The organism is Ruegeria sp. AB11 (assembly GCF_056536325.1).
Map to the genome: position 1 here is coordinate 1934487 of NZ_JBQFJO010000001.1, position 226895 is coordinate 2161381.

Below are 226895 nucleotides of genomic sequence, written 5' to 3' on the forward strand. Positions count from 1 at the left end.
ACTGTGTTGACGCCGAACTGGCCCAGATGATCATTCGCCACGTTGGTCACCGCCGCAGCCGTCGCTGCGCGGGTCGGCAGGCCCCGGCGCAGGATGCCGCCCCGGGCCACTTCGAGGCAGGCGACCTCAAGCCGTTTGTCGCGCAGCAGCATCCGCCCGCCACCGGGGCCGGAATAATCGCCGCGGTCCAGAATATCGTCACCCACCCGCACAAATTCGGTCGAGGTCAGCCCCGCCACCTTGCCCGAGGCGCGTGCAATCGCTTCGAGCAGCCGGGTTGTCGTGGTCTTGCCGTTGGTTCCGGTGATGAAGGCAACGGAGATGTTGTGAAGGCCGGACCAGTCCACATCATTGGGGGCGGGCAGCGCATCGACCGACCAGACCTGACTGCCAGTGCCGTGCCCGATCGAGATCTCATCATCGTCGCACAGGATATCCACGCCATGCGCCTCGGCCGCCTCGATTAGGGCGATCAGGGCGGGGTTGGATTCGCTGGCCATGACACCTTTGACATCACCCACCATCTGATCAAAGTCGCCCGAGTGTGCGTCCAACAGCTCGGCGGCGCAGAAATGCCAGGCGGTCTGCGCCGCGAAGATCGCGGAATAAAGCTGATCCATCGGGGCCGAGATGGCCAGATTGACGCCGCCGGTGAAGGTACGGTGGGTCACGCTCTGATTCTGCCAGCCAAGCGCATTCAGCACCCGGCGCGCATGAGTTTCCCACAGCGCCGTGACCTGCGCGGCGTCGATCCCGGTGAAGAACACATCCATCACCGCGCCGGGCTTGTTCCACAGCAGGCCGGGTCCGGTCAGGCGTCTAGCATCATCTACCCGGATATGATCGGCGGTCGCGCTTTCGATGGTCAGCGCGGTTTCAAGCTGTTCGATCCGATCCATTGCGATGCCCCCGATCAGTCCGCGTCTTCGCTGATGTCGCGGGCCAGACGCACACCGCGCGCGTCCCGGATCAGGTTCTGATCGCTTTCGAACATCTCTTCGAAGGAGGTATCGACGGGTCTGGACACGGGCGCGGCCTCGATAACAGGCGCTTTGCCGTCCGAGTTGAAATAGATTATCTGTTTCCAGCAGCGCGTCGTGTCATCGCCAAATATCACTAGCAGATCGCCCGGCGCGGCCTGCTCCAACCCGGCCTTCACCGCCTCGACCTCATCAGGGATGATGGTGATTGCCGCGTCGTCCACGCCGTTGTCGATCAACGCCTGACGCATCATCTGCGGCACCTCGTCATGGCCGCGCCCCCGGCGGCGGTCATCAGCCTTGCAGATGAATTGGTTGAAATGTCCGGCCAGCGCGGCGGCTCCGTCAACGATGTCCTCATCGCGCCTGTCGCCGGGCATGGCAACGACACACAGTCTTCGTCCCTTGATCTCAAGCTGGTCGGCCAACGCTGCCATCGCCTTGAGCGCAGCAGGGTTGTGGCCATAGTCCAGGATCACCTTGAAGGGATGTTCGTCATAGACATTCATCCGTCCCGGTGCCTGGAAATAGCTGGTGTCAAAGGTCCGCAGCCCGTGGCGGATATTGTCCAGATCCACACCGAAACTATAGGCCATCGCAGCAGCGAACATCGCGTTTTGCACATTGAAGATCGCCTTGCCCTCAAGCGTGGCGGGGATCAGATGCGACCACAGAACCGGGATATGAAGCCCGTTGTCATAGATGGTCAGCATATCGCCATTCATGCCTTTTTCCAGCACGATGGCCCTACCGCCCGCCTTGATATGTTCCTTGACCAGACTGTGACCCGGGTTTGTCGTTACATAGAAAATCTGACCCGCTTCAGCGTAATCGGCCATTTTCAGACAGTTGATGTCATCGGCATTCAGCACCGCCGTATCGGTGGCGCTTTCAACCACGACGCGCTTGACCACGGCCAGTTCCTCAACGGTATTGATGCCGCCAAGACCCAGATGATCCGCCGAGACGTTCAGGCAGGCCGCCACATCCGAGCGCTGATAGCCCAGGCCCGACCGCACCAGCCCGCCACGCGCGGTTTCCATAACTGCAAAATCGACCGCCGGATCACGCAGGACGATTTGAGCGGATTTGGGTCCCGTCATGTCGCCCTTGACGCTCAACTTACCGTCTACATAGACGCCGTCAGTGGAGGTCATGCCAACGGTCTTGCCGCTGGTTTTCATGATATGGCCCAGCATCCGCGAGGTCGTGGTCTTGCCGTTGGTGCCGGTGATTGCCGCAATCGGGATGCGGGTCTGTTCATTAGCTGGGAACAGCATGCCGATCACATTGCCCGCCACGTCGCGCGGCTGACCTTCGGACGGGGCGACATGCATCCGGAAACCGGGGGCGGCGTTCACCTCGACAATCGCGCCGCCGATATCCTTGTAGGACTTGGTGATGTCATCAATCAGGAAATCGACGCCGCCCACGTCCAGCCCCACCGCCATGATGGCACGTTCGGCCATGTCGCGGTTGTCTGGATGCACCACATCGGTCAGGTCAATGGCTGTACCGCCCGTCGACAGGTTTGCCGTGGAACGCAAATAGAAAACCTCGCCATCCGGCAGCACCGTCTCTTCGGTTACGCCCGCGTTTTCCATCAAACGTTTGGCCTGATTGTCAATCTCCAGCATGGTCAGTACTTTTTCATGCCCAATGCCCCGGCGCGGGTCTTCGTTCACGATGTGGACCAATTCCGCAATCGTGTGCTTGCCGTCGCCGACCACATGGCCTGGCACCCGCTTGGCCACCGCGACCAGCTTGTTGTTCACCACCAGCATCCGGTGATCGAACCCGGTGATGAAGCTCTCCACCAGAATGGCGCGGCTGCGGGAATGCTCCTTGGCCTCGGCAAAACCCGCCTCGACTTCTTCATCCGAGTTCAGGTTGATCGAAACACCACGCCCGTGATTTGCATCCAACGGCTTGACCACCACCGGGTGGCCGATCCGACCAGCAGCCCGCACAGCCTCGCGCGCGGAATAGACCATGCGCTGCTGCGGCACCGGCAGGCCTAGATCGTTCAGCAGGTTATGAGTGTCTTCCTTATCGCAGGAAATCTCGACCGAGATATGTTTGGTCTCGGACGTGATCGTTGCCTGAATACGCTTTTGGTATTTGCCGTGCCCAAACTGCACCAGCGAGCCGGAATTCAGCCTGATCCAGGGGATGTCCCGCTCCTGTGCCGCCTTGACCAGCGATCCGGTCGAGGGGCCGAATTCCTTACGCTGAGCGCGCAGAACAAAGCTGCGCAGCTCCTCATCCCAGTTGAATTCCGGATCAAAATCGTAATCCACCTGATCTTTCAGGGATTGCGGTAGCAGATGCATCAGCATCCGCATCGCCAGCTTGCCCGCGTCCAGACCGACGTCGCGCTGGCGGTATTCGTAGACCATGTTGTACTGGCCCGGCTCGCCTGTGCCACGGGTCCGGCCAAAGGTCACATCGGTGCCAGCCACATTCTGCACTTCGATGGAGCAATGTTCCAGCACATGCCCCAACCAGGTGCCTTCATCCTCACGCAGGCGGCGGAGGAAACCGCCGGGTTCTCGGTAGGAACAGCCATGTACCGCAAGACCGGGAAGAGCCTCAACCAGCGCGTCGATGAACTCGGAACCAATTTTTGCCGAGGGCCAGTCCTCCAGAATACCCAGATCGATGACATGGCGGATGACCGGAAAACTTGCCCAGACATTCGGGCCGACAAAGACATTGGTCGAGATTATTTTCATGAGGCTCCCCGTTGGTTAGCTTTTTGTTTCTCCCCCGCTGGCGGCCTCATTCCCGGACAGGTCCGGCAATGTGCAGAACGCCAGATGCTCATTCGGCGGAAAAGCCTGGCGAGCCGTCAGATCATAACGGCACCCTTCGCCCAGAACGTCAAGGCGAAGTCCCAGAAGGCTCAGCGCCTCACCCGCGCGCGCGTCCCACATGGACGAATGGGTCAGGTGGCTGGCGTCCACCACCGTGACTGTTCCGCTGCCAACCACTTCCAGAACGTTGTCGGGTCCGATGAAGGCCGCCGTGTCTTCATCAATGCCCAATCCAATCAAAAAAGGGTTGAAAGATGAAGCCGTTAGCAGACGCCCGAGCCGGTTACGCTGAGTAAAATGCTGATCTATGATGACGGCGTTGGTCAGGCCCATGCCCGGTGCCAGCGTTATATTGCCTTCTGCCGGGGCGGAATTGCTGCTGCCACCGGCAACCATATGCTCGGACATGATTGAGGCCCCGGCCGAGGTTCCGGCAATCGGCACGCCCGCCGCGTTGCGACGTCGGATTTTCTGTGCAACCAGCGTGCCTCCCAGAATCGCCGACAGGCGTAACTGGTTGCCGCCGGTCATGAATATGCCGGTCGCGCGGTCCAGCATCTCGGCATAGTCGGGATTGTCGCAATCGGCCCGGCGCGAGATCGGCAGAAACTCGACTTGCCCTGCGCCAAGCTCGGAGAAGATGCGGTGATAATCCGGCCCTGTCTCCTCCAACATCGAGGCGGTCGGGATCACCACGATATCGGCGTCCGCGCCGCCCGACATCTCGACAAACTTGCGGTGGATCTGCATTTCCTTGACGCGGTCTTCGCCGCCGCCAACTGGAATGATGAACCCGCGCGGGGTTTCTGCATCAACGGGTGCAGGGCACATATCTTAACTACCTTCCGGTGCTGAAGCGGGCAGCCACCGGGGGCCGCGCGGGCGCTTACATCTGTTCATACATGCCCCGCTGGGCTATCTGGCCACCGCCGACATGCCATTCCCCCCAAGGCCATCACATGCCGCACGGCAAGGTTTTCGTCAAGAACCACCAGATCCGCGTCCATTCCCACCTTCAGACGCCCTTTGCGGCGCAGTTTCAGCAGATCGGCCACATTAGAGGTGAACGGGGCCAACGCGTCGGACAGCCGCGTAGGCAAAAGGCGGGTCTGTCCTCGTTCCGTGAATTCGATCTACACCGGGAATTTGCACGTGCGGCGAATAGACGGTCTGGTGAAGCTGCACTGCGGCGGCAAGACATGTGGTGAATGTCTCTTATGGGCCGGTCCTTGACGGTGGCGCAAGCCCGAGGCAGGGTGAATGCCGCTCTGAAAGAAACGCCAGCTTGGAGGTCGAAATGAGTGATGGATCAGCAAGTTCCGGGCCAATACTGAGGTTGTTCCAAGTCCAAACAAAGCCTGGCCGTGCGGGTGAACTGATCGCGAAATTCGGGGTGACTTCCGCGGAAGTAGTGCACGGACGCCCCGGGAACTTGGGTTATTTCTTCGGCCACGGTGTCGGCATGGATGACGACTATGTCGTCTTTACATCAGTACGGCGCGACATCAAAGCGGTGCAAGAGCGGTTCGGGGAAACGTGGCAGGAGTCTTTCCTTCCTCCAGGCTACGAAGAGCTAATCGAAGAGTGCTCTATCCGCCATATAGATGTGGGGCAAGGCTGGCATTTGGACTTTTCCCACGGGACTTAGGTGGGCAGTACTGGGACATATTGGTTTCTACAAAGTCTCTACCGCGATGGTCCGACAGGGTGGGTTTTTCGCGGTGCAGCGAAAGTACGGTTTGGTTAAGGTCCGAATTGGGCCGCTACCAACGGCTGCTGTCAAAGCGGACTGCCCGCAGTTCTGCTCCGAGCCCTCGCTGTGAATTCAATATTCTCGATACGTGCGCTTGCCGCACAAATCCTTCTGCAGGTGCGCGAATTTTCGTGCTGAAACGCGGCCTCAAAACCAGTCAGTAGAGACAACCTTAGCACTTATCGGAAAATGGACTCACAATGCGAGCACGGAGCTGACATTTCAGAGTTTCGGTATTCACTTGAACTGCCTCTAATCGCCAATGTCACAACAGTGCCAAAAACGCGACAGTGCATTGGCGGTTCATGTTGAGACCAAAACGTCATAGGCTGTGAAATGGGCTGCAAACGGAGGAACCAATCATTATACGAACAATCGTACTCGCGCTTGTGGCAAGCGTCATTGCAAGCCCTTCTTTAGCAACGTTTCTTGTGTCCTGCGAAGCGCCTGATGAGTCAGGCGTTGCGGTAGCATTTGGCTTCGGATCCGTACCCGGCCTTGCGATTGTCAGCGCGATTATCCACGCGGATGGACAGGACTGGAGCATGACAGAGACAGAAGGTGCGCTGCCCCTTGTTTTGGCTCAGGGGGCTGCGGAGAACACGCACACGTTGCTGGATTTCGCCGATCCTGAGTTTGACCGCATTGTTGCATCAGTGCGGCTGATAACGGCTGTTGAAGGCGACGACCAAATCACCGTTGGCACGCTCAAGATCCCGGAGGTCGGGGTCTTTCCGCTGGTCTGTGAAGGACCTTGACCCCCATCTTCGCTAGAAACGTGTGGGCGGGCACGGGGAGAAAACCAATGCCCCCGCCCTAGTGAATGAACATCCAGTAATAGCTTCATTTTCCGTTTTTTAGCGATCTCAGCCCACACCTGGCCTATAGATATGAGGTTAACTCCCGGGACATGTTCAGAAGTGGCATTTTCTAGCTACATTCCAGACTACGCCCGCCCGGCAACCTTCTAACGGCCGTGCCACCGCAGGAGACAGTCGCATGATCCAAGAAATATATCGACCCGGAGATCCAGTAGCTGACATTCTCTTCAATTGGCTTCCTTTTCTTGGGATGGTTGCGCTCGGCGTAGTAGGATTGGTCATCACCGCGCGGGGCTATCGGCACTATCTGAATTCGACATATTTGAAGCGAGCCGGTCGACCTGGGCAGGCGCGTGTGACCGACAAATGGGTCAAGAAGGGCCACGTTGGTCGCGACGAACGGAATCGCACCAAACCTTCGAAACGTCACTTTTTGCGCTTCCAACTTTTGGATGACCCGCGCGCATTTTCCCTAAAAGAAGTTGCTCCGATAGACCTTTGGAACGCGGTCGAGGTCGGCGACATGGTCGACGTGCTCTATCACCCGCAGCGGCGCTTGATGCGCCTTGCTGCCTGGACGAACTACAGCGGGGCAAACGCAGGTGCAGCCCAGATGGCAATTGGTGCGATCATGCTGTCAGCAGCCGTCGCTTCTGTTGCAGAAGGCGCAGTCTCGGCTTTGCGAAGTCCTGAGCAGCGTATTGCTGGCGAAACTTGGGTTCGTAGCAAGGCAGAGGTTTTGAACATGGGCAAGCCTGCGGATCCGTATCTGCGCATATTTGCTCCAGGGTCCCGGATGATCCGCGTTGTTTTTGGAGAAACCCATGGCGGCGCATTCTTAGGGAATGAGCGCATTATCCATGTGACACCAGCAGAAATCCACACATACGACATCGACGAAGACGCGATCCTAGTTGCCTGGATGGACCCGGAGAATGAATTCAATGCTGTTCTGGACCTTGAGCGGCGTGACACAGATTTGCGTTGATTGTTTTGGATCGAATTGTACGGCGACAAATACACTCAGATGGTGGGTTTGTCCCGGATTCTGTGATTGATCGCGGTCGCAAAGAAAGTGCAGTCTTGATTCTGAAAAAGTCGAAGTACTGAATGACCAAATTGGCAACGCGAGCATCGACATCGCTTTGTGTCTACCGCATGTGAACACGTGCTGCGACAGCGCTCTCTGAAATTCAAAAGTCTAGAAGGTCCGCGTGTCGCATGTTGATGATTTATCTGATGCTGCGTTGTCGATGAATGTCGACAATGTGGCCTGCGACCGCAGCAGTCGGATTGGCTGGTGAATGTCTCTTTTGGGCCAGTCAGTCTTGATAGTTATTTAGCCGAGCTGCAGAAGCTGAAGCCGCCAACATTATCAAGCTCCAAATGGTCTTGGGTTTTAGCACTTCTAAGATTGGTCATTCTGTTTCTGACGACCGAGCCCACAAATTGATATCTTCTTCCGAACTGATTGCATCGATCCTTGCCAACTCTTCATCACTGAAGGCGAGGTTATCGACTACGCCTGCGCAATCTACGATCTGACCCGGCCGGGACGCACCAATAAGCGCGGTCGTTACGCGTCCGCCTCTTAACACCCAGGCCAGGGCCATTTGCGCCAGAGTTTGCCCGCGTGCCTCAGCCATGTCGTTCAGAGCACGGACACTTGCCAGAGATCGCTCGTTGATCATGCCATCGAGCAGCGACTTTCCTTGTTTAGCACGGCTGCCATCCGGGATATCGCGCAGGTATTTTGACGTTAGAATACCTTGTGCCAGCGGCGTGAACGCAATCGATCCTACCCCAAGATCGTTCAGGGTATCGAGCAAACCGTCCCGCTCCACCCAACGGTTGAGCAAATTGTAAGAAGGCTGATGAATTAGACACGGTGTCCCGAGGTCGTTGAGAATCTTCACCGCCTCGCGCGTGTGTTGGGAGTTGTAGCTCGAGATGCCTGCATAGAGCGCGCGACCCGACCGTACGATATGATCCTACGCGCCCATCGTCTCTTCGAGCGGGGTGTCGGGGTCAAAGCGGTGTGAATAAAAGATGTCGACGTAATCAAGCCCCATGCGCGCGAGTGATTGGTCACAGGACGCGATCATGTACTTGCGCGACCCCCATTCTCCGTAGGGTCCCGGCCACATGTCGTAGCCTGCTTTGGAGGAAATGATCAATTCATCCCTGTAGCCCGCGAAATCAGTTCTTAGGATTTCGCCAAATGCCTCTTCTGCCGATCCGGGTGGTGGACCGTAGTTGTTCGCCAGATCAAAATGAGTGATCCCATGGTCGAATGCGGTCCGACACATTGCTCGCTTGTTTTCGTGCGCCGAGTCTGCACCGAAATTATGCCACAGGCCCAAGCTGACAACAGGAAGCTTCACACCCGACCGCCCACATCGCCGATACACCATTCGCTCATAGCGGTTCGGCTCCGGAGTGTAAGGAATGGGTTTTGGCTTTGGCGGTCGTTGAGCTTTGGTCATGCGCACATAATCAATGGAATGTTGGGCCTGTCAAACGGATCAACTCCGGTAAGTTCGACACGAGTTTCTGCGCATCCTAGATGGGTGCTTATGGTTAGTCTTACTCCAGCACCAATGTCTTACGATTTGATCGATTGCATTCGGCACCGTCGCATGGACGCAACGAATGTCCGCAAAGCGGGCTGCAAACGCAGCATCAATATGGCGGGTTGGATGTCTGCTCTGGGCCGTCCGCGATCGGGCGCTGAAACGATCCTGAGCGGATGCTGCACTGCCTCCGATGTCCACAACGAGCCCATATCAGAATTTGGCAAATGGCTTTCCACCCTACCGATAATTTTGCGTTTTAAGATAAGACTTGTCAGATGTATTCTGAAATTGCGATTCTTTAATGAGTCGAATCCGCGCAAATGATTATTTTGCCAGATTCCTTGTGAGGGGGGATTATCAATGATGCATTCGGAGTCATATTTTCGAACAGTGGTACTTAGCGCTGGGGTTTTCGCGGCTTCGGCCACCAATTTGATTGCAGAAGACCAAGGTCCGTCTGAATGGTCAAGAACCGAACCTTACCCCAATCAAACTGTCTATTATCCTGGAACTGAAGCCCTTGGCCCTGACGAAATGCGGGTCATCGCTTGTGGAACTGGAATGCCTCAACCACGTCTGAAACAAGCTGCTGCGTGTTTTTTAGTCGAGTTGGGTAATGGTGAAAAATTCATCTTCGACATGGGTGAAGGATCATATGAACGGATCATGGCGCTTGGAATTCCTTTGGACCAGCTGGACAAGGTTTTCTTGGGTCACTTGCACCTCGATCATGCAGGCGACTTTCCGGCGTTCTATTTCACTGGCCCTGTGAATAACCGACTGACGCCTGTTCGTCTTTGGGGACCCGAAGGGATAAAGCCCGAATGGGGCACCAAGGCGTGGGCGGATCACATGATGAAAATGTGGGCGTGGGAAGAAGCAACTCGGGGAGCGGCCGTAGATCCACGTGGACTGCAACTAGAGGTGAACGAATTTGATTGGAAAGCTGTGAACAACGTCATTTTTGACGAAAATGGAGTTCAGGTTAGAACATTACCAGCAATTCACGGTGAGCAGGCCGTAAGTTTTCTACTGGAATGGAATGACCTCAAATTTGCCTTTTCTTCCGACACACTTCCGACGCGCTGGTGGAGAGAGCACGCGGACGGTGCGGATCTTGCCATCCACGAGTGCTTTACTCCTCCGGAGTTTATGATCGAGAAATACGGATTTGAACCGTCAGAGGCCATTTTTGTGGGATCGCAAGGGCATACTGCTGCGCAAGCATTTGGGAAGATCATGTCAGAAACGGAGCCGCGATTGGCGGTCTGCTATCACTTCCAAAACGATCATGACATTGCTCTAGCAGTCTATTCAGCAATTCGGGAGACATATAGTGGCCCGTTGGACTTGGCGGCTGACTTCATGACATGGAATGTGACTAAAGACGAAATCCGCACCCGCCAAGGTGTACCCAATGAAGAGTCTTTCCCAGCGCCAGTTCAGATGGCGAAGCAACCACCGGACTCGGCAGCGGAATTCCCGTTTTCTGAATTCGACCTAGAGAGTATGGACCTTGGAGCCGCTGAAGCCACAAACGACATGATCGAAGCTTTCAACGAGCGCTCTGGAAACGATGAGGTAGGGGCTTACACCAGCCTACCGTTCAAGGAATAGCACACAAAGACTCCACGCTGATCTACTACTTAGGTTTCAAGGGGCGGCTTTGTCCGCAACCCAGACCTCCGTCTGTCTTCTAAGTTTGCGATCGCAGCGAATGTCTCCTCCGGCGGGCCGCACTGAAGCCCGGTGACCGAGGTCGATCGACCGCTTTGAGCCGTTCTTCGCAAGACTTAACCATGCCTCGGACTGAGATACTGCATCAACACCAGCGTCGGCTCTGAGACCAGAGTGTTCATCGTTTTTCAAGGTGAGCTACGATCAATTTCGTAGCCAAAATGCAATAGATTTGGCCCCAATTAGAATACCGTGCTAGCGTCTGAGAAACGCCGAAAAAAAGGGATATACAATGTCTGGGACACTTTATGATCGCCTGGGAGGGACGGAAGGTATTCGGCGAATAGTTGACACGCTGGTGGACAATCACTCCAAAAACCCAGTTGTCTCTGCTCGATTTGCAGGAAGTGATATAAAGCACCTCAAGCAAATGGCGGGGGACTTCTTTATTACTGGTTCTGGTGGACCTGGTATCTATGCAGGCAAGAATATGGTTAGCGCTCATCGGCACATGAACATCAGCGGAGACGAGTTTGTCGCAGTATTGGACGACGCCGTGAACGCATTAAAGGCAAACGACGTTGGTCAACGGGAGCAAGAGGAAATCTTGTACATTCTATATAGCCTCAAAGGGCAAGTCGTTGGGATTTGAGTATTGCGTGAACGGAGTACACACAGAAAAGTGTAAATTCGGTCATTGGATTATTTTTTGTGTGGAGCCGGTATCGCTCGGGTCTTGTTGAACGTCCACTGATGGTACCAATTGACAGTGAGGCTGAGAGCTTTTTCTTGGTCTCATTCTTGCTGTCGTACTGCGTATGATCGCGTTGGGAAAAAAGTGGTGTGCTATATGGCAAAACTATTTGCAGGAACTTTCTTCCTTGCTGTGGCAGTTTCAGCCACTATAGCTGCGGCAGCCACAGCGGTGGAGTGCAGCAACGCCGGAGGGTTAACCGAAATGATAAATGGAGAAGCGGTATGTTCTTTTCCCGGCAGAACTTGCCCAAGTGAATGGAAAACATATCAGTCGCTCAGACAATGGCGCCCCAAAACTTGTGGAGGCTCGCAATGCACGGGCAAAGATGAATGCACCACGAAGCAGGGTTGGTCAACGAATCCACCAATGTGTGTCTATGAGAGCGGTAGAAATTCTGAAGGTGATTGCACCAAGAGAAACGAATGCGAGGCGGACCGAGTTGTTCGGGTAGCCTGCACCAAATGAGTTTGAGGTGTTGCTCCAGCGACTCCAAGAAACCTTGAAAAAAATCATTCGTGCATTGTAGGCAGCACAGATGTTCGCCTTAGGCAAGTGTCTTTGCCCCCTAAACTTGGGCCACTACTTTGGCCGAGAAGGGGGAACAAGGGATGGCTCGGAAGCGATACTCGGACGAAGATATTCTGAAGCTGCTGCGTGAGATTGAACTGAAGCTGGCAGATGGCGACGATGTTCGGACAGCCTGTCGTGGTGTCGGTGTCAGCGATGCGACCTACTACAATTGGCGGCGTCGGTTCGGTGGCATGGGCAAGTCGCAACTGTCGGAGTTGCGCAGCCTGGAGAAAGAAAATACCCGGCTGAAGAAGATCGTGGCCGAACTGGAACTGGACAAGCTGATCCTCAAAGAAAGTCTGAACTACCTAAAACCGAGGGCCTGACGACGAGCCAACTTCGTCAGGCCGTCATTCATGCTCGCCAGAAGCTTGGCACATCAGAGCGTCGCACCTGCAAGGTGGTCGGCCTTGCACGCAGCTCCATGCAATACCAGGCCGTAGAGAAGAACGATGATGCTCTTCGACTGGCCATGATCCGTCTGGCCAAGAGCTATGGCCGGTATGGCTACCGTAAGGTGGCGCAGCTACTTCGGGTCGAGGGCTGGCGTGTCAATCACAAGAAGGTAGAACGGCTGTGGCGGGAGGAAGGTCTGCAACTCCCGCAGCGGCACAAGAAGAAGCGTCGCCTGTACCACAAGGACAGCTCGATCATTCGACTCCGACCGACGCATCCTAACCATGTCTGGAGCGTCGATTTCGTTCACGACAAGCTGAGCAATGGGCGGAGCTACAAGATGCTCACGGTTTTGGATGAATACACCCGCCAGGCGCTCGCAGTGGAAGTTCGGACCCGCATGGGTTCTGAAGATGTGCTGGAGGTTCTCTACGGGCTGTTCCTGCGCCACAGAAAGCCTGATTTCGTTCGAAGCGATAACGGCCCAGAGTTCTCTTCACGGGCAACCCAGAGTTGGCTCGAGAAGGTCGGTGTGAACCCGATCCGGATCTACCCGGGCTCTCCCTGGGAGAACGGATACAACGAGAGGTTCAATGGAACGCTCCGCCGCGAGGTTCTCAATTCCGAATGGTTCACAACGACCAAGCAGGCACAGATCGTGATCAATTGCTGGCTCAGGCAATACAACCACACCCGACCGCATCAGGCCCTCAACATGCGCCCACCAGTCCCCGAAACTCTAGTCCGAGATGGCCCAGAACACGGGGGCTAGACACAAGTGTTGCAAGAGTCAAAAAACTTGGCTTCGGGCAATTACTGACGGCAGCTAAGTCCGCACTTCGGTCGTTAATCTGAACTCGTCGAATGACTGGTGTGAGCCCAAAGTGGCGAACGCAGCACAGTAGCCGAATGTCGAAATTGGGCCGGGCTGTGGTACATGTCCAAAGTCTCTTGTCACTTCCCTGACCACTGATCAGCCCCACTTGTGTGGTCCAATTTGATTGTTAGTGCATGACCGGCCTTTGGTCCATTTGAACGATGGTTTCCGGGGTCGGCGGTTTATATCCCAGAGCACTGTGCGGGCGTTTTGTGTTGTAGTGTTTCCTCCATTCTTCGATCAAAATCTGCGCTTCTCTTAGACAGTAGAAGACTTCTCCATTCAGGGACTCATCTCTGAACCGCGCATTGAAACTTTCACAGTAACCGTTCTCCCATGGGCTGCCTGGCTCGATGTATGCAGTCTTTGCTCCAACTGCATTGATCCAGTCTTGCACCGCCACGGCAATGAACTCAGGGCCATTGTCGGAGCGAATGTAGCTTGGCACACCGCGCATGATGAACAGGTCACTCAGCACGTCGATGACATCGCTGGAGTTCAGCTTGCGATCCACACGGATCGCCAAGCACTCCCGGCTGTACTCATCGATGACGTTGAGCGTGCGGAATGCCTTTCCGTCATCCGTTCGACAATGCACGAAGTCATAGCTCCAGACATGGTTTCGATGCTCCGGCCGCAGCCGAACACACGATCCATCATTTAACCAGAGCCGTCCCTTCTTTGGTGTTTCATTGGCACTTTCAGCCCCTCCCGACGCCAAAGCCTTTCGACGCGCTTGTCATTCACCTGCCAGCCCGCATCTCTCAGCAAAGCCGCGATCCGGCGATAACCGTAGCGGCCATGCTGGCGGGCCAATTCTATCATTTCCGCCACCAGGCGCTTCTCGTCAGCTCGACCTTTCGGCAGCTTTCGCTGTGTGGATCGGTGCTGTTTCAGGACGCGACACGCCCGGCGCTCTGAGACACGCAGTTTGTGGCGCACATGGTTGATGCAGGCACGGCGACGGGCGGGACTCAGTAGTTTCTCTTGGCCGCCTCCGTCAGGATCAGTTTGTCCAGGGTAAGATCCGAGACGGCCTTTCGAAGACGCTCATTCTCTTTTCGAAGGCGCTTAAGTTCCTTCAATTGATCCGCACCCATTCCGCCGTACTTCTTCTTCCAGCGATAATAGGTCTGTTCAACAACACCAATCTGCCGGATCGCATCCAGACGGGAGATGCCTTGCCCCATCAATATCTCAACCTGCCGCAACTTCGAGACAATCTCTTCCGGCTTCGGTCGCTTGTTCGCCATGTGGTTCCTCCATTTTCTTAACCATAACGGCGGACCACTTCAGAGGGAGAGGATCAGGAACACGATGAAAATGGCTTTAGTCACGGGTAGACGCAATGGGCGCGATCTCCGTTGTCTGCGGTGGATTTGCAAAGGTTGGGCCGACGGTTGCGCGATATGTGGCAAAGGAAGCGGAATTCAGAAATGCTTGTTTCGTCGTGTCATTAGGAAACTCCAATACGCCAAAAAAACGTAACGGGTCTTCTGTGGAAAAACACGAATAGTGCAGGCCATCGATGCCTTCTGATTTCAAACCGTCAACCAATGCCTTCATTGCGATGGTCTGTGCTTCGCGATCGCTTTCTAATTTGAGAGTGTATTGTACCAGCAGGCTCATGATCATTCTCCTGTGAGATTTGGTGTTTTGCCGTGCACTTTTTCCCTGAACCGTTGCGCGATGATGTAAAGGGGCGGGATGACAAATATGCCCACAAGAGCAGCTGCGATCATCCCTCCGAAAACCGGCGTACCTACACCTCTGCGGGCGAGCATAGAGGCACCGTCGGCCACAATCAGCGGGTAGAGTCCGGCAATAAATGCAAAGCTGGTCATCATGACCGCGCGGAAACGCGCACGGGCGCCCTGAATGGCTGCATCCACGGCGTTCAGACCTTGCCGGTACCGATCCATTGCGAATTCGACGATCAAAATTGCATTTTTGGCGGCAAGCGCTATCAGGACCACCAATCCGATCTGGGCGTAGAGGTTGTTCTGGAGACCCAGCAACAGCAGCGCACCCAACGCTCCGCACACCGCAAAGGTGACCGAGAATAGGACCGCAAGCGGTATCGTCCAACTCTCGTAAAGCGCAACAAGGAAGAGATATGCGAACAGCAAAGCAAGCCCCAGAACAATAGGTGTCTTTCCGGCGGCCTCAATCTCTTGCTGCGCGGTTCCGGTCCAATCGTAGCTGTAGCCTTCTGGCAGAGTCTGGGCTGCAATTTCTTCCATCGCCGCGATGGCCTCGCCCATTGATACGCCCGGAGACGGTCCACCGTTTATGGTGACGGCCCGAAAATTATTGTAGCGGGCGAGCAATTGCGGACCCAGAATGAATTCTACCTTCGCCACGGCGCGCACTGGCACCATATCTCCGTCGTGATTTCGGACATGAATACGAGCAATATCTCCGACATTGGCCCGGTATTTCTCATCTGCTTGTAAGTTGACCTGCCACGTCCGACCGAACAGGTTCATGTCATTCACGTGATACCCGCCCAAAGTGACCTGCATGGCCCGGAACAGGTCGTCGACATCCACGCCAAGCGTCTGCAGCCTTTTACGATCGAGATCGAGATTCAGTTTTGGCGACTGCGCAGAGAATGTCGTGTAAACGCCCGACAACCGTGGGTCGGCGTTGGCGGTTGTGACGAACCCCGCCGCAGTTGCACCAAGATCTGAAACGCTGTCGCCATGCAAGTCCAAAAGCTCGAACTCGAACCCGGCACCAGTGCCCAGACCAAGGATCGGGGGCAGATTGAAAGGAAAGGCAATGGCGTCTTCCAAACCGGCAAACTCGCGCCGGACATGCCGGATCGAGGATCTTACGGATAAGGCGGGATAGGTTCGATCTTCAAACGGTTGCATGATCGCGATGCCAAACCCACTGTTCGACTTGTTCAGGCCGTCGACAAAGCTGAAGCCTGTGACTGTCATGACATCCTGCACGCCCGGCGCGGATTTGATGATGGTCGAAACGTCCTCCATCACTTTGGATGTGCGATTGATCGAGGCGCCTTCGGGTAGCGCGACTTCAACGAAATAGGCCCCTTGATCTTCGACGGGAAGAAACCCGGAAGGTGTGGTCTTGAACAGCCATCCTGCGCCAAAAAGTGCAAAACCGAGCAGTAAAACAGCGAGGATTGTCCGTCGGGCGAGGATTGAGGCCCCATAGGCATAGCCATCGCGCGCGTTGTCTATACGGCGCGATATCCAGGCCAGCGGTCCACGCTTGGGGGCGCTCTCACGGCGCAGCAGCACCGCGCACAGGGCCGGGCTGAGTGTCAGGGCGTTCAAAGCAGAAATAAGCATTGAAAAGGAAACAGCCACAGCGAATTGTTGGAACATCGTTCCCGTAATGCCGGGAATGAATGCAACCGGTACAAACACCGACAGCAGCACACAGGTTATGGCCAAAATGGGGGCCGTAATCTGTTTCATTGCCTCGCCGGTGGCTTCGGCCACGGTCATCTCAGGGTTTTCGCCCATTACCTTTTCGACGTTTTCGATCACCACGATCGCATCGTCCACGACGATGCCGATCGCAAGTACCAGCGCCAGCAACGAGACGGTATTGAGCGAAAAACCCAATGCCAAAATGAACGCCAGTGCGCCAACAAGCGATACCGGAACCGCGATCAGCGGGATCAGCGCCATCCGCAGGTTGCCCAGAAACAAGAAGACCACGATCACCACCAGGGCAAACGCTTGCACCAGAGTTTTCACAACTTCATCGATACTGGCGCGGACGAAGGTCACCGAGTTGTAGGGCACACTCCAGTTAACCCCATCGGGAAAGGCGCTCTGCAATCCAGTCAGCGCCTTTTTTATGGCCTCTGATGTGTCCAGGGCATTCGCGCCCGGCTCAAGGTAGACACCGATCATTGCGGCTGGCTTATTGTCAAAAGAAGAAAAGGAATCCCGGGTCTTTGCCCCAAGATCTACTCGTGCGATATCACTGATCAGAACGAATGAGCCGTCTGGAAGGGCGCGCACGATCACCTCTTTGAATTCGGCGATGCTGCTTAGCCGGCCCTGGGTCTGGATGTTCAGTTGAAAGGCCGGATCGTCTGTCATCGGTTGCGCACCAACACGTCCCACGGCTGCCTGAACATTCTGTGCGTTGAGCGCGGCGATCACGTCGTCGACGGTCACCGAAAGACTTGTCATCTTGTCGATGTCGAGCCAGATCCGCATTGAGTAGTCAAGTGCCCCGAACAAGGTCGCATCGCCCACACCGGGTGTTCTTTTAATACTGTCCAGAACGTTGATTGTTGCGAAATTCGACAGGAACAAATCGTCGTTCTTCGGGTCATCCGAGGTAATGGCTACGACCTGCAACAAAGCCGAGGACTTCTTTTTGGTGCTGACACCTCCGCGGGTGACTTCTTCTGGCAATGCGGACATGGCCAGGCTGACACGGTTCTGAACATTTACGGCGTTAATATCTGGATCGGTTCCGGGCGCGAACGTAACCTGTAAATTATAGCTGCCATCCGAACCACTGGTTGACTTCATGTAGAGCATGTCACTAACGCCGATCACCTGTTCTTCGATGATCTGGGCAACGGTTGACTCGACCACTTCGGCTCCGGCCCCGGGGTACTTGGTCGAAACCTGAACCTGCGGTGGCACGATGTCCGGAAGCTGTTCTATCGGTAGCTGCGTAATCGAGATCAGACCGGCCAACGTGATCACCACCGAAATGACAATGGCAAATCTGGGGCGGCGAATGAACAGTTGCGAGATCATGGGGTCAGTTCCCGCTGGCGCTTGATGGTGCGTTCTGGGGTGTCGAAATGCTAACCTCAACACCTGCATGGACCCTTTGCAGGCCATCGGTAATAACCTTATCGCCTTCACTCAAACCGTCTGAAATGACAGCCTCGGTTCCTTCGGTCCGGTCAAGTTGGATCTGCTTTTTGACAACCTTATTGTCGCTCCCGATCGTGAAGACAAAGTAACCAGACTGGTCTTTCTGCAAAGCCTTGGCAGGGATCACCAGAGATTTATCACTTGTTGGATCGGTAACAACAATGCGTACCAGTTGGTTGTCAATGAGTTGTCCATCTGGATTGGCGAAGGAACCGCGCACCAGAACGGAATCCGTTCCTGATTGTACCTGGGTATCAATCACTTCGATGCTGCCCGATTCTCCATAAGTGGTACCATCGGCGAGGATCAACTGCAGCTTCAATGGTTCGGTGCCGGACGCCTTCGCGCGCCGCGAGCGAAATTCAAGCAGTTCGGCTTCGGTAACTGGAAAGGTCACGTGGATGGGGTCGATACTAGATAGCGACAACAGGGTTCCGCCCTCGGGGCTGACAAATGCGCCAGCGGACAGGTCCGTCAATCCGATCCTGCCGTCAAATGGCGCAGTTATTTTTGTGTAAGACAAGTTCAGCTGAGCGTTTTGCAGGCTGCCCTGTAGCTCAAGCACATGTCCATCGGCCTCACCTTTCTGAGCCTCCGCTTTCTGGACGACCGCTTCGGGCGTGTCACCTGATGAGTAGAGTTTTTGCTGTCGATCAAGCTCGATATCGGCAAGTTTTTTTGCCGCTTGTGCGGCTTGGATTTGTCCTTGAATTTCCGTGACGGTCGCCTCGTAGGAATCCGGTTCGATCTCGATCAGGACATCTGCCGCTTTAACGCTGGAGCCGTCCTTGAAATTAATGGACTTCACAAATCCAGGTACGCGCGCGATTAGGTCGACACGATCCAACGCCTCGATCCGGCCAGTGAACACTTCGGTCAAAGATACCTGTTTCATCTCTGCCGACGTCACGGTCACTTTAGGCTTCGTTTGGCTGTCCTGCGCAATGACAACAGAAGGATTCAGACCAAAGTTCAAAATCACTGCGGTGACTAACAGCCTTACTGACAAGTTTCATCCTCCAGAAGAGTTTCGTCTGTGCGCTCGTTGAAACCACGGTAACGTAATGCTGTTGAAAATCCACCATTCCCATTGAGTGCATTTCCCACCGACTCAACTAATTGGAAGTCTTTACAAATTAAGTAAGGCGCTTTGGTCTCATAATGCTGTCGCCAATTCGTCGAGACTTTTGAGCAACCTATGAGTCCAGTAAGTTTCTGATCCCGCAGGCGCAGCGAATGTCAGCGGAGCGGGTCGCAACCGAGGGATGACGAACGTCCAGAACGGACCGTTCGTCAAGATTCCCAAAGCCCGTTTTCTGCGCATTTATAACGTTCTACAGCAGGGAAGCTGCTAAGCAGCGAATTGGAGCTTTGTCCCGATTTTGTTGAAAAACTCTTTCTTGATTAGGTCGTCAGCGGCTGATTCAATTCTCTCAAGGAACAGGAGGATTGGGGATGATGGGACCGAGGCAAGAGGCGCAGGCGGCTTTGTTCTACGAGTTCTCGCTTGAAGATCACGTTCCTCATTATCATTTGGTGCGGTCGATTGACCGGTTTGTTGATCTGACCAGCATCCGCACGCATCTGGCGGATTTCTACAGCCACACAGGTCGCCCTTCCATTGACCCAGAACTTATGATCCGCATGCTGCTTATTGGGTATTGCTTTGGCATCCGATCCGAGCGGCGACTTTGCGAAGAGGTGCATCTGAACCTCGCCTATCGGTGGTTCTGCCGCCTCGATCTGACGGACCGCATCCCGGATCACTCGAGCTTTTCTAAGAACCGTCATGGTCGCTTCCGCGAAAGCGAACTGCTGCGCCATGTGTTTGAGACGACTGTTGCTCGTTGCATGAAGGAAAGCTTGGTTGGTGGTCAGGCCTTCGCGGTCGATGCCAGTTTGATCAGTGCCGATGTTCAGAAGCAGAACTCAAGCAATCCCGAAGACTAGGCAGCCCGCGAGATTTGTCCTGATGATGCGCCTCGTGCTGTGCGCGAGTATCTCAACACGTTGGACGACGAAGCCTTTGGGGCGGCGACCACCGCAAAGCCTAAGTTCACAGCCCATGCTGACCCAGCAAGCCAATGGACAGCGGCGCGCAAAGGCCCTGCGTTCTTTGCGTATTCCGACAATTATCTCATCGATACGGACCACGGCATCATCATGGATGTGGATGCCAGCCGGTCAAACAAGACCGCTGAGGTCGCGCGATGCGGAAAATGCTCGACCGGACCGAAGAGAGCTTTGGTGTGAAGCCCGATTGGATCGCGGCAGATACGGCCTACGGATCTGCCGACACTTTGGTCTGGCTGGCTCTGAAGCGCCAAATCCTCCCCTTCATCCCGGTCTTCGACAAGGGTGAACGGACCGACGGAACCTTCTCACGGTCCGACTTCACATGGGATGATGAGAACGACCGCTACATCTGCCCTGGCGGCAAAGAGATGCGGCATACATAGCGGACCTATTCTGATCCAAAACGGAATGCGCCAGTTTGGAAATCCAGAAACTATCGGGCACTGAAATCAGACTGCACAGGATGCGAGCTGAAGGCAAAGTGCTGCCCCAACGCTGAAACGCGTTCGGTCCATCGCGATAAATATGAGATCGTCCGAGACTTCGCCCGCCAATGCACAGCATCAAAGTTCAATCCCAAGGCGCAGGCGCGGCGAAAGAAGGTCGAGATGCTCTTCGCCCGTCTCAAACGCATCCTCGGGCTAGGCAGGCTCCGACTACGAGGGCCATGTGGCGTTCAGGACGAATTTACCCTCGCAGCCACCGCCCAGAACCTCCGGAAACTGGCCAAACTGAAGCCAATGCTGCCTGCCACAGGGTAGAAAAGCAGCATAGCTACGGATTGCTCCAAGAAATCAGGTCAATAAGCCCAAATGTACCGCCAAGAATAACGAGTTTTTCAACGACATCAGCCCATACCTACGTAGTTTGCCCTCCACAGCGAATGTCAGCTTGTCCGAGCTGGTTCATGCTCATGCGCTGCTTCCTCGCGCTGTTCCTCAAGTGCTTGATGAATGATCTGGTACGAAGATGACAAGAAGAGGCTTGCCATGATCGCAGCAACTATTAGGTCAGGCCAACCTGTTGCCGTGCCCCAGACGCCTAACGCGGCAATCATCACAGCTACGTTACCGATGGCGTCGTTCCGCGAGCATAGCCAGACTGATCGCACGTTGGCGTCTCCATCCTTGTAGCTAACAAGCAAGAATACGCTCGCAAGGTTTGTTGCGAGAGCCAACGCGCCGATGATTCCCATAATTTCGGCCTCTGGAACGCCCACGTAAAAAACACGGTAGACGGTGGACCCAAACACCCACGCACCCATAAAAAAGAGGCTGATCCCCTTTGCCAAGGCGGCATTCGTTCGAGCGCGGATAGACGCGCCGATCACAGCGAGGGAAATGCCATAGGTCAGTGCGTCACCAAGGAAATCGAGCGCGTCGGCCTGAAGTGCCTGAGACTTCGCGTAGTGTCCTGCGGTCATCTCGACCACGAACATCGTCGCATTCAACGCGATGACGATCCAAAGCCGACGTTTGTATTCGTTCGACATTCCGTCGAATTTCACCTCGTTGCCGCAGCACCCTGCCATCTCAAAACCTCTTCAGAATCGCCTCAAATCCAATGTAGTGTCTCTAGTGACTAGAGGTTCAAGAGGTTTTTCACATGTTCTCAATTGGCGAGCTTTCGAAGCGGACGAAGGTCAAAGTGCCTACCATCCGCTATTACGAAGAAGTGGGTCTACTGGCCGCACCGGAACGGACGGCAGGCAACCAGCGGCGTTACACAAATGAGGATTTGGAACGCCTGAGCTTCATCCGGCACGCGCGTGATCTCGGCTTCTCCATCGAAGCAATCTCTTCTTTGATTGAGTTACAGAACCATCCGGATCGGTCGTGCGAAGCGGCCACCAAAATCGCAGAAGGTCAGTTGTCCGAAGTACGCGCAAAGATCAAACGCCTCAAAGCTCTCGAAAATGAATTGAAGCGTATCGCACAGGGATGTGACGGTCGCGGTGTGGCAGAAGACTGTTACGTCTTGGCTTCGCTTGCAGACCATGACCTTTGTGGTCGAGATCACTGACCCTCAAAAGCAGACATCTATTCACTGATTGTTAAAGGCCGCTTTGTCCCTCAAACCGTGAGTTCGATCGATCTCAAGTTTCGCGCATGCAGCGAACGGTAGATTCGACGGGCCGCGCCGCAGCATGGTGACTATGGGGTGAAGGTCCGGAAAGGGCCGTTGAGCGAAGCGTCCTATAGGCAGGCTCCACTACTTGAGGACGAGAATGACTTGCCAATATTCATTTGGCTCGCAAGAACTAGGATGCTCAGTTTTCGACCCGTGTAGCGATGGCTGATGAAACTCGACCGGCGCAACGCGCCCAAACGGTGGACACATTGAACAGATTTGGGCATCTTGGAACGCCGCCTGCCGGGCCTTTTCGATTCATAGCGTTGGACGTCGAAACGGCGGGCAAATCTATCAGTAGCATTTGCCAGATCGGGCTTTGTTTTGTTAGCGACGCTGGTTCGTTGCAAACCTATTCTGTCCTGATTGATCCCGAGGGACCATTTGAGAATTTCAATACTGAGCTTCACGGGATTTCCGCTGAAACCGTGATTGGGGCTGAAACTTTCCCAATGGTCTACGCGTCCTTGTTTGAAGTCCTGAACACCCACAACCTTGTGCAACACAGTACGTTCGATGAAACGGCGTTGACGGCCGCTTGTGCGCGGTATGGCCTGCCAATGATCTCGTCGCATTGGACGAATAGTGTTACGATTGCCCGTCGCGCATGGCCGTCGTTGAAGGGCGCCGGTGGTCACGGGTTGGCAAATCTTAAGAAATACCTTGGCCTTGAGTTTCATCACCATGATGCTGGCGAAGACGCCCGTGCCTCGGCATCCGTGATCCTGAAAGCAGAGGAAACTTTAGGGACGCCGTTGTCTTATCTCAGGACAAACCGCCAATTGAAATTCCAATTCGGAAATCCATCCGAGAGATAAGCGGTCAAGGTCTAAAAGATGTTACTGAACGACGAATTGATCGTCCGATGTTACGCAGTTTGCGAACTTCGGCTCTGCTGAAGCAGTCATCATAAACTCTGCTTTGCTCGAATTTTGGGAATGAACTGTCTATGTGGTTAGTTAGTAGCGGGGCAGGGGGCTTTGAGTATGTGACGGGTGGGACCATTGGCTAAATCTTGAAAAACAAGGTATGGGAATGTGCTACTGTTGCTTCGGGATCCGGTGGGCGATGACGTCAGACATCGTACATATGGTAAGCGGCAATTCGCGGTTACCCGTTCAATGTAAGCCACTCAGCAAAGCACTCTTAGGTCGAGGCGTTGAGTTGTTCGTCCATATCAGAAAACGATGTTGCCCAGAATTCTGCCAGAAACGCTGATACCTCCTGCTCTGATATTTCTGATCTATTGCCCTCGGCATCCGTCGCTTGACCCAGTGTGTATCGCAGATCGGTGCCAGTGTTCGTTTGCGTCAATTGATATGTCTCGGGCAGGCTTACTCCAGTGCGCGCCGGGTCCTGGATGCAGGTCGAGAAATAGTCGAACGGCTCCCAATCAGTGATGCGATAGAAAAAGTCCGCCAATTCGTGAGAGCAATGATAGCCCGACCCGTTGCCGAGACGCCCTTGCGGGCTGTCGACGGTGATTTTCTGTACTCGGTTCATCCATTTCAGCTTTAGTTCCGGCGCGACCAACGCCTCCCAGACGACTGCAATTGGAGCATTGAAATGATGACGGAACGTCCAAACTCCGTCTTCCTTAGTCAAGAACTGACGCTCGCGGTTTGCACGCAAACGTTCCCACGATTTAGCCAAATCGTAGACTGACATCGAAACTTTGCCAAAATGCTCGATTTCCTGTGAAAACGGTTCCACTATGCCCTTGATATCCATGGCATGAGCGGCGGCTTCACTGAATAAGGCGTAACTGCGAACACCAGTGGCTTCAACAACATTTGTCTTGGCCATTCGGTGGACCAGAATAATGTCGGCGCCGGAAAAGTCCTTTACTGGGCCAAGCTGCATTTCTTCGAACTGGCCATGATGGGCGATAACCTTCAAATCCAGCCCACTAACATTTGCGCAAGCGTTGCAGGTGCAGGTTGTATTCGCAATTATGTCCTGCCGACGAAGTGCAAATGCGTTGTAGAGGTTCTCGCAGATGGTCAGGAAGGTCTCGCCGGAGGGGAAATCCTGCCGTGTCGAATATGCCAGAACCGCATCGCCTTCAGTTTTCCAAAAATGAAGCGGGTCACCCACTTGCTCGATCAACACACCCAACAAAGATTGCAAAATCGGATTGGCATGATCCATTTCTGACGATGTCAGAAATTGGGTGTATCCGGAAATATCGGCGATCAACAGATATCCAGTTTGAGTCGACATGGCGCCCTCCCCAAAAGAGTGTTTGGCGGGATTATATTTTCTGTTGCACTGGCGATTAACCCTCAAGGTCAATTGACGCCAGATCTGCGGAATGCTTGCGTTTCACACAGGGCTCAAAACCACTTCGGGCTGTTTCTCGCCATAGACGGTCGTCATGAAGCGTAGGCTGGGAGCTCAGAGGCTTAGTAGCAGGTGAGAGGCCGAAGTGGTCACCAATTCACGCATCACCGCCCCTATAAAACGGCGCCACTACATCGATGGCCCTACGCCCATCCGAGTTGTTTTAGTGAGTGCCCGTCGTTCCAGATCTTGGTCATTCGGGCGATCTTACCGCCTTCAAATTCCATTACGTAGGCATAGTTGGTTGCAATTTCCTTGCCGGTGGCCGGAACCGGCCCACCCTCACCGGTTTGTTTGCCGCTAAATACTGCTGTGGCCGTTACGATGTTTCGTTCGTGATCAGTCGAGAAAGAGGTGATATCGTAATTGCCATCGGGGATCGGGGTTAAAATTCCTGCCGTCCAGCCAGTATAACCCTCGATTGTCGATATATCAGCCAATGCATCTGCCTGACATGCAAATGCGGCACCATCCTGACAGTATGCCTTGCAGACGTTCCATCCTTTGCCTGTTTCGCATGCATCAAAGAAGGCCATAGCCGTTTCGGAAATACTCATCGTGCTTCTCCCACCCCTGTTTTACTTATGTCCAGCGCATAGTCGCCTTCAATTTCGTCTGGATGGGATAGTTTTAGAACATTTATTTTAAAAAAACAATTTTAAAATAAATGAAGGATGAACTTCACTCGCGAATTTCCCTCATGATCATGTCGTAAAAATTTGGTATCACATGTTTTTTTTCGTCGTGCCGCCCATACAAAACAGTCCCGTGGACGCAAAAAACAACAAAGCTTGCAAGCTGCGCCGTGTCCTTGTCCGGCCCGATGTCTCCATCCGCCTGGGCATTACGAAAAGCGGCTTCAACCAGCGATTCCACCTCTGCACAGAACGCGCCCACCTGTTCGGCGGCCTCAGGACTTATCACATGTTTCTGCGCAAGGTGGTTCATCATCAGGCAGCCCTTGTATTCCGACTTGGCGGCTCCCAAAAAAACGTTTCTGAGAAACATTTCGACACCCTCTAAATTCGGGTTGTCGATCAGAATACGATAGCGCGGCCCGATGACATGATCACGATAATGATCCAGAGCTGCCGAGAACAATCCCTCCTTGTCCCCAAACTCCTTATACATACTAGCCGTGTTTAGCCCGGTTTCGCGGACGACATCACTTATTGACGTAGCCTTGTAGCCGTTTTGCCAAAAAACACCCATGGCTTTTTCAACTACAGCTTCGCGTGAATATGATCTTGGCCTGCCCATGGGAGAATATTAAAATGATCATTTAAAAATCGCAACACACACCGTCTGAGCAATATCAGGAAAACCGTTCCGCAGGGTAGAATCTTCGTGAGTTGCTGCGGGTGGCCTGTCGCGCAACTGTATCTAGTCAGCCCAGCGGGTCAGTCTGGACTACACGATCATGGAGAAAAGGCTGGGGTGCCTTATCGACGTCAGATCCGGACATAGGTGTGCGCCGGTTCTATATTCATGATCCCGCAAGTTGGTACGCGATTCTGGATGGGCTTCGCGCCTGCAGCGAATGTCCCGAAAGCGGGCGCAGGTGTAGCATCTGGACTGGCCGCTGGATGTCGGCAATGGGCCGGTTGTGCCATGACTAGAGATGCATTCCTTCCTGATGTCGAATTGGATCATCGATGTTTTGATAGCAAACAAAACTACCGGAAGGTTGAATTGTTTTCTTACTCTCGGGTGGTTCCACTTGACCTCCATATTCACATGAAATAGGAGGTGCTGTACTTGAGCGGGCGTTGTGTAGTGGTAAGACCTTAGCCTTCCAAGCTAATGACGCGGGTTCGATTCCCGCCGCCCGCTCCAAGAAATCCCTTCCGACACATAACCTACAAAATCAGAAGAGATTTCTCCTTAAATATTTAATAAAAAACAAAATAGTTGAATTAAAGCGTTTGTCTTCCAAGCTAATGACGCGAGTTTGATTCCCGCCGCCCGCTCCAGTTCTTTCCCCCTGCCAGTTGCGTCAAATGGCCCTTATCGGGCTGCAAATCTGTGCCTTCAGCTTGACCATAACCGTCGCTGCCGCCAAGAAGCAGTGATTGACGCCCGTTTTTGGGCGAATGACCACGACGTAAGGGCCAGACATGGCAAATTCACGCTCCGCCAGTCCAGCGAACAAACCGGCTCCGGGTACTCAGGAAGAGCGCGCGGGATCCAGGAAAATAGGTGTTCTGGCATCGTTGTGGCCCTTCATGAAGCCTTACCGATTACTGATGATCGGCGCGACACTTGCGTTGATTTTGACGGCGAGTATGACGCTGACGCTACCGCTGGCAGTACGCCGGGTCGTTGACAATTTTCGCATCGAAGATGGCGAGCTGCTGGATTGGTACTTTCTGGCGGCTCTTGGTATTGCAGGCATTCTCGCGGTCGGGACGGGTATTCGCTATGCGTTGGTGACGCGGCTGGGCGAGCGTGTTGTCGCTGACATCCGGAAGGCTGTCTTCGATCGCGTGATTGGTATGAGCCCCGAGTTCTATGAACGGATCATGACTGGAGAGGTGCTCAGCCGGATCACGACCGATACGACGCTGATCCAATCGGTTCTCGGATCATCGGTATCGATCGCTTTGCGCAACATGCTGATGTTTGTTGGCGGGCTTATTTTGATGTTGCTGACATCGGCCAAATTGACAGCCATGGTCCTGCTGCTAATCCCCGCGGTGATCGTGCCTATACTGGTTCTGGGCCGCAGATTGCGGACCATCAGCCGGGAAAATCAGGACTGGATCGCGGCGTCTTCGGGCAATGCAGGTGAGGCGCTTGGGGCGGTGCAAACCGTACAGGCCTTCACCCATGAACAAGCCAGCCGTGCGCAATTTGGCGAAATGACAGAAACTTCGTACGAAGTTTCTCTGCGCCGTATCCAGACCCGTGCGGTCCTTACTGTGATCGTAATTTTCCTGGTGTTTTCGGGTATCGTCGGCGTGCTGTGGATGGGGGCGAATGACGTGCGCAACGGAGCGATGACCGAAGGTGTTCTGATCCAATTCGTGATCTACTCGATCATCATGGCAGGCTCGGTCGCCGCCCTTTCGGAAATCTGGAGCGAACTGCAGCGCGCAGCCGGCGCAACTGAGCGGCTGGTCGAACTTCTAAACGCAGAGGATACGGTTAACGACCCTGTGCAAGCCAAGACGCTGCCAGCTCCGGTGCGGGGCGAAATTCGCTTTGGCGACGTGACTTTCCACTATCCCGCACGCCCGGACGTGGTAGCGCTGGATCAGTTTTCACTGCAGATCGACCCCGGTGAAACCGTGGCCTTCGTCGGACCCTCCGGCGCAGGCAAGACAACCGTGATCCAGATGATCCAGCGGTTCTATGATCCGGATTCCGGGCAAGTAAGCCTCGACGGGCTTGATCTGCGCGAACTAGACCGCAATGGCTTTCGCCAGCATATCGCGTTGGTTCCACAGGATCCGGTTATATTCGCCGCCTCGGCGCGAGAAAATATTCGTTTTGGCCGTCTGGATGCTTCGGATGCCGAGGTTGAGGCAGCGGCGCGCGCTGCCGCCGCGCATGAATTCATCTCGGCGCTACCTGAGGGCTACGACAGCTTTGTGGGTGAACGCGGCGTGATGCTATCGGGTGGGCAGAAACAGCGCATCGCCATCGCCCGCGCCATTCTGCGCGACGCGCCGGTCCTGCTGCTGGATGAGGCCACCTCGGCACTCGACGCAGAAAGCGAGCGCGCGGTGCAGGGGGCTGTCGATAATATGCGGGCCGGGCGTACCACGCTGATCGTGGCGCACCGTCTGGCGACCGTGAAGAAGGCGGACCGGATTATCGTGCTTGAGGCCGGGCGCATTGTGGCGCAGGGAACGCATGACGATCTGGTGTCGCAGGACGGTTTGTATGCCCGATTGGCACGCCTGCAGTTCACCGACGGGGTGGCCGCAGAATAAAGTGACGCACCGGCACATCCGGATTCGCCGTTGCGTCATTCTACATTTTCTCACAGCTGATCGCTAAGCCCTTGCTTGCGCGAGTTGAGTTTTACTTCCATCTTGGAGGCAACGAAAACCCGCGCGTGACACGGGAGAGAGATCAGGGGAGGAGCCACATGGCCTTTGTGGGAATCGAAGACAAGGCGCGTATGGAGCAGGAGATGCCATGGGAGGACCGGGATGTGCCCGTGACCTTCCACCAGCTTTTGTCGCGGACGGCGGGCAGGTTCCCGAACCACAAGGCGATCAGCTTTCAGTTGCTATCTGGCCCGACCGACAAAGCAGAGACGCTGACCTGGTCGGAGCTGCTGGGCAAAGTCAATCAGGCGGCCAATCTGTTCCGCTCGCTTGGGATCGGCGAAAAGGATGTGGTGGCCTATGTGCTGCCCAACTGTAACGAGACCTTGGTCACGATGATGGGCGGAGCGGTGGCGGGGATTGTGAATCCGATAAACCCGTTGCTCGAACCCGAACAGATTGCAGCGATCCTGCGTGAGACCAAGGCGAAGGTCGTGGTCACTCTGAAATCCTTCCCCAAGACGGACGTGGCCCAGAAGGTTGAAGAGGCTGTGCGCCACGCCCCCGGCGTTCACACGATTCTCGAGATCGACCTGAACCGTTATCTGACGCCGCCAAAATCCTGGCTGGTGCCGTTCCTGCGCCCTAAGATGGGTGACAAGGAAAAGTTGGCCCACGCGACCTATAAGAATTTCATTGCTGAGCTGAACAAGCAGCCAAAAACGCTGACCTTCGAAGACAGCAAGGAAGATCGCGTCGCGTGCTATTTCCACACCGGTGGCACCACGGGTATGCCGAAGGTGGCGCAGCACAAGTATTCCGGTCTGATCTACAACGGCTGGCTGGGGCAGACTCTGCTGTTTGACGAAAACGATGTCATCATGTGCCCGCTACCGATGTTCCACGTTTTTGCGGTGCATGTGATCGTGATGGCGGCTGTATCGTCGGGTGCGCATGTCATATTCCCGACACCTGCGGGGTATCGCGGTGACGGTGTCTTCGACAATTTCTGGAAGCTGATTGAGCGCTGGAAAGTCTCGTTCATCATTACGGTGCCCACCGCGATTTCAGCTAAGATGCAACGCCCGGTGGATGCGGATATCTCATCCGTCAAAACCGCGTTCTCGGGCTCGGCTCCACTACCGGTTGAACTCTTCCGCAGGTTCGAAGAGGCCACAGGCGTGACCATCGTCGAAGGTTATGGCCTGACCGAAGCCACTTGCCTTGTGTCGTGCAACCCGGTGGATGGAGAGAAAAAGATCGGTTCGATCGGTATTCCGTTCCCATATACAGATGTCAAAATCCTGCAGGACGGGCCAGATGGTCCGACCGAATGCGGTGTCGATCAGGTCGGCGAAATCTGCATCTCGAACCCTGGCGTTTATGCGGGCAACACCTACACCGAGGTCGATAAGAACGTAGATCTCTACCATTTCGACAAGTACCTGCGCACGGGCGATCTGGGCCGTTTTGATGAGGATAGTTATCTTTGGATTACAGGTCGGGCTAAAGACCTGATCATCCGGGGCGGCCACAATATCGACCCCGCCGAAATTGAAGAGGCGCTGCTGGGGCACGAAGCTGTCGCCTTTGCCGGCGCGATCGGTCAACCGGATGCACACGCAGGCGAACTGCCATGTGCGTTTGTTGAACTGGTCGAAGGGGCCTCTACAACGGAAAAAGAGCTGCTGGAGTTCTGTAAGGTTCACGTCCACGAACGCGCTGCACAACCCAAGCATTTGACCATTCTCGATGAACTTCCGAAAACCGCAGTAGGCAAGGTATTCAAGCCTGATCTGCGCAAGCACGCGATCACGCGTATATACAATGGTGCTCTGGAAGCCGCCGGCGTCGCGGCACGGGTCGTTTCTGTCATCGACGACAAGAAACGCGGGCTCGTCGCGCAGCTTGACGCGAACGGCGCGTCCGAGGACGATGTGGTCAAGGTGCTGGGTGCGTTTACCCGACCGTGGGAGTGGTCTGAATAATTTGGAGGGACAATGGACTATGAACGTCTAATCGACGAAGAGACCTGGGATTTCATCCGGCGTACCGCCGAGAGCTATCCCGATGATACGGTCGAAATGTCCATTGCTGACCAACGTCGGGTCTATGACACGATGTGTCAGGATTTTCGCCAACCGCGACCTCCGGGCGTTGATGTTCAGGACAGGTCTGCCGATGGCGTGCCTGTTCGCGTTTACACTGCCGGTGATCCCACTCGAAATGTGATCTACTTTCACGGCGGCGGGTTCGTGGTGGGCGGTCTGGACAGTCATGATGACGTCTGTGCTGAAATCTGTGTTCAGACTGGCTATCGGATCATCTCTGTCGATTATCGCCTGTGCCCTGAATATGTGCACCCGGCGCAGTTTCAGGATAGTTGGACTGCGGTGAGCTGGGTGGTTCAGGAATATGGCGATCCAATCGTTCTGGCGGGAGACAGTGCAGGCGGTAATCTGGCTGCAACTGTTGCGCATTATGCCCGAGGGCGATTGGATAACGTGCTGGGTCAGGTTCTGATCTATCCCGGTTTGGGCGGTGACATGTCAAAGGGTTCGTATATCGAACATGCAAATGCGCCGCTTCTAACCCTGGACGACATTCGGTTCTACCAAACTGTACGCTGCGGTGGGCCTGCACCGGATAACGATCCCTCATTCGCTCCGTTGCAGGATGATGATTTTTTTGGCCTCCCGCCGACGGTTGTTGTGACGGCTGATTGCGATCCACTGCGGGATGACGGACCGGCCTATTGTAAGCATATAACTGCGGCAGGTGGGTTGGCCCATTGCATTAATGAACCGGGGTTGGTTCATGGGTATTTGCGCGCCCGAACTTCGGTCAGGCGCGCCGCTGACAGCTTTGAGCGTATCTCGGTGGCGATCGAGGCGCTGGGGCAGGGGATCTGGGCTTACGACTAACAAGTGCCTCAGTTCAGGAACGACTTGGCCTTCATAGTATCTGCCACGGGCGCACCGACGCGCTGTAGTATGGTTGGCGCAAGCTGAAGCTGGTCGATCACGGTCTCGGTGTCAGGCCCTTCGGCGTCACCAAAATAGTAAAGAGCCGTTTCCTGCTGTAACGGGCTGCGCCCTCCGTGATGGCCGCGTTCATCTTGGCCATGATCGGCGGTTACGATGACATCGTAGCCAAGCTGCCGCCAACGCGGGATGAATGGTGCCAGCATTTCGTCCATGACGAAACAGGCGTGGTCCATTTCCTCACAGTCGTGGTAGAAACGGTGCCCCATACTGTCCAGCGTGCAGGTGTGCAGAATACCGTAATCCAGCCCAAACCGAAGGCAGAGGTTGGTCAGCGTGGCGAACAGATCAACGTCGGATGGCGTCATCTGGTTGGCTTTGCCGTAGCCAGTCATCGAATGGAATCTGCCATGGTTGATGGTCTTGCTGTCAGGCTCGTCGTATTCCACATCACGAACGTAGTCGAAGGGGTGACGGTTGAAGAATTGCGACCAGTAGCTATGTGTGACCGCGCCGGTCACACCGCCCACTTCTCGAACCTGACTGAAGACGTCCTTGTGAGACAGCCGAAACACGTTGCCATTACCGGTGCAGCCATGCTCTTGCGGTGTGACACCGGTATGGATCGAAGCGTAGCAACTGGCTGATGTCGAAGGCAGGACAGAGCGCAGTTTCCAAACCCGCGCATCGCCGCTGTCGACCCATCCTTCAAGATTGCCAAACAGTCTGCGAAAGTTGCGCCACGGCACACCGTCGAGAATGATCAAAAGCAGTTTGCGGTCCATTGTCCGGCCCTATTCTTTTCGAAGTATTGGTTGTCGCGACCCTAGGGGATTCGCTTGCACGGGGCTGCCCATTTGCGCCCTAAATTGTAAAATCCCGACGTTTGTTTTCAGTCAAACGCCGAGATTTCCAAACATCATGCAATGTTCGGGATAAGTCCGGGATTAGTTGCCCGCACTTTCCATTTTGCGATGGGCGACAACCTCTTCCAGCCAACCCAGATGCATTTCGGGCACCGAGCTGAGCAGCAAATCGGTATAGTCATCGAAGGGTGGGCTCAGCACCTGCGACTTGGGTCCATAGCGGACCACGCGGCCCTGATACATCACGGCAATACTGTCACTGATGGCGCGCACCGTCGCCAGATCGTGGGTGATGAACAGATAGGCCACATCCTCGATCTTCTGCAAGTCCAGCAGCAATTTAAGGATGCCATCTGCCACAAGCGGATCGAGCGCCGAGGTGACCTCATCACAGATGATCATTTTGGGCTTGGCCGCCAATGAACGCGCGATGCAGACCCGCTGTTTCTGACCACCAGACAGTTCGGCTGGGTAGCGATCGATGAACTTCTCGCCCAGCTCGATCTCATCCAGTAGTTCTACGATACGCTTGCGTTTCTCAGCACCGCGCATGTTGAAGTAAAACTCCAACGGTCGCCCGATGATCGTACCGACTGTTTGCCGCGGGTTCATCGCGACATCCGCCATCTGATAGATCATCTGCAACTCGCGCAGATCTTCAAGCGAACGGCCCTTCAAGTCGGGGCTAAGTTTCCGACCGGCAAAGGTGATCTCGCCATCACGCGGCGGCAGCAACCCGGTGATCACACGGGCCAGCGTCGACTTGCCTGAGCCGGATTCACCAACCACAGCCAATGTCTGCCCCGGATGAAGCTCAACATTGACGTTGTGAAGAACGTCGAAGTTCAAGCCTTTGTAGCGCGCGGTAATGCCATCGACGCTCAGCACCGGGTCCGCAGTGGGCTGCTTTTCTTCGTGTTCAATCGAGCGAACCGAAACCAGCGCCTGAGTATACTCTTCTTGCGGATTGTTGATGATCTGATCGGTGTTTCCATACTCGACCGTATTGCCCATCCGCAGAACCATGATGTCGTCGCTGACTTGTGCGACAACTGCAAGGTCATGCGTGATGTACAACGCAGCGACACCTGTATCGGCGATGGCCTCCTTGATGGCCATCAGGACGTCGATCTGAGTGGTCACGTCCAAGGCCGTGGTAGGTTCGTCAAACACAACTAGATCCGGTTCGGGGCACAACGCCAGCGCTGTCATGCAGCGTTGCAACTGACCGCCCGAAACTTGGTGTGGGTATCGATCACCGATATTGTCCGGATCGGGCAGGCCTAGCTTGGCGAACAATTCGCGCGCGCGGGCCTCGGCCTCTTTACGAGAGAATTTCTTATGTTCGACTGCAGCTTCGACCACCTGATCCATGATCTTTTTGGCGGGGTTGAACGAAGCGGCTGCTGATTGCGAGACATAAGACACCTCGCCGCCGCGCAGGTTGCGGATATCACCCAGCGCTGACTTCATGATGTCACGGCCGTTGACCCAAACCTCGCCACCGGTGATCTTAACGCCGCCCCGGCCATAGGCCATCGAGGCCAGACCGATGGTCGATTTGCCAGCTCCGGATTCACCGATCAACCCCAACACCTTGCCGGGCGCGAGGTCGAAGCTGACCCCGTGCACGATTTCGATGTCATGGGGCTTTTCACCCGGCGGATAGACGGTCGCGCCGATCTTGAGGTCGCGGACCTTGAGAAGGGTATCACTCATCCTCGGCCTCCTTTCAGCGATGTGGTACGGTTCAGAACCCAGTCAGCAACAAGGTTGACCGAGATCGCTAGCGTGGCGATGGCCACTGCAGGGTAGAGCGCGGCGCCAATACCGTAGACGATGCCGTCCTTATTCTCTTTCACGATGCCGCCCCAATCCGCCAAGGGCGGCTGGACGCCAAGGCCCAGGAACGAAAGCGTCGAGATGAACAAGACCATAAAGATGAACCGCAGACCGAACTCGGCCACCAGAGGCGACAGAGCGTTGGGCAGGATTTCACGGAAAATGATCCAACGGCGTCCTTCACCGCGCAGTTTGGCGGCTTCGACGTAGTCCATCACGTTGATATCTACGGCGACAGATCGCGACAGACGATATGGTCGTGTCGCATCCAACAAGCCCATCACAAGGATCAGGATCGGAACGGTTACCGGAACGATTGCCAGAATAACCAGCGCCAGGATCAGCGTAGGGATCGACATGATCAGATCGACCGTCCGGCTAAGCGCCTGATCGGCCCATCCGCCCAAAACTGCAGCAAGTAGGCCCAATGACGTTCCCGTCAGAAAGCTGAGAAGTGTAGCAGCTGCGGCAATGAAGATTGTTGTGCGCCCGCCATAGATCATGCGGGTTAGCAGATCGCGGCCGATATTGTCCGTGCCCAGCAGATGCTCGGAGCTACTCGGCTCCCAAACGTCGCCGACCACTTCTGCCATTCCATAGGGCGCGATCAAGGGTGCGGCGATCGCGACAAAGAAATAGGCGCCGGTGAACATAAGGCCAATCAGTGCCGAAAGAGGAATGTTCTTTATCATTTCGGATGCCTCAGTCTTGGGTTGGCAAGGATCGACACGATATCCGCGACCATGTTCAGGCCAATGTAAACGGCTGCAAACACCACACCGCAGGCCAGAACAACAGGCACGTCACGCTTTGTCACGGCATCTACGAGGTACTGCCCCATACCGGGATAGACGAAGACAACCTCGACCACGACGACACCTACGACCAGATAGGCCAGGTTCAGCATGACTACGTTCACGATAGGTGAAATCGCGTTGGGAAAGGCATGCCGGGCGATAACCTGAAAGGTGCTCAAACCCTTTAGTTCAGCCGTTTCAATATAGGCGGATTGCATAAGATTAAGAATGGCAGCGCGTGTCATGCGCATCATCTGCGCCAGGACCACCAGCGTCAGTACGAAGGCTGGCAAAGCAATGGCATTTAGCTTTTGCCCAAACGACATTGAATCGTTGACCATCGCTAGCGAGGAGAACCAGCCCAGTTTCACTGAGATGTAGTAGATCACCACATAGCCGATCAGAAATTCCGGTATCGAAACCGTTGTGAGCGTGATGGCAGAGATCAGTTTATCCGGCCAGCGGTTGCGATAACGCACGGCCAGAAGACCAAGAAAGATTGCAAGTGGAACGGAAACGATGGCAGCGACGCATGCCAGAAACAGTGTATTTCCAAGGCGTTTTCCAATGCTCTCAGAAATATCCAGTTTGTTTGTCAAGGATTGGCCAAGATCGCCCTGAAAAATGCCTCCCAGCCATTCGAAATAGCGAGTCAGGGCAGGGCGGTTCAAACCCATCTCTTCGCGCAGGTTAGCAAGGGCCTCTGGGGTTGCGGACTGCCCCAGGACGGCTTGCGCGGCGTCTCCGGGAAGGGCTTCGGTCAGGCCAAAAATCAAGGCCGAAGCGCCGAGCAGCAATAGGAGTCCCAGCGCCAGGCGCTGGGAAACCAATTTGATGATAGGATGCATTATCCGTAGCCCGTTTTAGACGAACCACATTTTGCGGGATATGTTGCCGTTCATCATCTCTTGCGTCGGGTCAGATTCCCATCCGTCCAGTTGGTTGCTGATGCCCTCGACAAAGTCGTTGAACATCGGACAGATCAGGCCGCCTTCGTCGCGGACCATTCGGCCCATTTGGCTGTAGATGCTTTTGCGTTTTTCAACGTCCAGCTCTGCCTTTGCCGCGAACAGCATGTCGTCGAACGCCTGAACCTTAAACCGAGTGTCGTTCCAGTCTGCGGTCGACAGGTACGCGGTCGAATACATCTGGTCCTGAACCGGACGGCCGCCCCAGTACGAGGCACAGAACGGCTGAACGTTCCAAACCTCGGACCAGTATCCATCGTTGGGTTCACGCTTGATTTCAAGCGGAATTCCAGCCTGTGCGGCGGTCTGCTGGAACAGTGCAGCAGCGTCCACAGCACCCGGGAAGGCACCGTCGGCTACACGCAATATGATCGGCGAACCATCATGGCCGGACTTTTTGTAGTGCTCTGCAGCTTTCTCAATGCTGAATTCGCGCTGTTCGATGGTTTCATCAAACAATGGGTAGGCTGCGTTGATCGGCATGTCATTCCCGATCGAGCCATAGCCACGCAGGACTTTGTCTACCAATTCCGCACGGTTGATTGCGTATTTCAATGCCGTGCGCAATTCGTTGTTGTCGAACGGAGCCGTGTCGCAATGCATGATAAAGACATAGTGACCGCGACCGGCGGTTGAATGCACGGTCAGGTTAGGCGCACGACCCAACAGGTCGGCAACTTTGGGTTCAACGCGGTTGACGGCGTGGACCTGTCCGGACTGCAGTGCAGCGGTCCGCGCAGTTGCATCGTTGATCACAACAACTTCGACGCTGTCAAAATTACCGAAATCGCTGTTCCAATGGTTTTCGTTCTTGGTGAACAGGTGACGGACGCCGGGTTCGTCCACTTCCAGTTTGTACGGACCTGTGCCGATACCTGCAGCCGGGTTATCCATGCCGCCATCGGGCTGAATAATCAGGTGATAGTCGGCCATCAAATACGGCAGGTCGGCATTTGGCTCGGTCAATGTGACCTGGAAATTGTCTCCATCGGCCTTCATCGACTCGATGCCTTTCATGATGCCCAATGCACCTGATTTGGAATCTTCGTTCGAGTGGCGCTGCATAGTTTTCAGCACGTCATCGCTGGTCATGGTCTTGCCGTTGTGGAACTCGACACCTTGGCGCAGTTTGAAGGTCCAGACTTTGGCGTCCGAGCTGCCTTCGACACTTTCGGCCAGGCGCGGCTCGATGGTGCCGTCGGGCGCCACTTCGACAAGCTGGTCGCCGAACTGCTTACCGTTCTGGAACGGTACTGAGCTTGCGTAGGTTGCCGGATCCAGCGAGTTGGTCGATTCGCCGCCCTGCAAACCGAATTTCAGATCGCCGCCTTTCTTCGGCCCAGCCGCACGTGCGGCATCGGCAAACATAGTGCTTGCGATTGCGGCCGAGACACCCAGTGCCGCAGCTTTTCCCATGAATTCACGGCGGGTCAGCTTTCCAGCCGTGACCTGCTTTGACATGTGAGTGAGTTGTTCGTTCATCCAGAGATCTCCCAGTTGATTGGATGTTCGGTCCATTGTTGGACTTTTTATTGACGCGTGAGTCAAAGTAGGGGCAATTCAGGGTGGTGGGCAAGTGAAAATCTTTCGTCTGAAGCTTCAAAACTTACATTTCATTGCGCGGCACCGTGTCTTCGAGTGTTTTTGAATAGACCAATTCGTTATTTTCGAAGGCGCTTATCTCCGCTCGAACAAAAAAGTTCTTATCATCGGACCACATCTCGCAAACGCTTTCAGTGAATAGGAACGATTCACCGCGCTGCTGTTCTTGTGTCCAACGACAATAGCCCCGCGCCGATAGGGGTTTGTCGGGGTGAATCGACCACTTTTCTGTTGCGGTGCTTCCGGTGATCAGCCCATGCGTTTCGTCACTGAGTTTGCCAAAGTCATCCTCGATGATCAGGTGGGTTTCGCCGGTGGTCATATCCAATTCCACACGCCGGGAATTTTGCGTTTCTCGAAGAACACTGACGGGATTCGCAGATTCTGCATCGGGAGGGGCGAAGTTGTATTCGTTTGATTGACCTGGCGGACGCGTTGGAATGATTATGTCGCCTTCAGTCAGTTGAAGCTCGACAGTTTCCGGCGAAGGCCAAATTAACGGCCAATAGGCGCTCGAGATCGCCACGCGTAACCGGTGCCCTTTCGGTATTCGATAAGCGATGTGATCCAGGTCCAGTTCTATGTCGTAGGTCTGACCGGGTAGTAGGGGGATGGGATCTGCATGGCTGTCGCGGTGCGTCAGATTTAGCACCCCATATGTGATCCGCGTCGAAGCACCGTCCGGGTGTATATGATTCAGCCGAACAGCAATCTGCGCCTGAGGTTTGTCAGCACTCAGGCGGAGCCGAGTTTTGGGTGCGCCCACAATCTCGATATCGGCTGCCAATGGGTCGCTGTCGAAACAGGCTGAAAGCGCGTCGTCCCCCCTCTGGTCCCCCGGCATATCCGGACCTAGCCAAATCGCACAAAACTCGCCGCTTTCAAGACCGCAGGTATGTGGCGATCGGATTGAGGTGTTCAGTGACCCTTCTTGCCCAGGGCCGGCATCGGTCAGTTGCATCGTCAGGGTTGGCAAATGCGATGTCGCACCTTCATCCTCGGCAATCCAACGTCCTGCGCGCTCTTTGTACCAGCGCGCCGGACGCACACCGTTCATCACATAAGCGCGGTAGTCTGGGTCATCTTCGACACCTGTATCCTTTCCCTTTAACCAATGGTCCCACCACCTTAGGGCCTCCTGCAAAAAACCGATACGAGGTTCAGGAACCGCGAAATGAGGATATTTGTGCACCCAAGGGCCAACAACACCTTTGACCGGCGCGTTTAACTGTTCGACCAGTAATGGCACAGTGTTCTTGTATGCGTCACCCCAGCCTCCAACCGCCAGGGTGGCCGCTTGAATGGCATCAAAATTCTCGCAGACGGAACCATGGCGCCAATAGGCATCACGTGTTTGGTGGCGCAGCCAGACGGAGGGCAGGAAAGGATCATTCTCTAACCGATCCAACCACAGCTCACGCCAGTTTGACCGCAGATCAGGGTCCGGAGCACGAGAGGAGTAGGACCACATTGTCGCGCCCCAGCCCAGATTTTCATTTAGCAGGCATCCGCCTTTGTAATGTATGTCATCGGCATACCGGTCCGCGGTCGAACAAAGCGTAATGATTGCCTTCAAAGGCTCGGGCTGCATCGCGGCAACCTGCAATGAGTTGAACCCGCCCCAACTGATACCCATCATCCCGACCGTGCCGCTACACCAGGGTTGATCGGCTAGCCATTGGATTACTGCGACGGCATCGTCTAATTCCTGCTGAGTGTATTCATCCTCCATCAATCCTTCGCTGTCACCGTTGCCGCGCATATCTACGCGTACGCAGGCATATCCACGTTTGGCAAACCAGGGATGTGTTAAGGCGTCACGTGCAGTGGTACCGTCGCGTTTGCGATATGGCAGATGTTCCACAATGGCGGGAACCGGGTCTTCGCCCGCATCGATCGGGCGCCAGATCCGGGCTGAAAGGCGGCAGCCATCTGGCATGGTGATACCCATATCAGGGATTTCTTCGATCTCGCGAAGTGCGTTGGAGGGCGGTGCCATATCTCTGAACTCCTGACCGATAGCAACCGGGCCAAGATGTCAGATCAATTCCGTATTGCAATCACCAAGTCCATCACATTGGTCCCTGTAGGCCCCGTAACCAGCAACGCACCTGCTTTGGCTAGGAAGCTGCCGCTGTCCGCGTTGTTGAGGTATTCTTGCGCTTCGTCTGACCATGTTTCGCCGGTAACGATAGCACCGGCTGCGTCCGTTGGCCCATCCGTGCCATCTGTTCCACCAACGATCACAGTAATGTCCCGTTGCCCTTCAATTTCGTGCGCCAAAGCCAGCGCTAGGGCCTGATTTCGTCCGCCTCGCCCGGGTTGGTCCGGAAGAACGACGGTTGGCTCTCCTCCAAAAACCATCACGCCTTTGGGCATGTGGCGCAGTCGTTCTCCTATCGCGGTCGCAACTGATAAGTAGTCATCGTGCAACGCCTCCGCGTTGGCGAGGACGACAAAGCCAGCTTGCTCGGCTGTTTGGGCGGCCGCGTTACGTGCGTGCGCATTTGAAGCGATTATTGAGGTCTGGGCGGCAAAACGCGGCGCATCTGGCAACGCTCCGATACCGGATCCAATCACGCCCAGGTCGTCTCCGGGGACATCCGAGATCGCCAAAACGGTCACTTTTTTCCCAGGAAAACTGGACAGCAGTCCTCCGCCCTTAATGCGCGATAGTTTGCGCCGCTCAGCATTCATCGCTCTGATATCCAATCCATCGCCAAGCAATCTTTGGTTCAGGGCTTCAAGATCGTCCAGGGAGAACCCGGGCATCAAATCCTCGGCCAGAGAGGACGCGCCGCCAGATACCAGTAGCAACAGACTGCTATCATGTTCCATGCTCTCAACGGTTTCGCGCAATGCCTTTCCCCCGGCCAGACTGCGATCATCAGGTACGGGATGAGAGGATTCGATGACATCAACATGAGCTGGCAGGCCATCGCTATGGCCATCTTTGGTAACGACCAACGTGGGGACCGCGCCGAACTGGTTCGCTGCAGCGCGGGCCATCGCACCCGCCGCCTTGCCAACGGCCAGTATCTGGTCTGGCCGTTCCATCGTTTGAATCGCTTCCAACGTTGCGGTGTAACCATCTACAGCCGCCACACCGGTGCTCCAAATATCCTGAATCTGTTGAGAGGCCTGCATCAGCTTTCCATCCAAATTGTCACGGGCCCGTCATTGACCAGTTCTACAGCCATGTCAGCCCCGAATGATCCCGTTTCGACTGGTATGCCCAGTGAGGACAGGTTGCGAACAAACGCTCCATAAAGTCGTTCGCCCTCTGCTGCCGGGGCCGCACCGGAAAATCCCGGGCGGTTACCGCGTGACGTGTCAGCGGCCAAAGTGAATTGGCTGACTACCAGTGCTGAGCCGCAGATATCCAAGATCGAACGGTTCATTTTTCCTGCATCGTCTTTGAAGATGCGAAGCTTTGCGATCTTGTTAGCCAGTTGTTCGGCCTGAGCCTCATCATCCCCTTGCATCGCACAGACCAAAATCATCAACCCCGGACCGGATTGTCCAATCACCGTTCCCTCGACTGTGACAGAGGCACTGGAAATTCTTTGAAGCAGCGCGCGCATCTGCAATTCCTACTCTTGGTGTTTATTCACGCCAATCAACGATATCATCCAGAGCGGCACGTCCTGTTCTGAAAGAGTTGGCTGGATGGTCTTTATTTGGATATCCGAATGAGATCGCACACAAAACAATCCGGTCATCTGGAATATCGAAGTACCGGTGAAGAAACGGACCATAAGCCGCAACCGCCGCCTGAGGGATACTGGCCACATCCAGGGCTTGTGCCGCCAATGCGAATGCTGTCACAAACCCTCCGCAATCCATGGCACCGTATGGGCCCAACTCGGCGGGGCTGGATAGGATGGCGCAGTGTGGGGCTCCGAATAGAGTGTAGTTTTTCATCATTTGCTGCGCCGAAGCGGTGCGATCACCCTTTTCGACGCCGACTGCTTTGTATAACGCCCAGCCGCATGCGCGCCGACGATCCTGATAGACACCGGAATACCTGGTTGGAAAGGGCTGGTCCGGGTTTGGGCTGGCCTGTTGTGTCTCGCGCTGCAACGCTTCGCGAAAATGGTCAGTTTCAGTGCCACTGGTGATCGTAAGCTGCCAGGGTTGCGCGTTGCACCAGCTTGGAACACGCGTTGCGCTTGTGACGATCTGTTCGATCTGTTCACGGGGAACAGGGTCTGAGCAAAAGGCACGGCACGAATGGCGCTGAGTTAAAAGATCGTTCAGAGCGTCAAGGTGCAAGTCAGTTTCCCCCATCCAACGCGCTATCTGACACGAGTGTTCTCTTTATTGCTGGCCGGTTGCAACCAGATAACCGACACCAGCAGCAACCAGCAGGCCCAGTACCACCGCGATGGTAATCTTGATCGCCGACCAGGGGCGCTCACCCTGAACGCGCCCGGTTCTGCCATTCACTACAAAGCGATAGGTCTCGCCCCGGTATTTATAGGCTGCCATCCAGACCGGCAGTAGGATATGTTTGAACGTGACATCTCGGACTTCCGTATCGACAGCGTGGATGCGCTGACGATCGCCACCGATATCAAACCGTACATCACGCTCGATCACGCGCGCCATGTGACCGCGCGCCTCCTGATATCCTTCCTGCAATTCGACCGTATAGGCTTCGGCACGGAATCCAGCCAGATATTCGGGCTGATAGGGCTCAAGTGCAGGCAGATCCCAGGGTTCCAGCGCATCCGTATAGGATTTGGGCAGGGATTGTGATGCCAACACCAGAACATCGTCAAAAAACCGTGCCACGCGTCCGGACTTTGGCGACCAGCGCACCTTGGGAACCTGCTGCTGAACGCGCTTTCCATCCCGCATCACGGTTCGGGTTTCGTAATAGACGACACCACGTTCGCCCCGATAACTCGACTTGGTATCGGCATCGAATGTCCAGTAGGGCACGTAGATGCCCTGCATCTTGCGGCCTTTGCGGGCGTATTCCTTCAGCCCATTGGGCGCAAACCACAGTCGCCCCAGCCAATCCCCCATGGCTTGGTGCGCCGAGCGTTCGTCCAGTGCAAAGGGCAACACACCGCGTGGCTTGATATGGCGGCTTACACCGGTATCAGTGACGACAGGTGTCGCACAAAATGGGCACTCTGCGGCGTGTGTGTTCGGGTCAAATTCGACCTGTGCTGCGCAGTTGGGGCAGGTAAGAACACGAGTTTCTTCAATTTCACTATCGGGGAGGCGATCCGCGATGGCCGTGTCGAAATCGAGTTCACGTAAACTGGCCCCTCCCCACGGGCCCGCGCCAATGGCCTCGGAATGTCCGCAGTGATCGCAGGTGAGCGTTCCGTCATCGGGATTGAACCGATAATCCGCCCCGCATTGTTCGCAAGGAAAACGGTGTTCGACTTTTGCCATTACAGAATCCTGGTCATGGATAGCCTAATATCGGGTCAGGCGCCCGGTGGCGGCGGTGGCAAGATGGTGAACAACTGCGCCAATTCTTGTATGTCCCCCGCCTTTTTCCAACCGTCCTGACCGGCGGTCCAGACGTGGGTATCACGCGTGATCTCACCGTCGGTTGCCATACGACCCATCTTGGCTTTGGAAAATGGTCCGCTAGTCTGGCCATCCACCGCGATATGCCACACATGCTCGACGGGTGGCGGGGGCGGCGGTGCCGCACGTGCTGACGCTTGCGGTGCAGCGGGGGCGGAACCGCTCCAGGGACCGCTGGGCTGACCCGCTGCCATGTTCGACATTTGCTGCGCCATCGCCATGCCCATCCCCATGCCAAGACCGGCACCCATGCCACCGCCCTGACCGGGGTTATTGGCAGCCGCTGTCATGGCCTCGGCAGCGGAATACTGAGTGAACTTGCCCAGATCGCCCGCCAAACCCATCGAGGTGCGCTTGTCCAGAGCCGCCTCGACCGCAGGAGGCAGCGAGATATTCTCGATATAGAATTCGGGCATACTCAAACCATACCCATCCAGCACCGGTGACACCTCGGCTGCGATCAGTTTTCCCAGATCGGCGGTGTTCGCGGCCATATCGAGAACTGGAATGCCCGAGCCTGCGATGACGCGGCTGAATTCCTGCACGATGATGTTTCTGATCTGAAAGCTGATCTCGTCCATGGTGAATTCACCATCGGTGCCTACGATCTCTACTAGGAATTTCGCCGGGTCCTTGACCCGCACCGTATAGGTGCCGAAGGCCCGGATGCGTGTTGGCCCAAACTCGGGATCGCGCAGCATGATCGGGTTCTTGGTGCCCCATTTCAGGTCATTGAACCGGGTCGTGTTAACGAAGTAAATTTCAGACTTGAACGGAGACTGGAAACCATGATCCCAATGCTGCAGCGTCGTCATGATCGGCATGTTGTTTGTCTCAAGCATGTAGAGTCCGGGCGTGAACACATCCGCCAGCTGCCCCTCATGCACAAACACAGCCGCCTGACCTTCGCGCACTGTCAGCTTGGCACCGTATTTGATCTCGTGGCCCTCACGCTCGAACCGCCAGACCATCGTGTCGCGGGTGTCATCAACCCAGTGGATGACGTCGATGAATTCGCCGGTCAGAAAATCAAAAATTCCCATTGGATTTCTCCTGTCTTCCGGGGTCAGAGCGACTGCCCCATCAATTCGCGTGCAATGATACGGACCACCGGACGTGCCTCGTCAGCGGTCATGCCCGCTTTCAAGCGCGGGTCGTAAAGAATCGTCAGTAGTTTTTCGTCATGGCTGGTGAGCAGGGCGAACTCGTCGTCATCATTGAAGATCGACGGTCGGGCCGATGGGCTGTCATTCGGAAGCCCCAATCCTTGCGCAATCTCTTCATGAACGCAGCTCAGGCGCACCAGATCGGGATGTTCTGCCCGTATCAGGGCAACGGCCCGGGTATAAGTCTGAGGCGCGCTGTTCGATGCCGACGCAAACACAAAACAATAGAAAGACCGCGGCAGTTTGTCGAAGAGATCAAGTTGCGCCTGTCCTATGCCGGGGATCAGTTGTCGCAACCGGGCTTGTACATAGGCGGTATCATCTTCACCCGCCACGAATACGTGAAAGTTCGCATTCCGGGTGGTGGTCGAGACCGGATGTCGAGTCAGCCGCGACAACCGGTTGGCATAGGCGTCAATTCGGGCAGTCTCTTGCTGGCGAACGTTTGGCGCGACTGAGGGTCCGAATTCGGGTTTGATGCGTACGGGTGACGACCAGCGACTTAACTGTCGGCTGGTTCTTCTGCTACCGCTCGAGACAGCCTCCCCCGGATATTCATTGTAAAACGCAATGGTTTCGAAATTCCGTGCGAGGTCATCGGCGTCGTAGGGCGTATCCGGCCCACCACCATCGGTGCGCAACAGCCCGCGCGTCAGCAGGTTGTTTTGAACGCTTTCATAGTACCGCGCGAGGTCGAGGCTGGCGGGCGAAGGGGGCTGATAGGCATTGCTCAAGCCCTGAGGTTGCTCCGGGCGGGGTTCCGGAGCGATGGACGTCGTCAAGGCCTCTTCGCAGCCAGCTAATGCCAGCAGCGAAACTACCAATGTTGCAGTCCTAGCGCGATGTAATGGCCGCACGCCCGCTGTTTCCATTATCCGGGGACAGCCGTTCCGGCATTGTCACCGATCCCGTCCTGTCGCGCTTTGGCCGAGGCGAGCGTGTCGCGCAACTCGGCCTCCATCTTCTTCAATTCTTCCTCGGCGGCGGCGCGCTTGGCTTTGCCTTCGTCCGCAATGGCGAGGCTTTCGTTGATCGTACCGATCAGGTCAGCGTTGGCCTGTTTGACGGCTTCGATGTCGAAGACACCACGCTCCATCTCTTCGCGGATCATCTTGTTAGACTCGCGCAGGTTGGCCGCGTTCGAGGTCAGCAGCTCGTTGGTCAGATCATTGGCATCACGTACGGCGGCGGCGGCTTCGGCACTGCGCTGGATGGTTACCGCTTGTGCCAGCTGGGTTTCCCAAAGCGGCACGGTGTTGACGAGGGTTGAGTTGATCTTGGTCACCAGCGACTTATCGTTTTCCTGCACCAAGCGGATCGAGGGCAGCGACTGCATCGTCACCTGACGGGTCAGCTTGAGGTCGTGGACCCGGCGTTCCAGATCGTCGCGCGCGGCGCGCAAATCGCGCAATTCCTGCGCCTTCATCACCTGCTGGTCTTCGGGTGCGGCCTGAACCTCGGCCTCTTTTTCGGGAATGTCATGGCTGTCCAATTCGGTCAGCTTTTCCTCACCCGCCGCAATGTAAAGCGCGAGTTCATCGTAGAATTCCAGCGTCTTTTCATACAGCAGATCCAGAGACTTGATATCTTTCAGCAGGGTATGCTCGTGCCCCAGAAGATCGTCTGTGATCCTGTCGATCTGGCTTTGAACGTCCTCATACTGCGCTGTGAATTTGGCGAATGGTGCGGCACGGCCCAGCAGTTTTTCCCACCAGCTCCGTTCGCGCCGAACATCCAGTTCGCTGACTGAGAAGCCCCGGATCGTCGTTACGATGTTGCGAAGGCTGTCGCCCGCCGGGCCCACATCCTTATTACGTACATCGGCCAGCATCGCCTGACTGATCTCCTGCAATTCCGCCTGTGCGGATGATCCAAATGACACGATCGAGTTTGTGTCGCCCATGTCGATCTCACCCATCCGCTTGCGGATTTCGACGCCAACCGTTTCGTCGGCGTCTTCAAGCGGCACAATCTCAGCCTGCGGCTCAGGGAGGGCGACGGCGGTGACTTCTTGCACCAGCGTTTCAGCCTCGACTGCCTTGTTCTTGATCTCATCGGACATGGGGTAATCCTCGCTTACATAAAAGCCGGTCAATCCAACCGGACGCCTTCGCGCTGCAGCCGGTCACGCAGCACATCAATTTCAACCGTCAGATCACTGCGGTCATCCAATAGCATCTTTCCCGTCCGCGCCGCGAAATTCTGTTCGAGATCGTCCAGCAGGGCCGAATAATCTGCCAGCGCCTGCGCATCGCGGGTACGCGCATAGACGTCCGAGAACTTCACCGTCGCATCGCGTGCGCCCTGCAAGTAAACCGTCAGATATTTCCGCGCGCCCGCCAGATCACGTGGGTCTTCTTCGACCGTTCGGAACAAATCGCGGGCGGTATCTTGAAACCGCTCGACACGCGCTTCGATCTGACGGTCTCCGGCGCGTTTGATCGCGTCTGTCATTTGGGTCAGGTGAGATTCCGCATCCTCAACAACGCGCGCCACGCGATCTTGTTGGAAGGAGTCGATGCCTTCCATACCCTTGTCTTTCAAGGGGTCGATGCCAAAGGACACCGAATGTAGTGCAGTGGCAACAACCCCAAACAGAACCGGTGCCAACAGGCTGGCCTGAGCTGCGGTTTCTGCATCTAGAAACTCTGTTCGATACGCGGCCAATGCCGTGCCCAGCCCAGTCAGGACGCTTGAGAAGATTTTGCGGGGGAAGGCCGGGCGGCGGGCGGTACGTTTGGCATTGTATGCAGATTCCGCTCGCAGCCCTTCGCGCAGCAAGAATGCGGCGGCGGTCAGCAGACCTGCAGCGATCAAACCAATTGTCATTCCGATAGCGCCGTCGTTCAGTGACAGGAATGCCAACGGAATTGCGGGCGCAAATAGGAGGTTCGCGCGTGCACCCGCCGGTTCGACCCGAGCTCCGTCAAACTGTCCACGAGAGGGTTGATCTTGGTCTGACGACGTACCCTGAGGGCTGAATTTCCCACCGAACCTTTTGGCCATGCCCTTACAAGCCCCCAAGCACGCCGGTACAGACGCCGAACAACAGCACCAGCAGCGCTGCATACGCCAATTTTTGTACTCCGGTCCCGGACATGGTGCCCCCAAACTGTCGCTATCACAGAAAATTTAGGCGATGCGATGGCTTGGCGCTAGGGGGAAGGTTACTTAAGCCGCGTCACTTGCGAGGTTTCTTGCCGATTGTCGGCCTTTTGCGCTGAGGCCGGGCAGGGCGTTTGACGGTTGGCTTGCCCCTTTCTTCACCGTCCATCCCCAGTTGGTCACGCATAACACGCCGACGAATCTCTTCAACCTCACCGGATTTCAGGTCACCAAGCTGAAACGGGCCATAAGAAATCCGCAAAAGCCGGTTTACCGCATAGCCGATATCTTCGATTGCTCGGCGAATCTCGCGGTTCTTGCCTTCGCGCAGACCGATGGTTAGCCAGGCGTTGGCACCCTGTTGGCGGTCCAATGTAACGGTCATGGGCTGAAACCGTTCCCCGTCTATGACCAATCCCTTGCGAAGGGGTGCAAAATCTTCGTCCTTGGGGCGCCCGTTAACCCGCACCCGGTATTTGCGCAGCCATCCGGTGGCGGGCAGTTCAAGCTTGCGCTTGATGCCGCCATCATTGGTGAGCAGCAGCAACCCTTCCGAATTCAGGTCGAGCCGTCCGACACTCATGACCCTCGGCATGTCCTCTGGCAGATCGTCGAAGATCGTCTTGCGTCCCTTTTCATCACGCGCCGTCGTCACAAGGCCTGGAGGCTTGTGATAGAGCCATAGGCGAGATGGCTCGGGCTCGGACACGGGTTTGCCATCGACAGTAATCCTGTCCTTGGCCGTCACGTTCAGCGCTGGGCTACTGATGGGTTTGCCATTCACGGTCACACGACCGGCTTCGATCATGCGTTCAGCCTCGCGACGCGAGGCGACACCTGCGCGGGCAAGCACTTTGGCGATCCGATCGCCGGGAGGAGGGGTATTGGTCATCCCCCGCCCATAGCCTATCCCGGCGGCTTGCGAAAGCCGGGTTTCTGGGGCAGTCAGAGGCATGGAGTTCCGATCTCACATGAAACTGGCGCTGGAACAGGCGCAGGCGGCGGCAGACCGGGGGGAGGTGCCCGTGGGTGCTGTAATTATCGGACCGGACGGTCAGGTGGTTGCCGCTGAAGGCAATCGGACACGCGAGTTGAACGATCCCACCGCCCATGCCGAAATACTGGTGCTGCGCGCCGCCTGCGCACACGCCGGATCGGAGCGGCTGCCGGATCACGATGTATATGTGACGCTAGAACCCTGTGCCATGTGTGCGGCAGCACTGGCTGCGGCGCGTATCCGGCGTGTGTACTACGGCGCATCCGATCCGAAATCGGGCGGCGTCGCCCACGGCGCGCGGGTATTTTCGCATCCGCAGGCGCATCATACCCCTGAAATCTATGATGGGATCGGTGCCGAAGAGGCCGAGCGATTGCTCAAGGATTTTTTTGCGGGGCGGCGTTAGCGCGCTACCAACTCAGGCTATAGATCGTGTGATCGCCGGGCAGACCTTTCAGCGAAACTGATCTTGGTGTGCCAAAGGTCATCCCATCTTGCCCGTCCGCCAAAAGCTGGGTTGCGTCGGACAAACGGACCTCTCCCGGTGCGGCTGAGGCCGCGATCCGGGCGGCCTTGTTAACCACCGTACCGAAGAAATCGTCATCGGTCTGGATCACATCTCCCGTATGTATGCCGACGCGAATCTGCAGCGTTGGTTCGCCCAATTCACTGGCGTTGCGTCGCTGCAGGTCGACTGCGGCCATCAGTGCCGACCGCGCCGACGAGAAGCTGGACATGGTTCCATCCCCCAGCGACTTTACCAGCGTTCCGCTCTGAGCCTCAATGACGTCACGAGCCAATCCAAAGTGTTTTTGGACCGCATCGGTCCAGATCCGGTCCCCCAGCTTGTCGGCAATAGCCGATGAATTGACGATGTCAGTGAACATAACCGAAGCCATGCCCTCGCGTTGATCCTGACGAAACCCGTCGCGTGCAGCTGCTACCAGCGCGTCCAGGGCTTTGTGCTCGATACCGATTTTTTCCATGTTAGGGATCGGATTGGACACGTGGCAATGTATCATCTTCCACACACCATCTTCGAGATGCAGGATGAAGGTGAACCTATGCAACATTGCCTTTTGGTTAGTGGCAAAGCGAAGCGTTGCAACGCAATGGGCCCAACCAACTGTACCGCATTCAAATGCCTCTAGGCCGTGTTCTTCCCAACTGTAGTCGGGAATTTCGGCCACATGATCAGGGAAACCCTTTCGGAATAGCGAGCCTGACCAAATCTCCCCATCCGCTGAGCCTTGATATCGCAGGTACTCAGACGTCGACAGCATGTTGTAGAGCGCCGCTCCATCTTTGGTTCGAACAGCGTCATTCCAGCGTCGCACCACCGCGATCAACTCCGGCGATGGGCGAATAGGCTGATTCATTTGGATTTTACCACAAGCTCCCGAGGGATATCCGCCAATGGCTGGCCGCCATTGGCGGTAACCAAAAAGCTCTCGGTGATCGCCAGTCCCCAGTCCGAAGTCCAGAGCCCGGGCATCAAATGGAATGTCATATTTTCCTGAAGTTCGGTCGTGTCACCCGGCCGCAGGCTCATGGTGCGTTCACCCCAATCGGGAGGGTAACTTAATCCGATCGGATAGCCGGTGCGGTTGGCTTTGACATATCCGGCACGGGCGAAACTTTCGTAAACACAGTTCGCGACCTCTTCGCAAGTTGTGCCCGGACGCGCCGCACTCAAGGCATCATCGATGGCCCTGAGCACAGCAGCCTCGGCGCGGCGAATATCTTCCGGAGGATCACCCAGAAACAGGCTGCGACTGGCCGGGCAATGATAACGGCGATAACAGCCTGAGATTTCAAAGTACGTTGCCTCATCCCGCGTTAAGGGTCTGTCGTTCCAGGTGATGTGCGAGGCAGACGCCTCGGTACCTGAGGGGGCGATTGGAACGATTGCGGGATAGTCCCCGGCCAGTCCCGGTAATCCGGCGATGCCTGCAACCTGAACTTCGGCAACCAGTTGGTTTTTTGGCAGTCCTTCGCGGAATGCATCGCGCAACACCTGATGCATATGGGCGGTAAGCCGCCCTGCTTTTCGCATCATTTCGACTTCGGCGTCGCTTTTGACCGCCCGCTGCCAGTTTACCAGGCCAGTGGCATCCAAAATCGCAGCGTCTCCGAATGCGTTCTGCAGTATGCGGTGACTGGCGGCCGAGTAATAGTAGTTGTCCATTTCGACACCCAGTGCCGAAGTCAATCCGCGGTCCCGCAAAAGTTTGGCGAGGGAATCGACGGGATGGTGGTCGGGGTGTTGAACGTGCTCTTCAGGCCAGTCCAGAAGATCAGATGCATCCATCCATGTGGTCTGCGCTGCACCAGCCTTGTCCTGCGTACGCCCCCACCATAGTGGAGAACCGTTCGCTGGCAGGATGACCATCTGGGGTACATAAAAACTCCACCCGTCGTAACCGGTAAGCCACGCCATGTTCGATGGGTCGGTTATCAGCAGGGTTTCGATCCCCTGCCGTTCCATAGCTGCGCGGGTCTTCGCGATACGGTCGGCAAATTCCTGGGCGCTGAAATCTGTGGCGGGCATCAGAGAGAAATCGCTTTCATCACTTCGGGTTCGATCACATCGACGCTCGGCAGGCCGTCAATCAGGGCCTGAGCTGATTGTTCGAGAATCGGAAAGGTTTGGTAGTGGCACGGAATAATCGTTTTGAAGTCAAAGTACCGTTTGGCCGCGTAGGCCGCACCTTTCATGTCCATGGTAAAGTGACCGCCAGCGGATAGGATGCCGATATCGGGTTTGTAGTATTCCCCCATCCAATCCATATCCGCCATGATATCGGTGTCGCCAGAGACGTACACCATTCGGCCCTCGGTTGAGATCATATACCCGACTTCGGTCCCACCGGTACGCAATCCGTCGGGGGTTGAAAAGGTCGAACTGTGCGAGGCTGGGACCATCGATACCTTGATACCGCAAAGGTCAACTGTGCCGCCTTTATTGAAACCAACTGTTTCGATCCCTTCCGCCTCGGCCCAATAGCCCATCAGATCGTACTGTCCCACGACGGGAACATTCAAATGTTTGGCCAGTGGCAATACATCAACGACATGATCGAAATGGGTATGGGTCAGCAGGATATGGGTTGCACCCGCCACCGCCGCATCATGCTGTTCTTCAGGCAATGACGGGTTCCCCGTAAGCCAGGGATCGACCAGCAGGACCTGCCCCGATGTTTCGATGCGAAAGCTGCCATGTCCCAGCCAAATAATATCCATAGTGAACCCTCCCAAATTCTGCTTGGCGTCAGCCTAGCATCGGCTATGTAAAAATCCATGGACTGGACGCAGTATATTGACGGTTATTGCGAGCGGCTCTCGCCATCGTATTGGGCCGAGCCGATAAACGCCGTGACCAATGTGGCGTTTCTTGTTGCGGCATTCGTCATGTGGCGCAGGGTGCGAGGGCAGGGTGCTCCGCTGGCGATGGCCTTGGTTGTGATACTGGCAATGATTGGTGTCGGCAGCTACCTGTTTCATACGCATGCACAGGTTTGGGCCGCGATAGCAGATACAACGCCGATCTTGCTTTATATTCTGGTTTATATCTTTGCGGTGAACCGGGATGTCTGGGGGATGCGGCCCGTTTATGCGCTGGGTCTGACCGCGCTGTTCATTCCCTATGCGGCGTTGACGATTCCCGTGTTTCAGCTGGTGCCGGGTTTGGGCGGTTCAGCAGCCTATGCACCGGTGCCGCTATTGATCCTGATTTATGCTTTACTGTTGAGGTCGCGAACCCCTGATACAGCGCGCGGGTTGGCGATCGGGGCTGGCATACTGATCGCCTCGATCATTTTCCGAGCCTTGGACGAGCCAACCTGCGGTCACTTTCCCATCGGAACGCATTTCATGTGGCACATCCTGAACGCCACCATGCTTGGCTGGATGATCGAGGTATATCTGCGCGCCGTTCGGAAGGTGCCTGTTACGACTGCGCCGGGTACTTGAGGCCAAACCAAAACAAATTGGCGGGCTACCAGTACCTTGGAATCACTTGAGGTCAGTCACGGAATGCTGCCGCCAAAGCCTCGGGCAGATCAAATTCCGTCAAAACTCTGGCGCGGCCTTCGGCGGACATCTTGATGGCGGTTTTTTCTACGATGCGCTGAATTTTCTCGACTGAATGCTTCGCTGCGAAGGGTTCAAAATACCATTTCAGGAAAACGAAACAGATCACATCCTCAAGCGCCTGCACGTCCGCATGGCGCTTGATGCCTTGTTTGCGCAGCATCTGTTCGACTGCTTCGATTTGATCCGCACCGTATTCGGCTTGTTCCATAAAGCCTCGCACCACGTCCGCGTGGTAAACACCTTGTGCCTTGCGCCATGCCAGATAACCGGCACGCCCTTCTGGATATTCGGTGCGCTTCAGTTTCCAGCGTTCGACATGCTGCCCGCGGGCGGCAATCTGTAGTGCATCAGATGCATTTGGGAAAAGGCGATCAAGCTCGGCACTCATGCGCTGGCCATACAGCAGTTCTGCGGGCTGCCCGTTTTCCATATTGGGATCTTCCGCATTGGCGGCGTCAATTGCGTTCAGTACTGCTTGCTTGCGTGCGCTCATGTTCTGCTCCGTTAGCTCGCCTGATCGTCACCTGTGGGTGTTTCGGCTGATGGTCTTTGGTCATGCTAACGACTTGTCGGTCAGGGTACAGCGGTGATTTGGAAAAAGTGCCGGATCAGGAGGGGGAAGCCGATCCGGCACATGGGACAGGTCTACTTGCCTGTCTGGGTTTGATCTTTGGTCACAAGCTCCGATACAGGCTGAGGGAAGCTGAGGTTTCGGGTCAGATTGTTCATGTCTATTCCCAATGCCAGGGCAGGAGATGTCAGAACCACGGCGGCCAAGATGAATGCAGGGACAAAGGTTTTCATATGCTGTCTCCGGTTTCGAGTTGTGTCACACAATTGAAATGAACAGTTCGGTTTAGTTTTCAATGCCAAAAATGAACTAATCAGTTTACCAATTTGCATATGGGGCATTCAAAAAAGCATGGCTGCTGTCGAATTGAGTGCGCACGGCGGCGTCATCCGGTTACCGGTCTTGCGAGTGATGCGACAGACGGGTAAACGCCCCTTAACGCATATGAGGTTTTCCGATGTCGATAGACCAAAGCACCGCCGCCAAGGTGGCCAAACTCGCCCGGATCAAGGTCGAGGATGACGCGCTGCCCGCGCTGGCATCCGAGTTCAACACCATCCTTGGGTTCATCGAGCAACTGAACGAAGTGGATGTCGAAGGTGTCGAGCCGATGGTCTCGGTCACACCGATGCGTCTGAAGCGTCGTCAGGACGTAGTCACTGACGGAAATCAGCAGGACAAAGTTCTGTCCAATGCCCCCGATGCGCGCGAAGGGTTCTTCGCTGTTCCCAAAGTTGTGGAGTAAGTCATGAGCGAACTGAACAAACTGGGGCTGGCTGAAGCCCGCGACGCGTTGCGGGCCGGTGATGTAACTTCAGTTGAACTGACTGAATCCTGCCTGACAGCCATTGATGAAGCCGATGCGCTGAACGCGTTCGTCCACAAGACACCCGAAATTGCGATTGAGCGTGCAAAGGCCGCGGATGATCGGATCAAAGCGGGCGACGCCCCTTCGATGTGTGGCTTGCCGATCGGCATCAAAGACCTGTTCTGCACCAAAGGTGTTCCCTCGCAGGCCGCGTCCAAGATACTCGATGGCTTCAAGCCCGAATACGAATCCACTGTGTCTCAGCAATTGGCTGACGCAGGTGCCGTGATGCTGGGCAAGCTGAACATGGACGAATTCGCCATGGGCTCGTCCAACGAAACCTCCGTTTATGGTAACGCCGTCAGCCCGTGGCGGCGTGGCAACGACGAGGCTCAGCTAACACCAGGCGGCTCGTCTGGTGGTTCGGCCTCGGCTGTTTCTGCTGATCTGTGTCTGGCTGCGACCGGCACCGATACCGGAGGTTCGATCCGGCAGCCTGCCGCCTTTGTTGGCATTACCGGCATCAAACCGACCTATGGCCGCTGCTCACGCTGGGGCATCGTTGCCTTCGCCTCGTCGCTGGATCAGGCTGGCCCGATGACCAAGAACGTACGTGACGCGGCGATCATGCTGGAAACCATGTGTGGCCATGACCCCAAGGATTCCACCAGCGCCGAATTGGCTGTGCCGAATTTTGAGGCAATGCTGACCGGCGATATCAAGGGCAAGAAAATCGGTATTCCCAAAGAATACCGCATGGACGGTATGCCCACCGAGATCGAAAAGCTCTGGGTTGATGGCGCTGCGATGCTGAAAGACGCAGGGGCTGAGATCGTCGATATTTCGCTGCCGCACACCAAATACGCACTACCTGCATATTATGTGATTGCTCCTGCTGAGGCGTCTTCGAATCTTGCCCGCTATGATGGTGTCCGCTATGGCCGCCGCGCGCAGCTGGCACAAGGTGACGGAATCACCGAAATGTATGAAAAGACCCGCGCGGAAGGCTTCGGCCCCGAGGTCCAGCGCCGGGTAATGATCGGCACATATGTGTTGTCGGCGGGTTTCTATGACGCCTACTACAACCGCGCCCGCAAAGTGCGGACACTGATCAAGAAAGACTTCGAAGATGTCTTCGCGACTGGCGTTGACGCAATCCTGACCCCGGCCACACCTTCGGCTTCGTTCGGCCTGGGTGAGATGACCGAAGCTGATCCGGTTCAAATGTATCTGAACGACGTGTTCACAGTGACCGTGAACCTAGCTGGCCTGCCCGGTATCTCGGTTCCTGCGGGACTGGACGCTCAGGGACTGCCGCTGGGTCTGCAACTGATCGGCCGCCCATGGGAAGAGGGCGATCTGCTCAACACCGCCTACGCGCTTGAGAATGCCGCCGGGTTTGTGGCCAAGCCGGGCAAATGGTGGTAATTCTCTGACCGGCAGAACGACAAGAAGGCGGAGCAGCCGAATGCGTAAATTGCTTCTGATTTCGACCCTCGGGCTGGTAGCAGCCTGTGACACGGTCGCCCCTGTATCGGGCACCGGGTTCAATACGCCGGAATACCAGGCCCAACGCGAGGCTGAACTAGCCGGGCAGGGGCTGGCTGGTAACCCGCTGCAGCCACCCGAAGCGATTTCGGAGCAGCCGCTTTCGGCGCAAGGTGCTCCTCTGAATGACGGCAGTGCGGCTGATATTGCAAACCAGACGGCTGTGGCGCTGGCCAGTACGTCTGACCAGCAAGGCTTAATTGCCCCAGTGACAAACAACACAGGCATTTCTGACGAACAGGATTTTGAAGCCGTTTCAAACAGGCGTAGTATCGATGCAGATGCGGCCCGGATCGAACAGAACCGACAGACATATGAAGTTGTCGCGCCAACCACGGTTCCACAGCGCGGTACAGATGGACAGCCCAACATCGTGCAATATGCGCTGAACACGTCAAACCCCGTCGGAACCCAGCTCTACAGCCGAGCAGGGTTCAATTTACAGGCCAAAGCCGAGCGGAACTGTGCGCAATTCGCCTCGCCGGATCAGGCTCAGATCGAATTTCTGTCCAACGGCGGTCCCCAGCGCGACCGTAAAGGACTGGACCCGGATGGCGACGGCTATGCCTGCGGCTGGGACCCCAGTGCGTTCCGCAGTGCCGTCAACAACTGAGCTTTCGCCGATCTGGCATCCATCGCCCAATTTCGGCCCCCGGCGCGATGGGTTGAAGCCCGTGCTGATCGTTCTGCACTATACCGCAATGGAAAGCGCATCAGCTGCGCTCGAGCGCCTTTGCGATCCCGGTCCTGAGGTTTCCGCTCACTATCTGATTGGCGGCAATGGCGTGCTCTGGCAGCTTGTACGCGAGGAAGACCGCGCCTGGCACGCCGGGGCTGGGGAGTGGCACGGGCAAACAGATATAAATTCCCGTTCCATTGGCATCGAATTGGACAATCGGGGCGATCACCCGTTCTCCGAGCCTCAGATGAACGCGCTGGAACAACTTCTGTCCAAACTCATGCGGCGCTGGTCGATCTCTCCGGAAGGTGTCATTGGACATTCCGACATGGCACCCGGGCGCAAGACAGACCCAGGCCCCCGTTTTGATTGGCAAAGACTGGAACGTCAAAGCCTTGCCGCTCCAACTGGCACCGAAGCGCCTTCCGAGACGACGTTCCGGGCGCTGGCGCAAGTCCGGGGATATACAGCTGATGTCGATGATGACATCCTGCTCAATACCATTCGCCTGCGCCACCGTCCCTGGGCCACAGGCCCATTGCACCCTGACGATTTCAAAGCGCTGGCCCTTCCTCCACATCCCACCTGATCCGCACTTCATCGGGTCAAAAATATCCCGGGGTTGAATTGGCCGAAGGCCAAGAAGGGGCTGGCCCCTTCATCCTCTAACTCCTCTTGACGTAACCTCTCCCAAAGCATACCCAACGCCTCGCGCGGAGGGCCGGATGGCCGCTGGGGCATATGCCCGAGAGGAAAGTCCGGACTCCACAAGGCAACGGTGCCGGGTAACGCCCGGGCGGGGAAACCCGACGGAAAGCGCCACAGAAATCAGACCGCCGCGGGCCTTGGCCCGAGGTAAGGGTGAAACGGTGGGGTAAGAGCCCACCGCGCCGCTGGCAACAGTGGCGGCACGGCAAGCCCCACCGGGAGCAATGCCGAATAGGGTCCCCGCGCGGGCCGGTCGGTGCAAACCGATACCGCCGCTAGGCTCGCTTTGGCCGAGAGGGACCGGGTTGGCAGCTCGAGCCGCGCAGCAATGCACGGCCTAGAGGAATGGTCATCGAAGGGGGTAACCCCGGAACAGGATCCGGCTTACAGGCCCTCCGCGCATAATTCCTCAGCCCGTCGGCGGCGTATACACCCCAGTTAGCGTTGCTGCTTTTGCAGCGACCGAAACGAACTCTTCGGCAGACCATGCGCGCACGGTTTCGATTTTCGATACTGCACCCGTGCTGGCGACGGCCATCCCGATTGCGACCGCATCAGTGCCGTCGGGGACCTCGCTGATGACAACAACATCGTTGCTACCGGTGGTGACGTAGAATGAGATCAGCTTTCCGCCCGCTTTCTCAAGCAGCGCACTGACCGGGCCGGTACGGTCCTGAGGATTGGCAACCATCGCCTGAACGGCCTCGGATGAGTAGGATGCGTAAGTGATGAATACAGGCATGAAAACCTCCCACTGTTTAAGTCTATTCGGAACCATCCGACTGGCCGGTTCCATGGCCAGATTGCTTGCTGAGACGCCTGCAATTCAGGAACACCCGGGTAACCCGGGCGATACTATTGACGTGAGTGGTGTAGGGTGCCGGACGATAGTCCCGGTCAGATTTGGCCCATGATCGCAACACGGACTCTTTGGTCACGGTGACACTATCACAGTTTCGTGAACACACCAAGCGACACCCCGTTGAGGCGGAGTAGGGAATTGTTCCCGGAACACGGCGAATCTGGTTGACTTGGGCGTACGAGCAGTTAAAAGCGCACGCTCATAAGGATTCAACCGAAAGGCCCCTGCCTTTTCGGACGCAGGAGATAACCATGGCGAAGCCGACGACAATCAAGATCCGTCTGAACTCGACCGCGGGCACGGGCCACTTCTACGTGACCAAAAAGAATGCGCGCACCATGACCGAGAAAATGACCATTCGTAAATACGATCCGGTTGCTCGGAAACATGTCGAGTACAAAGAAGGCAAGATCAAGTAATCTGCCCTCTGACTTGAATTTTTGAAAAAGGACTCTGCCGATGCAGGGTCCTTTTTTGTTGGTTTGAGGCGTCCCACAGCGCGTCGGTGCGAAACACGGGCGTTGCAGGGGCGCATCAGCCCCTCGGGTGTTCTGGGTGAGGGCGGCTTGCTTTTACGCACTCCATGCCGCTACGCTTCAGCAACTCTTTCCAAAATGTTGACCGCCATGAAAAAAATCTTGTTACCCGCCCTTGCAGTTCTGACCCTGTCAGCCTGCGAAGATCCGTTTAACCGCGAAGGTGTTGGTTTCACCGGGATAGATGGTGAACCGCGTACGGTATCCGATGTGAAAGGAGCCGTGGCATTTGTTCAACCTGCAACCAACATCCCGGCAGAGCTCGCCAAGTTGCCAACAGTTCAGGTTTCGTCTGATCAGACCGAGCTTTCCAAGATGGCGAAAGTTGCTATCGAGAATGGTGGGCGCACTGATACCAGCGCCGTTCAGCTGTCAGGCCAGAGCACTAATCTGCTGCTGAGCACGGTCAGTGTGAACGGGACATTGTTTGGTGTGTTGCGAACTGAAGAAGGGGACACTCGCGTGGACAATTCCATCGGTGCAACCTTCGGAGCGCGAACCGAGCGCTTTACCGGTTGCTTGCCCGCTGGGGATGTTTACCGCAAAGGCTCGTCCAAGCGCAGCTCTGGTTTTGCGGTGCCGCTGAACTGTAGCTGATTGCCAAAGTACCAAACCATTTTGTACCCCCGCCAATTTGGTGGGGGTTTTCTGTTTCCGCCGTTATTCAACGCGCCATTCAGCGAAACTGATCAGGGGGTTTAGCCCGGCGCGCGCCATCAATTCAGCCGAAGGCGTATTGAAGGTTGCATAGGTCGTGGCCAAAACATCTCCGCCATCAGCAAGCAGACGTGCGCGAACCTCGTTTATCAAGGCTAATCCGATTCCTTTCCGACGGTGCTTGGTATCGACGCTGATGTGGTGCAGCATCGCACGTGTTTCCGCCCGGCGAAAAGGTGTCGCAGCACGCTTCTCAAGCTCAAAAATCGCATATCCCAACAGTATTTGATTCTCCTCATAGCCCAATGCAACCACTGCGTCGTGGCTGAGCCATTCTGAAAGATAGGAAACGACTTCCTTGTCATCTGGCAAAGGCGCGTATCGCTGTGGCTGGTTTTGAACATGCAGGTCATGCACCTGTTGAAGTAATGGCAGCAAACGATGCGCCTGTGACGGGCAAATGGTGGCGATGGACATCAATGGTCCTCCGATTATCCAAACAAAAAGGGCGGGTCTTTTCGGACCCGCCCTTTGGCTGTGAGTATGAGGTTCGCGTTATTCGCGATTACCAAGCAGCTGCAGCAGGAACATGAACATGTTGATGAAGTCCAGATACAGGTTCAGTGCGCCCATGATGGCCGCCTTGCCTAGCCATTCCTGGTCACCCGCATGGGCCATCTGCAGATAGGTCGTTTTGATCTTCTGAGTGTCATACGCGGTCAGGCCCGCAAAGATCAGAACACCCAGGATCGACACAGCGAACATGATCGCAGGCGACTGCAGGAAGATGTTGATGACCATCGCGACGATCAGACCGATCACGCCCATCATCAGGAAAGTACCCATGCCGGACAGGTCTTTCTTAGTGACGTATCCGTAAAGCGACAGGCCCGCGAATGCGATCGAAGTCACTAGGAATACCTGCGCGATCGAGATGCCGGTGAAGGCTACAAAAATCCAGCTCAGCGACAGGCCCATGACGGCAGCAAATGCATAGAAGAACAGCTGCGCACCAGACGCCGAAAGGCGGTTGATGGCGGCACCAAAGCCAAACACCATTGCAAGAGGTGCGAACATTACGATCCAGCCCAGGATATTCGGGCTAAGCGTGACTGGGTCGCGGAAGATCGACAGAAGTTGCGGGCTTGAGCCAACGGCCCAGGCAACAGCAAACGTGATCAGCATACCTACGGACATTGTGCCGTAGACTTTGTTCATATGGGCGCGCAGGCCCTCATCAATCTCGGCAGCGCGCGCCCCGGACGCCGTCCGGATCGTGTCGAATTGTGCCATTTAAGGGTCTCCCTTCAATATTCTTTGCTCAGCCTGCGATTGCAGGCCGGTTTCCCACTAAATATCGGAGAGTACGGCCCTCGTTTCAAGGGTTTTCACTCTAAAACTCAGCAAAACTGTCGGCAAATTTCGCGACTGGTGCAAAAAACCTGACGGCGCAGTCCCTAATGCCGCCAGATTTCTTCTATTGTCCAATTAATACAAGTGTTTGTGCCAGCAGTCAGGCGCATCCCACATAGGACGAGAAGCCTCGGCTTCTGCCTCGGAGCGGGTGATTCCGATATCTTCCAAAGCGCGATCATCAAGCTGAGCCAGTTTTTGCCGTTGTCGCGAAAGGCTCAACATGTTGAGCAGGCGGTCTCCAATCGATTTACCTTTGATGCGACGCAGAGTCGAAATGGCTAGATGGGTCATGGGTATTGCCCTTTCATGTTTGGCTGATGAAACACTGTGCTTCAATCAATTTCCTTGATCTATATGGAGCATTCTGACATATTTTAAAAATGAATGTTTTTGACGTTACCCATAAGGAATCTTGAAGATGCGAAATCTGGACATCACTACGCTTCGTTCATTCGTTGCCGTCGCGGATCACGGCGGTGTTACCCGCGCAGCTGGATTTCTTCATCTCACGCAATCGGCTGTTTCTATGCAGCTCAAGCGGTTAGAAGAGCTACTCGGGCTGGAGCTGCTGGATCGATCCGGTCGAACCATTGCGCTGACCGCGTCTGGCGAGCAACTGCTGGCCTATGCGCGCCGGATGATTGCGTTGAATGATGAGGTGATCGGGCGGCTCACTGATCAGGCCTTTGAAGGAGAGGTCGTGTTGGGGGTGCCGCATGATGTCGTTCATCCGTTCATCCCCCGTGTCCTAAAGCGCTTCAATGCCAGCTTCCCACGCGTGAACGTGAATCTGGTTACCTCGAATACGCGCCACCTGAAGGAAGAATTTGCGCGCGGAGGTTTTGATTTGATCGTGACCACGGAATCGGGAGCGGGCGAGGGGGCTGAAACCTTGTATCATATGCCACTGCGCTGGGTCGGAGCTCTGAACGGGTCCGCCTGGCGACAACAACCTCTGCGGCTGGGGTTTTGCCGCAATTGCATCTTCCGTCCGGTTGCGACCGCGGCGCTGGATGACGCTGGGATCGAATGGGACATGAGCATCGACAGCGACTCAGACCGTACGGTCGAAGCAACAGTCAGTGCTGATCTGGCGGTGGGTGTACTGTTGGAGGGGACACAGCCCAACCATCAGGAACTGATCGACCATGCTGGGGTCCTTCCGGACCTGCCGGTGCAGTTCATCAACCTTTATGGTGCTGAAAGAGTGCGCGAGGAATATGTGGCTGAGCTCGCAAATCTCCTGCGGCAAAACTTTTCACACCCCAGTGCGCGCCCCCTCAAAGTGGCGAGTTGATCTGGATGACGATCTTACCGGTGGATTTGCGATCACGCAGCAATTCCAATCCCTTGGCTGCGTCCTGCAAAGGCAGGATGTGGCTGATATGAGGTTTAATCCGTCCTTCTGAGTGCCAGCGAAACAGAGTGCTGAAACTATTGTGAACGATTTCCGGCTTAAATTTCAGGTAACCACCGATATAGACGCCAATCACACTGAGATTTTTAACCAAAAGATGGTTGGCCGGAATCTGAGGAACTTCACCCCCCGCAAAGCCGATGGGCAATAGGCGACCCTCGGGATTCGTGGCACGGAACGCAGCCTTGAAAACGTCACCTCCGATGGCGTCATAGACCACGTCGGCTCCGCCAAGGGCGCGAACGCGGTTACGCAGATCCTCATCCGCATCGATCAAATGGTCCGCACCGGCCTGCTGCGCCACCACCAATTTGTCCGCGCCGCGCGCTTGCGCGATGACGGTCGCCCCCATCAGTTTCCCGATTTCGATGGCGGTCAGCCCAACGCCGCCAGCAGCTCCGGTCACCAGCAGCGTTTCGCCGGCCTGTAGGCGTGCCCGGTGCTCCAACGCGATATGGCTGGTGCCATAGGCGATCTGAATGGCGGCAGCGTCTTCGAAACTCATTGTGTCTGGGATGACAATAACCCGGTCAGCATCGAAGACACCAGATTCGGCCAGGCCGCCCTGACCAGAGAAAACAGCGACGCGGTCACCTGGTTTTAGATGCGTAACACTATTTCCGACTTCGGCAACGACCCCTGCAATTTCCATACCCAGAGTAAACGGTGTGCCGGGTGTATCCTGATAGGAGCCTTTCTGCATCAAAAGATCGGCAAAGTTCAGCCCGCAGGCCCGAATGGATACGCGCACCTGATTTTCCGCTGGTGTCGGCTCGGGCATTTGGCAAATTTGCGCCATTGCTCCCTTGGTTTTGATACGAAATGCCAGCATCAGTATTCTCCGGTATTTTAGGGCACATAGGCGGAGAGCGCGCGCGTTTTGTCAATTCCAATCAAACACCCTTCTCAAACAGGTGTCTGGTCTGATTTGTTGTCTCCGAACATACACAGATGTGATGATCCCGGTACTCAACCATAATCAACAGTCCATATTCTTGGATTCAACCGTCTTGAAAAAAGAATCGATTGCGGCAATATTATTGTTCTATGGTGCTGTTCGGGGGGCACGATCCTAAGTTAGGAAGTTCTTAAGCAGCGACCCGCTAACTTGGCGGTGACGGCTGCTGTTGCGGTTTCCCGGACAGGTGTTTGTGTAAAGGAGACTACCAATGACCCATCACGTCGATGTCCATGTGGGCAAACGCGTCCGGCATCGCCGCTGGCTGATTGGCATGACTCAGCAGCAGTTGGCGCAGCAAGTTGGTATCAAGTTTCAACAGATTCAAAAATACGAAACGGGTGCCAACCGTGTAAGCGCGTCGCGTTTGTGGGACATTGCCGAGGCATTGGATGTTCCGGTCAGCTTTTTCTTTGAAGGTCTTGAAGAAGCTCAGAAAACAGAGGCTGACAAAAAATCAGTTCCTGCAGATCTGATGGGTGATAAAGAAGCGCTTGATCTCGTTCGCTCGTACTATGCGATACCGGAAAATCAGCGTCGCCGCTTGTTTGAACTGGCGCGCGTGCTGAGCGACGTTGCCTAATACAATCGCTTGACTTCGCGGGGTGCCCGTCGCACGGGTAAGCCATGCAAAACACCCTACGAAGTGATCTAGAGATTGCCGAAGAAATGGCCGACGCGGCGCGGGTGGCCATTCTTCCGTTTTTTCGCCAATCTAACCTGAAGACGGACAACAAGCTCGATGCCGGGTTTGATCCTGTGACTGCAGCTGACCGCGAAGCAGAGAAAGCGATGCGTGCGGTGCTGGCCATTCACCGGCCCAAGGATGGCGTTTTAGGGGAAGAGTTTGGCCATTCCGAAGGAGTGAGCGGACGGGTTTGGGTATTGGACCCAATCGACGGCACGCGCGGATTCATAAGTGGTACGCCCACATGGGGTGTTCTGATCGCCCTAAGCGATGAGACTGGACCTAAGCTTGGCGTAATCGATCAGCCCTATATCGGTGAACGCTTTATCGGAGATAAAGAGCACGCCTTTGTCAAAGGCCCTATGGGGCGCGCGGAACTCGAGACCCGGAATACGCGATCATTGGATCAGGCGATCATCTTCACCACCTTTCCTGAGGTCGGCACCGAGGCCGAGGCCGCTGCCTTCAAGGCGGTTTCTCAGAAAACGAAGCTGACGCGTTATGGGATGGATTGTTACGCCTATGCGCTACTTGCTGCAGGGCAAACCGATCTGGTGGTCGAGGCTGGGTTGAATGCCTACGATATCCAGGCCCCAATCGCGGTGATCGAAGCAGCAGGTGGTATTGTGACAGATTGGCAGGGTAATCCTGCCCATAATGGCGGGCGTGCCCTCGCAGCAGCCAATGCTGAGATTCATGCGGCGGCGCTGGAAATCTTGAAGCAATATTAATCGGGTTGCCGCACCCCCCCATGCGGCTTTAAACTGATCGCGGCTGGTTCTTACGCCCGTTTTCCACCAGCCCAATACTCCACGCATGAGACGGGCAGGATGCGGGAGTGCAAAAATGACAGAAATATTGATCCGGAATGCCGACATTATCGTGACGATGGACGATGATCGGCAAGAGCTTGTGGGCGCTGATCTGTTGGTTCGGGACGGAAAGATTGCCCAGATTGGCCATGGTTTGACCAGCCGGGGTGAAATACATGATGCCGCCGGATGTGTTGTTACCCCTGGTCTGGTGAACACCCATCATCATCTCTACCAAACCCTTACACGCGCGGTGCCCGGTGGGCAGGATGCGTTGCTATTTGGATGGTTGCGAACACTTTATCCCATCTGGTCCCGCTTTGGACCTGAAGAGATGTTTATCTCTGCTCAGATTGGTCTGGCAGAGTTGGCGCTGTCTGGCTGCACGCTCAGTTCTGATCACCTCTACCTCTATCCCAATGGTACGCGACTTGAAGATACGATCCATGCCGCGTCGGAATTGGGTCTGCGTTTTCAACCGACGCGCGGGGCAATGAGTATCGGCGAAAGTGATGGTGGGCTGCCGCCTGATGCTCTGGTCGAAACCGAGCAGGCCATTCTGGAGGACATGATCCGCGTGGTTGATGCCTATCACGATCCATCTGAGGGTTCGATGTGCCGCGTTGGCCTTGCGCCGTGTTCTCCGTTCTCGGTTAGTCGCGACCTGATGCGCGATGCCGCGCTTCTGGCGCGCGATAAAGGCGTAATGCTTCATACTCATCTGGCAGAAAACGATGAAGATATCGCCTATTCTGAAGATCAGTTCGGTTGCCGGCCCGGCCAATACGCAGAGGAGTTGGGCTGGACCGGATCGGATGTCTGGCACGCCCATTGCGTCAAGCTGGATGGCTCCGAGATCGACCTATTTGCGCGTAGCCGAACTGGTGTTGCGCACTGCCCATGCTCCAATTGCCGCCTTGGCTCAGGTATCGCGCCAGTCCGCAAGATGCGCGACCAAGGCGTGCATGTCGGGCTGGGTGTGGACGGTTCAGCCAGCAATGACAGCGGCAATCTGATCGCCGAGGCGCGTCAGTCCATGCTTCTGCAACGGGTTGCAAATGGCGCTGACGCCATGTCAGCCCGCGAAGCGCTCGAGATTGCCACCCGTGGCGGGGCGGATGTGTTGAATCGGCCCGATTGCGGCAGGCTTATGCCCGGCAAACGCGCTGACATAGCCATTTGGGACGTACGCGGCATCGAAAGTGCGGGCAGTTGGGACCCCGCTGCGCTCCTTCTGGCCGGACCAACGCGTGTCAAACATCTGTTTGTCGAGGGACGCCAGGTTGTGCGCGACGGCCAGATCGTCACGATTGACCTGCCAAAGGCCATAGAAACTCAGAATCGTCTGGCAAGCGCGTTGGTAGAATAGCGGATGCGCTCTTCATCTGGCTGAAAATATCCCCGCCGGAGGCATGCGCCACAGGCCCATTCCTATCAAGCAGAAACAGCTCGCCCGGCGATCCAGACCTCGGCAACAGCCCGATCATCCCCCATCATGATGGTCGGGAACACCGCTTCCCAAAGATCATCAGCATGTGCTTCGCGTTGGGCGATGGCCGGAGTCGAGGCAAGGTCCAATACCACCAGATCCGCCTCCATACCCACCGCAATATTGCCGATACGATCATCCATCCGCAAAGTTTGAGCTGATCCCACCGTTCCAAGCCAAAGCAATTGCGACGGGTGTAGCGGACGACCCCGCAGTTGACCAATTTCGTACGCTGCGGCCATTGTGCGCAGCATCGAAAAGCTGGAACCACCGCCTGTATCGGTGGCAAGACCAACCCGGTGCCTCTCGCGGATCAGGCCGTTCATGTCGAACAGACCAGAACCGATAAACGTATTGGACGTGGGGCAGTGGATCAGCGCTGCATCTACCTCGCGCAAGCGGTCACGTTCGCGATCCTCCAGATGGATCACGTGACCGTAGAGACCGTTTCCACCCAACAATCCAAACTGTTCATACGTATCCAAATAGTCGCGCGCCTCAGGGAACAGAGAGCGCACCCACTCAATTTCGTCGGTTTGTTCGCTGAGATGTGTTTGCATCAGGCATTCGGGATGCTCCGCCCACAGCGCGCCCATCGCCTCTAACTGATCTGGTGTCGATGTCGGCGAAAAACGCGGTGTAATGGCGTAGGATATGCGATCAACCCCGTGCCACTTTTCAAGCAGTGACTTGGACTGGTCATACCCGGTCTGTGCGGTGTCACGCAGCCCCTCGGGTGCATTTCGATCCATGCAGGTTTTGCCGGCGACAACCCGTTGACTTCGCGCCTTGGCTGCCGAGAAAAACGCATCAACACTCTCGGGATGAATAGTGCAAAAGCTGCACATTGTCGTCGTACCGTGTGCTGCCGTTAAATCGAGGTATCTATTTGCAATTTCAGCGGCATAGTCAGGATCGCTGAACTTCATCTCTTCCGGGAACGTGTAGCTGTTGAGCCAGTCGATCAGCCGCTTGCCCCAACTCGCAATCATCGCGGTTTGCGGATAGTGAACGTGCGGATCCACAAAGCCCGCCAAAATAAGCTTGTCGCCATAATCCTTAACTTTGGCCTCGGGGTGCGCGACAGAAAGATCGGACGCGGATCCCAATGCTGCGATGCGACCATCTTCTATCAATACGGCTTCGTGTAGTTCGGTCGTGTCTGTGGGTTCGCCTTCGAACGGTGATCCGTTGAAGCTGAGCACGCGTCCCTTCAAAAGCGTCTTTTGCGCCATCTGCTGTGTTCTCCGCCTGTTTGGGGCCGCTATCCAGCATAGGGATGCAAAAGATGTGGGTAAATTGGACCATTGTCATTGTTTTCCGGTAGCTGCTTCTTCTATCTAGGGTCAATCGGCAGGAAAAAAGGGGCAGCGCATGACGACAGGCAGTGACGAAGCCAGACCCGATCAGCCCCAGGACGAGGACGCCTATGCGCTCGACCCGCGAACCGTCGAAGCCATCCTCTATGCGGTGGAGGTCGAGGATCGCGCCAAGCTGATCGAGCTTATGGAGCCGCTACATGCGGCTGATATTGCCGACCTTCTGGAACAGATCAGCCCCTTTGACCGGGCGGGCCTGATCCGGTTGTACGATAAGGAATTTGACGGGGATATTCTTTCAGAACTGGATGAATCTGTCCGGGAAGAAGTGATCGATGTTCTGAAACCAGATGTCTTGGCCGAAGCTGTTCGGGATATGGAAAGCGACGATGTCGTTGATCTGCTCGAGGATCTCGAAGAGCCGCAACAAGAGACGATCCTTGATGCGCTTGAAGACTCTGAACGAGTCGCCGCTGAGCAGGCGTTGTCCTACCCTGAAAATTCCGCCGGTCGTCTTATGCAGCGTGAAGTCGTCATGGCGCCCGAGCACTGGACGGTGGGGCAGGCCATTGATTTCATGCGGGCCAATGATGATCTGCCAGAACAGTTCTATCATGTCGTCCTTGTTGACCCGCGGCTGAAGCCCGTTGCGCAGGTTACACTGGGAAAGCTGATGGCGACCCGGCGAGAGGTGCCCTTGCATGACCTCGCCGAGGAAGAATTCCACACCATCCCTGTCGATCAGGACGAAGAGGATGTGGCCTATGCGTTCAACCAATACCATCTGATCTCGGCCCCAGTTGTGGATACGGATGGGCGGTTGGTTGGCGTCATTACCATTGATGACGCGATGGTGGTGTTGGATGAAGAATATGAAGAAGACATGATGCGTCTTGCGGGTGTCTCGGACGAAAGTTCTTTGTCCGATAGCGTAGCGGCAACCAGTAAACGGCGCTTGCCATGGCTCGGTGTCAATCTGATCACCGCGATTTGTGGTTCGCTGGTCATTTCGCAGTTTGAGGCCGCAATCGATCAGCTTGTTGCACTCGCAATCCTGATGCCGATTGTTGCCTCAATGGGAGGCAACGCTGGAACTCAATCACTGACAGTGGCTGTACGCGCGCTGGCGACACGTGACCTGACGAGTTCGAATGTGTGGCGCGTGATCCGCCGCGAATTACTGGTTGGGATGCTCAACGGATTATGCTTTGCCATCGTGTTGGGAACCGTTGGGATGATGTGGTTTGATTCTCCGTTGCTGGGTGTCGTGATTGGATCGGCGCTGGTCGTGAACATGATCATCGCGGGCTTTGCAGGTACGGTAGTACCGGTGGTGCTGGATCGTCTGGGGATCGACCCTGCGCTGGCATCGGGAACCTTTGTGACAACGACGACGGACGTGATGGGGTTCTTCATATTTCTGGGGCTTGCCAGCATGGTGCTACTGTGACCGACACAACCGATCTGACTGAAATCAAAGCCGCTGCCCGAAGGGCGGCCTTTGCGCGCCGAAAGGCGGCGTTTGACACGCGCCTACCGGGTGCTGCAGGACGTTTGTCCGAGGTTTTGGCCGGGCACCGAGGTGTTCCCATCTCAGGATACATGCCCATCCGAACCGAGATCGACCCGTTGCCGGCAATGGCCGAAGCAGCCGCTTACGGGGCCGTCGGCGTACCCGTCATTCAGGCCGCCGGAAAGCCGCTGCGATTTTCGCGTTGGACTCCGGAAGGCGCGCTGAAAGACGGACCATTTGGTGCGAAGGTACCCGAGATCGACGATTATTTTGATCCTGAAATCCTGATTGTGCCGCTGGTTGCGTTTGATGCTCAGGGTGGTCGTCTGGGATATGGTGGTGGATTCTATGATCGCACGCTAGAGGGGTTGCGCGGTAAGCGCCCGACATTGGCGATCGGGTTTGCCTTCGATGCACAAGAGGCAGAAGAGCTGCCGCTTGAGCCGACGGACCAACCTCTGGATATGGTTATCACAGAAAGCCGCGTGTTGACGTTTTCGGCCTAGCCCGTGTGCTCAGCACGGAAATAGTCCCAGGCATCCTGTTTGGTTCCGTCTGGCAGGGTGCAGATCCCGGTTTGGCCGCCGTCGCCATCCTGAATATTGTACGTGCCGCCCCGTTCGATGCAGAAAGTCGCCGCTGGGTTTGCCAGTTCGGTTGATTGCTCGGCTGGCTGATCGCACGCGGCGAGGGGGGCGAGCAGGGTAACAATAATAAGATAGCGGGTCATAAGTTTCTCCTAACCAATATTATTTGCGGTTTATGGTGACAGTTTAATCACTTGTGCTTGTGTTCCACCACACTTAGGACGGGTGACATGAGGTTATTATTTCTTGGCGACGTCATGGGGCGCTCGGGTCGCGCCGCCGTTCAACAGCACCTGCCGCGTTTGCGTGAGGAGTGGCGGTTGGATTTCGTCGTGGTTAACGGCGAGAATGCATCCAATGGCATGGGGCTCAGTGGTGATCACGCCAAGCTGCTTTTGGACGCCGGTGCCGATTGCATCACTTTGGGCGACCATGCGTTCGATCAGAAAGACATGTTGCAGTTCATCGAGAAAGAGCCGCGCATTGTGCGCCCGGTGAACTATGCCAAAGGGGCGCCGGGGCGAGGTCATCGGCTGTTCACGGCGCCGGGTGGACGGAAGGTGCTGGTGGTGCAGGTACTGGGGCAAGTATTTATGAAGCGCCCCTTCGATGATCCGTTCTCAGCTATCGAACCGATCCTGAAATCGCACCCACGCGGTGGGCAGGCGCAGGCGATTATCGTCGATATGCATTGCGAGGCGACGTCTGAAAAGATGGCGATGGGCCACTATTGCGACAAGCGCGCCAGCCTTGTGGTGGGCACGCACACCCATGTGCCGACGGCGGATGCGCAGATTTTGACTGGCGGGACAGGATACCTGACCGATGCCGGAATGTGCGGGGACTATGACTCGGTCATTGGTATGGACAAACAAGAACCTATGCGTCGTTTCATCACCGGGATGCCCAAAGCCCGCTTCACACCCGCCAATGGCGAGGCAACGCTGAGCGGTGTATATGTCGAAACCGATGATCGCGACGGAAGCGCAAAATCTGTGCAGATGGTGCGCGTTGGTGGGCGTTTGCAGCAGGCAGGCCCCTAAGTCACATGTCAGGCTTGCCCTGCCGCACGCAATACGTGAAACTACCTATTAGGCGCGTATGCCAGATCAGGGTTCGGACAGAATACCAAGAATGCAATTCCTTCAACTGACAGAGATGGGCAGCGCAATTCTGGCGCTGATGATTGTTGCAGGGATGTTCATCATGTTCCTGCGCGAGGTCTATCCGACCGAAGTTGTCGCCATTGGTGGGGTCGCCCTGATGCTTGCGACGGGTATTCTGCCCTATCAAAGCGCGCTTGCGGTACTGTCTAACCCTGCGCCATGGACCATCGGTGCCATGTTCATCATCATGGGGGCTTTGGTGCGAACAGGGGCGCTTGATGCGTTCACATCTGTGGCGCAAAAGCAGGCGCAGGTTAATCCGCGTATAGCCATCGGTTTGTTGATGGGATTTGTCGTCATCGCGTCTGCAGTGGTGTCGAACACACCTGTTGTCGTCGTGATGATCCCGGTCTTTATTCAGATCGCTCGCACACTGAACGTTCCGGCGTCCAAACTGTTGATTCCGCTTAGCTATGCGGCAATTCTTGGGGGAACGTTGACCCTGATCGGCACCTCAACCAACCTTCTGGTTGATGGCGTCGCGCGTGCGCAGGGCATGACGGCCTTTACAATATTTGAGGTCACCCCACTGGGCATAGCTCTGGTTATCTACGGCATGGTTTATCTGCGCTTCATAGCGCCGCGTTTGTTGCCAGAGCGCGACAGCATGGCCGAAATGCTGAGTGACCGATCCAAGATGAAGTTCTTTACTGAGGCGGTCATCCCACCCGACAGCAACTTGATCGACCGCGAAGTAACGGGGGTTCAACTGTTCAAACGCCAAGGTGTGCGGCTGATCGACGTGGTTCGGGGTGATGAGTCGTTACGTCGGAACCTAAAAGGTGTCACGCTGAAAGTGGGTGACAGAGTGGTTCTCCGCACCGAGATGACTGAGTTGTTGAGCCTGCAAAGCAATAAGGAATTAAAGAGGGTTGATCAGGTCTCGGCAGTTGAAACCAAGACGGTCGAAGTTTTGATTACACCGGGTTGCCGTATGGTTGGGCGAACATTGGGTGCGATGCGTTTGCGTCGTCGGTACGGTGTCTACGTTTTGGCTGTGCATCGCCGAAACCAGAATATCGGGCGCCAGTTGGATGCTCTGACTGTACGCGTGGGGGATACACTGCTGCTTGAAGGCTCACCCGGTGATATTCAAAGGCTGGCAGCAGATATGGACATGGTTGATGTGACACAGCCCTCGGCACGTGCCTTCCGTCGCAGTCACGCACCCATTGCCATTGGATCATTGGTGGGAATCGTTGCGTTGGCTGCGCTGGGCGTCGCTCCAATTCTGCTTTTGTCTATACTGGCTGTTGCGGTGGTCCTGCTGACCCGCTGTATCGATGCGGATGAGGCGTTTTCCTTTGTCGAAGGCAGATTGCTGGCGCTGATTTTCTCAATGCTCGCAATCGGCGCGGCGCTCGACAAATCTGGCGCTGTGACGCTGATTGTCGAGGCGATCGCACCTGCGCTGAGCATGTTGCCGCCCTTCCTTATCATTTGGGCTGTGTATTTGCTGACCTCGGTATTAACCGAATTGGTTTCGAACAATGCAGTTGCAGTGGTGGTAACACCAATTGCCATCTCGTTGGCGCAGGCAGTTGGCATCGATCCGCGCCCATTGGTCGTTGCGGTGATGGTGGCGGCGTCGGCTTCGTTTGCGACGCCCATCGGTTATCAGACCAACATGATGGTGTACGGGCCGGGCGGGTACAGGTTCACCGATTTTCTAAAGGTTGGTGTGCCGTTAAACCTGACGGTTGGTTTGTTGGCCTCACTCTTGATCCCGTTCATCTGGCCACTCTGAGACTGGCACAGTTTCGCCGACTTGAATGTGTTGCCCTTGTAAATGGTGATCTAGCCACAATCTTTTTCTAAAAGACGAATGAGAGAGGATAGGATCATGCCTTTTCCAAAACTCGGACAGGCCATTGTGGCCGGAGCAGTTGTATTGGCTTTGCTGGGCAGCCAAAGCCACGCCGGATCGGTGACAGGCACAGCGACATATCGTGAACGGATCGCTCTGCCACCGGATGCAACACTGTATGTCGAATTACAGGATATCTCGCGGGCGGACGCAGCTGCTGTGACACTGGCAGCGCAGCGCTACGCTCTGAACGGCGTGCCATCAGAATTTGAGTTGTCGTTTGATGATGCGCTGATCCGCGAAGGAATGACCTATGCGGTCCGGGGTGCAATCTATCGTGGAGAGGAGCTGCTGTTTACGACCGATACGATTCACCCGGTGTTGACCAACGGAGAAGGCAATTCCGCAGACCTGATACTGGTGCAGGCGCACGATCAGAGCGCCGCGACACTGGAAGGGACTGAATGGGTGGCCATCGGAATAGATGGAGAGGTGTTGGACGCAAAGCGCCCGCCACAGCTTTCATTTGCTCAGGGCGGAGCGTTCGGCGGGACCGGCGGTTGTAATCGGTTTACCGGACAAGCCGAAATCATCGGCAACAGCATAGAATTTCCTGAGAATATGGCTGCCACTTTGATGGCGTGCCCACCAGAAATGGAAGAGATTGAAGATCAATTTCTTGCCGCTTTGCAAAGTGTAACCACTTATGCGGTTGCCGGTGACAGTTTGGTTATGCTCGACGTCGCAGGCGAACCTGTTCTGAAGTTTGTGCGCAACCAGTAATCAGGCCACGGCGCGGGACCGTCCCGCATTGCGGCCCGAGAAGATGCAACCGCCCAGAAACGTGCCCTCCAGCGCGTTGTATCCGTGGTAACCGCCACCGCCAAAGCCCGCGACCTCTCCGGCTGCAAACAGGCCGGGGACGACTTGGCCGTCTGCGCCAATCATCTGACTGTCGAGATTGGTCTGCAACCCACCAAGCGTTTTGCGGGTCAGAACATGCAATTTAACTGCAATCAAAGGGCCATTTGACGGATCGAGGAATTTGTGTGGCTTGGCGGTGCGGATCAACCTATCGCCCCGGTAATTGCGCGCGGCATGGATCGCCATCATCTGAGCGTCTTTCGAGAATGGGTTGTCGATCTGAGAATCCCTCGCCTCGATTTGCGTGCGCAAATACGCTTCGTCAATCAGTCCGCCGCCCAATTGGTTCATGCCACTGACCAATTCCGTCAGCGTGTTGGCAACAACGAAATCCTCACCCTTTTCCTTGAAAGCCTCGACCGGGCCAGTTGCCTTTGAGCCGGATAAAATGCGCTGTTGAATAACCTCTTTCCAGCTACCCGAAGTAAAGTCCGGGTTCTGCTCGGACCCGGAGAGGGCAAATTCCTTCTTGATCACTTTCTGGGTCAGAACGAACCAACTGTACTCATAACCCGTCTTCAAGATTTCGCGCAGCGTGCCCAGCGTATCGAAGCCCGGCAGACAAGGGGGTTGCAGACGATTGCCGCACGCGTCAAACCACATCGAGCTTGGACCGGGCAGGATGCGAATACCGTGCGCGGGCCAGATCGGATCCCAATTGCGTACGCCTTCCGTATAGTGCCACATTCGATCACCGTTGATCACATGGCCGCCTGCTTTCTCGCTGATCGGGATCATCCGGCCATCGACATGAAAGGGCACACCAGCGATCATGTCTTTGGGTGGCTCACCCAATCGGTTTGTGGGCCAGTTTTTCCGCACCATTTCGAAGTTCCCACCGATCCCGCCGGAGGTGACGATGACCGAAGGCGCGTAGACTTCGAACTCGCCCACTTCGTCCCGATTGCTCTTGCCACCCCTCTGGACGCTATCATCGGCTAGGACCTCTCCGGATACGCCCTTGGCTGTGCCATTTTGCATAATGATATGGCTGACTTGGTGGCGGAACTTCAATTGGATTAGACCGGCACTGACATGATCCTGCACACGTCTGATAAAATGTTCCAACACTCCCGGGCCCGTGCCCCACGTGATATGAAAGCGCGGGACCGAGTTGCCATGACCATTGGCGTATGACCCTCCGCGTTCGGCCCATCCCACGACCGGAAACCAGCGCAACCCCATGTCATACAACCACGGACGCATTTCACCTGCCGCAAACTCGACATAGGCATCCGCCCACTTGCGGGGCCAATTGTCCTCATCACGGTCGAACTGAGCGCTGCCCATCCAGTCGCGCAGTGCCAGATCGTAGCTGTCGCGAATACCCATGCGACGCTGTTCAGGGGTATCGACCATGAACAGACCGCCAAGGCTCCAAAACGCCTGCCCGCCAAGGAAGTGTTCCGGCTCCTGATCCACAATGATCACACGCTTACCGCGATCCCCCAGCTCTGCTGCGGCAGCCAGACCGGCAAGTCCGCCGCCGACGACAATCGCGTCTGCTGTATTATCAGCCATCTGATCTCCTTTCAGCGGTTGCGGAACCAAAGGATAAAGGGGGTCACGACCACATACATCGTAATACCATAAACTGCGGCCGGAACGGCAAGCGGACTGAAGCCCGTTGTGGTGCCTGTGATCAGTGCCGCCAACGTAATTCCCATCGCCGAATTCTGTATGCCTGTTTCGACCGAAATGGTTTTCGCCTCTTCCCATGTCAGCTTGGCGATCCGTGCCAGTCCAAGCCCAATTAGTAGCAGTGCGATATTCAGCGCGATCAACGCGGCCCCGATCGAGCTGAGGTTCTCAATGAAGAACTGCCAGTTTCCGGCCAGCGCTGCCAGAACGATCAGCACAAACAGGATCGAGGCAAGCGTGGACAAAGGGTTATCGATCCGAACCGCGAACTCTTTGGCAAAGTGGCGAATACTAACGCCTATCGCGACAGGCAACGTTGTGATCAGGAACAATGCGGTAGCAAGGGCGCCAATCGATACTTCCGGGGCTGTCTCACCCATGAAGTAATCGATGGACCACGCGGCCAGAATTGGAACTGTCACAATCGACAACAGGCTGATCACAGCCGTCAGGCTGACTGATAGCGCAACGTCGCCTTTGGCAAACTTTGCAAGGATGTTGCTGGTAACGCCGCCGGGGCAAAAGCTTAGAAGCATCACGCCAATGGCAATCTCAGCGGGTAGACCGAACATCGTGACGGTTGTGAAAGCAGCCAGTGGTATCAACACAACCTGACTGATCGCACCGATGGCGAATGGGTATCCGCGGGTAAGAACTCGGCGAAAATCAGCGGCCTCAAGCCCGATCCCGAGCGACAGCATGATAATGGCCAGCGAAAGCGGCAGGCCAACATTTATGAGCAGGTCCAAGAACAACTCCTCCCAAAGTCATTCGGGCCAGCCTATGCGAGGGGGTGTTAATCAGGCAATAACGCCGTTGGGTCACCCGTAGCGTTCGGCGAACCGTCGCAGGATTTCCCCGGGTTGTGTAACGTCCGCCGCGTGGCAGATATCGATCAGGCGTTGTGCATCTTCCGGCGGGAAATACCCGTGATCTTTGTAGATGTTAATCCGCTGTTCAAAGTCCTTGGCATCCGCTTCGGGGTGAAACTGAGTGGCATAGACATTTTGTCCCCAGCGGATCATCTGGATCGGGCAGGGGGCCGAGGCGACCAGATGCACGCAGCCTTCTGGCAGGGATTGCACGGCCTCTTTATGACCGACAAAGGCTTCAAACTGCGGAACTAGGCCAGCGGTCAGAGGATCCTGCGCGCCATCTTCGGTCAGTTCGCAATCCGATGGTCCAACCGGTTCGCCAAATTGCCGTTTGCTGACATCACCTCCCAGATGCGCCGCGAGAATTCCCAGGCCATAGCAGCAGCCCATGAACGGGTGGTCCTGTGCTGTGATCTGCGGCATCAGCCCCATGATCGCGCCCTCGATCTTGGCATCCAAAGTAGATTTTCCGGCCGGATCGTCGCTGACGCAACCCGGGCCTCCACCGACGATCACACCGGCGTAGTCGGTAACGTCCAGCCCTGCGGGCAGGTCTTCGCAATCCAGCCGGATGCGGTGGGTTTGCGAAGGTTCAAGGCCGGTTTTGTCCAGAATTGAGGCGTACTCAGCATCCGAAGCATCGGTTTCCGGGCGGAGTTGCAGGATCAGAAAGCGTTTCATGCGCTGCCTTTACCCGTCAAAGCGGCCAGAACACAAGGATCGAGGGGATTGATACGGCGATGATCAATATCTCTAGCGGTAGGCCCATGCGCCAATAATCCCCGAAATGATAGCCTCCGGGACCCAGCACCAGCGTGTTGTTCTTATGACCAATCGGTGTGAGGAATGCTGCCGAGGCTGCCACGGCCACTGTCATCAGGAATGGATCGGGCGATACCTCAAGCGTACGCGCCATCTGTATCCCGACGGGGGCTGCAACAATTGCGGTGGCCGTGTTGTTGAGTACGTCCGACAGGGTCATGGTGACCACCATCAGCACAGTCAGGATCGCCCATGCAGGCAGACCGTTTGTCAACTGGATCAGTGCGTTCGCTATCAGTTCAGTGCCGCCGGATGTTTCCAAGGCGCTTCCCAGCGGGATCATCGAACCCAGCAATACCACCACCGGCCACTCAATGTGATTGTAGATATCCGCAATCGGCATGATCTTGGTAAGCACATAGGCCACAACGACCAGACCCAAAGCGATGGGAAGATAGATCAGCCCGATGCTAGCGGCCAGTACGGCTGTTGCGAACAGGCCGATGGCGAGCCACGCTTTGTCGTTGGCAGTGACGTTCAAGCCGCGTGCTGCCAAGGGCAAACAGCCGAGCCACTCGGTCACGTCCGCGCCCCGGTCACGCGGGCAGAGCAGAAGCAGGATGTCACCCGCCTCAACCTCGGTCTTCCGGACTTGTTCCGTGATGCGACGGCCCTGACGAGAAATCCCCATCAGCACCGTGCTCTGTCGCCAGGCCAACCCCAGCGCCTGCGCGGTGCGTCCAGTGATGCGGGCGCTTTCGGGGGCAACGACCTCGATCACCTCAAGCCCGTCGCCCTCGGCAGTCAACACCTCTTGCCGCCTTGTGTCTGAAAAATCGAGATGAAGCGCAGCGCGGAATTCGTCCAACGCTTCGGGTCGAGCTTCAAGGACAAGCGCGTCACCTTCCCGAAGAGTGGTGTGGGTGGACCTGCCATAGCGCCGCTTGCCATCCCGGATCAGGCCGATGATGGCGACGTCGGATTTCTCTGCCGCCTCATAAAGTTCACTAACGCGTTTGCCGATATGGGGTGACTCGGGCGGGACAGTCAGTTCGGCGATGTACTCTGCCAGAACTTCCGATGCTTCTTCCTGGACGCCACGATTGGGGATCAGTCGCCAACCGACCAAGGCCACAAAGGCCAGACCGGCGATGGCTGCGATCCCGCCAACCGGGGCAAAGTCGAACATCCGGAATGGCTCGCCCAGAGTTTCAGCGCGGATTGAGGCGATAATGATATTGGGCGGTGTGCCGATGAGCGTGGCCATGCCTCCAAGAATGGTGGCAAAGCTTAGCGGCATCAGGCTAAGACCCACCGAACGCCCCGCCTTGCGAGCTGTTTGGATGTCGACTGGCATTAGCAACGCCAGCGCGGCAACGTTGTTCATAAAAGCGGACAGAACAGCGCCGATCCCACCCATCAACGCGATATGCGCGCCCAGACTGCGCGAGGCATCAACCAGTGTCCGCGTAATCAGGAACACAGCGCCCGACCGAACCAGACCCGCAGAGACCACGAGCACAAGCGCCACAATAATTGTTGCTGGATGGCCAAACCCTGCGAAGGCGTTCTCGACCGGGACAACGCCCAGCGTCACTGCAATCATAAGGGCAGTGAACGCGACGAGGTCATATCGAAACCGCCCCCAAAGCAGCATTCCAAATACGGCAATGAAAAGGGAAAAAAGAATAATCTGATCTGTCGTCATATCGCCACCATAGCCAAGGGCGAAGGCAGGGCAAGCCGCTCTCTTGATCCTGCCCCCCGCAAACGTCTATATGAGCGCCGAACACGCAATCACGAATGACGAGGACGCACCATGGCAGGCCATTCCAAATGGGCCAATATCCAGCACCGCAAGGGACGTCAGGACGCCGCGCGGTCCAAACTGTTTTCCAAACTTTCGAAAGAGATCACCGTCGCCGCCAAGATGGGCGACCCCGATCCCGACAAGAACCCGCGTCTGCGTCTGGCGGTAAAAGAGGCCAAGTCGAACTCGGTTCCCAAGGACGTGATCGACCGGGCCATCAAGAAATCCGTTGCGGGCGAAGGGGATGAATACGAAGAAATCCGGTACGAGGGCTATGGCCCAAACGGTGTGGCCGTGATCGTCGAGACGATGACGGACAATCGCAACCGCACCGCATCGACCGTGCGTTCCACGTTTTCGAAGAATGGCGGCAATCTAGGTGAAACCGGCTCGGTTGGGTTCATGTTCGACCGCAAGGGTGAAGTTGTCTATCAGGCGGATGCTGGCGATGCGGATACGATCTTTGAAGCCGCGATCGAGGCCGGGGCTGAGGATGTCGAAAGCTCGGAAGACGGTCACATAATCTGGTGCGCTGATACGGATCTGAACGATGTATCGAATGCGCTGGAGACCGCGCTGGGTGAATCCGAATCCACCAAGCTGGTCTGGAAACCCACGACCACGACCGAATTGGGTCTGGAAGATATGCAGAAGCTGATGAAATTGGTGGATGCATTGGAAGACGATGATGACGTCCAGCGGGTTACGACCAATTTTGAGGCGACAGACGAGGTCATGGCCCAGCTCTGATGCGTCGGGCAATCGTTGGTTAATTAGAACCCGGCCTTTGGCCGGGTTTTTCTGTTGCAGGGCTACGCCTAACAGAAACTTTGGTCCCTGAGGTCCTTGCATTTATGATCAGATCAATGAGGCTGAAAAATCTGAATAAGCAACCATAGGCGCATTACGCAGACCAAGAAATGGCGACGAACACGACCGATCCTGCCCGAAGAAATGTGCCGGTCATAGCTGGCCAGAGCATCCTGTCACAGGTTGCGTGGACTCTGGGCAGCCCCTCTGTTGTTTTGCCCTTTCTTGCGATCTCGTTAGAGCTGCCGATGTTCCTTGCGGCGGCATTGGTTTCTATTCGCATGTCGGGCAGTATGATCTCTGACCTCGTTCTGGCGCGTCCTATCGCGGCGCAGGTTCGCAAGAAACGCGGTATCGCTCTGACCGAAATAGGATTGGGCGGCTGCCTTTTGATGGCCTTGGCCATCGCGGCAACCGGCAGCGTTACACTGACCGCTATCGCCTTTGTTGCGGCGTTTTTCCTGATCGGACTGATTGAAGAGAGCCAATCCTTGATGTTGTCCGATCTGTTCGGTGATCATCTGAAATCGAAATCTCGCATGATTATCCGATATCTCCAATTGGGTGCCGGTGGTCTTTGCGCGATCGGATTGGTGTTATTGATCCACGAGATCACAAAAGAATATCCGCCATTTTCGCGACATTCTGCTGTAATCGCAGCATCGGTTTCGTTCTTCCTGTTTTCTGCGCTGTGCATTCTCGGAATGGCAGAGAGTGCCCCCGAAAAACCTGAAGATGGAAACATCAAGATTTCCGGCCGTCAATCGCTGCGGAGTATTATTTCCGGCATCGTTGAAATGTTCGAATACCCTTGGTTCCGTCGTTATATGGCGATGCGGCTTCCTTTGGTTGTTGTATCGCTGTCGGTCCCGTTCTTTGCGCTTATCGCTGCAGAGGCACACCATACTTCTACAAAGGGGCTGACGGCCATGATCATTTCGTCCGCATCCGGGTATCTGGTTTCGGCGCCGTTGTGGCAGTTGGTGAACATGAAGTCTCACCGCGCGGTGATGGTCTCGGGCAACCTGATGGTCGCAGCAACCGGGGTCGTTATGCTGGCCTTCCACTATGCCCACATTGACCACGAGGTTCATCTGCACGCGATTGCATTGTTTGTCGTCTCGGTCGCAACAACCGGAATATCAAGCGCACGGAAGCTCTATTTTCTGGACATTGCCCCCAAAGAACAACGTATTCAGGGCGCTGCAGCCATCAAGTCTATGTGTCGGTTGACGGCCGTTGCATTATCGGCTGCGTTGGCCGCAGTTGCCCATATGCACGAGGTTGCATCAGCTATTGTGTTCATCGTGCTTGTTAGTATTTGGGCAGCGTTCTCCTGTTACCGTATTGCGCAGCCGCAACAGAAGGCGGATACGCAGGCATAAGGTCAGCCTGTTATGATGAGCGCTTGGGCTGCAACACGACGAACTGCCTTGGTCAACGGTGCAAGGGCAGGGGCAAGCACCCGCCCGATCTGCCAGGTCAGTTCCACATCCAATGGCGTGTCGGGAATAACCTCGCGGAGTTGACCTTTTACAATTGCAGGGCGTGCAAGGCTTTCAGGGTTCATCCCCCAGCCCAAGCCTGCAATCGCTGCCTCAACAAAGCCGTTTGTAGAAGGCATAAATTGCGTCGGTGGCGCATGCCGACGTCCTATCTGTTTAGTGATCCAGGTTTTCTGCAAATTGTCTTTGCTATTGAAAGTCAGACAAGGTGCCAGCGACAACGAGTATGCCGATACGCCATCGCTGAACCAGCGGTCCATGAACGCGGGGCTGGCGGTTGGCAGATAGCGCAACGCGCCCAGCGCAAATGAATCGCATCCTGTGACGGCTTGTCCACCAACAGTAATCGCTGCACTGACCTCGCCGCGCCTCAGCCATTCGGCCGAGTGATCCTGATCGTCAATCACCAGATCGAACAATAAATCGCCAGCCTGCGCCATCACGTCGATAAACCATGTCGCCAGAATGTCGGCAGGAAGTGCAATCCGCACGCGGGTAGGGCCTTCGCGCTCATCCAAGGTCAGCTCTCGTGCGAGTTTTGCTTCAAGCAGGCCAATATCTTCGGCATGACGCGCAATCCGCAAGCCAGCAGGTGTTCCGGTGCAAGGGGAACCGCGATGTATCAGAGCGGCTCCAACACGATCTTCCAAAGCCTTGATGCGTTGAGAGATTGCGGAGGGGGTCACAGACAATTCAGCTGCTGCCGCATCAAAGCTTCCATGGCGCAATATTGCAGACAGCGCTGAAAGATGATGCGGGTCCAGGAGCATTAGATTTTCTTAATTTAGGTTACAAACATTAATTTGATAGGGCCTCGGGATGGCTATAGTCAACGGCCAACAACAGGAGGTCGCATGTTCCCATCAATGATCGCAGGATTTGCACTTAGCTTCAGCCTTATCTTGGCGATTGGCGCTCAGAACGCTTTTGTTCTGCGTCAAGGGCTACGACGCGAGCATGTCTTTCCTCTCTGCCTGACCTGCGCGGTTTCGGATGCAATTCTGATTGCGGCTGGGGTAGCAGGATTTGGCACGCTGGCGCAGGCCGCGCCATGGTTTGAAACGGTAATGCGCTATGGAGGCGCGATCTTTCTGACATGGTATGCTTTGCGCAGTTTCCAGTCCGCCTGGCGGGGTGGCGCAATGTTGGACACCGATGCAGGGCAGCGTACCAGTTTGCGCGCGGCTATGCTGACCGTATTGGCCTTCACATGGCTTAACCCTCATGTGTATCTGGATACGGTGGTATTGATCGGATCGATTTCTGCCCAATACGATGACCGAATGGGGTTTGCTATTGGTGCAGTATCCTCTAGCTTCGTATTCTTCTTCTCACTGGGATATGGTGCGCGCATTCTCTCACCGATCTTTGCGCGCCCGCGTGCATGGCAAATACTCGACGTACTGATCGGCATCGTGATGCTGGGTATTGCGATGAAACTTGTTATCATGTGAAGGGTTGTTCCCGAATAGAAAACGGTGTTCAACCGTCGGTATGACTTCACCAAACGATCAGCAGCGCCCGCTTGTCGGCATGTTCTGGATGCTTTCGGCAGGTCTGTCTTTTGTGGGCATGAATGCTCTGGTGAAAGTGCTCGGGACTAGTATGGATCCAATTCAGGCCGCATTTTTGCGGTATGTTTTTGGGCTGGTTTTTCTTATTCCCGCATGGCGTGCGCTGATTGGAACGCCGCTGTCCACTCGTAACTTGACCCTGTTTGGATTGCGAGGGGTGGTTCATGCCATAGCCGTCATGCTCTGGTTCTATGCCATGACCCGCATTCCGCTGGCCGAAGTAACGGCAATGAATTACATGACGCCGATCTATGTTACTCTGGGTGCCGCGCTTTTCCTGGGAGAGCGGCTCGCTGTTCGTCGAATCGCAGCAATCGGTGTTGCGATTGTTGGGGTTGTGATCGTACTGAGACCTGGATTTCGCGAGGTATCGCCGGGACATCTGGCGATGTTGGGTACGGCCTTGGCACTTGGAGGTTCTTATCTGCTGGCTAAAGTTATGGTGCATGATATTCGGCCATCGGCAGTAGTTGCGCATCTTTCTATCTGGGTCACGATTGCCTTGATCCCTTTTGCTATCGCCGTGTGGCAGCCACCTTCCATGCGTGATTTGGGCATTCTGCTTGTCGTTGCCAGCTTTGCCACGGCTGGGCACTATTTCATGACGCTCGCGTTGCAAGCTGCTCCGGTAGCCGTGACACAGCCCGTGACATTCCTGCAGTTGATTTGGGCGACGTTGCTTGGCACATTGGTTTTCCATGAGAGTGTCGACATATGGGTTGTTGTCGGAGGCTCTCTGATCCTGGCAGCCGTCAGTTTCATCACGTGGCGCGAGGCGATACTTAGTAAGGGCAAAGCTACGCCGCCGACCCCGCTCCAGGGTTCAGAAACACCCGCTCAGAGTCGTTATTGATTGACGAGTCAATATAAAGCGCTTAGCTTCTCTTACACTCAAGCAGGGTAGAGAGGCGAAGATGCCAAAACTCGGAATGGAGCCGATCCGGCGGGATGCGATCGTAAAGGCGACGATTGCCGAACTTGGCGTACAAAAATCCCTCGATGTGACCGTCAGCCAGATTGCCAAGCGTGCGGGAATGTCCAGCGCATTGGCCCATCATTATTTCGGTGGGAAAGAGCAGATATTCCTTGCTGCTATGCGTCGTATACTGTCGGATTTCGGGGCAGAAGCGCGCACTCAACTTGGTACAGCCAAGCCTGAAGAACGCGCGCAGGCCATCATCCGCGCCTGTTTTGCACCATCCTGTTTCACGCCGGACGTGATTGCAGCATGGATGACCTTTTATGTTCTGGCGCAAACCAACGATGATGCGCTTAGACTTTGGCAAATCTATCAGGCCCGGATCCGCTCGAATCTCATCCATGCGCTACGCCCGCTACTGCGCGATCCGACCGAAGCCGCCGAAGACATGATTGCTCTGATCGATGGGCTATACATCCACGCTGCTTTGAACGCGCCGCAAGAGCCGCAGTTGGCCGTGAACCATGCGCTGCGGGTTATGAAAGTTTTCCTAGAGGCCGAAAAATGACAAAGCCGAATATTCTGATCCTGATGGTGGATCAGCTCAACGGGACCCTCTTCCCCGACGGTCCCGCGGAATGGTTGCATGCGCCAAACCTGAAAAAACTGGCGGCAAAATCAACGCGTTTCGCGAATACATACACAGCGTCGCCACTGTGCGCGCCGGGGCGGGCCAGCTTTATGTCTGGCCAGTTACCCTCGCGGACAGGCGTCTATGATAATGCGGCTGAATTCCGCAGCGATATTCCAACCTATGCGCACCATCTTCGCCGCGCTGGGTATTACACTTGTCTATCAGGTAAGATGCACTTTGTTGGTCCCGACCAGTTGCACGGGTTCGAGGATCGCCTAACCACCGACATTTACCCAGCCGATTTTGGCTGGACGCCGGATTATCGTAAACCCGGTGAGCGTATCGACTGGTGGTATCACAATATGGGATCAGTCACCGGGGCAGGCGTTGCCGAAATATCCAACCAGATGGAATATGACGACGAGGTTGCCTATAACGCCAAAGCCAAATTGTATGATCTGGCGCGTGGGAAAGATGAACGCCCTTGGTGTGTAACCGTCAGCTTCACGCACCCACACGATCCGTACGTGGCGCGTCGTAAATATTGGGATCTGTATGAGGATTGTGAACATCTTGAGCCACAGATCTCGGATTTGGGCTATGACAATCAGGACCCGCATTCCAAGCGTATTTTTGATGCAAATGACTGGCGCAGTTTCGACATAAAGGCCGATGATATCCGCAAATCCCGCCGCGCTTATTTCGCCAACATCTCTTATCTGGACGACAAGATCGGCGAGATATTAGAAGTGCTGGAAACCACGCGGCAAGAGGCCATCATCCTCTTTGTCTCGGACCATGGCGACATGTTGGGCGAGCGTGGATTGTGGTTCAAAATGACTTTCTTCGAGGGGTCCTCGCGAGTGCCCTTGATGATTTCGTCGCCCGATCTTCCCACTGGCCGGATCGATACACCGGTATCAACGATCGATGTCACGCCAACACTTGGGGCGCTTGCCGGAGTTGACATGGCAGAAATTGCTCCATGGACAGATGGCGAAGACCTGGTGCCTTTGGCGAAGGGCAATGAACGAACAGTTCCCGTCGCGATGGAATACGCGGCAGAAGCCTCCTACGCGCCTTTGGTTTCGCTTCGGTATGGAAAGTGGAAGTACAATCGCTGCGCATTGGACCCGGACCAGCTTTTTGATCTTGAAGAGGACCCTCACGAGCTGAAAAACCTGGCGAGCCAACCCGAGCACGCGGGCACCCTGCAGTCCTTACGCGCCAAATCCGAGGCGCGTTGGGACCTTGAGCGATTTGATTCCGATGTAAGGGCCAGTCAGGCCCGTCGGTGGGTAGTTTACGAAGCGCTGCGGCAAGGCGGTTATTACCCGTGGGATTACCAGCCGCTGCAGAAAGCATCCGAACGCTACATGCGCAATCACATGGATCTAAACGACGTTGAAGAAAGCCAACGCTTCCCGCGGGGCGAATAACGTTCACTTTTTCAAAATACTTCCGCCAGAGGCGATTAAGATTTTTCGCCGAAAAATCTTAGCCTGCGTGGAAATGGAGACACGAATATGGAAGCAGATTTTGTCATCGTTGGCGCTGGGTCCGCCGGTTGTGCGATGGCGTATCGACTAAGTGAGGCCGGTGCCTCGGTTCTGGTGATCGAACATGGCGGCACCGATGCGGGCCCATTCATCCAGATGCCAGCCGCTCTCAGCTATCCGATGAACATGTCGCGCTATGACTGGGGCTATAAATCCGAGCCCGAGCCTTATTTGAACAATCGCCGCCTTGTTTGCCCGCGCGGCAAGGTGATTGGCGGGTCTTCGTCGATCAATGGAATGGTCTATGTGCGTGGTCACGCACGGGATTTCGACACCTGGGCGGATATGGGTGCGGATGGTTGGTCCTATGCGGATGTGCTGCCTTACTACAAACGCATGGAGACCTGGCATGATGGTGGCCATGGTGGCGATCATGCATGGCGCGGGACTGACGGGCCATTGCATGTGTCGCGCGGACCCCGCGAAAACCCGCTGTTCAAAGCCTTTGTCGATGCGGGGCAGCAGGCGGGATATGAGGTCACCGGAGATTACAACGGTGAAAAGCAAGAAGGCTTTGGGCCGATGGAGCAGACCGTCTGGAAAGGACGGCGTTGGTCGGCGGCAAACGCGTATCTGAAGCCTGCTTTGAAACGTGAAAATTGTGACATTGTTCGGGGTCTCGCCGCACGCGTGATCATCAATGACGGCCGCGCCACCGGCGTCGAATTGATCCGTGGCGGCAAGAAAGAAATTATTGCGGCAAGGCGTGAGGTCATATTGGCCGCGTCATCTATCAATTCTCCCAAGTTGCTGATGCTGTCGGGAATCGGTTCGGCGGTGCATTTGAACAAACATGGAATCGAAGTGGTCGCGGATCGACCTGGTGTTGGCGCCAATTTGCAGGACCATCTTGAGCTATACATCCAGCAAGCCTCGCTGCAGCCGATCACGCTCTACAAACATTGGAACCTTATCAGCAAAGGTTTGATCGGGGCGCAGTGGCTGTTCACAAAAACCGGCCTAGGCGCGTCGAACCAGTTCGAGAGTGCTGCGTTCATTCGCTCGAAACCTGGTGTCGAATATCCCGACATTCAGTACCATTTCCTCCCTATCGCGGTGCGTTATGACGGTCAGGCAGCGGCTGAGGGGCACGGTTTCCAAGCGCATGTGGGACCAATGCGTTCGCCGTCTCGGGGGGCTGTCACACTGCGCTCGGCACGGGTTGAGGATGCCCCAGTGATCCGTTTCAACTACATGAGCCATGATAAGGACTGGGAGGATTTTCGGTCCTGCATACGTCTGACGCGCGAAATCTTCGGGCAGGATGCTTTCAAGCCGTTTGCCGGCAAGGAGATTCAGCCGGGCAAAGACGTACAGACGGATGAGCAGCTTGACGCGTTTATCGCGGAGCACGCGGAAAGCGCCTATCATCCCTGTGGAACCTGCCGAATGGGGCGCGCGGATGACAAAACTGCAGTTGTTGACCCGCATGGTCGTGTGATTGGGGTGGACGGGCTGCGCGTCGCGGATAGTTCGATTTTCCCTCAGATTACCAACGGAAACCTGAATGCGCCTTCGATTATGGTAGGGGAAAAAATGTCGGATCACCTGCTGGACAAGGAGCCATTGGCCAAAGCAAATGACGCACCTTGGATCAGCCCGAGATGGGCCACGGCGCAGCGTTGATCCGGTCCTATAAGTAGAGGTTGCACGCAGAGAATTATCGAGGAATTTGATTGGCGTCAAAGCGGTGTGAGATAACCATGTTTATCTCTCCGTTGTAACGCAACATTGAGGAGTTAACAGGATGTCGCACACCCCGCATGAACTGGCCGAAGAGTTTCCCGATAAGATCGACACCATAAGCCAGCTCAAGCAAACGGACGCCCATTTTGCGAGGCTTGCGGATGAATATCATGAGGTCAATCGCGTAGTGCATCGAGCTGAAACCAATGTTGAGCCAATGGAAGAGTTGGCCGAGGTTGAGTTGCGCAAGAAACGAGCTGTGCTCAAGGATCAAATCTGGGCGATCCTGTCAAAAAGCTGACGAACAGGCGGGGGCTCTGCCCCCGTCGCGGCAGGCCGCGACTCCTCCTGAGTATTTCAGGCCAGATGAAGATCAGGTGACTTCGTATGGAAGGATACTGCGGATATCGGAGTTGATGGTCAGGCGGCGTTCGAGTGGCGGTACTGAACGCTGATGACAGGTCTGGCGTTCGCATATGCGACAGGAGATGCCGATCGGTTCGTAGGCACCGGCATTGTTAATATCGAGATTGTCGGCGTAAACCAATGCTTCAGCATGGCGTACTTCACACCCCAATGCGATGGCATAGCGACGAACAGGCGCGCCGAAGGAGCCGCCGGATTTCGATACATCGCGCGCCAGTGAGATATATCGTACACCGTCTGGTGTTTCTGCCAGCTGCTGCAGAAAGTGGCCCGGAGTTTCAAAGGCACGGTGAACGTTCCACAAGGGGCAGGCCCCGCCGAATCGTGCGAACTGAAGCCGAGTGGCCGAATGGCGTTTTGTGATCGTTCCTGCCTGATCGACCCGGACAAAGAAGAACGGAATGCCTTTGGCCCCCGGTCGCTGCAAGGTGGAAAGACGGTGCGCGACCTGTTCGATGGATGCCCCGAACCGATTGCTGAGCAATTCCAGATCGTGACGATAGTCTTGCGCAGCACTTAAGAACAGACCATATGGCATCAGGGACGCCCCAGCGAAGTAGTTTGCGAGGCCTATCTTGGCAATCGCACGGGCCTCTTCACTTTGGAAGCGCGCGAAGTCGAGCGTCGCCTCAAGCAGTTTGTCCTGACTGATCAGCGCGACCTGCAGCAAAAGCTGGAAGACTTGTGTCTGCGGAGCAGCGCGTGAAGAAAGGCGCAGTGTCTTATCATCCGCGTTGTAACTACGTAGGGTCTCGGTATCGGTGAAGGTGACGTGGATTCCTCGTTCGGTCAGGCTGTTGATCGCTGCCTGACGAATGCCACCGAATTCATCAGCGCGACTGGCGAACCGTTCGGCTGCCCGGTCAACGGCGTCAATGTAATTGTCGCAATAGTGAAAGAAATCACGCACTTCTTCCCAAGGGCTGGCTTGAATGCGGGCGTCTTCCCGACCTAATGCTTCGTCCAAAGAAGCCAGACGTTCATGAGTTTGGCGATAGCTTCGATGCAATTCAATAAATGCGCGGGCCAGCGCAGGGGCATTCGATGCAGTCAGCCGCAGGTCAGCCAATGGGGGCATGGTGTCAGCAAAAACCGGATCGGCAAGCGCCTCGCGCATGTCCGAGACCAGGCGCTCACTATCGCCCGTGCTAAGCTCGGTCACGTCCATGCCGAACTCTTGCGCCAGCGCCAATACAACTGTCGTTGAAATCGGACGGTTGTTATTCTCCATCTGGTTTAAATAGGGCAGAGAAACGCCTAGTTTTGTTGCAAACTCCTTTTGGGTCAGAGATAACCGGGTCCGCATCTCACGCAGTTTTGCGCCCGCATAGAGTTTTTGAGTAGCCATGTTGGTTCTTTGCAACTTAACTGATTGCTCAAGTTTACTTTGCAAACCTATTGGCGCAAGCCCTCTAAAGCCCCAATTGCTTCTCGCGCCAGATTACGCTGCTGATAGCGCAAATCGCCAGAATAGACGTCCCCAGCATCAGCCAGAGCAATGGCATTGCACCTGTCTCGCGTGTCAGCAATGCGCCCGCCCACGCGCTGAGGGCAGCGCCGCCTCCGAGCATGATCGCTCCGCTGAGGCCTGATGCGGTTGCGGCCAGATGGGGCCGAACAGACAAAGACCCAGCGGTCGCATTGGGTATCGACATGCCGTTGCCAAGCCCAACAAAGGTCATCAGGCCAAAGAAACTGAGCGCGGTGCCAATGCCCGCTAAAAATAGGGAAGCGGAAATGGCTACGCCGATAGCATTCAGCCAGCATCCCCAGAGGACCATTCGGTTCACGCCAAAGCGTACAGAATAACGACCACTGATGAAGTTTCCGAAGAAGTAGCCAAGTGCGGGCGCGCCAAAATATATGCCAACTTCTGCTGCTGTCATGCCGAACACTTCGGTTCCGATGAAAGGTGCTCCACCGAGATATGCGAAGAACGCCCCAGACGAAAACGCAGAAGAGAGTGAGTAACCCCAGAATCGGGGGGAGGCCAAAAGTTCGGGATATTCGCGGAATTGTTGTACCAAGGTTTTGCCGCTGGCAGCGGCGGTTTCACCAAAATCGCGGTAGGTGAGCAACAGGGCCAGTGCGCCCAACGCAAAGGGCAGCCAGAAATTCGCTTTCCAGCCGAACGCCTCTTCAAGCAGACCGCCAACTGCAGGTCCGATCATTGGGACGACGGCCATGCCCATTGTGACATACCCAAGCATCGATGCGGCTTTGTCCTGAGTGTACATATCTCGCACCGCTGCACGGCTAAGAACTATGCCAACGACGATCACGGCCTGACTCATGCGGAATGCCAGAAAGACCTCGATCGTTGGTGCGTAGATGCAGCCCAGAGTCGCCAGCAGGAACAATGCGAGCCCCCATAGAAGAACAGGCCGGCGCCCCGCCTTGTCGGCAATGGGGCCGATTATGATCTGTAAGACCGCGTTGACCAAAAGATACAATGCAATCGATAGCTGCATCAGCTTGTAATCTGCCTCAAAGTAGGCGGCCATGAAGGGGAGACTGGGTAGGAACAAGTTCATGCTTAGCGCTGACAGGCCCGACAACAATATTAGCGTTGTAAGGGTCGGGGGTGTCCGGCTGATGGATGTTGAACTGAACTGCATGGTTCACACTTAGAACTTAGTTTGGGGGAATGCCAAGAGCGGGTTTGTGATGTCACATAACTTTACAAATTTGCAATTACCACCTGCTTGATTTTCTTATGTTTGCAAATTTGCCGAAAACTTCTTTGGTCTCGGTATTCGTATCGTTATGGTCCCGCAAAATCTCATGGGAGACTACCGTCATGAAAGACATCCTTTCCGAACTCGAGGGCCGCCGCAACGATGCACGCTTAGGGGGTGGACAACGGCGCATTGACGCACAGCATGCCCGAGGCAAGTTGACAGCGCGCGAGCGGATCGAGCTGCTGGTGGATGAAGGCAGCTTCGAAGAGTTCGACATGTTTGTCAGCCATCGTTGCACCGATTTCGGAATGGAGAAGCAAAAGCCAGCCGGTGATGGCGTGGTCACTGGTTGGGGCACGATCAACGGCCGGATGGTCTATGTCTTCAGTCAGGACTTTACCGTGTTTGGTGGCTCGCTGTCCGAAACCCATGCGCAGAAGATTTGCAAGATCATGGATATGGCGGTTCAGAACGGAGCGCCGGTGATCGGGATCAATGACTCGGGTGGCGCGCGCATTCAGGAAGGCGTTGCCTCGCTGGCGGGGTATGCCGAAGTTTTCCAACGCAACATCATGGCCTCGGGCGTGGTGCCTCAGATCAGTGTGATCATGGGGCCATGCGCTGGTGGTGCGGTCTATAGCCCTGCGATGACCGACTTTATATTCATGGTCAAAGACACCTCATACATGTTTGTGACCGGTCCGGACGTCGTAAAGACCGTCACAAATGAGGTCGTTACCGCCGAGGAACTGGGTGGTGCTTCGACACACACCAAAAAATCCTCGGTTGCGGACGGGGCGTTCGAAAACGATGTTGAGGCGCTGGCCGAGGTCCGCCGGTTGGTCGATTTCCTGCCGCTCAACAATCGCGAAAAGCCTCCGGTTCGTCCCTTCTTTGATGAGCCGGGTCGGATCGAGACGTCGCTGGACACTCTGATCCCAGATAATCCTAACACGCCCTACGACATGAAGGAGCTCATCACCAAAGTCGCGGACGAGGGCGACTTCTACGAAATTCAGGAAGATTACGCCAAGAACATCATCACCGGTTTTATCCGCCTTGAAGGACAAACCGTAGGCGTTGTGGCAAACCAACCGATGGTTCTTGCCGGGTGTCTGGATATCGACAGCTCTCGCAAAGCTGCGCGTTTTGTACGGTTCTGCGATTGCTTTGAAATTCCGATCCTTACGCTCGTCGACGTGCCGGGTTTTCTTCCAGGGACGTCACAGGAATATGGCGGCGTGATCAAGCATGGCGCGAAACTGCTGTTTGCTTATGGAGAGGCAACAGTGCCAAAGGTCACGGTGATCACGCGCAAAGCCTATGGCGGTGCTTATGACGTGATGGCATCGAAGCATCTGCGCGGGGATTTCAACTATGCATGGCCCACGGCCGAGATCGCAGTGATGGGTGCAAAGGGCGCCACCGAGATCATCCATCGTGCTGATCTTGGAGATGCGGATAAGATTGCGAAACACACGCAGGATTACGAAGACCGGTTTGCCAACCCCTTTGTCGCTGCCGAGCATGGCTTTATCGATGAAGTGATCATGCCGCACTCAACCCGTCGCCGCGTATCGCGTGCCTTTGCCAGTCTGCGCGGAAAGCAACTGAAGAACCCATGGAAAAAGCACGATAATATCCCGCTCTAAGTGTTAGATGGAACAAACCGATTTGCTTCATGATCGACTTGATTGGACATAAAAGCGCGTTTGCCGCGCAAGCAACTTCGGAGGGGCTGGCTCGCGCTGGACGCTTCCTGGGGAGCGCGCTGGTATTGGCGATGTCTATGACTAGTTCGGTTCAGGCAAGTAATCTATTGCCCGTGCCATCGGGTCAGCCAGTAGAGCTCAGCAATGTTCTGCTTGATACCAATCCCGGGGAACTCTGGGTTCGTTTCAGGTTTATTGCTCCCAATATCGGGGCGACCGTGGGCCGCATCACCTATGATGTCGCAGTGATCGACATGGAGCATCTGTGCCAGACGCTTGCGGTCCCTTACGTGGCGCTGCACGATCTGGATCCTGCGCGTGTCGTGATTTCGTTCTCGGATCGACCGCTGGAGTTCGGCACGTCCGAGCCTGACGCGACGCAGTTTTTTGAGGCCTATCGGCTGGAACAATCCCAATGTATCTGGGAAGGACTCTGACCATGAGAGTACGCGATCTCGGTCACAGGGTGCCCATATACAACTCGGAGGTTCATATCGTGTTTTCATCCCGGCAGGGTCGTCTGCACCCATGTAATTTCAATGCCTTAACCAGCGAGGTGTCGAAATGTTGAAACACCGTGGCTTCCCCGGCCGCTTGGCCGGAACTGACTTTCAGTTCACGATCCGGCGCGCCAATCCCAAGGGAGTGACTCCCTTGACCAGGCGCGAACGTTTTCGGGACCGCAAGCCTGCAGATAGGCGTGCAGATGCCGCATTCATGGAAGCGTTATGGGCGCAGTTTGGTGATCAGCCGTTCGAGCGTGGTAACCTGGATGCAGGCCGACTGAGTTGGCTGTTCGAGCGGGAAGTGATCGCCGCTGAAGATCCGTTTGATCCCGCCAGCTATGACGCGCTGTTGGTGATCGACCCGGAGGTTGCTCGTCAATCGTTTCCAGAAATCTTCGACGGGGTGCGCTGAATTTGTCCACCGCAGCTGCATATCAAGTTCGACCAACCCAAATTGGTGGAGCCCTGCCCGAGAACAGGCAGGGCACTTGGGGCAAGTCAGAAGTTCAGCTGTGCGGCCAACTGAATACGGTTGCCATCGAAAGTGTCACCCGAAATCGTATCGTTCCGCTCGCCATAGATGTATTCGGCGCTCAATGTCAGATTGTCAGTTGCTTTGTAGAACGCATTGACATGGATGGTCTCAAGCTCGGTGAAGGACAAACTTCCTGTCGAGGTGGGCAGGTCGTAATCTTCCTTACCGTAGGAGATGCCCACGTTCCATTTGGGGGTCAAATCTTGACGAAACTCGATGGTATACCCGTCGACATCGTTCGCCTGACCGCCAACAATCGCGTCACCCAAACCGATCAGGTAGGGGCCGATCGCTTCACCATTGACGTAGTTGACTTGGAACAGGCCACCTTGCCAGGGACGGATCGACCCAGAAAGGGTAAAGCCGGTCTGATCCACTTCGACATCGCCGGATTGGGCTTTGCCGTACAAAACCGAGGCGCGCGCCAGGTATTTGCCGTCGTTATACTCGACCGCACCAGTCAGCACCGGATCATCCGAGTTCGAACCTCCGACGTTTTCCTCTACAGAAACAGCAAAGGTTGTATTCGATCCGAAGCCGTTAGTGTATCGAACCTGAGGAACACGGGCAAAAGGGATGCCGACCGGTCCATTGAACTCAACTGTTGTGGGGTAGGTGTCCAGAGGCTGGAAATTGGTCCAGTACTGACCGATGAGCCATTGTTCCCCAATCCGGATATTCGCGTGGCGAATGCGGAATTCTGCTGTACCGCCCGAGCCGAAAGCATCCACTTCGATCTGACCCTGGATATCGCCAATGCCGCTTGGTGTGTTGGTACGCAGTCCGATTCGCGATTGCCGAACAGTGGCACCAAATGTGCCATCGGTTTCGGCCGAGGGCTCACCTATTACATTCACAAACGCTGTGTCGCCCTGATCATATTCGAAGTCGTAGAAGAAATCGGCTTTGACATAGCCATAGACGTCCAATGTGGTGTTTCCGATCCTCAGATCACCAGTTCCGGCTCCGGGCTTGGACGATTCCAAAGCCTCGACTCTTGCGCGAAGCGCATCGAGTTCAGCCTGAGTTTGTGCATCTTGCGCCAAGGCCTGCATTCCGGTCACGGAAAGCGTGCTGGCAGCAAGCAAGCTAGTGGTTTTGCCCTTTATTATCATGGGGATATTTCCTTGTATGCGAGTGTGCACCGGCACCGTTTCACGCATAAGAGCCCAAGGAAAATCACCAATCTGCGAGGAATTCTGCGCAGTTTTTCAAGTAACCGTGTCAAGAATGGCTCGTGCTTTCACAGCTCGGTGAAAGCTCAGAATAAGCGCCTGGCCCCTGTAGATTTTTTTAGTGGACTTCCGGAAGCAACGCGTGAGGCAAACCGCCGTGTTGGCCATCATCCGGCCGCATATCGTCACATGAACGTGACGGGCATGAGCCGGGATTTCGGGGGGGCAGGGCGAAATAGTGTAGGCGCAAAGTTGCGCGGACGCGCTGCCGGTGGGCAAGTTTTAGCCGGAATCTCAAACGGAAACGAAGACGGGTTTGCGCTGCAAATTGTGCTGTGCACAGTGAAGAGGCCGTGCGGCTCTACTTTGCCTGCGTCGCACAAGCACCTACTATTCCGTACCCCTTCCTTCCGCGGGCAGGCTTGTGTTCCCCACAGAGTTCTGTCCGCGGTTTTCTTTTTGCCGAACACAGGCCAAAAACGGCAAGAAACTGCGCAATTCTGTGGTTTGCAACCTCTGTTATTGCATAACAATGCCGGAAATCGGCATCTGCCCTCAAAGACTTTGAGAAACCAAAAAGGGCAGAAAACATGCAAAAATCACGAATCTTCCTTGCGTTGGCGACATGCGCCGGCCTTGCGGCCTGTGGTGACACAACAGGCGAGCAGGCGATCCTTGGTGGCGGCGCAGGTGCGGTTGGGGCTGCGGTCCTCAATGCCGACCCGCTGTTTGGCGCAGCGGTCGGGGCTGCGGGGAACGTGCTGTACTGCAAAACCCAAAACACCTGTAACTAACGCTGAATTTATCGGGGCAGCCAACGCCCCGTCCGTCATCACGCATCACGCCGTCGTGGGGTCAACACCCTGCGGCGGCGTTTTGCGTTTCCAGAACTTCAATCCAAAGGACGTTCCATGTTCAACAAGATCCTGATCGCAAACCGGGGCGAGATTGCCTGCCGGGTCATCAAGACTGCCCGCAAGATGGGCATTGGCACGGTCGCCATCTATTCTGATGCTGACAGGAACGCCCTGCACGTGTCGATGGCGGATGAGGCCGTGCATATTGGTCCACCACCGGCCAATCAGTCATACATTGTCATCGACAAGGTAATGGACGCCATCCGTCAAAGTGGTGCGCAGGCTGTCCACCCCGGCTATGGCTTTCTGTCCGAGAATTCCAAGTTTGCTGAAGCGCTGGATGCCGAAGGCGTCGCCTTTGTCGGCCCGCCGGTTGGTGCGATCGAAAGCATGGGTGATAAGATCACCTCGAAGAAGATCGCACAGGAGGCCGGGGTTTCGACGGTCCCCGGCTACATGGGGCTGATCGAAGACGCTGATGAGGCGGTGAAGATATCGAATGATATCGGGTATCCGGTGATGATCAAGGCCAGCGCTGGCGGCGGTGGTAAGGGCATGCGGATCGCGTGGAATGACGAAGAAGCACGGGAAGGATTCCAATCTTCCAAGAACGAGGCTGCAAATTCCTTTGGCGACGACCGGATTTTCATTGAGAAATTCGTGACCCAACCGCGCCACATCGAAATTCAGGTCCTGTGCGACAGCCATGGCAACGGCATCTACTTGGGCGAGCGTGAATGCTCGATCCAACGCCGGAACCAGAAGGTTGTGGAAGAGGCGCCTTCGCCCTTCCTTGATCCTGAAACCCGTAAAGCGATGGGAGAACAGGCGGTCGCGCTGGCCAAGGCCGTAGACTATGCCAGTGCTGGAACGGTCGAATTCATCGTGGATGGGGAAAAGAACTTTTACTTCCTTGAAATGAACACCCGCCTTCAGGTGGAACACCCGGTGACCGAGCTGATTACCGGTGTTGATCTGGTGGAACAGATGATCCGTGTGGCTGCTGGTGAAAAGCTGACCATCACTCAGGATGACGTGACCTTGACGGGTTGGGCCATCGAGAACCGTCTTTATGCCGAGGACCCGTATCGCGGCTTCTTGCCCTCGATTGGCCGCCTGACCCGTTATCGCCCACCGCAGGAAGTCGCCGCTGGGCCGTTGCTGGTGAATGACAAATGGCAAGGCGATGCGCCCAAAGGGGATAGCGCTGTACGTAACGATACCGGCGTCTATGAAGGCGGCGAGATCAGTATGTATTATGACCCGATGATCGCCAAGCTGTGCACTTGGGCGCCGACCCGCGAGCGGGCGATCGAAGCCATGCGTGTGGCGCTCGACAGTTTTGAGGTTGAAGGCATCGGTCACAATCTACCGTTCCTGTCAGCGGTTATGGACCACCCGAAATTCGTTAGCGGTGATATGACGACCGCCTTCATCGCCGAGGAGTATCCTGACGGATTTGAGGGTGTTGAATTGCCTGAAGCTGATCTGCGCCGAGTCGCTGCCTCGTGCGCGGCGATGCACCGGGTGGCCGAGATTCGTCGTACACGGGTGTCGGGGCGGATGGACAATCATGAACGCAAGGTTGGAACCGATTGGGTCGTCTCGCTGCAAGGGCAAGAGTTCGAGGTTGCGATAGAGGCCGATCAGGATGGCTCCACCGTGTCCTTTGCAGATGGCACGAAGCACCGTGTTGCCTCCGATTGGACACCGGGCGATCAGCTTGCAGTGCTCGATGTCGATGGCAGCCCACTGGTTCTGAAGGTCGGCAAAGTGTCGGGCGGTTTCCGCATCCGCAACCGCGGCGCGGATCTCAAGGTGCATGTTCGCACCCCACGTCAGGCCGAATTGGCCCGGATGATGCCCGAGAAGCTGCCGCCTGATACATCCAAGATGCTGCTCTGCCCGATGCCCGGCCTGATCGTGAAGATCGATGTCGAAGTGGGGCAGGAGGTACAGGAGGGTCAGGCGCTTTGCACCGTCGAGGCGATGAAGATGGAGAACATCCTGCGCGCTGAGAAGAAAGGCGTTGTCTCCAAAATCAATGCTGGTCCCGGCGACAGCCTTGCCGTCGACGATGTGATTATCGAGTTCGAATGATCATGCGCGCGCCTGTTTCATACCTTTCAAGGTTCTCGGCGGCTTCCGTCGGGACTTTAAGGCAAGTTGCAGGTGTTCAGCCGCCTTCGCGTCGTTCGCGAATTTCGCGTTCACGCAAGGGCGTCTTGTCAATCGAGCGGCCAATCTCGCGCACGCTCCATGGGCTGGGTTTGCGCAGTTTCACGACGCCATCCTTGTCGACAAATACCATCTGGAAACCGCGCGGTCGCAGTTTTGACCGTATCGGAGATCGTGCCGACGGATCGGTATCGGTCAATACGATTACGTCGCGATCACGCATCGCCGCTTCGCCCTCCAACAGCATGTCAATCTGTTGCTGGAACCTTGGGTCTGCAGGGGTATCGGCAAATACAACGATCGGGCGATGGGTCCAGAGAAAATCGCTCAGATCGCTGTCATCTACGGGACGCACAAAGCTGTCATCCGCAGGGGCATTCGCGTCCGCGGCCAAGGCGGCCAGCGGGAATAGTGCCGAGAAAACAAGGGCAAGCGTGCGTGTCATATGGCCTCCTGTTCTGTTGAATATAGCCTCTGCGCGGACGAATGCGACTGGCGAAATGTCTACGGACATCAAAAAATTGTACCTCAGGCTCGATCCCGTCTCATCCGCGCCTATCCAAGCGCCGAGAATACAGGTTGTTCCTGAAGACTTTCGGTGGGGAGGGTAGGGCGATGGAGATCATCCTGCATTGCGGCGCACACAGGTGCGCAACCACCAGCTTTCAAAACTATCTAAGCAGGAATGAGAACACGCTGGCTGAGCAAGGGTTGGTCTATTGGGGGCCTGAACGCACACGTGCCAACGGTTTGAATAGCCTGAACAAATTGACGCCAGATGTTTGTGACGCGCTACGCCGTGATCTGGATGCGTGTCGGCGTGCGGGTGCCAAGCAGCTATTGGTAAGTCAAGAGAACTTCGTAGGTTCTATGGAGCGTAATATTGCGTTCGCCTCGCTTTATCCCAGCATGCACGAGCGTGGTCTGCTGCTCGCGAAGGCCTTTGATGACGGGGTTGGCAAATTGGCTCTGAATATCCGGGCGTTGGATATGTATTGGTCTTCCGTTTCAGCCTATAAATTCAAACGCGGAAGTGAGCCGATTGAGCCCGCCAAATGGAAACGTATCACACAGAGCAAGCGCAGCTGGCGCAATGTGATTACTGAGATGGGCCGCGCGTTGCCGGGCGTTCCGTTGCTAGTCTTGCCCTTCGAAGATTTTGCGGGCCATCAGCGGGCACAACTTGAGGCTTTGACCGGGCGCGAGGCACCCGAGGACAACGACGGCCTTTCGCTGAATGCCGCGCCCAATCCTGCCCCTCACGGCCTAAACGCAGATCAGGCGATGAAGCTGTGGTCCGATTATGCGGATGATCTGGAATGGCTTGCCTCCGGCGCAAACGGCTTGGCCGAGCTTGTCTGCCGGACAGAAAGAGATACGCGCGGGGTCATCCCCGCGGAACCCCGATTGGAACAGAGGAAATCGACATGACCGACACCAACGACTGGCAGGTGCTGGCCGAAAAAGAACTGCGCGGGCGTCCGTTGGACGATCTGACCAAGGAAACGCTCGAAGGCATCGATGTCAAACCGCTCTATACGCAGGACGACACCGCAGACCTGCCGCATATGGGGTCACTGCCTGGCTTCGGCCCGTTTACCCGTGGGGTGAAGGCGACGATGTATGCGGGTCGTCCTTGGACCATCCGTCAGTATGCCGGATTCTCGACGGCTGAGGAATCGAACGCCTTCTATCGCCGCAATCTGGCCGCCGGTCAGCAGGGTGTATCTGTGGCCTTCGATCTGGCGACGCACCGGGGATATGACAGCGACCATCCGCGCGTGGTCGGTGATGTGGGCAAGGCCGGTGTGGCCATCGACAGCGTCGAGGACATGAAGATCCTGTTCGACGGCATCCCGCTGGACAAGGTTTCGGTCTCAATGACGATGAACGGGGCGGTGATCCCGGTTCTGGCCAGTTTCATAGTTGCGGGAGAAGAGCAGGGGCATGACAAGGCCGTGCTGTCGGGCACCATCCAGAACGATATTCTGAAAGAGTTCATGGTGCGCAACACTTATATCTACCCGCCCGAGCCATCGATGAAGATCATCTCGGACATTATCGAGTTCACCTCGAACGAGATGCCGAAGTTCAACTCGATCTCGATTTCGGGCTATCACATGCAAGAGGCCGGGGCGAACCTGGTGCAAGAGCTGGCCTATACGCTGGCCGATGGCCGCGAATATGTGCGTGCCGCGACTCAGTCGGGCATGGATGTGGACAAGTTTGCGGGCCGTCTGTCGTTCTTCTTTGCTATCGGCATGAACTTCTTCATGGAGATTGCGAAGCTACGCGCAGCACGCACGCTCTGGCATCGGGTAATGACCGAGTTCGGAGCGAAATCCGAACGGTCGAAGATGCTGCGCACCCACTGCCAGACTTCGGGCGTGTCACTGCAGGAGCAGGATCCCTATAACAACGTGATCCGCACCGCCTATGAGGCGATGAGCGCGGTACTGGGCGGCACCCAGTCGCTGCATACCAACGCGCTGGACGAAGCGATCGCGTTGCCCACCGATTTTTCTGCCCGCATCGCACGGAACACGCAATTGGTGCTGCAGGAAGAGACTGGCGTGACAGATGTGGTCGATCCGCTTGCGGGCTCTTACTACGTCGAAAGCCTCACCAATGAATTGGTCGAAAAAGCCTGGGCTTTGATGGAAGAGGTCGAGGAGATGGGCGGCATGACCAAGGCGGTTGCTTCTGGCATGCCCAAGCTGCGGATCGAAGAAAGCGCGGCCCGTCGTCAGGCCATGATCGACCGGGGCGAAGAGGTCATCGTTGGCGTCAACAAATACCGCAAGGAACAGGAAGACCCGATCGACATTTTGGACGTCGACAATGTCGCCGTACGCGAGGCGCAGGTGGCGCGGTTGGAACGCATTCGCGCCACACGTGACGAAGCAGCATGTCAGCGGGCGTTGGACGCGCTGACCACCACTGCCCGTGAGGGTGGTAACCTGCTGGCCGCCGCCGTCGAGGCCGCCCGCGCCCGTGCATCCGTAGGAGAGATCAGCATGGCAATGGAAAAGGAATTCGGTCGCCACCGCGCCGAAGTGAAAACCCTGGCCGGTGTTTATGGCGCGGCTTATGAAGGTGACGAAGGCTTTGCCGCGATCCAGAAATCGATAGAAGAATTCGCCGAGGCCGAGGGCCGTCGCCCGCGTCTGCTGGTGGTCAAGATGGGGCAGGACGGCCACGACCGAGGGGCGAAGGTGATTGCCACCGCCTTTGCTGATATCGGGTTTGACGTGGACGTCGGCCCTCTGTTTCAGACTCCCGCAGAAGCCGCGCAGGACGCGGTAGACAATGATGTGCATGTGATCGGGATCTCTTCGCAGGCTGCTGGGCATAAGACGTTGGCACCCCAGTTGGTTGAAGAACTGAAAAAGGCCGGGGCCGAAGACATCATCGTCATCTGTGGTGGCGTCATCCCGCAACAGGATTACCAGTTCCTCTACGATCACGGTGTAAAGGCGATCTTTGGTCCGGGAACGAACATCCCTGACGCGGCACGAGATATCTTGCGTTTGATCGGTGAAGCCAAAGCCTGAGGTGGGTCAAGATTTTTCGTACGAAAAATCTTGTGATCCGGAACCTTTGAGGAAAACATGCGGCCAGACACTTCTTGTCTGGTCGCATGTTTTTTGGGAGAGCGTCTTAATGTTGTTGGACCATTTGGCTGTTGCAGGTGAAACGCTGGAAGAGGCTTCTGACCATATCGAACAGGCGTTGGGCGTTCGATTGCAGGATGGCGGCAAGCACGAGAAATTCGGGACGTATAACCGCCTGTTGGGCTTGCGAGATGGCTTGTACTTAGAGGCTATCGCCATCGATCCCGATGCGCCCAACCCGCAAAGGACGCGCTGGTTCGATCTGGACCGGTTCGCCGGATCACCCCGTCTGACCAACTGGATTTGCCGGGTCCCGGATATTGAGGCATCGCTGACCGTCTTTCCAGACGGTGTTGGTCAGCCCATAGATTTGAACCGAGGCGCGCTGCGCTGGCGCATGGCGGTTCCACCAAACGGGCGTCTGCCGTTTGATAATCTCTTTCCCGCGCTCATACAGTGGCTGGGCGATCTGCATCCTGCACAAATGTTGCAGGACAGCGGCTGCCAGCTGCAACGCTTGATCGTGTGCCACCCGGATGCTCTCGATCTGGCCAAAGGTTTGGGGGCGTTGGATTATGTCGTTTTTGATAGTGGTCCGGCAGCATTGCGCGCAGAAATTGAAACTCCACATGGGCTGCGCGTGCTGGAATGATCATCCGACAAGCAACGGTCGACGACGCACCCGCGATTACCGAGATCGCAAACGCGATCATTCGTGACACGCTGGTAACTTTCACCACCGATGAACGCAGCGTGGAAAAAGTGACGGCAGAGATAGAAACCCGTGGGCCGGTTTTTCTGGTCGCCGAGCGCGATGGGATGGTCGAGGGGTTTGCAACTTACAACTTATTCCGGTCGGGCCCCGGATATGCGCAGTGCCGCGAGCATTCGATCCAGTTGGCGCCTGAGGCCAGAGGGGAGGGCACGGGGCGCGCATTGATGCAGGCCTTGGAGGCCATCGCCAAAACAAACAATGTGCATGTTCTTGTTGCAGGTATTTCCTCGGCCAACCCAGCAGCCGTCGCTTTCCATTCAGCAATCGGTTTCAAACAGGTGGGGCATATGCCCGAAGTGGGGTTTAAATGGGGGCAGCGCTTGGATCTTGTTCTGATGCAGAAAATACTTGCCCCGCAGTCATCTGTCGCACCTGACAGTCGCGCAAAGGCGCGCTAGGGTGCGGCCATGTCGATCTGGACCAGAATAGCTGATGCGCTGAATGCGCTTGCCCAGGGCGAAAGCCTGACCGCAGTATTTGAAAAGCTGCGTACGCCCCCCGAACGTTCGGTCGCGTTTGCAATTGCCGTTGTGGCACTAGGGGCCAAGATGGCCAAGGCCGATGGTCAGGTGACACGCGATGAGGTTACAGCCTTCCGCGAAGTGTTCCAGATCGCGCCCGAAGACGAAGACGGCGCAGCCAAGGTTTTTGACATGGCCCGAACCGATGTTGCTGGATACAAAGATTACGCGCGCAAGATCGCGGGAATGTTTGCGGAAGACAGCACCACGCTTTGCGATTTGATGGAAGGGCTCTTTCACATCGCCATGGCCGATGGGTTCTATCACCCAAACGAGAATGAATTTCTTGAAGAGGTCAGCCGAATATTTGGTCAGACTGACGCTCAATTCATGGCCTTGCGTGCGCGATTTGTGCCGGACGCACCAAAAGATCCGTACACAGTGTTGGGCGTTGCGCGGAGTGCGTCACTGCCCGAAATACGCAAAGTTTGGCGGCAGTTGGTGAGAGAGACTCATCCCGATGCGATGATGGCGCGCGGCGTGCCCGAGGAAGCGGTGCGTCTGGCCGAGAAAAAGATGATCGATATCAATCGCGCCTGGGATGAAATAAACGGCGCTCGGGTGTGATCGGTGCGGCTGGCGACCTACAATATCGAATGGTTCGCCAGTCTGTTTGATCGCGATGATAATCTGGTCGCCGACGATAGTTGGTCAGGGCGGCGTGACATAACCAGAGTGCAGCAGATCGAAGCGGTGGCCAAGGTTCTGACCGCCGTTGATGCCGATGCTGTATTAGTCGTTGAGGCCCCAAATACAGGCAAAACGCAAAATACCGTCCGCGCCCTTCAACGGTTTGCCGAAACATTCAATCTGCGCACGTCCCATGCAGTGATGGGGTTTGCCAATGATACGCATCAGGAACTGGCGCTGTTGTTCGATCCGGATGTCTTGAAAGCACGCCACGAGCCAGTTGGACAACTGAGTGATCCAGCCGCTCCTCGGTTCGATGGCGTGTTCCGCATTGATCTGGACATCGATGCGACCGAAGATCAGGTCGAGTTCTCGAAACCGCCAATGGAACTGGCCATTGAGATGGCCACTGGATCGACCCTCCGCCTGATAGGGGCACATCTAAAATCCAAAGCCCCCCATGGTGCCGGGTCACGGGACGAAATGATCCGTCTGTCCATTGCCAATCGCCGCAAACAACTCGCGCAGGCGGTTTGGTTGGCGCGACGCGTTGAACACCACATTGACGCCAACGAGCCAGTTATCTTGCTTGGTGATCTGAATGATGGCCCGGGGCTGGATGAGTTTGAGCATCTGTTCGGGCGGTCTTCGGTCGAGATTCTATTGCAGGCAGGGCTCTATGATCCTCATGCCGCGCAAGCGCATCGTCCGCGTCCCGGATCAATACCGGCTACGGCGCGTTTTGAACGTCGGGAGGAGGGAAGGTATCTTGAGGCGCTGCTCGACTACATCATGATCAGCAAAGATCTGCGTGGTCATGACCCGGTATGGCGCATCTGGCATCCATTTCGGGACGCCGCATGCTGGGGCACCCCCGAATTGCGCGATGCTTTGCTGGCAGCATCCGACCACTTTCCTGTGACGCTGGATATAGATTTGTAGCCTTTCAACTGCATCGGCCACCTCTTATATTTCTATCATGCGACATGTGTTGAAGATCTGCGCAACCTGCGCACTGGTGGCAATACCCGCCCATGCTGAAGAGGACAGCAAGTCCTTGATGGAGCGAGGTGCCGAGCTTTTTCTGGAAGGTCTACGGCAGGAAATGGAGCCCACGATCGAGGATTTGCGCGGTTTCGCCGAGCAGTTCGGCCCGGCATTGCAATCATTCCTGCAGGAGATGGGGCCAGCGCTGGCTGAACTCGCCACTCAGGTTCAGGATTGGACGGCCTATGAAACGCCCGAAATGTTGCCCAACGGCGATATTATCATCCGTAAAAAGCCGGCACAGGAACGACCCGAAGAATCGGTTCCGCAAGATGACATTCCATCCGATGGCTTGACTGATATTTGATCAGCCCCTCAGGATAACCTTGGGTTCAGAATTCACCGCATTAGCCAATGAGTTGAACCGCGCTTCGGCAACTTCGTTGAACAATGGACCTGCTGATTTGGGCAAGCGCAGTTCAAGCTTTTGCTTCTTCGGATAGTAGCGCAACTTACCCATAGCCGCGTCATGCTGCATCCAAAGCATTGCGCCAAAGCGAAGTGCTTTGCCCAGTATTTCGGCCTGTTCCTGGCCGCGCTCATCCAGCAACTCATAGAGCTTGTTAAATCGGCTACCCTCACGCTTGTTCCGATATCGGTGCTGCAAAGCGAGGCCGATAAATACTCTCTCAGAGTGTTTGATCCCGCTCATGTTGGCACGGGTCACATATTCGAAACAGGCCTCGGCTCGGTAGTCGGGATGCGCGCGCCAACTGACGTCGTGCAGCAGACAGGCGGTTTTGATCAGTCGCACCCGCTGCTCTGGTGCCGAGCGGAAAAGGGGCATGACAAAATCGAACAGGTGTTTTCCGAACCCGGGCAGGCGTGCATCTTTGGCTTCGGCAAAGCGGCTGACCTCGATCAATGGGTCGCGGTCGCGCAGGCGTTGCGGCATCTGCTCGTACAGTAATCCTTCGCGAATGCCATAGCTGGATATCGCGATGTCCTTGGGCTTGAAAGTGCGAATCAAGCGGGAAAGCACATCCATTGCATAAGGGATCAGCGCCATACGCGAACCGGATACACCAGCCTTACTGCGCAATTCATCCGCATCATTCTGTTCGATGAATTTGATGGTCTCGCGAACTTGACTCTGAGTCATACGGTATTCGTGCAGCACGTTCAGCGGGTAGCTTCGGCGCAGCATGTCAAGGCGCGCGAAGGCGCGCCAACTGCCGCCAACAAGAAACAGGCGATCCCGCTGGGGACCCATCTTGTCGCGCATCTCTTCCATGGTCTTCTTGATATGCTCTTTGCGCGCCCGACGACCGCCTTTGATATCGCGCAGTTTGAGCGGACCCAAAGGCGAGGTCATGCGACGCCCGACCTTGCCGCCTCCGATTTCTGCCAGTTCGACCGACGAGCCTCCGATGTCACAGATCAAACCATACGCGCCGGGCCATCCCAACAGTACGCCCTGCGCTGACAGGCGCGCTTCTTCTTCGCCATTGACCACATTGATGATCAATCCTGTTTCCGCTTTTACCTGCTCGCAGAAATCGCGACCATCTTTTGCTTCACGCACCGCTGCAGTGGCGACGGCGTGCAGGGTGGGTAACCCGAGGTCTTCCGCCAGATATTTGAAGCGATGCAATGCAGCCAGCGCGCGTACACGTCCCAACGGGTTAAGACGCCCGGTTTCGGAAAGGCCTGCCCCCAATTCGCACATGACCTTTTCGTTGTAGAAATAAGCCGGAGAGCGCGCTGCGCCATCGAAGATCACCATGCGGACCGAGTTGGACCCGATATCGACAACACCAACCCGAGACAGCGCCCGAGCCCCCGGATCTTCGAAAATGGGCTTTCCAAACAGCCCGTGATCGGGGAAATCGGTCTCGGCAGTCTGTGTCATTGTGTCCCCAGATGTTTTGGGCGCAGGATGCGGGATCACCTGTGTTGGGTCAATCGTGGGCATCAGATTGTTCGAGTTCTGTGTTCAATAGACGCACCGCCAGCGCACGGGTGATATCGCGCTTTTCATCGAGTGCAATGCGATCCAATTCGTCAACCACTTTCGCTGCAGCTTCAAAGCTGCGATCCATGTGTTTGACCAGATACGCGATGACATCCGGGCCGGGGCTTAGCTGACGGTCAGTGAAGAGCTTTGCGAGCACTGCACCTAACAGAGCGTCATCCGGCGCTTCCAAGGCCACATGGTGCGCTCCTTCCACGCGACTTTGCAGATCGGCCAACGGCAGGCGCCATAGCTTTGGCGCGGCGCGTCCGGTCATAAGTAAGGCGTTCCCTTCGGCCAGCACCAGATTATGCAGGTGAAATAGTGTTTTTTGCTGTTCAGGATCACCTGCAATTAGGGGAACATCCTCGATTGCGACCGAGGTACGCGCGAGGTTGGGAACCTCTTCGTAGCGCAAATCAGTGGCCTGCACGATGCGGCCGCCTGTTTCCGCCGCCCAAACATGGGCCAAGTGGGATTTCCCTGATCCTGCCGGGCCGCTTAGCGCCAGCTTGTTTCCTGGCCATGAGGTCGCTGAGATCATCGCGACGGCCAACGCATTGGCGGGCGAGACAAAGAAGTCTTCGCGGCCCAAGGCGGTCTTGGACGGCAGATCAAAGCTTAGCTGAGTGGCCATTTACTCGTCGTCCTGTTCGAGCCCTTCAAGCCCGGTATAAAGACGGCTGTTCAGATATTGCTCGGTCGCGAACCGGGCCAAAACACCCAAGGCTGCAGCAACTGGAACTGCGACCAGCATTCCGACAAAGCCAAATAGTGCGCCGAAGACTGACAACGCCAGCAGCAGCCAGACGGGGTGCAAACCGACTGAGCTGCCTACCAACTTAGGGGTCAGGAAGTTGCCCTCGGTCACCTGTCCGATGGCAAATATGCCCGCGACCAAACCGATATGCGCCCAGTCCCCCCAAAACTGAAACAGAGCGAGACCAATGGCCAGAGAGCCTCCGATCAAGGCACCGAGATAAGGAATGAACGTGACCAGCCCGGCGATGAAGCCAACGATCAGGCCGAATTGCAAACCAACCAGCATAAGCGCAACTGCGTAATATGTACCAAGGATCAGACAGACAGTGCCCATTCCGCGCACGAATGAGGCCAGAACGGCATCAATCTCACCAGCCAGCCGCTTGATCGTAGGGGCGTGATCGCGGGGCAGCAGCTCTCCGATCCGGGCAATCATGCGGTCCCAGTCCATCAGCAGATAGACTGCAACAACCGGCACGATGACCAGCAATACGACAACGTTTATGGCCGATCCCAGCGAGGCCAGAACCGTCTGCAAAACATCTCCGGTTTTGGATTTCAGCGTTTCGCCGAAAGACACCAACATCTGGTGCGTGTTCGATTCCCGGTCCAGAAGAGCGGGGAATTGTTGTTCAATAAATGCGCGCAGTTGCTTGAAAAGGCTAGGTAAAGTATCGATCAGATCCAGTAGCTGAGTGATCAGGGCCGGAACGACCATCAAGATCATCAATACAAAGCCCAGCACTCCAACCACGGTTATGATCGCGGTCGCCGCCATTCGCGATAGACCCAGTTTTTCCAGGCGGTCCGCAACAGGATCAAGGAAATAGGCAATCGCACCACCGATCACGAAGGGTAGCAAGACATCACCCAACAGGTACAAAAGCAGCACGAAAACGACAGTGGCAATGCCCCAGTATCTAAGCTGATCCTTCACCGGCAAGGCCATAGCGCAATCCCTCGTTTGCACAGCATTGCCGTGTTCTTGGCCCATGACGCCCGGCGATGCAAGTGGTTCATGGTGCGCGATTTTTACGCCCTAGTCTGTCAGTGTACCCAGTTCCGGAGTATCTCCTGTAGCCAGTTCATCAGGCCAGTTGGTGCGCCAGATTTCTGCTGACCAGTGGCCGCAATGCACCTCGGGGCGATCAAAGCCGGTCAGGGCAGGCAGCAGCGGCGCGACCACCACATCGTGGCGCGGAACGGCGAAATACGGAAAGGAATAGCGTTCATGCCCGGATCGATTGACTACGCGATGCGGGGTCGATTTCAATCGCCCGCCTGACCATAGTTCCAGCATGTCGCCGATATTAACCACGAAGCCGCCTGGAGGGCATTCCGGTGTGATCCAGCCTCCGGTGCGGGTCTGTACCTCAAGCCCGCCGACCGGATCGGGTGCGATTATTGTCAGCGCATCGGTGTCTTTGTGTGGATGTATGCCATAGCCACGTTCTTCTGATGCCTGCGGTGGGTAATGCAGCAGGGTCATGTTGGTCATCGGGTCGCGGAAGGCGTCGCGCAGAGTATTGGGTGGGATCTCTAAGCCAACCTCTAGGGCACCGAGCAAAAGATCGGTCACGCCATCAAGCTGTTGCCAATAATCCAGTATGACCGTACGCGCCTGCGGCACCTCTCGGGGCCAGATATTCGGGCCGTAAAGTGCGCATTCAGCCCGGATCGGGGCATCTTCGGCTGCTTCGAAATGCAGCTTGTACCCTTCGTACTTATCCGCCGTGCCCGAGCCGTCATTGGGCGTGAAGAAACCCATCGGTATGTACCCGCGATAGTTTTCGCGAGTGATGGCCTGGTCCCATTTTCGGGCCTCTTCGATATCAAAGATCGCTCTGACACAGCCGCGTACCTGATCAATGTGCTCAGACGAAATGCCTGTCCCGGTGATCGACAGAAACCCGATACTGGTGCAGGCATCCATGATCTGCGCGACCGTTGACTGATACTGTGGTCCGGCGGGATTGGTCAGCGGGCTGATATCAATAGTTGGAATATGCTCCATTAGTTAGTTCTCACGCCTTGGCGTTCCAATTCCTGATGCACAGGCGCAAGGTTCATGCTGTCGAGTTCCTGATTGCTTTTCAGCGACAAGGCCGCCGCGATCCCTGCGCCCTGACCCATCACCGCGCAGCAGGACATGTTGCGTGTCGCGGCGTGTGCGACCCGATCCGCGCCATGGGACCGGCCCGCAACCAACAAACCCTTGATCCCTTTGGGCAGCATCGAGCGATATGGTATCTGCATATATCGCCCTGTGGTCGGCAAGATCAGAATACCGTAACCGTCGATGAATTCAGGGTAAATACCAATGGTATCCTCGAATCGGCCCTGATGGCGGGCATCGGTTTCGGTCATGTTGTAGACTGCATCGATCTTGCGCGTATCCCGAATACCGATCGTCATGCCGAAATTGCGCAAACGAGCATTTTCGCAGCCCGGCATGAAGCGACGGAGGGCATCAATGGCGAGCATCGCCTGACGGCGGCCTTCGATCTCACCAAATGTCAGGCTGTCGGGGTCGGTCCCGTCGATCTGGTCCATATGAATCAGGTTCATATATGTCAGCTCGCCCGTATCGTGCATCGCCCCCCAGGTGCCGGCGATCGTGTTCAGATGCGCTGGTATTAAGCCCTCATCAATGGCCTGCTGGAAGGGTTTCTTGACGAAGGGCGAGAACATGTCGTCCTCTTTGCCAGAGGTCTCGATATTCCATTCGCCGCCGCCGCCCCAGTCCTTGTAAGTCTGCGGGTCGGCTTTGATACCTTCCATGAAGGCCCGTTTGTCAACGCCTGCCAGATGGAACATGACCGAGGCGGCCATCATGTCCTCACGAGGTGTCTTGTGGGTCGGGGCACCTGCACGATGTGCGACGTCTGCATCCCCCGTTGCGTCGATAACAACCTTGGCCAAGATCGCCTCACGCCCCGCTTTGGATTCGGTGATCACGCCGGTGATGCGATCCCCGTCCATGATCGGGGCGACGAATTGTCGATGCAGCATCGGATGAACGCCCGCCTCTTCGACCAGCTTGTCGGCCACCAGCTTGAAGCCCTCGCTGTCCAGTTCATAGCTGAGCGATTGGCTTTCAGGCACGGCTGCGCCCATTTCCTTTGCGCGGGTCTCGAATTCCAGGCCGATGCCCCCGGCCTCGACGGTTTGTTCGTGGCGATACCAGGCAAAGCCTTCGACGCCAACGGCCGTAATGTTGCCACCCATGCAACCGAACCTGTCCATCAAGGAAACTTCGGCCCCTGCGCGTGCGGCGGCAAGCGCAGCGGACAATCCTGCTGGGCCAGAGCCCACAACCAAAACATCTGTCTGGTGAACAACAGGGATCTGGCGGGCGGGTTCGGTGATTGTTCGCATTGTTGCCTCGCGATTGAACGTTTGCGCCAACATTGAAAAACACGGCGTTGCGGTCAATCGAAAAACCGACAGCGGCGGGGTCGTAAAAACGCCATTGCGTGATTGCCCCCGGCGGGGCTTTGGCATAATCACCTTGCAGCGAAATTCTCACCCGTAAGGTTACGTTATGCGCCTCAGCCGTTACTTTCTGCCCGTTCTCAAGGAAAACCCTTCGGAGGCTCAGATCGTCAGCCACCGGCTGATGTTAAGGGCCGGGATGATCAAACAGGCTGCTGCCGGGATTTATTCCTGGTTGCCGTTGGGCTTTAAAGTTCTGCGCAAGCTGGAAAACATCGTCCACGAAGAGCAGGCGCGGGCAGGGCATATTGCGATCCAGATGCCGATCCTGCAATCGGCGGACCTGTGGCGCGAATCCGGACGTTATGATGACTACGGTCAAGAGATGCTGCGGATGCAGGACCGCCACGGTCGCGATATGCTGTACACGCCGACCGCCGAGGAATTGGTAACTGATATCTTCCGCGGCCACGTCAGCAGCTACAAGGATCTTCCGCTGACGCTCTATCAGATTCAGTGGAAATTCCGCGACGAAATCCGCCCGCGATTTGGCGTGATGCGGGGGCGTGAGTTCTACATGAAGGACGGCTATAACTTCGATCTGACCAAAGAAGACGCGTTGCACGCCTACAACCGCCATCTGGTCAGCTATCTGCGCACCTATGAACGCATGGGCCTGCAAGCCATACCGATGCGCGCTGATTCTGGCCCCATTGGGGGCGATGACACGCACGAATTCCTCGTGCTAGCTGATACCGGTGAATCCGAGGTCTTCTATGACAGCGCCGTCACTGACCTGACCTTTGGTGACCGCGAGATCGACTATGATAGCCGTGACCAATGTCAGGCGATCCTCGAAGAATTCACATCGAAATACGCTCGTACAGACGAAACCCATGATGAGGCTCTGTTTAGTCAGATACCTGAAGAACGTCGTCGGGTAGCGCGCGGGATCGAAGTTGGACAAATCTTCTATTTCGGGACCAAGTATTCCGAACCATTAGGCGCGACCGTTCAAGGGCCGGATGGCAAGCCGGTTCCGGTGCATATGGGCAGTCACGGCATCGGTGTCAGTCGCCTGATCGGTGCGATCATCGAGGCCAGCCATGACGACAAGGGCATTATCTGGCCCGAAGGCGTCACACCGTTCCATTGCGGAATCGTGAACTTGAAGCAAGGTGATGAAGAGGCTGATGCGGCCTGCGACAAGCTCTATGCCGCGCTGACAGCTTTGGGGCTTGAGCCGCTTTATGATGATCGGAAAGAACGGGCAGGGGGCAAGTTTGCCACTATGGACCTGATTGGTCTGCCTTGGCGTATCACTGTCGGGCCGCGCGGTCTGAAGAATGGTGTTGTCGAACTGACTTGTCGCCGAACTGGTGAGAGTGAAGAGTTGAGCCCCGAGGCAGCTGTCACCAAGATCGCAGAAATCTACGAGGGTATCGCCTGAACAAGGCGATGTACTTTCTGAGACTTAGCTCAGTTTGCTGATGTCGGGCGGTCGGTCAGGATATCGCCGTCCGCTTCACTGCCCCGAGCAACCACGATTGGGCGACCAAAGCGGCGCACGAGCTCGGCGAGCTCAAAGCCAAGAAACCGCAATCCACAGATTCGTTCGTCTGTGGCGCGATCTGAAATGCACAGCCGTCCCTGCCGGAAAGCAAGGCGATAGCCTTTATCTCGTAGAATGTCAGTCAAACCGGCCCAGCTAGCGGCACTTAAGAAAATTGGCCTGATTGCCGCGCGCAACAAAGCTGCGCTTTCACAATCCAGTTCTGTTGCTGCCGAACGGGCTAATATTGGGCCCGTGCCTTTCATATGTTCTTGAATACCCATGAGCGTACCTCCGCCCTTAAACTCTTAAAATGTGTCCCCCACACAAAAAGGGTGACAAAATTTCCTACACTTATCAATTTGTGAAACAATATTTCGCGCCCAAATGTTGCGATTGTGACTCAGTCAGGTACGGATATCTCACATTGACTTCATACCTGAAACAATAAGCCTTTGTCTGTGAAGAGGTTCACAACCTTTGGTGTATCGAAGTGGAGGTGATTCTCGCTTTGACGGTGAAGCGCTGACCTGAGTGCGAATGATTCGTTTCAGACTGTTCTTTTCGTGCCCGCGTCGGCTGCAGAAGCGCCAATCGGACATCCGCGCGATAACCGGCTTGACCATCTGACCAAATGTCGAGAGGGTCGCGAAAAATCTGAACCCGAGGCAGGAATGGCCAAAACACCACCGCCCTTCGCTCTTTTTGAATGGAAGATTGCCTGGCGTTATCTGCGTGCCCGCCGTGCGGATGGCGGCGTCAGTGTGATGACTTGGATCTCGCTGATCGGGATCACGCTAGCCGTGTTCGCATTGATCGCCACGTTGGCGGTCAGGTCTGGTTTTCGCTCCGAATTCGTGGGCACCATTCTGGGGGCCAACGCCCATGTCACCGTTTATTCCGCCGGAGAGGTTGATGCACAGGGGCGGCTGGATCGCACCATCACCGATTTCGATGGTATGGCCGAGCGGATCGCGCAGGTGCCCGGGGTTGAGCGCGCCGCCCCGCTGGTCAAAGGGCAGGTGTTGATCACAAATGCTGACCGCAGCTCTGGTGTGCAGGTCTTTGGCATGCGTCCTGACGATCTGGCTGATCTGTCGGGTATTGCTGAAAGCGAAGAAGCCTATGGCGATCTGTCCAGATTCCCGGAGGGCATTGCCATCGGCTCGGGCGTGGCGCGTGCGATCGGGGCGACTGTTGGAGATCGAGTGAAGCTGACTTCGCCCAATGGTGTGAAAACCGCCTTTGGTACGTCGCCGCGCGTGAATGCTTATGAAGTGGTCTATGTCTTTTCGGCCGGGCGTTTTGACATCGATCGTACCCGCGTCTACATGCCCTTCACCGAGGCGCAGAGCTTCTTCAACCGTGAAGGAGTGGCGGATGAGATCGAGGTGATGGTCGATCGCCCCGAAGAGCTGACCCCGATCTTGATCCCGATTATCGAGGCAGCTGGAGAGCGTAGTCAGATATGGACTTGGCAGGATGCTTCAGGCGGTTTTTTGCGGGCATTGGAAGTCGAAGACAACGTTATGTTCATCATCCTTTCGATCCTTGTGTTGATCGCGGCAATGAATATCGTTTCGGGTTTGATCATGCTGGTGAAGAACAAGGGTCGCGACATCGGTATCTTGCGCACCATTGGCCTTAGCGAATGGTCAGTGCTTCGGGTGTTCTTCATCTGCGGAGCGTTCACGGGCATCATCGGGACCGCAATGGGGGTCATTCTAGGCTGCCTGTTTGCAATTTATATCGACCCGATATTCTCGTTCGTGAACTACGTCATGGGTGGCGGCGTCTGGGATCCTTCAATTCGAGGTATCTATGCCTTGCCTGCCGAGTTGCACTTGTCGGATGTCTTGAAAGCCATCGGTCTTTCGCTGGGCCTGTCCTTCCTTGTTACCTATTTCCCGGCCCGCCGCGCGGCGCGGCTGAACCCGGTTGAGGCGCTGCGCTATGAATGATGTGACGTTAAGGCTCAGCGGTCTGAGCAAGACATATCTTCCAGGCACGCCAGGTGAGATTCAGGTGTTGCGAGGTGCCGATCTGGAGCTGCGCGCCGGGGAGGCGGTCGCACTGGTGGCGCCATCAGGCGCAGGGAAGTCGACCTTGCTGCACATCGCAGGTCTTCTGGATACGCCCGATACCGGCGAGGTTGAAATCGCTGGTCAGGGGGCAATGGGCAAAGGGGATCGCACACGTACAGCGATCCGGCGGCGTGATGTGGGATTCGTCTATCAGTTTCACCACCTGCTTCCCGAATTCACGGCACTGGAAAATATCATTCTGCCGCAACTTGCGAATGGCACATCCGAAAAAGCGGCGCAGGTACGAGCGATGCAGTTGCTCGATCGCGTTGGCGTTTCGGCCCGCGCGGAACACCGGCCAGCCGCATTGTCGGGCGGAGAACAACAGCGCGTGGCTTTTTGCAGGGCATTGGCCAACAAGCCCCGTGTTCTGCTAGCGGATGAGCCGACCGGTAATCTGGACCCCGAAACCTCGGATCAGGTCTTTGCAGCCCTCATGGCGCTGGTGCGGGACGAAGGGCTATCGGCGCTGATCGCCACGCACAACCTCGATCTGGCGGCGCGGATGGACCGGATGTTGCGGCTGGAAGGCGGTGTGCTCAAGCCAGCTGAGTGATTGCGACACCGATCGCCATTATCGCAATGCCTCCCGCCCGTATCAATGTCAGCGGTGTGACCTGAGCACCGAACAGGCCAAAATGGTCAATCGCAGCTGTGCTGATCAACTGGCCCAGCAGTACGAAAAACACGGCATTCCCCACTCCGAAATGTGGGGCTACATGGGTAATTGATAGCACGTAAAACGCGATCAGCACGCCGCCCAACAGTAAGTGACGCGGAGCTTGTGCGATTTTGGCAAAGGCCTCACTTCCTCCGAGGATCAAAAGCGCCAGGGCCGAGGACACAAAGGCAATCGCGAACAGAATCACGGCCGCAGCGGTCGGCGATCCGATCAGTCGGCCCAAGGCTGCATTCAGGGCGGCAAGGATGGGAACGCCGATCCCGGCGGCCAGCATTATTGCTGCGTATTGTGTCATGGCCTTGTATCCCTGCGCTCGTTTCGTTGATCTGGATCATTGCGCCAGTGTGGCCGTCGGGCAAGTCTGGAATTGTCAGGCAGAAAGGAGAAAAGCGATGGTCCGATCAATACTTGGCTTAGTCTCGCTGTCGGTACTCACTGCGATTTCGTCGCCCGTTTTCGCACAGGATGCCGAGGCTGGGGCCAAGCTGTATCAGCATCACTGCGCGACCTGTCATGGGTTGGACGCAACCGGGCATGGCCCGATGGCTGGGGTGCTGGTGATCCAGCCAACGAACCTGAAAGCGCTGCTGGATGCTGATGGAGATTTTCCGACCGCGCGCGTGGTCGCCCGGATTGATGGACGCGATCCGTTGGTCAGCCATGGAAGCCCGATGCCAGTATATGGGCCTTATTTCGAAGGGAATGACACCGCAATCAAGACGCCCGATGGGCAGCCGATTCTGACCAGCAAGCCGATTGTGGATCTGGTGGCATTCCTGAAAACTCTACAGGAGGGCTAGAAGGCTCAACGGCAGATACCTTGCACTTTCACGCCCGACCAAGGCAGCAACACATCGCTTTCGCGCTTATTTCCGGGGAGTTTTGAGACATCGAAATGTACGCTTAACATATCGTGCAGGCGTTTGGTTCGCGGTGCCTCGGGGTCGAGGGCGCGGCAGCAGACATATTCTTCGACAATCGCGCCTTGTTGTTCAAACCCATAGGCAAGAAAATCGGGCGAGGTATCCAGATCGAACAGATACGGATCATTCTGGCGCCCGTGCTCAGCCGCTGCGCGCAGCGGGTGATAGCCGGTCGTCTTGCGATTCTGCCATTGCCAGACATGGGTCAGTTCATGCGCCAGTAGCATGGCCGCAATCAGGTTCATCTGTTCAGGGTATTGGCTCATGTAGTCGTCCAGATACCAATCTTTCGTAAAGTACACGTGATTGAATAGGGCGACACCCGCCGGTTTGCCTGTCACGGTTTCCTCTTTGATGGGTGGCAAAATCCGCTCTCGACAAGCGACCCGAGGGCGGGCTTTCCTGGTAAAAGTTACTGCGGCAACCGGTGCGCCCTCGACCAAGCGCACGCGGTCAAGGTTCAGTGTTTCGCCATGAATTTTGCCAGCGAAGGTGCGCTCCTGATCGGTAAGCGGGCGGCCACAGGAAGCAAACAGAAACAGAGCTGAAATCATCAGGGTGCGGAGCATATCGACAAGCCTAATGTGGAAGCTTGGCTCTGCAAGCCGTTTTCAAAGGCTCATCGCCAAAACCCGGCTGATTTCTGTAAGCGAACGCCCGGATTGTTCCATCCAATTGTTGAAAGCGGTTTGCACCGCAGCCATGGCTTTTTTGGAAGTCGCGGGTTTGTCGATGATGCCCTCGGCAACCAAACGAGCCGTCACGTCGCGTGACAGAATAAAACTATCTCGGCCAGCAAATCGCATGGCGTATTGGGCTGATGCACCGCCGAGTCGCGATCCGCGATTGGCCAGCATCTGCAGCAATCCGACATAGTCCTGTGACGGCCAACCGCCCAAAGTTTGACCAACGCCACCCTCGGAGCGGAGTTCCAGAAGAAAGGCCGCATTGTCCCGAACGGCAGCGATTTTAGTGCCGTTTCGTACGATGCGAGTATCTTGGAGCAGGGCGTCGAACTTTTCATCATCCATGAATGCACAACGACCGAGGTCGAAGCCGTCAAAGGCTGTTTCAAACCCGTCCCACTTTGCCTCGATCACTTTCCAGTTAAACCCGGCCTGAAAAATCGTTTTCGTGATTATCGATAACCAACGGTCATCAGCCATCTCCGCCAGTTCATTTAGGGGGGTCGGTTTGGTTAGCTTGTTTTCCAGCGCTTCGGGTCCACTATGGCGGTCTGCTGCCAGCTCATAGATTTCATCAAAGTGACGCATCTTAGGCCCTCCGTTGCGCAAATGCTGATACATCCTGTTCGTTTGGCAAGTAAAAACCAGTGCGCAATCCGAAAAACCGAGATGTTTTTATTGACTAGTCAATCAAGTTCTTTCACTTTGTGGTATGAAGGGTGCTGCGTATGGGGAACACCGGACGAAAAGGGGCCGGAGCAATAGTTAGAATTGGCGGGGGCGGATGATCTGGCTAAAAACAACAACTGCCTGTTCAATTTCGACCAGAATTGTGCATGTTTCGATCGCACCGTGAACGAGGAAATACTGGATGGGCTGTAAAAAGCTCAAAAAAGGCAAATGAAAAAGACAGGGAGTCAAAACAATGAAAAAGCTTAGCGTAAGCGCGTTAGCTATCTTGGTCGCCAGTTCAGCCCATGCGGCAGACATGGGCGCTGTGGATGAACCGATCAAGCTGGCAATCAATGAATGGACTGGTCAGCACGTTACCACGCATGTTGCAGGCGAGATGCTGATGGCTGCGGGTTATAACGTGGAATATGTGACCGCCGGCATGATGAACCAGTTCCAGGCACTGGCCGATGGCGACATCGATGCGACGCTGGAAATCTGGTCCTCTAACGTGTCAGACGAGTATGCCAAGAAGATTGACGAAGGCACTGTTGTCGAAATTGGCGATCTGGGCCTCGATGCGAAAGAAGGTATTGCCTACCCTGCGCACGTCGCCGAGCTGTGCCCGGGCCTGCCTGCGTGGGAGGCGTTGAAAGACTGCGCGCAGGTCTTCGCCACTGCCGAAACACTGCCTGGTGGTCGCCTTGTCGACTATCCTGCGGATTGGGGCACACCTGGCGCGGACCGCATGACCGGTCTTGAACTGCCGTTCAAAGCGGTTCCTGCAGGTTCCGAAGGTGCTCTGATCGCGGAATTGCGCGCCTCGACCGAGCGCAAGTCGCCGCTGCTGATCACTTTCTGGCAGCCGCACTGGGCGATGTCGGCCTATGATGTGCAGTTTGTTGAACTGCCTGCGGGCGAAGAAGCGTGCTTTAACGATCCGTCCTGGGGCCCGAACCCAAATGCGGTCAACGATTGCGACTTCTCACCGTCCCGTATCTTCAAGGCCGGTTGGAGCGGCATGGAAGAGAAGTGGCCTGCAGCCTATGAAATCCTGACCAACTATCAACTGGCGGTCGAAGACCAGCAGCCAATGATGGGTGCGATCGACGTAGATGGCGGTGCAGTCGAAGAGGTGGTCGCTGCATGGATGGCCGAGAACGAAGGCAAGTGGCGTCCGGTGGTTGACGCGGCAACCAAGTGAGCCCGCTTTAGTGACTGACGCCAATACGCCAGCCATTGCCTGCCAGAATCTCTGGCAGGTTTTTGGCCCCGGCGCTGAGAAAGCTCTGACCGACGCGCTGTCTCGGTCAGGGAATGACGCCGACAAAGCCGCAACTGATCTTCGGGAACACGGGTTTATTCCCGCTGTACAAGACGCCAATTTCGAAGTTCGCGAAGGCGAGCTATTCGTCATCATGGGACTTTCGGGTTCGGGCAAATCGACGCTGATCCGCTGCATCTCGCAACTGTTGCCTGGTACGGGCGGGGAAATCCGCGTGGATGGCGAGAACGTTATCGGTGCATCCAAGAAGGTGCTGACCGATCTTAGGCGCAAAAAGCTAGGCATGGTGTTCCAGCATTTCGGCTTGTTTCCACATATGACTGTGGCTGAAAACGTAGCATACCCGCTGCGGGTTCAGGGCGTGAGTAAAAAAGAACGTTTGGCGCGCGCGCAAGAAGTGATCTCTCTGGTCGGTCTGGAAGGGCGCGAAGACAGTTTCCCCCGGCAGCTTTCAGGCGGCCAACGCCAGCGTGTGGGGATCGCGCGCAGTCTTGCCGTGAATCCGGACATTTGGTTTCTGGACGAGCCGTTCTCGGCCCTCGACCCATTGATCCGCCGTCAGCTGCAGGATGAGTTCCTGCGTATTCAGGCGACGTTGAAAAAGTCGATCGTCTTTATCACTCATGATATCCAAGAGGCTCTGAAGCTGGCCGACCGCATCGCCATCATGCGCGATGGCAAGATCGTGCAGATCGGCACACCAACGGATATCGTGCTGCGCCCGGTGGACGACTATGTGCGCGAGTTCTCAAAGGATGTTGCCAAAGGCCAGCACGCCAAGGTCGCCTCGGTCATGCGCGATGATGGGGAACGTGGGCCAGATGATCCGGGCCTGACCACATCAATGACATTGGATGCAGCACTTGCGCATTGCATGGAGCTTTATGAACCCGTGCCCGTGCGCGATGCAGACGGCAATATTGTCGGCACCGTGCATCCGTCTGATTTGGCTGCAGCCTTGCAGGTGGATGAGACATGACCGCGGTGACGGACACTCCCGCGCAACAGGTTCGCCTGACAGCCGGGGCGCAAGCTGCGCTGATTACAGTGATCGTCGGCGCGGTCTGCCTTGCGCTGGAAGGCGTCGCCCCGTGGCTGGTCAAATGGCCTGCCGCGTGGGAATTGCCCGCAACTCAATGGGTTGGGGTATTTCTGGATTGGTTTCTGAACGGCATCAAACCGGCCATGCGGCTGTTTTCGGACCTGATGACCTATCCGATGAATGCTGCCAACTTTGTGCTGGGGAACACCCCGTGGCCGATCCTCATCGGTATCGTCACCGCTCTGGGCTGGTATCTGGGTGGCTTGCCCATGGCGGCGCTGGGCTTTATCGGCCTCAGCTTCGTTCTGGCCTCGGGCTATTGGGCCGAGAGCATGAACACGCTCGCCCTCGTCGCCGTGTCGGTGCCCGTGGCGCTGATTATGGGCGGCGCGATCGGCATCCTCGCCAATGAGGTGCCGCGGGTGAAGTCATTCGTGCAGGCGGTGCTGGACATCATGCAGACGGTACCGACATTCGCCTATCTGACGCCGCTGCTGCTGCTGTTTGGCTTTGGTCCAGTGGTTGGCCTGATCGCCTCGGCCATCTATGCGGCGCCGCCGATGGCGCGCAACGTGATGCTAGGACTGGAACGGGTGGAATCCGAGATTAAGGAAGCCGCCATCATGTCCGGCGGCACCCGCCTGCAGCAACTGTTTCAGGTCGAGATTCCGGCGGCCACCACGCAGATCATGGTCGGTGTGAACCAGTGCCTGATGGCGGCCCTGTCGATGGTGATCATCGCCGCCGTCATTGGTGGCTTCAACGACATCGGCTGGGAGGTTCTGCTGACCATGCGCAAGGCGCAGTTCGGCGAATCCCTGATGGCTGGTCTGGTCATCGTCGTCTTCGCTGTCGTGATCGACCGGATGAGTGGCACTCTGGCGACCGAACGCAAGCGCTATGACAGCCGCGTAGTCTGGGCGATGCTGGGCTTTGCGGTGCTGTTCACCGCTGCCTTCTGGGCGTGGCTGCCGAACCCGTCCGAGCTAACCGTGCTGGACCCGATGGCCGGGGCCATCGACAGCGGCCTGACCGCGTTCACGCAAGCCAACGGGCCGTGGCTGGATGCGCTCAAGAACAACTCACTGTTCTATGTGCTGCTGCCGTTGCGGATCGGGCTGGATCAGGCGGTGCTGCCTTTCACATGGGGATTCCAGTGGACCCCCAACATGAGCTGGGGTCTCTTCGCCGCTGGGGCCGCAATCGCGCTACTGATGGCTTGGCGCGGTCACCTGACCGGAGGGCTGGTAGTTTTGATCCTGATCGGCATGCTGGAAACCGGCATCGCCAACCTGCCATGGCCCTTTGTACTGACCGGGGCTGCCGCACTGGGCTGGGTCGCAGGCGGCTGGCGTCTGGCGGCGTTGTCGGTGGGTCTGCTCTGCACCATCCTTGTCTCAGGCCTGTGGGAACGCGCCCTGCTGTCGCTTTATCTCAGCGGCGCTGCGGTGTTCTTCTGCGCCGTGCTTGGCGGTCTGATCGGGCTGGCCAGTGCGGTCTGGTCTCCGGTCTGGACCGTTGTGCGCCCGATCTGCGATATGCTGCAGACGATCCCGCTTTTCGTGTTCCTGATCCCGGTCCTGATGGTGTTCCAGATAGGAGAGTTCTCGGCTTTCCTTGCGATCTGTGCCTACGCGATTGTCCCGATGATCCGCTACACGCGGCACGGTTTGGTCAATACGCCAGAAGAGATGATGGAGGCCGCGATCTCCAGCGGCGCGACCGAGTGGCAGATCATGCGCGACGTACGCGCGCCTTATGCTGCACCGACCATCCTGCTGGGTTTGAACCAGACCATCCTTTATGCCTTTGCCATGCTGGTGATCGCCGCATTGATCGGCACGACCGGTCTGGGTCAGTCGATCTATCTGGCACTGGGGCAGGCTGATGTGGGGCTTGGTATCTCGGCTGGGGCGGCGATGGCTATCCTCGCGCTGATCGCCGATCGCATGGTGCAGGGCTTTGCCGAAGAACGCCGCAAGGCGCTGGGCCTTTAAGACAGGGCAGGGGCGGGCAACCGCCCCTTGCCGCACTTGATTTCGGACAAAGACCCACACGTGATCACGACGTAATCCGGGTGCAACATGTTCGGAGATAAAAATGACCGGTTGGGGCTATTTCCTCGCAGCACTCGTGACCTTTCTGCTCAGCCACATGATCCCGGCGCGGCCAGCGGTGCGCGGCTGGCTGATTGGCACACTCGGGCGCACGGGGTACTTCGCTGCCTACTCACTTATCTCGCTCGTGGTATTAGGCTGGCTGATCGTAGCCGCTGCCAATGCACCTTATGTTGAAGTCATTCCGCCGCTCACCATCTTCCGCTGGGCGCCAATGCTCGTTATGCCGATAGTCTGTTGGCTGGCCATTGCGGGCCTCTCGATCCAGAACCCATTTTCTTTTGGAGGATTAGGGCATCGTTCCTTTGATACAGAATCCCCCGGCATCCTGCGCACTACGCGCCATCCGATCTTAGTGGCGCTGATGCTTTGGGCCGTTGCACACCTACTGGCAAATGGCAGTCTGTCACATGTCATCCTGTTCGGATTGTTCGCGGGCTTCGCTGCGATGGGAATGGTTCTGATCGACCGCCGCACAGCCCGTTACATGGGGTCGGATTGGCGTCGCCTGTCTCGAAATACCGCGCGTATCTCCTTGCGCGTGCCTCGTCCATGGCCACGCTTTTGGGTCTGGCTTGCCGCTTTCGCTGCCTACGCAGTTATCTTCCATCTGCACGAAGCTGTGATCGGGCTCTCACCGATGCCCTGACACGCGGGAGTGGTCGAACTGTCCGGCCCGTGCTATCTGATCTATCACCATTCGAAGTCTTGAGGTCTCACAATGCATCTCGCCTATGTCACAACCACCGATCGTGGTGCCACCGACCGCCTGCTCAGTGCTTTTGCCGAGGCGCTGACAGATACGGGCACCGCGTTGTCGGGTGTGGTGCAAACCAACACCGAATGCGCCGAAGGCTATAAATGCGATATGGACCTTAAGGTGTTGCCGACCGGAGAAACCATTCGCATCTCGCAATCGCTGGGTAAAAATGCGCGTGGGTGTCGTCTGGACCCGGCCGAGCTGGAACGCGCTGTCGGATTGGTGACCCAATCTCTGGATAACGCTCCTCAGTTGCTGATTATCAACAAGTTCGGCAAGCATGAGGCCGACGGGCGCGGCTTTCGCCCTCTCATAGCAGATGCGTTGGGACGTGGGATACCGGTCCTGGTAGGGCTCAACAAACTGAATATAGAACGGTTTCAGGAGTTCGCGGGCGGGATGGCCGAAGCGCTCGAACCGGACCTCGGTTGCCTGACTGATTGGCTTGACGGTCTGAACCAGTCTGAAACGCAGCGCACAGCCTGATTGCCCATCATGGGCGGTCGTTAAACCGCATTCGACACGAGAATGTGAAAAAACTGGACATGTCTGACTGCATCGGGTCTAGCTTCGGCGAGGAAGCAATCCGGTAGTTCGACAGGATAGGGACGCACCGGTGGAATCGGGGCGTATCATGAGCCAATCCCAGACGGATCCTTGCCAGCTATCCACCAATCCCGGGCGGATTCAGCAGTTGGCTGGAACTGACAGATTTTGGCTTTGGTTATTTTGCGGTTACTTCTTGCTGCACGTTGTCGTCCGGCTTGCAACGGGTGGTGCGCTTGGTCTGGACGAGGCCGAGATTTTGCTGGATGCCCGCGAACTTCAATGGGGTTACGGCCCCCAACTACCACTGTATGCATGGTTGCAATGGGCCGTTTTCCAGATCACCGGCCCAAGCATACTTGGGCTGTCGCTGCTGAAGAACGGGTTACTGTTGGCGACCGTCGTCACTCTTTATATGACTATTCGGACCCGACAAAATCCCGTAGTCGCAGGGGTGTCGGTGCTGTCTTTGTTGATGCTTTATCAATTCAGTTGGGAAGCGCAGCGCGCGCTGACGCACACGGTTCTCGCCAATTTGTGTTCTGCGCTGAGTTTCGCGGTGATCTGGGGATTGATCCGCAATCCCACGACCAAAGGCTATGTCCTGCTAGGCGTGGTGATGGCGGCGGGTGGGCTGTCCAAGTACAATTACGCTATTGCGCTCATGGCTATGCTTCTGGCGGCGCTCAGTGCGCCTGATACGCGTAGAACTTTCTTATCGGTGAAATTGTTGTTGTCGGCCGGTATCGCTGCGGCTCTGATCGCTGCTCCGATGGTGTGGATTCTAAACCATTCGGCCCTTGCCTTTGACAGCGCGCGCAAACTCGACATGTCTAGCGATGGGCCCACCTATTCGGCGGCCTTGCGCGGCGCAGCCGAGATGTCGATGGCGGCGCTGGGTTTTGTGGCGCTGCTATCCTTGATTATGAGCATTCTCTGGTTGATCTACCGGCGGCAAGGGGCGCCCGGTGTCGCGGATGACCTATTGCGTTTTATGCTGCGGACGGTGTTTTGGGCTTTGGTCCTGATGGCGTTGATCGTGATCATCAGTGGCAGTACCAATATTAAGGATCGCTGGCTGCAACCCATCCTGATATTTGCAGGTCCAGCCAGTATGCTGTGGCTTATACCCAAGATTGGTCGAGCTGGAACCCGGCGCTTCTGCCAGATCTCAGCGGGGCTAGCTGTGCTGATCGTTGTGGCCATGCTGCATCATAATCTTGCCGGAAACGCAAAGCGTGCGGCTCCGTTTGCTGCGCTTACCCCTCAGATACTGGACCAGACCCCGCCCGAGATCATGATCGTTGCCCATAACTGGCTGGCTGGCAACATGGCTTATCTGGCCCCGGATCGATCAATTTACGGCGAACGCCGCGTGAGTGTATCTGCTCCGTCGCTCCGTGTTTGGGATGCAGGTCGAAAAGCACCGAAAGACATCGATCCGGCTGATGTTGTCACCTTGGAAGCCCCGTATCGATTTGATTCTGATGAATTGATGTCGCTGTCTTTCGCACCTGTGACCCGGTAGCGTTGGACAGCAACTCAATTGAAGATCAGGGCGCTCAACAGTCATCCCATGGTCTTGAATATTCCGGACGCGCTTTGGCGCGATCTCTAGAGCAAATCAGGCGGCCCAGCCAACGAGTGACGAACGACCATCCTAGTATCTATGCAGACTGATCGGCCTTCTGACCTACCTTCAACCATTTCTACAAGTTCCTGTGCAGCCTTGCGCCCCATTTCGCGATGAGGGACGTGAACTGTCGTCAGGGACGGGCTTACAATTTCGGCCAACTCAATGTCATCAAATCCAGTTATCGAAAGCTGCTCTGGAACCTGAATGCCAAGGTTACGTGCTTCGCGCAGGGCCCCGGCGGCAAGGACGTCGTTGCCACAAATCACCACCGTCGGCCTTGGGCTCAGGTTCATGAGTTTACGAAGGGCCTCGGCACCCTTTTCAATTTCGTATGTGGTTTCGATCAGAGTTAAGGTGTCAGGGTCGAGGCTGTTTTCCGTCATGGCATGTCTGACACCCTCAACCCGACTTTGAGCTCGGTCATTGCCTTTCGTTTTCCCCGAAATCATTGCGATCTGTCGGTGACCGGCCAAAATCACCTTCCGGGCCAGTTCTCCCATTGCTGCGGTGTTGCTGAAACCGACCGAAGGGCGCTGCACCCTTGGATCGTAAGACCAGGCCACCAATGACGGAATTTGGTGCTGTTCGAGATATTTGTAGATCTCTGCATCTCGTGCAAATCCAATCAGCAGCAACCCGTCTGCACCGCGCGCGACAAGAGTGCGAATTTGTTCTCGCTCGACTTCGGGATCATAGGCCGAGCTGGAGACCAAAAGCGTATATCCGCTTTCGCGAAGCTGGTCCTGAAATTCCTGCAGCCCGCGGGCGAAGATCGCGTTGTCCATTGTCGGGATTATCGCCCCGATCGTAAAGCTGCGATTCGCTGCCATCACGCGGGCTGCGAAATTCGGTGTATAGCCTAGCGATTCGACTGCTTGCATCACACGCTTGCGCGTGGATTCGACCACTCTTTCCGGTGAGTTCAGGCATCGCGAGACTGTGGCCGTCGATACGCCCGCCGCCTTTGCGACGTCGTTAAGTGTCGGAGCTGAACGGGTTTTTCCCATACTGTGCCTGCATCTGATCTGACGCCCGTCTTATCACAAAAATGCCCATTTGCCATCTATTCATGTAAGCGCTTGCATTATCAATGTAAGCGCTTACAAATGTATTTGAGATAACGAACTGGGATTCCGTGATGTTCCTCTGGGCTGCTGCCGCTGTGTTTATCGTGTTCTTTGCCAATGTGGCCTTGGGCGCCTTTGGCGGTGGTGCGTTTCTGGGGGATGTCGGGGAAATGCTGGTTTTGTTTGCCGCCTCGATTTTGTTCGTGGTGGCCATTCTCAAGCAAGAGGCTGACCATAAAAACAAAAACGGCAGCTGACGGATTTCATGGGAGGAAGACAATGACGAATGGCAAGGATGGCCTCAAATCTGCTGAGCGCCGGAATTTTCTGAAACTGGCCTCAACCGGCTCGTTCACAGCGGCGCTTGTGGCTGGTGCGGGTGGCGTATTGTGGTCATCAGAGGCGGCGGCGCAGACCGCCAAAGAAGAAAAAGAACGCGAAAAAGCGGCTGATCACGTAATGACTGTCGCCACAGCTTATGTTTTGGGCGCTTCGCGCAGCTATCCGATTATGCAATTGGATCTGAAAGAGAACATCCAGAACGCCACCAACGGCAAGGTATATGTCAAGCTTGCCCCAGGTGGCCAATTGGGTGCAGGCGGCGCACTGGTCCAGAAAGTTCAGGGTGGAACAATTCAGGCGGCCCAGCATTCGCTGTCAAACTTTGCGCCCTTTGCGTCAACCGTTGACCTTATCAACATGCCGTATCTCTGCGGCTCGAACCAGCGGTTCACAAACCTGGTACATTCGGACACTTGGACCAATGAAGTTCACCCCAAGGTCGAAGCTGCTGGGTTCAAGGCCCTGTTCTACGTTGTCATCGATCCGCGTGTTGTCGCTGTGCGGCAGGGCGGGAACGCGATCATGACACCGTCTGATATGAGCGGTGTAAAATTCCGCGTGCCGGGATCAAAAATGTTGCAGCAATATTATCGGATGGTCGGTGCGAATCCGACACCGGTTGCCTGGGGTGAGACGCCATCGGCGATCAAACAGGGTGTTGCGGATGCGCTCGACCCATCGGTTGGAGCACTGTATGTCTTTGGATTCAAAGATATCCTCAGCAATGTCACCTTCACGCAGGCGGTGCCTGACAGTCAGGTCTATTCCTGTAACCTTGAGTGGTTCAATTCCATGCCAGCCGATGTGCAGGAAGGGATCATGTGGGGTTCTGAAATGACCAGCCATCAGAATCTGTCCAAGGTTCCCTCGGCAAGGGCCTTTGCAATGGCCGAACTCAACAAGGCGGGCGTGCAATTCCATTCGCTGTCTGACGATCAATTGGCCGAGTGGCAAGATGCCGGTGGCTACCAGCGTTCGGAATGGGATCCTTTCAAGACCGAACTGGCAGGCTCGATGGAGAATTTCGAGAAACTGGTCGAAGCGGCTGGTACGCAGGGTAAATACTACGTCCACGACGCGTAATTTAGTTGGGCGAGGGGCAAAAGCCTTTCGCCCACTTTTTCCCATTCAACCAGATGGCAGCGGTCCCTTTGGACCGGCAAAATTGAGCGCTGCCAGGGATCGGGGCTGGAAATGACCTTATTGCAAAAGATCAACCGCGACGCCGAACGCTGGTTGCTACTTGTGTTCTACGTGATGCTTGTCATTACCATGGCGATCGAGGTGCTGCGGCGCGAGGTATTTGCCTTTTCCTCGATCTGGGGCGAGGAAATCGTTCGCTACTCTTTCATCTATCTCGCCTGGATCGGCGCGGCGGCAGCGGTCAAGGAACGTGCTCATATCCGTATCGACGTGCTCATGCACTACATGGGGCAGCGTCCAAAGGCGGTTCTGTATATATTCGGCGATCTGGTGATGCTGGGTGTGGCAGTCATCGCACTCTACTGGTCCTATGAAGCCGTCCATGTCTCCGCCAAGTTTGGTTCGGTCACGGATGGGCTGCGGGTGTCCAAGGTTTGGTTTCTGATGGCAGTCCCCACCGGGTTTGCGCTGATGATTTGGCGCCTCATTCAATCCTTGATGCGCGACTTCAAATCTCTTCGAGACGGCACACCCGTCTTCGAAGGCGACAAACTGTTTGACTGAGGAGAACTCGAATGCTTTGGAATTCCCTCAATCAAACGGTCGAGCTCGGCTGGGATTTTTATTTGCCCGTCATTCTGTTCGTTGGCCTGATCGCATTGGCCGTACCGGTATGGGCGGCGATCGGCACCGCCGCGATTGTCATGTTGGTCATGTCAGGGGATCTGCCGCTGAGCGCGGTTGGTGAAAGCCTGTTCACCGGAATAGACGCCTTTGCCTTAACAGCTGTCCCCCTTTTCATCCTGACCGGGGATGTTCTTGTAAGGACAGGGCTTAGTAAGAAATTCCTTGATGTCGCCGAAGCGCTGACCTGTTGGACGCGCGGAGGTTTCGGGTCAGCCACGGTGCTGGTTTGCGGGATGTTTGCCGCGATTTCGGGCTCTGATGCGGCGGGCGCTGCTGCGGTGGGGCGGATGACCATCGCACGCCTCGTCGAAAGCGGTTACCCGCGACCTTATGCCTGTGCGCTGGTGGCTGCGGGCGCCTGTACCGGCATCCTGATTCCACCTTCGATCGCCTACATCATCATCGGCCTCGTGTTGGGCATTTCAGCCTCGACCCTATTTCTTGCGGCGTTAATCCCCGGCCTAGCGATTTTGGTTTCGATCCTGATTACCAATATTATCATGAACCGGATCTATACCTATGAAACCGGGGGCAATATGGGACTGAGCGAATGGCTCGGTAACCTTGGTCATTCGCTAAAATCCGGTTGGTACGCCTTCATCGTGCCCGGGATCATCTTCTACGGTATTTTCTCGGGCCGCCTGACCCCGACCGAGGCTGGTGCGACCGCGGTTGTCGTCACCATCGTGATGGGCTTCATTTTGGGAACTCTGAAGCTATCCGACTTTCCTGCGATGCTGGTCAGTTCTGCCAAAGTGAACGGGGTAATCCTGCCAATCATCGCGTTCTCGGCCCCGCTGGCCGAAGCGCTGGCAATCATGGGAGTCCCTCAGGGGTTCGTGACGGCGGTGACTGGTTTGACTGATGATCCGATGCTGTTGATCCTGCTGATGATCTGTATTCTGATCGCCGCAGGCTGCGTCATGGAAACAACGCCCAATATTGTGATCCTGGCACCAATCCTGAAGCCACTGGCCGACAACATCGGAATGAATGAGATTCAGTTTTGTATCATGATGATCACTGCGCTGGGTGTGGGATTCATCACACCTCCGCTGGGATTGAACCTCTTTGTTGTCTCAGGCATCACGGGCGAGTCCATACTTAAGATTGCTGCGCGCGCTGTGCCGTTTGTGCTGACAATGTTGATTGTGGTGCTGTTGATTGCATATTTCCCACCGATCTCGACCACTCTGCTTCCCGATATCTATAAATAGGACTACCCGGCAATGACTCGTGAATATCTGAAAAAGGCCGATCTGACCCCCAAGTCAGATGCGTCTGAGACCCACAAAATCGTGCAGGACATCCTGAACGATATCGAGAGTGGGGGTGACGCCAAAGCACTGGAATATGCCGCAAAGTTCGACAATTACGAGGGCAATGTACTTTTGACCCCGGAAGAGATCGAGGCGGCTTGCGCTCTTGTGCCGGAAAAGCTCAAGGCTGATATCCGCTTTTCGCACAACAATGTGCGCCGGTTCGCCGAGCTGCAGAAAAGCACGGTGCATGATGTGCAGATCGAAATATCACCGGGTTTTACTACGGGTCAAAAGGCGATCCCGGTGGATGCTGCCGGCTGCTATGTGCCGGGCGGCCGTTATAGTCATATCGCCAGCGCCATCATGACCGTGACAACGGCCAAGGTGGCGGGTTGCAAGCACATTACGGCCTGCTCACCACCGCACCCGGGGGTAGGAGTTGCGCCTGCTATCATCTATGCGGCCCACATTTGCGGTGCAGATAAAATTATGGCGATGGGGGGCGTTCAGGGGGTTGCTGCAATGACCTTTGGCCTGTTCGGGCTGCCAAAGGCAAATATTCTTGTTGGCCCTGGCAACCAGTTTGTTGCCGAAGCCAAACGGATACTGTTTGGTCGCGTCGGTATCGATATGATCGCCGGACCGACCGACAGCCTGATCCTCGCCGATTCCACGGCGGACGCACAGATTGTGGCCACCGACTTGGTGAGTCAGGCCGAACACGGTTACAATTCTCCGGTCTGGCTGGTGACCGACAACCGTTCATTGGCGGAAGAGGTCATGCGATTGGTGCCAGCCTATATCAACGACTTGCCGGAGGTGAATCGTGAGAATGCAGCCGCCGCCTGGCGCGATTATGCCGAGGTCATTCTGTGTGCGGATCGCGAGGAAATGGCAGCTTGTTCCGACGAATATGCGCCCGAGCATTTGACGGTTCAGGCTGATGATCTGGACTGGTGGCTGGATCGGCTGACTTGCTACGGTTCGCTGTTTCTGGGCGAGGAAACTACGGTTTCCTACGGTGACAAAGCGGCGGGCACCAACCACGTGCTTCCGACTTCACGAGCGGCAAGCTACACTGGCGGCTTGTCGGTTCATAAATACATGAAGATCGTGACATGGCAGCGATCCACACGGGACGGCTCAAAGCCGGTCGCTGAAGCCACCGCCCGAATTGCGCGACTTGAGGGCATGGAGGGCCATGCGCGTGCTGCTGACGTTAGATTGGCCAAGTATTTCCCGGATGAAACCTTTGACCTGACCGCGAATGGCTGACCCACGCGCATTGTTTGACCTAACCGGACGAACCGTTTGCGTCACCGGTGCCAGTTCAGGGCTGGGAAGACAGGCGGCCACTACACTTGCGGCGGCGGGGGCGCGGGTTGTGGCCGTGGCACGCAGGGCAGAAGCTTTGCAGAGCCTCTGTGCGGAAATTGGTGCGGATGCTGCCTATGTGCAGTCGGATGTGGCAAACCAAAGTCAGACAGGGGCGTTGGTCGCAGAGATTTCACGACCCTTCGGCGCCCCGGATATTCTAGTACATGCCGCCGGGATTAACACCCGGCAGCCAGCAGATGAGGTCACGGTTGCCGAATGGGATAGAACTCTGGCGCTGAACCTATCTGCGCCGTTTTTTCTGAGTCAGGCAATCGTACCGGCAATGAGGCAGCGAGGTTGGGGACGAATTGTTAACTTCGCCTCGCTGCAATCCTTCCGCGCTTTCCCCGGTGGCATCGCCTATGGGGCAAGCAAGGGTGGGGTCGGTCAGCTGACCCGCGCGATGGCAGAGGCTTGGTCTGGCTTCGGGATCACCGCAAACGCGATTGGGCCGGGGTTCTTTCCAACCGAGCTCACACAAGCTGTGTTCAGCGACGAGCATCGTGCAGCGGGCAATGCGGCGCAAACCTGCATTGGCCGCAATGGTCGGCTTGAAGACATCGACGGGCCGCTGCTGTTTCTGTGTTCTGAGGCATCTGCCTATGTCACGGGTCAAATCCTGATGGTTGACGGGGGGTTTACGGCGAAATGAAAGCCCTGGTTTACGAAGGTAATGAAACGCTCGCTTTCCACGATGTGCCCATGCCGGTCGCTCAGGCAGGAGAGCATCTGATCCGCATCCAAGCCTCTGGCATCTGCGGATCCGACATGCATGCCTATCTGGGGCATGACGCACGCCGCCCTGCGCCCCTTATCCTGGGACATGAAGCGGCCGGTGTTGTTACCGGTGGGCCCCGCGATGGCCAGCGTGTGACCATAAATCCTCTGGTCAACTGTGGGTCTTGCTCTGCTTGCGCGTCAGGTCGGGAAAACCTCTGTCCCAACCGCCAGATCATCTCGATGCCCCCGCGCGAAGGCGCGTTTGCTCAATATGTGGCCATCCCGGATCGCAATTTGGTTACGGTGCCGGATGACGTGCCCTTGGAAAAGGCTGCGTTGACGGAACCTTTGGCGGTCAGTTGGCATGCTGTGCGTCTTGCGCTGCAAGCGTTGAGCCCGGGAATGGACCGTCGGGCCCTGGTCATTGGTGGAGGGGCCATCGGACTTGCGGCGGCTCTTGCCTTGCGCGCAATGGGTTTGACTGACGTGATCGTTCAGGAACCCAACCCCGAGCGTCGAGCTTATCTGTCCGAGCGTTGCGGCCAGCAGGCCGTCGATGTGTTTCAAGGCACTGTGCCACTGGTTGTAGATGCGGTCGGAATTGCAGCTACACGCGCAACGGCCTCTGCAGTTGCATTGCCTGGGGGGGTGATTGCACATGTTGGGCTGGGCGAGGATGCCGGAGGTCTGGATATCCGCCGCATGACGCTGCAGGAAATTACGTTCATCGGCACCTATACCTACACTGCACAGGATTTCCGAGATACTGCACGCGCGATCTTCGATGGTTGCCTCGGCCCGCTGGATTGGCCCGAGTTGCGCCCTTTATCTGACGGTGCTACCGCCTTTCAGGACCTGCGTTCTGGTTTGGTGGCTGCGCCCAAGATAATCCTCGATCCCTGGGCATAAGACACCTGCCCAAGAATAAGGAGAGCACACATGTACGACAGAGTTCTAGTCCCCATGGCACTGGATCATGGCGTTTCCGGCACAACCCTCACCGCCGCCAAAACCTTATGCAATCCGGGCGGACAGATCACCGCGCTGCATGTCTATGAGGCGCCACACAGTTCTGTCAGCGCGTATCTCGATGAAGAGGCCGTGCGCAGCGCGTGGGATAAAGCCCAGCAGAGGTTGGCAGAGAAAACGGCCGGCCATGGTGATGTGACAACCGAAATGGTCAAGGGACGTTCCTATCGCGCCATTCTTGAATTTGCTGAAAAACATGATGTGGATTGTATCGTTGTTGGCTCGCACAAACCGGGCCTCAGCGACTTTTTCCTTGGCAGCACCGCTGCGCGTGTGATCCGACACGCACCTTGTGCGGTTCATGTCTGTCGCACATCCTAGCTTTTAAAACTGACACGCCAAATCGCGCAATGCGCCCTAAACAGGACAGATACTCCGGATATGGACATAGACAAAAAGATAACAGACGACCTGGTTGCGAACGATATCTCGTTTGTGACCACCGTTCCATGCAAGCAACTTGCAGGCGTAATCGAACATATCGATGCGCGAGATGGGATTTTCCATATCCCGTCGAACAAAGAAGACGAGGGCATGGGCCTGTGTGCCGGCGCATGGATGGGTGGAAAACGCCCAGCGATCATCATGCAGAATACGGCCATTGGTGTTACCATCAACACGCTGGCGACTTTGATTCAGTATTATAGGATGCCACTGCCTATGCTGATTTCATATCGCGGAGAGCTGCGTGAACCGATTGCATGTCAGGTCGAAATGGCCGTTCATACCAAGGCCCTTTTGGCTCAGCTCAACATACCGACCTATCATTTCCACCATCAGTCAGATGTCGAAGAACTGGACGCGATCCTGAAATATACGTTCATGTGCAATAAGCCGGTCGCGATCTTGACCGATGCCAATTTCTGGGGAGGCTACGGCGACCAATGATCCGTTCTGAAATTCTCAAGGAAATCGCTCCGATCCTGCGTGATCAACTGGTTGTCTGCAACATCGGCATTCCCAGTCAGGAACTGCACGCCATCGACGACCAACCGTCAAATTTTTATATGCTGGGAACCATGGGATTGGCCTCTTCAATCGGGTTGGGATTGGCGTTGGCGCAGCCCAAACCGGTGATCGTGATTGATGGAGATGGCTCGATCCTGACCAACCTGTGTACTTTGCCAACCATCGCGAATAATGTGGCGGACAACTACATCCTGTTGATTGTGGACAACGGTTCCTACGGGTCGACGGGGGACCAGCCGACCTATGCGGGTCAAAAAACCTCGCTTACGAAGATGGCCGAGGCCGCGGGATGTGAACGTGTGATTGAGTGCGCGGCCGAAGAAACAGGTCGTGTCCTGCAAGAGGCCCTGGATGCGAAGCAGATGACCATCATTGTCAGCAAGTGCGAAAGCGGCAATGCCAAGATGCCACCGATTACAATGGACCCGGTGGTCATTCGCGACCGCTTTATGAAGGCCGTTCAGGCCTGATGGCCGCCAGCACCATTCATTCGGCCGAGGACGCGCGACGCCTGGCGCGTCGCAGGCTGCCTTGGATGGTGTTTGACTATATCGACGGCGCTGCCGGACAGGAATCCGGGGCGGCACGAAACCGTGCTGCCTTGGATGCCATTACTCTGCGTCCGCGTATCTTGAAGGATGTGAGCCAGCGATCGCTGTCGGCGCAGATTTTAGACCAACAATCAGATCGGCCTTTTGGGATTGCCCCGATGGGGATGTGCAACCTTTCAGCTCCTGGCGCTGATCTGATGCTGGCGCGTTTGGCAGCACACAACCGTGTGCCTCATGTCGTATCCACAGTTGCGTCTACCTCAATGGAAGAGATCATTGCCGAAGCCGAAGGCAATGCCTGGTTTCAGCTTTATTTCAGTGGAGACGGCTCAGGCACGTTCAAACTGGTCGAGCGGGCGAAATTCGCAGGTTATGACGTTCTGGTTCTGACCGTTGATGTGCCCGAGGTTGGTCGGCGTCCACGCGAACTGCGCCATGGGTTCAAGATGCCGTTTCGTATCGGACCGCGCCAGTTCCTCGACTTTGCTCTGCACCCTCGGTGGTCGTTGACCTCCTTGTTCAAGGGTCGCCCTGTGATGGCGAATTTCGATGCGGAAGGTTACGATTTTGACCGAACTGAAAGCCGCGCGCGTGCCGATTGGGATACGCTGAGCCGGTTACGCGATGCCTGGCCGGGAAAACTGGTGATAAAAGGCGTTTTGGATGTCGAAGATGCCCGAACACTTGTGTCGGCAGGGGTGGATGCAATTCAGGTCTCCAGCCATGGCGCAAGGCAGCTGGACTCTGCACCTGCACCCATCGAAAAGCTGCCTGAAATCCGCGCTGCGCTTGGGCCGGACTTCCCGATTTTTTATGATAGCGGCATCAGATCCGGCGAAGATATCCTCAAGGCTCTGACAGTTGGAGCGGATTTTGTCTTTGTCGGAAGAATACTGCAATATGCCATCGCCGCTGCCGGAGAGCCGGGTCTGGAAAAACTTTGGGATGTTCTCAGCGACGAATTGAGCATTGCTATGGCGCAGACTGGGCTGACGACATTGGACGATGTCGGTCTGCGCGAATAGCGATAGTGCGCGTGGGTTGTCCGGATCCGGCTTCCTAAAGCATTGAAAGTGTATGGAAATGGTAGCCCGTAGGGGAATCGAACCCCTCTTTCCAGGTTGAAAACCTGGCGTCCTAACCGATAGACGAACGGGCCATTTAGACCAAACAAACGAAATGGTAGCCCGTAGGGGAATCGAACCCCTCTTTCCAGGTTGAAAACCTGGCGTCCTAACCGATAGACGAACGGGCCACGTTGGCTTGTGGAGGGCCTTTTACGGTTTACCTTCCCCCCCCGCAAGACGAAAAACGCAAGGCTACGAAACTTTTTTGACTGGTTGCAGGGCGTGTTGAAAAAGGTGTCAGACGGCTTCTGCCGCATCCTCCAGTCGCAGTTGCACGCTCTGCCGACCGCCCCAGGAATTGACCTCAAGCCGACCTGCGAAATGAAAGCGGGCACCGCCATGATTTGACAGGCGATCCCCCAGCGGACCATCGAACGCACCAAAGGCGATGGCATCCAGTCCGCCGGACATGCCATCCGATAGTGACAGTTTCAGATGTGTTTCGCCCACACGCTTGGCAAATCGCACCTGCAGATCGGGCAGAGCATAGCGTGGGGCAGGGGCACCGGCTCCGAACGGGCCTGCCTTTTCGATCTGCTCGATCAGGTCGACTGTTGCAGCGCCAGGCATCAGTGCCCCGTCCAGTTTCAGATCGGCAGGGCCTGCTTGCCCCGCACCCTGCTTGGCCAGCAGTTCCGACAGGCGCGCCATGGCGGGCTCTAACTGATCCCGCATCACCGTCAGACCCGCCGCCATCTTGTGTCCACCACCTTTGACCAACAACCCCTCGGCTGCTAGACGCTGGATCGACGCGCCCAGGTCAACGCCCGAGACGGAACGGCCCGACCCTTTGCCCTCATCTCCATCAAACCCGATCACGATCGCGGGCCGGTTTGCGGCCTCTTTCAGCCGCGATGCAACGATGCCTACGACACCGGGATGCCATCCCTCACCAGCAGCCCACACCAACGGCGCATCAAGCCCGCGTTCTTCCGCCTGTGCCAGTGCTGCAGCGCGCACTGCGTTCTCGATCTCACGCCGCTCCGAGTTCAGGGCATCCAGTCGCTCGGATAGGGCTTTGGCCTCGGTCACCGAGTCGGTGCTCAGCAATCGCGTGCCCAAATCGGCCTGACCGATGCGCCCACCTGCATTCACACGCGGCCCTAGCAAAAACCCTAGGTGATAGCTGTTGGGCGCAGTATCCATGCGGGCCACGTCCGACAACGCCACCAGCCCTGGCCGTTGCCGCTGGGCCATCACCTTCAGCCCTTGCCGCACCAAGGCCCGGTTGGCCTCAATCAGCGGCGCGACATCGGCCACCGTAGCCAGCGCCACAAGATCCAGCATGGCCATCAGATCCGGCCCTTTGACGCCAGCCTCGCGGAGTTGGCGGCCCGCCTCGACCAGCATCAGAAACACCACCGCAGCCGCGCAGAAATAGCCCAGATCACCGCTTTCATCCTGCCGGTTCGGGTTCACCACTGCGACGCAATCCGGCAGGGTTTCTCCCCCCAAATGATGATCCAAAACGATTACATCTGCACCCTTCGCCGCCGCGATAGGTTCATGGCTAAGTGTTCCGCAATCCACGCAAATGATCAGATCATGGCTAACTGCCAATTCCTGCATCGCCGGTACATTTGGTCCATAGCCCTCATCAATCCGGTCGGGCACATAGAGCGTTGCGGCTATTCCCATCTGGCGCAGCCACACCAGCAGTAGCGCAGCCGAACAGCCCCCATCCACATCATAATCGGCAAACACTGCGATTTTTTGACGATTGCGCACCGCTTCAAGAAACCGCGAAGCGGCAAGCTCCATGTCCTTCATCGAACGCGGATCAGGCAGCAGTTCTTTCAGCTTTGGCTCCAGAAAGCCCGAGGCCTCCATCACCGGAAGACCGCGTCGCGCCAGCACCTGACAAACGGCGCGCGGCAAATCGGTCTGCTGCGCCATCATTTCAGCCGAACGCTCGACCTCTATCCCCGGTCCAACCCAACGCCGACCGGTCAACGATTGCTCTACGCCCAGAAACGCCACATCTCACCTCATGCGCCAAGGCCGGGCCCCTTCGGACCCGGCCTTTTCATCTTTTTACAAATACTCTCGCCGAAGGCAGCGGCGCAAGCCGACATCTTTAGGTATGCGACCACATCGGAGTGCGATAGGACATGCGCCGGACCGAGCCGGTCTTGGACCGCATCAGCAACGTGGTTGTCTCGACCCAGCCCGGTTCCCGCTTGATACGCGGCAGCAGAGAGCCTCCGGTCACGCCAGTGGCAGCGAAGATGACATCTGCGGTCACCATCTCGTCGCGCGCATAAACGCGGTCCAGATCGGTGATGCCTGCCTTGGCGGCGCGGCCGCGTTCGTCATCGTTGCGGAACAGCAGGCGGCCAAAGATCTGACCACCCATGCATTTCAGCGCAGCAGCAGCCAGAACACCTTCGGGTGCGCCGCCTTGGCCCATATACATGTCGATCCCGGTCACTTCGCTTTCGGCGCAGTGCATGACGCCAGCGACGTCACCATCGGTGATCAGGCGGATAGAGGCACCGGTGGCGCGCACTTCCGCAATCATTGCTTCGTGACGAGGACGCTCCAAGATGCAAACGGTGATATCTGCAGGCTCACACCCTTTGGCATTGGCCAGAGCCTCAACACGCTCGCGCGGGCTCATGTCCAGATTGACAACGCCTTCAGGAAAGCCGGGGCCAACGGCCAGTTTGTCCATATACACATCAGGCGCGTGCAGCATCGAGCCGCGCGGTCCCATGGCGATCACCGTCAAGGCGTTTGGCATATCCTTGGCGGTCAGGGTCGTGCCTTCCAGCGGGTCCAGCGCAATATCCACGCCAGGGCCGTTGCCCGTGCCGACCTCTTCACCGATATACAGCATAGGTGCTTCGTCGCGTTCGCCTTCACCAATGACAACAACGCCAGCGATGTCCAGCAGGTTCAATTGCTCACGCATCGCGTTTACCGCGGCCTGATCGGCGGCTTTTTCGTCTCCACGTCCGACCAACGAGGCGGATGCAAGCGCGGCCTGTTCCGCCACCCGCGCAAGGCCCAAAGACAGAAGGCGGTCATTAAAATCGATCTTGGCAGCACTCATATTTTCGTATCCTCAGGTCAATAAAGCCGTAACAACCGGCATAGCTTGCGTTTCATGCAGGTCGCAAGCTCAAACCTCTTCAATGCGCAAGGCGACAGGCTCACCCGCGATAACATCCGTGTCGCGCAAGCCTTCAAGCGCGACGTCAAGAGTTGCGCGTGTAGTCTTATGAGTGACGATCAACACGGGCGCGGTGCTTTCGGCATGCCCATACTGGCGCATCCGGTCAATCGAGACGCCTGCATCTCCCAGAATAGAGGCAACCTTGGCCAGCGCGCCTGGTTTATCCTGCAGGCCCAGCCGCAGATAGTAGGGCGCAGGCAGGCCAGTAACGGCAGGCTTTGCCTCTTCCAGCGATGTGGCGGGACGGCCAAATGTCGGGATGTGCAATCCGCGTGCAAGATCGCAGACATCGCCCATCACAGCGCTTGCGGTGGGCCCTTCGCCCGCACCCGGGCCACGCAGAACAATCTGCTCAACCGCATCGCCATCCAGCACGACCATGTTGGTTCCACCTTCCAGCTGACCCAACGGAGAGTCACTCGGCACCAGACAGGGTTGCATACGCTGCTCTAGTCCCCGGGCAGTGCGCTGAGCCACGCCCAACAGCTTGATCCGGTATCCCATGTCGTGAGCCTGATGGATGTCATCCAGGCTGATCTGTTGAATGCCTTCAATCTCAATCCCGTCGAAATTCGGCTTGGTGCCGAAGGCAATCGATGACAGCAGCGCCAATTTATGCGCCGCATCGATGCCACCAACGTCCAGATTAGGATCGGCTTCTAGATACCCAAGCTGCGCGCATTCCTCGAAAAGAGCGTTGTAGCCCAACTCCTGCGATTGCATCCGGGTCAGGATGTAGTTGCAGGTGCCGTTCATCACACCCATGACGCGTGTGATCTCATTACCAGCCAGCCCTTCGGTCAGAGACTTGATCACCGGGATACCACCCGCGACGGCTGCCTCGAACCGAATGACGCGGCCTGCAGCTTCGGCCTTTTCCGCCAAGTCCTGTCCATGGATGGCCAGCAGCGCCTTGTTGGCAGTGACGACATCTTTTCCACTAGCCAATGCCGCTTCGACAGAGGCTTTTGCGGGACCGTTCTCACCGCCCATCAGTTCAACAAAAACATCGACGTCGTCACGTTTTGCCAAGGAAACCGGATCGGTCTCCCACGCGTAGTCGGATAGGTTTACGCCACGATCCTTATTGGCATCGCGAGCCGAAACAGCGGTGATCTGAACGGGGCGCCCGGTGCGCGCCTGCAAAAGATCGGCATGCCGGCGTACGATTTTGACCACTCCCACTCCGACAGTTCCCAGACCGGCAATTCCAAGCCTCAGCGCCTGTGTCATTCCCTTGGGTCCTTTCTGCTCGCAATGCCGCCCGCGATGGCGAAGTGTCCTTTGCGGGCTGCCTTAGCGGGTTAAGGGCAAGGGTGCAATCCGTCTAATCTTTCGGAGGCTTAGGCGCAGCCAAAATCCTAATTAATCTCGGCATTTTGCAACGCCTCGGCTTTTTTCGCCAAGGCTTCGCCGCGCGTCGACAGATCCTCTTCAACCTCTTCCGCTTCGCTGACGGGATCGGTGGGGGCACCGAGGGCCGGATCCAATGCAATGAGTTTGGGATAGGGGGCCTTGCGCAATGCGGCGGTTTCGCTGCCTTCCAACTCGGGGATATTCGCGCAACTCGCAGTGGCGAGTACAAGAAATATCGATGGCAAAAGCTTCATCGCAGGCCTTTGGGTTGCAGAGTTTTTCATGTGATGCACCTTTTACCGCGCTGGTTCAAGCGGGGTTCTATCTGAACAACCGTTCATATAGGATAAGGTCATGGCACGTACACAAGGCTCTCATTCAGACATCACCGGCCCTCGCATTCGCGAGGCAGCGTTGGGGTTGTTTGCCCGTCACGGCTATGCCGCTGTATCGATGCGACAGATCGCGGGAGAGGTGGGGGTGCAGGCCGGAGCCCTGTATAATTATACCCCTGATAAACAAAGCCTGTTGTTCCGTCTTATGCGCGATCATATGCAGGATTTGTTGGCTGCATATGAAGAGCTTGAGCAGTTTGACGACCCACACGATGCGCTGCGCCAGTTTGTCGGGTTCCACATCCGTTTTCACCTTCAGCGCCCGGATGAAGTATTTATCGCCTATATGGAACTGCGCAATCTGACGCCCGAAAATTTCACCGAAATTGAAGCGCTGCGCCGCCGCTACGAAGACTCGCTGGAGAGTATCTTGCGCATAGGACAGCAATCGGACCAATTCTCGGTTACCGATACCAAAATCGCCACTTTGGCAGTGATCGCCATGCTCAACGGCGTGATCACCTGGTACCGCAGCGGCGGGCGATTGTCGTTGGATGAGGTTGAACAGGTCTATTGGGATATGGTGCGCAAGGCCGTCACCGCCTGACCGGCCCTCAATGTGCCGGGCGGATGAATGTGCCGTTGCGCAATTCACGAAAGGCCTGCTGCAATTCGGCCTGCGTGTTCATGACGATCGGTCCGTGCCATGCGACAGGTTCATTAATCGGAGCCCCAGAGATCAGAAGAAATCGCACACCATCGGGCCCGGCCTGAACCGTGATTTCATCCCCTGTTCCAAACCGAACCAATGTCCGGTCTCCAGACAAGTCGCGGATATTGACCTCTTGCCCGGCGATTTCCTTTTCCAATAGCACTCCTGAAGGGCGGGAGGCATCCGCGAAGGCAGCGCTCCCTTCAAAGATATAGGCGAAGGCACGACGATAGGTATCTATTGGAAAAGTCTTTTTCACGCCCGCCGGTATACTGATATCCAGATATTGCGGATCTGCAGCGATCCCGTCGACAGGACCTGTACGGCCCCAGAAAGTGCCGACTATTACCCGGACCGCTGTACCATCGTCTTCGATAATCTCGGGAATATCGGCACTTTGGACGTCCTGATAGCGTGGGGCAGTCATCTTTTGATCCGATGGAAGATTGCCCCAAAGTTGAAAACCATGCATCTGGCCGCTGTCCGAGCCTTTGGGCATTTCCTGATGCAGAATACCGGACCCGGCCGTCATCCATTGAACGTCTCCAGCACCTAAAGTGCCACTATTACCCAGCGAGTCACTGTGTTCTACTGAACCAGACAGGACATAGGTGATCGTTTCGATGCCGCGATGTGGATGCCATGGAAAACCGGCCACAAAATCTTGCGGGTTGTCGTTCCGAAAGTCATCAAACAATAGATAAGGGTCCAGTTCCGAGGGGTCTTGAAACCCGAATGCGCGATGAAGTTTGACACCCGCGCCTTCCATTGTTGGAACCGAAGTGCGCGTCTCAAGGATCGGTCTGAGCGACATTCTTGCCTCCTGATTGCTTAGCCGCAATTTATGGCCAGTCCCGGCGTAATCAATTTGCGCAGGAACACGCGGTCTGTGCAATCACGCTCAGACCAGCGACATGGGTGTTGTTCTTTGTATATCAAACCAGCTAGAGCAGACGAGTAACGGGGAGAGTGACATGCAAGACGAAGTTCTGGCCTCTATTCAGGCCTCATCCGCGCGCCGATGGACCGGAGTAGGGATGTTGGCCACTGTCGGAGCGCTGGTGATTTATGTCGCGATAGCATCGCCTCCGGATCTTGGTTGGCAGATATTCCTGTTTGTTGTGGGAATTGGGGCTTTCTGGTTGTCGCATCACATGTGGCATTCGACTCAGGACAGGATCGAACTGACCTCTACCGATTTACGCTCCAGCTCGGGGCAGGTGATTTGCAAAGTGGAAGAGGTTGAGACCGTCGACCGGGGTGTATTTGCGTTCAAGCCATCGAATGGATTTATTATCAAAACCCGCACGGCAGGATCGTTTGACTGGTTTCCAGGCCTTTGGTGGCGTGTCGGGCGCCGCATTGGTATCGGCGGAATGACGGCCGCCGCCGAAACCAAATTCATGTCCGAGATACTGACCGGACTGCTTGCCGAAAGGTCGTAGCTAGACGACGCAGGACGGATCAGTATTGACGATATTGTCGAATACGCGCGGATGAGTGAACACAAGGTTGTTCATGTCAAATTCGGCGAATTCGAATGCGATATAGAATGGCGGCCGATATGTGTTCCGGGTTTCGACCACGATCATCGATCCATTGTCAGGCATGGCGGGTAGCCGAGGCTTGATGTCGTCAATGTCTGCGTTTGACCATTTCGGCAGGCCTGTGCCACGAACGCAGGACCACAGTACATTATGGATGTCGTTCTCGGCGTCAAATGTAAGATAGGTCATCCGTAATGTTACCGGCGCGCGCGTTTCGACCATGGTCTCCAAAAGATCATGCATCGTGTTTACGTAGGCTTCAGTCACATTGCCATCTTCACGCGAAACCACATCGGCAACCGCATAGGCACCCTTGATATTACGCGCGCTTTGCCGATAGGCGTCATAGTAGGTGTATGAAGCAAGCATTGACCAGTACAGCAACGGCAATATCAGCATGGCTTCAACAGACATGATGCCGTCTTCCCGACGCCGGAAGCGACGGACAGCCCTTGTAAATACGCCTCTGAATGAGAGATTAGCCGCCGGCATCTGCTACGTCCTCCGGTTCAGAACTGCCACCTCCAGTGGGAGTACTTGATGAGCCTCCAAATGGTTCATGAACAAACACAGAAGAGGCGTGTATTTCCCATTGTCCATCATTATCTTGCCTTACCAGATCGTTCATCATGGAGAGGCCGAATACAGGCGAGACTTCGAGGCAGGCTCGAATAATCATCATTTCGTTCGAGGTTCCCAATTCAAAGGCAACATCTTCGGGTTTTCTGATCGTCGCCGGTGTATCGACGCAATAAGGCGTAGGATCCAACTGGTTGCCGACGCGGGGGTCGATGGATTTCATCTCAAGCGCAAGGTTTTCTGTACAGTCGGAAATGATTGCGTTCTCACACACCATCTTCTTCAGAAGGGCGTGATCCCACTTGTCTTCGCCAGGCGGCAGGCGATTCAGCCGAACCTCCCTGATCGTCATGTCCAACGACCGCTCAAGGTCGGCATGGCGAAATGAGATCAATCCCAAGTCCATGCCAGAATATCCGACATATAAGAAGAGAGGGAACCAGAACATGAATTCGATGCTCGAGGATGCACCATCCTCATTGCGCCAGAACCTTTGCGCCCGTTCTCGAAACGACATGATCATTGGGTCAGCCTCAGGTTTTGAATCGAAGTGCTGATTGAATCGAAGACGCGCTCGATCTGGGTGCCAGTTGCTTCGTAGTAGCGGGCAGGTTTGATCGCGCAGTCTTTCAGCATCTGCTTGACACCGTAAGGGGCTTCGAAAGCGATCGAGAAAATTATGACTTTTTCTTTCTCAGCTTCTACGCAAAGATCGACAACCCGTGGATTTTTGGTTGAAGGGCCGATTTCGGTGGTCGACGCAGCCGCGAATTCATTGCCACGGGTCCAACCGTAGGCATGACGGAACATATTCCGGATCGCGTTTTTCTCCGTATGTGCCCAGACATCAGGCCATTCTAGTTCTGCTGGCGACGAACCGCTTTCGTTGAAGTCGCGATCATTCGATCTGTCGATATCGTAACAGGTGCCATTGTAGTAATCCCGGCAACGATATCGTTTGTAGGTACCATTTCCGTGCGCATGATCCTGGAACTTGTCACGTGTCCAGTACCCGCCGGTATTATTATCCCAAATGGTGGTATTTACATTTGGCCAAGCCCAATGCCCATTTTCATCATCATAGATGGAATAAGTCTGTGCACTTTCGTTCCAATAAATATTGGAACCACCCTCGTTATAGGGTGAGTTTACCTTGTGCTGATAGGTGTTTTCCCCATCCGTCATCAGCACGAGGACCTTAAGGGTGTCTGTCGTGGTGTTCGGTGCAGGCCGAATGGCGAACGAGTCTGGGATTTCGGAGCTGTCTGCAATCTGGGCAATCAATGGCTGAATACTGTCATCAAGCAAGGTCAAGCCCCACTTCAATCCAAGATCAATCGAAGTCCAGCCGCTTGCGACCAGATTATCAATCTGGTCCTTCAAAATATCCGGGTCATTCTGAATAACGGTCATTTCCCGTTGGTCAGTCGCGGATTCAAGACGGCAGATGTTACTGGATACCAAAGTATCACTGAATCTTCTGTCGTTCGTGCCGCTGTCCTTGAAGTGTAAGGTCTGAGGAATGTAATCCCCTTTCCTAATGATATTCCCGCCATCATCGACGATATCGTAATAGTTGAAATTGGTTGTCGTGAAGTCCGAGGCCTGGAAGTCAATGCAATTTGCAACTTCGTTGGCACCGATCGTATTCAAGGCATCCATCAGATAGTCAGGCACCGAGACCTGTTCGGAATAGGGTACGATCGAAATTGACAATCTACCTTCTTCTGACTTCAGAACCATTTCATCAATAAAGTCGTTTGCGGCCTTCTGTAGGTTGGTCAGCTTTGTTCCGCGCATTGAGCCTGACACATCCAAAACCAACGAGATTTCAACGTTACCAATCGATTCTTCGGCAACGCTGGTCGCGGTTGAATCGATATGATCGACACCACTCCACTTCATAAAGTGGGTCTCAACGCTCATGTCAGCACTGGCTACAACCTTGCGCTTGCCTTCAAGCTCGGCGATCTGTTCAACAGAACCATCCGCATTTGTCTTACATGTCTCGGGTTCGACTTCGATATTGCTGATAATATCAGGGTTGAAGCCTTCCTTGGTAATGTAATCGTTGACGACAACACGGGGGCAAAGCTCCTGATCCAGGTCCGCTGCTGCCAAAACGGCGCGGTCAAGGGCATATTGCAGTCGCACCCTTTCCCGATCGTAACGCATGATATCGACGGCAAATCCGGCAACGGTGAAGACAATCATTACCAAGAAGAGCGCAAGGATCGTCATCGTGCCTTCTGTTTCAGATGCAAATTGCCGCAAACGTCGGACGCACCTGTTTTCTCGGCACAAATAGTTGAACAATTCTTTTAAATCAAAATTGCGCATAGCGAGTTCCTCTGTCGACAGGGCGCACCAATGCCAGCGGTTTGCAGCGCTAATAAATTATACAGGGATCGTGGCGAGATTTAGGCGTGATCATCACTATGCTGCTCGTTTTTAACGGTTTTCAGCTTTATTCGTGGCGTTTTCACTGTCTTTGTTTCCCGACTCGGGACAATCGTGCGCAGGTGATCGATGGTCGACTCACTACGAACACGCCGATTGGCCTTTCGCAAATTGCTTAAAATAAGTGCAGTTACTGATTGCGGTAAATTACAAGCAGTGCGACAAAACGTCATGACGTTTGTCATTTGCCAGTACGGAGGATTGTATGACCGGCATTATAGAACCCAGCTTTCGTGAGAGTGTTGATCTGATGTTCAACAGAGCTGCGTCTCTGATGGACCTGCCGCCCGGACTGGAAGAAAAGATCAGGGTATGTAACGCCACCTACACAGTAAGGTTCGGAGTTCGGCTGAGAGGGCAGATTCACACATTCACCGGATACCGCTCGGTTCATTCAGAACATATGGAGCCGGTCAAAGGTGGTATTCGCTATGCCCTCGCGGTGAACCAAGACGAGGTCGAAGCGCTCGCGGCTCTGATGACCTACAAATGCGCTCTGGTAGAGGCGCCATTTGGGGGGTCGAAAGGCGGGTTGTGTATCGATCCGCGCCAATATGAAGAACACGAGCTAGAGCAGATCACCCGCCGTTTCGCCTATGAATTGGCTAAACGCGATCTGATCAACCCGTCTCAGAACGTCCCCGCGCCCGACATGGGAACAGGCGAACGCGAAATGGCGTGGATGGCTGACCAGTATGCCCGAATGAACACGACAGATATCAACGCGCGCGCCTGTGTGACGGGTAAACCGCTGAACGCTGGGGGTATCGCAGGTAGGGTCGAAGCGACTGGCCGTGGCATTCAATATGCGTTGCGCGAATTCTTCCGGAATCCGGAAGATGTCAAAAAGGCTGGTATGACAGGCAAATTGGACGGCAAGCGAGTTGTTGTGCAGGGCTTGGGCAATGTGGGCTACCACGCGGCAAAATTCCTCAGTGAAGAAGACGGATCGCGCGTGATTGGCATCATCGAATGGGATGGCGCATTATACAATCCCGATGGCATTGATGTTGAAGCGGTGCGTCAGTGGATCGTTAAGCATGGCGGCGTGAAAGACTATCCGGATGCGACGCATTCAGCCGAGGGCGGTGCAGTGCTTGAATCCGAGTGTGATATCCTGATCCCGGCCGCACTAGAAGGGGTGATTAACCTGTCTAATGCAGAACGGATCAAAGCGCCGCTGATTATCGAGGCTGCAAACGGTCCGGTCACAGCGGGCGCGGATGAAATCCTGCGCAATAAAGGTACAGTCATTATCCCCGATATGTATGCAAATGCGGGCGGTGTTACAGTATCCTATTTTGAGTGGGTGAAGAACCTTAGCCATATCCGCTTTGGCCGCATGCAGCGCCGCCAGGAAGAAGCGCGCCATGAACTGATCGTCAGCGAGCTTGAACGGCTGGATCGATACCTGGGTGATGCCTGGTCGATGTCGCCGAACTTCAAGGCCAAATACCTCAAGGGTGCTGACGAGTTGGAGCTGGTGCGCTCAGGCCTCGATGACACAATGCGCATCGCCTATCAGGCTATGAGCGAGGTTTGGCATGACCGCGCTGATGTCGATGACCTGCGCACCGCAGCTTATATTGTGGCGATTGATCGGGTCTCAAAAAGCTATCGGGCAAAAGGGCTCTGAGCATTCAGGCAATCGAATTTATGAAAGCGGCCGCCCCATGGGTGGCCGCTTTTCACGATTTGACCTATTTCGGTTTCGCACAAGGGTCGATCGATATTCCGTCGGTCGTTCTGGATTTGGACCGGGACAGCGTTTATGTCGATGTTCAAAATACCTCGGGTACTACGCTTTTTCAGAAGAAACTCTGATACGCCTCCATATGACCGCACGTGAGTGTTGAAACATATGCGAAGGGTCTGTGCCTAATGCTGCGCTGGCAGGGTATGCAGCTGTTGTTAGTCGCCTGACGCTTCGACTGTGGCACAAATTGAAATCGGCGATGGAAGGTGTTGCTGTGCAGCGTTAAGCTGCGCCAAAGGAAACGAATCCGGGAGAACCCCATGTTGCGTATTGCCATTGTCGCGGCCTTGCTGGCCTCACCCTTGGCTGCTCAGGAGACTAAAGAGCAAAGTTGCAAGTATCAGGCAGATGTCGTGGCTGCGGTACAGAAGGCACGTCTGGACCGGGTCAAGGAACGCGACGTGGCGCAGGCAGTAGCAGACAGCGGTCCGACATGGCCCGAGAACTACAATGCGGCGATTCCGTTGATCACGCCTTGGGTGTACGAACAAAAAATGCGCGACGTGCGCAAAAAAGATCTCGGTGCCGCTTGGCTGGAGTTGTGTTTACAGCAATAATCCACAGACAGATCATTTCTCTGTGGACAACCGCGCGCCATCCCCTTGGCGCGCGTTTTCATTTCTGGCAGGTTTGACCCATGTCTTTGCCCCCCGGATTTCTGGATGAACTGCGCACGCGCCTCAGCCTGTCTCAGGTTGTTGGGCGTAAGGTCATGTGGGACCAGCGCAAATCCAATCAGGGCAAGGGGGATATGTGGGCGCCATGCCCGTTTCACCACGAAAAAACCGCCTCATTCCACGTCGATGATCAGAAGGGATTCTATTACTGCTTTGGGTGCCATGCCAAAGGCGATGCTATCAGCTTTGTGAAAGAGACCGAGAATGTCTCGTTCATCGAAGCGGTCGAGATTCTGGCGCGTGAAGCGGGGATGCCGATGCCTGCGCGCGATCCGAAAGCGCAGGAGAAACAGGACAGACGCTCGCAACTCGCCGACGTCATGGAGCAAGCGGTTCAGTTCTTTCGCTTGCAACTCAAGACCGGGGCAGGGGCCGAGGCGCGCGATTACCTGACCCGCCGAGGGCTGGATGCGCAAGCGTTGGATCGATGGGAGATCGGGTTTGCCCCCGACGGCTGGCAGGCGCTGTGGGATCATCTAACCGGCAAGAATGTAGCCGATGAATTGATCCTTGCAGCAGGTCTGGCCAAACCGTCCAACAAGGGCAAAAAACCTTATGACACGTTCCGAAACCGCATCATGTATCCAATCCGCGACCCACGCGGGCGTTGCATTGCCTTCGGCGGTCGGGCGATGGACCCGAATGACAACGCAAAATACCTGAACTCGCCCGAGACCGAGTTGTTCGACAAAGGCCGTAGCCTATATAACCACGGTCCTGCGAGACAGGCGGCTGGGAAGGGGCAGCCCCTGATCGTTGCCGAGGGTTACATGGACGTAATCGCGCTGGCCGAAGCGGGCTTTGGCGCGTCGGTGGCGCCATTAGGAACAGCGATCACCGAACATCAACTACAGTTGCTGTGGCGTGTTTCGGATGAACCGATCATTGCCTTGGATGGTGACACAGCGGGTCTGCGCGCCGCGATGCGGGCGATCGATCTGGCATTGCCATTGCTGGAGGCTGGCAAATCCTTGCGATTTGCACTCATGCCCGAAGGCAAGGATCCGGACGATCTGCTGCGTGCCGAAGGGCCGGGGGCGGTGCAAGCCGTCCTGGAAGGGGCCATTCCGATGGTCAAGCTGCTGTGGCAACGTGAGACGGAAGGCAAGGTGTTCGACAGCCCTGAACGGAAGGCGGCGTTGGATAAATCCCTGCGTGAGAAGATCAAGCTGATCCGCGACCCCTCGATCCGATCGCATTACGGGCAGGAAATTAAGGACCTTCGCTGGCAATTGTTTCGTCCTCAGAGACAATCGCAAAATCGAACGTGGCAGCCGCGCGGAAAATGGCAACCGCAGACCCAGCCTGCCACGACCGGTGCGCGCGCATCGTTTCTGGCGTCGTCCGAGAACGCGGATATTCAATTGCGCGAAGCGGCCATTCTGGCAATAGCTATTCTAAATCCACAAGTTGTGATCCAATTCGAACACCAATTAGAAGAAATGGAATGTCACAATCCCGATCACGCAGCTTTACGCGGGGCGATCTTGCGCCACGCGATTGACGACCCGGACAATCTGAGAGACCACATCGATCAAAATTTGGGGCCGGAACCCCTTGAAAACCTTCTGGCCCTTCGCCATGTCGCAGTGATCCCCTGTGTGTACAAACCGGGCGACGTTGAAAAGGCTCAGATGACGCTAGCCGAGGAACTCGCAAAGATCAAAGCGCTCCGGGGGTTGGATGCTGAGATTGCCGAAGCGGCAGAGGAATTGTCTGATCTGGCCGATGAGGCGCTGACATATCGGCTGGCGCAAGCCGCCGAAGAGCGCAACCGAACAAGCCGCAGCCAGAACGAAGACAGGGCCGTTTTTGACATCGCCGACAATGGTGCGCGAATCAACCGTGACGAGAAAGACGCGTTTGAAGCGATCATGTCGGGTATCAATTTTGAGCGGAAACGCCGATAAAGTGGTGTTTTCGTAAGGCACTGGAAAAGAAAAACAGGTAAACGGGTGGCCGAATCACTTCTACGCGCTAATGATTCGTTCAAAACGAATCACCCATCCCTGCAGGAGCATTGAATGGCCGCCAAGGATACGAACGAAGACCGCAAATCCGACGAGCAGGAACAGGAGATCTCGCTTGATATGAGCCAGGCAGCGGTCAAGAAAATGATCGCCGAGGCCCGTGAGAAAGGTTACATCACCTACGACCAGCTTAATCAGGTTCTGCCGCCTGATCAGGTCAGCTCGGAACAGATCGAAGACGTTATGTCGATGCTGTCCGAGATGGGCATCAACATCATCGAAGATGAAGAGGCCGAGGAAGAAGAGAACAAAGGTTCGACCGAACTGGTCACGACCGAAGGCCCACGCGAAGTTGCGCTGGCTGGTGCCGCTACCGAAAAGCTGGATCGTACTGATGACCCCGTACGCATGTATCTGCGCGAGATGGGATCAGTCGAACTGCTTAGCCGCGAGGGCGAGATTGCCATTGCCAAACGGATCGAGGCTGGTCGGAATACTATGATCGCCGGCCTGTGCGAAAGCCCACTGACCTTTCAGGCGATCACGATCTGGCACGACGAATTGTTGAGCGAAGACATTCTGTTGCGCGACGTTATTGATCTTGAAACAACGTTCGGCAACCAGTTGGATGAAGATGGCGACGTACAGGAGCCGGTCGTTGACACATCGTCGGTTCAGGCAGCCAAACCCGCCAAGGATGAAGGTCCAGAGCTGGATGCCGATGGCAACCCGATTGCCAACGACGACGACGATGACGAAGACGATCAGGCCAATATGTCGCTTGCTGCGATGGAAGCAGCGCTTAAGGATCAGGTTCTGACTACGCTAGAGCGGATTTCCAGCGACTTTGCGATGCTCTCCGAAATGCAGGATAGCCGAATTTCGGCCACTCTGAATGAAGACGGATCGTTCAGCGAAAAAGACGAAGAGACCTATCAGAAGCTGCGCGCGGAAATTGTTGAGCTGGTAAATGGTCTACACCTGCACAACAACCGTATCGAAGCGCTGATCGACCAGCTTTATGGCATCAACCGCCGGGTCATGTCGCTGGACAGCTCGATGGTGAAACTGGCCGACCAGGCCCGGATCAACCGTCGTGAATTTATCGACGCCTATCGCGGGCGTGAGCTGGATCCGAACTGGCTGGCAGAAATGGCCGAAAAGCCGGGCCGGGGTTGGCAGATGTTCATTGAACGCTCGACCGCTAAGGTCGAGGAACTGCGCAACGACATGGCTCAGGTCGGTCAGTATGTCGGTCTAGATATCCCTGAATTCCGCCGCATCGTGCAGCAGGTTCAGAAAGGCGAGAAAGAGGCGCGGCAGGCCAAGAAAGAAATGGTTGAAGCCAACTTGCGTCTGGTGATCTCGATCGCCAAAAAATACACGAACCGCGGCCTGCAATTCCTTGATCTTATTCAGGAAGGCAACATCGGCCTGATGAAAGCGGTGGACAAATTCGAGTACCGCCGTGGTTATAAGTTCTCGACCTACGCCACTTGGTGGATCCGTCAGGCGATCACGCGGTCAATCGCGGATCAGGCGCGCACCATCCGTATTCCGGTACATATGATCGAGACGATCAACAAACTGGTTCGGACCGGACGCCAGATGTTGCACGAGATCGGTCGCGAGCCGACTCCGGAAGAACTGGCAGAAAAGCTGCAAATGCCGCTCGAGAAAGTTCGAAAGGTGATGAAGATCGCCAAGGAACCGATCTCTCTCGAAACACCCATCGGTGACGAAGAAGACAGCCAGCTTGGCGATTTCATTGAGGACAAGAATGCCGTGCTGCCGCTCGACAGCGCGATTCAGGAGAACCTCAAGGAAACCACCACGCGGGTTCTGGCCTCACTCACTCCGCGCGAGGAACGGGTACTGCGGATGCGTTTTGGTATCGGCATGAACACTGACCACACACTGGAAGAGGTGGGTCAGCAGTTCAGTGTTACCCGCGAACGTATCCGCCAGATCGAGGCGAAAGCGCTGCGAAAGCTAAAGCATCCCAGCCGATCGCGGAAGCTTCGGTCCTTCCTGGATCAATAGGTCAAAGGCGCCCACGAGGCGCCTTTTTCATGCCTCGCCTCACATTGACTGAACAACATATCAAATTGGCGAAATATCGCATGTTGCGTTGCGCTGCTGTGCCTATGTCCACACATGTCCACTCATGGACAGGCCGGGGCGAGGCGGCAGCGCTGATGACCCCCGGCTACTTTCCTTTTTGTGTAAGCGGACGTGAAACCCGTTTACGGAACGCTGTCGGGGCCTGACCGGTCCAGCGTTTGAAGGCCGTCGAGAACGCAGCCTGATCTGAATAGCCCAAAGAATACGAGATTTCAGCTAGATTCATGCCGTTCTTAATAAAGGTTTGCGCAAGATCACAGCGCAGATCTTCGACAATCTCGCGGTAGGAAGTGCCTTCATCCGCCAGACGACGGGCAAGTGTGCGCGGGCTGAGCCCAAGTCGAGAGGCGGCTTCATCCGCCTGAATTATCCCTCCGGGCATTGACCTGGTGATTAACCCTTCGATCTGTGCACGGGTTTTTTGTTCTGGCTTACGTCCTTCCGCCAGCAGACGATCGCCATATTCCAGCAGATGCGCCCGCAGACTGGGATCATAGGTAGGGATCGGTGTTTCGAGTGAGGGTAGTGATAAAATAACCTCCAACCGTTCAGCCTCAAACTTTACTGGAAAGCCTCCGATCTTTTGAAAGGTGTCCGCATGTCGCCCCACACTGTGCTGAAATCGTATTTCGATAGGATACAGTTTCACCCGCGTCAGAGCCCGCATTCGAGCAATGCTTGCGAATAACAAAAACTCGGTTCGACGATGATATCGCGAAAAACTTGGGTCCTTCCATTCAGCCTCCAATGAGGCGGAGTTGCCGGAAACACGCAGACTGAACGCCAGTGCGGGGTCGATGATACCATGAAACCGCGTTGTGTTTTCCAACACCTGTTTCAGATCCCGCGAGTATTTACTGATATATGCCGTCACACTGGAGGAAGAATTGAACTCTAATCCCGCGCCTGCACCGAATGTGATGTCACCGAGCGCATCACAGGCATGGCGAACAAACATGGCCTCTTTGCGGGCGCTAAATAGTGTGGCAGGTGCTTCAACATCGATCCGGGTCAGTGCGCTGTTCTTCAGAACCTGATCGACAACCGATAAACTCGCGCGTTGTTCGAGGGCGCGCATCAGCAATTGAATGCGTGAAATATCAACGTCCATAACCTTGTCCGAAACTCATCCTGATAATCTGATCACGATAGCGGAAAGGCGCTGTATTTTGCCAGCCTCTGTTAACGACACTTGTGACGTGTCGGATATTCGAAAGGATTTGGCTGAAATTGCCAAGAATACCGCGGGAGTGACACCTAAATATCCATCGTTGCCGGGTCAGCACCTTTTGGGGATAAGGTCGAGCCCAAGCCGACGGTCCACCAAGCCGTTTCAATGGGTTCCCCGGCACAGCTCTCCTTAGTGGTCGGTCATGTCGCATTGCTGCGAGATTCATGCTGTGCCAGTATCTTCTTGAATTGATGGTGGTATTTGGATTTACAGTGCCTGACTTGCCAGACATTGAAACTGATTTGATTGTCTTTGACGGTGGATGCGTTTTGTGTTCGCGGTTTTTTCAGTTCATGTTGCGCCATGATCGGGGCCAAAGGTTCCGATTTGCCACCGCCCAGTCGGATTTGGGGAGGAGACTCTATTCACGGCTGAATCTCCCGACCAAGGATTTTGAGACCAATCTGGTCATCGTAGATGGTAAAGTTCACCAGAAGCTTGATGCTTTTGCCGCCGCGATGCGCGCGTTACCGGGAGCTTGGTTCTTGCTGTCCTTGTGCCGATATCTGCCAGTGTTTGTTAAGAATCGGCTATATCACTCGGTTGCCCGTAATCGATATGCGTTGTTTGGTCGTTACAAACATTGTTTGGCTCCCGATGCTAGCCTTCGGTCTCGGTTCGCTTCAGATGGCTTCTGAGCACGACCCGTTCCTGCAAGCTCTGGGCGTGGATGAAAAGCTGCCGGATGCAATTCAAAAACTGCACTCGGCTGAGGGGCATTATTCGGGAAGATGCAGCATAATCCGAGGTCGGGGGCCATTGGTCGCCCTGGCTTTGCGCATCGGAGGATTTCCGCCAGAAGGGGACGACCTTCAGATCACTCTCACCATACGGCGAACAAAAGGGCATTGGATTTGGAAGCGGGACTTTTCCGGGCATGAGACATGTTCACGCATTAGTTTTGACCGGAGATACAATTGCGTCCACGAAAGGATCGGGGGGCTCGCAATTGGGTTACAGCCTGTGCGAAGCGAGGCAGGGCTGTCGATTCAAATCCGTCGGCTCGCCCTGTTTGGAATACCTTGTCCAAAGTTTCTGCTACCGCAGTCAGCCTCGACGGAAACCCAAGATTCAATGGACCGCTTTTGTTTTGACATCTCTGCCTATGTGCCCGGCCTGGGTTTGCTGATCCGATATAGCGGGTGGCTTGAGCCGGATCGGAGCGAATTGAGGTCAGTTTGAATTGATTGTGATCTCTACTGTTTGGAGTGGTGAGGCGCACTAGGTATATTTCAGGTGGAAACAGGAAGATGACGAGGATGAAACAGATATTATCAGTTACGTTGGGCGCACTTTTGTTGCTCGGTTTTCCGGCAATGACCAGCGCGGCACCAAACGGATATCAAACCGAAGCGATCAGCAATACGGAATTCGAAGTCATCCCAAGGGCGCGCAGAGATGTCGATGGATATTGGTGTGCTGCGGCGGATTTCGCACGAAGGTCTTTAGGTGCGGGGTGGCAACAGCGTATTTATGTCCTGCGCGGCTACGGGCCAAGCGTGACGACCGGCCGAAAGACGGCGGTGCAGTTTTCGCTCAAGCCACCTGCAAATGTAGACCAGCAAGGCAGTATATCGGCTGGCTTCAAAGCCGGCGACAGTATGTCTGTGCAAGGTGCAAATGGCCGTTGCAGTCGTCGCATTAACTTTAGGTGATCTGCGGTGCAGACCGAATTCTCGATCTCAACGCAGGGTGCGGGGCTCTATGAGTTCACCGCCCCTGTGCGCGATTGGCTGAGGCCGGTATCAGATGGCCTGCTGACCCTCTTTGTGCGGCACACCTCTTGTTCTTTGCTGATTCAGGAAAACGCTGATCCCGAAGTGCAGACCGATTTACATGCCTTTTATGACCGGCTTGTGCCGCCTTCCGACCATCCTTCGATGGCATATCTGCGCCATACATATGAGGGGCCGGATGACATGCCAGCTCATATCAAGGCTGCGATGATGCCGGTTTCGTTGTCGATCCCGGTGAGGAGTGGGGCGCCTGTGCTGGGCACATGGCAGGGTATTTACGTATTTGAACATCGCAATTCACCGCATATGAGAAAGGTCGCTGCACACTTTGCGTGACGCTTTATATTGGGGTGGAAAATTCCGACTACCCAAACCCTAGCGGCTGCCCTATAGTTGTGGATAAGTAAGCCGCAGCGCTTACAAAAGAGGCCGAACTAGGGACGAGGAGACGGCGGATGCGCTGCCCGTTTTGCGGAAATATCGATACTCAGGTCAAAGATTCACGCCCGGCAGAGGATCACGTCGCGATCCGCCGACGCCGGTTTTGTCCGGCCTGCGGGGGACGGTTTACGACTTATGAGCGTGTACAGTTGCGCGATCTGGTTGTGATCAAGACCAATGGAAAACGAGAAGATTTCGACCGCGACAAACTTGAGCGTTCAATCCGCATATCGATGCAGAAGCGGCCGATTGATCCGGAGCGGATCGACCAGATGATTTCGGGTATCGTTCGCCGATTGGAAAGCATGGGTGAAACCGATATCCCATCGAACAAAATCGGTGAGATTGTCATGGAAGCGCTGGCCCGGATTGATACGGTCGCATATGTTCGTTTTGCGAGTGTGTACAAGAATTTCCAGGCGGCCGACGATTTCGAGGAGTTTGTCCACGAGTTGCGCCCGCCGCAACCTTCGACGGACGAGTGAACGAAGCAGATAAGCGACTTATGGCGCTTGCCTTGTCTTTGGGGCGGCGCGGCCAGGGCACGTGTTGGCCGAACCCGTCCGTCGGGTGCGTGATCGTGCGCGATGGGCGTATTGTCGGACGCGGCTGGACGCAGCCCGGAGGCCGCCCGCATGCCGAACCCATCGCACTTGCCCAAGCAGGCGAGGCGGCACAAGGGGCGACAGCGTATGTCTCTCTTGAACCCTGCTCGCATCACGGAAAAACGCCACCCTGTGCCGAAGCATTGATCGAGGCTGGAATTGCACGTGTTGTCTCGGCAATCGAAGACAGTGACCCGCGTGTGGCTGGACAAGGGTTCACCTTGCTTCGTGAAGCTGGGATTGATGTCGTTACCGGGGTTCTGGCCGAACAGGCGGCACGGGATCACGCGGGGTTCTTTCTGAAAACCGAGCAAGGTCGACCGTTTGTAACACTGAAACTGGCCAGCAGCTTTGATGGTCGGATTGCCACGGAAACCGGGCACAGCCAGTGGATCACCGGCCCCAATGCACGCCGTGCAGTGCACGCCATGCGGGCCCGCCATGATGCGGTCATGGTCGGCGCGGGAACGGCGCGGGCTGATGATCCGTCGCTGACGGTTCGCGATTTAGGCGTAGAACGCCAGCCGGTCCGCGTGGTGGTGTCTCGGCATCTGGACTTGCCTTTGATGGGGCATCTCGCGCGGACCGCGTCCAAAATTCCGGTCTGGCTCTGCCATGGTCCTCATCCGGATCCTGATCGCGCCCGCGCCTGGGAGGGGCTTGGTGCGCGACTGATCCCATGCGCATTGGACGATCATCACGTTGAAGCCGCTGATCTGCTGCACCAGCTCGGGCAAGCGGGGCTGACGCGCGTCTTTTGTGAAGGCGGATCAGCTTTGGCTGCGTCTTTGCTAGAAAGTGATCTGGTCGATGAGCTGGTTGGTTTCACCGCCGGGCTTACGATCGGAGCCGAAGGTCTTTCGGCGATCGGAGCCTTAGGGTTGAATACTTTGGAAACCGCACCCCGGTTCGATCTGATCGAAACGCAGGTTGTTGGCGGTGATATCCTGCACCGTTGGGCGCGCGTCACGCATTAGGCCTTAGCGCCACCAACGCGCATGCGTTGCCATCATTCCTTGTAGTTTGGACAGAAGGCGGTTCATAGGTCCTGTCGCCGTTGGTGCGCCGTGCGCAAGCCGCTCAACCGCGATCTCGACTGGGCAAGCCTGTCCAGTCACGGGATCAAAGTATCGCGGGTAGTCGATCAGGGTTGCGTGTACCAAGCCCATCAATGAAGGCTGCGCGCCGCGACGAGCAGGCACAGCCCCCAAATCTGTCGTCAACCCCCACCCAGCATAGAATGGCGCGCCTAGCGTCGTGACCTTGACACCGCGCAGCAAAGCTTCGAACCCCAGCAGAGAGGTCATAGTCCAAACCTCGTCTACCTGAGTCATCAGGGTGGCGGGGTCGGTGCGCTTGACCACAATGTCAGCCAAATCTGATTCGATTTTGCCCTCTCGCAATCCGGCTTCGACATCCGGGTGAGGTTTGTAAATCAGAATAGCATCAGGATTGGCCTTGCGCGTTACACGCAGCAGATCGAGGTTGTTGCGAATATTGCTTGTACCCAGTCTGATCGAGGCGTCATCTTCTACCTGCCCCGGCACCAGAATGCGATGGCCTTTTGGCAGGTCCGGGGCAGGATGACCGACGTTGTACTTGCTCAGGCCGTCAGAGAGCAACCGGGCTATCAGCCGTTCTGATCGAAGCCTCTGGTCCGGTCGCAGCGTCTCTCGCGCGGTGATCCATTCCTCTAGCCGGCTGGGGTGGGTCGGGTCGTAGTAAATACCGATATCATCGGTCACAAGCGAAAGCGGTGGCACCAATTCCGCACCCAATCCACGCGAGCGTAGAAAGCCATCCTCGACGCGTGTTGCGCTCAAAGTATCACGCGCTTGGCTCGCCCAGGCCATATGGGGATATGCGGTATCTTTTGGCTGCTCGGATGTAAAACGCAGCTTACCGTGTTGACCGAAAATGCGCTGCAGGCGCCGCCGCTTCCACACCCGCATACCCGATGCAGTCCAACCTTTGTGATCCTGTCTCCAAGCGCGGGTCTGCGCCTCGAGTGTATCGATCACGGTTTCCAATTCGCACAAGCAGTCTTGATAGGGGTCGTACCAGCGCGGATACAGGATCATTGTTGCTGCAAAAAGCTGCGCCCGCGTGAGGTTGCGTTGTCGACGGGGGAGGGGGACGTCGTCCTGTGTCAGCCCCCACCCTGAGTAAAACGGTTGCCCGAACACTCGGGGTTTATGTCCCGCCAGAATGGCCTCAAAACCCATATGTGACGACAGTGTATAAACACCGATAGCGCCTTCCAACAGTGACCAAGGGCTTATGGGGTGGTCCAGAATGGACACGCGGTCATTCAGATCTTGATCAGAAAAATATCCTTTTCGATGACCTGCGGTCGTTTCGGGATGGCTTTTGATGATGACACGCGCGCTTGGGTTTTCCTCTTGTGCGATGACCAGCATCTCGCGGAACCGCGCATAGTCGCCGTGGCTCGCAGTAACTGCTGCATCTCCCTGGATTTGATCAATTACCAGAACGTAGCCGGGTTCAGGGGGTGGTTGGTCAAGATCGTAGGCAGAGTATTTGCTGAGGTGCAATTCGCGTAGGCGCACAATCGCGCCCCGCGCGCGATCCAGCAGGGCAGTGTCATCCAGCGGATGTGTCGTAAGCAGGGTTTCCAAATCGGATGGCGTAGTAGGATCAAAATGTAGACCTGCACGGTCAAGCAGCAATCCCAGCGGGGCCTCGCCGCTGCGTCCGGGTTGCAGAGATCTCAGGAACGCATCTTCGATCCGTAAGATGGGCACATCGCGTTTCCGCGCTATGGTCAAGCCGCGATGAGCAGTTGGGCTGTTGCCCCAGACCCCAACAAGATCTTCGTGTTGGGGCAGACCAAGCCGAATGTCATACCCGGACAAAGACAGGATCCGGCGCACACGCCGTTGTGTCAGGAAACCACCGTTGTAAACAAATAGCCGGGAGCGTTCGCCCCCGGCCATGCTCTCCGGTTCAGGAAACATCCACTAGTTTCCTGTAAGTGTCGCTACATTCGCAAATGGCGTCAGACCTCCGGCGATCAGCGAGATTGATTTGCTCCACTGTGCATATGGGGCTTCGGTGACATAGATCGTGTCATCGTCGCGGATCACAAAATCACGTGCAACAAACAAGCCGTTGGGTGCGGTCAGGTTCAACAGGTAGATCATGCGTTGATCACCCGTCAGCTCGGGGCGCCCCATAACGCTACGTGCAATGTCCTGCCGTTCGTCGCGCAGAATGAATATCCCGGTCGGATCTGACGACAGCGATTGAAGGCCCCCAACTTGTGCCAGAGCTTCGAGAGCCGATAAATCCTGACTTTCGAACGCCACGCGGGACTGCCCAGTCGAACCCAGTGCAATATACGAGCGGCTATCCTGTTCAACCAGAATGCGATCACCGCCGCGCAGGGCGATGTCGGTTTCCGGATTTCGGAAAAGATCGTTGTACCAGATCGTTCCCTTTTGATTTCCGCGGATCACGGTAACCAAAGCTATATCCGATGCAACTGCGACGCCTCCCGCTTGTGCGAGCATGGTCGACAAGGTTCCTGTCGGGCGCTCGATCGGGTAAATACCCGGTGCACCGATGGTCCCGGTCAAAGAAACAGTCGACCCATTGCCTGGCGTGCGCGTAACCTGAACCTGTGGGTCCGGCGTTTGCTCTTCCAGTTTGCTGGAAATCAGGGTGCGCAATTGCTCGGGAGTATTGCCCGCCGCACGCAGCCGACCAGCGTAGGGAACGAAAATATATCCGTCATTGTCGACTTGAACCTGATCCAGATTGGTCGCACCACCAGCTTCTGAAGTCAGCAACCCGTCGTCGACATTCTCCCAGATGCTAAGATTTAGAACATCGCCGGGACGCACAGTATCAGACGCAATGCTTTGGGCGCTGCGAAAAGATTGTGAGAACCCGTAATGCGGAACCGCAGAGGCGGCACGTGCCACGCGGTCGTCGACTTCGACAACAAATGCGTTGCCGCCGTTTTCGATAGAACCGGCCAGGATTTCTGTTTTGTTAGGTCCGGATTTCGGAAGCTGACACGCTGCCAGCAAACCAAGGACCACCACAAAGGAAGCCCCCCGTATCCATCGGGTAGGAAAACGCTGCACTGCCGATTTACCTCAGTCGTCTTTGTTTTGGGCAGGTTACCCGTTTCAATGCCAAACATCCAGCAACGGGTTGATTCAAGTTACTTAACAAGATGCAACTGTGGCGTTGCGGCCTCGTTGTCTTCCAGTGCCGACTGATATGGCCCCTGTTTCATAAGCATCATATCTGCGGCACGGCGCAATAATTGTCGACGTCCTTTTCGGGAATAGAAGCCACCCGGAATCTGACTGGTATTGAGAAGAAATTGTCGATAGTCCCGGTAGGCTTTGCTGTCCGGAGCATTGGGTTCAGCAAAAAAAGCCTCGATTGGCTGCCGGGAAACAAACTGAGGCTTGTCATATACCGACCGTCCGAAACTGCGCAGGGGAATGCCGCGCCACAGGGCTTGTTGGCCTGCAGTTGAATTCACAGTTACCGCTGATCTTGCTTCATCGAGAAGTTTTGCCAACTTACCACCCGGGACATAGTGAATTCGATCAGTGATATCGAGTTTTTCGGCCATGCGCTGGGCCATTTGCCGAAGTGGTTCACGATGGTTTTCCAGCGGATGCTCTTTGATGACGAGGTGGTGGTGCGCAGGGGCGCCCTTGGCAAAACCGTCAATCACCTGGCTGAGAAACTCACTCATGCAGGAATAATCCGAATGGGACTGCACCGAGCTGTCATGACCCAGTTGCAACAGGACAAGGTGATAGGGAAAGCCCCCCCGCCTGACCCGAGTTGTCGCCCATCTTCGCTGTAATCTGTGGATTGGCATCAGTGCCAGGCGCTTGAAATACAACTGAAACTCTTTGGCGACCGGTAGCTCGCGGTGAGGCTGGAAATTTCGATAGCGCCGGTTCATGAACATCACGAACCAATGGTAAAGCGCGCCGTAGAAAATGTGCTGGCGCATATCCCCCCAATGCGAGGGCGGCGGAGGAGTTTGACCCTCAGACTGCGCCAATGCCGTCTGCATCTCTTCCACATCAAGCTCCATCAAACGCGAGTTTCCGTTCGAGCCGTTGCGCTCATACGTCACCCACCAGGGGCGCAGATATCCCTCTTCGAAAACATGGATAGTAATGCCGCGTGATTTCGCAATTCGAACCGCATTTGCATGGATAGGCCGGGTATCACCATAGAGTACGATATCAGTGACACCATTGAGTGTAACTATGTCGGTGAATGTAGCTGGCCAATCGTCGGGATTCCCCAGATAGGGAATAAAGCTGGTCGTGTCGCTCCAAAACGCCTGATCGCCCGCGTTGAACCCAACACGGATGACTTTGGCTCCGGCCGCGCGCAGCATACCACCTAGTGCATTGAAGAATGGACCATGGGGACCTTGCAGGAACAGGAACACACGCCGGTCAGGGCAGGTGGTTGAAGATGCCATATAGTCTGCTCGCAAGGAATATTCGTGGAACGTTTGGATGAAATTATGCCTCTTTGTTGGATTCTGGGCAAGGCAGGGCTTGTCCGTCGGGCTGGGTGCCTTTACCTCGATTATTGAAATTAGGCTCTTGGGGTTGATGAAATGTTTACAGGGATCGTCACCGATATTGGCACTGTTGCCGAACTTGACCAGCAGGGTGACCTACGGGCAAGGATCAGGACCAGCTATGACACAGCAGGGATCGATATGGGTGCTTCGATCGCAAGCGATGGTGTATGTCTGACCGTTATCGCGCTGGGGGACGACTGGTACGATGTTCAGATCAGCGCCGAAACGGTTTCGAAGACCAATTTGGATCACTGGCAGGTCGGCACGCAGGTAAATCTGGAGCGCGCCTTGAAAGTCGGGGATGAACTGGGGGGGCATATCGTCTCGGGTCATGTTGATGGCGTAGCCGAAGTGATTGCGGTAGCTGACGAGGGCGATAGCACGCGTGTGACTTTGCGCGCACCCGTTGATCTTGCTCGGTTTATCGCGCCAAAAGGATCGGTAGCGCTGAACGGCACGTCTTTGACGGTCAACGATGTTGAGGGATGTGACTTCGGTATCAACTTCATCCCGCATACCAAAGAGGTCACCACATGGGGTGATGTCGCGGTCGGTGACAAGGTGAATCTTGAGATCGATACTCTGGCCAGATACGTGGCCCGTCTGGCCGAGATGTCCTGAATCTCAGGTTCCCGGCCCGAACCGTGCCGTGAGCCTTTTGGCCAGCCACCAGAAGAAAAGGACCAACAGGATCGAAGCATATCCATCAATGGCGTAATGCCACGCAAGATGTACCGATCCCAACAGGATGACAAAGGTAAACACCGTCAGCCCCCAGCCCAGCCACCGCGAATAAGTGAACCCATACAACGCCAGGAGCGCGCTTGAAGCGACATGCATACTGGGCATCGCTGAGATACCCCGTGCGAGCCCCGAATTTTGAAAGCCATCCAGCAGCGTGCTTTGCACTTTCAGCGCCCAGACCGGGCTGATTTCATGTGATTGACGCAGCAATTCCATCTGCGGAACGAAATCTGTGCCCAGATTGAAGGGTTCATAATAAACAGGACCGACAGATGCAAAGATCGTCGCGATCACGTTACCCCCGACAAACCAGCACAGCACAAAGGCGACTAGGAAAACCGTGCTGCGGATCGCATCCCGGCGATCGAGACAGGCCACGCAGACGGCGATATAAAGCATCGGAAACCAGATATGGTAGGCAGCATTCAAAGCTGTTGTAATCACTGGCGACCCAAGGACGGGCCTTAGCAAAGTCCAGGGATCGACGCCGCCGTGTAAGAACCTGTCCCATTGCGCAAACTGCGCGTCCCAAAGTGAGGGATTCAACGAGTGTATTTCGTTCTTCAAAAATGTGTAGGTTACGATCAGGGCAACGATGCTGACGAAGCAGATCAAAACGTCGGGTGCTTTTTCGGCGTCTGTCAGTTTGGTCCGCAGGTCTTGCAACATCCAATGAATTGGTTTTTTCGGTTTGACCACAAAAATCGCAACACCAAGCCTCCAGAGGATGAAATTTGCGAACATAAAGCAAAGCAGACGGAGCGATATCCCTATAAGGATGGGGGTCGAGGAATCCCAAAATGACCGGCCCACATAGAGGCTGACGGCGATGGCGCATGCGATTTGCAGCGCAACCAGTGACAATAACAGCCTGTTACGCCAAAGGGAATTTATCAGAACTGCATTAGAAGCAGGGAGATAGGCGGTCTTGGACACTGGGCTCGATATCTCGACACACTAGGGAATTGTTGAGTTTTAGGTGCCTTTGATATCGGGCATTCCGAGGGCTTGATTGCGGCAATTTGTGGACAAAGCCCACATTTGCACCTCTAAGGTTCAGAAAATGGCAACAATATCGACGTATCGAAACAGGGGTATTTACCCCAGCCGTGGCCTGTTTTTTGCGCCCGTCTCAGATAGAATTACTTGTTGCACATTCCAATGCCAAGGGCGGATCGCACAAACCCGAGCGCATACGGGCTGGTCATTGACGCGCACGTGGTCTATTTCGCCAGCAAACCTGCCATGCGAAAGGCTGCCCCATGAGCTTTGAAACCCCCGGACCGGTTGAGGCCCAGTTGCGCGAGGCGATCAGCCCGATCGAGGACATCATCGAAGAGGCCCGCAAAGGCCGGATGTACATTCTTGTCGATCACGAAGATCGCGAGAATGAGGGCGACCTCGTAATTGCTGCAGAATTTGCCGACGCGAATGCCATCAACTTCATGGCCACCCATGGGCGCGGGCTGATTTGTCTGCCCATGACAGCAGAACGGATTGATCATCTTGGGCTGCCGATGATGGCCGTTAACAATTCATCACGTCACGAGACGGCGTTCACCGTTTCGATTGAGGCGCGCGAGGGAGTTTCCACTGGTATTTCCGCCGCTGACCGCGCGCTGACCGTCGCGACCGCGATCAACGAGCAAAACACGATGGCACATATTGCGACACCGGGCCATGTGTTCCCGTTGCGTGCCAAGCGCGGTGGGGTGCTTGTGCGCGCGGGTCATACCGAGGCGGCAGTGGATATCTCGCGTCTGGCCGGGTTGAAGCCAGCGGGAGTGATCTGTGAGATCATGAACCCCGACGGCACCATGGCGCGCCTGCCTGATCTGGTAGAGTTCGCCAAAGAGCATGACATGAAGATTGGGACAATCAGCGACCTTATCAGCTATCGCTCGCGTAATGATAATTTGGTCGTCGAAACCTCGCGTGAGACGGTGACCTCGGAATACGGTGGCGAATGGGAGATGCGGATTTTTACCGATCAGACCCATGGCATCGAACATGTTGTCATGATCAAGGGTGATATCACCACGCCCGAGCCGGTGCTGACCCGGACCCATGCTTTGCATGAAGCGCCCGATATTCTGGGGCTCGGCCCGAAATCCTCGCGCGAGCTGCCTCGCGCGATGGAGAAGATAGCCGTAGAGGGGCGGGGAGTGGTTTGCCTGTTCCGCCAGCCCCGCAATTCTCTCTATGCTGCCGAAGATGAAGGTCCACGGACTATCAAGCAAACCGGCCTGGGTGCGCAGATTCTATCCAAGATGGGTGTTCAGGAACTGGTGTTGCTGACTGATTCACCCGAAACTGTATATCTGGGGCTCGACGCCTTTGGGCTGTCCATTGTCGGAACTCGCTCGATCCTCAAGGAAGACTGAAAATGGCTGAACAAGACAAACATGGTATCCTGCCGACGCCGACATTCGATAAACCGGTGAAGTTGCTAATTGTGGCGGCTCCGTTCTATCGCGCGATTGCCGACAACCTGATTGCAGGTGCCAAAGCCGAGATCGAGGCGGCTGGCGGTACCTGCGAGGTTGTCGAAGTTCCCGGCGCGTTGGAAATTCCGACTGCTATCGCCATGGCCGACCGTCAGTGCAATTTTGACGGCTATGTCGCGCTGGGCTGTGTCATTCGCGGCGAGACCACGCATTATGAAACAGTCTGCAACGACTCGAGCCGTGCTATCCAGCTGATGGGCCTGCAGGGCCTGTGCATCGGCAATGGCATTCTGACGGTCGAGAATGACGATCAGGCCGAAGTTCGCGCAAACCCTGAAAAGATGAATAAAGGCGGCGGAGCCGCCGCTGCGGCCTTGCATCTGATCGCGCTCAGCCGTAAGTGGGGCTCTTCCCAAAAGGGCGTGGGCTTCAAGCCGTCGTCCGAGTCCATCCTTGTGGCGGGCGACAGCAACGGATCCACAACCGCATGACCAAGACAGACGCGCCGAAACCGGCCAACCAGAAACGCCTAATGAAATCCGCCGCACGCCTCTATGCCGTGCAGGCGTTATTCCAGATGGAGCAATCGGGTCAGACGACTGAGGTAGTTGTAACCGAGTTTCTGGATCACCGTTTTGGCGCCGTCTACGAAGGCGAAGAAATGCTGGATGGCGATATCAGCGTCTTCCGCAAACTGGTGGATGACGCCGTGAACTATCAGGCCCCCATCGACCAGATGACCGACCGCGCGCTAGTGGCGAAATGGCCCATCGCGCGCATTGATCCGACCCTGCGCGCCCTGTTTCGAGCCGCTGGAGCGGAGCTGACCCAAAGCAACACACCGCCCAAAGTCGTCATCACTGAATTTGTCGACGTGGCACGTGCATTCTTCCCCGAAGGGAAAGAACCCAAATTCGTCAACGCTGTGCTGGATCACATGGCGCGCGAGGCTCAGCCCGAGGCGTTCTGACGCCTTTACCCGGACCAGATTCGCGCTAGCCTGAAAGGCAGAGCGCAAGGAGGTTCACCATGCCCAAACTGGTCCGACTGTATATCACTCAAGTTGCATGGGGCTTTGCCATCTCGGCTGTTTTTGTCGGGGTGCTTCTGGCGATGAACGTTGCCAACCTGCGCCACCTGATTACAGGGTCAGAGATCGGACTGATCGCATTGGTGATGATCTGGTTTATGAACGGGATCGTATTTGCAGGGGTTCAGTTCGCCTACAAGATCATGAGCATGGCAGAAAAACCCCAGGGGCCGCGCGGCGGATCAGCTGTTGCCCACAATTTCCGACCTGCAGTCGTCAAACAGGAAGTGCGATCAGATCATTGATCTGAAAAGGGAAAATGTGGCGGGACCACCAGTCAACCGTGGGGCTTTGATTCCCGAGGACCTGTGTATACAGGTGGGCGCCAGGTAATCAGGCCAGGACCTGAACAGAGCCAGCTCCCTCGGAATTGCTTAAGGCCACCGGAATGCTGCCGTGCACGAGAAGGGCAGAACCCGCCAAGCGCTTAAGTAGGGCGTGAAGCGGGTTCGCACAAGGGGTTATGCATCAACAGTTTCGTGCAGTGCTGTGCGCATCTTACCGAAATGTTCGTCCCAGCCGTTGTCCAGTGCAAGGATCAGGCCAAAGGCGTCGACCCCTTGTGGTAGCCCTTCGTGCAACAAGCCAAGGCGTGTACCGCCCGGGACCGGTTCCAAGATCCATTTGACCACGCTCACGGCGTTACCCATCGGTTTGACGGTGAATGTGTATTCCAGGTATTCCGGGCGGCGCGCCTCACGCACTTCACCCCAGATCAGAAGTTCACCGCTGGTCGTCCCGAACATCTCGAGCTTAGTGCCTGCTGCCAAAGGTTGTTCGGGTTTGTGGAACCATTCTGCCAGACGGTCAGGTTCGGTTAGGTAAGCCCAAACAGTTTCGGGCTCGGCCCGCAAGAATATGGTCTTTTGCAATACGGCATTGGTCACTTTTTATTCCTCTCTATCGCTTCTTTTAAGTTCGAAAGGCGGTCGTCCCAGAACCGATCAAAATAGCTGAGCCAGTCCAGAACAGGGGCCAACCCCTTGGGTTCAAGCCGATTAATGCGTTCACGGCCCTTTGCTTCGACCGTAATCAGACCTCCATCTGACAGAACAGTCAGGTGTTTTTTGACCGCCGCCCGTGTCATGTCGAAGCGTTCGGTGAGTTGTGCGATCGTCATGTCCTTGGCGGCCAACATCTGCACAATGTCCCGACGGGTAGGGTCAGCAAGCGCCCGGAAGGCGTTTTGAATCTTCGGGTCCATGGCACACTCCATATGATACCATTAGGTACCATATTAATGAGATACCAAATGGTACCATGTCAAGAGCTTGATTTTTGTTCGCTAATTGTTCACATTTTAGGTATGACACTCGATCTACAACCTGGACAAAAACTGGCACGCGGTGTTTCGCGACATTTGCTAACCCATGGCTATGTTTCAATTGAGGAATTTGTACCGGCACGGGGTCTGCGCGTCGATGTGATGGGCTTGGGCCCAAAGGGCGAGCTGTGGGTGATCGAGTGCAAATCCAGTCGGGCTGACTATCAGTCAGACTCTAAGTGGCAGGGCTATCTGGAATGGTGTGATCGATTCTTTTGGGCGGTAGATACTGACTTTCCGACCGATTTGCTGCCTGAAGACACAGGGTTGATTATTGCAGACGCATATGATGCCGAGATCATCCGAATGAGCCCGGAAAGCAAAGTGGCTCCGGCGCGAAGAAAGAAGATGATCCAGAAATTTGCTGTAGACGCAGCCCGCAGGCTGCATACGCTGCGTGATCCGCGACTTTAACTGCTGACTGCCCGCGCTGCCTGAGCAGCGGCGCGGATTTCCTCGGCGATTTCTTCGGCCTCTTCCGGGTCAAAATCCATCGGAATCTCAATATCGGAACCTTCAATAAACAGACGCACCATACCCTGATCGGTGGGGCCGATCTGCAGGTTCGCTTCGATTTCGCGTTCGGTGTTGATGCCCATTTGTGCCTCCGGGAATTCAGCCTTGGTGCTAGCGTGCAACGGGTTGAGAATCAAGCGGGCTATAGGGTCAGATAGGGAATGGATGACATCAACCTTAGGCCCTTTCGTCCAGATGACACCGCGTGGCTGGTGGAACGTCACGGTGCGCTGTATGCCCGCGATGAGGGGTTCGACGAGACTTTCGCCCCTCTGGTGGCGCGAATTCTTGAGGATTTTATTGCCAATAGTAACTCGGAACGCGAATGCGGTTGGATTGCCGAGCGCGCAGGTGAGCGACTTGGAAGTATATTCTGTGTCACGCAGGACGATCACACTGCCAAGCTGCGCTTGTTTTTGCTGGTGCCCGAAGCTCGCGGGCTGGGGCTTGGCAAGCGTCTTTTGACCACCTGCATGGGCTTTGCGCGTAGCGCGGGATATCGTGAAATGGCGCTTTGGACTCATGAAAGCCACGCTGCGGCCTGCGGGCTTTACCGCTCGTTTGGATGGCAGCTTACAGACAGCAAGCCGGTACATTCTTTTGGGGTCGATCTGGTGGAACAAAGCTGGCGAATTCGGCTTTAATCCCCTTGCAATCCTCGCACGCCTTCGCTAAATCGCCCCTCACGAGTGCCGCCTTAGCTCAGTTGGTTAGAGCGCTGGATTGTGGATCCAGAGGTCCCCTGTTCAAGCCAGGGAGGCGGTACCATTTCCCCGGACTTGCATCGATTGCCGAATAAGGTCTCGGGGGTGATCCGGCGCTTGCCATAAACCGCATTCTAGAGGTGTAGTTGAGACATGCCGGACGCTAAGTTTTCAGAAACCCGCATTGCCGCCCGCCTTTCTGTCGCCCCTATGATGGACTGGACGGATCGTCACTGTCGGTATCTGCATCGCCTGCTGAGTTCGCGAACGCTGTTGTACACCGAAATGGTGACGGCACCCGCTTTGGTTCGGGGCGGGGCGTTGCATTTGCTTGAATACAGCCCCCAGGAACATCCAATCGCGCTTCAGCTGGGTGGGTCCGATCCAAGCGAGTTGGCACTGGCTGCCAAGTTGGGGGCCGAGGCTGGGTATGATGAGATCAATTTGAATTGTGGCTGCCCGTCCGACCGTGTGCAATCGGGCACGTTTGGCGCCGTTTTGATGCGCGAACCTGCGCGTGTTGCGGAATGTGTTGCGGCAATGCGTGAGGTCGTGGAGGCTGAAGTAACTGTAAAGTGCCGGATAGGGGTTGATGAGCAAGACCCTCAAAAAGTGCTGCCCGTTTTCCTTGAGCAAATCAAAGCGGCGGGATGTGAGCGTGTCACAATCCACGCTCGAAAGGCATGGCTGCAAGGGCTAAGCCCCAAGGAAAATAGAGATATCCCTCCGCTTGACTACGAACTGGTTCATCAGATGAAGGCAGATTTTCCTGACCTTCACATTTCGATCAACGGCGGAATTACATCGCTGGCACAAGCGCAGGAGCAACTGGACGCAGGGCTTGATGGCGTCATGATCGGGCGCGCGGCCTATCATCAGCCAACGGATATTCTGGCCGGAGCAGATCCGCTGATTTTTAGAATCGGCCAGATTGCAGATCCGATGGACGTGGTTCAAAAAATGTTGCCCTATATCGAAGCCCATCTTGCCGGTGGTGGGCGATTGCACCAGATCACACGTCATATGCTGGGTCTGTTCGCAGGACGTCCGGGTGCGCGGGGGTGGCGGCGGATGCTATCTGAGGGCGCAGTGCGCGAAAATGCAGGGCCTGAAGTGATCCTGCAGGCTCTGGATTCGATTGTGTCGAATGCATCGGTAGAGCAGGCGGTTTGACACGGCCCTTGGCTGATTTGGAGGGATGATGCCGGATACGATGTTGCTGGCCCAGATGCTGGGGCTATTGCTTGTAATTGGCGCCTTCGCAGGGGTTTTGGCCGGGTTGTTGGGCGTTGGGGGCGGTATCGTGCTTGTGCCTGCTTTCTTCTATGCGTTTCAAACACTTGGATATGGCGGCCCACAGTTGATGCAATTGTGTCTGGCAACTTCGCTGGCGACTATAATAGTGACTTCCGTCCGTTCGGTGCTGAGCCACAACAAAAAAGGTGCGGTTGATTGGGATATTTTGCGCAGTTGGGGTCCGGGCATTGCGGCTGGTGCGGTTATCGGCGTCCTGGTGGCTTCGGCGCTGAGAACAGAGTTGTTGCAGGCGCTATTCGGTATTCTTGGCATGGTCATCGGAGCCTATCTGGGATTGGGTAAATCCGAATGGAGGCTGGGGGACGCGATGCCCAAAGGTTTGCGCCGTGCCGCCTTGTCCCCCTCGGTCGGATTTCTATCGGTTTTAATGGGGATCGGCGGGGGCAGCTTTGGTGTCCCACTCATGAGCCTATACAACACTCCGATCCATCGCGCAGTTGCGACCGCCGCTGGATTTGGCGTGATCATCGCAGTGCCATCGGTGCTGGGCTTTCTGTTTCTTAACATCGCACCTGAGCATCGCCCGCCTCTGACCATTGGAGCGGTCAATCTTGTGGCTTTCAGTATCGTTGTGGCCATGACCATGATCACTGCGCCATGGGGCGTAAAGCTTGCTCATGCGATGGACCCGAAACCGCTTAGACGCGTATTTGCGGTGTTCCTTACGCTCGTGGCGTTGAATATGCTGCGCAAGGCACTGGGATGGTAGACGCCTTTTACAACCGCGGTTGGGTCAGGTTTTCTCATGATGCAGCACTCGCCCAATGGGTGGCGCAGGTTTTGCCTGCGGCCCGCAAGGCGATCGACGATCCGCTACATTCTATCTGGCATGATTGCGAGGGGACTTGGTTCATCGGTGTGGACGCGCTGGAAAACGACGCGCAGGGCAGGGTGGAAGGGTCGCCTGCGTTGTCCGGCACGGCAATAGAATTTGCGTATCGACAATTCGGGGTGATCGACCTGCATAAGGCGCAGGTATCGGTCATTTATCCTGGGTATCCTCAGCCCCGCCGGGGTGAAAGTGAAGCCGCCGCACGATATCGCGCCAATCGCGATGCTGCGCATGTGGATGGATTGAAGCCATCGGGACCAGACCGGCGACGGCACGTGGATGAACCGCATGCCTGGATATTGGGCATTCCGCTGACAGAAGCGTCATGTGATGCCTCACCGATGGTGGTTTGGGATGGTAGCCATAAAATACTTGGTGCAGCGTTCCGCAACGCGCTGAAAGATGTCTCTTCGGGCGAATTGGCCAACACTGATATCACGGATACCTATCAGGCTGCCCGACTGGAGGTGTTTCAAAACTGTCGGCGGATTGAACTGCCTGCACGGCCGGGTGAGGCCTATCTGTTGCATCGTCACTGTCTGCATGGTGTTGCCCCATGGGGCGCTGATGCGAATGCCGGGCCTGATGGACGGATGATCGCCTATTTCCGTCCCGAGTTACCGGGCGGTGTGGCACAATGGCTGGAAACTCCGTAACCTCCTGCCATTATTTGGCTTTGGAGGATGATTTAGATGATTACAGTTCATACAAACTCTGATGGTGCGCTGATCGAAGTGGAGCTTTCAGGCGAGGTGACAAGCGCGGATTACGCCGCCACATTGGTGCCCGCAATCGAGGCGGCGCTTGAGGATCACGATTCGGTTCGCCTGCTGGCGATCGCAACGCCCGAGTTCAAAGGATACGACCTCGGCGCGGCATGGTCCGATACCAAGCTGGGGCTCAGTCATTGGCGTGGTTTTGATCGGATCGGGGTTGTCGCCGATCAAGGTTGGGTTCAGACAAGTATCCGATTGGCCGCCCCCATACTTCCGTGCCCTGTGCAGGTTTTTGGGATGGATGAAGTGGAAGAGGCGCGCCGCTGGATGCGTGAGTCTCTCGGGGCGATCCATGTGACCGATCTTGGTGGGTCGTGTGTTCAGATTAGTCTGATGGGCAAGCTTGATTCTGAAGAATACGGTCAGGCGCAATCCGACCTGGATGCAATGTTACGTGAACGCGACGGATTTCGTCTCCTGATCGATCTGCGCGAATTTGATGGCTGGCAAGGGCTTACTGCGATGGCGGCGCATTTTCGGTTGGCCGCTGGTCATATCGGTATGTTGGACCGTGCAGCGATTGTTGGCGATAAGAGCTGGCAAAAGATGGCGCAACGCATGGCCAGTCACGTATTGGGGACCCGGACACAGTATTTTCCTGCAGAAGAGTTCGAAAATGCGAAAACCTGGCTTGCGGCAGGGTAAGCTTGCTCAAGTAATAGCTATTGGAAACAATGCCTTGACCGGCGCCAAATTGATCTTTTCCAAGGTGACGTTACGGAATGCAGGCTATCGAGTACGTTTTTATTGACTGGCTGGTCAAAAAATTAAAGTGTGCGTTTTATCTTTCCCACGTTGCGAGGGAAGGGTGAAAACTGTTTCGCGCCGCTGTGGGCTGCCACTCACTCGACCTTCGGTCTCCGGGCTCTTCTACCCCCTCAGAGTTCGGGTCTGAACCACAGCGGCGCGGCTATTTTTTTGATCTGGCCCTAAGATGAAACTCCGCTCAGTTTTGAACCGAATTTTGATTTGGGAAAGGTCGGATCGACCTCGAGTCAGCAGCGTCCCAGATGAAGCGCGCAAAAACTTGAAACAAGCGGCAAATCGGGCTGAATTGGTCGAATTGTTCAGCGCAGAATTACGAGACCGAAATATGCTCCAAGAATTGCCACCAACTCAGAACCCTAAACTCTGACATCTAGCTTTATGAATTGCCCAAACGTGCGGCACGCCCGCCACGACGCCTGGCCAGACGCGGTTTGCGTTCGGGAAGGTCTTGCATTATCTCGGCCCGTTCGCTGCTATCCATTTTGGACCATCGCGAGATCTCGTCAATTGTACGATAGCAACCAGTGCAGATACGCTCGGTCGGGTGAACGACGCAGATCTGGATGCAAGGGCTTTCGACCTCGTTCCGTTTCCAAACCATATTCGTCATTGGCGATATCCGATCCGTCAAAGAAAGCGCAGTCTGTCAAGCGCCCCTTGCAGGATATAGCCGGCGGCGACGTGATCGATAACCTGTCCGCGACGTTTTCGTGTCGTATCCGCCTCCAACAGTGCTTTTTCTGCCGCAACCGTGCTAAGCCGTTCGTCCCAAAACCCGATGGGCAGCTCGGTTAAACGTGCCAGATTACGGGCAAATGCACGCGTGGACTGACATCTTGGTCCCTCGCTGCCGTCCATGTTGCGGGGCAGCCCCAAGACAATACCCCCGATCTCACGGTCAGTGACAATTTCGATCAGACGCGCGGAATCTAGCGTGAATTTCTTGCGACGAACAGTTTCAAGCGGAGTCGCAACGCCACGCATTCGGTCGGACACCGCAACCCCAATGGTTTTCTCGCCCAGATCCAGACCCATGAGGGCTGACATCGGTGAAAGGGCGGCGGCGAATTCCTCGAAGGCGTCGTGGATCATTGTGCGATACCAGCCTGAACTGATGCAGCGTCGATCATTTGCAACGCCTGATCGTTGCCCGCGAAAACTGCAACAGCCTCGTCACGAATTTTTATCGCCTGCGCCGCTTCGCCCAATACGCCTAAGGCTGCGATCAGTCGCGCCCATTCCTCGGGCGATCCACCTTCGCTGGCCAGCCGTTCAGAAAGCCGATCCACCATTCCTCGTATCATGTCCTGACGTTCTTCGGGCGATAGCTCGGCGGCAGCGTCCATATCTTCCTGGCTGGGACCTGGTGCCGCTGGCGTTGCAGACAGATCCGGCGCGTTGAATACCCCTGCGCGAAACGCCAAATCGTCGATCTGGGCACGAATGGCGTCTGCCCAAGGCGCACCTGCAGGTGCGTCGCGCAATGTGTCCACCCAAACCCGATAGGCCATATCTGGTCGTCCGGTCTGCGCCAGCATTTGTCCCCAATAATATCGCGCAGGACCCAATCTTGGATTTCGCTCGAGCGCGTATCGCAATGCCTCCTCCGCTTCGGGAGAGACATAACCACCAGCGGCCAGAATCATCATCTCGGCCTGATCGGAATAAGCTTGTGCCGGTGCGCTTTCACCCGACAGCTCGATTACACGCGTCTGCGCCTCATAACCTGCTTTAAAGTTTCCGGCATTGGTCTCATGCTGCGCTAACAGAGTTTGCCCTTGCAGATCATCCGGTCGTACGGCCACTGTTTCGCGCAATCGTTTCAGAAGCTTTTCGTAACTTTCGTCCAGTGGCGGTGCTTGCACCGGCGTAGCCAATTCCTCGGCTTCTGCCTGGCCAGGCCGGTTCTCGCGCAGTTCTTCTGCCATTTCCAACCGCGCCGAAAGTGGCATATCTGGAAATCCGGCAGCGCCCAGTTGGCGATACATTGCCAGCGCTCCACAAATCAGTATCGCCGCCATGACGACGAAGGCTACGACGGTAACCGTTGGCGATGGTCCTGTACTTTCAGCCTCGCCGCGCATCTGCGCATCAGCAGCCAGGATTCGGCGCGAGATTTCCGTGCGCACGCGTTCGGCATCGGCTTTTGCGATTACCCCGCGCGCCAAGTCTCGATCAACGCTTGTTAGCTGTTCGCGATAGACCCGCAGGTCATAGGCGGCGGTAGGGCCAGTGCCGCGACGACCGCGCAGCATGGTGTAACCCAAAAAAACGGCGATGAGCAGTGCAATCAGGAAGATGAGAACCCAAAACGACATGGTCCCTCCAAAATGGTTGCCCTGACTTAGACCTGTCTGCGCATGGAAAAAAGGGACAAATGGCCGCTAGGGGCGGTCATGTCGCAATAGTGCATTATTGCGACGTTGTGCGGCAGGGCTAATATGTCAATGCACGGCATATCTGCGCCAATCATCGAAGACCGAACGGATTCGCTCATGAAACACTACTCAGCCTTTGCTGTGGCGCGCGAAGCGCTGCGCTACCATACCGGGTGGGAACGCGCCTGGCGTTCTCCTGAACCGAAAAAGCGCTATGACGCTATCATCGTCGGTGCAGGTGGGCATGGTCTGGCAACTGCTTACTATCTCGGGAAGAACTACGGCATTCAGAATGTTGCAGTGATCGAGAAGGGCTGGCTGGGCGGTGGCAACACGGGTCGGAACACGACCATTATCCGTTCGAACTATCTGCAGGACCCTTCGGCGGCGATCTACGAAAAGGCGCGCGGCTTGTACGAGGATCTTAGCCAGGAGTTGAACTACAACATCATGTTCAGCCCGCGCGGCGTGATCATGCTGGCGCAGACTCAGCACGAGATTCGCGGCTATCAGCGCACCGCGCATGCGAATGCGCTGCAGGGTGTTCAGACCGAGTGGATTGGACCCGAGCGCGTGAAAGAGCTGGTGCCGATCATCAATCTGGAAGGCCCGCGCTATCCGGTTCTGGGCGGGCTCTGGCAGGAGCGTGGCGGCACCGCGCGCCATGATGCCGTGGCGTGGGGCTATGCACGTGCATGTTCCGCAATGGGTATGGACATCATCCAGCAGTGCGAAGTTACGGGAGTGCGCCAGGAAAATGGCCGCGTTGTCGGTGTCGACACCACCAAGTGTGCCATTGATTGTGACAAACTGGGCATCGTAGTTGCGGGCCATTCTGGCCAGTTGGCCGAGATGGCGGGATTCCGTCTGCCGCTCGAGGCCGTTGCCCTGCAAGCGCTGGTGTCCGAGCCAATCAAACCCTGCATGGATGTGGTCGTCATGGCCAACACGGTGCATGGTTATATGTCTCAGTCCGACAAGGGCGAGATGGTGATCGGTGGCGGTACAGACGCCTACAACAACTTCACCCAACGCGGTTCGTTCCACCACATTGAGGAAACCGTCCGTGCGCTGGTCGAGACCTTTCCGATGATCTCCCGCCTCAAGATGCTGCGCCAGTGGGGCGGTATCGTGGACATGACTGGCGATCGGTCTCCAATCCTGTCGAAGACGCCGTTGCAGGGCTGCTTTATTAACGGTGGCTGGGGCACCGGAGGCTTCAAGGCGATCCCGGGATCCGGCTGGGGCATGGCACAGCTGATGGCGACCGGCCACTCATCGCTGACTGAAGCCTTCTCGCTCGACCGCTTCAAAGAGGGCCGCTTCATCGACGAAAGCGTCGCCGCCGGGGTGGCGCACTAGGGGTACAGCCCAAACGCGCCACTGATTAGAATTTTGGTCGGCCAAGTTGTCGACCAACCGCCAAAAGGATGAACATATGCTGATCCTAAATTGCCCCTATTGCGGCGTCGACGCCGAAGAAACTGAATTGGCTGCTGGTGGCGAGGCGCATCTGAAGCGCTTTGGCCCTGGTTCGTCTGATGACGAATTCCATGACTACCTGTTCATGCGTGAAAACCCCAAGGGTGTTCATTTCGAACGCTGGCGCCACGCCAACGGTTGCGGCAAGTGGTTCCACGCCGCCCGTTGCACTCAATCGCTCGAAGTGTTCGGCACATACACGGCCCAAACAACAGAGCCACCGCAAGAAATCAAGGACGCTATCACTGCAAAGCGACCTGGCTGGTCGTGGAGAGAGTACAAATGATCAGCTCTGCCAACTGTAATTCCGCCTGCGAAAGGTCTGTACTATGAGCACCCGTCTCGCAAAACAAGGCCGGCTGATCGACCGGTCGAAACCGGTCAACTTTTCCTTCAATGGCACCTCAATGCAGGGTTACGAAGGCGACACGCTTGCCTCTGCTCTGCTGGCCAATGACCAGATGATGATGGGCCGGTCGTTCAAATATCACCGTCCGCGCGGCGTCGTTGCCAGCGGTGCGGAAGAGCCTAACGCTCTGGTCGGGTTGGGGCAGGGCAGCCGCTTCGAACCGAACCAGCGCGCGACCACCACCGAACTGTTCAATGGTCTGACCTCGGTGTCGCAGAACCACTGGCCGAATCTTGAGTTCGACATTGGTGCAATCAACACGCATCTGTCGCGGTTCTTGCCGGCCGGTTTCTATTACAAGATGTTCATCCACCCGAAGCCGTTCTGGAAACATGTGTATGAACCATTCATTCGTCAGTCAGCGGGTCTGGGCAAAGCGCCGGATAAGGAAACCAAGGACGCGGATACCTACGAACACTTCTATGCTTTCACCGATGTTCTGGTGATTGGTGGTGGTATCGCAGGTCTGCAAGCGGCCAAAACGGCTGCGCAGTCGGGTGCCAAGGTGTTGCTGATCGAGCAGACCGCCCATTGGGGTGGTCGCGCCCCTGTTGATGGTGGAACTGTCGGCGGTGAGCCTGTGGATAAGTTCGTGGAACAATTAGTTTCCGAACTCGAAACAATGGACAATGTCACCATGCGCAACCGTTGCATGGGGGCAGGGGTCTATGATCATGGCTATGTGTTGGGATACGAACGCCTAACCGACCACAAGCCCGGCACCCAGGGGCCACGTCACCGTCTGTGGCGGATCCGCGCCAAACAGGTGCTTACGGCGACTGGGGCAATCGAAAGACCGCTTTCCTTCGCTGGGAATGACGTACCAGGTGTGATGCTGGCCGCAGCAATGCGCGACTATTTGGTAAACTGGGGTGTGGCACCGGGTGAGCGGGTCATCGTTGCGACGAACAATGACGATGCTTATCGGACGGCGATAATTCTGAAGCAGGCAGGTGTGGATGTTCTGCGCGTGGTCGATGCGCGCGATACCGCAGGTCCGTTGGCAGAAGAGGCGCGACAGCTGGGCATCCGTGTTGATCCGGGCAAGGCGATTGCAAAGGTCAAAGGCGGCAAGCGCGTGAAAAAGGTCGAGCTTTGCAACCAGAACGGCATCGGCGGCGCGCGCGAAGAGGTTGAGTGTGATGCGGTTGCGATGTCGGGCGGCTGGTCTCCGGTTGTTCACATGTGGTCGCATTGTGGTGGCAAGCTGATCTGGGATGAGGCCCAGGCCCATTTCCGTCCCGACCCGGCGCGTCCGCCTCTGGGTGCCGATGGCGATGGGTTCGTCGTTGCAGCTGGGGCGTCGAACGGACCACTGGCATTGGCCGAGGTGCTGACTGATGCACATGCGGCAGGTAAAGCAGCCGCGAAAGCAGCGGGCTTCAAACCCAAAAACACCAAGGCTCCTGTTGGTGAAACCACCGAAGAAGCTGCGATGGAAGCCGTCTGGCTCATGCCTGCCAACGCAGAGATTCAGCTGCGCATGAAGTCATGGCTGGACTTTCAGAATGACGTCAAAGTCTCTGATGTGCAGCTAGCAGCCCGCGAAGGCTACGAGAGTGTTGAACACACCAAGCGGTATACCACTCTGGGTATGGCGACGGATCAGGGTAAGCTGAGTAACATCAATGGCTTGGCGATCTTGGCTGATGCGCTTGAGTCCGAGATCCCGAAAGTGGGAACCACTACTTTCCGCCCGCCATATACGCCCATTTCGATGGGTGCGATTGGTGGCGAAGCGCGCGGTGACGTGTTCCAACCGATCCGGCAGACGCCGATGCACAATTGGCACGACAAAAATGGCGCTGATTGGGAACCAGTCGGTCATTGGCGTCGGACGTATGCTTATGTGCGTTCCGGTGAGTCCGTGCATGATGCGGTGAATCGCGAGGTCAAGAACACCCGCGAAAACCTCGGCCTGCTGGACGCCTCGACACTCGGCAAACTGATCGTCAAAGGCCCTGATGCGGGCAAGTTCCTGGACATGATGTACACCAACATGATGTCCACGCTGAAGGTCGGCAAATGTCGCTATGGTCTGATGTGTTCCGAGAATGGTTTCCTGATCGACGACGGCGTTGTTGCACGCATCGATGAGGACACATGGCTGTGCCACACCACCACCGGCGGGGCCGAACGTATCCACGGTCACATGGAAGAATGGCTGCAGACCGAGTGGTGGGACTGGAAAGTCTACGTCGCGAACGTGACCGAGCAGTATGCGCAGGTTGCTGTAGTTGGTCCCAACGCCCGCAAGGTGCTTGAAAAGCTCGATGGTATGGATCTGTCGAAAGAGGCGCTGCCGTTCATGGAATGGCGTGACGGTAAGATCGGCGCGTTCGACGCGCGGGCCTACCGCATATCGTTCTCTGGCGAGCTGTCCTATGAGATCGCGGTTCCCGCCTCTCAGGGGCAGGCGTTCTGGGACGCTCTGATCGAGGCTGGGCAGGAGTTCGGCGTGATGCCTTACGGCACCGAATGTCTGCACATCCTGCGGGCCGAGAAGGGCTTTATCATGATCGGCGACGAGACTGACGGCACCGTGATCCCGCAGGATCTGGGGCTGCACTGGGCGCTGTCGAAGAAGAAAGAGGACTACCTCGGCAAACGTGCCCATTCGCGGACCCATATGGCCGATCCCGAGCGCTGGAAACTGGTTGGTCTTGAGACTGTGGATGGATCGGTGTTGCCAGACGGTGCCTATGCGGTGGGCGAAGGCGTCAATGCCAATGGCCAGCGCAACATGATCGGGCGCGTAACCTCGACCTACTACTCGACCAATCTGGGCAAAGGCATCGCCATGGGCCTGATCAAACACGGCCCCGATCGTATGGGCGAAGTGGTCGAGTTCCCGGGCACCGATGGCAAAACTTACAAAGCCAAGATCGTGGACCCGATCTTCTATGACAAGGACGGGGAGAAGCAGAATGTCTGAACCCATCAGCGCACTGAACCACGCCTCTTATGATGGCATCGCCAAGGTTGAGGAATGCGGTCTGCAGGGCATGATCACACTACGCGGTGATTTGTCCGATAAGGTGCTGGCTAAGGCTGTAAAGGATGCCACCGGGCAGAAGGTGCCTGGCCAACGTGAAGCACTTGTCGACGGCGACACCGGTGTTTGTTGGATGTCCACCGACGAGTTGCTGGTGTTGGTGCCTTATGCTGAGGTCGAGGCCAAACTCGCCGCGATGACCAACGCGCTGAGCACCACGCACGCGCTGGCGGTCAACGTTTCAGATGCCCGGGCAGTGTTCCGGGTGTCGGGCTCCAATGCGCGTGAGGTTCTTGGCAAACTGGCCCCGGTCGAGCTGTCGGCTGAAGCATTCCAACCCGGCCAGATCCGCCGATCGCGTTTGGCGCAGGTGGCCGGTGCCTTCTGGATGGACGACGCCGAGACCTTCCGCATTGTCTGTTTCCGCTCGGCGGCGGACTATGTTTTCAAACTGTTCAAGATTGCAGCGCAGCCGGGCAGTGAGGTTGGGGTTTATTAATCCCTGATCGCCTGATGATATATGGGTTAGGGGGCTTTGCCCCCTCGACCTGCGGCCTCACCCCCAGGATACTTTAGGCTAGATGAAGTGCGGATCACCTTTTCTCAGCGTCAGGAGTTCGCGCTGAAAAGGAAGGTCGGGAACTGGGTGAGTGCCCGTTGGCTGGTGAGGGCTGATTTGCCGGTTTCGCCAGTAAGTGGGTCGTGGCAATGGGTATAGAAGGCCAGGTCTTCTGATAGTTTGTTCATGGCTGCGCCACGGTTATCTGCGCTAAGATAAGGTGCATGCGTTGAGAGCAACAGCGATGGGCTTTCTTTTTCCAGCCAGGGAAGCACAGAAGGCAGGACCGAAAATTCAGCGCCTTCAATATCCATTTTGACCAAAGAAACATTAGTCAGGTCTACGGATTCAGAAAATTGATCCCAACCGACAGTGAGTGCGTCAGTGCCATGGCTTCCGTCGTGGAGCAATGACGAGGTGGAATCACCTGCCTCTCCGTGCGCTGATGCCATTCGAGTCACCCCAAACCCATCAGACAAGGCGATGCTGAAGGCTGATACATTGCGGATGTTGTTCAACTCTAGATTCCAGACCAAGTGGCGGTAAGCCACCGGGTCAGGCTCAAAACACCATACATGGCGAGCGCGCCGCGCCGCATAGAGGACCGTGGGGCCGATCCACGCACCAATATCGAGATAATCCTGCGCGGGCGACAGGTATTGGTCCAGCACTGAAAATGTCTCAGGCTCCCATTCCCCGGCTGATGCCTTGCGCCAGAATTTCGAGTGGTAGGGGTCTAGACGAAAGCGCTCACCGTTCAGGTTGCCCGCATAGTATCCGCGGGCGCGATAGAACATTTTGCGCGCCTGTGTCAGCATCGCGGACCTCCGGGTTTTTGTGTCGCGGGCCTTGACCTGCGGCGGCTGTCAAAGCATTTAACCTTTGGAACCGCAACATTCATTTTCAACAGGGGGCCGACATGGCTTTTGAACTTCCTGATCTTCCTTATGCACATGACGCGCTGGCAGCCAAGGGTATGTCCGCGGAAACGCTGGAATATCACCACGACCTGCACCACAAGGCCTATGTCGACAACGGCAACAAGCTGATCGACGGCACCGAGTGGGACGGCAAGTCGCTGGAAGAGATCATCGTTGGCACCTACGACGCGAACGCCGTCGCGCAGAACGGTATTTTCAACAACATCAGCCAGCTGTGGAATCACAACCAGTTCTGGGAGATGATGGGCCCAGGCGGCAACGCCATGCCCGGCGAACTGGAGAAGGCTCTGACCGAAAGCTTCGGTTCGGTTGACGAATTCAAGTCGCAGTTCAGCGCTGCCGGTGCTGGTCAGTTCGGTTCGGGCTGGGCGTGGCTGGTCAAGAATTCCGACGGCTCGCTGGCTGTCACAAAGACCGAGAACGGCGTGAACCCGCTGTGCTTTGGTCAGACCGCACTGCTGGGTTGTGACGTATGGGAACATTCCTACTACATCGACTTCCGCAACAAGCGTCCGGCGTATCTGTCGAACTTCCTCGACAACTTGGTGAACTGGGAAAACGTCGCCTCGCGGATGTGATCGGTTAATCGGAGAGTGACCTTCTTATAGGCCTGCTTGCGAGAGTGAGTAGGCCTTTTTGTATTTTGTTTGATTATTCAGGACTGGCAAGAAGTCCGCTATTCTATTTAGTTTCAATGACCGATTAGAGCCCAAAGCTGAACCGAACTCAGGAGCGCCCCGGCACAATATTAGAAGCCGAATTTGCTAGGCTACATGGTATGATCTAGGCTTTGAAGAATGAGCCAAAACCTGATTGACGTTGATTTAGCCGGAATGCCAGCGCCACATCCGATGGATGTCAAGGGAACCGATTTCCCGCTTGTCGTAGCAGGGAACGGTGAACCGATACTTTTTGTGCATGGCGCATGGGCCGATCACCGCATCTGGAGTGGTCTTTGGAAACCTATATCCCGGCACGCGAAGTTTTTGGCCTACACTCAACGTCATTTTGGCAATTGGAACTGGCCTGATGAGAAGCCGTACGCGCGGCGTATCCACACGGAAGACCTGATCAACCTGCTGGAAGTCCTCGAGTACCCGGTGCATCTCGCCGGTTGGTCCTACGCAGGTGGTATTCTCTTGCGCGCCGCCGCAACCATTCCCAACAAAGTCCTCTCTTTGAACATCTTCGAACCTTCGTATGAGTGCGAGCCGCCAACAGAGAAAGGCCCGCTAAAGGAAGCGCGCGAGGTCGCGTGGAAGGGCTTGGAGCCCGCCTATGCTCTCGCCGAAAATGGCGATCTCAAAGCGGGCATGCGTACCGGCCTTGAAGCGGTCTACAGCATGCCATCCGGCGGTTTTTTTGACTTACATCCAGATTTCCAGAAGGTTCACTTAGAGAACTGCCATACAATGTTGCCGGATCTTCATGCTGAGCAGGCCAAGCCTTTGTCTGCAAAGGAGTTTGCTCAGATTTCGTGCCCAACATTGATTATGTTTGGAGAAAACTCGCTCGATCAGTATCGACTTATGGCCGAGCAAACGGGCGCGAGCATTGACACAGCAAAGTTGCAGATGGTGGACGGTGTCAGCCACGGCGCGCCTGTCACACGCCCGGACTTACTGGCAGAAGCAATAACACAATTCGTTTTGAACATTCCGACTGGCACGATCGGTGATTGAATAGTTCGACGGAGTTAATGTCCGCTTTGTCCGCAATGCAGACGTTGAATTCTCGCAAAATATGGCGCCAAAAGTGCTGATCGGCTGTCTCCGCTAATTTCATGACCCTTTCGCCGCGAGTTAGTTCGCCGGTAATTTCCCGCTCATAAATTCGAATTAATCTGAGCGCGTATTGTACTACACCTCCCAGTGCCTAGCTAAGACAGGCGGAGGGAGAGAACCGCCAAACAATTGAAAAACAAGGCTGTTGCGCGTGGGTGTCTACATTCGCGCGAAGCTGAAATCATGGCCGCTGGGCGAGGGATCGGCACCTTAACCTTTGAAGGAGACCATTATGGCAGCACTTGAGCAGGGAACATGGGTCATCATCGCAGACGGGGAGAAGGCTCTGGTGATGGAAAATATCACCGACGCGCAAGACCCCAATCTGGTTGTCGTTTCAGTTGAGGAACAAGACACCGTAACAGCAAAGCCGACGGATCGGGCTGGGCGCAGGTCTGATATCGGCCCCAACCAGAAATCCGCCGTGGAAGAGGACACATGGAGGGCTCACGCCAAGTCCTTGTTCGTGCAGGATGTGGCAAATCTACTGAATCGTAAGGGCCTGAAGGGTGCATACAAACGCCTGGTGTTAGTGGCCAGTCCGCATGTTTTGGGCCTGTTGCGTCGCAGATTGCACAGCAAAGTGCTCGCTAAGGTGGTAGCAGAAGTTGATAAGACGCTGACCAACCATCCGATGCACAAGGTTGAACAGATACTCAGGACTCGATTGGCCAAACCTGCCTGAAGAGAGGTGATCTGCGGGCGGTTCACACCGCCCGATTACCGTCTTTTTAATTCAGCAATCGACGAAGTTCGGACATCGCTGCCTCAGGCGTGGTGACCCAGGTAATAAACTCTGCCAGTGAAGCGTCGGCAAAGCCTTGACCAATAAGTTGCTCCAGCAATGTATGCAGTGCATCCCAGTAGCCATCTACATTCATCACCAGAATAGGTTTGTTATGCAGACCCAACTGCCGCCATGTCAGAGCTTCGAACAACTCGTCCAATGAACCAGGTCCGCCAGGCAAGACCACAACGGCATCGGCATTCATGATCATGACCTTCTTGCGTTCGTGCATCGTTTCGGTCACGACAAAGCGGGTTAGGTCAGTTTTACCAACTTCGCGTTGCAACAAGTGGACAGGGATCACTCCAAAAGTATCACCATCAGACGCTTGTGCTGCACGGGCTACTTCGCCCATCAGACCCACATCTCCGGCCCCATAGACTAGCCGCCAACCTTCTTTGGCCAGTAAAGTCCCAAAGCTTTGGGCGGCGGCGGAGTAGGCGGGATTCACTCCATTGCGTGACCCGCAATACACACAGACCGATTTCTGGGACATGGGTTGGACTCTCTGCTCTTGTGTTCGGGGTTTTGACCCGTGATAGCGGGATTGATAGGTTGGCTCAACCGCTCCTGGGAATGTGTGCCGAATTGGCCAAGTACCGGGCGGAGTGAAAGGATAAGAATGAACGCCAAATCGGGAAGCGGAGGTTCTGGTACCTTCATATGGGGTCTGGTCGCCGGGATCGTTGTGGTGCTCGTTGCGGGTGGACTATATCTGTCAGGTCTGTTTGACCGACCTCAGGAACTGGCCGAGCCAGAAGCAGTTGAAACATCCGAACCGGACGTAACAGCCAAGCAGGAAGCCGAGGAACCTGCAGATATCCAGCCGGATGAACAGACGACAGAAGCTAGTGAACCTGCGCCTGCTACGCCCGTCGAGAGCACCGAGCAAGCCGCTGTAATCGAAGAAGAGCGGGTGCAAGAGAGAGAAGAGCCGGAAACCCCGGTTCTGGCGGCGCCGGTGCTGGATCAGATTTTTGTCGAATCCGATGGAAACGGATTGTTGTCCGGTAGCGCCGAACCAGGGGCTGAGGTCAACGTTCTGCTCGACGGTGAAATTATTCATCGCTTTACTGTCGACGCAAGCGGCCAGTTCGCTGAATTCGTATCGATCCCATTTGCAGACGACGCTCGCGGGCTGGTTCTTGAAACCCGGAGTGGAGAAAGTACTAGCCGGTCAGATGACTATCTGATCGCGGCGCTGCCTGAACCGGTCCCTCCGGTCGAGTCAGACCCTTCTGCCGATGAGCCGGTCAAAGAAGTTGCTGAGGCGCAGACCGTGGTCACCGAATCAAACGATCAGCAAGCAACCGACGAAGCCGAGACCGAAGAAAATGAACCCGAGGTTGCTGGCACCGTTTCGCCGCCCGCAAACCAGGCTGCGCCCGCGACTGAAACACAGTCCGAAACAGTTGACGTGCCTGATCAACAAGTCGCGATCCTGCGCTCGGGCGAAGAAGGTGTTGAACTCGTGCAACCGCCCACCGTGCTGGACACACCGCCGGAACAGATCGCATTGGACACGATCGGGTATTCAGACGTTGGCGATGTGGAGTTGACAGGGCGCGCTCAGGACGGATCTGCAGTGCGCCTGTATCTGGACAACAAACTTGTTGCTGACCTTGAGCCTGCAACGGATGGACAGTGGCGTGGTGAGGTCGAGGGTATAGATCCAGGCGTTTACACCCTACGCGTGGATGAGGTTGCTCCAGATGGGACAGTTGTCAGTCGGCTAGAGACTCCGTTCAAACGCGAGCCCGTCGAGGCTCTGCGTGCAGCCGAAACAACCGAAGCGGGTGAAACCCCGGCGGGAACTCCTGCGATCCGCTCCGTCACGGTTCAAAAGGGCGATACACTTTGGGCGATTTCTCGGGACAGGTTCGGAGATGGTGTGTTGTACGTCAAGCTGTTTGAGGCCAACAAGGACTCGATCCGTGATCCTGACTTGATCTATCCAGGGCAGATTTTCACTATCCCTGAGTAAAAAAGACCACTGGCCCAACACCGGGCCAGGGCTATCTCTGACCGCAGTTAAGGTACGTGATGAGGCAACCATCCGCGATTCAATCCGAGCCGGACGAACAACGTTCAGGCTGGCGCACAATCCGCAAGGTAGCACCCTATCTTTGGCCTGAAGATGAGCCATGGGTCAAACGCCGTGTGGTTTGGGCGATGGCGATGCTGGTGCTGGCCAAGCTGATCGCTGTTTATACACCGATTCTGTATAAGGGCGCAGTGGATGGACTGGCGGGTGAGGGCGTGCCACCGATTGCGCTGGGTGCGATTGGTTTGACGGTTGCCTATGGGGTTGCCCGCATGATGACCGTCGGGTTCCAGCAATTGCGGGATGCGTTGTTTGCACCAGTTGGTCAACGGGCGTTGCGGGCGTTGGCGCTTGAGACGTTTCAGCATATTCACCAGCTTTCGATGCGTTATCACGTGACGCGGCGCACGGGTGGTCTGAGCAGAATTATCGAGCGCGGGGTGAAGGGCGTTGAATTCCTTTTACGTTTTCTGCTCTTCTCGATTGGGCCACTGATCCTGGAACTGCTTCTGGTGTCGGTCATACTGCTGTGGCTGTTTGACGTCTGGTATCTGGTCGTCGTCGCGGTAACGATCGCGCTTTATATCTGGTTCACCTTTGCGGTGACTGAATGGCGCGTGAAGCTGCGGCGCGAGATGAACGATCAGGATACCGAAGCCAATCAGCGCGCCATCGACAGCCTTCTAAACTTTGAAACGGTTAAATATTTCAATGCCGAGATGCGCGAAGCAGAACGCTATGACGTCTCGATGAAAGGCTATGCCCAGGCTGCGCTGAAGACGGCTTATTCGCTGGCATTCCTGAATTTCGGCCAATCGTTCCTGATCACTTGTGGTCTGATTGGAGTGATGGTTCTGGCCGCCATAGGCGTGCAAAAAGGATCATTGACTGTGGGCGACTTCGTGATGGTCAACGCATACATGATCCAGATTACGGTTCCGCTGAACTTTCTGGGCACGGTTTACCGCGAGATCCGGCAGTCGCTGGTGGATATGGGGCAGATGTTCGATCTGCTCGAACAACCGGCAGAAGTGACAGACAAACCTTGTGCGCCAAACCTCAAGGTAGATGGTGGAGAGGTCACGCTTGAAAACGTGCATTTCGGATATGAAGCGGATCGCGAAATCCTGAAGGGTGTGTCGCTGACGGTGCCTGCCGGGCAGACCGTGGCGATTGTCGGGGCGACAGGTTCAGGTAAATCCACCATTGGGCGGCTGCTGTTCCGGTTCTATGACGTCACAGGCGGCGCATTGAAGATCGACGGACAGGACGTGCGTGATGTCAGCCAATCGAGCCTGCATGCCTCGATCGGGGTGGTTCCGCAGGATACGGTTCTGTTCAATGATACGATCCGCTACAACATCGCCTATGGGCGCGAAGGGGCGACCCAGCAGGATGTTGAGGCCGCCGCTAAAGCCGCTCAGATTCACGATTTCATCGTCAGTCTGCCTGAAGGGTATGACACCAAGGTCGGCGAACGTGGCTTGAAATTATCAGGTGGTGAAAAACAACGCGTTGGTATCGCCAGAACGCTTCTGAAAAACCCGCCGATCTTGTTGCTCGACGAGGCGACCTCGGCCTTGGACACGGAAACCGAGCAAGACATCAAAGACGCTCTGGCACGTGCAGGTGAGGGCCGGACTGTGATCACTATCGCTCATCGTCTTAGCACAATTGCCGAAGCAGACCGGATTGTTGTGCTTGAGCGAGGTGAGATCATCGAGCAGGGCACGCATGATGAGTTGCTGGGGCATGAGGGACGATATGCCCAGCTGTGGAGCCGTCAGCAATCCGACAGCCAAGCGGCCTGAGCTCAACGGCCCTTACAACTGATGATTGTACGGATCGGTTTAAAAGAAAATCGGTCGCTGCGATACGGTTTTCCGTTTGACGCGGACCCGCCGCCGCGACACTGTGCGCGCCGAAACAAAGACAAGGAATAACCTTATGAAAATGCGAGCGGCGGCGGTGTTGGCTGCAACACTAATGATGGCGACTTCGGCAGCAGCTGAGGATCTGGAATTCTTGATTATCAACGAAACCAGCTATGATCTGGTTGAGTTCAACGTGTCTCCGGCCTCGTCCGGCAGCTGGGAAGGCAATCTGCTTGAGGGTGGTTATCTGGGTGCGGATTACGAAGTGGGCGTCCTCATCGCGGACGGGCTAACCACCTGTGTCTATGACATCCGCGGTGTTTTCAGCGACGGAGAATCGATTGAAGACTATGGTCTGAACCTGTGCGATCTGGGCGAATACGCATTCGTCGAATAACACTTCTGCCAGAAACGAAAAGGCGAGCCCGAGGGCTCGCCTTTTTTTATTCCGCCGCCTTCAGTGGGGTTGTTGGTGGATGATCTGGCCGGTCGTCCAGAGCGCTCTGATCAGGGGCAACTCGGTCCGGTTCATCGGTCCAGATCATCTCGGCTGCTTGCACATCTCGCGCGCTTTGGCCGATTGCCATGTCCTGCGCGATCTGGCTGGACCGTCCCGCCGTGGCGCGCGCCAGCGCCTTACCCAGCCATACCGCGTAGGTTGTGACCCAAACCCGTAGCGCCAGGAATGAAGGCGTGACGATCAGCGTCAGCACCGTGGCCGTGCCGAGGCCAAAGACCACCGCCGTCGCTAGCTGTTTCCACCACAGCGCCGTGGGGCTGTCGATCGAATACCCGCCACCGATGAAATCCAGCGACAGGCCGAACATCATCGGGGTCAGACCCGCCATGGTCGTCAACGTGGTCAACAGAACCGGACGAATACGCGCCTCGGCCGTGCGGACGATGGCATCGATACGCGACATGTAACCGCTGTATTCCTGATAGGTGTCAATGAGAACGATGTTGTTGTTCACAACGATACCAGCCAAGGCGACGATCCCGGTCCCGGTCATGATGATCGAGAACGGTTGCTGCATCACCATCATCCCCAGCAACACACCGGTCGTAGACAGAACCACGGCCAGCAGCACCAGCACCGAGTTGTAGAACGAGTTGAACTGCGCCAGCAGGATCACGAACATCAGGCCCAAAGCAGCCAGAAACGCGCTGGAGAGGAATGCCTGGCTTTCCGCCTGATCTTCCTGATCACCGGTCCATTCCCATGCGATGGTGCGACCGAACGGGTCGGTCTGCAGCCATTCGGTCAGTACAGCAATCCGTTCGTTCGGATTGATCAGGGCAAACCGAGCGTCACCGCTTTCGATGGCGGCCCGCACTTCGCCCACATTCTCGGCGCCCGTCAGCTGCACGAGTTCGAACTCGGCTCCGTCCATATCGGTGATCGTGGCGCCGGTGGGCGTGGAACCTTCGCCAATCGCTCGCACTGTGGCCAGACGCAGTTCTGCGCCGTCCGGGCCAGTGGTCACGATCTTGCTCAGCCCCGGTTCGACATCTGCCTTGACGTCGTAGTAGCGCTGCTGGTCCACGCGATTGATCTCGGCCAGCTTGGCCACCGGTTTGCGGGTTACAAAGTTCGACAAGGGGACCAACCCGTCCGGGGTGCGAACTTTCAGCGTATCCAGCGTTGACAAGACACGATCCTGATCGGGCAGGCGGACACGGATTTCAACTTCTTCATCGGTCGAATCCGGACGCATCTCACCAAGCAGGATACCGCGTGTAACAAGCTGTACCATCGCGCCTACGGTTGCGACGTCAGCGCCGAACCGGCCCGCCTTGGCCACGTCCACGTCGATCTGCCAGTCGATGCCGGGTAGGGGCAGGGTGTCCTCGATCTTGATCAGGCCGGGGGTGGTATCAAACGCCTCGCGCGCTGTGAGCGTGGCCGCGGTCAATTCTTCCCAGCTATCGCCCTTGATCCGCAGATGAACGGGCTTGGCCGAGGCGGGACCTTGCTCCAGCGCCTGAATATCAACGATGAAGCCGGGAAGAGTTGCTAACTCTGCGGTGAGTTCTTCCAGAACAAAATTGCCGTCATATTCGGCTGCAACTTCCTCCTTTGCAAAGCCGAGCAGATCAGCAATCGGTCCCCAGAACCAACCGGTAATCTGCTCAGAGCTGATTGGGCGATCTTCCCAAGGAATGAGCTCGAACTGCACACGGCCAATGGTGTCGGCTGGGGCTTCTGCTCCGCCATTGTTCTGATTCAGGCCGCCTTCGCCCGCAAAGGCAAATACGTTGATCACTGCCGGATGTTCACTGATGACGCGTTCGGCCTGAAGAACCATCTCGTCTTTTTCAGCCAGAGACAGGTTGCCGCGCGCCCGAACATAGGCTGTAGCCTGTTCCGGTTCGCTCTCGACGAAGAATTCGACACCGCGCGAGTTCTGCGGGAACAGGATGAACGCGACCCAGAATACCGCCGCAAAGACTACTCCGATTGATACCACCGGCATGACCGGATTGCCGACCAGGAACTTGATCACGTAACCAAAGGGCGTGTGCTCTTTTGTGGTATGCACATGTTCATCCGGGGCCCGTTCGATCTTGGCAGCGCTCAGCGTGACCGACCCGGCGAATGCGCCGAACAGGAACAACAGCACACCAGCGAGTGAACCGCCGGGCAGCAGATAGTTGGGGTTCAAGACCTGCATTGCGCCGAGGAAGATCATATATAGTGAAGGCGGCACCAGTAGCGCCCGCACCCACCATGGTGCGCGTGCCCGCAGCCAGTTCGAACTGCGCTCGAAGCTGCGGCTCATACGGCCCGAGACACCACCCACGACCGGCAGGTAGATCAGTGCCACGATCAGCGAAGCAGACAGAACGAAGATCAGCGTGATCGGCAGCATCTTCATGAATTCGCCGGGAATACCGGGCCAGAACAGCATCGGCAGGAAGGCGCACAAGGTCGTGGCGGTTGATGAGACAATCGGCCAGAACATCCGCTGCGCAGCTTCGACATAGGCGTGCATCGGGCCGACGCCTTCTTTGATGCGCTTGTCGGCATATTCCACCACAACGATGGCACCATCAACAAGCATACCCACCGCAAGGATCAGGCCGAACATCACCATATTCGAGATTGTGACCCCGATCATCGCCAGAAAGGCGAAGCATAACAGGAACGATGTCGGGATCGCAAAGCCCACCAGCAACGCGGCGCGCGTTCCCAGAGATGCCAGAACCACGATCATCACAAGCGCGACGGCGGTCAGAACCGACCCCTCAAGCTGACGCACCATCGAATCGACAATGCGGCTTTGGTCGTTCGAGGTGCCGACATCAACCGCGGCCTGCAACTCGGCTGGCCAATTGGTCTGAGCCTCTGCGACGGTGGATTTGATCAGCGCGACGGTGTCGATCAGATTGAAGCCTTTGCGCTTGACGACCTGCAGTGCGACGGTGGATTCTCCGTTGAACCGGGCCGTGCCAGCGCGGTCCTCAAAAGTATAGTTAATCTCGGCCAGTTCACCCAGGGTGACGACGCGGTCACCATTGACCTTGACGGGCAGGCCATAGACGTCCTGCGCGGTCTTGAATGACGAAGGGATCTTGACCGAGAACGTGCCCTGCTCGGTTTCAACCTCACCCGCCGCGATCAGTTGGTTGTTGTTCTGCACAACGTTGATCAGTTCAGCGGCCGTAACGTTGTACGCCTCAAGCCGGAGCGGGTCGATCACGACCTCAAGCATTTCATCGCGGTTTCCGGCGATACCGGCCTCAAGCACCGCATCCAACGCCTCAAGCTCGTCCTGCAGGTCTTTGGCAACGCGCGCCATCGTGCGCTCGGGGACCGGACCAGTCAGGTTGACAATGACGATCGGAAATTCAGAGAAGTTGACCTCGGTAATCGTATACTGCTCGGCCCCATCAGGGAAATCGGCCTGAGCGCTGTTCATGGCATCGCGCACATCAGCGATAGTGGCGGATTTGTCCCAACCGAACTCGAATTCCAGCAGAACGCCCGCGTAGCTTTCAGCAGCAGTGGCGGTCATCGAATCTAGCCCGTCGAGATCGGCCATCTCGGTTTCCATCGGCTTGATCAGTAGGCTCTCGCTATCCTCCGCCGAGATGCCCGGAAACTGGACCGACACGAAGAGCATCGGGATATCGATATCCGGCTCACCCTCTTTCGGCAGCCCTACATAAGCATATCCGCCGATAACCAGCGAGATCGCGATGAAAGCCAGAACCATTCTGGCTCGGCTTGCGGCCCAACTGACGATACCCGTCATTGCGATGCTTCCCTGTAGGTCGGCGCCACGGTTACGCCGCGTGTCACGAATTCCTGACCGATCACGATAATATCTGCGGTTTCTGGCAGGCCGCCAACCCAAACACCCTCGGCAGTGTCGCGCAGCAGGCGGATTGGAACGAAATCGACAACGTTGTCAGCGATAACGGTGCGTACACCAAGTTCGCCTTCATTGTTCAGGGTCAATGCGGATTGCGGCAGCAGATGTGCTTTGACGCCCTCGGCAGCGATTTGGATATTGGCGGTCTGGCCATCACGGATCAGAAGTTCCGGGTTGGGAACGGTGATCTCCACCTCGAACGTGCGGGTGGTTTCATCGGCCGAGCGGCTCAGGAAGGTGACGCGCCCTTCAACCTGCAAGCCTGTGACCAATTGTGCAGACGCCATCGAACCGACGATAATCCGGTTCACTTCGGTTTCAGGCACAAAAGCCACCAACTTGATTGGGTCGAGCTGGATAACGGTTGCACACAGCGAACCGGGCTGCATCAGGCTGCCCAATTCCGCGGTATCGCTTTCCAGCAGCCCCTTGAACGGTGCCTCGATAGTGAGGCGATCCATCTCGCGTTGGGCGGCTGCAACCGCTGCAGTGGCGGCTTCAATACCCGCTTGCGTTGATTCCAGACCAGCCTCAGCGGATTTGATGCCAGCCTCGGCGGTGCTCATTTCGGCCTCGCTTGAGATGCGGCGCGTTTCCGAACCGAACCCGGTTTCAGACAGCTTGCGTGCTGCTTTCAGATTGATTTCAGCCTCGGCCAGACGAGCATGAGCCTCTTCGATACGTGCTTCGGCTTCGGGTACACGGCTTTCGGCTTCAAGCTTTGCAGCCATCGCTTCAGCCAGACTTGCGGGGCGGGTGCCGGGATCCAGCTCACACAGTAGATCACCCGCTTCGACAAATGCGCCTTTGCGCTTTGGCTCGGACACGACGGTCGAGGTCGTCTCAGCCAGTACCTCGACCTGGCGATTTGCCTTGGTTTGACCGCGCAACTGGACCGCACTGCCGATTTCGCGCGCAGTCGAACGCACCACGACAACACCTATCGCATCCGGAGCAGGCACGGATTCCGAAACCTCAGTTGCGGCTTCAGCAGGCTCATCCCCGCGACCAGCGAACGCAAAAAGCGTGTCGCGTTCGAATACAAGAAAATACAACGCAATAATAACCAAAACAGCGTTAACGAATGAAATCAATCGCATGCGGTACAATCTCCAGATCTGTTCGCGCGGCTGGCTTTCGCCTCTATCACTTGAAATGGGGTAGTAGAAACGGCTTTTCCATACTAAACTGAATAGTTCGGTTTAGTTTTTTTCGCAAGGGCCACGCGGATGCAGGCAAATGTGTGGATTCGAGCACTTGGCTTGGCCTGAACGGCGCGGTATGACATGGCGCTAGAAAACCGGACACTTAAGCCTGGGGGCAGGGATGAGCGACGTCGACAGTTTTATTGATGAGGTCACCGAAGAGGTGCGCCGCGATCGCATGTACCTGCTATTGCGCCGATGGGGTTGGGTGGGTGTTGTCGCAGTCGTTGCCATTGTAGGTGGCGCGGCATTCAACGAATACCGTAAGGCGCGCGATACAAATCAGGCCGAAGCTCTGGGTGATGCGATTCTGTCTGCTTTGTCTCAGAATGCATCCGATGAACGCGCAGCCAGCCTGCGAGCGGTCGATGCCTCATCTGCCGGAGGTGACGCGGTTCTGAATATGTTATTGGCTGCATCGCAGGCCGATGCAGGATCGCAACAGGATGCTGTGAACAGCCTGAACGCGATCGCTACACAAGGGGATTTGCCAGAAATCTACCGGGCGATTGCAAGTTTCAAGGCTTTGCTGCTGCAAGCCGACACGATGCCCGTCGCAGATCGCCGTCAACAATTCGAGGCGCTTGCGATACCCGGTGCGCCTTTGCGCTTGCTTGCCGAGGAGCAACTGGCCCTGATTGATGTGACCGAGGGAAGTACACAGGCTGCGTTGGATCGCTTACAGGCTTTGCGCCAGGACGCCGAAGCCAGCGCCGATCTACAGCAACGCGCAGCCCAACTGATCATTGCGCTTGGGGGTGTGCCCGAGCCTGTCGCAACCCAGCAGGGTTGAACCGGCAGCGAAACGGAACATCACAGGCGAGTTTGTCGAATATGGTAACACGTTATTTCTCACGCTTTGGATTGGTCGCCGCGGCAGTTTCCTTGACTGCGCTGAGCGCATGTCAGGAACCCGAGATTATTCTGCCCGGTGAGCGTGAGGATATTCGCGCCGCCGTTGACAACGAAACCGTGGAAACACGTGGCGCCAAGCCAATTAGCATTCCGGCCCAAAGCCAGAACGCGAACTGGTCGCAAAGCCCGGGCACCCCTGCATTCCGCACTACAAATGCCGCATTGAACCCCACGCCACAGCGTATCTGGTCAGCCAACATTGGTTCCGGTGACAGCCGGAAACAGCGGATTACTGCAGACCCGGTTGTTGCTGGTGGTTTGATTTATACGCTCGATTCCGGTGCGACTGTTTCGGCGGTGACGCCACAGGGACAAGTTGCCTGGAGCACCAATCTGATTCCACCGAATGAAAAAGACGTCGATGCCACGGGGGGCGGGCTCGCTTACGCCGAAGGTGTGCTGTACGTCTCATCGGGTTTTGGTCGTTTGACCGCGTTAGATGCTAAAACAGGCGCTCAAAAGTGGCAAAAGCGTTTGAATGCAACCGGCAGCGGCGCGCCTTTGGTCAGTGGCGGGATTCTATATCTGGTAGCCGGGGACGAGACCGGCTGGGCGGTGAACACAAAGGACGGCCGGATCATCTGGCAAATTGACGGCACTCCGAGCGTAGGTAACGTTTTGGGTGCACCAGCGCCGGTCATCGCTTCGGATCTGTCAGTTTTTGCGTTTGGGTCGGGTGACATTGCTGCGACTTTTCGCCGGGGAGGCATCTTGCGGTGGAACGCATCTGTAGCGGGTGGCCGCCGGGGTCGCGCGGCGGCTCAGATCGTAGACGTGACAGCCGGGCCTATGGTGTCTGGCAATTCGATCCTGATCGGCAACCACTCGGGTCGTACGGTTTCCTTTGATACCGGTTCGGGCGAGCGGAACTGGACCGCTCTGGAAGGTGCGGTTGATACGGTCTGGCCTGCAGGAAACAGTGTTTTCCTGATCAGCGATCGCAGCCAGCTGGTGCGTCTGGACGCAGCGGATGGCTCGATTGTCTGGGCAATCGATCTGCCCGGATTCGTCAAGAACAAGCCGGGCCGTCGGGGTCCGATCTTTGCTCACTACGGCCCGATCATGGCCGGAGGGCGGCTGGTTGTAGCTTCGAACGATGGGTATCTACGCTTCTTCAATCCAGTTGACGGCGCGTTGGTCCATCAGATCGAAGTGCCGGGCGGCGCGACCACTGCGCCGGTTGTGGCGGGTCAGACGCTCTATGTCGTTTCGACCAAGGGCGAATTGTACGCTTTCCGTTGACGACAAGATGCGCTAAAGGGCGCTTCTTGAGTCTTGAAAGATGAGAACATGTCGCTGACCCTCGCCATTGTGGGGCGCCCGAATGTGGGCAAATCCACACTGTTCAATCGCCTCGTGGGCAAACGTCTGGCTTTGGTCGACGACCAGCCTGGTGTGACGCGCGATTTGCGCGAAGGCGAGGGGCGTTTGGGCGATCTGCGCTTTACCGTGATCGATACGGCGGGTCTTGAGGACGCGACCGATGATAGCCTGCAGGGCCGGATGCGGCGACTGACCGAGCGTGCTGTGGACATGGCTGATGTTTGCTTGTTCATGATCGACGCGCGGGTAGGGCTTACGCCGACCGATGAAATGTTTGCTGATATCCTGCGCAAAAAATCCAAGCATGTGATCCTTGCCGCCAATAAGGCCGAAGGCAACGCGGCCGATGCAGGTGTGCTTGAGGCTTACAACCTTGGTCTTGGCGAACCGGTGCGCCTGTCTGGCGAGCATGGCGAGGGGATGACCGATCTCTATGCCCAACTTATGCCACTGGCGGATGCGGCAGCAGAAAAGGCGCAGGACGACAGCCCCCAGATTGATATCGAACTGGACGAGGATGGCGAGGGTGAAGCCCCTTTGATCACGGCTGATAAACCTCTGCAGGTGGCTGTGGTTGGGCGGCCAAATGCGGGTAAATCCACTTTGATCAACAAGATCATCGGGGAAGACCGTCTGCTGACCGGCCCCGAGGCCGGGATTACCCGTGACGCTATCAGCTTGCGGATCGATTGGGCTGACCCTGATGGCGACAGCACACCGATGCGGATCTTCGACACAGCAGGGATGCGCAAGAAGGCCAAGGTGCAGGAGAAGTTGGAGAAGCTCTCGGTCTCGGATGGTCTGAGGGCGGTCAAGTTTGCTGAAGTCGTCGTGGTTCTGTTGGACGCGGCCATCCCGTTCGAACAGCAGGATCTGCGGATCGCCGATCTGGCTGAACGCGAAGGCCGCGCCGTGGTCGTCGCCGTGAACAAGTGGGACATCGAGGACAACAAGCAAGAAAAACTTCGTGACCTGAAAGAGTCGTTTGACCGTTTGTTGCCACAACTGCGTGGTGCGCCTCTGATCACGGTATCGGCCAAAACAGGTAGGGGGCTGGAGCGTTTACGCGCCGCGATCCTGCGTGCTCATGACGTTTGGAACCGCCGCGTGCCGACCGCAGCGCTGAACCGTTGGCTGACCGCCATGCTGGAACAGCACCCGCCTCCAGCGCCGCAGGGTCGTCGGATTAAGCTGCGTTATATGACTCAGGCCAAGACGCGCCCACCGGGGTTCGTCGTGATGTGCTCGCATCCCGACAAGATGCCCGCAAGCTACAACCGCTATCTGGTCAATGGGTTGCGCGAGGATTTTGACATGCCGGGCACCCCGATACGCCTGACTTTGCGTGGGCAGGGCGACAAGAACCCCTACAAGGGCCGACGCAAGAAAAACGCAGGCGCCTTGGCCAAGCATCTCAAGGGACGCGCGTAACTGCGCTAATTTTCAGCATTTTCAGTGAGGGGGCGTGACAGCCCCGTTTCCGCGCGCTAGCATTCAATTGCGTGCATTTGTATTTGCACGTGCTGCTTGATTGCGGGTTTGCCGCACGTAATTTGAGTTTGAGATTGGTCGGACCACCCTGGGGAGCGGGCGTGATGGATCTGAGAGAATATACAAGACAATACGCGGTACAGGACAATACGCTTGCCGCCCTTAGCTATTTCGGGACATTTGCGGTGTATTTCGCATCGCTGGCTTTGGCGATCACGTATGTGGACCAGTGGTATGTCATGATTCCGGCAGGGATCGTTTTTGCCTTTTCTGCAGTCCGTCTATACGTGCTGCAGCATGATTGCGGTCACCATTCGCTGTTTGAAACCCGTCTGCAAAACGAATGGGCTGGCCACGGATTGTCGCCATTTACCTTCGCCCCGTTCGAAGTGATGAAGCAGAACCATAATCTGCACCATGCTGGGATCGGAAACCTCGAACATCGCGAGACAGGTGAAATTCACACAATGACGCTGCGCGAATGGAACGAAGCCGATTGGAAAACGCGTCTGTTTTATAGGCTTTACCGGAACCCGTTCATTCTTGTGCCGATTGGTGCTTTGTTCACCTACTTCATTCGCTATCGCTGGCCCAAGAATACTGTTCGCTTTGGTGTGGTGGGGGTGCTGCTGCATAACCTTTCGATTATCGTGTTTCTGGGACTGCTTTACCTGATTGCAGGCGCCACCGGTATTTTGGTCTGGTTGGTCTTTTCTCTGCTCGGAGGAATGCTTGGTGTGTTTCTGGTGTATCTGCAGCATAATTTTGAAGACACCTATTGGGATCGCCGCCCTGAGTTGGATCCCAAGCTAGCAGCACTGGAAGGATCATCGGCATTGGATTTCGGTTGGTGGTTTGACAATGCCGTGGCTTGCATCACCCTGCACGACATTCACCACTTCAATGCGCGCATTCCGTCCTATCGTCTGCGCGCGTGCCACTATAACTTACCCCCGGAATACACGCCGCGTCGGATCAAATTTCCCGAAGCAGTGGCAGCACTGAACCTGAAGCTTTGGGATGAGGAAGCCAAGCGCCTTGTCCCGTTCCCCAACAGAACAGAACAGCACCGGCTGGCCGAAAGCGGTTAACGCTACAAATGCTGTCAACCTCTCTACTTTTTCGTCGATGCCAAAACATTTACGTTGCCAGGTGGAGACAATGAAAGGAACCAACATGACCGCAGTTGCCGACGTGAGTGGGGTAGGACCAACGCTGGAGCGGGCGCTGAATTCAAAGGGCTTCAAAACAGCAGAAGCCTTAGCAAAGGCCAAACCTGAAGACATGCTTGGTATTCCGCGCGTCGGTATTGCCCGCGCAACCAAGTTGATCGCAGCGGCGAAGGCTGTTGCAGGTGCCAAACCCAAGACCGCGGCTCGTGCACCAGCACGCCGCTCAACCAAGCAAAAGCCAGCAGCAAAGCAATCTGCGGTACGTCGGGCAACTGCAAAAAGCAATGCCGCCGCGAACAAGGCCGAGGCCGAGCGAAAAGCCGCAGAAGAGCGCCTTGCGGTGGAGAGAGTCGCTGCCGAGGCCAAGGCGAAGAAAAAGGCAAAGGCCAAAGCCAAGGCTGAGAAGGCTGCGAAGAAGAAATCCGAAATGGAAGCAGCATTTTCCAAAGCCAAGGAAAAGGTCAAGGAAAAGTCCAAGAAGGGCAAGAAAGACAAAAAGCCCAAAAAGGACAACAAGAAGAAGGACGCTAAGAAGAAGTCTGACAAAAAGTCCGGCAAAACGTCTGAAAAAAAATCTGGTAAGAAGAGCAATAAGAAAAAGGCGAAGAAGTAACTCTTCTTCGCCATTTCAATCGGGAACTGGCATCATCGATGCCGGTTTTGTTATGCCAGTTTACCGTCGATCTGTAGCGTAAGCTTGCCGCCCAGATAGGGGCCCAAGGCTTCAGGCAGGGTCACCGTGCCATCTGCGTTCTGGCCATTCTCAAGCACGGCGATCAGGGAGCGCCCGACAGCCAGACCAGACCCGTTCAAGGTGTGAACATATTCCGGCTTACCGCCAGCTTCTGGCCGGAAGCGTGCGTTCATGCGACGGGCCTGGAAATCACCGCAGGTCGAAACCGAACTGATCTCGCGATAGGTATCCTGGCCGGGTAGCCAAGCCTCGATGTCATAGGTGCGACGTGCGCCAAAGCCCATGTCGCCCGTGCACAGAATGACGGTGCGATAGGGGATGCCCAGTTTTTCCAGAATGTCTTCGGCGCAGCGCAGCATGCGTTTTTGCTCGTCGTCCGATTTGTCCGGATGCGTGACCGAGACCATCTCAACTTTTTCGAACTGGTGCTGACGCAGCATCCCGCGCGTGTCCCTGCCTGCCGAGCCCGCTTCGGACCGGAAGCACAGGGAATGCGCAGTATAACGGCGGGGCAGATAGCTTTCCTCGATCATCGTGTCGTTGACGATGTTGGTCAGCGACACTTCGGAGGTTGGGATCAACCACCAGCCCTCGCGGGTCTGATAACTGTCCTCGCCAAACTTCGGCAACTGACCCGTGCCCTGCATCATTTCCGAGAGAACCAGAACCGGGCCGTTAACCTCGGTCAGCTCGTTCTCATTGATATGCGTGTCAAGCATGAACTGCGCCAGTGCGCGGTGAATACGGGCGACTCCGCCCGACAGCAGCACAAAGCGCGAGCCAGAGAGTTTGGCAGCCGTCTCAAAATCCATACCGTTCTGAACGGCTTCGATTTCAAAATGCTCTTTCGGGGCAAAATCCAGTTCACGCGGCGTGCCCCAGCGGCTGATCTCGACATTGTCATTCTCATCTGCGCCCTCGGGCACATCTTCTGCCGGCAGGTTGGCGATACGGATCAACTGGTCGGTCAGCAGAGCGTCCAGGTCCTTGGCTTCGGTCTGCATCAGGGCCACTTCGGCCTTTTTCTCGGCCAGCAGCGCGCGCAGACGTTCGAATTCAGCCTCATCGCCGCGCCCTTTGGCGGCACCAACTTCTTTGGAGGCCTTGTTTTGCTCGGCCTGAGCCGTCTCGGCTGCCAGAATCTTGGCGCGGCGACTTTCGTCCAGCCTCAGCAGATCTGACGACACCGGCGCGTCCCCACGGCGCGCAAGGGCGGCGTCGAAGGCGGCTGGGTTTTCGCGAATGGCGCGGATGTCGTGCATGGTTCAGATCCTTAAATGCGTGAATCACTGAAACCGCTTATGCACCATCTGAAAGGAAGGGTGTAGCGCCGGTTACGACTTATCCGCGTCGTCGTGCGTTTCATGTGCCAGATGGCCATCCCACTCTTCCGCTGGGATCTTCGGCTCGGGCGGATCAGCCATGTACGAAGGTGTCATGATTTGCACGTTGTTTTCGTTGAACACGGCAACGATGTTGCGATGCAAATCTGAGCGGATCTTTGGGATGATACTGCCCCGTGTGCTATATCCGTTGATCTGATAATTGATCGCGTAATCCGCCAAAGCAGTCCACAAAACAAAGGGTTCGGGTTTGGCTTTGATGCTCTTGGTACGATGTGCGGCCTCGATCAGCATCGCTTCGACCTTCTCGGGCGGTTCTTCATATCCGATCCCAACCGTTGTATGCAGCAGCAACCCATTGCCATCGGTTTTTTTCGAGAAGTTCACCACGTCCGAATTCATCAATTGCGCGTTCGGGATCGAGATCAGCTCATTCTTGATCGACTTCAGATGTGTCTCCATCAGCTTGATCTGCACTACATCTCCGATGTGGTCTCCGATCTGGATACGGTCCCCGAGCGAAGTCGAGCGGCGATAAATCACGAAAAGCCCCGCCAGCATATTCGAGACCACCGAGTTCGCGCCCAGCGACAGCATCGCGCCGACAAGGATAGTCAGTCCCTGAAAGGCCGCAGAGTCCGATCCGGGAATGTAAGGGACAGCAAAGACCAGTGCGATCAGTATCACAACAACCCGGGCAATGTTAAACGTGGGGCCAATCCAGTGTTTCTCGAAATCGCCAAGATCGAACGATCCCGCTTCGACTGCGTCAAAGAACACGCGCATTCCCCGGATGATATACATCGTTATCCAGGTGATAAGCACCAGCATGATCAGGTTCGGGAAATAGCTGAGGATACCCTTGAAGATCAGCAGGACCGGCTCGGTCAGGTAGGTCAGCAGCAATTGCGCAAAGTATCGCGTTTCGGCAAAGGCCAGCAGAACGAAGGAGAGATAGTAATAGAAGCCAAGGAAAAAGATCACCAGCAATACGAAATTCAGGGCATACCGGATCAATGCCGCTATGGCCTCGGCCTGGACGCTCTTGGCGGTCGCAGTTTCGACGTCTTTGAGATAGCGTTTAACCAGTTTAAGCGTCCGCCGCCTGATGCGTCGGTGTAACCAGAGAATGATGACAACGAATAACGCGAAGCCGAGCGTCCAGGCCAGGGCCTCGATAGCACCCGAAACACGTGCTTGTTCCGTGCGATTGGCGCGGTAGTTTTCGATCGCCTGTTCAATAGCTTGGCCGTGCAATAACCCGAGAACATTCAGATCCATTTGTTCAAGTTCGGAATCCGCATCGGTCACGATCGAAACCTGGATGCTATCGGCAAATATCCGGATCCCGAATTCAGAGTCCTCGAAGGTTATCGAAACTTTCTTTGCATCCGAGGATTCGGCTACTTCTATGATCTTGTTCTGAACACCCTCCGCCCGCTCGTTTGCGGGCAAAGCGCTGGAGCCGCGCACATGAAACAGGGTATCGCCATCAATGATAACCGGAGCCTGAAAGGTCTGTGTTTCAGAATCCTCTGTGTTTTGTTCTTCTCCGATTACGTTCTGTGACCAAAGTGGTGGTGCCAAGAGACAAAGAGAAACCGCCAAAAGGATTAGGCGAATAAACTTGCCAAAGGTCTGGATTAATTGAATCATTGGGCCCCCCTGGCCACAACTATATCCGACTTGCCGGGGCTGCCTAGAACATATCTGCAACGTCCCGCATCAATCCTGTGCACTTGATAGGTGAATTGCAGATGCGTTTGCTTGCAAACGTCTGAACCAAAGCATAGGTTCGCGCCAACTTTGCAGAGAGCCCTCTGCATTACCAGAACAAAGGAATATGTCATGGAAGGTGGCGCAATCGCCCAGTTTCTCCCGCTGATCCTGATTTTCGGGATCATGTATTTTCTGCTGATCCGCCCGCAGCAGAAGAAGATGAAGGAACATCAGGCCATGGTCGAAGCCGTGCGCAGGGGTGATCAGGTTGTCACGCAAGGTGGGCTGATCGGCAAGGTGTCCAAGGTCAAGGAAGGCGATAACGAGATTGAGGTCGAGATTGCCGAAGGCGTGAAGGTTCGCGTGGTCAAATCGACCATCGCTCAGGTTCTGAACAAGACCGAACCGGCGAAGTAACTTCGCGCGTCAAATCCTTGAAAAGGCAGGGTAATGCTGCAAATTGATTCCTGGAAACGGGTCCTAATATGGTCGGTCTGCGTGATCGGCCTACTGTTGGCCCTGCCGAATGCGTTCTATACACGCGTTGAGCAATCGAATGATGCCAAAGCCGCAATTGAGCTTGGCATCGATACACCTGAGATGCAGGCAGAGGCGGCGCAATGGCCGAACTGGCTGCCTTCATCGCTTGTCAATCTGGGTCTCGATTTGCGCGGCGGTGCGCATCTGCTGGCTGAAGTTAAGGTTGATGACGTCTACGAATCTCGGATGGAGGCGATGTGGCCCGAAATCCGCGATGCGTTGCGCGATGAGCGCGCCACGGTAGGCACCATTCGCCGCCAAGACTCGGCCCCTGATGAGATTCGCGTGCGCATCAGTCAGCCCGAAGGTATGTCGCGCGCGTTGGAAGTCGTGCGCGGTCTGGCACGTCAGGTGCAAACACTGACCGGGGTCGGGGCCACTGACATCGAAGCCCGCGCCGAAGGAGATACCATTGTTGTACAATTGTCCGAGGCCGAAAAGCTCGCCTCGGATGACCGTACGGTGCGTCAGGCGCTTGAGATTATTCGTCGCCGCATCGACGAAGTCGGCACGCGAGAACCGACAATCCAACGCCAAGGTGCTGACCGGATACTGATACAGGTGCCGGGCATCGGTAGCGCAGGTGAGTTGAAAGACATTATCGGCACCACGGCTCAGCTGACGTTCAACCCCGTGGTGGGGCGCGGTACTGATCCTGACGCCATCGCGGGTGTGGGTGAAGAAGTTGTTCCTTCGATCGATGAGGACGGGGTTTATTACACCTTGGAATCAGCGCCGGTGGTAACCGGGGAAGAGCTGGTCGACGCACAACCGTCATTCGATCAGAACGGACGCCCTGCGGTCAGCTTCCGTTTCAATACTTCTGGTGCCCGCAAGTTTGGTGACTACACGCTAGAAAATATCGGCGCGCCGTTCGCCATTGTTTTAGATGATGAGGTGATCTCGGCCCCTGTAATCCAAAGCCATATTCCTGGCGGTTCCGGCATCATCACCGGTAACTTCACGGTGGAGGAAAGCACCAATCTGGCGGTCCTGCTGCGTGCGGGGGCCTTGCCTGCGGGCCTGGAATTTCTTGAAGAGCGCACCATCGGCCCGGAGCTGGGGCAAGACAGCATCGATGCGGGTAAAGTCGCAACCATCGTGGCGTTTGTCGCGGTATTGGTGTTCATGGCGCTCAGCTATGGCCTGTTTGGCATCTTCGCCAATATTGCGCTGATCCTGAATGTGGGATTGCTCTTCGGACTGCTCTCGTTGATCGGTGCGACGCTGACCCTTCCAGGGATCGCCGGGATCGTACTGACGGTCGGTATGGCTGTAGACGCCAATGTGCTGATCTTTGAACGCATTCGCGAAGAACTGAAATCTGCCAAAGGCCCTGCGCGCGCAATCGAGCTGGGCTATGAAAAGGCGCTTTCGGCCATTCTGGACGCGAACGTAACCACATTCATCACCGCAACCATACTGTTTGCCATGGGCAGCGGGCCGGTACGCGGGTTCTCCATTACACTTGGTCTGGGTATTCTGACCTCGGTCTTCACCGCGATCTTTGTAACGCGCCTGATGATCGTGATCTGGTTCGAACGCCGCCGTCCGAAAACGATCGAGGTTTGACATGAGACTGAAACTCGTACCGCAAAACACCTCGTTCGATTTCTTCAGCCGCTGGAAGATCTGGCTGGGTATTTCAGGCCTGATGATGGTGATCGCCTTCACGTCGTTTCTGCTGCAAGGGCTGAACTTCGGTATCGACTTCCGCGGGGGCACCACGATCCGCACGCAATCCGCGCAAGAGATCGACGTGGGCGCCTATCGCGACGCCATTGCGCCGCTGGAACTTGGTGATGTGACCATCACAGAGATTTTCGATCCGACCTTTGGCGAGGATGAAAACGTCGCCATGATCCGTATTCAGGCCCAGGATGGAGCCGAAGCTGTGTCTGCAGCAATCGTGACCGCCGTTGAAGAAGCATTGACTGTTGCCGCGCCGGACATTCAGTTCGTTTCGGTCGAATCTGTGGGCCCCAAGGTCTCGGGTGAGTTGATCCAGACCGCAGTGATTGCTGTCGCCTTGGCCATCGGCGCGGTGCTTGTCTATATCTGGCTCCGGTTCGAATGGCAGTTTGCTCTGGGTGCGGTCGCCGCGCTGGTGCATGACGTGATCCTGACCATTGGTATCTTCTCGGAACTGCAAATTCGCTTTGACCTGGCCATCATCGCGGCGCTCCTGACCATTGTCGGCTATTCGCTGAATGACACCGTGGTTGTCTTTGACCGCGTTCGCGAAAACCTTCGCAAATACAAGAAGAAAGACCTCAAAGAGGTTTTGAATATCTCGATCAATGAAACGCTCAGCCGGACGGTGATGACCTCGGTGACCACGCTGCTGGCGTTGATTTCACTCTATGTCTTGGGCGGGGATGTGATCCGCGGCTTCGTCTTCGCGATGATCTGGGGCGTGATTGTCGGGACCTATTCGTCGGTCTTCGTGGCCTCGACCATCCTGCTGTGGCTGGGGGTCAAACGCGACTGGTCGAAACCGTCGAATACGGCGGGCAACCAATTTGCCAACATCGATGCCTGAGTATTTCGGCCAGACCCCAACCGGTCTGGCCGTACTCATTTTCGCTGCTTTTATTGGGGGCATCGTGCGCGGCTTTTCCGGCTTTGGCACAGCCCTGATATTCTTGCCCATCGCCAGCCCCTATCTTGGCCCCTTCGGTGCCATCATCGCGCTGACAGTTATGGACATATTCGGTCCCATCCCAAACCTACGCCGCGCATGGTCTGTCGTCGACAAAGGAGATTTGGGGCGCCTTCTACTCGGATGTGCATTAGTACTGCCGGTGGGTTTATGGCTGCTTACGCGCACGCAACCCGAGGTATTTCGCTATTTGGTCAGTGTGATCTCGTTGTCGATGCTTGTCGTACTGATATTTGGTCTGCGCTATCGCGGGACGGTGCGGCGCCGCATGGTTGTGGCAATTGGCGGGGCAGCGGGGCTACTCGGTGGAGTGGCCGGGATACCGGGACCAGCTGTCATCCTGTTCTACATGTCGCGTCCATTGCCGGTTGAGATAATCCGCGCGACGATCCTGCTGTTCCTGTTTGTTTTCGATTTGCTGATCCTTGGATACCTCGGCGGGATGGGGCGTCTTTCGATGGCGAGCATCGGATTGGGCCTCGCGCTGGCGATCCCCAACATCGCCGGTAACTGGCTGGGGGGCTGGATGTTTCGACCCGAACATGAAAGGCCGTACCGCGCCGCAGCCTATCTGGTGATCGCAACAGCGGCCTTGTCCGGCCTGCCGCTTTGGGGCTAGAACCTTCCGCATGCGCTTAAATGAGATCACATATACAAACGCTCAACCCGTCGATGGCTATGGCCCTGGGTTCTTTCGGATCGGTGGGCAGGTTCATAAAGGGGCAGTCTTGACCGGCCCCACCGGAACTTCGATTTGGGCAGGATTCTCGGAGGCGGATCCGCTTTTGGCCTTGTCCGAACATGTCGACGTTCTGTTCATCGGTACGGGCAAAGACCTGACCCACATCCCCACCGACCTACGCGCTAGGCTAGAAGAGGTGGGGCTGGGTGTCGAAATCATGAACTCTCCGGCTGCCTGCCGCACCTACAACGTGCTGCTTTCCGAAGGCCGCCGCGTTGCGCTTGCGCTAATTCCGGTCTGAGGATCTGTTCTTCATCTGGCTAAAAATATCCCAGGGAGTGTGAGGGGCCGGCCCCTCACTGCGATCCAACCAGCCGCTCTGCGGCAATTCCGACCTTTTGCCCACACGCACAATCCGCTAAGCGGGCTTCATGACTTTGAAGGTAACCGATCTGGCTATCGCACGCGGCGGTGTTCCCGTGCTCGAAGGGCTGAACTTCTCGCTTGAGGCCGGAAGGGCGCTGATCCTGCGGGGGCCGAATGGGATCGGAAAGACAACATTACTGCGTACGCTTGCGGGCCTGCAGCCGCCGCTGGCGGGGCAGATCAACGGGGCAGAAGACCAAATCGCTTACGCGTCCCATTCTGACGGGTTAAAGCCGACCCTCACCGTGGTCGAAAATCTCAACTTCTGGGCGTCGGTCTTTGGCATCCGAGATATCCAGCATGCTCTGGATGCATTTGAGCTGAATGAGTTGGCCAACCGCCATGCGGGCAACCTTTCGGCGGGGCAAAAACGGCGTCTTGGATTGGCGCGGTTGCTGGTTACCGGGCGTCCAATCTGGATGCTGGATGAGCCGACGGTCTCGCTGGATCGCCACGCCGTGCAGATGTTCGCGGATGCGGTACGCGCGCATCTGGGGCAGGGTGGTTCGGCCCTCATCGCGACCCATATCGATCTTGGATTGGACGGAGAGGTTTGGGACGTCGGCCCCAACAAGGCCAAACCCAAACCCATCGACGATTTTGACGGAGGCTTCCTGTGATCGCTTTATTGCTGCGTGATCTGAAACTGGCCTTCCGCGCAGGGGGTGGCTTTGGCCTCGGTCTTGCTTTCTTCCTGATCGTCACCGTTCTGGTGCCATTTTCGGTAGGTCCGCAATCCTCGTTGCTTTCGACCATCGCGCCGGGCGTTCTTTGGCTGGGCGCGCTTTTGGCGTGCCTGCTTTCGCTGGACCGTCTGCTGGCGCTGGATTGGGAAGACGGCTCGCTTGATCTGCTTGCCACCGCGCCGCTGCCACTGGAGTCGGTCGTCACCATCAAAGCGCTAGCCCATTGGTTGACCACAGGATTGCCGCTGGTGTTGGCTGCGCCGCTTCTGGGCGTTTTACTAAACCTGCCTGTACCTGGGTTTTCGTGGCTGGTGATCTCACTGCTGCTTGGCACCCCGGCGATGAGCGTTATCGGTACCTTCGGCGCAGCCCTCACCGTGGGCCTGAAACGGGGCGGTCTGCTCCTTTCGCTTCTGGTTTTACCGCTTTACGTGCCGACATTGATCTTCGGCGCCGAGGTTGCCCGACGCGGTGCGACAGGTATGGAGACGCAAACGCCCCTGCTTATGCTGGCAGGGATTACCGCCGCTACGGTCGCACTTTTACCCTTTGCCAGCGCCGCCGTGCTGCGCATCAATCTTAGGTGATGGGAACAAAGCTTGACTGAGGTCAATTGAGAACCATGCCGACTCGGACTAGATAGGGCCCATGACAATCGCAGCCAAAGCCAACGCCCTTTGGGAATACGCCAATCCGCGCAAGTTCCTCGCCACCAGCGAGCGGGTTCTTCCGTTCTTCTGGATCGGTGCAGGTCTTTGTCTGGTCGTAGGATTGATCTGGGGCTTTTTCTTTACCCCCGATGACTACAAGCAAGGCTCGACCGTAAAGATCATATATCTACATGTCCCGGCCGCTCTGATGGCAATCAATTGCTGGCTGATGATGCTGGCAACCTCGCTCGTCTGGCTGGTGCGTCGCCACCATGTGAGCGCGCTGGCCGCGCGCGCCGCGGCGCCCATCGGCATCGTGATGACGCTGATCGCATTGGCCACCGGAGCCATCTGGGGCCAGCCCATGTGGGGTACATGGTGGGCCTGGGATCCGCGCCTGACCTCGTTCCTGATTCTGTTCCTGTTTTATTTGGGATATGTCGCGCTATGGGAGGCGATCGAAGATCCGGACACCGCGGCTGATCTGACCTCGGTCCTTTGCCTCGTGGGCTCGGTCTTTGCATTCCTCAGCCGGTATGCGGTGAATTTCTGGAATCAGGGGTTGCATCAGGGGGCTTCCGTGATGCGTGCAGGGGCGATCACAGGTACGGATACCGAGGAGAAGGTTAGCAACATCTACTTCTATCCGCTGCTCCTGTGTATCATCGGCTTTGTGCTTCTGTTTATCGCGCTGGTCTTCTATCGCACGGGCACCGAAATCCGAGCCCGTCGAACCAAGGCGCTGATGGCGCGGGAAAGGGTGAACGGATGATCCCTGATCTTGGAAAATATGCCGATACTGTTTTGTGGTCCTATGTTGTATCCATCGGGCTTCTGATTGCGCTGGTGGGATTCAGCGTGATTCGAGGCCGCAAGGTGCGGGCTGAGATGGAGAAAGTCGAACAGAGGATGTCGCGCAATGGCTAAGATTTCGCCCCTGATGATCGCGCCTCCTCTGATTTTCGGAGCCTTCGCTGTGCTTGCTGGAATCGGCATGTTCCGCGACGATCCCAATGCCTTGCCTTCGGCGCGCGAAGGGCAGCCTGCTCCGCCCGTCGTTCTGACAGAATTCGCGGGTAAACCCGGTTTCGACGATGCCACCCTACGTGATGGCGAGGTTAAGCTGGTCAACTACTGGGCCAGCTGGTGCGCCCCTTGCCGCGTCGAACACCCCAATCTACAGGCCCTGTCGGACGAGGGTATTCCGGTTTACGGCATCAACTACAAAGACCAACTGGACAATGCCGAGGCTTTTTTGACTGAGCTGGGTGATCCCTATGCCGGGATCGGACGGGATGAACAGGGTCGTATGGGGCTGGATTGGGGCGTCTACGGCGTGCCCGAGACTTATGTGGTCGATGGTGAGGGCACGATTATTCTGCGCTGGGCCGGGCCGATTACGCAGCGGGTGATCGAAAGCACGATCCGCCCGGCGCTTGAGAAAGCCGCGGGGGGCTCATAAGCGATAGCCACCCGTCACGGTTAACACCTCGCCGGTGATAAACGACGCGGCATCTGAGGCCAAGAATCTAACGGCCTTGGCGATATCCTCGGGCCTTCCAGCGCGTCCTAAGGCGGTGTCGTTGACAAACAGAGCAGTCAGTTCCTCTGACCGGGGTGCCTCGGGGATGTTGATTGCGCCTGGCGCCACTGCGTTGACACGTATCCCCTCGGGCCCAAGCTCTTTGGCCATGGCTCGGGTCCACAGGTTCAAGGCCGCTTTACTGGCGCCATAGGTCACTGCATCTCGGGGGGGCAGGACCGCGTTCATTGATGAGATACTGACGATTGAGGCATCGCGTTTCAGATGCGGCAGCGCGGCGGTTAACAACGCGGCTGGAGCCAGTAGGTTAAGGTCCAGAATGGCGCGATGGTTCTCGGCCTGAAATTCTTCTTTCGGCGTAGATTTCACCAGACCGGCGTTATTGACGATCACATCAAGCCGCCCAAAGTGCTGCACTACCTGTTCGATCACGTTGGCAGGCTGATCTGGCGCGGACAAGTCGGAACGTATGGCCAGTTTATTCCCGCCCAAAAGATCTGGCCTCGGTTCGCTCGACAGCCACGTAAATGCAATGCGGTGATCGCGGCCCAGGTCTTCGACGATCGCGCGCCCAATGCCGCGCGCGCCGCCGGTTATCAATGCGACTTTTTCCATAGTAGCAGAAAATCGGTAAAGCGGCAGGGATTCAAGCAATTACTTGCGAACCAAAATCCAGATCATTGCGCCGATGAAGGCAAATGTGGTCAGGTTCATCAGGGTGTCTGTCAGATCACCGATCAGCATGGATTTGCCCCTCCTCTCGTAGCCCCCGGAACAGGCAGACCATCAGGAGAACCGAGATGAACACAAAGGGCAGCGCTCCAAGTGAAATCAGGACTTTGACCGAGTCCACCGAGCCCGACAGGATCATCGCGACGCTCAACAGGCCCAGTAATGCGCCCCAGATCAGGCGCACGCGCGGGGGTGGGTTCTCATCCCCCTCGGTCGAGAATGTGCCCAGCACAAAGGCCGCGCTGACGACGCTGGTTACGATGAACAGAAACGCCGCGGCTACGGTTGCGAGTGTTGTGATCAACGACAAGGGCAAACGGTCGAGCAGGGCGAAGGTCACACGCTCGATGTTTGTTTGCGTATAGGCCAGCAATTCTCCGGCACCGTTGAGCGCCTCAAATAGACCGATGCCGCCAAAGGCGCCGAACCAGAGGATCGAGAACAGTGTGGGTGCGAAGAGCACTCCGATCACGAATTCTCGGATCGTGCGACCGCGAGAGATACGCGCGACGAACACGCCGACAAATGGCCCCCAGGCGATCCACCAGACCATGTAGGTGAGGGTCCAGTCGCTGAACCATTTGGTGACGTCATCGCCGAAGAACGTGAAGGTCTGAAAGCCCCGAGGGATGACGTTGGTGACGTAATCGCCGAACCCCTGAACCACGGTGTTCAACAGATACTCGGTGGGGCCGAGGACCACTGTGTAGGCTACCAGGCAGATCGCGATCAGCATTGCTGCATTCGACAAGCGTGCCATGCCTTGGCCTAGGTCGATCAACAGCGCAGGGATGTAGGCTGCGACCATCGCCAGAAAAACAACGCCGATCAGAAGGGCGCCAACCGTTTCCCGACCACCCAGAACCGCGATCCCGTCCGCAACCTGAAACACGCCCATGGCCATGGAGCCGCCAACGCCAATGGCGATTGCGACGATGGCCATGAAATCCGACAGCCACCCGACACGCTCGGCCCAGCGTTCTCCGGGGAACAGGCTTTTGATCGGGGCGCTGACCATCATACCCGTCCCGCGCCGAAAGCTGAAATAAGCGATGGTCAGAGCGGTGGAGCCGTAAATCGCCCAGGCGTGCAGCCCCCAGTGGAAGTTCGTCGCCAGCATCGCCTGCTGCGCGGCAACATAATCGGGGGCCATGCCTGAGATGAAGTTGAAATGTGTTAGCGGCTCGGCGACGGCCCAGAACAGCAATCCGACGCCCATTCCGGCCGAGAACAGCATTGAGATCCAAGTGGCGGTCGAGAACTCGGGCTCTTCATCATCCCGGCCCAAACGAATGTTGCCATAGGGCGAAAATGCCAGAACCAAACACCCGATCAACATGCCCGAGGCCGCGAGCATCACGAACCAGCCACGGCTGTGGAAGGTTTGCTGCACGATGCCGTTGGCCCAAGTCACCAGGCTTTGGATATCGATCACGCCCCATATCCCGATCACCGAGATGACGCTGAGCGAGCAAACCAGCAAGGCGTTAGGTTTTTTCATAGTGATTGGGTTCCAGATGTGCTTTCGCCCAACAGTTTCAGATTTTTGAATGAATGGCCAGAAAACAAAACCCCCGGCGCTGGGCCGGGGGTCAAGATTGGGTTGTAAGCTATTGCGTTACGGAGATTTTGCGAGGTTGCGCAATACATATTGCAGCACGCCGCCGTTTTCGATGTACTCGATTTCGGGTGCGGTATCGATGCGGCACTTCAGGTTGATGGTCTTCTCTGTGCTATCGCCGTAGACGATGGTGCAGGGAACTTCTTGCAGCGGTTCAATGGTATCCAACCCGTCGATCGAGACGGTTTCATCCCCTTTCAGACCCAGCGACTTGCGGTTGTCGCCGCCTGTGAATTCAAACGGGATCACACCCATTCCGACGAGGTTTGAGCGGTGGATACGCTCAAAGCTCTCTGCGATCACGGCTTTGACACCCAACAAAGCGGTCCCTTTGGCCGCCCAGTCGCGCGAAGACCCCGCGCCGTATTGCTCACCCCCGAAAACGACCAGCGGTGTGCCGTTTGCCTGATAGGCCATCGAGGCGTCATAGATCGACGTCTGCTCGCCATCGGGTCCTTTTGTATAGCCACCTTCGACGCCGTCCAGCATCTCGTTCTTGATGCGGATATTGGCGAACGTGCCGCGCATCATGACCTCGTGGTTGCCACGGCGCGACCCGTAGGAATTGAACTCGCGCGGCTGAACCTGACGTTCAATCAGGTACTTACCAGCCGGAGTTGTTGTCGCAAAGGACCCAGCGGGTGAGATGTGGTCGGTGGTGACCATATCACCCAGAACGGCCAGAACCTTCGCCCCGTCGATATTCGAGATTGTGCCGGGTTCATGTCCCATGCCCTGGAAATAGGGCGGGTTCTGGATGTAGGTCGAAGCAGGTGGCCAGTCGTAGGTTTCTGCATCGGTGGTCTCAACCGATTGCCATTTCTCGTCGCCTTTGAAAACGTCGGCATATTTCGACTGGAATGCCTCGCGCGTCACGGTTTCCTGCACCAGATCGGAGATTTCCTTTTGGCTCGGCCAGAGGTCTTTCATGAAGACATCGTTACCGTCCTTGTCCCTGCCGATTGGCTCGGATGTCAGGTCGATATCCATGGTGCCCGCCAGTGCGTAAACGACAACCAGCGGCGGTGAGGCCAGATAGTTCGCGCGGACATCAGGCGAGATTCGGCCTTCAAAGTTCCGGTTTCCGGACAGAACCGAAGTCGCGACCAGATCGCCCTCGGCAATCGCTTCGCTGATTTCTTTCTGTATCGGTCCAGAGTTACCGATACAGGTGGTGCAGCCATAGCCCACAAGGTTAAAGCCGATCGCGTCCAGATGTTCCTGTAGACCAGCAGCTTCAAGATACTCGGACACCACTTGCGACCCAGGGGCCAGAGAGGTTTTGACCCAAGGCTGACGATTCAGGCCCAGCTCATGCGCTTTCTTCGCCACCAGACCTGCGCCAATCATGACATAGGGGTTCGACGTGTTGGTGCAGGAGGTGATCGAGGCGATCACGACCTTGCCGGACTCCATTCCATATTCTTCACCTTTGACTTCGACCTGTTTGCCCATTGGGCGCTTGAAGGTTTCTGCCATTTCCTTGGTGAAAGCGGCTTTGGCGTCGGTCAGCGCGACATAATCCTGCGGACGTTTCGGGCCCGAGATCGCGGGAACGATCGTGCCCATATCCAGCGACAGGGTGCCGGTGTAGATCGGCGAATAGTTCTCATCCCGCCAGAACCCGTTTTCCTTGGCATAGGCTTCGACCAATGCCAATCGATCCTCATCGCGCCCGGTATTACGCATGTAACGCAGGGTTTCGCCGTCGATGGGGAAGAACCCACAGGTCGCGCCGTATTCGGGGGCCATATTGGCGATGGTGGCGCGGTCGGCCAGTGGCAGCCGGTCCAGTCCTTCACCATAGAACTCGACGAATTTGCCAACCACACCTTTCTCGCGCAGCATCTCAACGACCTTCAGAACAAGGTCTGTGCCGGTCGTGCCTTCGACCATCGAGCCCGTCAGTTCAAAGCCCACCACCTCGGGGATCAGCATCGAGATCGGCTGGCCCAACATCGCGGCCTCGGCCTCGATCCCGCCAACACCCCAACCGAGAACGGCCATGCCGTTGACCATGGTGGTATGACTGTCAGTGCCGACCAGCGTGTCGGGATAGGCGACTTCTTCTCCGCTCTGGTCCGTGTCGGTCCAGACGGTCTGGGCCAGATATTCAAGGTTCACCTGATGGCAAATGCCGGTGCCCGGGGGCACAACGCGGAAGTTATTAAACGCACCCTGACCCCACTTGAGGAACTGGTAACGCTCCATATTGCGCTCATACTCGCGGTCTACGTTCATCTGAAACGCGCGAGGGTTCCCGAACTCGTCGATCATGACCGAGTGGTCGATGACCAGATCAACCGGGTTCAGCGGGTTAATTTTCTGGGCGTCACCACCCAGCGCCTTGATGCCATCACGCATTGCTGCCAGATCAACCACCGCCGGAACGCCAGTAAAGTCCTGCATCAGCACGCGGGCAGGGCGATAAGCAATCTCGCGCGGGTTCTTGCCGCCATTTGCGCCCCATTCGGCGAAGGCCTTGATGTCATCTACGGACACCGAGAACCCGTCATCCTCGAACCGCAGCATGTTTTCCAACACCACTTTCAGCGCGGCAGGCAGGTTCGAGAAATCACCCAGGCCTGCTTCTTGAGCAGCTGGAATCGAGTAATAGGAAATGGATTTACCATTCACGTTCAGACTGCGGCGTGTTTGGGCTGTGTCCTGTCCGACCTTGATGGGCATCTTTGGCCTCCCTCTCGAATGATTTGGATACTGGAGTTCGCTATGGCTTATCTGCATCACGGCACGCGTTGTTTCAAGGTGCAACGGGTCGCATACATATAAAATTGTATACCATTGCACACATTTTGCCGAAGATTGAAGGTTTCGGTCTCAAGAAACCTTGATTGGCAGTTTTTTCAGTTTCGATCTAAACCAGTTGAGCACTCCGCGAAAACTGAGAGAGATAATGTATAGATCAGCCGCCGTGACCGCGTTTGTTTCGCTTTTTCTTGCCGTTTCAGCAGACGCTCAGGATGATCCGGTTGTTGTCGAGCTGTTTACATCGCAAGGGTGTTCGTCCTGCCCACCCGCGGACCGGATCATGCACGAACTGGCCAAGCGGGATGATGTGATCGGGCTGGCGCTGCATGTGGACTATTGGGACTATATTGGGTGGAAAGACGAATATGCCTATCCCGACCATACGGAGCGTCAGAGAGCCTATGCGCGCGAAGGTGGGCGGACGATGATTTATACACCTCAGATGGTTGTGAACGGTCAGCAGGACGTGGTGGGTGCAAAGTCGTTTGAGTTGGAACGGCTGATCGACGCGCACCAGACCGCAGCGCCCCAAGCCGAGGTTAGCGCCACGCGTACGGCTAACGACGTGACTGTGGACGTTGTCCCGGTCGAGTTGGCGGAAGGTGAAACCTATGATGTGCGGATCGTGCAATATTCGCCGATGCGTCACGCCTCAATCCGGCGCGGAGAACTGGCTGGACACGAGCTAGACTATGCGAATGTGGTTGAGAACTGGCAGGTGGCCGGTCACTGGGATGGCCAAACACCGCAGAGCTTCACTGCGTCGCTGTCATCGGATTTACCGGCGGTAGTTCTGATCCAACGTACAGAGCATGGTCCGATCGTCGCTGCGGCAAGAGTCGAGTAATCAAGGCATATCTTTGGGTTGAACGCCTAGTCCACGCCAGGCCTTCCAGCGGCGGTGAATCCAGAACCATTGCCCCATATGTTGACGCACCATCGCCTCCAGATCGTCATTGGTGAACTGGGTCATGCTTTTGGCATCGGTATGAGGGACCGGGTCGTGCAGGACGATGTCAAAATCGATCCCATTGGGTTGGCGCACCGCATAGCAGGGGATCAGCACGGCCTTGTACTTGATCGCAAGTTCCGCGTTCAGCACCGAAGTCACGGCGGGTTTGCCGAAAAAGGTCAACTCCTCGCCGCCATGCGCATGCAGATCGGATACGATGGCGATAATACCTCCGCTTTTGAGCGACCTGACCATCTCAACCATGCCCCGGCGCCCCTGTTCGAACATGGGGGAACCAGTCTGATGGAATGCTTCGACATACATGTCGTTGAAGTACGGGTTAGCCATGCGGCGATAAAGGCAGCCGATGGGTCGACCGCTGCGGGCCTGCAAAGCGACGCGCGCTGCCAGATAATGACCAAAATGCGCAGTGATCATCATCACCGGACGTCCCTCGGCGACGGCGGTATCAAACGCCTGGACACCCGATCCAGAAACTTTGGCCTTGCTTTGCCGATCAATGAAACCATCGGCCGAAAAGTGTTCCATGATCGCGCGGCCAGCATTGTCAGGCACGGCGCGGCAGATTCGCTTGACCTCGGCCTCGGGTAAGTCGGGGCAGGTGAGTTTCAGATTGCGGCGCACACGGGTCCGGAAACCAACCAAAGGCGCAAGCCAGCGAACAATTGCTCCCATTGCGCCGATACGGCGCTCGTATGGTAGCAGGCGCATACAGCCGATCACACCGGTCAGAAACAAGTTGGCGATGTAGTATTTTCCAAGCTCAAAGCGGCTCAGTTCCGACTTTTCGACGGGCATGGGGAAGGACACCTGAGTGTTGTGAACTGCGCGCTCAGACATACAGTCCTCATCGTGCGATCACAAGTAGCCGCGCCGGGCCAGATTATTCTTCAGCCTCTTCCGTTTCGACAAGTGTAATCGCGCCTTCGTCCAGAAGGGCGCGAATGGCAGCGACGATCTGAGACATCGCATCCTCGGTATCGGATTGTTTGACCTTGCCACGTTCGGCCATTTCTTCACGCAGATTGTCTGCCATGCGAGAGGACATGTTCGCCAAAAAGAACTCGACCGTTGCAAGGTCTTCGTCGGTGCTGGCCCCGGCAAGTGCGGTGACAAGAACAGGTTGGTCCACGCCGCGCAGAATCGCAGGAATATCACGGGATTGGATTCGGGCGGGCACGTGCGAAAAGAAGAAGATCGATTGCCGGACGGTATTGGCAAAATCGGCGTCCTCCTCATCCAGTGCGGTCAGCAAACCATCACGCGTCGCCGCAGCGGACTGGTTGAGGATCGCGCCCACACGCTTACCCGGGCCATCCCGAAAGGCGGGCTCGGGGCGTTGATCCAATTGAGCAGCCAAGGACCAACCAATCCGCTCAACCGCCTCAGGCGTCACGTTGGCCGTTTTCGATACCGCATAGGTTATCCGCCGCGCCGTGGGGCCGGGCAGGTGGCCCAGCAATTGTGCAGCCTTGGCGGTTTCTAGTTTTGACAGCATGACGGCTGCGACTTCGGTGCTTTCCGCTCTGGCCATCTCGGCCAGATCTTCTGCGGATACCTCGCGCAAGCGTTGCCATGGGTCACCGATTTGGCGTACCCCCGCCACCTTGCGCAACCGGGCAGCGGTGGCCGGGGCAATTTTGCCATTCACAGCATCCAGAGCGCCGGCCAGCCCATGTGGGAATGAAAGACCGACACCATCTAGCGCATCGGCAAATTCCTGTGCGACAGCGGCGAGCGTCACTCGGTCAACCAGTCCCATTTGACCCAGTTGATGGGTTAACTGCTCCTGCAGCAGGTCAGGCAGTTCCTCAAGCGGGATTTCCGCGCCTTCGTTCAGAAGAAGCCGTACAACAACCGCTGCCTTTTCCCGATTGCTGAGATTGCGAGGCACGACGCGTGGAGCGCCGTTCTCTTGGTCTGCCGCCGGGGCCTGAGCACCCGGCGCCATCTGTACCATTAGGTTCGTATCCTGCATCTGCCTGCATTGCCAATATTGCGTTGCAGGTAGATTAGCGAGACTCAGGTAAAGAAACCCTGAAACTCAGTAGCTATAGGTCAGCCCGGTGCGAATAGCCTCGCGCAGCGATGCTTCGGCCCAAGTACCTTCACCGCCGCGCGCCTTGATCTCGCGCCATTGCGCGATGGCCAGTTCGGTCTTTCCTTCGGCGACAAAGCCCTGACCCATATAGCTACGGGCGAGGATGTTATCAGGGTTTGTTTCGATGGCTTTCTGATAGAAGGCGTTGGCCAGTTCCAACTCACCCATTTTGCGATAGGTGAAGCCCCAATAGGTCTGCACCCGATCGTCATCTTGGTTCATGATACGCAGAATGCCCTGCGCGTTCTCATATTGCCCGTCATAGGCCAACTCACGCACGGCGTCATACAACTGATCGTCGGAAAACTTGGATTTATCTGGTTTAACACAGCGCCCTGCAGACTCGTCGTAAACCCGACCAAACAGGCACTTCTTGGTGGTATTTGTCGGCTTGGGTGGGCTGCTATCACCACCACCCGCAGCAATCGCCATGGGTGCGAAGGTAAAGGCCTGAAGAGCGATGGCCGAGGCTAGTACGAGACGCATGTTCCTACTCCGTTGTCAAAGTGACTTGTTACAATCATAGCGTGATCTACAAAAAAGCTAACGATTGACCGATCGCTTTTATTCACAAGCAGGAAATAAAAATGTCAGCTATTGACGATTTTCATGCAGCTTTGGCTTTCGCTGTCCCATGTCGTGCCTTCCGCACAGGACTGGGTTTGCTTTGCATGACTGCTGCAAGCAAGCCCGGCGGTGCCTGCGCAAATCAATGCAATTGCACATAGAGCAGTTCTTAGCATCGTGTTTTCCTTTCGCGGAAAAGATGCCAGCAGATTACCCGAGTTTTGCCAATCTGGCAAAGAAACAAGGCCCGGCCTGAACAAACAGGCCGGGCCTTGCCTAAATCCGGTCCGGGTTTATTCGCCGAACACGCGCGCGAAAATCGTATCAACGTGTTTGGTGTGGTAGCCGAGGTCGAATTTTTCTTCGATCTCTTCCGGGCTCAGTGCGGCGGTTACATCAGCGTCGGCCAGCAGTTCCTCTTTGAAATCGGTACGATGCTCCCAGACTTTCAGGGCATTGCGCTGAACCATCGCATAAGCATCCTCGCGGCTCACACCCGCTTGTGTCAGCGCCAGCAGCACTCGCTGGCTCATCACAAGGCCGGGGAACTTGTTCATGTTTTCAAGCATGTTCTCGGGGAAGATCAGCATCTTGTCGATCACCCCTGTCAGGCGGGCAAGGGCAAAATCCAGAGTGATGGTGGCGTCCGGCCCGATCATGCGTTCGACCGAGGAGTGCGAGATATCGCGCTCGTGCCACAGCGCCACGTTCTCCATCGCCGGGACCACGGCAGCACGCACCATTCGGGCCAGACCGGTCAGATTTTCGGTCAGCACCGGGTTCTTCTTGTGCGGCATGGCCGACGAGCCCTTTTGGCCCATCGAGAAAAACTCGGCCCCCTCCAGCACTTCGGTCCGCTGCATGTGGCGGATTTCGATGGCAATGTTTTCGATGCTGCTGGCGATGACGCCTAGCGTGGCAAAGAAGGCCGCGTGACGGTCGCGCGGGATGACCTGCGTGCTGATCGGTTCAGGAACCAGACCAAGCTTGTCGCAGACATGCTCTTCGACCTCGGGGTCGATGTTGGCGAAGGTCCCAACCGCGCCGCTGATCGCGCCGGTGGCGATTTCCGCGCGGGCGTCGCGCATACGGGACAGGTTGCGGTCCATCTCGGCATAGAAACGCGCGAAAGTCAGACCCATGGTAGTGGGCTCTGCGTGAATACCGTGGCTGCGACCGATGCGGATCGTGTTCTTGTGCTCGATAGCGCGGCGCTTGAGGGCGGCCAGCAGACCTTCGAGATCAGCGATCAGGATGTCAGCGGCACGGGTGAGCTGCACGTTAAGGCAGGTGTCCAACACGTCGGAGGAAGTCATGCCCTGATGCACGAAACGGGCCTCTTCGCTGCCTACATGTTCGGCCAGGTGGGTCAGGAAGGCGATGACGTCGTGCTTGGTAACGGCTTCGATCTCGTCGATGCGGGCAACGTCGAATTCGACGTCCTTGGCTTTCCACACCGCCTCGGCGTTTTCACGCGGGATCACGCCCAGATCGGCCATTGCGTCGCAGGCATGGGCCTCGATCTCGTACCAGATGCGGAACTTGCTCTCGGGCGACCAGATGGCGACCATCTCGGGGCGGGAATAGCGGGGAATCATTGGCGGCAGCACCTTTTTGTGATTGGGATGAGGCGTTGGCGCGGGGTTTAGCCGCGCATTGACCAAGGAACAAGGCGCGAGTGCTGGGATGAGACGGTTTGCCCTGATTTTGTTGCTTTGGCCGGGAGTTTTATCCGCCGAGGAGTTTCGGCAGCTGACAGGGGATGAAATCCTGATGGCGCTTGTGGGCAAGAAACTCGACTACGGTGAAGGTATCAGCCAGACCTTCGATGACAGCATGCACACGCAGTACTTTTCCGGTCGCCCTAGCGCGGGGCGCTGGGCTGTGCGTGAGGATCGATATTGTTCGGTCTGGCCGCCATCTGATATCTGGGCTTGCTACGATGTCGAGCAAAGCGGAGATACGATCCGGTTTGTAGATGACGCAGGCAATACGACTGACGGAACCTTTGTGAAGTGAACCTGCCCAGGAATATCGCGGATTTCCAAGGGGTTTGGAGCCTGACACGCCTCATCCGGGATGAGCGCGCGGGCCAGATCATTCATGCGGATGGTCATGCAGAGCTGCAACACGATGAGGACGGGTTGATCTATGATGAGACGGTCACGCTACGCATCCCGGGGCAGCCTGCAATGACGGGAACGCGTCGATACCTTTGGCGTGATGCTGGGGATCAGATTGCCATTCACTTCGACGATGACCGGTTTTTTCACGCACTCCAGCTAGGTCAGCCCCGCGCCGAGGACCACCACGATTGCCCGCCAGACAGCTATGATGCAGTATATGATTTCTCGGGATGGCCGCGCTGGACTGTCCGTTGGAAAGTGACCGGACCGCGAAAATCCTATGAAATGGAGACCAAATACGCGCTGCGATAGCGTAATCATCTTGCAGCAACGCTTCGGAACGGGCATTGCTGCAGGTGCAAATAAGTCCGAATGTGGAGAAATGAGATGAACGCAAACGTATTGGCCAATGCTTTTGGCCCGCGTGAGGGGACGGCGCTGCGCGTCAAGCAGGTGGCTCTGGTTGCCCTGGGTATCGTTGCGCTGGCTGTTGCTGCCAAAATCAAAGTGCCGATGTGGCCGGTTCCGATCACCATGGGCACATTCGCCGTTCTGACCATCGGCACCGCTTATGGCGCGCGCCTTGGCCTGATCACGATGCTGGGTTACCTGCTGGTTGGCGCTCTGGGCTTTGACGTGTTTGCGGGTTCCTCGGCCGAAAAATTCGGCCTGACCTACATGATGGGTGGCACCGGTGGCTATCTGGTCGGTTACTTGATGGCGACCATTCTGCTGGGCGCACTCGCCGCGCGCGGCTGGGACCGCTCGGTCGGCAAGCTGGCGCTAGCGCTGGTACTGGCCAACGTGCTGATCTACGTGCCGGGACTGCTGTGGTTGGGTCAGCTGTATGGCTGGGACAAGCCGATCCTGGAATGGGGCCTGACACCCTTCCTGCTGGGTGATGCGATCAAGCTGGCGCTGGCCGCTCTGCTGATCCCCGGTCTGTGGAAACTGCTGGGCGACGCACACACCTGATAGCGCGCTCATGCGCAAGACACACCCGCGTTCGGAGCTTTCCGAACGCGGGTTTTTTATTGTCTGCAGAATAGGATACTGGACAAAGTCAATCTGCGTGGGCAACCTGAGACCAGAAAACTGATCAGGTTATTGAGATATGCGTATTTTGTTAAGCTTGGCGCTTGCTGCAAGTGCCGTGACTTGGTTGGCTGTAACGCCTGTGCAAGCCGACACACCGGTGACCTACACCGATGAAGGGCGCGCCCTGTTCCGCTTTGAGGTTCCCGACTTCTGGACATTGCGCACCGGTGGCCAGCGTGAGATCGAGGATACCAATCTGGGCGATGCCCGTGCGGTTTCGCGCGTCATGGGGATCAGACCGGTGACTGACGATAATGTCTGGATGGGGTTCGTCTCACCATCGCGGGTTTCAAGCATTCAGGGCGGGCTGCGCTATCTTGAGGATATCGACAAATTCCTCGTCAAAGACCCGACCGTGACCAGTACGAGCGATACAAGGATTGGTGGGCGGCCTGCCCAGGTTATTCGAGGCACCGGCAATCGAGATGGGCGCGGAGTGAACTTTACCGCCACCGTGATCGACCTGCCGCGCGACCGTGTGGCCATTGGGGTTGCGATCCTGCGGGACGGGGCCGACCCGTCTTATGTTGATGCCTTGAACGCCGTTTTCGCGTCGTTCCGGTCTTTGCAGTAAGGAGGCTCGGATGACCCGCAAAGTGATAAAACGGTCCGTTCTGGCGCTGGGACTGGGGGTTGCAACCTTCACATTGTCAGCCTGCGATGGCGTAACGGTCGGGGTAGGGTATGGCGTCGGCTATGACCCATTCTACGACTCAATGCTGTGGAATGACTATTACCACGATCACGATATAGACGTGGATATCAATCGACCCGACAGACCCGACAGGCCTGACCGCCCGGAGCGCCCGAATCCGCCGCAGCGGCCCAAACCTCCAGTCGCCAAACCACCTACGCGCCCGCATCCCCCAGTGGCGCACCCCCCGGCGGCGCGGCCGCCGATCCATCGGCCGTCTCCAAGACGTCGCTGAAGGATTCGGGGCAGATTGGTCTGCCCCAACCCGAACGGGGATTGGTACGATAGGCCCCACAGATTATGCGAATTGCAAATCCGCGATAGAGTGCAAATTGGGCGGGCTTGATTTAGAAGTTCAGTAATAACAACTGCATCGAATGTCACAGCCCGCTCGACCTTTGCCAAAAAGAGTCGACGATGCTGACTTAAGAACAGCTAAGAGCCATTGCAGCTGCGTTCTGCGGGATCCTGATTGTGCCTAATATCGGTCTGCCGAACCCGTTTCGCATTGATCTAAATGCCAGAGCCATTCCTGAAGATACTATCGACGAGATAGAAGATAATATGGGCGACTTTGGATTTGCCGCTCATCCACGCGGACCGTTTGGAAAGGAAATCCGCGACGCCTTTATGGAGATTTCGTTCGATCAGAGGGGATGCGTCTATTCGATCTCGGTAGCTGGTGGGGTCAAGCGCGGTCTTGGCGCAACCAGACGCCGAGAGACGCATTCGGCAGATTGGAAAGCGCCCTGATCCAACCGGCAATTTACTGCAGAAGTTCAGTCGTGATATGGGCCGAGCCTTCAAGGGTTCTGTGAACAGGACATTTATCGGCAATTTCCAGCAGTTTGGCCTTTTGATCCGCGTCCAGCGGGCCCTCCAGCCGAATTTTACGGCGAAACTGATCGACCTTGCCTTCGCTGGCAAGTCCGGCATCCTGCGCGTGAACTTTATCATGACAGACATCGACCGTTATACCTGTCAACGGCCAGCGCTTGCGGCGGGCATACATGCGAATGGTCATCGAGGTACAAGCCCCCAACCCGGACGACACGAACCCGTATGGTGACATGCCCCGATCCGAACCACCATAAGATGCGGGCTCGTCCGCGACCGCGTGATGACGCGGGCCTGACTGAATGTCCTGCAGAAAACCCGACGGGTCTGCCTCGGTCACGCGAACGACACCTTCCGGTGCCCCAGGTGGCGGGGCCGGAGGGCACAGCTTGACATAGCGGGAAACCCAGGCGGTGATGACATCAGCCGCATAATCCGCATCTTGCGCACGCGTGATCAGGTGGTCGGCATTATCGAGTGTAACAAAGCTTTTGGGATGTTTTGCCGCCATGAAGATGGTGCTGGCATTGTCAATACTGACCGTACTGTCGCGTGGTGCGTGCAGGATCAGCAAGGCAGCTTTCAGATCAGCAATGGCCGGAGTGAGCGCGGTTGCTGAAATATCTTCAACAAACGCCTTGCCAATGCGGAACGGACGCCCTCCCAACGACACTTCGGCGCTGCCTTGAGATTCGATTTCGGGCAAGGCGGCCTCGAAATGGTGGGACACATGGCCGGGGTCGGCGGGTGCGCCGAGCGTTACCACGGCTTTGATTGATGGAATTCTTGCGCGTGCTCGCAATACGGCAGCGCCACCAAGCGAATGGCCGATCAGAAGCGACGGTGCCATATTACGGCCTGCAAGGTATTCTGCGGCTTTGATCAGGTCCTCGACATTCGAGGTGAATGTCGTATTGGCGAATTCGCCGTCCGAGTGACCAAGGCCGGTAAAATCGAACCGCAGGACCGCGATGCCCATCGCCGCCAAGCGCGCCGAAATTCGCCGTGCTGCCGGAATGTCTTTCGAGCAGGTAAAGCAATGTGCAAATAACGCCGTCGCCAGAACCGGCCCGTCTGGCAAATCCAGGCGCGCGGCCAGTTGGCTGCCGTCGTGACCGGCAAAGGTAATGCGTTCGGTGGGCATGATTATTCCTAGGTTGTCAGGTTTCGACAATACTGTGCGCTGAGGGCGGGCGGCTCAACCCTTGTGTCAGGCGCGTCACGGGAAGGTGAGAGATCGGGAAGTGATCTTATCTGGGCACCAAGTTCTTTGTACAATTTTCGTCAAAGAGCCTGATAAATCAAGATTGGTGATGTGTTGCCGTAAAAATATTCATTTTACTTATTTGCTGTCGCCTCCCAACTAATAGTCATTCCAATGACTCTCTGTGGAGGCCAAAATGGCACATTCGACACCTGTTCCTCTGAGTCCGGCAATTCGTCCCGGAGTACTGATTGCGATCCTACTGACGGGCGCAATCGGTTTCGCGCTTGGGCAAAACTGGCCACTGAGCACCTTGCCCCAGGAAACACAGATCATCACCGCGCCCGAGGATTGGCACGGTAACGTCAGGCGGTCTCACTGGTCGAAATAGCGCTTAGTTTGCGCCCATCAACTGTGCGTCGAACGGATACTTGGTCAGGTTTTCGTAGCCGTCTTCTGTAATCAGCACCTGATCTTCCAGCTTGATTGAGAAGTCACCACCTACCTCACCAACTGCCGCTTCGACGCACAGCACCATTCCTGGTTCAAGCGGGTAGTCATAGGCCCCTTCCACCGCCTTGTCTGGATAAGCCACCAAAGGCCATTCGTCGCACAATCCCACGCCATGCATCAGGCAACCATATTTCTGTGCCTGGAATTTGTCGTCCAGCCGGTGTGCATTTGCGGTCAGTTCTGGGATCATGACGCCCGGTTTCAGCATTTCCATATTGGTCATGATATGCTCGTGCGCGTGCTGCATTGCATAAATCATGTCAGGCCGTGGCTTTTGATCGCCGATCCACCATGTGCGCGAAATGTCGATGCAAATGCCGTATGATCCAATCAGGTCGGTATCGAATGCGATGATCTCGTTCTGTCTCGTGATACGTGGGCCACATTCCTGAAACCATGGATTGGTACGCTGGCCTGAAGCCAGAAGCCGAGTTTCGATCCACTCGCCTCCGCGTCGAATATTTTCAGCATGTAAAACGGCCCAGATGTCATCCTCCGACGTCTTACCATCCCCGACATTGGCACGTGCGAACCGCTCCATTTCAGCGACGGCGGTTTCACAGGCGTGGCTGGCACAGCGCATGGCGAGGATTTCGTCGGGGCCTTTTACAGCGCGGGTTTTCTCGGTGAGCTCTTCCCCCTCCATAACTTGAAACCCTTGCGCCTCAAGAGCGCGTAGGCCGTGCAACATGATCTTGTCCACACCAAGTCGCTTGTTTCCGCCGCCATGTTCCTCGATCAACACGCGCACTTCGTTCGAGAACACATCCGCCGCGATATCGATTTTGTCGCCCCGGTCGAAGTAGAACAGATCCGCACCCGAGCGTTGCTCGCGCACCAGCGGGTTGAACTTCGACAGGAAAGGAGAGTTTTTGTAGTCCCAGATGACCATATAGCCATCTGCGCAAACCAACACCGCCCGGAACGGATTGTGAGTGTTCCAAAGCTGCATATTGGTGCTGTCGGTCGCGTAGCGAATGTTGAGGGGGTCAAACAGCAAGACACCACCCCAGCCGCGTTTCACAATGGCTTGGGTTAACCGCGACCAGCGGTATTCCCGCATCCGTTCGAGATTGGGCAGGCTCAGCCCAGCGGCCGTCCATTCATCAAAGGCCAGCTGTGTCGGTCCGATTTCGATCCGATCATTGTCATTTGGGGTTCCATCGCCGAGAGTGGTGCCCCTGGTGGGATCAATCTTACGGGTGTCGCGATAGGGTGTGTTCACGGGCGGGCCTTTCTGCTTGCCAGCCCAGCCTGCAAAGCCAAAGACGATACGTCTCGAAAGTTTGCGACTGTCTAGAAGTCGCTTTTTGACCGGCAAAGCCAGTTTGGGATGTTATGCCTCAGTCATGACGGTGATATTGCAGCATTCCATCCCCCACAATCCGCTTGCCCCAAACCCGCTACCTGGGATCAAGCCGGCTGATCCTAACAACTGGTTGCACCAGGACGATGCCTTTGCAGCACAGATGCAACGGCGGACAGATTTGTTGGAAGAGCGGACGTTAGATGTTCTGGCCCAGAGCCCCGAAGCATTGAAGCCCGCGCAGGAGTTGCTTGAATTGGTTCTCAGGCAAGCCTACCCGGATGCTTCCGATCAAGTTGTTAGGCCAGACGGGATCAAGGTCGAAATTGATTGGGACCACCCGTTGGAAACGCTTTGCCAATTGGTACAGGAAGATTTCTGCATATTGCAGAAGCACGGAGATGAGCATGTATTGACAGGCGCGATCCTGTGCTTTCCTGCAAGCTGGATGTTGTCCGAAAAATTCATGCGCCCACTGACCGGAATTCATGAACCCGTGGATGTCTACGACGCAAACGTAGCACGTAGGGTTCAGCGTCTATTTGATGGGATTCAACCGAACCGCCCGCTGTGGCGGTTTAATGCGCTTTGGTATCATGACGCTGAACTGTTCCAGCCACGCAGTATGGCGCAAAGACGTGCGCCACAGAACGAAAACACCGCCCGGTATCTGCGCAGCGAACGACAAACTCTCTTGCGTCTACCACAAACAGGCGCGGTGGTATTTGCCATCCACACATACGTGATGATGGCAGAGCAGGTCTTAGAATTGGAAAACCCCGCCTGATGGCGGGGTTTCCAAGGAGGGTCTTGGGTCGTTTGGTTACATGCCTAGGGCGTTTGCGACCTCGCCAAAAGCATTTGTAAGGTTCAGGCCGAAAATCGCGGTTGTAAATGCCAACACCTGAGTGTTGAGGCGAAAGTCCTCACCGCGGATCAGATTGACAGCCGCCAAGGAAACGGCAACCGGGGCAGATATGCTGGCAATCGCGCCTGTCATGCCCCAACTAGTCAGCCTAAGGATATCGCTTGGGCGATCGGTTTCCTCAGCGCTGTCCTGAGAAAGGTTTGCCGACGGCGACGGATCGGTTTCAGTGCGAAACGCGATACTGAGGAGTTGGTCATCGCTCAGCTTTATTGGGCGCGGCTTGCTCCGGGTTTTGGTTTCCAGTTGCTCTGGATTGGAATCGGGCAAGTCGAGCCCAGCAAATGGACCGCTGATCGCTTCGAAAATCTGTTTCCGATTTCGGGAATTGCGGGGGCTGATCGAGTCGAACGCGCTCATGAATTGTTCAATCGTCAGCACTGTTTTGGGCGATAACCATTCAACCCGACGTGTCGTGCAGATATCGACCATGCGGTAAAGCATCACAACCAGCATCAGCTCTGAAATTTCGCTATCATCAAGCAGCTTTGAAACTGGACAAATTGTAATCGTCAACCGGTTGTCTGGGGGGGCTACGACACGACGAGCTTTGGTTCTGAGACCCGCAGATTTGTCCATCCGTTCATGGTGGCTGAGGTCAACTGCCTTGGATTCTGAATCAAGGGTCAGACGCACAAGATACTGGCTGCAGACGATGCTTGCCTCGGACGCGCTGAGAAGCGTCTTGCGCTCAACCAGATGGCCATAATCCGCGAGTGTGGTGGATACGACATCGCAAACGCGTTCAAGTGCGCCATCTGCAGAGCCGTCGAACTGGAGACCGCCGTGGTACATATGCTTCGAAGTCACAGCATGTTCCTTTGCCGTAATAATCTTCACAACAATGTAGCAACCGAAATGGTGCAAATTTTGACGAAAATGCAAAAAAGTCAGAGATTTCCATCATTGATTACACTTTGGAAACCAAGAAAAACGCGGTTTTCTTTAATATATGTGGCGAGAATGTGGCTGAAATCGGATCTGCCGGGCCAGATAAGTTGGTCGACTCAACCGTCGATTCGAGCGGCCATAATAGCGATGGATTGCTGATAAACAGTGGCGGCATTCCACTGTTGGATAACCGCAAAATTCGGCTCGCCGGATTGGTAGCCACGTCCTGGCTTCCACCCTTTCTTACGTAAGAAATTTGCAGTTGAGGCAAGGGCGTCGGTCATGTTGTAGAAATCGACCCGACCATCACCCGTTGCGTCCACGCCATAGGTCAAAGCATTGCCAGGCAAAAATTGCGTATGACCCAGCTCGCCATGTTTTGCCCCTTTTGTCGCCATCGTGACGCTTCCTTGATCGACCAATTTTAGCGCACCAATGGCATGCGGGATAAAGAACTCGGATCGGCGACAATCATAGGCCAATGTTGTGATTGCGGAAACAACCTGGCTGTCGCCCATGAAGTTACCAAAGCCGGTTTCCATGCCGTGGATGGCAATCAGAACACCTGCGGGCACCCCGTATTGGCGCTCCAGAGCAGCATAGAATTGCGGGTTGCGCGCCTTACGCTTTCGTCCCTGCGCGACGATGGTATCCGCTCCGCGAATTTTCATGAACTTGTCCAGCGAGTATTTGAAGCTTTTTTGATTGCGATCAGCTGCAATGGTGCGGGTCGCGTATTGGGTCTGCGCCAATGCCTGCAGGCCTTTCTTTTTCACCCCAGCACGCTTGGCCGTTTTGGCGAAGTCGGCTTTCCAAGCCTCAAATCCGCTACCGGTATTGCCGCATGGGGCCGTGAACGCCATCGAGGGCATGAGAATAGCGATAGCAACGCTGGTGCAAATTCTAAGCATGAAGGAAATCCGATTGCAGAATAACTACTTCAGCCTAAGCTTTGATCGCTGTCTGGCAAAGCGGTTTAATACAGATCAAGTTCACCTGTGGTTTTCAGGGTTTCGAACCACTCGTCCGGGGTTTTATCGATCTTGGCATGCTTGACCATCATCGCGTTCATATTGGGCAGATGCGAAGAATC

222 protein-coding genes, 4 tRNA genes, 1 other RNA gene and 3 pseudogenes (2 of these 230 cut by a window edge) are annotated in these 226895 nt (G+C 56.0%); 132 read left to right on the top strand and 98 right to left on the bottom strand.

Annotation, left to right across the window (positions count from 1 at the left end):
* From ACR3EJ_RS09740 to ACR3EJ_RS09755, 4 genes are all read right to left on the bottom strand, one after another.
* A protein-coding gene (locus ACR3EJ_RS09740) for a Mur ligase family protein (RefSeq protein ID WP_170541091.1) crosses the window boundary here: on the bottom strand, positions 1-899 show its 5' portion. It extends 838 nt beyond the left edge of the window; only the first 899 of its 1737 coding nucleotides appear in the window; the start codon lies at positions 897-899; the stop codon falls past the left edge of the window.
* 14 nt (positions 900-913) lie between these two features.
* The gene (gene cphA, locus ACR3EJ_RS09745) at positions 914-3715 is read right to left on the bottom strand and encodes a cyanophycin synthetase (RefSeq protein ID WP_170541088.1); all 2802 of its coding nucleotides are present in this window, start codon (positions 3713-3715) and stop codon (positions 914-916) included.
* Positions 3716-3730: 15 nt separating this feature from the next.
* Complete coding sequence (locus tag ACR3EJ_RS09750) at positions 3731-4627, bottom strand: cyanophycinase (protein WP_170541085.1); 897 nt, start codon at positions 4625-4627, stop codon at positions 3731-3733.
* Positions 4628-4692: 65 nt separating this feature from the next.
* Complete coding sequence (locus tag ACR3EJ_RS09755) at positions 4693-4896, bottom strand: amidohydrolase family protein (protein ID WP_260022931.1); 204 nt, start codon at positions 4894-4896, stop codon at positions 4693-4695.
* A 197-nt stretch (positions 4897-5093) separates the two neighbouring features.
* Between ACR3EJ_RS09755 and ACR3EJ_RS09760 the strand changes: the two genes are divergently transcribed.
* The 3 genes from ACR3EJ_RS09760 to ACR3EJ_RS09770 all read left to right on the top strand — a co-directional run bounded on the left by ACR3EJ_RS09760 (position 5094) and on the right by ACR3EJ_RS09770 (position 7358).
* Entirely contained in the window at positions 5094-5444 is a 351-nt protein-coding gene (locus ACR3EJ_RS09760) for a hypothetical protein (RefSeq protein WP_170541082.1), read from the top strand.
* 650 nt (positions 5445-6094) lie between these two features.
* On the top strand, positions 6095-6307 hold the full coding sequence (locus ACR3EJ_RS09765; protein WP_170476667.1) for a hypothetical protein: 213 nt from the start codon (positions 6095-6097) through the stop codon (positions 6305-6307).
* A gap of 241 nt (positions 6308-6548) precedes the next feature.
* Entirely contained in the window at positions 6549-7358 is an 810-nt protein-coding gene (locus ACR3EJ_RS09770) for a hypothetical protein (protein ID WP_170541080.1), read from the top strand.
* A 430-nt stretch (positions 7359-7788) separates the two neighbouring features.
* Here the strand turns inward: ACR3EJ_RS09770 and mgrA are convergent.
* A pseudogene (gene mgrA, locus ACR3EJ_RS09775) lies at positions 7789-8820 on the bottom strand (L-glyceraldehyde 3-phosphate reductase).
* Between the two features lie 558 nt (positions 8821-9378).
* Here mgrA and gntH point away from each other — a divergent pair.
* The 4 genes from gntH (at position 9379) to ACR3EJ_RS09795 (ending at position 13118) form a co-directional block, all read left to right on the top strand.
* On the top strand, positions 9379-10563 hold the full coding sequence (gntH, locus tag ACR3EJ_RS09780) for a guanitoxin biosynthesis MBL fold metallo-hydrolase GntH (RefSeq protein WP_170541077.1): 1185 nt from the start codon (positions 9379-9381) through the stop codon (positions 10561-10563).
* A 352-nt stretch (positions 10564-10915) separates the two neighbouring features.
* Positions 10916-11275, top strand: coding sequence for a group I truncated hemoglobin (locus tag ACR3EJ_RS09785; RefSeq protein WP_170541074.1), 360 nt, complete (start codon positions 10916-10918; stop codon positions 11273-11275).
* 713 nt (positions 11276-11988) lie between these two features.
* Complete coding sequence (locus ACR3EJ_RS09790) at positions 11989-12276, top strand: transposase (protein WP_170703282.1); 288 nt, start codon at positions 11989-11991, stop codon at positions 12274-12276.
* A 26-nt stretch (positions 12277-12302) separates the two neighbouring features.
* Positions 12303-13118 carry an IS3 family transposase gene (locus ACR3EJ_RS09795; RefSeq protein WP_480423335.1) on the top strand — a complete coding sequence of 272 codons (816 nt, stop codon included), beginning with the start codon at positions 12303-12305 and terminating at the stop codon, positions 13116-13118.
* 232 nt (positions 13119-13350) lie between these two features.
* Here the strand turns inward: ACR3EJ_RS09795 and ACR3EJ_RS09800 are convergent.
* The 4 genes and pseudogenes from ACR3EJ_RS09800 to ACR3EJ_RS09815 form a co-directional block, all read right to left on the bottom strand.
* A pseudogene (locus tag ACR3EJ_RS09800) lies at positions 13351-14476 on the bottom strand (IS3 family transposase).
* A gap of 76 nt (positions 14477-14552) precedes the next feature.
* Positions 14553-14852, bottom strand: coding sequence for a hypothetical protein (locus ACR3EJ_RS09805; RefSeq protein ID WP_170541071.1), 300 nt, complete (start codon positions 14850-14852; stop codon positions 14553-14555).
* A 2-nt stretch (positions 14853-14854) separates the two neighbouring features.
* Positions 14855-17986 (bottom strand): efflux RND transporter permease subunit, encoded by a 3132-nt coding sequence (locus ACR3EJ_RS09810; protein WP_480422923.1) that lies wholly within the window; start codon positions 17984-17986, stop codon positions 14855-14857.
* A gap of 4 nt (positions 17987-17990) precedes the next feature.
* Complete coding sequence (locus ACR3EJ_RS09815; RefSeq protein ID WP_170541065.1) at positions 17991-19118, bottom strand: efflux RND transporter periplasmic adaptor subunit; 1128 nt, start codon at positions 19116-19118, stop codon at positions 17991-17993.
* A 446-nt stretch (positions 19119-19564) separates the two neighbouring features.
* Between ACR3EJ_RS09815 and ACR3EJ_RS09820 the strand changes: the two are divergent.
* Positions 19565-20946, top strand: a pseudogene (locus ACR3EJ_RS09820) (transposase).
* 125 nt (positions 20947-21071) lie between these two features.
* On the opposite strand, the gene ACR3EJ_RS09825 reads toward ACR3EJ_RS09820, so the two are convergent.
* Positions 21072-21716 carry a cation efflux transmembrane domain-containing protein gene (locus ACR3EJ_RS09825; protein ID WP_170541062.1) on the bottom strand — a complete coding sequence of 215 codons (645 nt, stop codon included), beginning with the start codon at positions 21714-21716 and terminating at the stop codon, positions 21072-21074.
* Positions 21717-21790: 74 nt separating this feature from the next.
* On the opposite strand from ACR3EJ_RS09825, the gene ACR3EJ_RS09830 reads away from it, so the two are divergent.
* Positions 21791-22207 carry a MerR family transcriptional regulator gene (locus tag ACR3EJ_RS09830; RefSeq protein WP_170541059.1) on the top strand — a complete coding sequence of 139 codons (417 nt, stop codon included), beginning with the start codon at positions 21791-21793 and terminating at the stop codon, positions 22205-22207.
* Positions 22208-22476: 269 nt separating this feature from the next.
* Complete coding sequence (locus ACR3EJ_RS09835; protein WP_170541056.1) at positions 22477-23133, top strand: 3'-5' exonuclease; 657 nt, start codon at positions 22477-22479, stop codon at positions 23131-23133.
* Between the two features lie 328 nt (positions 23134-23461).
* Here ACR3EJ_RS09835 and ACR3EJ_RS09840 read toward each other — a convergent pair whose 3' ends face one another.
* From ACR3EJ_RS09840 to ACR3EJ_RS09850, 3 genes are all read right to left on the bottom strand, one after another.
* Positions 23462-24538, bottom strand: coding sequence for a DUF2652 domain-containing protein (locus tag ACR3EJ_RS09840; RefSeq protein WP_170541053.1), 1077 nt, complete (start codon positions 24536-24538; stop codon positions 23462-23464).
* Positions 24539-24801: 263 nt separating this feature from the next.
* Positions 24802-25215, bottom strand: a complete 414-nt coding sequence (locus ACR3EJ_RS09845; RefSeq protein ID WP_170541050.1) for an ester cyclase — start codon at positions 25213-25215, stop codon at positions 24802-24804.
* 124 nt (positions 25216-25339) lie between these two features.
* On the bottom strand, positions 25340-25870 hold the full coding sequence (locus ACR3EJ_RS09850) for a TetR/AcrR family transcriptional regulator (RefSeq protein WP_170541047.1): 531 nt from the start codon (positions 25868-25870) through the stop codon (positions 25340-25342).
* Positions 25871-26420: 550 nt separating this feature from the next.
* Between ACR3EJ_RS09850 and ACR3EJ_RS09855 the strand changes: the two genes are divergently transcribed.
* From ACR3EJ_RS09855 to ACR3EJ_RS09870, 4 genes are all read left to right on the top strand, one after another.
* Positions 26421-26494: transfer RNA gene (locus ACR3EJ_RS09855), tRNA-Gly, on the top strand.
* Positions 26495-26775: 281 nt separating this feature from the next.
* Complete coding sequence (locus tag ACR3EJ_RS09860) at positions 26776-28596, top strand: ABC transporter transmembrane domain-containing protein (protein ID WP_170541044.1); 1821 nt, start codon at positions 26776-26778, stop codon at positions 28594-28596.
* Between the two features lie 158 nt (positions 28597-28754).
* Positions 28755-30644 (top strand): acyl-CoA synthetase, encoded by a 1890-nt coding sequence (locus tag ACR3EJ_RS09865; RefSeq protein ID WP_170541040.1) that lies wholly within the window; start codon positions 28755-28757, stop codon positions 30642-30644.
* Positions 30645-30656: 12 nt separating this feature from the next.
* The gene (locus ACR3EJ_RS09870) at positions 30657-31580 is read left to right on the top strand and encodes an alpha/beta hydrolase (RefSeq protein WP_170541037.1); all 924 of its coding nucleotides are present in this window, start codon (positions 30657-30659) and stop codon (positions 31578-31580) included.
* 8 nt (positions 31581-31588) lie between these two features.
* On the opposite strand, the gene ACR3EJ_RS09875 is transcribed toward ACR3EJ_RS09870, so the two are convergent.
* The 15 genes from ACR3EJ_RS09875 to ACR3EJ_RS09945 form a co-directional block, all read right to left on the bottom strand.
* Entirely contained in the window at positions 31589-32425 is an 837-nt protein-coding gene (locus ACR3EJ_RS09875) for an alkaline phosphatase family protein (RefSeq protein WP_170541034.1), read from the bottom strand.
* Between the two features lie 162 nt (positions 32426-32587).
* Positions 32588-34225 (bottom strand): ABC transporter ATP-binding protein, encoded by a 1638-nt coding sequence (locus tag ACR3EJ_RS09880; protein WP_170541031.1) that lies wholly within the window; start codon positions 34223-34225, stop codon positions 32588-32590.
* Positions 34222-35037 (bottom strand): ABC transporter permease, encoded by an 816-nt coding sequence (locus tag ACR3EJ_RS09885; RefSeq protein ID WP_029621990.1) that lies wholly within the window; start codon positions 35035-35037, stop codon positions 34222-34224. Before ACR3EJ_RS09885 ends, ACR3EJ_RS09880 begins: the two co-directional genes overlap by 4 nt.
* Positions 35037-35993: an ABC transporter permease gene (locus ACR3EJ_RS09890; RefSeq protein ID WP_010441877.1), complete on the bottom strand. Its 957-nt coding sequence runs from the start codon at positions 35991-35993 to the stop codon at positions 35037-35039. Before ACR3EJ_RS09890 ends, ACR3EJ_RS09885 begins: the two co-directional genes overlap by 1 nt.
* Positions 35994-36008: 15 nt before the next feature.
* A complete protein-coding gene (locus ACR3EJ_RS09895; RefSeq protein ID WP_170541028.1) occupies positions 36009-37595 on the bottom strand; it encodes an ABC transporter substrate-binding protein in 1587 nt (528 codons plus the stop codon).
* Between the two features lie 124 nt (positions 37596-37719).
* Complete coding sequence (locus ACR3EJ_RS09900) at positions 37720-39714, bottom strand: CocE/NonD family hydrolase (protein ID WP_170541025.1); 1995 nt, start codon at positions 39712-39714, stop codon at positions 37720-37722.
* Positions 39715-39758: 44 nt separating this feature from the next.
* Positions 39759-40862 (bottom strand): glycerate kinase type-2 family protein, encoded by a 1104-nt coding sequence (locus ACR3EJ_RS09905; protein ID WP_170541022.1) that lies wholly within the window; start codon positions 40860-40862, stop codon positions 39759-39761.
* The gene (gene dtd / locus ACR3EJ_RS09910; protein ID WP_170541019.1) at positions 40862-41299 is read right to left on the bottom strand and encodes a D-aminoacyl-tRNA deacylase; all 438 of its coding nucleotides are present in this window, start codon (positions 41297-41299) and stop codon (positions 40862-40864) included. The genes ACR3EJ_RS09905 and dtd overlap by 1 nt, the downstream gene beginning before the upstream one ends.
* A gap of 22 nt (positions 41300-41321) precedes the next feature.
* Positions 41322-42005, bottom strand: coding sequence for a nitroreductase (locus ACR3EJ_RS09915; RefSeq protein ID WP_170541016.1), 684 nt, complete (start codon positions 42003-42005; stop codon positions 41322-41324).
* A 30-nt stretch (positions 42006-42035) separates the two neighbouring features.
* A complete protein-coding gene (locus ACR3EJ_RS09920) occupies positions 42036-43127 on the bottom strand; it encodes a TFIIB-type zinc finger domain-containing protein (protein WP_010441883.1) in 1092 nt (363 codons plus the stop codon).
* A gap of 35 nt (positions 43128-43162) precedes the next feature.
* Positions 43163-44311: an SPFH domain-containing protein gene (locus ACR3EJ_RS09925; protein WP_170541013.1), complete on the bottom strand. Its 1149-nt coding sequence runs from the start codon at positions 44309-44311 to the stop codon at positions 43163-43165.
* A 23-nt stretch (positions 44312-44334) separates the two neighbouring features.
* The gene (locus ACR3EJ_RS09930; protein ID WP_170541010.1) at positions 44335-45306 is read right to left on the bottom strand and encodes a DUF2927 domain-containing protein; all 972 of its coding nucleotides are present in this window, start codon (positions 45304-45306) and stop codon (positions 44335-44337) included.
* Positions 45306-46496: a toxic anion resistance protein gene (locus ACR3EJ_RS09935; RefSeq protein WP_170541008.1), complete on the bottom strand. Its 1191-nt coding sequence runs from the start codon at positions 46494-46496 to the stop codon at positions 45306-45308. The genes ACR3EJ_RS09930 and ACR3EJ_RS09935 overlap by 1 nt, the downstream gene beginning before the upstream one ends.
* Before the next feature lie 29 nt (positions 46497-46525).
* Positions 46526-47440 (bottom strand): 5-bromo-4-chloroindolyl phosphate hydrolysis family protein, encoded by a 915-nt coding sequence (locus ACR3EJ_RS09940; protein ID WP_170541004.1) that lies wholly within the window; start codon positions 47438-47440, stop codon positions 46526-46528.
* Positions 47441-47615: 175 nt separating this feature from the next.
* Positions 47616-48494, bottom strand: a complete 879-nt coding sequence (locus tag ACR3EJ_RS09945) for a pseudouridine synthase (RefSeq protein ID WP_170541001.1) — start codon at positions 48492-48494, stop codon at positions 47616-47618.
* Between ACR3EJ_RS09945 and ACR3EJ_RS09950 the strand changes: the two genes are divergently transcribed.
* The gene (locus ACR3EJ_RS09950) at positions 48493-48942 is read left to right on the top strand and encodes a nucleoside deaminase (protein WP_170540998.1); all 450 of its coding nucleotides are present in this window, start codon (positions 48493-48495) and stop codon (positions 48940-48942) included. The genes ACR3EJ_RS09945 and ACR3EJ_RS09950 overlap by 2 nt on opposite strands.
* A 4-nt stretch (positions 48943-48946) precedes the next feature.
* Here the strand turns inward: ACR3EJ_RS09950 and ACR3EJ_RS09955 are convergent, their stop codons facing one another.
* The 3 genes from ACR3EJ_RS09955 to ACR3EJ_RS09965 are packed head-to-tail and all read right to left on the bottom strand — an operon-like array spanning position 48947 to position 51779.
* Positions 48947-49915: an adenylate/guanylate cyclase domain-containing protein gene (locus ACR3EJ_RS09955; RefSeq protein WP_170540996.1), complete on the bottom strand. Its 969-nt coding sequence runs from the start codon at positions 49913-49915 to the stop codon at positions 48947-48949.
* The gene (locus ACR3EJ_RS09960) at positions 49912-51087 is read right to left on the bottom strand and encodes a M24 family metallopeptidase (protein WP_170540993.1); all 1176 of its coding nucleotides are present in this window, start codon (positions 51085-51087) and stop codon (positions 49912-49914) included. Before ACR3EJ_RS09960 ends, ACR3EJ_RS09955 begins: the two co-directional genes overlap by 4 nt.
* A complete protein-coding gene (locus ACR3EJ_RS09965) occupies positions 51087-51779 on the bottom strand; it encodes a metal-dependent hydrolase (protein ID WP_170540991.1) in 693 nt (230 codons plus the stop codon). The genes ACR3EJ_RS09960 and ACR3EJ_RS09965 overlap by 1 nt, the downstream gene beginning before the upstream one ends.
* A 57-nt stretch (positions 51780-51836) precedes the next feature.
* On the opposite strand from ACR3EJ_RS09965, the gene ACR3EJ_RS09970 reads away from it, so the two are divergent.
* Positions 51837-52508, top strand: a complete 672-nt coding sequence (locus ACR3EJ_RS09970; RefSeq protein ID WP_170540988.1) for a ceramidase domain-containing protein — start codon at positions 51837-51839, stop codon at positions 52506-52508.
* Positions 52509-52560: 52 nt separating this feature from the next.
* On the opposite strand, the gene ACR3EJ_RS09975 is transcribed toward ACR3EJ_RS09970, so the two are convergent.
* Entirely contained in the window at positions 52561-53124 is a 564-nt protein-coding gene (locus ACR3EJ_RS09975; protein ID WP_480422924.1) for a DUF4202 domain-containing protein, read from the bottom strand.
* Positions 53125-53276: 152 nt separating this feature from the next.
* Positions 53277-53435 (bottom strand): hypothetical protein, encoded by a 159-nt coding sequence (locus ACR3EJ_RS09980; protein ID WP_170540984.1) that lies wholly within the window; start codon positions 53433-53435, stop codon positions 53277-53279.
* A gap of 224 nt (positions 53436-53659) precedes the next feature.
* Between ACR3EJ_RS09980 and gatC the strand changes: the two genes are divergently transcribed.
* The 5 genes from gatC to rnpB all read left to right on the top strand — a co-directional run bounded on the left by gatC (position 53660) and on the right by rnpB (position 57348).
* Entirely contained in the window at positions 53660-53947 is a 288-nt protein-coding gene (gatC, locus tag ACR3EJ_RS09985) for an Asp-tRNA(Asn)/Glu-tRNA(Gln) amidotransferase subunit GatC (protein ID WP_010441896.1), read from the top strand.
* A gap of 3 nt (positions 53948-53950) precedes the next feature.
* Complete coding sequence (gatA, locus tag ACR3EJ_RS09990; protein WP_010441897.1) at positions 53951-55438, top strand: Asp-tRNA(Asn)/Glu-tRNA(Gln) amidotransferase subunit GatA; 1488 nt, start codon at positions 53951-53953, stop codon at positions 55436-55438.
* A 40-nt stretch (positions 55439-55478) separates the two neighbouring features.
* Entirely contained in the window at positions 55479-56171 is a 693-nt protein-coding gene (locus tag ACR3EJ_RS09995) for an excalibur calcium-binding domain-containing protein (protein ID WP_170540981.1), read from the top strand.
* Positions 56122-56826: an N-acetylmuramoyl-L-alanine amidase gene (locus ACR3EJ_RS10000; protein WP_170541681.1), complete on the top strand. Its 705-nt coding sequence runs from the start codon at positions 56122-56124 to the stop codon at positions 56824-56826. The genes ACR3EJ_RS09995 and ACR3EJ_RS10000 overlap by 50 nt, the downstream gene beginning before the upstream one ends.
* A 124-nt stretch (positions 56827-56950) precedes the next feature.
* An RNA gene (gene rnpB / locus ACR3EJ_RS10005) (RNase P RNA component class A) lies at positions 56951-57348 on the top strand.
* Positions 57349-57354: 6 nt separating this feature from the next.
* On the opposite strand, the gene ACR3EJ_RS10010 is transcribed toward rnpB, so the two are convergent.
* Positions 57355-57687 carry a GYD domain-containing protein gene (locus ACR3EJ_RS10010; RefSeq protein WP_010441900.1) on the bottom strand — a complete coding sequence of 111 codons (333 nt, stop codon included), beginning with the start codon at positions 57685-57687 and terminating at the stop codon, positions 57355-57357.
* A 371-nt stretch (positions 57688-58058) separates the two neighbouring features.
* On the opposite strand from ACR3EJ_RS10010, the gene rpmG reads away from it, so the two are divergent.
* Both rpmG and ACR3EJ_RS10020 read left to right on the top strand, forming a co-directional pair.
* Positions 58059-58226 (top strand): 50S ribosomal protein L33, encoded by a 168-nt coding sequence (gene rpmG / locus ACR3EJ_RS10015; RefSeq protein WP_010441901.1) that lies wholly within the window; start codon positions 58059-58061, stop codon positions 58224-58226.
* Between the two features lie 207 nt (positions 58227-58433).
* The gene (locus tag ACR3EJ_RS10020; RefSeq protein ID WP_170472580.1) at positions 58434-58940 is read left to right on the top strand and encodes a lipoprotein; all 507 of its coding nucleotides are present in this window, start codon (positions 58434-58436) and stop codon (positions 58938-58940) included.
* 63 nt (positions 58941-59003) lie between these two features.
* Here the strand turns inward: ACR3EJ_RS10020 and ACR3EJ_RS10025 are convergent, their stop codons facing one another.
* From ACR3EJ_RS10025 to ACR3EJ_RS10035, 3 genes are all read right to left on the bottom strand, one after another.
* Complete coding sequence (locus ACR3EJ_RS10025; protein ID WP_170540978.1) at positions 59004-59477, bottom strand: GNAT family N-acetyltransferase; 474 nt, start codon at positions 59475-59477, stop codon at positions 59004-59006.
* Between the two features lie 78 nt (positions 59478-59555).
* Positions 59556-60293, bottom strand: coding sequence for a Bax inhibitor-1/YccA family protein (locus ACR3EJ_RS10030; protein WP_010441904.1), 738 nt, complete (start codon positions 60291-60293; stop codon positions 59556-59558).
* 195 nt (positions 60294-60488) lie between these two features.
* A complete protein-coding gene (locus tag ACR3EJ_RS10035) occupies positions 60489-60707 on the bottom strand; it encodes a DUF1127 domain-containing protein (protein ID WP_170540975.1) in 219 nt (72 codons plus the stop codon).
* Positions 60708-60834: 127 nt separating this feature from the next.
* Here ACR3EJ_RS10035 and ACR3EJ_RS10040 point away from each other — a divergent pair, with 127 nt between their 5' ends.
* Positions 60835-61713 carry a LysR family transcriptional regulator gene (locus tag ACR3EJ_RS10040; protein WP_010441906.1) on the top strand — a complete coding sequence of 293 codons (879 nt, stop codon included), beginning with the start codon at positions 60835-60837 and terminating at the stop codon, positions 61711-61713.
* Here ACR3EJ_RS10040 and ACR3EJ_RS10045 read toward each other — a convergent pair.
* Complete coding sequence (locus ACR3EJ_RS10045; RefSeq protein WP_170540972.1) at positions 61697-62665, bottom strand: NADPH:quinone oxidoreductase family protein; 969 nt, start codon at positions 62663-62665, stop codon at positions 61697-61699. The two genes, ACR3EJ_RS10040 and ACR3EJ_RS10045, sit on opposite strands and share 17 nt — an antisense overlap.
* Before the next feature lie 337 nt (positions 62666-63002).
* Here ACR3EJ_RS10045 and ACR3EJ_RS10050 point away from each other — a divergent pair, with 337 nt between their 5' ends.
* The 3 genes from ACR3EJ_RS10050 (at position 63003) to ACR3EJ_RS10060 (ending at position 65660) form a co-directional block, all read left to right on the top strand.
* The gene (locus ACR3EJ_RS10050; RefSeq protein ID WP_170540970.1) at positions 63003-63374 is read left to right on the top strand and encodes a helix-turn-helix domain-containing protein; all 372 of its coding nucleotides are present in this window, start codon (positions 63003-63005) and stop codon (positions 63372-63374) included.
* Positions 63375-63418: 44 nt separating this feature from the next.
* A complete protein-coding gene (gene hisN / locus ACR3EJ_RS10055) occupies positions 63419-64210 on the top strand; it encodes a histidinol-phosphatase (RefSeq protein ID WP_170540967.1) in 792 nt (263 codons plus the stop codon).
* A 115-nt stretch (positions 64211-64325) separates the two neighbouring features.
* Positions 64326-65660, top strand: a complete 1335-nt coding sequence (locus ACR3EJ_RS10060; RefSeq protein ID WP_170540964.1) for an 8-oxoguanine deaminase — start codon at positions 64326-64328, stop codon at positions 65658-65660.
* Positions 65661-65725: 65 nt separating this feature from the next.
* On the opposite strand, the gene guaD is transcribed toward ACR3EJ_RS10060, so the two are convergent.
* The gene (gene guaD / locus ACR3EJ_RS10065; RefSeq protein ID WP_170540961.1) at positions 65726-67015 is read right to left on the bottom strand and encodes a guanine deaminase; all 1290 of its coding nucleotides are present in this window, start codon (positions 67013-67015) and stop codon (positions 65726-65728) included.
* A 139-nt stretch (positions 67016-67154) separates the two neighbouring features.
* On the opposite strand from guaD, the gene mgtE reads away from it, so the two are divergent.
* Both mgtE and ACR3EJ_RS10075 read left to right on the top strand, forming a co-directional pair.
* The gene (gene mgtE / locus ACR3EJ_RS10070; protein ID WP_170472559.1) at positions 67155-68549 is read left to right on the top strand and encodes a magnesium transporter; all 1395 of its coding nucleotides are present in this window, start codon (positions 67155-67157) and stop codon (positions 68547-68549) included.
* Entirely contained in the window at positions 68546-69118 is a 573-nt protein-coding gene (locus ACR3EJ_RS10075) for a 5-formyltetrahydrofolate cyclo-ligase (RefSeq protein ID WP_170540958.1), read from the top strand. The genes mgtE and ACR3EJ_RS10075 overlap by 4 nt, the downstream gene beginning before the upstream one ends.
* Here ACR3EJ_RS10075 and ACR3EJ_RS10080 read toward each other — a convergent pair.
* Entirely contained in the window at positions 69115-69342 is a 228-nt protein-coding gene (locus ACR3EJ_RS10080; protein ID WP_170472553.1) for a putative hemolysin, read from the bottom strand. The genes ACR3EJ_RS10075 and ACR3EJ_RS10080 overlap by 4 nt on opposite strands.
* 87 nt (positions 69343-69429) lie before the next feature.
* On the opposite strand from ACR3EJ_RS10080, the gene ACR3EJ_RS10085 reads away from it, so the two are divergent.
* From ACR3EJ_RS10085 to ACR3EJ_RS10095, 3 genes are all read left to right on the top strand, one after another.
* Positions 69430-70242 (top strand): TIGR00282 family metallophosphoesterase, encoded by an 813-nt coding sequence (locus ACR3EJ_RS10085; protein WP_170472550.1) that lies wholly within the window; start codon positions 69430-69432, stop codon positions 70240-70242.
* A 91-nt stretch (positions 70243-70333) separates the two neighbouring features.
* On the top strand, positions 70334-72112 hold the full coding sequence (locus tag ACR3EJ_RS10090; RefSeq protein WP_170540955.1) for an SLC13 family permease: 1779 nt from the start codon (positions 70334-70336) through the stop codon (positions 72110-72112).
* 96 nt (positions 72113-72208) lie between these two features.
* Positions 72209-72955 carry a YbaY family lipoprotein gene (locus ACR3EJ_RS10095; RefSeq protein WP_170472544.1) on the top strand — a complete coding sequence of 249 codons (747 nt, stop codon included), beginning with the start codon at positions 72209-72211 and terminating at the stop codon, positions 72953-72955.
* Here ACR3EJ_RS10095 and ACR3EJ_RS10100 read toward each other — a convergent pair whose 3' ends face one another.
* The 4 genes from ACR3EJ_RS10100 to ACR3EJ_RS10115 form a co-directional block, all read right to left on the bottom strand.
* Positions 72956-74617, bottom strand: coding sequence for an FAD-binding dehydrogenase (locus ACR3EJ_RS10100; RefSeq protein WP_170540952.1), 1662 nt, complete (start codon positions 74615-74617; stop codon positions 72956-72958).
* Between the two features lie 11 nt (positions 74618-74628).
* Positions 74629-75486: a bile acid:sodium symporter family protein gene (locus ACR3EJ_RS10105; protein ID WP_170540949.1), complete on the bottom strand. Its 858-nt coding sequence runs from the start codon at positions 75484-75486 to the stop codon at positions 74629-74631.
* Between the two features lie 72 nt (positions 75487-75558).
* Positions 75559-76293, bottom strand: coding sequence for a glutamine amidotransferase (locus tag ACR3EJ_RS10110; protein WP_170540946.1), 735 nt, complete (start codon positions 76291-76293; stop codon positions 75559-75561).
* A 16-nt stretch (positions 76294-76309) separates the two neighbouring features.
* The gene (locus ACR3EJ_RS10115) at positions 76310-78082 is read right to left on the bottom strand and encodes an SLC13 family permease (RefSeq protein ID WP_170540943.1); all 1773 of its coding nucleotides are present in this window, start codon (positions 78080-78082) and stop codon (positions 76310-76312) included.
* A 111-nt stretch (positions 78083-78193) separates the two neighbouring features.
* Between ACR3EJ_RS10115 and ACR3EJ_RS10120 the strand changes: the two genes are divergently transcribed.
* Positions 78194-78934, top strand: coding sequence for a YebC/PmpR family DNA-binding transcriptional regulator (locus ACR3EJ_RS10120; protein WP_010441922.1), 741 nt, complete (start codon positions 78194-78196; stop codon positions 78932-78934).
* A gap of 170 nt (positions 78935-79104) precedes the next feature.
* Positions 79105-80379, top strand: a complete 1275-nt coding sequence (locus ACR3EJ_RS10125) for a permease (RefSeq protein ID WP_170540940.1) — start codon at positions 79105-79107, stop codon at positions 80377-80379.
* A gap of 2 nt (positions 80380-80381) precedes the next feature.
* Here ACR3EJ_RS10125 and ACR3EJ_RS10130 read toward each other — a convergent pair whose 3' ends face one another.
* Complete coding sequence (locus ACR3EJ_RS10130) at positions 80382-81269, bottom strand: LysR family transcriptional regulator ArgP (RefSeq protein WP_170540938.1); 888 nt, start codon at positions 81267-81269, stop codon at positions 80382-80384.
* 84 nt (positions 81270-81353) lie between these two features.
* Between ACR3EJ_RS10130 and ACR3EJ_RS10135 the strand changes: the two genes are divergently transcribed.
* The 6 genes from ACR3EJ_RS10135 (at position 81354) to ACR3EJ_RS10160 (ending at position 87172) form a co-directional block, all read left to right on the top strand.
* On the top strand, positions 81354-81953 hold the full coding sequence (locus ACR3EJ_RS10135) for a LysE/ArgO family amino acid transporter (protein ID WP_170472528.1): 600 nt from the start codon (positions 81354-81356) through the stop codon (positions 81951-81953).
* A 40-nt stretch (positions 81954-81993) separates the two neighbouring features.
* Complete coding sequence (locus ACR3EJ_RS10140; RefSeq protein ID WP_170540935.1) at positions 81994-82926, top strand: DMT family transporter; 933 nt, start codon at positions 81994-81996, stop codon at positions 82924-82926.
* A gap of 61 nt (positions 82927-82987) precedes the next feature.
* Positions 82988-83560 (top strand): choline-binding transcriptional repressor BetI, encoded by a 573-nt coding sequence (betI, locus tag ACR3EJ_RS10145; protein ID WP_260022726.1) that lies wholly within the window; start codon positions 82988-82990, stop codon positions 83558-83560.
* A complete protein-coding gene (betC, locus tag ACR3EJ_RS10150) occupies positions 83557-85065 on the top strand; it encodes a choline-sulfatase (RefSeq protein ID WP_170540932.1) in 1509 nt (502 codons plus the stop codon). Before betI ends, betC begins: the two co-directional genes overlap by 4 nt.
* Positions 85066-85152: 87 nt before the next feature.
* Positions 85153-86811, top strand: a complete 1659-nt coding sequence (betA, locus tag ACR3EJ_RS10155) for a choline dehydrogenase (protein ID WP_170540929.1) — start codon at positions 85153-85155, stop codon at positions 86809-86811.
* A 121-nt stretch (positions 86812-86932) separates the two neighbouring features.
* Entirely contained in the window at positions 86933-87172 is a 240-nt protein-coding gene (locus tag ACR3EJ_RS10160; protein ID WP_010441930.1) for an HP1242/YdcH family protein, read from the top strand.
* Between the two features lie 72 nt (positions 87173-87244).
* On the opposite strand, the gene ACR3EJ_RS10165 is transcribed toward ACR3EJ_RS10160, so the two are convergent.
* Both ACR3EJ_RS10165 and ACR3EJ_RS10170 read right to left on the bottom strand, forming a co-directional pair.
* Positions 87245-88645: a helix-turn-helix transcriptional regulator gene (locus ACR3EJ_RS10165; protein ID WP_170540926.1), complete on the bottom strand. Its 1401-nt coding sequence runs from the start codon at positions 88643-88645 to the stop codon at positions 87245-87247.
* A gap of 64 nt (positions 88646-88709) precedes the next feature.
* The gene (locus ACR3EJ_RS10170) at positions 88710-89915 is read right to left on the bottom strand and encodes a multidrug effflux MFS transporter (protein WP_170540922.1); all 1206 of its coding nucleotides are present in this window, start codon (positions 89913-89915) and stop codon (positions 88710-88712) included.
* 182 nt (positions 89916-90097) lie between these two features.
* Here ACR3EJ_RS10170 and ACR3EJ_RS10175 point away from each other — a divergent pair, with 182 nt between their 5' ends.
* The 3 genes from ACR3EJ_RS10175 to ACR3EJ_RS10185 all read left to right on the top strand — a co-directional run bounded on the left by ACR3EJ_RS10175 (position 90098) and on the right by ACR3EJ_RS10185 (position 92608).
* Complete coding sequence (locus tag ACR3EJ_RS10175) at positions 90098-91630, top strand: acyl-CoA carboxylase subunit beta (protein WP_170540919.1); 1533 nt, start codon at positions 90098-90100, stop codon at positions 91628-91630.
* 29 nt (positions 91631-91659) lie between these two features.
* Complete coding sequence (locus ACR3EJ_RS10180) at positions 91660-92127, top strand: DUF6497 family protein (protein ID WP_170540916.1); 468 nt, start codon at positions 91660-91662, stop codon at positions 92125-92127.
* Positions 92128-92254: 127 nt separating this feature from the next.
* Entirely contained in the window at positions 92255-92608 is a 354-nt protein-coding gene (locus ACR3EJ_RS10185; RefSeq protein ID WP_010441936.1) for a hypothetical protein, read from the top strand.
* An 86-nt stretch (positions 92609-92694) separates the two neighbouring features.
* Here ACR3EJ_RS10185 and ACR3EJ_RS10190 read toward each other — a convergent pair whose 3' ends face one another.
* Complete coding sequence (locus ACR3EJ_RS10190) at positions 92695-93846, bottom strand: DcaP family trimeric outer membrane transporter (protein ID WP_170540913.1); 1152 nt, start codon at positions 93844-93846, stop codon at positions 92695-92697.
* 650 nt (positions 93847-94496) lie between these two features.
* On the opposite strand from ACR3EJ_RS10190, the gene ACR3EJ_RS10195 reads away from it, so the two are divergent.
* Together ACR3EJ_RS10195 and ACR3EJ_RS10200 are read left to right on the top strand one after the other, a co-directional pair.
* Positions 94497-94700, top strand: a complete 204-nt coding sequence (locus ACR3EJ_RS10195; RefSeq protein ID WP_170540911.1) for a hypothetical protein — start codon at positions 94497-94499, stop codon at positions 94698-94700.
* Positions 94701-94817: 117 nt separating this feature from the next.
* Complete coding sequence (locus tag ACR3EJ_RS10200; protein ID WP_170540908.1) at positions 94818-96863, top strand: acetyl-CoA carboxylase biotin carboxylase subunit; 2046 nt, start codon at positions 94818-94820, stop codon at positions 96861-96863.
* A gap of 76 nt (positions 96864-96939) precedes the next feature.
* Here ACR3EJ_RS10200 and ACR3EJ_RS10205 read toward each other — a convergent pair whose 3' ends face one another.
* Positions 96940-97386 carry a DUF4174 domain-containing protein gene (locus ACR3EJ_RS10205; RefSeq protein ID WP_010441940.1) on the bottom strand — a complete coding sequence of 149 codons (447 nt, stop codon included), beginning with the start codon at positions 97384-97386 and terminating at the stop codon, positions 96940-96942.
* A 170-nt stretch (positions 97387-97556) separates the two neighbouring features.
* On the opposite strand from ACR3EJ_RS10205, the gene ACR3EJ_RS10210 reads away from it, so the two are divergent.
* The 7 genes from ACR3EJ_RS10210 (at position 97557) to ACR3EJ_RS10240 (ending at position 103835) form a co-directional block, all read left to right on the top strand.
* Positions 97557-98372: a hypothetical protein gene (locus ACR3EJ_RS10210; protein WP_170540906.1), complete on the top strand. Its 816-nt coding sequence runs from the start codon at positions 97557-97559 to the stop codon at positions 98370-98372.
* Positions 98369-100495 carry a methylmalonyl-CoA mutase gene (gene scpA / locus ACR3EJ_RS10215; RefSeq protein ID WP_170540903.1) on the top strand — a complete coding sequence of 709 codons (2127 nt, stop codon included), beginning with the start codon at positions 98369-98371 and terminating at the stop codon, positions 100493-100495. The genes ACR3EJ_RS10210 and scpA overlap by 4 nt, the downstream gene beginning before the upstream one ends.
* A gap of 109 nt (positions 100496-100604) precedes the next feature.
* Positions 100605-101207, top strand: coding sequence for a VOC family protein (locus ACR3EJ_RS10220; protein ID WP_170540900.1), 603 nt, complete (start codon positions 100605-100607; stop codon positions 101205-101207).
* The gene (locus ACR3EJ_RS10225; RefSeq protein WP_170540897.1) at positions 101204-101728 is read left to right on the top strand and encodes a GNAT family N-acetyltransferase; all 525 of its coding nucleotides are present in this window, start codon (positions 101204-101206) and stop codon (positions 101726-101728) included. Before ACR3EJ_RS10220 ends, ACR3EJ_RS10225 begins: the two co-directional genes overlap by 4 nt.
* A 9-nt stretch (positions 101729-101737) precedes the next feature.
* Entirely contained in the window at positions 101738-102418 is a 681-nt protein-coding gene (locus ACR3EJ_RS10230) for a molecular chaperone DjiA (RefSeq protein ID WP_170540894.1), read from the top strand.
* Between the two features lie 3 nt (positions 102419-102421).
* The gene (locus ACR3EJ_RS10235; protein ID WP_170540891.1) at positions 102422-103423 is read left to right on the top strand and encodes an endonuclease/exonuclease/phosphatase family protein; all 1002 of its coding nucleotides are present in this window, start codon (positions 102422-102424) and stop codon (positions 103421-103423) included.
* 49 nt (positions 103424-103472) lie between these two features.
* A complete protein-coding gene (locus ACR3EJ_RS10240; RefSeq protein ID WP_375543887.1) occupies positions 103473-103835 on the top strand; it encodes a hypothetical protein in 363 nt (120 codons plus the stop codon).
* Here the strand turns inward: ACR3EJ_RS10240 and ACR3EJ_RS10245 are convergent, their stop codons facing one another.
* The 5 genes from ACR3EJ_RS10245 to ACR3EJ_RS10265 all read right to left on the bottom strand — a co-directional run bounded on the left by ACR3EJ_RS10245 (position 103836) and on the right by ACR3EJ_RS10265 (position 109655).
* Positions 103836-105380 (bottom strand): Ppx/GppA family phosphatase, encoded by a 1545-nt coding sequence (locus ACR3EJ_RS10245; protein ID WP_170540885.1) that lies wholly within the window; start codon positions 105378-105380, stop codon positions 103836-103838.
* Positions 105381-105429: 49 nt separating this feature from the next.
* A complete protein-coding gene (locus ACR3EJ_RS10250) occupies positions 105430-106119 on the bottom strand; it encodes a P-loop NTPase family protein (RefSeq protein ID WP_170540882.1) in 690 nt (229 codons plus the stop codon).
* Positions 106120-107193, bottom strand: a complete 1074-nt coding sequence (locus tag ACR3EJ_RS10255; RefSeq protein ID WP_170473373.1) for an AI-2E family transporter — start codon at positions 107191-107193, stop codon at positions 106120-106122. It lies immediately after the preceding gene.
* A 90-nt stretch (positions 107194-107283) separates the two neighbouring features.
* The gene (locus ACR3EJ_RS10260; protein WP_170540880.1) at positions 107284-108258 is read right to left on the bottom strand and encodes an isopenicillin N synthase family dioxygenase; all 975 of its coding nucleotides are present in this window, start codon (positions 108256-108258) and stop codon (positions 107284-107286) included.
* On the bottom strand, positions 108258-109655 hold the full coding sequence (locus ACR3EJ_RS10265; RefSeq protein ID WP_170540877.1) for an FAD-dependent oxidoreductase: 1398 nt from the start codon (positions 109653-109655) through the stop codon (positions 108258-108260). The genes ACR3EJ_RS10260 and ACR3EJ_RS10265 overlap by 1 nt, the downstream gene beginning before the upstream one ends.
* Positions 109656-109788: 133 nt before the next feature.
* Between ACR3EJ_RS10265 and proS the strand changes: the two genes are divergently transcribed.
* Positions 109789-111129 (top strand): proline--tRNA ligase, encoded by a 1341-nt coding sequence (proS, locus tag ACR3EJ_RS10270; RefSeq protein WP_170540874.1) that lies wholly within the window; start codon positions 109789-109791, stop codon positions 111127-111129.
* A 29-nt stretch (positions 111130-111158) separates the two neighbouring features.
* Here the strand turns inward: proS and ACR3EJ_RS10275 are convergent, their stop codons facing one another.
* A complete protein-coding gene (locus ACR3EJ_RS10275; RefSeq protein WP_170540871.1) occupies positions 111159-111515 on the bottom strand; it encodes a hypothetical protein in 357 nt (118 codons plus the stop codon).
* A gap of 390 nt (positions 111516-111905) precedes the next feature.
* Here ACR3EJ_RS10275 and ACR3EJ_RS10280 point away from each other — a divergent pair, with 390 nt between their 5' ends.
* Entirely contained in the window at positions 111906-113192 is a 1287-nt protein-coding gene (locus ACR3EJ_RS10280; RefSeq protein WP_170540868.1) for a lipoprotein-releasing ABC transporter permease subunit, read from the top strand.
* Positions 113185-113871 carry an ABC transporter ATP-binding protein gene (locus tag ACR3EJ_RS10285; protein WP_170540864.1) on the top strand — a complete coding sequence of 229 codons (687 nt, stop codon included), beginning with the start codon at positions 113185-113187 and terminating at the stop codon, positions 113869-113871. The genes ACR3EJ_RS10280 and ACR3EJ_RS10285 overlap by 8 nt, the downstream gene beginning before the upstream one ends.
* Here the strand turns inward: ACR3EJ_RS10285 and ACR3EJ_RS10290 are convergent.
* A complete protein-coding gene (locus tag ACR3EJ_RS10290) occupies positions 113855-114292 on the bottom strand; it encodes a DMT family transporter (RefSeq protein WP_170540861.1) in 438 nt (145 codons plus the stop codon). The two genes, ACR3EJ_RS10285 and ACR3EJ_RS10290, sit on opposite strands and share 17 nt — an antisense overlap.
* 97 nt (positions 114293-114389) lie before the next feature.
* Between ACR3EJ_RS10290 and ACR3EJ_RS10295 the strand changes: the two genes are divergently transcribed.
* Positions 114390-114797, top strand: a complete 408-nt coding sequence (locus ACR3EJ_RS10295; RefSeq protein WP_170472472.1) for a cytochrome c — start codon at positions 114390-114392, stop codon at positions 114795-114797.
* Positions 114798-114802: 5 nt separating this feature from the next.
* Here the strand turns inward: ACR3EJ_RS10295 and ACR3EJ_RS10300 are convergent, their stop codons facing one another.
* Positions 114803-115489, bottom strand: a complete 687-nt coding sequence (locus tag ACR3EJ_RS10300; RefSeq protein WP_170472470.1) for a hypothetical protein — start codon at positions 115487-115489, stop codon at positions 114803-114805.
* Positions 115490-115531: 42 nt separating this feature from the next.
* Complete coding sequence (locus tag ACR3EJ_RS10305) at positions 115532-116194, bottom strand: DNA-3-methyladenine glycosylase I (protein WP_170540858.1); 663 nt, start codon at positions 116192-116194, stop codon at positions 115532-115534.
* Positions 116195-116531: 337 nt separating this feature from the next.
* On the opposite strand from ACR3EJ_RS10305, the gene ACR3EJ_RS10310 reads away from it, so the two are divergent.
* From ACR3EJ_RS10310 to ACR3EJ_RS10335, 6 genes are all read left to right on the top strand, one after another.
* Entirely contained in the window at positions 116532-117482 is a 951-nt protein-coding gene (locus tag ACR3EJ_RS10310) for an ABC transporter substrate-binding protein (RefSeq protein ID WP_480422925.1), read from the top strand.
* Between the two features lie 10 nt (positions 117483-117492).
* Positions 117493-118542: a quaternary amine ABC transporter ATP-binding protein gene (locus ACR3EJ_RS10315; protein ID WP_010441963.1), complete on the top strand. Its 1050-nt coding sequence runs from the start codon at positions 117493-117495 to the stop codon at positions 118540-118542.
* A complete protein-coding gene (locus tag ACR3EJ_RS10320; RefSeq protein WP_170540855.1) occupies positions 118539-120602 on the top strand; it encodes an ABC transporter permease subunit in 2064 nt (687 codons plus the stop codon). Before ACR3EJ_RS10315 ends, ACR3EJ_RS10320 begins: the two co-directional genes overlap by 4 nt.
* A 103-nt stretch (positions 120603-120705) precedes the next feature.
* Positions 120706-121371: an NnrU family protein gene (locus ACR3EJ_RS10325; RefSeq protein WP_170540854.1), complete on the top strand. Its 666-nt coding sequence runs from the start codon at positions 120706-120708 to the stop codon at positions 121369-121371.
* 72 nt (positions 121372-121443) lie between these two features.
* Entirely contained in the window at positions 121444-121968 is a 525-nt protein-coding gene (locus ACR3EJ_RS10330; RefSeq protein WP_170540852.1) for a DUF2478 domain-containing protein, read from the top strand.
* 148 nt (positions 121969-122116) lie between these two features.
* Positions 122117-123556, top strand: coding sequence for a glycosyltransferase family 39 protein (locus tag ACR3EJ_RS10335; protein WP_170540848.1), 1440 nt, complete (start codon positions 122117-122119; stop codon positions 123554-123556).
* 86 nt (positions 123557-123642) lie between these two features.
* On the opposite strand, the gene ACR3EJ_RS10340 is transcribed toward ACR3EJ_RS10335, so the two are convergent.
* The gene (locus tag ACR3EJ_RS10340; RefSeq protein WP_170540845.1) at positions 123643-124671 is read right to left on the bottom strand and encodes a LacI family DNA-binding transcriptional regulator; all 1029 of its coding nucleotides are present in this window, start codon (positions 124669-124671) and stop codon (positions 123643-123645) included.
* Between the two features lie 131 nt (positions 124672-124802).
* On the opposite strand from ACR3EJ_RS10340, the gene ACR3EJ_RS10345 reads away from it, so the two are divergent.
* The 11 genes from ACR3EJ_RS10345 to ACR3EJ_RS10395 all read left to right on the top strand — a co-directional run bounded on the left by ACR3EJ_RS10345 (position 124803) and on the right by ACR3EJ_RS10395 (position 133836).
* Positions 124803-124988, top strand: coding sequence for a hypothetical protein (locus ACR3EJ_RS10345; RefSeq protein ID WP_010441969.1), 186 nt, complete (start codon positions 124803-124805; stop codon positions 124986-124988).
* A 22-nt stretch (positions 124989-125010) separates the two neighbouring features.
* The gene (locus tag ACR3EJ_RS10350) at positions 125011-126156 is read left to right on the top strand and encodes a TRAP transporter substrate-binding protein (RefSeq protein ID WP_170540842.1); all 1146 of its coding nucleotides are present in this window, start codon (positions 125011-125013) and stop codon (positions 126154-126156) included.
* A gap of 111 nt (positions 126157-126267) precedes the next feature.
* Positions 126268-126780, top strand: coding sequence for a TRAP transporter small permease (locus ACR3EJ_RS10355; protein ID WP_170540839.1), 513 nt, complete (start codon positions 126268-126270; stop codon positions 126778-126780).
* 11 nt (positions 126781-126791) lie between these two features.
* Positions 126792-128120: a TRAP transporter large permease gene (locus ACR3EJ_RS10360; protein WP_170472449.1), complete on the top strand. Its 1329-nt coding sequence runs from the start codon at positions 126792-126794 to the stop codon at positions 128118-128120.
* Between the two features lie 12 nt (positions 128121-128132).
* Positions 128133-129440, top strand: coding sequence for a histidinol dehydrogenase (gene hisD, locus ACR3EJ_RS10365; RefSeq protein WP_170472447.1), 1308 nt, complete (start codon positions 128133-128135; stop codon positions 129438-129440).
* Positions 129433-130194 (top strand): SDR family oxidoreductase, encoded by a 762-nt coding sequence (locus ACR3EJ_RS10370; protein WP_170540837.1) that lies wholly within the window; start codon positions 129433-129435, stop codon positions 130192-130194. Before hisD ends, ACR3EJ_RS10370 begins: the two co-directional genes overlap by 8 nt.
* Positions 130191-131171, top strand: a complete 981-nt coding sequence (locus ACR3EJ_RS10375) for an alcohol dehydrogenase catalytic domain-containing protein (RefSeq protein WP_170540834.1) — start codon at positions 130191-130193, stop codon at positions 131169-131171. The genes ACR3EJ_RS10370 and ACR3EJ_RS10375 overlap by 4 nt, the downstream gene beginning before the upstream one ends.
* Before the next feature lie 30 nt (positions 131172-131201).
* Positions 131202-131612, top strand: coding sequence for a universal stress protein (locus ACR3EJ_RS10380; RefSeq protein WP_010441976.1), 411 nt, complete (start codon positions 131202-131204; stop codon positions 131610-131612).
* A gap of 60 nt (positions 131613-131672) precedes the next feature.
* A complete protein-coding gene (comD, locus tag ACR3EJ_RS10385) occupies positions 131673-132179 on the top strand; it encodes a sulfopyruvate decarboxylase subunit alpha (protein WP_170472438.1) in 507 nt (168 codons plus the stop codon).
* The gene (gene comE / locus ACR3EJ_RS10390) at positions 132176-132730 is read left to right on the top strand and encodes a sulfopyruvate decarboxylase subunit beta (RefSeq protein ID WP_480422926.1); all 555 of its coding nucleotides are present in this window, start codon (positions 132176-132178) and stop codon (positions 132728-132730) included. Before comD ends, comE begins: the two co-directional genes overlap by 4 nt.
* On the top strand, positions 132730-133836 hold the full coding sequence (locus ACR3EJ_RS10395) for an alpha-hydroxy acid oxidase (protein ID WP_170540828.1): 1107 nt from the start codon (positions 132730-132732) through the stop codon (positions 133834-133836). Before comE ends, ACR3EJ_RS10395 begins: the two co-directional genes overlap by 1 nt.
* Before the next feature lie 59 nt (positions 133837-133895).
* Here the strand turns inward: ACR3EJ_RS10395 and ACR3EJ_RS10400 are convergent.
* The 6 genes from ACR3EJ_RS10400 to ACR3EJ_RS10425 form a co-directional block, all read right to left on the bottom strand.
* Positions 133896-133970, bottom strand: a tRNA-Glu gene (locus ACR3EJ_RS10400).
* Between the two features lie 21 nt (positions 133971-133991).
* Positions 133992-134066: transfer RNA gene (locus ACR3EJ_RS10405), tRNA-Glu, on the bottom strand.
* 109 nt (positions 134067-134175) lie between these two features.
* Positions 134176-135918: a single-stranded-DNA-specific exonuclease RecJ gene (gene recJ / locus ACR3EJ_RS10410; RefSeq protein WP_170540825.1), complete on the bottom strand. Its 1743-nt coding sequence runs from the start codon at positions 135916-135918 to the stop codon at positions 134176-134178.
* 97 nt (positions 135919-136015) lie between these two features.
* Positions 136016-136993, bottom strand: a complete 978-nt coding sequence (glpX, locus tag ACR3EJ_RS10415; protein ID WP_170540822.1) for a class II fructose-bisphosphatase — start codon at positions 136991-136993, stop codon at positions 136016-136018.
* Between the two features lie 69 nt (positions 136994-137062).
* Positions 137063-138349, bottom strand: a complete 1287-nt coding sequence (locus ACR3EJ_RS10420; RefSeq protein ID WP_170540819.1) for a homoserine dehydrogenase — start codon at positions 138347-138349, stop codon at positions 137063-137065.
* Between the two features lie 128 nt (positions 138350-138477).
* Positions 138478-138756 (bottom strand): hypothetical protein, encoded by a 279-nt coding sequence (locus ACR3EJ_RS10425; RefSeq protein WP_170540816.1) that lies wholly within the window; start codon positions 138754-138756, stop codon positions 138478-138480.
* A 70-nt stretch (positions 138757-138826) separates the two neighbouring features.
* On the opposite strand from ACR3EJ_RS10425, the gene ACR3EJ_RS10430 reads away from it, so the two are divergent.
* On the top strand, positions 138827-139414 hold the full coding sequence (locus ACR3EJ_RS10430; protein WP_170540813.1) for a TetR/AcrR family transcriptional regulator: 588 nt from the start codon (positions 138827-138829) through the stop codon (positions 139412-139414).
* Between the two features lie 7 nt (positions 139415-139421).
* On the opposite strand, the gene ACR3EJ_RS10435 is transcribed toward ACR3EJ_RS10430, so the two are convergent.
* Positions 139422-140333 carry a pirin family protein gene (locus ACR3EJ_RS10435; protein WP_170472424.1) on the bottom strand — a complete coding sequence of 304 codons (912 nt, stop codon included), beginning with the start codon at positions 140331-140333 and terminating at the stop codon, positions 139422-139424.
* Between the two features lie 160 nt (positions 140334-140493).
* Here ACR3EJ_RS10435 and ACR3EJ_RS10440 point away from each other — a divergent pair, with 160 nt between their 5' ends.
* The gene (locus ACR3EJ_RS10440; RefSeq protein ID WP_170540810.1) at positions 140494-140964 is read left to right on the top strand and encodes a cytochrome P450 family protein; all 471 of its coding nucleotides are present in this window, start codon (positions 140494-140496) and stop codon (positions 140962-140964) included.
* Here ACR3EJ_RS10440 and ACR3EJ_RS10445 read toward each other — a convergent pair whose 3' ends face one another.
* From ACR3EJ_RS10445 to ACR3EJ_RS10455, 3 genes are all read right to left on the bottom strand, one after another.
* Positions 140965-141480, bottom strand: a complete 516-nt coding sequence (locus tag ACR3EJ_RS10445) for a hypothetical protein (RefSeq protein ID WP_480422927.1) — start codon at positions 141478-141480, stop codon at positions 140965-140967.
* A 64-nt stretch (positions 141481-141544) separates the two neighbouring features.
* Positions 141545-142003, bottom strand: coding sequence for a TadE/TadG family type IV pilus assembly protein (locus ACR3EJ_RS10450; protein WP_480422928.1), 459 nt, complete (start codon positions 142001-142003; stop codon positions 141545-141547).
* 161 nt (positions 142004-142164) lie between these two features.
* A complete protein-coding gene (locus ACR3EJ_RS10455) occupies positions 142165-143886 on the bottom strand; it encodes a VWA domain-containing protein (protein ID WP_260022685.1) in 1722 nt (573 codons plus the stop codon).
* 424 nt (positions 143887-144310) lie between these two features.
* Here ACR3EJ_RS10455 and ACR3EJ_RS10460 point away from each other — a divergent pair, with 424 nt between their 5' ends.
* The 5 genes from ACR3EJ_RS10460 (at position 144311) to rpoD (ending at position 150551) form a co-directional block, all read left to right on the top strand.
* The gene (locus ACR3EJ_RS10460) at positions 144311-145741 is read left to right on the top strand and encodes a Glu/Leu/Phe/Val family dehydrogenase (protein WP_010441990.1); all 1431 of its coding nucleotides are present in this window, start codon (positions 144311-144313) and stop codon (positions 145739-145741) included.
* Between the two features lie 20 nt (positions 145742-145761).
* A complete protein-coding gene (locus ACR3EJ_RS10465) occupies positions 145762-145929 on the top strand; it encodes a hypothetical protein (protein ID WP_170540798.1) in 168 nt (55 codons plus the stop codon).
* 192 nt (positions 145930-146121) lie between these two features.
* Positions 146122-146418, top strand: coding sequence for a hypothetical protein (locus ACR3EJ_RS10470; protein ID WP_010441991.1), 297 nt, complete (start codon positions 146122-146124; stop codon positions 146416-146418).
* 80 nt (positions 146419-146498) lie between these two features.
* Positions 146499-148448 (top strand): DNA primase, encoded by a 1950-nt coding sequence (gene dnaG / locus ACR3EJ_RS10475; RefSeq protein ID WP_170540795.1) that lies wholly within the window; start codon positions 146499-146501, stop codon positions 148446-148448.
* A 114-nt stretch (positions 148449-148562) separates the two neighbouring features.
* Positions 148563-150551 (top strand): RNA polymerase sigma factor RpoD, encoded by a 1989-nt coding sequence (gene rpoD / locus ACR3EJ_RS10480; RefSeq protein WP_010441993.1) that lies wholly within the window; start codon positions 148563-148565, stop codon positions 150549-150551.
* Positions 150552-150717: 166 nt separating this feature from the next.
* Here the strand turns inward: rpoD and ACR3EJ_RS10485 are convergent, their stop codons facing one another.
* Positions 150718-151743 carry a helix-turn-helix domain-containing protein gene (locus ACR3EJ_RS10485; protein ID WP_170540792.1) on the bottom strand — a complete coding sequence of 342 codons (1026 nt, stop codon included), beginning with the start codon at positions 151741-151743 and terminating at the stop codon, positions 150718-150720.
* Positions 151744-152054: 311 nt separating this feature from the next.
* Here ACR3EJ_RS10485 and ACR3EJ_RS10490 point away from each other — a divergent pair, with 311 nt between their 5' ends.
* The 6 genes from ACR3EJ_RS10490 to ribD all read left to right on the top strand — a co-directional run bounded on the left by ACR3EJ_RS10490 (position 152055) and on the right by ribD (position 155622).
* On the top strand, positions 152055-152501 hold the full coding sequence (locus tag ACR3EJ_RS10490) for a thiol-disulfide oxidoreductase DCC family protein (RefSeq protein ID WP_170541678.1): 447 nt from the start codon (positions 152055-152057) through the stop codon (positions 152499-152501).
* Positions 152491-153045 (top strand): DUF4166 domain-containing protein, encoded by a 555-nt coding sequence (locus ACR3EJ_RS10495; RefSeq protein WP_170540789.1) that lies wholly within the window; start codon positions 152491-152493, stop codon positions 153043-153045. Before ACR3EJ_RS10490 ends, ACR3EJ_RS10495 begins: the two co-directional genes overlap by 11 nt.
* A gap of 77 nt (positions 153046-153122) precedes the next feature.
* Entirely contained in the window at positions 153123-153518 is a 396-nt protein-coding gene (locus tag ACR3EJ_RS10500; protein WP_170540786.1) for a hypothetical protein, read from the top strand.
* A gap of 6 nt (positions 153519-153524) precedes the next feature.
* Positions 153525-153935: a secondary thiamine-phosphate synthase enzyme YjbQ gene (locus tag ACR3EJ_RS10505; protein ID WP_170540784.1), complete on the top strand. Its 411-nt coding sequence runs from the start codon at positions 153525-153527 to the stop codon at positions 153933-153935.
* Positions 153936-154054: 119 nt separating this feature from the next.
* Positions 154055-154525, top strand: coding sequence for a transcriptional regulator NrdR (nrdR, locus tag ACR3EJ_RS10510; protein WP_008756450.1), 471 nt, complete (start codon positions 154055-154057; stop codon positions 154523-154525).
* On the top strand, positions 154522-155622 hold the full coding sequence (gene ribD / locus ACR3EJ_RS10515) for a bifunctional diaminohydroxyphosphoribosylaminopyrimidine deaminase/5-amino-6-(5-phosphoribosylamino)uracil reductase RibD (RefSeq protein WP_480422929.1): 1101 nt from the start codon (positions 154522-154524) through the stop codon (positions 155620-155622). Before nrdR ends, ribD begins: the two co-directional genes overlap by 4 nt.
* Positions 155623-155625: 3 nt before the next feature.
* Here ribD and ACR3EJ_RS10520 read toward each other — a convergent pair whose 3' ends face one another.
* From ACR3EJ_RS10520 to ACR3EJ_RS10530, 3 genes are all read right to left on the bottom strand, one after another.
* Complete coding sequence (locus ACR3EJ_RS10520) at positions 155626-157623, bottom strand: capsular polysaccharide biosynthesis protein (RefSeq protein WP_170540781.1); 1998 nt, start codon at positions 157621-157623, stop codon at positions 155626-155628.
* 3 nt (positions 157624-157626) lie between these two features.
* The gene (locus ACR3EJ_RS10525; RefSeq protein WP_480422930.1) at positions 157627-158757 is read right to left on the bottom strand and encodes a polysaccharide biosynthesis/export family protein; all 1131 of its coding nucleotides are present in this window, start codon (positions 158755-158757) and stop codon (positions 157627-157629) included.
* Between the two features lie 80 nt (positions 158758-158837).
* Positions 158838-160136, bottom strand: coding sequence for a capsular biosynthesis protein (locus tag ACR3EJ_RS10530; RefSeq protein WP_170540778.1), 1299 nt, complete (start codon positions 160134-160136; stop codon positions 158838-158840).
* 141 nt (positions 160137-160277) lie between these two features.
* Between ACR3EJ_RS10530 and ACR3EJ_RS10535 the strand changes: the two genes are divergently transcribed.
* Complete coding sequence (locus tag ACR3EJ_RS10535) at positions 160278-160865, top strand: riboflavin synthase (RefSeq protein WP_170472388.1); 588 nt, start codon at positions 160278-160280, stop codon at positions 160863-160865.
* Positions 160866-160868: 3 nt separating this feature from the next.
* On the opposite strand, the gene ACR3EJ_RS10540 is transcribed toward ACR3EJ_RS10535, so the two are convergent.
* Complete coding sequence (locus ACR3EJ_RS10540) at positions 160869-161852, bottom strand: phosphatase PAP2 family protein (RefSeq protein WP_480422931.1); 984 nt, start codon at positions 161850-161852, stop codon at positions 160869-160871.
* Between the two features lie 398 nt (positions 161853-162250).
* Between ACR3EJ_RS10540 and ribB the strand changes: the two genes are divergently transcribed.
* Genes ribB through ACR3EJ_RS10560 form a run of 4 tightly spaced genes read left to right on the top strand, consistent with a single transcriptional unit; the run spans position 162251 to position 164770 of the window.
* Positions 162251-163372 carry a 3,4-dihydroxy-2-butanone-4-phosphate synthase gene (gene ribB, locus ACR3EJ_RS10545; RefSeq protein WP_170540775.1) on the top strand — a complete coding sequence of 374 codons (1122 nt, stop codon included), beginning with the start codon at positions 162251-162253 and terminating at the stop codon, positions 163370-163372.
* A 2-nt stretch (positions 163373-163374) separates the two neighbouring features.
* Complete coding sequence (locus ACR3EJ_RS10550; protein WP_170540772.1) at positions 163375-163926, top strand: 6,7-dimethyl-8-ribityllumazine synthase; 552 nt, start codon at positions 163375-163377, stop codon at positions 163924-163926.
* Positions 163923-164405 (top strand): transcription antitermination factor NusB, encoded by a 483-nt coding sequence (gene nusB / locus ACR3EJ_RS10555; RefSeq protein ID WP_170472382.1) that lies wholly within the window; start codon positions 163923-163925, stop codon positions 164403-164405. The genes ACR3EJ_RS10550 and nusB overlap by 4 nt, the downstream gene beginning before the upstream one ends.
* 59 nt (positions 164406-164464) lie before the next feature.
* The gene (locus ACR3EJ_RS10560; RefSeq protein WP_170540768.1) at positions 164465-164770 is read left to right on the top strand and encodes a hypothetical protein; all 306 of its coding nucleotides are present in this window, start codon (positions 164465-164467) and stop codon (positions 164768-164770) included.
* Positions 164771-164986: 216 nt separating this feature from the next.
* Here the strand turns inward: ACR3EJ_RS10560 and ACR3EJ_RS10565 are convergent, their stop codons facing one another.
* On the bottom strand, positions 164987-165412 hold the full coding sequence (locus tag ACR3EJ_RS10565; RefSeq protein ID WP_170540765.1) for an SRPBCC family protein: 426 nt from the start codon (positions 165410-165412) through the stop codon (positions 164987-164989).
* Positions 165409-165729 (bottom strand): metalloregulator ArsR/SmtB family transcription factor, encoded by a 321-nt coding sequence (locus ACR3EJ_RS10570; RefSeq protein WP_170540762.1) that lies wholly within the window; start codon positions 165727-165729, stop codon positions 165409-165411. Before ACR3EJ_RS10570 ends, ACR3EJ_RS10565 begins: the two co-directional genes overlap by 4 nt.
* A 102-nt stretch (positions 165730-165831) precedes the next feature.
* On the opposite strand from ACR3EJ_RS10570, the gene ACR3EJ_RS10575 reads away from it, so the two are divergent.
* Positions 165832-166263, top strand: coding sequence for an MmcB family DNA repair protein (locus ACR3EJ_RS10575; RefSeq protein WP_029621999.1), 432 nt, complete (start codon positions 165832-165834; stop codon positions 166261-166263).
* Here the strand turns inward: ACR3EJ_RS10575 and ACR3EJ_RS10580 are convergent.
* Entirely contained in the window at positions 166260-166448 is a 189-nt protein-coding gene (locus ACR3EJ_RS10580) for a DUF6324 family protein (protein ID WP_170540760.1), read from the bottom strand. The genes ACR3EJ_RS10575 and ACR3EJ_RS10580 overlap by 4 nt on opposite strands.
* A gap of 78 nt (positions 166449-166526) precedes the next feature.
* Between ACR3EJ_RS10580 and ACR3EJ_RS10585 the strand changes: the two genes are divergently transcribed.
* From ACR3EJ_RS10585 to ACR3EJ_RS10610, 6 genes are all read left to right on the top strand, one after another.
* Complete coding sequence (locus ACR3EJ_RS10585; protein ID WP_170540757.1) at positions 166527-167009, top strand: GNAT family N-acetyltransferase; 483 nt, start codon at positions 166527-166529, stop codon at positions 167007-167009.
* Between the two features lie 47 nt (positions 167010-167056).
* Positions 167057-167133, top strand: a tRNA-His gene (locus ACR3EJ_RS10590).
* An 89-nt stretch (positions 167134-167222) separates the two neighbouring features.
* A complete protein-coding gene (gene dusA, locus ACR3EJ_RS10595) occupies positions 167223-168242 on the top strand; it encodes a tRNA dihydrouridine(20/20a) synthase DusA (protein ID WP_170540753.1) in 1020 nt (339 codons plus the stop codon).
* Between the two features lie 28 nt (positions 168243-168270).
* Complete coding sequence (locus tag ACR3EJ_RS10600; RefSeq protein WP_170472371.1) at positions 168271-169095, top strand: sulfite exporter TauE/SafE family protein; 825 nt, start codon at positions 168271-168273, stop codon at positions 169093-169095.
* A complete protein-coding gene (locus tag ACR3EJ_RS10605) occupies positions 169089-169874 on the top strand; it encodes a hypothetical protein (protein ID WP_170540750.1) in 786 nt (261 codons plus the stop codon). The genes ACR3EJ_RS10600 and ACR3EJ_RS10605 overlap by 7 nt, the downstream gene beginning before the upstream one ends.
* Before the next feature lie 36 nt (positions 169875-169910).
* Positions 169911-170639: a SpoIIAA family protein gene (locus tag ACR3EJ_RS10610; protein WP_170540747.1), complete on the top strand. Its 729-nt coding sequence runs from the start codon at positions 169911-169913 to the stop codon at positions 170637-170639.
* A gap of 499 nt (positions 170640-171138) precedes the next feature.
* Here the strand turns inward: ACR3EJ_RS10610 and ACR3EJ_RS10615 are convergent, their stop codons facing one another.
* Genes ACR3EJ_RS10615 through ccmI form a run of 3 tightly spaced genes read right to left on the bottom strand, consistent with a single transcriptional unit; the run spans position 171139 to position 173080 of the window.
* Positions 171139-171372, bottom strand: a complete 234-nt coding sequence (locus tag ACR3EJ_RS10615) for a DUF1289 domain-containing protein (RefSeq protein WP_170540744.1) — start codon at positions 171370-171372, stop codon at positions 171139-171141.
* A 17-nt stretch (positions 171373-171389) separates the two neighbouring features.
* The gene (ruvX, locus tag ACR3EJ_RS10620; protein WP_170540741.1) at positions 171390-171854 is read right to left on the bottom strand and encodes a Holliday junction resolvase RuvX; all 465 of its coding nucleotides are present in this window, start codon (positions 171852-171854) and stop codon (positions 171390-171392) included.
* On the bottom strand, positions 171851-173080 hold the full coding sequence (ccmI, locus tag ACR3EJ_RS10625; protein ID WP_170540738.1) for a c-type cytochrome biogenesis protein CcmI: 1230 nt from the start codon (positions 173078-173080) through the stop codon (positions 171851-171853). Before ccmI ends, ruvX begins: the two co-directional genes overlap by 4 nt.
* Before the next feature lie 177 nt (positions 173081-173257).
* On the opposite strand from ccmI, the gene ACR3EJ_RS10630 reads away from it, so the two are divergent.
* From ACR3EJ_RS10630 to ACR3EJ_RS10645, 4 genes are all read left to right on the top strand, one after another.
* Positions 173258-174502, top strand: coding sequence for a sarcosine oxidase subunit beta family protein (locus ACR3EJ_RS10630; protein ID WP_170540735.1), 1245 nt, complete (start codon positions 173258-173260; stop codon positions 174500-174502).
* Positions 174503-174578: 76 nt separating this feature from the next.
* Positions 174579-174908, top strand: a complete 330-nt coding sequence (locus ACR3EJ_RS10635; RefSeq protein ID WP_170540732.1) for a sarcosine oxidase subunit delta — start codon at positions 174579-174581, stop codon at positions 174906-174908.
* A gap of 43 nt (positions 174909-174951) precedes the next feature.
* Complete coding sequence (locus ACR3EJ_RS10640) at positions 174952-177966, top strand: sarcosine oxidase subunit alpha family protein (RefSeq protein WP_170540729.1); 3015 nt, start codon at positions 174952-174954, stop codon at positions 177964-177966.
* The gene (locus ACR3EJ_RS10645) at positions 177959-178525 is read left to right on the top strand and encodes a sarcosine oxidase subunit gamma family protein (protein ID WP_170540726.1); all 567 of its coding nucleotides are present in this window, start codon (positions 177959-177961) and stop codon (positions 178523-178525) included. The genes ACR3EJ_RS10640 and ACR3EJ_RS10645 overlap by 8 nt, the downstream gene beginning before the upstream one ends.
* 110 nt (positions 178526-178635) lie before the next feature.
* On the opposite strand, the gene ACR3EJ_RS10650 is transcribed toward ACR3EJ_RS10645, so the two are convergent.
* Positions 178636-179403, bottom strand: a complete 768-nt coding sequence (locus ACR3EJ_RS10650) for an FkbM family methyltransferase (RefSeq protein WP_170540723.1) — start codon at positions 179401-179403, stop codon at positions 178636-178638.
* Between the two features lie 101 nt (positions 179404-179504).
* Here ACR3EJ_RS10650 and ACR3EJ_RS10655 point away from each other — a divergent pair, with 101 nt between their 5' ends.
* The 3 genes from ACR3EJ_RS10655 (at position 179505) to ACR3EJ_RS10665 (ending at position 181995) form a co-directional block, all read left to right on the top strand.
* Positions 179505-180104, top strand: coding sequence for a superoxide dismutase (locus ACR3EJ_RS10655; RefSeq protein WP_170540720.1), 600 nt, complete (start codon positions 179505-179507; stop codon positions 180102-180104).
* A 273-nt stretch (positions 180105-180377) separates the two neighbouring features.
* The gene (locus tag ACR3EJ_RS10660) at positions 180378-181208 is read left to right on the top strand and encodes an alpha/beta fold hydrolase (protein WP_260026371.1); all 831 of its coding nucleotides are present in this window, start codon (positions 180378-180380) and stop codon (positions 181206-181208) included.
* Between the two features lie 334 nt (positions 181209-181542).
* Positions 181543-181995 (top strand): host attachment family protein, encoded by a 453-nt coding sequence (locus ACR3EJ_RS10665; protein ID WP_170472335.1) that lies wholly within the window; start codon positions 181543-181545, stop codon positions 181993-181995.
* A gap of 46 nt (positions 181996-182041) precedes the next feature.
* Here the strand turns inward: ACR3EJ_RS10665 and ACR3EJ_RS10670 are convergent, their stop codons facing one another.
* Entirely contained in the window at positions 182042-182593 is a 552-nt protein-coding gene (locus tag ACR3EJ_RS10670; RefSeq protein WP_170540714.1) for an LOG family protein, read from the bottom strand.
* Positions 182594-182719: 126 nt separating this feature from the next.
* Here ACR3EJ_RS10670 and ACR3EJ_RS10675 point away from each other — a divergent pair, with 126 nt between their 5' ends.
* The 3 genes from ACR3EJ_RS10675 (at position 182720) to ACR3EJ_RS10685 (ending at position 186412) form a co-directional block, all read left to right on the top strand.
* A complete protein-coding gene (locus ACR3EJ_RS10675) occupies positions 182720-184081 on the top strand; it encodes a LysM peptidoglycan-binding domain-containing protein (protein ID WP_170540711.1) in 1362 nt (453 codons plus the stop codon).
* Positions 184082-184140: 59 nt separating this feature from the next.
* Complete coding sequence (locus ACR3EJ_RS10680; RefSeq protein WP_170540708.1) at positions 184141-185952, top strand: ABCB family ABC transporter ATP-binding protein/permease; 1812 nt, start codon at positions 184141-184143, stop codon at positions 185950-185952.
* Between the two features lie 136 nt (positions 185953-186088).
* Positions 186089-186412, top strand: a complete 324-nt coding sequence (locus ACR3EJ_RS10685) for a hypothetical protein (RefSeq protein ID WP_170540705.1) — start codon at positions 186089-186091, stop codon at positions 186410-186412.
* 46 nt (positions 186413-186458) lie between these two features.
* Here the strand turns inward: ACR3EJ_RS10685 and ACR3EJ_RS10690 are convergent, their stop codons facing one another.
* Together ACR3EJ_RS10690 and ACR3EJ_RS10695 are read right to left on the bottom strand one after the other, a co-directional pair.
* A complete protein-coding gene (locus ACR3EJ_RS10690; protein WP_170540702.1) occupies positions 186459-190274 on the bottom strand; it encodes an efflux RND transporter permease subunit in 3816 nt (1271 codons plus the stop codon).
* Positions 190271-191494 carry an efflux RND transporter periplasmic adaptor subunit gene (locus ACR3EJ_RS10695; RefSeq protein WP_170540699.1) on the bottom strand — a complete coding sequence of 408 codons (1224 nt, stop codon included), beginning with the start codon at positions 191492-191494 and terminating at the stop codon, positions 190271-190273. Before ACR3EJ_RS10695 ends, ACR3EJ_RS10690 begins: the two co-directional genes overlap by 4 nt.
* A 226-nt stretch (positions 191495-191720) precedes the next feature.
* Here ACR3EJ_RS10695 and ACR3EJ_RS10700 point away from each other — a divergent pair, with 226 nt between their 5' ends.
* From ACR3EJ_RS10700 to ACR3EJ_RS10720, 5 genes are all read left to right on the top strand, one after another.
* Positions 191721-192392 carry a hypothetical protein gene (locus ACR3EJ_RS10700; RefSeq protein WP_170540696.1) on the top strand — a complete coding sequence of 224 codons (672 nt, stop codon included), beginning with the start codon at positions 191721-191723 and terminating at the stop codon, positions 192390-192392.
* Between the two features lie 41 nt (positions 192393-192433).
* Positions 192434-193756, top strand: a complete 1323-nt coding sequence (locus ACR3EJ_RS10705) for a PQQ-like beta-propeller repeat protein (protein ID WP_170540693.1) — start codon at positions 192434-192436, stop codon at positions 193754-193756.
* A 48-nt stretch (positions 193757-193804) separates the two neighbouring features.
* Complete coding sequence (der, locus tag ACR3EJ_RS10710; RefSeq protein WP_010442037.1) at positions 193805-195268, top strand: ribosome biogenesis GTPase Der; 1464 nt, start codon at positions 193805-193807, stop codon at positions 195266-195268.
* Between the two features lie 164 nt (positions 195269-195432).
* Positions 195433-196419, top strand: a complete 987-nt coding sequence (locus ACR3EJ_RS10715; protein WP_170472317.1) for a fatty acid desaturase — start codon at positions 195433-195435, stop codon at positions 196417-196419.
* Complete coding sequence (locus ACR3EJ_RS10720; RefSeq protein ID WP_480422932.1) at positions 196367-197113, top strand: helix-hairpin-helix domain-containing protein; 747 nt, start codon at positions 196367-196369, stop codon at positions 197111-197113. Before ACR3EJ_RS10715 ends, ACR3EJ_RS10720 begins: the two co-directional genes overlap by 53 nt.
* Positions 197114-197163: 50 nt before the next feature.
* Here ACR3EJ_RS10720 and serS read toward each other — a convergent pair whose 3' ends face one another.
* Together serS and ACR3EJ_RS10730 are read right to left on the bottom strand one after the other, a co-directional pair.
* On the bottom strand, positions 197164-198456 hold the full coding sequence (gene serS, locus ACR3EJ_RS10725; RefSeq protein WP_170540690.1) for a serine--tRNA ligase: 1293 nt from the start codon (positions 198454-198456) through the stop codon (positions 197164-197166).
* A gap of 72 nt (positions 198457-198528) precedes the next feature.
* Entirely contained in the window at positions 198529-200193 is a 1665-nt protein-coding gene (locus ACR3EJ_RS10730) for a mechanosensitive ion channel domain-containing protein (protein ID WP_170540687.1), read from the bottom strand.
* Positions 200194-200385: 192 nt separating this feature from the next.
* On the opposite strand from ACR3EJ_RS10730, the gene yajC reads away from it, so the two are divergent.
* From yajC to ACR3EJ_RS10780, 10 genes are all read left to right on the top strand, one after another.
* Complete coding sequence (yajC, locus tag ACR3EJ_RS10735; RefSeq protein WP_010442042.1) at positions 200386-200673, top strand: preprotein translocase subunit YajC; 288 nt, start codon at positions 200386-200388, stop codon at positions 200671-200673.
* A gap of 33 nt (positions 200674-200706) precedes the next feature.
* The gene (gene secD / locus ACR3EJ_RS10740) at positions 200707-202368 is read left to right on the top strand and encodes a protein translocase subunit SecD (RefSeq protein WP_010442043.1); all 1662 of its coding nucleotides are present in this window, start codon (positions 200707-200709) and stop codon (positions 202366-202368) included.
* Between the two features lies 1 nt (position 202369).
* Positions 202370-203338 carry a protein translocase subunit SecF gene (gene secF, locus ACR3EJ_RS10745; RefSeq protein WP_010442044.1) on the top strand — a complete coding sequence of 323 codons (969 nt, stop codon included), beginning with the start codon at positions 202370-202372 and terminating at the stop codon, positions 203336-203338.
* Entirely contained in the window at positions 203331-204077 is a 747-nt protein-coding gene (locus tag ACR3EJ_RS10750; RefSeq protein WP_170540684.1) for a sulfite exporter TauE/SafE family protein, read from the top strand. The genes secF and ACR3EJ_RS10750 overlap by 8 nt, the downstream gene beginning before the upstream one ends.
* 10 nt (positions 204078-204087) lie before the next feature.
* On the top strand, positions 204088-204441 hold the full coding sequence (locus ACR3EJ_RS10755) for an Mth938-like domain-containing protein (protein ID WP_170540681.1): 354 nt from the start codon (positions 204088-204090) through the stop codon (positions 204439-204441).
* Positions 204442-204571: 130 nt separating this feature from the next.
* Complete coding sequence (gene ccmA / locus ACR3EJ_RS10760; protein WP_170540677.1) at positions 204572-205186, top strand: heme ABC exporter ATP-binding protein CcmA; 615 nt, start codon at positions 204572-204574, stop codon at positions 205184-205186.
* Positions 205183-205839 carry a heme exporter protein CcmB gene (gene ccmB, locus ACR3EJ_RS10765; RefSeq protein WP_170540674.1) on the top strand — a complete coding sequence of 219 codons (657 nt, stop codon included), beginning with the start codon at positions 205183-205185 and terminating at the stop codon, positions 205837-205839. Before ccmA ends, ccmB begins: the two co-directional genes overlap by 4 nt.
* 61 nt (positions 205840-205900) lie before the next feature.
* Positions 205901-206674, top strand: a complete 774-nt coding sequence (locus ACR3EJ_RS10770; RefSeq protein WP_170472303.1) for a heme ABC transporter permease — start codon at positions 205901-205903, stop codon at positions 206672-206674.
* Positions 206671-206829 (top strand): heme exporter protein CcmD, encoded by a 159-nt coding sequence (gene ccmD / locus ACR3EJ_RS10775; protein ID WP_010442050.1) that lies wholly within the window; start codon positions 206671-206673, stop codon positions 206827-206829. Before ACR3EJ_RS10770 ends, ccmD begins: the two co-directional genes overlap by 4 nt.
* A complete protein-coding gene (locus ACR3EJ_RS10780) occupies positions 206822-207364 on the top strand; it encodes a DsbE family thiol:disulfide interchange protein (RefSeq protein WP_010442051.1) in 543 nt (180 codons plus the stop codon). Before ccmD ends, ACR3EJ_RS10780 begins: the two co-directional genes overlap by 8 nt.
* Here ACR3EJ_RS10780 and ACR3EJ_RS10785 read toward each other — a convergent pair.
* The 3 genes from ACR3EJ_RS10785 to acnA all read right to left on the bottom strand — a co-directional run bounded on the left by ACR3EJ_RS10785 (position 207359) and on the right by acnA (position 212486).
* Positions 207359-208060 (bottom strand): SDR family oxidoreductase, encoded by a 702-nt coding sequence (locus tag ACR3EJ_RS10785; protein WP_170540671.1) that lies wholly within the window; start codon positions 208058-208060, stop codon positions 207359-207361. The two genes, ACR3EJ_RS10780 and ACR3EJ_RS10785, sit on opposite strands and share 6 nt — an antisense overlap.
* A 115-nt stretch (positions 208061-208175) precedes the next feature.
* Positions 208176-209678, bottom strand: a complete 1503-nt coding sequence (locus ACR3EJ_RS10790) for a BCCT family transporter (protein WP_170540668.1) — start codon at positions 209676-209678, stop codon at positions 208176-208178.
* 117 nt (positions 209679-209795) lie between these two features.
* Positions 209796-212486 carry an aconitate hydratase AcnA gene (acnA, locus tag ACR3EJ_RS10795; RefSeq protein ID WP_170540665.1) on the bottom strand — a complete coding sequence of 897 codons (2691 nt, stop codon included), beginning with the start codon at positions 212484-212486 and terminating at the stop codon, positions 209796-209798.
* Positions 212487-212712: 226 nt separating this feature from the next.
* Between acnA and ACR3EJ_RS10800 the strand changes: the two genes are divergently transcribed.
* Positions 212713-213414, top strand: coding sequence for a DUF1223 domain-containing protein (locus ACR3EJ_RS10800; RefSeq protein WP_170540662.1), 702 nt, complete (start codon positions 212713-212715; stop codon positions 213412-213414).
* On the opposite strand, the gene ACR3EJ_RS10805 is transcribed toward ACR3EJ_RS10800, so the two are convergent.
* The 4 genes from ACR3EJ_RS10805 to purB form a co-directional block, all read right to left on the bottom strand.
* Positions 213415-214338: a lysophospholipid acyltransferase family protein gene (locus tag ACR3EJ_RS10805; RefSeq protein WP_170473356.1), complete on the bottom strand. Its 924-nt coding sequence runs from the start codon at positions 214336-214338 to the stop codon at positions 213415-213417.
* Between the two features lie 85 nt (positions 214339-214423).
* A complete protein-coding gene (locus ACR3EJ_RS10810) occupies positions 214424-215500 on the bottom strand; it encodes a FliG C-terminal domain-containing protein (RefSeq protein WP_170540659.1) in 1077 nt (358 codons plus the stop codon).
* Between the two features lie 84 nt (positions 215501-215584).
* Entirely contained in the window at positions 215585-216127 is a 543-nt protein-coding gene (locus ACR3EJ_RS10815; RefSeq protein ID WP_170540656.1) for a tetratricopeptide repeat protein, read from the bottom strand.
* Positions 216128-216501: 374 nt separating this feature from the next.
* Complete coding sequence (gene purB / locus ACR3EJ_RS10820; RefSeq protein ID WP_170540653.1) at positions 216502-217806, bottom strand: adenylosuccinate lyase; 1305 nt, start codon at positions 217804-217806, stop codon at positions 216502-216504.
* An 88-nt stretch (positions 217807-217894) separates the two neighbouring features.
* Between purB and ACR3EJ_RS10825 the strand changes: the two genes are divergently transcribed.
* The 6 genes from ACR3EJ_RS10825 to ACR3EJ_RS10850 all read left to right on the top strand — a co-directional run bounded on the left by ACR3EJ_RS10825 (position 217895) and on the right by ACR3EJ_RS10850 (position 220879).
* Positions 217895-218227: a hypothetical protein gene (locus ACR3EJ_RS10825; protein WP_170540650.1), complete on the top strand. Its 333-nt coding sequence runs from the start codon at positions 217895-217897 to the stop codon at positions 218225-218227.
* Positions 218224-218646: a DUF6314 family protein gene (locus tag ACR3EJ_RS10830; RefSeq protein ID WP_170540647.1), complete on the top strand. Its 423-nt coding sequence runs from the start codon at positions 218224-218226 to the stop codon at positions 218644-218646. Before ACR3EJ_RS10825 ends, ACR3EJ_RS10830 begins: the two co-directional genes overlap by 4 nt.
* A gap of 75 nt (positions 218647-218721) precedes the next feature.
* On the top strand, positions 218722-219309 hold the full coding sequence (locus ACR3EJ_RS10835) for a biotin transporter BioY (RefSeq protein WP_170540644.1): 588 nt from the start codon (positions 218722-218724) through the stop codon (positions 219307-219309).
* 139 nt (positions 219310-219448) lie between these two features.
* Entirely contained in the window at positions 219449-220006 is a 558-nt protein-coding gene (locus ACR3EJ_RS10840; protein ID WP_170540640.1) for a hypothetical protein, read from the top strand.
* Positions 220007-220016: 10 nt separating this feature from the next.
* Complete coding sequence (locus ACR3EJ_RS10845) at positions 220017-220361, top strand: hypothetical protein (protein ID WP_170540637.1); 345 nt, start codon at positions 220017-220019, stop codon at positions 220359-220361.
* 239 nt (positions 220362-220600) lie between these two features.
* Positions 220601-220879, top strand: coding sequence for a hypothetical protein (locus tag ACR3EJ_RS10850; protein WP_170540634.1), 279 nt, complete (start codon positions 220601-220603; stop codon positions 220877-220879).
* Between the two features lie 13 nt (positions 220880-220892).
* On the opposite strand, the gene ACR3EJ_RS10855 is transcribed toward ACR3EJ_RS10850, so the two are convergent.
* On the bottom strand, positions 220893-222107 hold the full coding sequence (locus ACR3EJ_RS10855) for a bifunctional alpha/beta hydrolase/OsmC family protein (protein WP_170540631.1): 1215 nt from the start codon (positions 222105-222107) through the stop codon (positions 220893-220895).
* Positions 222108-222363: 256 nt separating this feature from the next.
* Between ACR3EJ_RS10855 and ACR3EJ_RS10860 the strand changes: the two genes are divergently transcribed.
* Positions 222364-222558, top strand: coding sequence for a hypothetical protein (locus ACR3EJ_RS10860; RefSeq protein WP_170540628.1), 195 nt, complete (start codon positions 222364-222366; stop codon positions 222556-222558).
* A 3-nt stretch (positions 222559-222561) separates the two neighbouring features.
* On the opposite strand, the gene dddP is transcribed toward ACR3EJ_RS10860, so the two are convergent.
* Positions 222562-223905 (bottom strand): dimethylsulfonioproprionate lyase DddP, encoded by a 1344-nt coding sequence (dddP, locus tag ACR3EJ_RS10865; RefSeq protein ID WP_170540625.1) that lies wholly within the window; start codon positions 223903-223905, stop codon positions 222562-222564.
* A gap of 124 nt (positions 223906-224029) precedes the next feature.
* On the opposite strand from dddP, the gene ACR3EJ_RS10870 reads away from it, so the two are divergent.
* Positions 224030-224773 (top strand): heme-dependent oxidative N-demethylase family protein, encoded by a 744-nt coding sequence (locus ACR3EJ_RS10870; protein WP_170541654.1) that lies wholly within the window; start codon positions 224030-224032, stop codon positions 224771-224773.
* A gap of 36 nt (positions 224774-224809) precedes the next feature.
* Here ACR3EJ_RS10870 and ACR3EJ_RS10875 read toward each other — a convergent pair whose 3' ends face one another.
* From ACR3EJ_RS10875 to ACR3EJ_RS10885, 3 genes are all read right to left on the bottom strand, one after another.
* Positions 224810-225721: a hypothetical protein gene (locus ACR3EJ_RS10875; RefSeq protein ID WP_480422935.1), complete on the bottom strand. Its 912-nt coding sequence runs from the start codon at positions 225719-225721 to the stop codon at positions 224810-224812.
* Positions 225722-225918: 197 nt separating this feature from the next.
* Positions 225919-226713, bottom strand: coding sequence for a lytic murein transglycosylase (locus tag ACR3EJ_RS10880; protein ID WP_170540619.1), 795 nt, complete (start codon positions 226711-226713; stop codon positions 225919-225921).
* A 65-nt stretch (positions 226714-226778) separates the two neighbouring features.
* On the bottom strand, positions 226779-226895 hold the 3' portion of the coding sequence (locus ACR3EJ_RS10885; protein ID WP_170472264.1) for an MSMEG_1061 family FMN-dependent PPOX-type flavoprotein. 531 nt of this gene lie beyond the right edge of the window; the window shows 117 of its 648 coding nt (coding positions 532-648); its start codon lies beyond the right edge, outside the window; it ends in the stop codon at positions 226779-226781.

Bases quoted from the DNA above. Each gene is read 5' to 3' on its own strand.
- cphA (WP_170541088.1), bottom strand. From the start codon at position 3,715: ATGAAAATAATCTCGACCAATGTCTTTGTCGGCCCGAATGTCTGGGCA.
- ACR3EJ_RS09750 (WP_170541085.1), bottom strand. From the start codon at position 4,627: ATGTGCCCTGCACCCGTTGATGCAGAAACCCCGCGCGGGTTCATCATT.
- ACR3EJ_RS09760 (WP_170541082.1), top strand. From the start codon at position 5,094: ATGAGTGATGGATCAGCAAGTTCCGGGCCAATACTGAGGTTGTTCCAA.
- ACR3EJ_RS09765 (WP_170476667.1), top strand. From the start codon at position 6,095: ATGACAGAGACAGAAGGTGCGCTGCCCCTTGTTTTGGCTCAGGGGGCT.
- ACR3EJ_RS09770 (WP_170541080.1), top strand. From the start codon at position 6,549: ATGATCCAAGAAATATATCGACCCGGAGATCCAGTAGCTGACATTCTC.
- ACR3EJ_RS09785 (WP_170541074.1), top strand. From the start codon at position 10,916: ATGTCTGGGACACTTTATGATCGCCTGGGAGGGACGGAAGGTATTCGG.
- ACR3EJ_RS09790 (WP_170703282.1), top strand. From the start codon at position 11,989: ATGGCTCGGAAGCGATACTCGGACGAAGATATTCTGAAGCTGCTGCGT.
- ACR3EJ_RS09805 (WP_170541071.1), bottom strand. From the start codon at position 14,852: ATGAGCCTGCTGGTACAATACACTCTCAAATTAGAAAGCGATCGCGAA.
- ACR3EJ_RS09810 (WP_480422923.1), bottom strand. From the start codon at position 17,986: ATGATCTCGCAACTGTTCATTCGCCGCCCCAGATTTGCCATTGTCATT.
- ACR3EJ_RS09825 (WP_170541062.1), bottom strand. From the start codon at position 21,716: ATGGCAGGGTGCTGCGGCAACGAGGTGAAATTCGACGGAATGTCGAAC.
- ACR3EJ_RS09830 (WP_170541059.1), top strand. From the start codon at position 21,791: ATGTTCTCAATTGGCGAGCTTTCGAAGCGGACGAAGGTCAAAGTGCCT.
- ACR3EJ_RS09835 (WP_170541056.1), top strand. From the start codon at position 22,477: ATGGCTGATGAAACTCGACCGGCGCAACGCGCCCAAACGGTGGACACA.
- ACR3EJ_RS09840 (WP_170541053.1), bottom strand. From the start codon at position 24,538: ATGTCGACTCAAACTGGATATCTGTTGATCGCCGATATTTCCGGATAC.
- ACR3EJ_RS09845 (WP_170541050.1), bottom strand. From the start codon at position 25,215: ATGAGTATTTCCGAAACGGCTATGGCCTTCTTTGATGCATGCGAAACA.
- ACR3EJ_RS09850 (WP_170541047.1), bottom strand. From the start codon at position 25,870: ATGGGTGTTTTTTGGCAAAACGGCTACAAGGCTACGTCAATAAGTGAT.
- ACR3EJ_RS09860 (WP_170541044.1), top strand. From the start codon at position 26,776: ATGGCAAATTCACGCTCCGCCAGTCCAGCGAACAAACCGGCTCCGGGT.
- ACR3EJ_RS09865 (WP_170541040.1), top strand. From the start codon at position 28,755: ATGGCCTTTGTGGGAATCGAAGACAAGGCGCGTATGGAGCAGGAGATG.
- ACR3EJ_RS09870 (WP_170541037.1), top strand. From the start codon at position 30,657: ATGGACTATGAACGTCTAATCGACGAAGAGACCTGGGATTTCATCCGG.
- ACR3EJ_RS09875 (WP_170541034.1), bottom strand. From the start codon at position 32,425: ATGGACCGCAAACTGCTTTTGATCATTCTCGACGGTGTGCCGTGGCGC.
- ACR3EJ_RS09880 (WP_170541031.1), bottom strand. From the start codon at position 34,225: ATGAGTGATACCCTTCTCAAGGTCCGCGACCTCAAGATCGGCGCGACC.
- ACR3EJ_RS09890 (WP_010441877.1), bottom strand. From the start codon at position 35,993: ATGCATCCTATCATCAAATTGGTTTCCCAGCGCCTGGCGCTGGGACTC.
- ACR3EJ_RS09895 (WP_170541028.1), bottom strand. From the start codon at position 37,595: ATGAACGAACAACTCACTCACATGTCAAAGCAGGTCACGGCTGGAAAG.
- ACR3EJ_RS09900 (WP_170541025.1), bottom strand. From the start codon at position 39,714: ATGGCACCGCCCTCCAACGCACTTCGCGAGATCGAAGAAATCCCTGAT.
- ACR3EJ_RS09905 (WP_170541022.1), bottom strand. From the start codon at position 40,862: ATGCAGGCCTCTCAACAGATTCAGGATATTTGGAGCACCGGTGTGGCG.
- dtd (WP_170541019.1), bottom strand. From the start codon at position 41,299: ATGCGCGCGCTGCTTCAAAGAATTTCCAGTGCCTCTGTCACAGTCGAG.
- ACR3EJ_RS09915 (WP_170541016.1), bottom strand. From the start codon at position 42,005: ATGGGGGAAACTGACTTGCACCTTGACGCTCTGAACGATCTTTTAACT.
- ACR3EJ_RS09920 (WP_010441883.1), bottom strand. From the start codon at position 43,127: ATGGCAAAAGTCGAACACCGTTTTCCTTGCGAACAATGCGGGGCGGAT.
- ACR3EJ_RS09925 (WP_170541013.1), bottom strand. From the start codon at position 44,311: ATGGGAATTTTTGATTTTCTGACCGGCGAATTCATCGACGTCATCCAC.
- ACR3EJ_RS09930 (WP_170541010.1), bottom strand. From the start codon at position 45,306: ATGGAAACAGCGGGCGTGCGGCCATTACATCGCGCTAGGACTGCAACA.
- ACR3EJ_RS09935 (WP_170541008.1), bottom strand. From the start codon at position 46,496: ATGTCCGATGAGATCAAGAACAAGGCAGTCGAGGCTGAAACGCTGGTG.
- ACR3EJ_RS09940 (WP_170541004.1), bottom strand. From the start codon at position 47,440: ATGGCCAAAAGGTTCGGTGGGAAATTCAGCCCTCAGGGTACGTCGTCA.
- ACR3EJ_RS09950 (WP_170540998.1), top strand. From the start codon at position 48,493: ATGGAGTTCCGATCTCACATGAAACTGGCGCTGGAACAGGCGCAGGCG.
- ACR3EJ_RS09945 (WP_170541001.1), bottom strand. From the start codon at position 48,494: ATGCCTCTGACTGCCCCAGAAACCCGGCTTTCGCAAGCCGCCGGGATA.
- ACR3EJ_RS09955 (WP_170540996.1), bottom strand. From the start codon at position 49,915: ATGAATCAGCCTATTCGCCCATCGCCGGAGTTGATCGCGGTGGTGCGA.
- ACR3EJ_RS09960 (WP_170540993.1), bottom strand. From the start codon at position 51,087: ATGCCCGCCACAGATTTCAGCGCCCAGGAATTTGCCGACCGTATCGCG.
- ACR3EJ_RS09965 (WP_170540991.1), bottom strand. From the start codon at position 51,779: ATGGATATTATTTGGCTGGGACATGGCAGCTTTCGCATCGAAACATCG.
- ACR3EJ_RS09970 (WP_170540988.1), top strand. From the start codon at position 51,837: ATGGACTGGACGCAGTATATTGACGGTTATTGCGAGCGGCTCTCGCCA.
- ACR3EJ_RS09975 (WP_480422924.1), bottom strand. From the start codon at position 53,124: ATGAGCGCACGCAAGCAAGCAGTACTGAACGCAATTGACGCCGCCAAT.
- ACR3EJ_RS09980 (WP_170540984.1), bottom strand. From the start codon at position 53,435: ATGAAAACCTTTGTCCCTGCATTCATCTTGGCCGCCGTGGTTCTGACA.
- gatC (WP_010441896.1), top strand. From the start codon at position 53,660: ATGTCGATAGACCAAAGCACCGCCGCCAAGGTGGCCAAACTCGCCCGG.
- gatA (WP_010441897.1), top strand. From the start codon at position 53,951: ATGAGCGAACTGAACAAACTGGGGCTGGCTGAAGCCCGCGACGCGTTG.
- ACR3EJ_RS09995 (WP_170540981.1), top strand. From the start codon at position 55,479: ATGCGTAAATTGCTTCTGATTTCGACCCTCGGGCTGGTAGCAGCCTGT.
- ACR3EJ_RS10000 (WP_170541681.1), top strand. From the start codon at position 56,122: ATGCCTGCGGCTGGGACCCCAGTGCGTTCCGCAGTGCCGTCAACAACT.
- ACR3EJ_RS10010 (WP_010441900.1), bottom strand. From the start codon at position 57,687: ATGCCTGTATTCATCACTTACGCATCCTACTCATCCGAGGCCGTTCAG.
- rpmG (WP_010441901.1), top strand. From the start codon at position 58,059: ATGGCGAAGCCGACGACAATCAAGATCCGTCTGAACTCGACCGCGGGC.
- ACR3EJ_RS10020 (WP_170472580.1), top strand. From the start codon at position 58,434: ATGAAAAAAATCTTGTTACCCGCCCTTGCAGTTCTGACCCTGTCAGCC.
- ACR3EJ_RS10025 (WP_170540978.1), bottom strand. From the start codon at position 59,477: ATGTCCATCGCCACCATTTGCCCGTCACAGGCGCATCGTTTGCTGCCA.
- ACR3EJ_RS10030 (WP_010441904.1), bottom strand. From the start codon at position 60,293: ATGGCACAATTCGACACGATCCGGACGGCGTCCGGGGCGCGCGCTGCC.
- ACR3EJ_RS10035 (WP_170540975.1), bottom strand. From the start codon at position 60,707: ATGACCCATCTAGCCATTTCGACTCTGCGTCGCATCAAAGGTAAATCG.
- ACR3EJ_RS10040 (WP_010441906.1), top strand. From the start codon at position 60,835: ATGCGAAATCTGGACATCACTACGCTTCGTTCATTCGTTGCCGTCGCG.
- ACR3EJ_RS10045 (WP_170540972.1), bottom strand. From the start codon at position 62,665: ATGCTGGCATTTCGTATCAAAACCAAGGGAGCAATGGCGCAAATTTGC.
- ACR3EJ_RS10050 (WP_170540970.1), top strand. From the start codon at position 63,003: ATGACCCATCACGTCGATGTCCATGTGGGCAAACGCGTCCGGCATCGC.
- hisN (WP_170540967.1), top strand. From the start codon at position 63,419: ATGCAAAACACCCTACGAAGTGATCTAGAGATTGCCGAAGAAATGGCC.
- ACR3EJ_RS10060 (WP_170540964.1), top strand. From the start codon at position 64,326: ATGACAGAAATATTGATCCGGAATGCCGACATTATCGTGACGATGGAC.
- guaD (WP_170540961.1), bottom strand. From the start codon at position 67,015: ATGGCGCAAAAGACGCTTTTGAAGGGACGCGTGCTCAGCTTCAACGGA.
- mgtE (WP_170472559.1), top strand. From the start codon at position 67,155: ATGACGACAGGCAGTGACGAAGCCAGACCCGATCAGCCCCAGGACGAG.
- ACR3EJ_RS10080 (WP_170472553.1), bottom strand. From the start codon at position 69,342: ATGACCCGCTATCTTATTATTGTTACCCTGCTCGCCCCCCTCGCCGCG.
- ACR3EJ_RS10085 (WP_170472550.1), top strand. From the start codon at position 69,430: ATGAGGTTATTATTTCTTGGCGACGTCATGGGGCGCTCGGGTCGCGCC.
- ACR3EJ_RS10090 (WP_170540955.1), top strand. From the start codon at position 70,334: ATGCAATTCCTTCAACTGACAGAGATGGGCAGCGCAATTCTGGCGCTG.
- ACR3EJ_RS10095 (WP_170472544.1), top strand. From the start codon at position 72,209: ATGCCTTTTCCAAAACTCGGACAGGCCATTGTGGCCGGAGCAGTTGTA.
- ACR3EJ_RS10100 (WP_170540952.1), bottom strand. From the start codon at position 74,617: ATGGCTGATAATACAGCAGACGCGATTGTCGTCGGCGGCGGACTTGCC.
- ACR3EJ_RS10110 (WP_170540946.1), bottom strand. From the start codon at position 76,293: ATGAAACGCTTTCTGATCCTGCAACTCCGCCCGGAAACCGATGCTTCG.
- ACR3EJ_RS10115 (WP_170540943.1), bottom strand. From the start codon at position 78,082: ATGACGACAGATCAGATTATTCTTTTTTCCCTTTTCATTGCCGTATTT.
- ACR3EJ_RS10120 (WP_010441922.1), top strand. From the start codon at position 78,194: ATGGCAGGCCATTCCAAATGGGCCAATATCCAGCACCGCAAGGGACGT.
- ACR3EJ_RS10125 (WP_170540940.1), top strand. From the start codon at position 79,105: ATGGCGACGAACACGACCGATCCTGCCCGAAGAAATGTGCCGGTCATA.
- ACR3EJ_RS10130 (WP_170540938.1), bottom strand. From the start codon at position 81,269: ATGCTCCTGGACCCGCATCATCTTTCAGCGCTGTCTGCAATATTGCGC.
- ACR3EJ_RS10135 (WP_170472528.1), top strand. From the start codon at position 81,354: ATGTTCCCATCAATGATCGCAGGATTTGCACTTAGCTTCAGCCTTATC.
- ACR3EJ_RS10140 (WP_170540935.1), top strand. From the start codon at position 81,994: ATGACTTCACCAAACGATCAGCAGCGCCCGCTTGTCGGCATGTTCTGG.
- betI (WP_260022726.1), top strand. From the start codon at position 82,988: ATGCCAAAACTCGGAATGGAGCCGATCCGGCGGGATGCGATCGTAAAG.
- betC (WP_170540932.1), top strand. From the start codon at position 83,557: ATGACAAAGCCGAATATTCTGATCCTGATGGTGGATCAGCTCAACGGG.
- betA (WP_170540929.1), top strand. From the start codon at position 85,153: ATGGAAGCAGATTTTGTCATCGTTGGCGCTGGGTCCGCCGGTTGTGCG.
- ACR3EJ_RS10160 (WP_010441930.1), top strand. From the start codon at position 86,933: ATGTCGCACACCCCGCATGAACTGGCCGAAGAGTTTCCCGATAAGATC.
- ACR3EJ_RS10165 (WP_170540926.1), bottom strand. From the start codon at position 88,645: ATGGCTACTCAAAAACTCTATGCGGGCGCAAAACTGCGTGAGATGCGG.
- ACR3EJ_RS10170 (WP_170540922.1), bottom strand. From the start codon at position 89,915: ATGCAGTTCAGTTCAACATCCATCAGCCGGACACCCCCGACCCTTACA.
- ACR3EJ_RS10175 (WP_170540919.1), top strand. From the start codon at position 90,098: ATGAAAGACATCCTTTCCGAACTCGAGGGCCGCCGCAACGATGCACGC.
- ACR3EJ_RS10180 (WP_170540916.1), top strand. From the start codon at position 91,660: ATGATCGACTTGATTGGACATAAAAGCGCGTTTGCCGCGCAAGCAACT.
- ACR3EJ_RS10185 (WP_010441936.1), top strand. From the start codon at position 92,255: ATGTTGAAACACCGTGGCTTCCCCGGCCGCTTGGCCGGAACTGACTTT.
- ACR3EJ_RS10190 (WP_170540913.1), bottom strand. From the start codon at position 93,846: ATGATAATAAAGGGCAAAACCACTAGCTTGCTTGCTGCCAGCACGCTT.
- ACR3EJ_RS10195 (WP_170540911.1), top strand. From the start codon at position 94,497: ATGCAAAAATCACGAATCTTCCTTGCGTTGGCGACATGCGCCGGCCTT.
- ACR3EJ_RS10200 (WP_170540908.1), top strand. From the start codon at position 94,818: ATGTTCAACAAGATCCTGATCGCAAACCGGGGCGAGATTGCCTGCCGG.
- ACR3EJ_RS10205 (WP_010441940.1), bottom strand. From the start codon at position 97,386: ATGACACGCACGCTTGCCCTTGTTTTCTCGGCACTATTCCCGCTGGCC.
- ACR3EJ_RS10210 (WP_170540906.1), top strand. From the start codon at position 97,557: ATGGAGATCATCCTGCATTGCGGCGCACACAGGTGCGCAACCACCAGC.
- scpA (WP_170540903.1), top strand. From the start codon at position 98,369: ATGACCGACACCAACGACTGGCAGGTGCTGGCCGAAAAAGAACTGCGC.
- ACR3EJ_RS10220 (WP_170540900.1), top strand. From the start codon at position 100,605: ATGTTGTTGGACCATTTGGCTGTTGCAGGTGAAACGCTGGAAGAGGCT.
- ACR3EJ_RS10225 (WP_170540897.1), top strand. From the start codon at position 101,204: ATGATCATCCGACAAGCAACGGTCGACGACGCACCCGCGATTACCGAG.
- ACR3EJ_RS10230 (WP_170540894.1), top strand. From the start codon at position 101,738: ATGTCGATCTGGACCAGAATAGCTGATGCGCTGAATGCGCTTGCCCAG.
- ACR3EJ_RS10245 (WP_170540885.1), bottom strand. From the start codon at position 105,380: ATGACACAGACTGCCGAGACCGATTTCCCCGATCACGGGCTGTTTGGA.
- ACR3EJ_RS10250 (WP_170540882.1), bottom strand. From the start codon at position 106,119: ATGGCCACTCAGCTAAGCTTTGATCTGCCGTCCAAGACCGCCTTGGGC.
- ACR3EJ_RS10255 (WP_170473373.1), bottom strand. From the start codon at position 107,193: ATGGCCTTGCCGGTGAAGGATCAGCTTAGATACTGGGGCATTGCCACT.
- ACR3EJ_RS10260 (WP_170540880.1), bottom strand. From the start codon at position 108,258: ATGGAGCATATTCCAACTATTGATATCAGCCCGCTGACCAATCCCGCC.
- ACR3EJ_RS10265 (WP_170540877.1), bottom strand. From the start codon at position 109,655: ATGTTGGCGCAAACGTTCAATCGCGAGGCAACAATGCGAACAATCACC.
- proS (WP_170540874.1), top strand. From the start codon at position 109,789: ATGCGCCTCAGCCGTTACTTTCTGCCCGTTCTCAAGGAAAACCCTTCG.
- ACR3EJ_RS10275 (WP_170540871.1), bottom strand. From the start codon at position 111,515: ATGGGTATTCAAGAACATATGAAAGGCACGGGCCCAATATTAGCCCGT.
- ACR3EJ_RS10280 (WP_170540868.1), top strand. From the start codon at position 111,906: ATGGCCAAAACACCACCGCCCTTCGCTCTTTTTGAATGGAAGATTGCC.
- ACR3EJ_RS10285 (WP_170540864.1), top strand. From the start codon at position 113,185: ATGAATGATGTGACGTTAAGGCTCAGCGGTCTGAGCAAGACATATCTT.
- ACR3EJ_RS10290 (WP_170540861.1), bottom strand. From the start codon at position 114,292: ATGACACAATACGCAGCAATAATGCTGGCCGCCGGGATCGGCGTTCCC.
- ACR3EJ_RS10295 (WP_170472472.1), top strand. From the start codon at position 114,390: ATGGTCCGATCAATACTTGGCTTAGTCTCGCTGTCGGTACTCACTGCG.
- ACR3EJ_RS10300 (WP_170472470.1), bottom strand. From the start codon at position 115,489: ATGCTCCGCACCCTGATGATTTCAGCTCTGTTTCTGTTTGCTTCCTGT.
- ACR3EJ_RS10305 (WP_170540858.1), bottom strand. From the start codon at position 116,194: ATGCGTCACTTTGATGAAATCTATGAGCTGGCAGCAGACCGCCATAGT.
- ACR3EJ_RS10310 (WP_480422925.1), top strand. From the start codon at position 116,532: ATGAAAAAGCTTAGCGTAAGCGCGTTAGCTATCTTGGTCGCCAGTTCA.
- ACR3EJ_RS10320 (WP_170540855.1), top strand. From the start codon at position 118,539: ATGACCGCGGTGACGGACACTCCCGCGCAACAGGTTCGCCTGACAGCC.
- ACR3EJ_RS10325 (WP_170540854.1), top strand. From the start codon at position 120,706: ATGACCGGTTGGGGCTATTTCCTCGCAGCACTCGTGACCTTTCTGCTC.
- ACR3EJ_RS10330 (WP_170540852.1), top strand. From the start codon at position 121,444: ATGCATCTCGCCTATGTCACAACCACCGATCGTGGTGCCACCGACCGC.
- ACR3EJ_RS10335 (WP_170540848.1), top strand. From the start codon at position 122,117: ATGAGCCAATCCCAGACGGATCCTTGCCAGCTATCCACCAATCCCGGG.
- ACR3EJ_RS10340 (WP_170540845.1), bottom strand. From the start codon at position 124,671: ATGGGAAAAACCCGTTCAGCTCCGACACTTAACGACGTCGCAAAGGCG.
- ACR3EJ_RS10345 (WP_010441969.1), top strand. From the start codon at position 124,803: ATGTTCCTCTGGGCTGCTGCCGCTGTGTTTATCGTGTTCTTTGCCAAT.
- ACR3EJ_RS10350 (WP_170540842.1), top strand. From the start codon at position 125,011: ATGACGAATGGCAAGGATGGCCTCAAATCTGCTGAGCGCCGGAATTTT.
- ACR3EJ_RS10355 (WP_170540839.1), top strand. From the start codon at position 126,268: ATGACCTTATTGCAAAAGATCAACCGCGACGCCGAACGCTGGTTGCTA.
- ACR3EJ_RS10360 (WP_170472449.1), top strand. From the start codon at position 126,792: ATGCTTTGGAATTCCCTCAATCAAACGGTCGAGCTCGGCTGGGATTTT.
- hisD (WP_170472447.1), top strand. From the start codon at position 128,133: ATGACTCGTGAATATCTGAAAAAGGCCGATCTGACCCCCAAGTCAGAT.
- ACR3EJ_RS10370 (WP_170540837.1), top strand. From the start codon at position 129,433: ATGGCTGACCCACGCGCATTGTTTGACCTAACCGGACGAACCGTTTGC.
- ACR3EJ_RS10375 (WP_170540834.1), top strand. From the start codon at position 130,191: ATGAAAGCCCTGGTTTACGAAGGTAATGAAACGCTCGCTTTCCACGAT.
- ACR3EJ_RS10380 (WP_010441976.1), top strand. From the start codon at position 131,202: ATGTACGACAGAGTTCTAGTCCCCATGGCACTGGATCATGGCGTTTCC.
- comD (WP_170472438.1), top strand. From the start codon at position 131,673: ATGGACATAGACAAAAAGATAACAGACGACCTGGTTGCGAACGATATC.
- comE (WP_480422926.1), top strand. From the start codon at position 132,176: ATGATCCGTTCTGAAATTCTCAAGGAAATCGCTCCGATCCTGCGTGAT.
- ACR3EJ_RS10395 (WP_170540828.1), top strand. From the start codon at position 132,730: ATGGCCGCCAGCACCATTCATTCGGCCGAGGACGCGCGACGCCTGGCG.
- glpX (WP_170540822.1), bottom strand. From the start codon at position 136,993: ATGAGTGCTGCCAAGATCGATTTTAATGACCGCCTTCTGTCTTTGGGC.
- ACR3EJ_RS10420 (WP_170540819.1), bottom strand. From the start codon at position 138,349: ATGACACAGGCGCTGAGGCTTGGAATTGCCGGTCTGGGAACTGTCGGA.
- ACR3EJ_RS10425 (WP_170540816.1), bottom strand. From the start codon at position 138,756: ATGAAAAACTCTGCAACCCAAAGGCCTGCGATGAAGCTTTTGCCATCG.
- ACR3EJ_RS10430 (WP_170540813.1), top strand. From the start codon at position 138,827: ATGGCACGTACACAAGGCTCTCATTCAGACATCACCGGCCCTCGCATT.
- ACR3EJ_RS10435 (WP_170472424.1), bottom strand. From the start codon at position 140,333: ATGTCGCTCAGACCGATCCTTGAGACGCGCACTTCGGTTCCAACAATG.
- ACR3EJ_RS10440 (WP_170540810.1), top strand. From the start codon at position 140,494: ATGCAAGACGAAGTTCTGGCCTCTATTCAGGCCTCATCCGCGCGCCGA.
- ACR3EJ_RS10445 (WP_480422927.1), bottom strand. From the start codon at position 141,480: ATGTCTGTTGAAGCCATGCTGATATTGCCGTTGCTGTACTGGTCAATG.
- ACR3EJ_RS10455 (WP_260022685.1), bottom strand. From the start codon at position 143,886: ATGACGATCCTTGCGCTCTTCTTGGTAATGATTGTCTTCACCGTTGCC.
- ACR3EJ_RS10460 (WP_010441990.1), top strand. From the start codon at position 144,311: ATGACCGGCATTATAGAACCCAGCTTTCGTGAGAGTGTTGATCTGATG.
- ACR3EJ_RS10465 (WP_170540798.1), top strand. From the start codon at position 145,762: ATGAAAGCGGCCGCCCCATGGGTGGCCGCTTTTCACGATTTGACCTAT.
- ACR3EJ_RS10470 (WP_010441991.1), top strand. From the start codon at position 146,122: ATGTTGCGTATTGCCATTGTCGCGGCCTTGCTGGCCTCACCCTTGGCT.
- dnaG (WP_170540795.1), top strand. From the start codon at position 146,499: ATGTCTTTGCCCCCCGGATTTCTGGATGAACTGCGCACGCGCCTCAGC.
- rpoD (WP_010441993.1), top strand. From the start codon at position 148,563: ATGGCCGCCAAGGATACGAACGAAGACCGCAAATCCGACGAGCAGGAA.
- ACR3EJ_RS10485 (WP_170540792.1), bottom strand. From the start codon at position 151,743: ATGGACGTTGATATTTCACGCATTCAATTGCTGATGCGCGCCCTCGAA.
- ACR3EJ_RS10490 (WP_170541678.1), top strand. From the start codon at position 152,055: ATGGTGGTATTTGGATTTACAGTGCCTGACTTGCCAGACATTGAAACT.
- ACR3EJ_RS10495 (WP_170540789.1), top strand. From the start codon at position 152,491: ATGGCTTCTGAGCACGACCCGTTCCTGCAAGCTCTGGGCGTGGATGAA.
- ACR3EJ_RS10500 (WP_170540786.1), top strand. From the start codon at position 153,123: ATGAAACAGATATTATCAGTTACGTTGGGCGCACTTTTGTTGCTCGGT.
- nrdR (WP_008756450.1), top strand. From the start codon at position 154,055: ATGCGCTGCCCGTTTTGCGGAAATATCGATACTCAGGTCAAAGATTCA.
- ACR3EJ_RS10520 (WP_170540781.1), bottom strand. From the start codon at position 157,623: ATGTTTCCTGAACCGGAGAGCATGGCCGGGGGCGAACGCTCCCGGCTA.
- ACR3EJ_RS10530 (WP_170540778.1), bottom strand. From the start codon at position 160,136: ATGGCATCTTCAACCACCTGCCCTGACCGGCGTGTGTTCCTGTTCCTG.
- ACR3EJ_RS10535 (WP_170472388.1), top strand. From the start codon at position 160,278: ATGTTTACAGGGATCGTCACCGATATTGGCACTGTTGCCGAACTTGAC.
- ribB (WP_170540775.1), top strand. From the start codon at position 162,251: ATGAGCTTTGAAACCCCCGGACCGGTTGAGGCCCAGTTGCGCGAGGCG.
- ACR3EJ_RS10550 (WP_170540772.1), top strand. From the start codon at position 163,375: ATGGCTGAACAAGACAAACATGGTATCCTGCCGACGCCGACATTCGAT.
- nusB (WP_170472382.1), top strand. From the start codon at position 163,923: ATGACCAAGACAGACGCGCCGAAACCGGCCAACCAGAAACGCCTAATG.
- ACR3EJ_RS10560 (WP_170540768.1), top strand. From the start codon at position 164,465: ATGCCCAAACTGGTCCGACTGTATATCACTCAAGTTGCATGGGGCTTT.
- ACR3EJ_RS10570 (WP_170540762.1), bottom strand. From the start codon at position 165,729: ATGGACCCGAAGATTCAAAACGCCTTCCGGGCGCTTGCTGACCCTACC.
- ACR3EJ_RS10575 (WP_029621999.1), top strand. From the start codon at position 165,832: ATGACACTCGATCTACAACCTGGACAAAAACTGGCACGCGGTGTTTCG.
- ACR3EJ_RS10580 (WP_170540760.1), bottom strand. From the start codon at position 166,448: ATGGGCATCAACACCGAACGCGAAATCGAAGCGAACCTGCAGATCGGC.
- ACR3EJ_RS10585 (WP_170540757.1), top strand. From the start codon at position 166,527: ATGGATGACATCAACCTTAGGCCCTTTCGTCCAGATGACACCGCGTGG.
- dusA (WP_170540753.1), top strand. From the start codon at position 167,223: ATGCCGGACGCTAAGTTTTCAGAAACCCGCATTGCCGCCCGCCTTTCT.
- ACR3EJ_RS10600 (WP_170472371.1), top strand. From the start codon at position 168,271: ATGCCGGATACGATGTTGCTGGCCCAGATGCTGGGGCTATTGCTTGTA.
- ACR3EJ_RS10605 (WP_170540750.1), top strand. From the start codon at position 169,089: ATGGTAGACGCCTTTTACAACCGCGGTTGGGTCAGGTTTTCTCATGAT.
- ACR3EJ_RS10610 (WP_170540747.1), top strand. From the start codon at position 169,911: ATGATTACAGTTCATACAAACTCTGATGGTGCGCTGATCGAAGTGGAG.
- ACR3EJ_RS10615 (WP_170540744.1), bottom strand. From the start codon at position 171,372: ATGACGAATATGGTTTGGAAACGGAACGAGGTCGAAAGCCCTTGCATC.
- ruvX (WP_170540741.1), bottom strand. From the start codon at position 171,854: ATGATCCACGACGCCTTCGAGGAATTCGCCGCCGCCCTTTCACCGATG.
- ccmI (WP_170540738.1), bottom strand. From the start codon at position 173,080: ATGTCGTTTTGGGTTCTCATCTTCCTGATTGCACTGCTCATCGCCGTT.
- ACR3EJ_RS10630 (WP_170540735.1), top strand. From the start codon at position 173,258: ATGAAACACTACTCAGCCTTTGCTGTGGCGCGCGAAGCGCTGCGCTAC.
- ACR3EJ_RS10635 (WP_170540732.1), top strand. From the start codon at position 174,579: ATGCTGATCCTAAATTGCCCCTATTGCGGCGTCGACGCCGAAGAAACT.
- ACR3EJ_RS10640 (WP_170540729.1), top strand. From the start codon at position 174,952: ATGAGCACCCGTCTCGCAAAACAAGGCCGGCTGATCGACCGGTCGAAA.
- ACR3EJ_RS10645 (WP_170540726.1), top strand. From the start codon at position 177,959: ATGTCTGAACCCATCAGCGCACTGAACCACGCCTCTTATGATGGCATC.
- ACR3EJ_RS10650 (WP_170540723.1), bottom strand. From the start codon at position 179,403: ATGCTGACACAGGCGCGCAAAATGTTCTATCGCGCCCGCGGATACTAT.
- ACR3EJ_RS10655 (WP_170540720.1), top strand. From the start codon at position 179,505: ATGGCTTTTGAACTTCCTGATCTTCCTTATGCACATGACGCGCTGGCA.
- ACR3EJ_RS10660 (WP_260026371.1), top strand. From the start codon at position 180,378: ATGGATGTCAAGGGAACCGATTTCCCGCTTGTCGTAGCAGGGAACGGT.
- ACR3EJ_RS10665 (WP_170472335.1), top strand. From the start codon at position 181,543: ATGGCAGCACTTGAGCAGGGAACATGGGTCATCATCGCAGACGGGGAG.
- ACR3EJ_RS10670 (WP_170540714.1), bottom strand. From the start codon at position 182,593: ATGTCCCAGAAATCGGTCTGTGTGTATTGCGGGTCACGCAATGGAGTG.
- ACR3EJ_RS10675 (WP_170540711.1), top strand. From the start codon at position 182,720: ATGAACGCCAAATCGGGAAGCGGAGGTTCTGGTACCTTCATATGGGGT.
- ACR3EJ_RS10680 (WP_170540708.1), top strand. From the start codon at position 184,141: ATGAGGCAACCATCCGCGATTCAATCCGAGCCGGACGAACAACGTTCA.
- ACR3EJ_RS10685 (WP_170540705.1), top strand. From the start codon at position 186,089: ATGAAAATGCGAGCGGCGGCGGTGTTGGCTGCAACACTAATGATGGCG.
- ACR3EJ_RS10690 (WP_170540702.1), bottom strand. From the start codon at position 190,274: ATGACGGGTATCGTCAGTTGGGCCGCAAGCCGAGCCAGAATGGTTCTG.
- ACR3EJ_RS10695 (WP_170540699.1), bottom strand. From the start codon at position 191,494: ATGCGATTGATTTCATTCGTTAACGCTGTTTTGGTTATTATTGCGTTG.
- ACR3EJ_RS10700 (WP_170540696.1), top strand. From the start codon at position 191,721: ATGAGCGACGTCGACAGTTTTATTGATGAGGTCACCGAAGAGGTGCGC.
- ACR3EJ_RS10705 (WP_170540693.1), top strand. From the start codon at position 192,434: ATGGTAACACGTTATTTCTCACGCTTTGGATTGGTCGCCGCGGCAGTT.
- der (WP_010442037.1), top strand. From the start codon at position 193,805: ATGTCGCTGACCCTCGCCATTGTGGGGCGCCCGAATGTGGGCAAATCC.
- ACR3EJ_RS10715 (WP_170472317.1), top strand. From the start codon at position 195,433: ATGGATCTGAGAGAATATACAAGACAATACGCGGTACAGGACAATACG.
- serS (WP_170540690.1), bottom strand. From the start codon at position 198,456: ATGCACGACATCCGCGCCATTCGCGAAAACCCAGCCGCCTTCGACGCC.
- ACR3EJ_RS10730 (WP_170540687.1), bottom strand. From the start codon at position 200,193: ATGATTCAATTAATCCAGACCTTTGGCAAGTTTATTCGCCTAATCCTT.
- yajC (WP_010442042.1), top strand. From the start codon at position 200,386: ATGGAAGGTGGCGCAATCGCCCAGTTTCTCCCGCTGATCCTGATTTTC.
- secD (WP_010442043.1), top strand. From the start codon at position 200,707: ATGCTGCAAATTGATTCCTGGAAACGGGTCCTAATATGGTCGGTCTGC.
- secF (WP_010442044.1), top strand. From the start codon at position 202,370: ATGAGACTGAAACTCGTACCGCAAAACACCTCGTTCGATTTCTTCAGC.
- ACR3EJ_RS10750 (WP_170540684.1), top strand. From the start codon at position 203,331: ATGCCTGAGTATTTCGGCCAGACCCCAACCGGTCTGGCCGTACTCATT.
- ACR3EJ_RS10755 (WP_170540681.1), top strand. From the start codon at position 204,088: ATGCGCTTAAATGAGATCACATATACAAACGCTCAACCCGTCGATGGC.
- ccmA (WP_170540677.1), top strand. From the start codon at position 204,572: ATGACTTTGAAGGTAACCGATCTGGCTATCGCACGCGGCGGTGTTCCC.
- ACR3EJ_RS10770 (WP_170472303.1), top strand. From the start codon at position 205,901: ATGACAATCGCAGCCAAAGCCAACGCCCTTTGGGAATACGCCAATCCG.
- ccmD (WP_010442050.1), top strand. From the start codon at position 206,671: ATGATCCCTGATCTTGGAAAATATGCCGATACTGTTTTGTGGTCCTAT.
- ACR3EJ_RS10780 (WP_010442051.1), top strand. From the start codon at position 206,822: ATGGCTAAGATTTCGCCCCTGATGATCGCGCCTCCTCTGATTTTCGGA.
- ACR3EJ_RS10785 (WP_170540671.1), bottom strand. From the start codon at position 208,060: ATGGAAAAAGTCGCATTGATAACCGGCGGCGCGCGCGGCATTGGGCGC.
- ACR3EJ_RS10790 (WP_170540668.1), bottom strand. From the start codon at position 209,678: ATGAAAAAACCTAACGCCTTGCTGGTTTGCTCGCTCAGCGTCATCTCG.
- acnA (WP_170540665.1), bottom strand. From the start codon at position 212,486: ATGCCCATCAAGGTCGGACAGGACACAGCCCAAACACGCCGCAGTCTG.
- ACR3EJ_RS10800 (WP_170540662.1), top strand. From the start codon at position 212,713: ATGTATAGATCAGCCGCCGTGACCGCGTTTGTTTCGCTTTTTCTTGCC.
- ACR3EJ_RS10805 (WP_170473356.1), bottom strand. From the start codon at position 214,338: ATGCCCGTCGAAAAGTCGGAACTGAGCCGCTTTGAGCTTGGAAAATAC.
- ACR3EJ_RS10810 (WP_170540659.1), bottom strand. From the start codon at position 215,500: ATGGTACAGATGGCGCCGGGTGCTCAGGCCCCGGCGGCAGACCAAGAG.
- ACR3EJ_RS10815 (WP_170540656.1), bottom strand. From the start codon at position 216,127: ATGCGTCTCGTACTAGCCTCGGCCATCGCTCTTCAGGCCTTTACCTTC.
- purB (WP_170540653.1), bottom strand. From the start codon at position 217,806: ATGATTCCCCGCTATTCCCGCCCCGAGATGGTCGCCATCTGGTCGCCC.
- ACR3EJ_RS10825 (WP_170540650.1), top strand. From the start codon at position 217,895: ATGAGACGGTTTGCCCTGATTTTGTTGCTTTGGCCGGGAGTTTTATCC.
- ACR3EJ_RS10835 (WP_170540644.1), top strand. From the start codon at position 218,722: ATGAACGCAAACGTATTGGCCAATGCTTTTGGCCCGCGTGAGGGGACG.
- ACR3EJ_RS10840 (WP_170540640.1), top strand. From the start codon at position 219,449: ATGCGTATTTTGTTAAGCTTGGCGCTTGCTGCAAGTGCCGTGACTTGG.
- ACR3EJ_RS10845 (WP_170540637.1), top strand. From the start codon at position 220,017: ATGACCCGCAAAGTGATAAAACGGTCCGTTCTGGCGCTGGGACTGGGG.
- ACR3EJ_RS10855 (WP_170540631.1), bottom strand. From the start codon at position 222,107: ATGCCCACCGAACGCATTACCTTTGCCGGTCACGACGGCAGCCAACTG.
- ACR3EJ_RS10860 (WP_170540628.1), top strand. From the start codon at position 222,364: ATGGCACATTCGACACCTGTTCCTCTGAGTCCGGCAATTCGTCCCGGA.
- ACR3EJ_RS10870 (WP_170541654.1), top strand. From the start codon at position 224,030: ATGACGGTGATATTGCAGCATTCCATCCCCCACAATCCGCTTGCCCCA.
- ACR3EJ_RS10880 (WP_170540619.1), bottom strand. From the start codon at position 226,713: ATGCTTAGAATTTGCACCAGCGTTGCTATCGCTATTCTCATGCCCTCG.